General features: G+C 57.9%; 196 protein-coding genes, 2 pseudogenes and 1 riboswitch (2 of these 199 only partly in view). Of the genes and pseudogenes, 156 read left to right on the forward strand and 42 right to left on the reverse strand.

Annotation, left to right across the window (positions count from 1 at the left end; genetic code table 11):
• The 15 genes from AC06G8_RS04680 to AC06G8_RS04750 form a co-directional block, all read left to right on the forward strand.
• On the forward strand, positions 1-553 hold the 3' portion of the coding sequence (locus AC06G8_RS04680) for an alpha-L-fucosidase (RefSeq protein ID WP_480284543.1). Its footprint begins 854 nt before the window's first position; the window shows 553 of its 1,407 coding nt (coding positions 855-1,407); its start codon lies beyond the left edge, outside the window; the stop codon is at positions 551-553.
• A 132-nt stretch (positions 554-685) separates the two neighbouring features.
• Positions 686-2,893, forward strand: coding sequence for an AraC family transcriptional regulator (locus AC06G8_RS04685; RefSeq protein ID WP_480284544.1), 2,208 nt, complete (start codon positions 686-688; stop codon positions 2,891-2,893).
• Positions 2,894-3,147: 254 nt separating this feature from the next.
• Positions 3,148-4,053 carry an ABC transporter permease gene (locus tag AC06G8_RS04690; protein ID WP_480284545.1) on the forward strand — a complete coding sequence of 302 codons (906 nt, stop codon included), beginning with the start codon at positions 3,148-3,150 and terminating at the stop codon, positions 4,051-4,053.
• 14 nt (positions 4,054-4,067) lie between these two features.
• Positions 4,068-4,967, forward strand: coding sequence for a carbohydrate ABC transporter permease (locus AC06G8_RS04695; protein WP_480284546.1), 900 nt, complete (start codon positions 4,068-4,070; stop codon positions 4,965-4,967).
• Between the two features lie 108 nt (positions 4,968-5,075).
• The gene (locus AC06G8_RS04700; RefSeq protein WP_480284547.1) at positions 5,076-6,758 is read left to right on the forward strand and encodes a type 2 periplasmic-binding domain-containing protein; all 1,683 of its coding nucleotides are present in this window, start codon (positions 5,076-5,078) and stop codon (positions 6,756-6,758) included.
• Positions 6,759-6,887: 129 nt separating this feature from the next.
• Positions 6,888-9,194: a glycoside hydrolase family 3 N-terminal domain-containing protein gene (locus AC06G8_RS04705; RefSeq protein WP_480284548.1), complete on the forward strand. Its 2,307-nt coding sequence runs from the start codon at positions 6,888-6,890 to the stop codon at positions 9,192-9,194.
• 2 nt (positions 9,195-9,196) lie between these two features.
• On the forward strand, positions 9,197-9,598 hold the full coding sequence (locus AC06G8_RS04710; RefSeq protein WP_480284549.1) for a hypothetical protein: 402 nt from the start codon (positions 9,197-9,199) through the stop codon (positions 9,596-9,598).
• A gap of 92 nt (positions 9,599-9,690) precedes the next feature.
• Positions 9,691-10,044 carry a YidH family protein gene (locus AC06G8_RS04715; RefSeq protein ID WP_480284550.1) on the forward strand — a complete coding sequence of 118 codons (354 nt, stop codon included), beginning with the start codon at positions 9,691-9,693 and terminating at the stop codon, positions 10,042-10,044.
• A 113-nt stretch (positions 10,045-10,157) separates the two neighbouring features.
• Positions 10,158-11,117: an alpha/beta fold hydrolase gene (locus tag AC06G8_RS04720; protein WP_480284551.1), complete on the forward strand. Its 960-nt coding sequence runs from the start codon at positions 10,158-10,160 to the stop codon at positions 11,115-11,117.
• Between the two features lie 550 nt (positions 11,118-11,667).
• The gene (locus AC06G8_RS04725; RefSeq protein WP_480284552.1) at positions 11,668-13,305 is read left to right on the forward strand and encodes a type 2 periplasmic-binding domain-containing protein; all 1,638 of its coding nucleotides are present in this window, start codon (positions 11,668-11,670) and stop codon (positions 13,303-13,305) included.
• A gap of 24 nt (positions 13,306-13,329) precedes the next feature.
• Positions 13,330-14,286, forward strand: coding sequence for an ABC transporter permease (locus AC06G8_RS04730; RefSeq protein ID WP_480284553.1), 957 nt, complete (start codon positions 13,330-13,332; stop codon positions 14,284-14,286).
• 13 nt (positions 14,287-14,299) lie between these two features.
• The gene (locus AC06G8_RS04735) at positions 14,300-15,178 is read left to right on the forward strand and encodes a carbohydrate ABC transporter permease (protein ID WP_480284554.1); all 879 of its coding nucleotides are present in this window, start codon (positions 14,300-14,302) and stop codon (positions 15,176-15,178) included.
• A gap of 101 nt (positions 15,179-15,279) precedes the next feature.
• Entirely contained in the window at positions 15,280-16,083 is an 804-nt protein-coding gene (locus AC06G8_RS04740) for an alpha/beta hydrolase (protein WP_480284555.1), read from the forward strand.
• 460 nt (positions 16,084-16,543) lie between these two features.
• Positions 16,544-17,269 carry an SDR family oxidoreductase gene (locus AC06G8_RS04745; protein ID WP_480284556.1) on the forward strand — a complete coding sequence of 242 codons (726 nt, stop codon included), beginning with the start codon at positions 16,544-16,546 and terminating at the stop codon, positions 17,267-17,269.
• A gap of 44 nt (positions 17,270-17,313) precedes the next feature.
• Positions 17,314-17,952: a ThuA domain-containing protein gene (locus AC06G8_RS04750; protein ID WP_480284557.1), complete on the forward strand. Its 639-nt coding sequence runs from the start codon at positions 17,314-17,316 to the stop codon at positions 17,950-17,952.
• Between the two features lie 150 nt (positions 17,953-18,102).
• On the opposite strand, the gene AC06G8_RS04755 is transcribed toward AC06G8_RS04750, so the two are convergent.
• On the reverse strand, positions 18,103-18,768 hold the full coding sequence (locus AC06G8_RS04755) for a DUF2306 domain-containing protein (RefSeq protein ID WP_480284558.1): 666 nt from the start codon (positions 18,766-18,768) through the stop codon (positions 18,103-18,105).
• Positions 18,769-18,917: 149 nt separating this feature from the next.
• Here AC06G8_RS04755 and AC06G8_RS04760 point away from each other — a divergent pair, with 149 nt between their 5' ends.
• From AC06G8_RS04760 to AC06G8_RS04830, 15 genes are all read left to right on the forward strand, one after another.
• On the forward strand, positions 18,918-19,391 hold the full coding sequence (locus AC06G8_RS04760; protein WP_480284559.1) for a MarR family winged helix-turn-helix transcriptional regulator: 474 nt from the start codon (positions 18,918-18,920) through the stop codon (positions 19,389-19,391).
• Positions 19,391-20,605: an MFS transporter gene (locus AC06G8_RS04765; RefSeq protein ID WP_480284560.1), complete on the forward strand. Its 1,215-nt coding sequence runs from the start codon at positions 19,391-19,393 to the stop codon at positions 20,603-20,605. The genes AC06G8_RS04760 and AC06G8_RS04765 overlap by 1 nt, the downstream gene beginning before the upstream one ends.
• Positions 20,606-21,087: 482 nt before the next feature.
• On the forward strand, positions 21,088-22,551 hold the full coding sequence (locus tag AC06G8_RS04770) for a lamin tail domain-containing protein (RefSeq protein WP_480284561.1): 1,464 nt from the start codon (positions 21,088-21,090) through the stop codon (positions 22,549-22,551).
• Between the two features lie 84 nt (positions 22,552-22,635).
• Positions 22,636-29,097: an S-layer homology domain-containing protein gene (locus AC06G8_RS04775; protein ID WP_480284562.1), complete on the forward strand. Its 6,462-nt coding sequence runs from the start codon at positions 22,636-22,638 to the stop codon at positions 29,095-29,097.
• A 202-nt stretch (positions 29,098-29,299) separates the two neighbouring features.
• A complete protein-coding gene (locus tag AC06G8_RS04780) occupies positions 29,300-30,400 on the forward strand; it encodes a HupE/UreJ family protein (protein ID WP_480284563.1) in 1,101 nt (366 codons plus the stop codon).
• 20 nt (positions 30,401-30,420) lie between these two features.
• Positions 30,421-31,620: a permease gene (locus AC06G8_RS04785; protein WP_480284564.1), complete on the forward strand. Its 1,200-nt coding sequence runs from the start codon at positions 30,421-30,423 to the stop codon at positions 31,618-31,620.
• A 14-nt stretch (positions 31,621-31,634) separates the two neighbouring features.
• Complete coding sequence (locus tag AC06G8_RS04790) at positions 31,635-32,621, forward strand: TIGR03943 family putative permease subunit (RefSeq protein ID WP_480284565.1); 987 nt, start codon at positions 31,635-31,637, stop codon at positions 32,619-32,621.
• A gap of 24 nt (positions 32,622-32,645) precedes the next feature.
• On the forward strand, positions 32,646-33,524 hold the full coding sequence (locus AC06G8_RS04795; protein WP_480284566.1) for a hypothetical protein: 879 nt from the start codon (positions 32,646-32,648) through the stop codon (positions 33,522-33,524).
• A gap of 183 nt (positions 33,525-33,707) precedes the next feature.
• Positions 33,708-34,703, forward strand: coding sequence for a Gfo/Idh/MocA family protein (locus tag AC06G8_RS04800; protein ID WP_480284567.1), 996 nt, complete (start codon positions 33,708-33,710; stop codon positions 34,701-34,703).
• An 18-nt stretch (positions 34,704-34,721) separates the two neighbouring features.
• Complete coding sequence (locus tag AC06G8_RS04805; protein ID WP_480284568.1) at positions 34,722-35,204, forward strand: hypothetical protein; 483 nt, start codon at positions 34,722-34,724, stop codon at positions 35,202-35,204.
• 366 nt (positions 35,205-35,570) lie between these two features.
• Positions 35,571-36,560, forward strand: a complete 990-nt coding sequence (locus AC06G8_RS04810; protein WP_480284569.1) for an ABC transporter ATP-binding protein — start codon at positions 35,571-35,573, stop codon at positions 36,558-36,560.
• The gene (locus AC06G8_RS04815) at positions 36,557-37,555 is read left to right on the forward strand and encodes an ABC transporter ATP-binding protein (protein WP_480284570.1); all 999 of its coding nucleotides are present in this window, start codon (positions 36,557-36,559) and stop codon (positions 37,553-37,555) included. Before AC06G8_RS04810 ends, AC06G8_RS04815 begins: the two co-directional genes overlap by 4 nt.
• 66 nt (positions 37,556-37,621) lie before the next feature.
• On the forward strand, positions 37,622-39,301 hold the full coding sequence (locus AC06G8_RS04820; protein WP_480284571.1) for an ABC transporter substrate-binding protein: 1,680 nt from the start codon (positions 37,622-37,624) through the stop codon (positions 39,299-39,301).
• 89 nt (positions 39,302-39,390) lie between these two features.
• A complete protein-coding gene (locus AC06G8_RS04825; protein ID WP_480284572.1) occupies positions 39,391-40,395 on the forward strand; it encodes an ABC transporter permease in 1,005 nt (334 codons plus the stop codon).
• An 11-nt stretch (positions 40,396-40,406) separates the two neighbouring features.
• Positions 40,407-41,300 (forward strand): ABC transporter permease, encoded by an 894-nt coding sequence (locus tag AC06G8_RS04830; protein ID WP_480284573.1) that lies wholly within the window; start codon positions 40,407-40,409, stop codon positions 41,298-41,300.
• A gap of 71 nt (positions 41,301-41,371) precedes the next feature.
• Here AC06G8_RS04830 and AC06G8_RS04835 read toward each other — a convergent pair whose 3' ends face one another.
• Positions 41,372-42,304 carry a catalase family peroxidase gene (locus tag AC06G8_RS04835; RefSeq protein ID WP_480284574.1) on the reverse strand — a complete coding sequence of 311 codons (933 nt, stop codon included), beginning with the start codon at positions 42,302-42,304 and terminating at the stop codon, positions 41,372-41,374.
• A 114-nt stretch (positions 42,305-42,418) separates the two neighbouring features.
• Here AC06G8_RS04835 and AC06G8_RS04840 point away from each other — a divergent pair, with 114 nt between their 5' ends.
• The 5 genes from AC06G8_RS04840 to AC06G8_RS04860 all read left to right on the forward strand — a co-directional run bounded on the left by AC06G8_RS04840 (position 42,419) and on the right by AC06G8_RS04860 (position 46,839).
• Positions 42,419-42,991 carry a putative glycolipid-binding domain-containing protein gene (locus tag AC06G8_RS04840; RefSeq protein ID WP_480284575.1) on the forward strand — a complete coding sequence of 191 codons (573 nt, stop codon included), beginning with the start codon at positions 42,419-42,421 and terminating at the stop codon, positions 42,989-42,991.
• 313 nt (positions 42,992-43,304) lie between these two features.
• Positions 43,305-44,351 (forward strand): ROK family protein, encoded by a 1,047-nt coding sequence (locus AC06G8_RS04845; RefSeq protein WP_480284576.1) that lies wholly within the window; start codon positions 43,305-43,307, stop codon positions 44,349-44,351.
• A gap of 4 nt (positions 44,352-44,355) precedes the next feature.
• A complete protein-coding gene (locus tag AC06G8_RS04850; protein WP_480284577.1) occupies positions 44,356-45,552 on the forward strand; it encodes an MFS transporter in 1,197 nt (398 codons plus the stop codon).
• Positions 45,553-45,572: 20 nt separating this feature from the next.
• A complete protein-coding gene (locus AC06G8_RS04855; RefSeq protein ID WP_480284578.1) occupies positions 45,573-46,517 on the forward strand; it encodes a hypothetical protein in 945 nt (314 codons plus the stop codon).
• Positions 46,518-46,590: 73 nt separating this feature from the next.
• Positions 46,591-46,839, forward strand: coding sequence for an NHLP leader peptide family RiPP precursor (locus AC06G8_RS04860; RefSeq protein WP_480284579.1), 249 nt, complete (start codon positions 46,591-46,593; stop codon positions 46,837-46,839).
• Here the strand turns inward: AC06G8_RS04860 and AC06G8_RS04865 are convergent.
• Both AC06G8_RS04865 and AC06G8_RS04870 read right to left on the reverse strand, forming a co-directional pair.
• Positions 46,836-48,716 carry an ATP-binding protein gene (locus AC06G8_RS04865; protein WP_480284580.1) on the reverse strand — a complete coding sequence of 627 codons (1,881 nt, stop codon included), beginning with the start codon at positions 48,714-48,716 and terminating at the stop codon, positions 46,836-46,838. The genes AC06G8_RS04860 and AC06G8_RS04865 overlap by 4 nt on opposite strands.
• A gap of 230 nt (positions 48,717-48,946) precedes the next feature.
• Positions 48,947-49,921, reverse strand: a complete 975-nt coding sequence (locus AC06G8_RS04870) for a glycoside hydrolase family 43 protein (RefSeq protein WP_480284581.1) — start codon at positions 49,919-49,921, stop codon at positions 48,947-48,949.
• A 199-nt stretch (positions 49,922-50,120) separates the two neighbouring features.
• On the opposite strand from AC06G8_RS04870, the gene AC06G8_RS04875 reads away from it, so the two are divergent.
• The 6 genes from AC06G8_RS04875 (at position 50,121) to AC06G8_RS04900 (ending at position 57,477) form a co-directional block, all read left to right on the forward strand.
• On the forward strand, positions 50,121-51,923 hold the full coding sequence (locus tag AC06G8_RS04875; RefSeq protein ID WP_480285384.1) for a cache domain-containing sensor histidine kinase: 1,803 nt from the start codon (positions 50,121-50,123) through the stop codon (positions 51,921-51,923).
• A complete protein-coding gene (locus AC06G8_RS04880; protein WP_480284582.1) occupies positions 51,920-52,708 on the forward strand; it encodes a response regulator transcription factor in 789 nt (262 codons plus the stop codon). Before AC06G8_RS04875 ends, AC06G8_RS04880 begins: the two co-directional genes overlap by 4 nt.
• Positions 52,709-52,816: 108 nt before the next feature.
• The gene (locus AC06G8_RS04885) at positions 52,817-54,214 is read left to right on the forward strand and encodes an ABC transporter substrate-binding protein (RefSeq protein ID WP_480284583.1); all 1,398 of its coding nucleotides are present in this window, start codon (positions 52,817-52,819) and stop codon (positions 54,212-54,214) included.
• A 64-nt stretch (positions 54,215-54,278) separates the two neighbouring features.
• Positions 54,279-55,247, forward strand: a complete 969-nt coding sequence (locus AC06G8_RS04890) for a carbohydrate ABC transporter permease (protein WP_480284584.1) — start codon at positions 54,279-54,281, stop codon at positions 55,245-55,247.
• Between the two features lie 3 nt (positions 55,248-55,250).
• Positions 55,251-56,105: a carbohydrate ABC transporter permease gene (locus AC06G8_RS04895; RefSeq protein ID WP_480284585.1), complete on the forward strand. Its 855-nt coding sequence runs from the start codon at positions 55,251-55,253 to the stop codon at positions 56,103-56,105.
• Between the two features lie 55 nt (positions 56,106-56,160).
• Positions 56,161-57,477: an extracellular solute-binding protein gene (locus tag AC06G8_RS04900; protein WP_480284586.1), complete on the forward strand. Its 1,317-nt coding sequence runs from the start codon at positions 56,161-56,163 to the stop codon at positions 57,475-57,477.
• Positions 57,478-57,638: 161 nt separating this feature from the next.
• On the opposite strand, the gene AC06G8_RS04905 is transcribed toward AC06G8_RS04900, so the two are convergent.
• A complete protein-coding gene (locus AC06G8_RS04905; protein WP_480284587.1) occupies positions 57,639-58,196 on the reverse strand; it encodes a hypothetical protein in 558 nt (185 codons plus the stop codon).
• Positions 58,197-58,684: 488 nt separating this feature from the next.
• Entirely contained in the window at positions 58,685-61,399 is a 2,715-nt protein-coding gene (gene acnA, locus AC06G8_RS04910) for an aconitate hydratase AcnA (protein ID WP_480284588.1), read from the reverse strand.
• A gap of 340 nt (positions 61,400-61,739) precedes the next feature.
• On the opposite strand from acnA, the gene AC06G8_RS04915 reads away from it, so the two are divergent.
• The gene (locus AC06G8_RS04915) at positions 61,740-62,933 is read left to right on the forward strand and encodes an AI-2E family transporter (protein WP_480284589.1); all 1,194 of its coding nucleotides are present in this window, start codon (positions 61,740-61,742) and stop codon (positions 62,931-62,933) included.
• A gap of 77 nt (positions 62,934-63,010) precedes the next feature.
• Here the strand turns inward: AC06G8_RS04915 and AC06G8_RS04920 are convergent, their stop codons facing one another.
• The 3 genes from AC06G8_RS04920 to AC06G8_RS04930 all read right to left on the reverse strand — a co-directional run bounded on the left by AC06G8_RS04920 (position 63,011) and on the right by AC06G8_RS04930 (position 65,480).
• Positions 63,011-63,361, reverse strand: coding sequence for a hypothetical protein (locus AC06G8_RS04920; protein ID WP_447662595.1), 351 nt, complete (start codon positions 63,359-63,361; stop codon positions 63,011-63,013).
• A gap of 206 nt (positions 63,362-63,567) precedes the next feature.
• Positions 63,568-64,425 carry a sugar phosphate isomerase/epimerase family protein gene (locus tag AC06G8_RS04925; protein ID WP_480284590.1) on the reverse strand — a complete coding sequence of 286 codons (858 nt, stop codon included), beginning with the start codon at positions 64,423-64,425 and terminating at the stop codon, positions 63,568-63,570.
• Entirely contained in the window at positions 64,422-65,480 is a 1,059-nt protein-coding gene (locus tag AC06G8_RS04930; protein ID WP_480284591.1) for a Gfo/Idh/MocA family protein, read from the reverse strand. The genes AC06G8_RS04925 and AC06G8_RS04930 overlap by 4 nt, the downstream gene beginning before the upstream one ends.
• Before the next feature lie 161 nt (positions 65,481-65,641).
• Between AC06G8_RS04930 and AC06G8_RS04935 the strand changes: the two genes are divergently transcribed.
• The gene (locus AC06G8_RS04935) at positions 65,642-66,511 is read left to right on the forward strand and encodes an AraC family transcriptional regulator (RefSeq protein ID WP_447662598.1); all 870 of its coding nucleotides are present in this window, start codon (positions 65,642-65,644) and stop codon (positions 66,509-66,511) included.
• A gap of 89 nt (positions 66,512-66,600) precedes the next feature.
• On the opposite strand, the gene AC06G8_RS04940 is transcribed toward AC06G8_RS04935, so the two are convergent.
• Together AC06G8_RS04940 and AC06G8_RS04945 are read right to left on the reverse strand one after the other, a co-directional pair.
• Entirely contained in the window at positions 66,601-67,290 is a 690-nt protein-coding gene (locus AC06G8_RS04940) for an AIM24 family protein (protein ID WP_480284592.1), read from the reverse strand.
• On the reverse strand, positions 67,287-67,781 hold the full coding sequence (locus AC06G8_RS04945) for an SH3 domain-containing protein (RefSeq protein WP_480284593.1): 495 nt from the start codon (positions 67,779-67,781) through the stop codon (positions 67,287-67,289). Before AC06G8_RS04945 ends, AC06G8_RS04940 begins: the two co-directional genes overlap by 4 nt.
• A gap of 279 nt (positions 67,782-68,060) precedes the next feature.
• Between AC06G8_RS04945 and AC06G8_RS04950 the strand changes: the two genes are divergently transcribed.
• Positions 68,061-69,143, forward strand: coding sequence for a lactonase family protein (locus AC06G8_RS04950; protein WP_480284594.1), 1,083 nt, complete (start codon positions 68,061-68,063; stop codon positions 69,141-69,143).
• 125 nt (positions 69,144-69,268) lie between these two features.
• Positions 69,269-70,501 carry an MFS transporter gene (locus AC06G8_RS04955; protein ID WP_480284595.1) on the forward strand — a complete coding sequence of 411 codons (1,233 nt, stop codon included), beginning with the start codon at positions 69,269-69,271 and terminating at the stop codon, positions 70,499-70,501.
• Between the two features lie 219 nt (positions 70,502-70,720).
• Here AC06G8_RS04955 and AC06G8_RS04960 read toward each other — a convergent pair whose 3' ends face one another.
• On the reverse strand, positions 70,721-71,950 hold the full coding sequence (locus AC06G8_RS04960) for an MFS transporter (protein WP_480284596.1): 1,230 nt from the start codon (positions 71,948-71,950) through the stop codon (positions 70,721-70,723).
• 120 nt (positions 71,951-72,070) lie between these two features.
• The gene (locus tag AC06G8_RS04965; protein WP_480284597.1) at positions 72,071-72,688 is read right to left on the reverse strand and encodes an NUDIX hydrolase; all 618 of its coding nucleotides are present in this window, start codon (positions 72,686-72,688) and stop codon (positions 72,071-72,073) included.
• 353 nt (positions 72,689-73,041) lie between these two features.
• Between AC06G8_RS04965 and AC06G8_RS04970 the strand changes: the two genes are divergently transcribed.
• Positions 73,042-73,806, forward strand: coding sequence for a ThuA domain-containing protein (locus AC06G8_RS04970; protein ID WP_480284598.1), 765 nt, complete (start codon positions 73,042-73,044; stop codon positions 73,804-73,806).
• A gap of 189 nt (positions 73,807-73,995) precedes the next feature.
• Here the strand turns inward: AC06G8_RS04970 and AC06G8_RS04975 are convergent, their stop codons facing one another.
• Positions 73,996-75,600, reverse strand: a complete 1,605-nt coding sequence (locus AC06G8_RS04975) for a catalase (RefSeq protein ID WP_480284599.1) — start codon at positions 75,598-75,600, stop codon at positions 73,996-73,998.
• Positions 75,601-75,765: 165 nt separating this feature from the next.
• Here AC06G8_RS04975 and AC06G8_RS04980 point away from each other — a divergent pair, with 165 nt between their 5' ends.
• Positions 75,766-77,130: a sodium-dependent transporter gene (locus AC06G8_RS04980; RefSeq protein ID WP_480284600.1), complete on the forward strand. Its 1,365-nt coding sequence runs from the start codon at positions 75,766-75,768 to the stop codon at positions 77,128-77,130.
• A gap of 131 nt (positions 77,131-77,261) precedes the next feature.
• Here AC06G8_RS04980 and AC06G8_RS04985 read toward each other — a convergent pair whose 3' ends face one another.
• Positions 77,262-78,452 (reverse strand): ROK family protein, encoded by a 1,191-nt coding sequence (locus AC06G8_RS04985; RefSeq protein ID WP_480284601.1) that lies wholly within the window; start codon positions 78,450-78,452, stop codon positions 77,262-77,264.
• 213 nt (positions 78,453-78,665) lie between these two features.
• On the opposite strand from AC06G8_RS04985, the gene xylA reads away from it, so the two are divergent.
• The 3 genes from xylA to AC06G8_RS05000 all read left to right on the forward strand — a co-directional run bounded on the left by xylA (position 78,666) and on the right by AC06G8_RS05000 (position 82,069).
• On the forward strand, positions 78,666-79,979 hold the full coding sequence (gene xylA / locus AC06G8_RS04990) for a xylose isomerase (RefSeq protein WP_076359798.1): 1,314 nt from the start codon (positions 78,666-78,668) through the stop codon (positions 79,977-79,979).
• Positions 79,972-81,468, forward strand: a complete 1,497-nt coding sequence (xylB, locus tag AC06G8_RS04995; RefSeq protein WP_480284602.1) for a xylulokinase — start codon at positions 79,972-79,974, stop codon at positions 81,466-81,468. Before xylA ends, xylB begins: the two co-directional genes overlap by 8 nt.
• Before the next feature lie 199 nt (positions 81,469-81,667).
• Complete coding sequence (locus AC06G8_RS05000) at positions 81,668-82,069, forward strand: hypothetical protein (RefSeq protein WP_447662610.1); 402 nt, start codon at positions 81,668-81,670, stop codon at positions 82,067-82,069.
• 125 nt (positions 82,070-82,194) lie between these two features.
• Here the strand turns inward: AC06G8_RS05000 and AC06G8_RS05005 are convergent, their stop codons facing one another.
• Positions 82,195-83,478, reverse strand: a complete 1,284-nt coding sequence (locus tag AC06G8_RS05005; RefSeq protein WP_447662611.1) for a BaiN/RdsA family NAD(P)/FAD-dependent oxidoreductase — start codon at positions 83,476-83,478, stop codon at positions 82,195-82,197.
• A 283-nt stretch (positions 83,479-83,761) separates the two neighbouring features.
• Between AC06G8_RS05005 and AC06G8_RS05010 the strand changes: the two genes are divergently transcribed.
• The 6 genes from AC06G8_RS05010 (at position 83,762) to acpS (ending at position 87,864) form a co-directional block, all read left to right on the forward strand.
• Positions 83,762-85,441, forward strand: a complete 1,680-nt coding sequence (locus AC06G8_RS05010) for a two-component system sensor histidine kinase NtrB (RefSeq protein WP_480284603.1) — start codon at positions 83,762-83,764, stop codon at positions 85,439-85,441.
• An 81-nt stretch (positions 85,442-85,522) separates the two neighbouring features.
• Positions 85,523-85,657 (forward strand): hypothetical protein, encoded by a 135-nt coding sequence (locus AC06G8_RS05015; protein WP_268802156.1) that lies wholly within the window; start codon positions 85,523-85,525, stop codon positions 85,655-85,657.
• A 4-nt stretch (positions 85,658-85,661) separates the two neighbouring features.
• The gene (locus AC06G8_RS05020) at positions 85,662-86,009 is read left to right on the forward strand and encodes a DUF3905 domain-containing protein (RefSeq protein WP_480284604.1); all 348 of its coding nucleotides are present in this window, start codon (positions 85,662-85,664) and stop codon (positions 86,007-86,009) included.
• Positions 86,010-86,183: 174 nt separating this feature from the next.
• Positions 86,184-86,618, forward strand: a complete 435-nt coding sequence (locus AC06G8_RS05025; RefSeq protein WP_447662614.1) for a BrxA/BrxB family bacilliredoxin — start codon at positions 86,184-86,186, stop codon at positions 86,616-86,618.
• Positions 86,619-86,648: 30 nt separating this feature from the next.
• Positions 86,649-87,458: an ammonia-dependent NAD(+) synthetase gene (nadE, locus tag AC06G8_RS05030; protein WP_447662615.1), complete on the forward strand. Its 810-nt coding sequence runs from the start codon at positions 86,649-86,651 to the stop codon at positions 87,456-87,458.
• A 16-nt stretch (positions 87,459-87,474) separates the two neighbouring features.
• Complete coding sequence (acpS, locus tag AC06G8_RS05035) at positions 87,475-87,864, forward strand: holo-ACP synthase (protein WP_480284605.1); 390 nt, start codon at positions 87,475-87,477, stop codon at positions 87,862-87,864.
• Between the two features lie 81 nt (positions 87,865-87,945).
• Here acpS and AC06G8_RS05040 read toward each other — a convergent pair whose 3' ends face one another.
• Complete coding sequence (locus tag AC06G8_RS05040; protein ID WP_480284606.1) at positions 87,946-88,275, reverse strand: c-type cytochrome; 330 nt, start codon at positions 88,273-88,275, stop codon at positions 87,946-87,948.
• 235 nt (positions 88,276-88,510) lie between these two features.
• Here AC06G8_RS05040 and AC06G8_RS05045 point away from each other — a divergent pair, with 235 nt between their 5' ends.
• From AC06G8_RS05045 to AC06G8_RS05075, 7 genes are all read left to right on the forward strand, one after another.
• On the forward strand, positions 88,511-89,581 hold the full coding sequence (locus AC06G8_RS05045; protein WP_480285385.1) for an AraC family transcriptional regulator: 1,071 nt from the start codon (positions 88,511-88,513) through the stop codon (positions 89,579-89,581).
• A 44-nt stretch (positions 89,582-89,625) separates the two neighbouring features.
• Positions 89,626-90,963, forward strand: coding sequence for an A/G-specific adenine glycosylase (gene mutY, locus AC06G8_RS05050; RefSeq protein ID WP_480284607.1), 1,338 nt, complete (start codon positions 89,626-89,628; stop codon positions 90,961-90,963).
• A 5-nt stretch (positions 90,964-90,968) separates the two neighbouring features.
• Positions 90,969-91,625, forward strand: a complete 657-nt coding sequence (locus AC06G8_RS05055) for a bifunctional 4-hydroxy-2-oxoglutarate aldolase/2-dehydro-3-deoxy-phosphogluconate aldolase (RefSeq protein ID WP_480284608.1) — start codon at positions 90,969-90,971, stop codon at positions 91,623-91,625.
• Positions 91,626-92,568: 943 nt separating this feature from the next.
• Complete coding sequence (locus AC06G8_RS05060) at positions 92,569-93,417, forward strand: amino acid ABC transporter substrate-binding protein (RefSeq protein WP_447662620.1); 849 nt, start codon at positions 92,569-92,571, stop codon at positions 93,415-93,417.
• A 22-nt stretch (positions 93,418-93,439) separates the two neighbouring features.
• Positions 93,440-94,108, forward strand: a complete 669-nt coding sequence (locus AC06G8_RS05065) for an amino acid ABC transporter permease (protein ID WP_447662621.1) — start codon at positions 93,440-93,442, stop codon at positions 94,106-94,108.
• 24 nt (positions 94,109-94,132) lie between these two features.
• Positions 94,133-94,888, forward strand: coding sequence for an amino acid ABC transporter ATP-binding protein (locus tag AC06G8_RS05070; RefSeq protein ID WP_447662747.1), 756 nt, complete (start codon positions 94,133-94,135; stop codon positions 94,886-94,888).
• Between the two features lie 1,122 nt (positions 94,889-96,010).
• Positions 96,011-97,171 carry a hypothetical protein gene (locus AC06G8_RS05075; protein ID WP_447662622.1) on the forward strand — a complete coding sequence of 387 codons (1,161 nt, stop codon included), beginning with the start codon at positions 96,011-96,013 and terminating at the stop codon, positions 97,169-97,171.
• Between the two features lie 209 nt (positions 97,172-97,380).
• Here the strand turns inward: AC06G8_RS05075 and AC06G8_RS05080 are convergent, their stop codons facing one another.
• Complete coding sequence (locus tag AC06G8_RS05080) at positions 97,381-97,845, reverse strand: heme-degrading domain-containing protein (RefSeq protein ID WP_447662623.1); 465 nt, start codon at positions 97,843-97,845, stop codon at positions 97,381-97,383.
• Between the two features lie 277 nt (positions 97,846-98,122).
• Between AC06G8_RS05080 and AC06G8_RS05085 the strand changes: the two genes are divergently transcribed.
• The 4 genes from AC06G8_RS05085 (at position 98,123) to AC06G8_RS05100 (ending at position 104,034) form a co-directional block, all read left to right on the forward strand.
• The gene (locus AC06G8_RS05085) at positions 98,123-98,341 is read left to right on the forward strand and encodes a hypothetical protein (protein ID WP_480285386.1); all 219 of its coding nucleotides are present in this window, start codon (positions 98,123-98,125) and stop codon (positions 98,339-98,341) included.
• Positions 98,342-98,513: 172 nt separating this feature from the next.
• Positions 98,514-100,460, forward strand: coding sequence for a putative thiazole-containing bacteriocin maturation protein (locus AC06G8_RS05090; RefSeq protein ID WP_447662625.1), 1,947 nt, complete (start codon positions 98,514-98,516; stop codon positions 100,458-100,460).
• Positions 100,457-102,397, forward strand: a complete 1,941-nt coding sequence (locus AC06G8_RS05095; protein ID WP_480284609.1) for a TOMM precursor leader peptide-binding protein — start codon at positions 100,457-100,459, stop codon at positions 102,395-102,397. The genes AC06G8_RS05090 and AC06G8_RS05095 overlap by 4 nt, the downstream gene beginning before the upstream one ends.
• 56 nt (positions 102,398-102,453) lie before the next feature.
• A complete protein-coding gene (locus AC06G8_RS05100; protein WP_480284610.1) occupies positions 102,454-104,034 on the forward strand; it encodes a SagB family peptide dehydrogenase in 1,581 nt (526 codons plus the stop codon).
• Positions 104,035-104,225: 191 nt separating this feature from the next.
• On the opposite strand, the gene AC06G8_RS05105 is transcribed toward AC06G8_RS05100, so the two are convergent.
• Entirely contained in the window at positions 104,226-104,753 is a 528-nt protein-coding gene (locus tag AC06G8_RS05105) for a hypothetical protein (protein WP_480284611.1), read from the reverse strand.
• Between the two features lie 333 nt (positions 104,754-105,086).
• Here AC06G8_RS05105 and AC06G8_RS05110 point away from each other — a divergent pair, with 333 nt between their 5' ends.
• From AC06G8_RS05110 to AC06G8_RS05140, 7 genes are all read left to right on the forward strand, one after another.
• Complete coding sequence (locus AC06G8_RS05110; RefSeq protein ID WP_447662629.1) at positions 105,087-105,185, forward strand: YjcZ family sporulation protein; 99 nt, start codon at positions 105,087-105,089, stop codon at positions 105,183-105,185.
• A gap of 440 nt (positions 105,186-105,625) precedes the next feature.
• Positions 105,626-105,970 (forward strand): hypothetical protein, encoded by a 345-nt coding sequence (locus AC06G8_RS05115; RefSeq protein WP_447662630.1) that lies wholly within the window; start codon positions 105,626-105,628, stop codon positions 105,968-105,970.
• Positions 105,967-106,914, forward strand: a complete 948-nt coding sequence (locus AC06G8_RS05120; protein WP_447662631.1) for an LLM class flavin-dependent oxidoreductase — start codon at positions 105,967-105,969, stop codon at positions 106,912-106,914. The genes AC06G8_RS05115 and AC06G8_RS05120 overlap by 4 nt, the downstream gene beginning before the upstream one ends.
• Before the next feature lie 214 nt (positions 106,915-107,128).
• Positions 107,129-107,188, forward strand: a riboswitch (Fluoride riboswitch).
• Positions 107,189-107,259: 71 nt separating this feature from the next.
• Positions 107,260-107,664 carry a fluoride efflux transporter CrcB gene (crcB, locus tag AC06G8_RS05125; protein WP_447662632.1) on the forward strand — a complete coding sequence of 135 codons (405 nt, stop codon included), beginning with the start codon at positions 107,260-107,262 and terminating at the stop codon, positions 107,662-107,664.
• Complete coding sequence (locus AC06G8_RS05130; RefSeq protein ID WP_447662633.1) at positions 107,661-108,020, forward strand: fluoride efflux transporter FluC; 360 nt, start codon at positions 107,661-107,663, stop codon at positions 108,018-108,020. Before crcB ends, AC06G8_RS05130 begins: the two co-directional genes overlap by 4 nt.
• A gap of 168 nt (positions 108,021-108,188) precedes the next feature.
• Positions 108,189-109,025 (forward strand): effector binding domain-containing protein, encoded by an 837-nt coding sequence (locus AC06G8_RS05135; RefSeq protein ID WP_447662634.1) that lies wholly within the window; start codon positions 108,189-108,191, stop codon positions 109,023-109,025.
• Positions 109,026-109,030: 5 nt separating this feature from the next.
• Positions 109,031-110,635, forward strand: a complete 1,605-nt coding sequence (locus AC06G8_RS05140) for a phosphotransferase enzyme family protein (protein WP_447662635.1) — start codon at positions 109,031-109,033, stop codon at positions 110,633-110,635.
• A 360-nt stretch (positions 110,636-110,995) separates the two neighbouring features.
• On the opposite strand, the gene AC06G8_RS05145 is transcribed toward AC06G8_RS05140, so the two are convergent.
• On the reverse strand, positions 110,996-111,424 hold the full coding sequence (locus tag AC06G8_RS05145) for a prepilin peptidase (protein WP_447662636.1): 429 nt from the start codon (positions 111,422-111,424) through the stop codon (positions 110,996-110,998).
• A 141-nt stretch (positions 111,425-111,565) separates the two neighbouring features.
• Here AC06G8_RS05145 and AC06G8_RS05150 point away from each other — a divergent pair, with 141 nt between their 5' ends.
• From AC06G8_RS05150 to AC06G8_RS05300, 31 genes are all read left to right on the forward strand, one after another.
• Positions 111,566-112,942 carry a CpaE/TadZ family protein gene (locus AC06G8_RS05150; protein WP_447662637.1) on the forward strand — a complete coding sequence of 459 codons (1,377 nt, stop codon included), beginning with the start codon at positions 111,566-111,568 and terminating at the stop codon, positions 112,940-112,942.
• A 1-nt stretch (position 112,943) separates the two neighbouring features.
• A complete protein-coding gene (locus AC06G8_RS05155; protein ID WP_447662638.1) occupies positions 112,944-113,828 on the forward strand; it encodes a CpaB family protein in 885 nt (294 codons plus the stop codon).
• Complete coding sequence (locus AC06G8_RS05160; protein ID WP_447662639.1) at positions 113,801-114,628, forward strand: CpaE/TadZ family protein; 828 nt, start codon at positions 113,801-113,803, stop codon at positions 114,626-114,628. The genes AC06G8_RS05155 and AC06G8_RS05160 overlap by 28 nt, the downstream gene beginning before the upstream one ends.
• Positions 114,629-114,642: 14 nt before the next feature.
• Positions 114,643-116,112, forward strand: a complete 1,470-nt coding sequence (locus AC06G8_RS05165; RefSeq protein WP_447662640.1) for an ATPase, T2SS/T4P/T4SS family — start codon at positions 114,643-114,645, stop codon at positions 116,110-116,112.
• Positions 116,090-117,076 (forward strand): hypothetical protein, encoded by a 987-nt coding sequence (locus tag AC06G8_RS05170; RefSeq protein ID WP_447662641.1) that lies wholly within the window; start codon positions 116,090-116,092, stop codon positions 117,074-117,076. The genes AC06G8_RS05165 and AC06G8_RS05170 overlap by 23 nt, the downstream gene beginning before the upstream one ends.
• Positions 117,073-117,954, forward strand: a complete 882-nt coding sequence (locus tag AC06G8_RS05175; protein WP_447662642.1) for a hypothetical protein — start codon at positions 117,073-117,075, stop codon at positions 117,952-117,954. Before AC06G8_RS05170 ends, AC06G8_RS05175 begins: the two co-directional genes overlap by 4 nt.
• A gap of 159 nt (positions 117,955-118,113) precedes the next feature.
• Positions 118,114-118,311 carry a hypothetical protein gene (locus AC06G8_RS05180; RefSeq protein ID WP_447662643.1) on the forward strand — a complete coding sequence of 66 codons (198 nt, stop codon included), beginning with the start codon at positions 118,114-118,116 and terminating at the stop codon, positions 118,309-118,311.
• A 15-nt stretch (positions 118,312-118,326) separates the two neighbouring features.
• Positions 118,327-118,806 carry a hypothetical protein gene (locus AC06G8_RS05185; protein WP_447662644.1) on the forward strand — a complete coding sequence of 160 codons (480 nt, stop codon included), beginning with the start codon at positions 118,327-118,329 and terminating at the stop codon, positions 118,804-118,806.
• 15 nt (positions 118,807-118,821) lie between these two features.
• A complete protein-coding gene (locus tag AC06G8_RS05190; protein WP_447662645.1) occupies positions 118,822-119,319 on the forward strand; it encodes a hypothetical protein in 498 nt (165 codons plus the stop codon).
• 18 nt (positions 119,320-119,337) lie between these two features.
• Positions 119,338-119,574 carry an EsaB/YukD family protein gene (locus tag AC06G8_RS05195; RefSeq protein ID WP_048749324.1) on the forward strand — a complete coding sequence of 79 codons (237 nt, stop codon included), beginning with the start codon at positions 119,338-119,340 and terminating at the stop codon, positions 119,572-119,574.
• A gap of 12 nt (positions 119,575-119,586) precedes the next feature.
• Positions 119,587-120,420: a DUF5050 domain-containing protein gene (locus AC06G8_RS05200; RefSeq protein WP_447662646.1), complete on the forward strand. Its 834-nt coding sequence runs from the start codon at positions 119,587-119,589 to the stop codon at positions 120,418-120,420.
• Positions 120,417-124,337 carry a type VII secretion protein EssC gene (gene essC, locus AC06G8_RS05205; RefSeq protein WP_480284612.1) on the forward strand — a complete coding sequence of 1,307 codons (3,921 nt, stop codon included), beginning with the start codon at positions 120,417-120,419 and terminating at the stop codon, positions 124,335-124,337. Before AC06G8_RS05200 ends, essC begins: the two co-directional genes overlap by 4 nt.
• Positions 124,338-124,351: 14 nt before the next feature.
• A complete protein-coding gene (locus AC06G8_RS05210) occupies positions 124,352-124,702 on the forward strand; it encodes a WXG100 family type VII secretion target (RefSeq protein ID WP_480284613.1) in 351 nt (116 codons plus the stop codon).
• Between the two features lie 71 nt (positions 124,703-124,773).
• Positions 124,774-125,064 carry a WXG100 family type VII secretion target gene (locus AC06G8_RS05215; protein WP_447662649.1) on the forward strand — a complete coding sequence of 97 codons (291 nt, stop codon included), beginning with the start codon at positions 124,774-124,776 and terminating at the stop codon, positions 125,062-125,064.
• A gap of 136 nt (positions 125,065-125,200) precedes the next feature.
• Complete coding sequence (locus AC06G8_RS05220; RefSeq protein ID WP_447662650.1) at positions 125,201-126,385, forward strand: hypothetical protein; 1,185 nt, start codon at positions 125,201-125,203, stop codon at positions 126,383-126,385.
• Between the two features lie 15 nt (positions 126,386-126,400).
• On the forward strand, positions 126,401-127,030 hold the full coding sequence (locus tag AC06G8_RS05225; RefSeq protein WP_447662651.1) for a hypothetical protein: 630 nt from the start codon (positions 126,401-126,403) through the stop codon (positions 127,028-127,030).
• Positions 127,031-127,060: 30 nt separating this feature from the next.
• The gene (locus AC06G8_RS05230; RefSeq protein WP_447662652.1) at positions 127,061-127,810 is read left to right on the forward strand and encodes a hypothetical protein; all 750 of its coding nucleotides are present in this window, start codon (positions 127,061-127,063) and stop codon (positions 127,808-127,810) included.
• The gene (locus tag AC06G8_RS05235; RefSeq protein ID WP_447662653.1) at positions 127,807-128,142 is read left to right on the forward strand and encodes a hypothetical protein; all 336 of its coding nucleotides are present in this window, start codon (positions 127,807-127,809) and stop codon (positions 128,140-128,142) included. Before AC06G8_RS05230 ends, AC06G8_RS05235 begins: the two co-directional genes overlap by 4 nt.
• 18 nt (positions 128,143-128,160) lie before the next feature.
• Positions 128,161-128,985: a copper amine oxidase N-terminal domain-containing protein gene (locus AC06G8_RS05240; protein WP_480284614.1), complete on the forward strand. Its 825-nt coding sequence runs from the start codon at positions 128,161-128,163 to the stop codon at positions 128,983-128,985.
• A gap of 18 nt (positions 128,986-129,003) precedes the next feature.
• Positions 129,004-131,787 carry a hypothetical protein gene (locus tag AC06G8_RS05245; RefSeq protein WP_480284615.1) on the forward strand — a complete coding sequence of 928 codons (2,784 nt, stop codon included), beginning with the start codon at positions 129,004-129,006 and terminating at the stop codon, positions 131,785-131,787.
• A gap of 117 nt (positions 131,788-131,904) precedes the next feature.
• Positions 131,905-133,734, forward strand: coding sequence for a WXG100 family type VII secretion target (locus AC06G8_RS05250; RefSeq protein ID WP_480284616.1), 1,830 nt, complete (start codon positions 131,905-131,907; stop codon positions 133,732-133,734).
• 2 nt (positions 133,735-133,736) lie between these two features.
• Complete coding sequence (locus AC06G8_RS05255) at positions 133,737-134,204, forward strand: hypothetical protein (protein WP_447662657.1); 468 nt, start codon at positions 133,737-133,739, stop codon at positions 134,202-134,204.
• Positions 134,205-134,761: 557 nt separating this feature from the next.
• On the forward strand, positions 134,762-135,040 hold the full coding sequence (locus AC06G8_RS05260; RefSeq protein WP_480284617.1) for an SMI1/KNR4 family protein: 279 nt from the start codon (positions 134,762-134,764) through the stop codon (positions 135,038-135,040).
• 384 nt (positions 135,041-135,424) lie between these two features.
• Positions 135,425-136,009, forward strand: a complete 585-nt coding sequence (locus tag AC06G8_RS05265; protein WP_447662659.1) for a glycerol-3-phosphate responsive antiterminator — start codon at positions 135,425-135,427, stop codon at positions 136,007-136,009.
• A gap of 198 nt (positions 136,010-136,207) precedes the next feature.
• Positions 136,208-137,704, forward strand: coding sequence for a glycerol kinase GlpK (gene glpK, locus AC06G8_RS05270; protein ID WP_480284618.1), 1,497 nt, complete (start codon positions 136,208-136,210; stop codon positions 137,702-137,704).
• A 151-nt stretch (positions 137,705-137,855) separates the two neighbouring features.
• On the forward strand, positions 137,856-139,556 hold the full coding sequence (locus AC06G8_RS05275; RefSeq protein WP_480284619.1) for a glycerol-3-phosphate dehydrogenase/oxidase: 1,701 nt from the start codon (positions 137,856-137,858) through the stop codon (positions 139,554-139,556).
• Between the two features lie 367 nt (positions 139,557-139,923).
• A complete protein-coding gene (locus AC06G8_RS05280) occupies positions 139,924-140,928 on the forward strand; it encodes a hypothetical protein (RefSeq protein WP_480284620.1) in 1,005 nt (334 codons plus the stop codon).
• Positions 140,925-141,542 (forward strand): DUF4129 domain-containing protein, encoded by a 618-nt coding sequence (locus tag AC06G8_RS05285; protein WP_480284621.1) that lies wholly within the window; start codon positions 140,925-140,927, stop codon positions 141,540-141,542. Before AC06G8_RS05280 ends, AC06G8_RS05285 begins: the two co-directional genes overlap by 4 nt.
• Complete coding sequence (locus tag AC06G8_RS05290) at positions 141,539-142,750, forward strand: DUF4350 domain-containing protein (protein WP_480284622.1); 1,212 nt, start codon at positions 141,539-141,541, stop codon at positions 142,748-142,750. The genes AC06G8_RS05285 and AC06G8_RS05290 overlap by 4 nt, the downstream gene beginning before the upstream one ends.
• Positions 142,747-143,664: an AAA family ATPase gene (locus tag AC06G8_RS05295; protein WP_480284623.1), complete on the forward strand. Its 918-nt coding sequence runs from the start codon at positions 142,747-142,749 to the stop codon at positions 143,662-143,664. The genes AC06G8_RS05290 and AC06G8_RS05295 overlap by 4 nt, the downstream gene beginning before the upstream one ends.
• Positions 143,615-144,985, forward strand: a complete 1,371-nt coding sequence (locus AC06G8_RS05300) for a DUF58 domain-containing protein (RefSeq protein ID WP_480284624.1) — start codon at positions 143,615-143,617, stop codon at positions 144,983-144,985. The genes AC06G8_RS05295 and AC06G8_RS05300 overlap by 50 nt, the downstream gene beginning before the upstream one ends.
• On the opposite strand, the gene AC06G8_RS05305 is transcribed toward AC06G8_RS05300, so the two are convergent.
• Positions 144,945-145,919, reverse strand: coding sequence for a stage II sporulation protein M (locus tag AC06G8_RS05305; protein ID WP_480284625.1), 975 nt, complete (start codon positions 145,917-145,919; stop codon positions 144,945-144,947). The genes AC06G8_RS05300 and AC06G8_RS05305 overlap by 41 nt on opposite strands.
• A 76-nt stretch (positions 145,920-145,995) precedes the next feature.
• Between AC06G8_RS05305 and AC06G8_RS05310 the strand changes: the two genes are divergently transcribed.
• Together AC06G8_RS05310 and AC06G8_RS05315 are read left to right on the forward strand one after the other, a co-directional pair.
• Entirely contained in the window at positions 145,996-146,802 is an 807-nt protein-coding gene (locus AC06G8_RS05310) for an RDD family protein (protein WP_480284626.1), read from the forward strand.
• 429 nt (positions 146,803-147,231) lie between these two features.
• Positions 147,232-148,089, forward strand: a complete 858-nt coding sequence (locus AC06G8_RS05315; RefSeq protein ID WP_480284627.1) for a transglutaminase domain-containing protein — start codon at positions 147,232-147,234, stop codon at positions 148,087-148,089.
• 459 nt (positions 148,090-148,548) lie between these two features.
• Here the strand turns inward: AC06G8_RS05315 and AC06G8_RS05320 are convergent, their stop codons facing one another.
• The gene (locus tag AC06G8_RS05320; protein ID WP_480284628.1) at positions 148,549-149,199 is read right to left on the reverse strand and encodes a TetR/AcrR family transcriptional regulator; all 651 of its coding nucleotides are present in this window, start codon (positions 149,197-149,199) and stop codon (positions 148,549-148,551) included.
• A 167-nt stretch (positions 149,200-149,366) separates the two neighbouring features.
• On the opposite strand from AC06G8_RS05320, the gene AC06G8_RS05325 reads away from it, so the two are divergent.
• Entirely contained in the window at positions 149,367-149,735 is a 369-nt protein-coding gene (locus tag AC06G8_RS05325) for a DoxX family protein (protein WP_480284629.1), read from the forward strand.
• Between the two features lie 259 nt (positions 149,736-149,994).
• On the opposite strand, the gene AC06G8_RS05330 is transcribed toward AC06G8_RS05325, so the two are convergent.
• A complete protein-coding gene (locus tag AC06G8_RS05330) occupies positions 149,995-151,158 on the reverse strand; it encodes a virulence factor (RefSeq protein WP_480284630.1) in 1,164 nt (387 codons plus the stop codon).
• 219 nt (positions 151,159-151,377) lie between these two features.
• On the opposite strand from AC06G8_RS05330, the pseudogene AC06G8_RS05335 reads away from it, so the two are divergent.
• The 7 genes and pseudogenes from AC06G8_RS05335 to AC06G8_RS05365 form a co-directional block, all read left to right on the forward strand.
• Positions 151,378-151,935, forward strand: a pseudogene (locus tag AC06G8_RS05335) (MBL fold metallo-hydrolase); the annotation flags it as partial.
• A 456-nt stretch (positions 151,936-152,391) separates the two neighbouring features.
• Positions 152,392-152,727, forward strand: a pseudogene (locus AC06G8_RS05340) (MBL fold metallo-hydrolase); the annotation flags it as partial.
• 122 nt (positions 152,728-152,849) lie between these two features.
• Positions 152,850-153,917, forward strand: a complete 1,068-nt coding sequence (locus AC06G8_RS05345) for a Gfo/Idh/MocA family protein (RefSeq protein ID WP_480284631.1) — start codon at positions 152,850-152,852, stop codon at positions 153,915-153,917.
• A gap of 181 nt (positions 153,918-154,098) precedes the next feature.
• A complete protein-coding gene (locus AC06G8_RS05350) occupies positions 154,099-154,425 on the forward strand; it encodes a Dabb family protein (RefSeq protein WP_480284632.1) in 327 nt (108 codons plus the stop codon).
• Between the two features lie 8 nt (positions 154,426-154,433).
• Positions 154,434-155,195: an SDR family NAD(P)-dependent oxidoreductase gene (locus AC06G8_RS05355; protein ID WP_480285387.1), complete on the forward strand. Its 762-nt coding sequence runs from the start codon at positions 154,434-154,436 to the stop codon at positions 155,193-155,195.
• A gap of 809 nt (positions 155,196-156,004) precedes the next feature.
• Entirely contained in the window at positions 156,005-156,763 is a 759-nt protein-coding gene (locus tag AC06G8_RS05360; RefSeq protein WP_480284633.1) for a hypothetical protein, read from the forward strand.
• Between the two features lie 296 nt (positions 156,764-157,059).
• Positions 157,060-158,688 (forward strand): ABC-F family ATP-binding cassette domain-containing protein, encoded by a 1,629-nt coding sequence (locus AC06G8_RS05365; protein WP_447662676.1) that lies wholly within the window; start codon positions 157,060-157,062, stop codon positions 158,686-158,688.
• 524 nt (positions 158,689-159,212) lie between these two features.
• Here AC06G8_RS05365 and AC06G8_RS05370 read toward each other — a convergent pair.
• The gene (locus AC06G8_RS05370) at positions 159,213-160,214 is read right to left on the reverse strand and encodes a glycoside hydrolase family 53 protein (RefSeq protein WP_480285388.1); all 1,002 of its coding nucleotides are present in this window, start codon (positions 160,212-160,214) and stop codon (positions 159,213-159,215) included.
• A 393-nt stretch (positions 160,215-160,607) separates the two neighbouring features.
• On the opposite strand from AC06G8_RS05370, the gene AC06G8_RS05375 reads away from it, so the two are divergent.
• The 6 genes from AC06G8_RS05375 to AC06G8_RS05400 all read left to right on the forward strand — a co-directional run bounded on the left by AC06G8_RS05375 (position 160,608) and on the right by AC06G8_RS05400 (position 170,212).
• Positions 160,608-162,371, forward strand: a complete 1,764-nt coding sequence (locus AC06G8_RS05375) for a sensor histidine kinase (protein ID WP_480284634.1) — start codon at positions 160,608-160,610, stop codon at positions 162,369-162,371.
• On the forward strand, positions 162,368-163,942 hold the full coding sequence (locus AC06G8_RS05380) for a response regulator (RefSeq protein WP_480284635.1): 1,575 nt from the start codon (positions 162,368-162,370) through the stop codon (positions 163,940-163,942). Before AC06G8_RS05375 ends, AC06G8_RS05380 begins: the two co-directional genes overlap by 4 nt.
• Before the next feature lie 130 nt (positions 163,943-164,072).
• Entirely contained in the window at positions 164,073-164,993 is a 921-nt protein-coding gene (locus AC06G8_RS05385; protein WP_447662679.1) for an ABC transporter permease, read from the forward strand.
• A 15-nt stretch (positions 164,994-165,008) separates the two neighbouring features.
• Positions 165,009-165,941 (forward strand): carbohydrate ABC transporter permease, encoded by a 933-nt coding sequence (locus AC06G8_RS05390; protein WP_480284636.1) that lies wholly within the window; start codon positions 165,009-165,011, stop codon positions 165,939-165,941.
• 412 nt (positions 165,942-166,353) lie between these two features.
• Positions 166,354-167,934: an extracellular solute-binding protein gene (locus AC06G8_RS05395; RefSeq protein WP_480284637.1), complete on the forward strand. Its 1,581-nt coding sequence runs from the start codon at positions 166,354-166,356 to the stop codon at positions 167,932-167,934.
• A gap of 250 nt (positions 167,935-168,184) precedes the next feature.
• Positions 168,185-170,212, forward strand: a complete 2,028-nt coding sequence (locus AC06G8_RS05400) for a beta-galactosidase (protein ID WP_480285389.1) — start codon at positions 168,185-168,187, stop codon at positions 170,210-170,212.
• 584 nt (positions 170,213-170,796) lie between these two features.
• Here AC06G8_RS05400 and AC06G8_RS05405 read toward each other — a convergent pair.
• The 3 genes from AC06G8_RS05405 to AC06G8_RS05415 form a co-directional block, all read right to left on the reverse strand.
• On the reverse strand, positions 170,797-171,138 hold the full coding sequence (locus tag AC06G8_RS05405) for an ATP-dependent DNA ligase (protein ID WP_480284638.1): 342 nt from the start codon (positions 171,136-171,138) through the stop codon (positions 170,797-170,799).
• A gap of 648 nt (positions 171,139-171,786) precedes the next feature.
• The gene (locus tag AC06G8_RS05410) at positions 171,787-172,548 is read right to left on the reverse strand and encodes a VanZ family protein (RefSeq protein ID WP_480284639.1); all 762 of its coding nucleotides are present in this window, start codon (positions 172,546-172,548) and stop codon (positions 171,787-171,789) included.
• Positions 172,499-172,822 (reverse strand): hypothetical protein, encoded by a 324-nt coding sequence (locus AC06G8_RS05415; protein WP_480284640.1) that lies wholly within the window; start codon positions 172,820-172,822, stop codon positions 172,499-172,501. Before AC06G8_RS05415 ends, AC06G8_RS05410 begins: the two co-directional genes overlap by 50 nt.
• A gap of 416 nt (positions 172,823-173,238) precedes the next feature.
• Here AC06G8_RS05415 and AC06G8_RS05420 point away from each other — a divergent pair, with 416 nt between their 5' ends.
• The 12 genes from AC06G8_RS05420 (at position 173,239) to AC06G8_RS05475 (ending at position 183,878) form a co-directional block, all read left to right on the forward strand.
• Positions 173,239-173,715 carry a CTP synthase gene (locus AC06G8_RS05420; protein ID WP_480284641.1) on the forward strand — a complete coding sequence of 159 codons (477 nt, stop codon included), beginning with the start codon at positions 173,239-173,241 and terminating at the stop codon, positions 173,713-173,715.
• Positions 173,716-174,182: 467 nt separating this feature from the next.
• Positions 174,183-174,479: a hypothetical protein gene (locus tag AC06G8_RS05425; protein WP_480284642.1), complete on the forward strand. Its 297-nt coding sequence runs from the start codon at positions 174,183-174,185 to the stop codon at positions 174,477-174,479.
• A 72-nt stretch (positions 174,480-174,551) separates the two neighbouring features.
• Entirely contained in the window at positions 174,552-175,301 is a 750-nt protein-coding gene (locus AC06G8_RS05430; RefSeq protein WP_480285390.1) for an ABC transporter ATP-binding protein, read from the forward strand.
• Entirely contained in the window at positions 175,301-176,008 is a 708-nt protein-coding gene (locus tag AC06G8_RS05435) for a hypothetical protein (RefSeq protein ID WP_480284643.1), read from the forward strand. The genes AC06G8_RS05430 and AC06G8_RS05435 overlap by 1 nt, the downstream gene beginning before the upstream one ends.
• 66 nt (positions 176,009-176,074) lie before the next feature.
• Entirely contained in the window at positions 176,075-176,923 is an 849-nt protein-coding gene (locus tag AC06G8_RS05440) for a metallophosphoesterase family protein (RefSeq protein ID WP_480284644.1), read from the forward strand.
• Positions 176,920-177,537 (forward strand): glycerol-3-phosphate responsive antiterminator, encoded by a 618-nt coding sequence (locus AC06G8_RS05445; RefSeq protein ID WP_480284645.1) that lies wholly within the window; start codon positions 176,920-176,922, stop codon positions 177,535-177,537. Before AC06G8_RS05440 ends, AC06G8_RS05445 begins: the two co-directional genes overlap by 4 nt.
• A 212-nt stretch (positions 177,538-177,749) precedes the next feature.
• Positions 177,750-179,081: an ABC transporter substrate-binding protein gene (locus tag AC06G8_RS05450; protein ID WP_480284646.1), complete on the forward strand. Its 1,332-nt coding sequence runs from the start codon at positions 177,750-177,752 to the stop codon at positions 179,079-179,081.
• Between the two features lie 64 nt (positions 179,082-179,145).
• Positions 179,146-180,246, forward strand: a complete 1,101-nt coding sequence (locus AC06G8_RS05455) for an ABC transporter ATP-binding protein (protein ID WP_480284647.1) — start codon at positions 179,146-179,148, stop codon at positions 180,244-180,246.
• A complete protein-coding gene (locus tag AC06G8_RS05460; RefSeq protein ID WP_447662689.1) occupies positions 180,243-181,118 on the forward strand; it encodes a carbohydrate ABC transporter permease in 876 nt (291 codons plus the stop codon). Before AC06G8_RS05455 ends, AC06G8_RS05460 begins: the two co-directional genes overlap by 4 nt.
• Before the next feature lie 100 nt (positions 181,119-181,218).
• Entirely contained in the window at positions 181,219-182,055 is an 837-nt protein-coding gene (locus tag AC06G8_RS05465) for a carbohydrate ABC transporter permease (RefSeq protein ID WP_480285391.1), read from the forward strand.
• Complete coding sequence (locus AC06G8_RS05470) at positions 182,052-182,912, forward strand: glycerophosphodiester phosphodiesterase (RefSeq protein WP_447662690.1); 861 nt, start codon at positions 182,052-182,054, stop codon at positions 182,910-182,912. Before AC06G8_RS05465 ends, AC06G8_RS05470 begins: the two co-directional genes overlap by 4 nt.
• 396 nt (positions 182,913-183,308) lie before the next feature.
• Entirely contained in the window at positions 183,309-183,878 is a 570-nt protein-coding gene (locus AC06G8_RS05475) for a hypothetical protein (RefSeq protein WP_447662691.1), read from the forward strand.
• Between the two features lie 364 nt (positions 183,879-184,242).
• Here AC06G8_RS05475 and AC06G8_RS05480 read toward each other — a convergent pair whose 3' ends face one another.
• The 3 genes from AC06G8_RS05480 to AC06G8_RS05490 all read right to left on the reverse strand — a co-directional run bounded on the left by AC06G8_RS05480 (position 184,243) and on the right by AC06G8_RS05490 (position 188,556).
• Positions 184,243-185,694: a serine hydrolase domain-containing protein gene (locus tag AC06G8_RS05480; protein WP_480284648.1), complete on the reverse strand. Its 1,452-nt coding sequence runs from the start codon at positions 185,692-185,694 to the stop codon at positions 184,243-184,245.
• A 318-nt stretch (positions 185,695-186,012) separates the two neighbouring features.
• Positions 186,013-187,383 (reverse strand): MATE family efflux transporter, encoded by a 1,371-nt coding sequence (locus tag AC06G8_RS05485; RefSeq protein ID WP_480284649.1) that lies wholly within the window; start codon positions 187,381-187,383, stop codon positions 186,013-186,015.
• A gap of 141 nt (positions 187,384-187,524) precedes the next feature.
• Positions 187,525-188,556, reverse strand: coding sequence for a LacI family DNA-binding transcriptional regulator (locus AC06G8_RS05490; protein ID WP_480284650.1), 1,032 nt, complete (start codon positions 188,554-188,556; stop codon positions 187,525-187,527).
• 447 nt (positions 188,557-189,003) lie between these two features.
• On the opposite strand from AC06G8_RS05490, the gene AC06G8_RS05495 reads away from it, so the two are divergent.
• The 7 genes from AC06G8_RS05495 (at position 189,004) to AC06G8_RS05525 (ending at position 196,967) form a co-directional block, all read left to right on the forward strand.
• Positions 189,004-190,338 (forward strand): sugar ABC transporter substrate-binding protein, encoded by a 1,335-nt coding sequence (locus AC06G8_RS05495; RefSeq protein ID WP_447662695.1) that lies wholly within the window; start codon positions 189,004-189,006, stop codon positions 190,336-190,338.
• Positions 190,339-190,474: 136 nt separating this feature from the next.
• A complete protein-coding gene (locus AC06G8_RS05500; protein ID WP_447662753.1) occupies positions 190,475-191,809 on the forward strand; it encodes a carbohydrate ABC transporter permease in 1,335 nt (444 codons plus the stop codon).
• Positions 191,806-192,648 (forward strand): sugar ABC transporter permease, encoded by an 843-nt coding sequence (locus AC06G8_RS05505; RefSeq protein WP_480284651.1) that lies wholly within the window; start codon positions 191,806-191,808, stop codon positions 192,646-192,648. The genes AC06G8_RS05500 and AC06G8_RS05505 overlap by 4 nt, the downstream gene beginning before the upstream one ends.
• Positions 192,645-194,321: an alpha-amylase family glycosyl hydrolase gene (locus tag AC06G8_RS05510; RefSeq protein WP_480284652.1), complete on the forward strand. Its 1,677-nt coding sequence runs from the start codon at positions 192,645-192,647 to the stop codon at positions 194,319-194,321. Before AC06G8_RS05505 ends, AC06G8_RS05510 begins: the two co-directional genes overlap by 4 nt.
• 210 nt (positions 194,322-194,531) lie before the next feature.
• Positions 194,532-194,945, forward strand: a complete 414-nt coding sequence (locus AC06G8_RS05515; protein ID WP_480284653.1) for an SET domain-containing protein — start codon at positions 194,532-194,534, stop codon at positions 194,943-194,945.
• 343 nt (positions 194,946-195,288) lie between these two features.
• Positions 195,289-195,978 (forward strand): winged helix-turn-helix domain-containing protein, encoded by a 690-nt coding sequence (locus AC06G8_RS05520; protein WP_480284654.1) that lies wholly within the window; start codon positions 195,289-195,291, stop codon positions 195,976-195,978.
• 17 nt (positions 195,979-195,995) lie between these two features.
• The gene (locus AC06G8_RS05525) at positions 195,996-196,967 is read left to right on the forward strand and encodes an S-layer homology domain-containing protein (RefSeq protein WP_480284655.1); all 972 of its coding nucleotides are present in this window, start codon (positions 195,996-195,998) and stop codon (positions 196,965-196,967) included.
• 62 nt (positions 196,968-197,029) lie between these two features.
• On the opposite strand, the gene AC06G8_RS05530 is transcribed toward AC06G8_RS05525, so the two are convergent.
• The 5 genes from AC06G8_RS05530 to AC06G8_RS05550 form a co-directional block, all read right to left on the reverse strand.
• Positions 197,030-198,121, reverse strand: coding sequence for an amidase domain-containing protein (locus tag AC06G8_RS05530; RefSeq protein ID WP_480284656.1), 1,092 nt, complete (start codon positions 198,119-198,121; stop codon positions 197,030-197,032).
• Between the two features lie 561 nt (positions 198,122-198,682).
• Positions 198,683-200,458, reverse strand: coding sequence for an alpha-glycosidase (locus AC06G8_RS05535; RefSeq protein WP_480284657.1), 1,776 nt, complete (start codon positions 200,456-200,458; stop codon positions 198,683-198,685).
• Positions 200,459-200,632: 174 nt separating this feature from the next.
• Complete coding sequence (locus tag AC06G8_RS05540) at positions 200,633-202,063, reverse strand: FAD-dependent oxidoreductase (protein WP_480284658.1); 1,431 nt, start codon at positions 202,061-202,063, stop codon at positions 200,633-200,635.
• 496 nt (positions 202,064-202,559) lie between these two features.
• Entirely contained in the window at positions 202,560-203,762 is a 1,203-nt protein-coding gene (locus tag AC06G8_RS05545) for a MalY/PatB family protein (RefSeq protein ID WP_480284659.1), read from the reverse strand.
• A 78-nt stretch (positions 203,763-203,840) separates the two neighbouring features.
• Complete coding sequence (locus AC06G8_RS05550) at positions 203,841-204,443, reverse strand: undecaprenyl-diphosphatase (RefSeq protein ID WP_480284660.1); 603 nt, start codon at positions 204,441-204,443, stop codon at positions 203,841-203,843.
• A 491-nt stretch (positions 204,444-204,934) separates the two neighbouring features.
• On the opposite strand from AC06G8_RS05550, the gene AC06G8_RS05555 reads away from it, so the two are divergent.
• On the forward strand, positions 204,935-206,404 hold the full coding sequence (locus AC06G8_RS05555) for a sensor histidine kinase (RefSeq protein ID WP_480284661.1): 1,470 nt from the start codon (positions 204,935-204,937) through the stop codon (positions 206,402-206,404).
• Positions 206,401-207,084 (forward strand): response regulator transcription factor, encoded by a 684-nt coding sequence (locus AC06G8_RS05560; protein WP_447662707.1) that lies wholly within the window; start codon positions 206,401-206,403, stop codon positions 207,082-207,084. The genes AC06G8_RS05555 and AC06G8_RS05560 overlap by 4 nt, the downstream gene beginning before the upstream one ends.
• 47 nt (positions 207,085-207,131) lie before the next feature.
• On the opposite strand, the gene AC06G8_RS05565 is transcribed toward AC06G8_RS05560, so the two are convergent.
• Positions 207,132-207,833 carry a response regulator transcription factor gene (locus tag AC06G8_RS05565; RefSeq protein WP_447662708.1) on the reverse strand — a complete coding sequence of 234 codons (702 nt, stop codon included), beginning with the start codon at positions 207,831-207,833 and terminating at the stop codon, positions 207,132-207,134.
• 143 nt (positions 207,834-207,976) lie between these two features.
• On the opposite strand from AC06G8_RS05565, the gene AC06G8_RS05570 reads away from it, so the two are divergent.
• The 5 genes from AC06G8_RS05570 (at position 207,977) to AC06G8_RS05590 (ending at position 212,396) form a co-directional block, all read left to right on the forward strand.
• On the forward strand, positions 207,977-208,771 hold the full coding sequence (locus AC06G8_RS05570) for a COG4705 family protein (RefSeq protein WP_447662709.1): 795 nt from the start codon (positions 207,977-207,979) through the stop codon (positions 208,769-208,771).
• 154 nt (positions 208,772-208,925) lie between these two features.
• Positions 208,926-209,594 (forward strand): TVP38/TMEM64 family protein, encoded by a 669-nt coding sequence (locus AC06G8_RS05575; RefSeq protein ID WP_480284662.1) that lies wholly within the window; start codon positions 208,926-208,928, stop codon positions 209,592-209,594.
• Between the two features lie 116 nt (positions 209,595-209,710).
• Positions 209,711-210,490 (forward strand): ABC transporter ATP-binding protein, encoded by a 780-nt coding sequence (locus AC06G8_RS05580; protein WP_480284663.1) that lies wholly within the window; start codon positions 209,711-209,713, stop codon positions 210,488-210,490.
• Positions 210,490-211,257, forward strand: coding sequence for an ABC transporter permease (locus tag AC06G8_RS05585; RefSeq protein ID WP_480284664.1), 768 nt, complete (start codon positions 210,490-210,492; stop codon positions 211,255-211,257). The genes AC06G8_RS05580 and AC06G8_RS05585 overlap by 1 nt, the downstream gene beginning before the upstream one ends.
• 464 nt (positions 211,258-211,721) lie before the next feature.
• On the forward strand, positions 211,722-212,396 hold the full coding sequence (locus AC06G8_RS05590) for a L,D-transpeptidase family protein (RefSeq protein WP_480284665.1): 675 nt from the start codon (positions 211,722-211,724) through the stop codon (positions 212,394-212,396).
• Between the two features lie 119 nt (positions 212,397-212,515).
• Here AC06G8_RS05590 and AC06G8_RS05595 read toward each other — a convergent pair whose 3' ends face one another.
• The gene (locus tag AC06G8_RS05595) at positions 212,516-213,031 is read right to left on the reverse strand and encodes a GNAT family N-acetyltransferase (protein ID WP_480284666.1); all 516 of its coding nucleotides are present in this window, start codon (positions 213,029-213,031) and stop codon (positions 212,516-212,518) included.
• Between the two features lie 748 nt (positions 213,032-213,779).
• Between AC06G8_RS05595 and AC06G8_RS05600 the strand changes: the two genes are divergently transcribed.
• The 3 genes from AC06G8_RS05600 (at position 213,780) to AC06G8_RS05610 (ending at position 217,608) form a co-directional block, all read left to right on the forward strand.
• Positions 213,780-214,502: a GH12 family glycosyl hydrolase domain-containing protein gene (locus AC06G8_RS05600; RefSeq protein WP_480284667.1), complete on the forward strand. Its 723-nt coding sequence runs from the start codon at positions 213,780-213,782 to the stop codon at positions 214,500-214,502.
• A gap of 64 nt (positions 214,503-214,566) precedes the next feature.
• A complete protein-coding gene (locus AC06G8_RS05605) occupies positions 214,567-217,047 on the forward strand; it encodes a glycoside hydrolase family 95 protein (RefSeq protein ID WP_480284668.1) in 2,481 nt (826 codons plus the stop codon).
• Positions 217,048-217,101: 54 nt separating this feature from the next.
• Complete coding sequence (locus tag AC06G8_RS05610) at positions 217,102-217,608, forward strand: EamA family transporter (RefSeq protein WP_447662717.1); 507 nt, start codon at positions 217,102-217,104, stop codon at positions 217,606-217,608.
• Here the strand turns inward: AC06G8_RS05610 and AC06G8_RS05615 are convergent.
• The 3 genes from AC06G8_RS05615 to desA are packed head-to-tail and all read right to left on the reverse strand — an operon-like array spanning position 217,601 to position 220,492.
• Positions 217,601-218,203, reverse strand: a complete 603-nt coding sequence (locus tag AC06G8_RS05615) for a response regulator (RefSeq protein ID WP_447662718.1) — start codon at positions 218,201-218,203, stop codon at positions 217,601-217,603. The two genes, AC06G8_RS05610 and AC06G8_RS05615, sit on opposite strands and share 8 nt — an antisense overlap.
• Entirely contained in the window at positions 218,200-219,336 is a 1,137-nt protein-coding gene (locus AC06G8_RS05620; RefSeq protein ID WP_480284669.1) for a sensor histidine kinase, read from the reverse strand. Before AC06G8_RS05620 ends, AC06G8_RS05615 begins: the two co-directional genes overlap by 4 nt.
• A gap of 52 nt (positions 219,337-219,388) precedes the next feature.
• A complete protein-coding gene (gene desA, locus AC06G8_RS05625; protein ID WP_480284670.1) occupies positions 219,389-220,492 on the reverse strand; it encodes a Delta(5) desaturase DesA in 1,104 nt (367 codons plus the stop codon).
• A gap of 247 nt (positions 220,493-220,739) precedes the next feature.
• On the opposite strand from desA, the gene AC06G8_RS05630 reads away from it, so the two are divergent.
• The 4 genes from AC06G8_RS05630 to AC06G8_RS05645 all read left to right on the forward strand — a co-directional run bounded on the left by AC06G8_RS05630 (position 220,740) and on the right by AC06G8_RS05645 (position 225,662).
• Positions 220,740-221,222, forward strand: coding sequence for a hypothetical protein (locus tag AC06G8_RS05630; protein WP_480284671.1), 483 nt, complete (start codon positions 220,740-220,742; stop codon positions 221,220-221,222).
• Complete coding sequence (locus AC06G8_RS05635) at positions 221,213-221,917, forward strand: carbohydrate-binding family 9-like protein (protein ID WP_480284672.1); 705 nt, start codon at positions 221,213-221,215, stop codon at positions 221,915-221,917. Before AC06G8_RS05630 ends, AC06G8_RS05635 begins: the two co-directional genes overlap by 10 nt.
• A gap of 431 nt (positions 221,918-222,348) precedes the next feature.
• Positions 222,349-223,230 carry a cation diffusion facilitator family transporter gene (locus AC06G8_RS05640; RefSeq protein WP_447662723.1) on the forward strand — a complete coding sequence of 294 codons (882 nt, stop codon included), beginning with the start codon at positions 222,349-222,351 and terminating at the stop codon, positions 223,228-223,230.
• 695 nt (positions 223,231-223,925) lie between these two features.
• Entirely contained in the window at positions 223,926-225,662 is a 1,737-nt protein-coding gene (locus AC06G8_RS05645) for a C40 family peptidase (RefSeq protein WP_480284673.1), read from the forward strand.
• A gap of 544 nt (positions 225,663-226,206) precedes the next feature.
• On the opposite strand, the gene AC06G8_RS05650 is transcribed toward AC06G8_RS05645, so the two are convergent.
• Positions 226,207-227,625 (reverse strand): NAD-dependent malic enzyme, encoded by a 1,419-nt coding sequence (locus AC06G8_RS05650; protein WP_447662725.1) that lies wholly within the window; start codon positions 227,623-227,625, stop codon positions 226,207-226,209.
• A 281-nt stretch (positions 227,626-227,906) separates the two neighbouring features.
• Complete coding sequence (locus AC06G8_RS05655; protein ID WP_447662726.1) at positions 227,907-229,025, reverse strand: MGDG synthase family glycosyltransferase; 1,119 nt, start codon at positions 229,023-229,025, stop codon at positions 227,907-227,909.
• 177 nt (positions 229,026-229,202) lie between these two features.
• Here AC06G8_RS05655 and kapB point away from each other — a divergent pair, with 177 nt between their 5' ends.
• Positions 229,203-229,595 (forward strand): sporulation phosphorelay system protein KapB, encoded by a 393-nt coding sequence (gene kapB / locus AC06G8_RS05660; RefSeq protein ID WP_480284674.1) that lies wholly within the window; start codon positions 229,203-229,205, stop codon positions 229,593-229,595.
• A 671-nt stretch (positions 229,596-230,266) separates the two neighbouring features.
• A protein-coding gene (gene gltB / locus AC06G8_RS05665) for a glutamate synthase large subunit (protein ID WP_480284675.1) crosses the window boundary here: on the forward strand, positions 230,267-230,686 show its 5' portion. 4,188 nt of this gene lie beyond the right edge of the window; the window shows 420 of its 4,608 coding nt (coding positions 1-420); the start codon lies at positions 230,267-230,269; its stop codon lies off the right edge, out of view.

The raw sequence follows: 230,686 nt of genomic DNA on the forward strand, positions 1-230,686 counted from the left end.
TGAGAACTACGTGACACCGGAGCAGACGATTCCGGACCGCCCCCTCCATGTGCCATGGGAGAGCTGCATCACTATCGGCACCTCCTTCTCGTTTGCCTATGAAGACCGCTATAAATCCGTGCGGGAGCTGGTCCATATTTTGATGGAGGTTGTAGCCAAGGGAGGCAATCTGGCGTTGAATGTCGGGCCGCAGCCGGACGGACGCCTTCCGAAGGGAGCCCTGCAAAGCATGAAGGAGCTGGGGGCCTGGATGAGAACTTATGGCGAAGCCGTGTATGGAACCCGAATCTGCGCGCCTTATTTTACGAATTCCTGCGCATTCACCACCAAGGACGGAATTGTATATGCGACTCGTTTGTACGAATCGGCTGAAACCCCGGTCGAGCCTGATGTCTATCTGCCCTATGACGGCCAAGTCGGTTCAATCGAGCTCGTAGGGAGCGAGGAAAAGCTGGATTTCATCCGCGGGGATGGAGCCATATCGGTCCGCCTGCCGGATGCGGAACAAGGCGGAGCGGCTCCAATCACTCATGTCTTTCGCATTACCGCCTAGCTGATGCAGGTCTGGCATGTTTTGTCATATACTTCGCGTTCACTCTAAACTTTGCCTTTTCTTTCAAATGAACACTCAGGGCGGGGTTGCTTCCGGTTTATGAACTAGCATGGGGAAGGGGAGGGAATGGATATGAACAGCAGCTGGTTCCGTAGACTTCTGTTATCTTACCTTCCCGCTTTTTTTATCGTCATCGCCATTTTGTTTGTGGGCTTTTTCCAAACGCTGAATGAGCAAAATCGGGAGGAAGCGATAAGGGCGAACGAATTTCTGGTTCAGCAGCTCATACGATTCAGCGACAATTCCTTGAAAACGATGGATTACCGCATGCTGCGCGACATCCTGACGGTTCCCGTGCTGAGCGAGTATTTCGGCGCCAAGAGCAGCGACGTGTATGCAAGCATCGAGGCTTATAAATTGATCGACGACTGGAAAGCCAATTATCCGATTGTCGATTCCATCTACTTTTTGAGGCTGAACGATTCATCCGTGCTGGGCGACGGGTCCGTGCAGACGAAGGAGTTCAGCGATTCCGCGTTCCTGTCCTCTTATATTCGCGCAGAGAAGGGCATGGAGCTTGGAAAATGGTCGGGCAAGCGGGCCTATAAGGCCTATTCGTCGTCCCGTCCATCGGATGTCATTTCCATAGTGCGCGCCTATCCTCATTTTTCCACCCATAAAAGCGGATATATCGTCGTCAATGTCAGCCTGTCCAAGCTGCGAGAGTCCATCGCTCCGATGTACAACTCCGAGCTGACTTTCGTGCGGATGACGGACAAGCAGGGTGCCGAGCTGCTGGGCGGGAACAGAGCCGGGCCGACTAGCGTTTTTTCCAGTTATACATCCCCCTACACAGGCTGGAAAGTGCAAAGCGGGCCGGCAAGCAGAGGGGTGACCAGCTGGGCTCTCGATTTTTACGGAGCATGGGTGCTCTTGTCCTTTATTGTGGCCATTCTCGGAATGGCATGGGTTGTCCATGTCACCAGGCGCAACTACCAGCCCATCAGCCAGCTTGTTGCGCTGATCCGCTCCAGCTCCCTCATTGCCGGAGTCAAAGGCAGCGAGCGCAATGAGCTGGGCTTCATCCGCAGCTCGCTGGAGCATCTTATGGAAGAGATGAACAGGACGAGGCAGCAGCAAAGCGAGACGTTCATCTATCGTAAAAAGCAGCGATTCATGGAATCGCTGGACAGCTCGGTTCCAATCCGGGATACGGAATGGCAAAGCGAGCTGTTGAAGTACGGGCTTGTGTGTCCAAGCCCGCATGCCTTTGTCCAGGTGATCGAGTTGGACCGGTACCCGAAGTTCATCGAGATGTACAGCAAGCATGACCAGTCCATGCTCAAGTTCGTCATATCCAGCATGGTGCAGGAAATGGCCCAGCAAAGCGGCGCTGCTGCTTGGACGGAGTGGGTGAGCGAGCGCAGGCTCACTGCCATCGTTTGGCTGCCGGAGGAAGACGATGGGGGGCTGGCGCTACGGATCAGCGAACAGGCAGTGGCATGGGTGAGGGGGAATCTCAGCTTCAGCGTTACGCTGGGCTATCACGGAATGGCGGGCAGCCTGGAGGAAATCCGCCGTTCCGCTGAAATCGCCGCCAGCCTGATGCCTTACAAGGCCGTTCTTGGCATCGGCAAGGTCATCGACTACGATCAGCTGAATCATGCGGATTCGATGATCCATGATTATTTCGGGACCATTCAGCTGCTTACTCATGAGTTCCGCGCAGGGAATCCGCAGTGGCGGACATATCTGGAGGAGCTGTTCCAGCAGATTAGGGACTCGGTAAGCTCTCGCAAGGAAATCGAAAGCCTGCTGCAGTTTTTGTATCAGCAGTTCGGCAGAGTGTTCATGGAGCTTTCCAAGGAACACCGCAGCGTCTGGAAGGCTGCGGAGTCGGAGCTGCTTGGGCTGGACGGCTGCTGGGAGACGCTGGAAGAATTGGACGAGGGGCTGAGCGATAGTTTAGGACGAATGGCAGAAAGCATGGGAAAGCTGCGCGATTCCCAGCCAACACGGATCGTTGTGGCGGAGATCCGCTCCTGCATCGAGACGGATTATTCCAACCCGGACTTGTCACTGGATTATTTCAGCCACAAATTCTCGATGCATGCCAAAAACATCAGCAAGCTGTTCAAGGATGAATTCGGCCAAAATTTCATCGACTTTCTGATCGGGCTTCGAATGGACCATGCCAAGCGGATGCTGCTGGAAAAAGAGAAATCTCTGCATGAAATCAGCTTGGCCGTAGGATACAACAACTACAACTCATTCAATCGGGTGTTCAAAAACGTAGTTGGCCGCTCTCCCAGCGATTACCGCAAGCAGGGAAGCTTTTAGGATGGATGAGGTTCTTGAAAAATGCCGTGTCGGGCATGAATCAGGAACCTTTTGTTATTTTACCTTACATAATGAGAGGCATGAACGAAATAATCCTCCTTTTGCGAAAAAGGTGTACATGGAAAAAGGAGGGATCAGGAGAAAATTATAAATTGATGACAGGTAACCTGACGAAGTATTGTGGAGCTATCAAGACCGGATGCCGAGTGCCGAGTGCACGGCCATTCGGACTCTAACCGTGAAGGAGAATGCGGATGGCTCAGACATGGACCAAAGTCAAACGAAGCTGGGAGCTTTATCTGCTTGTCCTGCTTCCGGTGCTCTACCTGATCATATTCAAGTACATTCCCATGTTTGGAGTCATGATCGCCTTCAAGGACTACAACGTAGTCAAAGGAATACTAGGCAGTCCGTGGGTCGGGCTCAAGCATTTCGAAGCTCTATTCCAGTCGCCGGGCTTTCCGATCCTGATCAAGAACACCTTGATCATCAGCTTGTACTCCCTGCTTGCCGGCTTCCCGGTTCCGATCCTGCTGGCGCTTGCGCTGAATGAAGTCCGGACAGGCTATTTCAAAAATACGGTGCAGCTCGTCACTTACGCCCCTCACTTCATTTCCACGGTCGTCATGGTCTCGATTCTCATTCTGATGTTGTCCCCGCATGTCGGCGTCGCCGACCGCCTGTTCCAGCTATTCGGCTTGACGGCCCCGAACTTCATGGGGGAGCCCGGGTTTTTCAAATCCATCTATGTCTGGTCGGGCGTATGGCAGGAGATGGGCTATGCTTCCATCATCTATATCGCCGCGCTGGCAGGCGTCGACCCATCCTTGTATGAAGCAGCTCGTATGGACGGCGCATCGAGAATCAAGAAAATCATCCATATCGACCTGCCGGCACTCGTTCCGATCACGGTCATCATGCTGATCCTGAGCCTCGGCAACATCATGGGCGTCGGATTCGAGAAGATCTATCTGATGCAGAATCCGCTCAACGTCAGCACTTCCGAAGTCATTTCCACTTACGTGTATAAAGTCGGCCTGCTCGGGGCCAACTTCAGCTTCTCCTCCGCAGTCGGCTTGTTCAATTCGGTCATCAATCTCATCCTGCTCGTCTCAGTCAATTTTGTTTCCCGCAAAGTAGCGAACAACAGCCTGTGGTAGAAAGGAGGAAGCCTATGCGCAACGCAGCCAGAATCAAAGAGCCGGTCGGCGACCGCATCCTGCTCACTGTCATCTATACCGTGCTTGCGGTAATTGCAATTGCCGTCCTTTATCCGCTGCTCTATATCGTCAGCTCCTCCTTCAGCTCGGCCAGCGCGGTGACGGCGGGCAAGGTGTGGCTGTTCCCGGTGGGTTTCTCCACCCGGGCCTACCAATCCATTTTCCAGAGCTCTCAGCTGCTGCTCGGCTATTGGAACAGCATCATTTATACGGTCGTCGGAACCTTCATCAACGTATTGTTCACGGTGCTGATCGCGTTTCCGCTGGCACAAAAACGGATGCCGGGCCGCAGCTTCATCATGATCCTGATGATGATAACGATGTTTTTCAGCGGCGGCCTCATTCCGACCTACCTTCTCGTAAAGCAGCTCCATCTGCTGGATACGCGATGGGCGCTATGGCTGCCCGGCGCGTTCTCGGTCTTCCAGGTCATCATCGCCCGGACATTCTTTCAGACGTCGATTCCGTCCGAGCTGCAGGAGGCGTCCGAGATGGACGGCTGCCGGGACATCCGGTACTTGTGGAGCATCGTGCTGCCTCTGTCCAAGCCTATATTGGCCGTCATGACACTCATGTACGCGGTCGGGCATTGGAATGCGTACTTCGACGCCCTCATTTATCTGAGGTCCGAGAGCTTGTTCCCGCTCCAGTACGTCTTGAGGAATCTGCTTATCCTGAACGCCGCCGACCCGGCCATGCTGGCCAACACCTCCAAGCTGCTGCGCGATAACGGCTTTGAGCAGGCGCTCAAATACGCCCTTATCGTCGTCGCCTGCATACCGGTTTTGATCATGTACCCGTTCGTGCAGAAGCATTTTGCCAAGGGCGTGATGGTCGGTTCCTTGAAGGGCTGAAAGTGGACATTGTTGTGGAGGTGATGGCAGCTGTGCGGACGGCAGGACCGATCCGGGAGAAGTCCGATACGGATATGATGCGGTTACGATAAAAAGGGAGGGTTCAAATTGAAAGAGAAGAGATGGCGTCTGCTTGTCCTTGTCATGCTCATCATCAGCGTACTGCTGACCGCCTGTGCCGGCGGATCGAACAGCTCGAACAGCTGGAACACCGATTCGAATATGGATTCGACCAGCGCCGCCGGGACCAATGAGGCCGGGGACGCGAAATCCGCTGCTCCGGTGGAGCTCACCTTCTTCGCCGTTCAAGGCAAAGCCCCCTTGCAGGACAATGACTATACGAAGCTGGTCGAACAGAAGTTCAACGTCAAGCTCAAGTGGGATTTGGCTCCGCAGGATGCCCTGAAGGACCGCAGGCAGCTGCTGCTTGCAAGCGGCGACTATCCGGAAGCGTTCCTGGAGGGGAAATTCTCGAATACGGATCTGCTCACGTACAGCAAGCAGGGCGTGCTCATTCCGCTCAACAGCCTGATCGAACAGTATGCTCCCAATCTGAAGGCGCTGATGGACAAAAAGCCCTACTTGAAGGAAGCGATGACCGCTCCAGACGGAAACATCTACGGCATTCCGCGGTTCAACGAGTGCTACCACTGCACCTACTCCGAAAAATACTGGATGAACAAGGAGTGGCTGGACAAACTCGGCCTGTCCCTGCCGACGACGACCGACGAGCTGTACAACGTGCTCAAGGCGTTCAAGACGAAAGACCCGAACGGTAACGGCAAGGCGGATGAAATTCCGCTGACGGGAGCTCCGAACAAATCGGTCTGGAACGGCAACTTCGACGCCTATATCATGAACGCGTTCATTCTGAACGACAACGACAAGTACCTGACGATGAAGGACGGCGAAGTCGACTTCGCGGCGGACAAGCCGGAATGGAAGGAAGGCCTGGCCTTCATGAACAAGCTGTACAGCGAAGGGCTGATCGATCCGGCATCGTTCACCCAGAACGATCAGGCCATCGGCCAGCTCGGCAATCGCGAGGGCGATGAGATCGTCGGTTCGATCACGACGGCGCTGCTCAGCTATCTGGTCAACGTTGGAGACGACAAGATTACCCGCCATAAGCACTGGGTGCCGGTTGCTCCGCTCAAGGGGCCGGCAGGCGTGCAAGTCACCGGCGTTCAGCAAGGCGTAGCCGACTTCGCCTTCGCTCTGACGAATAAAGCATCGGAAGCCCAGCAGATTGCGGCGATCAAGCTGGTCGACTATGCATTCACTGAGGAAGGCTCTCTCCTCAGCGAATACGGCACCGAAGGGATTGGCTGGAAGAAGGCCGAAAGCGGGGAGCTGAATATATGGGGCGAGCCGGCCAAATACAGCTTCGACAACCTCGCTCCCGAGGATCCGAATGCGGTCCGCAACGACAGCTGGTCGCTGCTCGGGCCGAAGGATATGTCCAAGGAGTTCCGCGACCAATTCGCGTCCTCCCAGGATCCTCTCAGCTCCAAAGGCTACGAGACGCGCCTCGCGCAAGCGACCAAGCTGTACGAGCCGTTCGCTCCGGCAGAGTTCTACCCGTCCGGCGCCTACCTCCGCGCGGAGGACACGGAAACCGCCGCCCAGCTCGGAACCTCCGTCAAGGATTACGTGCAGACGAATATGGCTCAGTTCATCATTGGCAAGAAAGATTTGAACAAGGATTGGGATGCTTATGTAAAAGGCTTTGACGGCCTCAATCTGGCCAAGTACGTGGAAATCTATCAGGCGGCTGTCGAGAAGCAATAGCCTGAGGCAGAAAAAACCGGTGACAGCCGACATCTCAGCCAAGGCAAAGGCAATACGCGGAAGCAGAGGGAGGTTCACCTTCGGGTGGGCTTCCCTTGCTGTTTTCTAGCAAAGAAAGGAGATATGGGCATGGATTACATGAATCCCTCGCTGGATCCGCAGGAGCGGACAAGGTTGCTGCTGAACCGGATGACGGCAGAGGAAAAGATCGGGCAAATGATCCAGCTCTTCGGCTGGAACACCTATGCCGTCAAGGAGGACGGAACGGTCGTGCTGACCGACGAGTTCCGGCAGCGGGTGCGGCAGGGCGGCATCGGCTCGCTCTATGGCACGCTGCGGGCCGACCCCTGGACGGGAGTGACGCTGGAGACCGGCCTGTCGCCGGAGGAGGGTGCAAGGGCGGTCAACGATATTCAGCGTTATGCGGTAGAGCAATCGCGGCTGGGCATCCCCATCCTGTTCGGTGAGGAGTGCTCGCATGGCCATATGGCGATCGGAGCCACGGTTTTTCCGGTTCCGCTGCTGCTTGGAAGCGCCTGGAACAAGGAGCTGTACAGGGACATGTGCCGGGCTGTCGCGCTGGAAACTCGCGCCCAAGGGGGAACGGCCACGTATTCGCCCGTGCTTGATGTCGTGCGCGACCCGCGCTGGGGCAGGACGGAGGAATGCTTCGGAGAAGACCCGTACCTGATCGGGGAGCTGGCCGAAGCGGCTGTCCAGGGGCTGCAGGGGGAGAGCCTGGACAGCGGCGGCAGCGTCATCGCCACCCTCAAGCATTTTGCGGGTTATGGGCATTCCGAGGGCGGACGCAACGCAGGCCCGGCCCAGATGGGCCTGAGGGAGCTGCATGAAGTCGACCTGCATCCGTTCCGCAAGGCCGTAGAAGCCGGGGCATGGTCAGTCATGACCGCCTACAACGAAATCGACGGCGAGCCGTGCACGTCCAGCCGGTATTTGCTGCATGACGTGCTGCGCCGCGATTGGGGCTTCAAGGGGTTCGTCATTACGGATTGCGGCGCGATCAATATGCTGGCCCGGGGACATGATGTCGCCGAAGACGGCGAGCAGGCTTCCGTCATGTCGATACAGGCAGGGGTAGACATGGAAATGTCCGGGTATATGTTCGCCACCCATCTGCTGGCCGCATGCGAGAACGGCTCGCTGAGGGAAGAAGAGCTGGATGCGGCGGCAGGGCGGATTCTGGAGGCGAAATTCCGGCTGGGCCTGTTCGAGCGGCCGTATGCCGATCCTGCAGCAGCAGCGCAGGTGATCGGCTGTCCGGAGCATGCGGAGCTGGCTCGGGAGCTGGCGCGGCAGGGCATCGTGCTGTTGAAAAACGAGGGAGCGGCGCTTCCCTTGTCCGTCGACGGCGGAAAGATAGCGGTCATCGGGCCGAACGCGCACAACGTATACAATCAGCTGGGCGATTATACGTCGCCGCAGCCGCCCGGCCGGGTCACGACGCTGCTGGACGGGATTGCGGGCAAGCTGGGAGCGGACGCTGAAGAGCGGGTACTGCATGCTCCCGGCTGCCGCATTCAAGGGGATGCCCGCGAAGGCTTTCCCGCCGCGCTGGAATGCGCACGGCAAGCGGACGCCATCGTGCTGGCGCTCGGAGGCTCCAGCGCGCGGGATTTCAGCGAAGGCACCATCGACCTGCGCACCGGAGCTTCGGTCGTGACGGACCGGGACTGGAGCGAGATGGACTGCGGGGAAGGAATCGACCGCGCGGGGCTCGGCCTGCTCGGCGTCCAGCTGGAGCTGGCGCAAGTGCTGCGGCGGCTGGGCAAGCCGCTGATCGTGATCTATATGAACGGCCGCCCGATCGTGGAGCCGTGGATAGACGAGCATGCCGACGCCATTCTGGAGGCGTGGTATCCCGGGCAGGAAGGCGGCGGCGCGCTGGCGGACCTGCTGTTCGGCGACGCCAATCCATCGGGCAAGCTGACGGTGAGCGTGCCCAGGCATGTCGGACAGCTGCCTGTCTATTACAACGGCAAGCGCAGCAGAGGCAAGCGGTATTTGGAGATGGACAGCAAAGCACGGTATCCGTTCGGCTACGGACTCAGCTACACGACGTTCGCATACAGCGGCCTAACGTTGTCGACCCCGGTCATTGCTCCGGATGGAACGGCCGTGGCGAGCGTGACCGTGACCAATACGGGAGGGCGAGCCGGCGCCGAGGTCGTGCAATGGTACATCTGCGACAAAGTCAGCTCCGTCACCCGACCGGCCAAGGAATTGAAGGGCTTCGAGCGCATCGTTCTGGAGCCGGGGGAAAGCAGGACGGTGTCATTCACGGCCGGACCGGAGCAACTGCGGCTGCTGGACCGCTCCCTCCGTCCGGTCGTTGAAGAAGGAGAGTTCATCCTGATGGCAGGGACCGATTCGGATACTTGCCTGCATGCTTCCCTGCATGTGCGGAAGGGGCTGTAACGATGGATCGAGTGGCGAGATTCATTCGAGAACTATCGGCCAGGGAATGGAGCGATGAGCTGGCGCTGGATGGATGGAAGCTCATCCGCAACCGTTACATGCAGCCAGGGCAGTACGACATCCTGCCTCCGCCTGGCGGCGAGGGGAAGCCGAATGGCGTGGCTTCCGAGGCAGAAGGGCGCGAGCCTCTGCATCCGCCGGCAGCTCCGCCGGTTGAAGAAGCGCGGGTCTTTCCTCCGGACGGGCGTCTGGACGGCAAGCACGGCATCACGTACATGCTGTCCCGTCCTCTAGCGCCAAATGCTGTACGGCCAGCGCTTCTTTCGGGAGGAGTTCGGCAAGGCAGAGGCTGGCTCGTGCCCCAGGATTCGCTCAAGACCCAGCTCATTCTGGAGCGCTACTAGGCGGCTGAGCGGCGGATTTCAAGGCCTTCCTGCGGGAAGGCCTTTTTGCGCTCCCCATGTCCGGGGTATGATGGGAGAAAGGAGGGATGACGATGGAGCAGGAAGCGAAGTACACCCAGCAGCATCTGGCCAACGAACGGACCTTCCTCGCCTGGGTGAGAACGAGCATCGCCATGATCGGCCTCGGCTTCATTGCCGCGGGACTCGTGCTTCAGACGGAGGTGCTCGGCCGCTCGGGCCGTCTCATCGCGTCCGCCGGAGGCATCGGTTCGGTCATCATGGGAGCCGTCGTCCTGCTGCTGGCTGCCAGGGATTATTTTCAGAAGCGCAGAGGAATCAACGAGGAGCGGTTCCGCTCTCCCGTCCTGCTCGTCTGGATCGTCTCCGTCACGCTCGGGCTGATCAGCCTGCTGCTGATCGTGCTCGTCTTCATGATGGTTCTGTGAGAACGGCGGAGATAGGCGCCCAGCGAGGGTTGACGGGTCCTGCATGCCGTGATAAAAGGAAAGGAATGACGGTTTTGGCCGCCTAACTAACCAAACGAAAGAGGTTTTCGACGATGCCGATGCTCGACATGCCGCTCGAGGAGCTGCGCCGATACGAGGGGCGCAATCCGCGTCCGGCCGATTTTGACGCCTATTGGGAGCGCGCGCTGGCAGAGATGAAAGCGGTTGATCCTCAAGTGGAGCTGGTTCCGGCAGCCTTCCAGGTGCCGCATGCGGAATGCTTCGACCTGTATTTCACCGGGGTGAAGGGCGCGCGCATCCATGCCAAATACGTGCGCCCCAAAAACATCCCGCAGCCGCATCCGGCGCTGCTTCATTTTCATGGCTATTCCGGCCACTCAGGGGACTGGACGGATAAGCTGGGTTATGCCGCTCTCGGCTTCTCCTTCTTCTCCCTGGATGTCCGCGGGCAAGGAGGCTCCTCGGAGGATGTCGGCGGGGTGAAGGGCAACACGCTGCAAGGGCATATCATCCGCGGTCTCGACGGCGAGCCGGATGACCTGCTGTTCCGGCACATCTTCCTCGACACCGCCCAGCTGGCCGGCATCGCGATGGGCATGCCGGAAGTAGACCCGGAGCGCGTCGGCGCAACCGGCTGGTCGCAGGGCGGCGCTCTGACGATCGCCTGCGCCGCTTTGGAGCCGCGCATCAAGCGCGCCGCTCCGGTCTATCCGTTCCTGAGCGACTATCAGCGGGTATGGGAGATGGACCAGGCCAAGGACGCGTACGAGGAGCTGCGGAGCTACTTCCGCCGCTTCGATCCCCGGCATGCGCGCCAGGAGGAGATCTTCACCCGCCTGGGGTACATCGACATCCAGCATCTCGCCTCTCGCATCACCGCCGAGGTGCTGCTCGGCGTCGGCCTGATGGATTCCATCTGCCCGCCGTCGACCCAGTTCGCCGCCTACAACAAGATCGCCTCGCCCAAGTCCGTGGAGATCTACCCGGATTACGGGCATGAGGGACTTCCCGGCCTGCATGACGACATCGTGCAGTTCATGCTGAAGCTGTAAGACGAGAACCCCAGGGAGGCAGCGGAAGACATCTCTTTCGGCCTGCCGCCCAAGTTGGATATCCGGCAGGACTCCGCTTTGTCATGGGCTTTTTTTGTGCCCTGCAAGAAGTGCCTGCGAGAAACCCGCGAGAGCAGCGCCGCAAGCAGCCGCATTCGGATCTTTGATCCCGATGCGGCTTTTTTTGCATGAAGTGCGGCCTCTTTCGGAAACATTTTCAACTTTAATTTATTCGATTGATGGTTGTTTAAGAAAATTAAATCAAGATAAACCGAACCCAGGTTTCTATGGCGGTCTTTCCAATCTCTTCAATCCGTCCCGTTTCAGGGATAAAATTGGCCATTCAATAGGCAAAATCAAAGTATAAACAAAATGAAACAATTTATATAAAATTTAAATTTGTTGTTTACAAGAAGAATGGAAGCGGCTTATAATCAACCTGTAATTGAAAGCGTGTTCATATCCAGTGGAGGATAAATCTTCCGCCGGCTGGTTCGGACCGATTGTGTTGCAAGGGCAAGACCATCACATCTAAATGGGGGAAACAAGCATGAAAAGGACGACAATGCTTCTCTCGGTATCTCTGGCCATGGCCGTGCTCACGACGGCCTGCTCCGGCGGGAACGGAAACGGCGATTCCGCGGCCGGCAACAGCGGAGCGGCCAACACCGCAGCTTCGAATTCGGGCGGCGGCGCGAAGGAAGCCTCCAAGGAGCCGTATAAGATCAAGATGGCGCTCATGGCCGGTCCTAAAACCCCGGATTCCTGGGCGGAGAAGGCTCTGGAGGAAGAGCTCGCGAAAAGCATGGGGCGGCCGGTCGATGTACAGCCGATCTTTCTGCCCGACTGGTCCGAGCTGAACACGAAAATCAATCTGCTCATGAGCGCCAAGGACACGCGTCCCGGCATCCTGTGGACGGGCGACACGAAGGAATACGCGAAATGGGTCGATGCCGGCATCGCACAGGACGTGACTCCTTCCCTGCAGAAATACGGCAAGGAAATCCTGGATTACTACCGCAAGGAAACGCTGTTCTACCACTGGGACAAGAGCGGCAAGATCTTCCGCATTCCCGGCGACGTGCCGGAAGCAAGCTATATGACGACGATTCTGCGCAAGGACTGGCTCGACAAGCTCGGGCTGCAGGTGCCGACGACGCTGGACGAATACGTCGAGGTGATCCGGGCATTCGCGAACGGAGATCCGGACGGCAACGGCAAGAAGGACACCTACGGCATTTCCGGCGACAACTATTACCGTTCCCTGGCTCCGTTCTTCTACGCGAACGGTCTTGATGTCGAGAACTTCGTCAAGCAGCCGGACGGCTCCATCAAGTTCGGCGCGCTGGATCCGAAGGTCAAGGATGTGCTGGGGCTGCTGAACAAGCTGTATAAGGAAGGCGTCATGGATCCGCGCATGACGACGAGCGCCAACAACGACGACAGCAAGGTCAACGACATCTTCGCCTCCGGCAAGGTCGGCTCGTTCTACCGCTGGGTCGATTATTTCAACCCGGGCAACTCCGTCAACATGAGCTTCAAGAAGCTCAATCCGACGGGCGAATTCATCTCCGTCCCTCCGATGAAAGGGCCGGACGGCTTCAGCTCCGACCTGCCCGATCCCGGCATCGGCTGGTGCTACCTGGTCGTGACGGACGCGACGGACGTGGACAGCGCCGTCCAGGTGCTGAACACGATGGCGACGCCGGAAGTGTTCAAGAAGATCACCTTCGGCAACGAAGGCGAGCATTACAAGATGGAGAGCGGCATCTTCACGCCGACGATCCAGCCGGAGGAAGGAAGCAAGCTGGGATTCGGCAACTTCGGCTGGTATATCCAGCGCAAGGACGCGGCGAACATCAAGAACACGCCGGAGGTGACCAAGATGTTCGAGGACAAGATCGCCACCTCCCAGCCGATGCGCGACAAGATCGTCGTCTTCAAGGCGATCGAGCGTCCGGAGTGGGACCGCTACTCGGCTGACATCAAGAAGGTGCGCGACGAGCTGTTCTGGGGCATCATCACCGGCAAGACGCCGCTGGATGCCTTCGACAAGTGGCCGGCCCAGTACGAGAAGCTCGGCGGCAAGAAGGTCGACGAGGAAGCGGCGGGAATGTTCGACAAGGAGCAGACCGAGCGCGTCGAGTACGACAAATGGTATGAAGAGAACATCACGCCTTATAAATAAGCCGCACGGAAGGAGGAGCGCCTCATGGCTGTTACGAAACCGGCCGTCTTGGCCGGCGAGCGGATGCGGGCGGCCCGCGGCTCGTTGCTGAAGGATATCGCGCGGGACCGGTATCTGTACCTGCTGCTGCTGCCGGGGTTGCTGCTGGTGCTGGTGTTCAAGTACATGCCCATGTACGGCGTCGTCATCGCGTTCCAGGAGTACAACATCTACAAAGGCATCTCCGGCAGCGAATGGGTCGGCTTCGACCAGTTCACCCGCCTGTTCCACTCCCCGGACTTCGGGGAGATCCTGGGCAACACGATCATCATCAGCCTCTACAAGCTGGCTGCGTCCTTCACGCTGCCGATCGTGCTGGCGCTGCTGCTGAACGAGCTGCGGAGCAAGCTGTTCAAGCGCTTCGCCCAGTCGGTCGTCTATTTGCCGCATTTCATCTCCTGGGTCATTTTCTCGGGCATCCTCATTACGTTCCTCAATCCGGTCGACGGCCTGATCAATATGATCATCCAGAACTTCGGCGGCAGGCCGATCGACTTCCTCGGCGACGTGCGGTACTTCCGCTCCGTGCTCGTCATCAGCGACGTCTACAAGGAAGTCGGCTGGGGCACGATCATCTACTTGGCTGCAATCGCCGGCGTCAACGCGGATCTGTACGAGGCGGCCCGCATCGACGGCGCCAGCAAGCTCAAGCAGACTTGGCATGTCACGCTGCCGGCGATCCGCCCGGTCATCCTCATTCTGCTCATCCTGAGCCTCGCCAACATTCTGGAGGCCGGCTTCCAGCAGATTTTCCTCCTGTACAGCCCGCTCGTCTACGATGTCGCGGACATTATCGACACGTACGTGTACCGGGTCGGCATCCAGGAAGCGAACTACAGCTACGCGACAGCTGCGGGCCTGTTCAAGTCGGCGGTCGCGATGACCTTGATTCTGAGCGTGAACACGATCGTCAAAAAAAGCGGCCAGGAAGGCCTATGGTAAGGAGGAATCGGCCATGACGCCGATATCTAGAGGCGAACGCGCCTTCAATGTCGCCAACATCACCTTTTTCATCCTGCTGATGGCGCTGATGATCTATCCGTTCTGGTATATGGTCATGGCTTCGGTCAGCGATCCGGATCTGACGGCGAGCGGGGGCCTGTTCCTCCTGCCTGCCGGCTTCTCGTCGACCGCATACCAGGCGGTATTCCAGAATGTCTCGATCTTGTCAGGCTTCAAGGTGACGATCATCACGACGGTCGCCGGCACGCTCGTCGGCACGTTCTTCTCCGCGGGGATGGCGTATGCCGTCTCCAAGAAGCGGCTGCGCGGCGGCAAGTTCTTCTCTCTGCTCATCCTGTTCACGATGCTGTTCAGCGGCGGGCTGGTGCCCTCTTACCTGCTCATCAAAATGCTCGGCCTGATCGATTCGTACGGCGCGTTCATCCTGCCCGGCGCGATCGGCGCCTGGAACATATTCGTCATGATCAGCTTTTTCCGGGGCATTCCCGACGAGCTGGAGGAGGCGGCCAAAATCGACGGGGCGAACGACCTGACAGTGTTCTTCCAGATCGTGCTGCCGCTCTCCAAGCCGGTGCTGGCGACGGTCAGCCTGTTCATCGCAGTCGGCTACTGGAACGACTTCTTCTCCTCCGTGCTGTATGCGACGGAGAAGGATATGTGGCAGCTGCAAATGGTGCTCAAGGACCTGATCAGCAACACGTCGCAGGCGATCTCCCAGGCCGGAATCTCGGTCGCCGTCCAGCAGCAGGTCAATCCGTTCACTGTCAAGATGGCGTCCATCCTCGTGTCCAGCGCTCCGATTCTGGCTGTATATCCTTTCCTGCAGAAGCATTTCGTGAAAGGGGCCTTGATCGGCTCCGTGAAAGGCTGACGAGAACGAACCAGCCCCTGGAGCTTTTGGCCGGGGGCTGATTTTCGTTTGGAGGAGATGCTGCCGCGCACAGATCATATTAATCAGAGGAGGCGAAGCGCATGCCGCTGGCCCAAATCGAATTTTTTTCTGAAACGCTGAGCTTGTCCAGCTCATTCACCGCTGTCATTCCGCAGCAGGCATCGTCGATCGGAACGAAGGGCGGGCTGGAGCAGGGCCCTCCCTATCCGGTGCTCTATCTGCTGCACGGAGCGACGGACAACCATACGAACTGGCAGCGGTTCACCTCGATCGAGCGTTATGCGCAGGAGAAGGGCATCGCCGTCATTATGCCCTCGGTCCATTTGAGCTTCTATTCCGATCAGAAAATGGGGCTGCCTTACTTTGCTTTCCTGTCCGAGGAGCTGCCGGCAGTAGCGGGCAGCCTTTTCCGCCTGTCGGACCGGAGGGAGGATACGTTCGCTGCCGGCTTGTCGATGGGCGGATACGGCGCGTTCAAGCTCGGCATCCGTTGTCCGGAGCGGTTCGCCGCCGTGGCGAGCCTGTCCGGCAGCCTCAGCCAGCGGACGCGGCTGACCGGAGAGTCGCCGATCGCCAGCGCAGCCGTGCTGCGGATGGCGATGCTGACCTTCGGCTCGGCGGAGGAGTATGACGGCAGCCCGGACGACTTGGCCCATGTGCTGGAGCAGCATCTGGCTGCGGGCACGCGGTTGCCGAGGTTTTATCAGGGCTGCGGGACGAGCGACTTCAATATCGGGCTGAACCGCGATTTCCGCGCCCAGTTCGAGAGCCGCATCGATCTGACCTATGTGGAGACGGCGGATGCCGGCCATGAATGGAGCTACTGGGACGCCGCGATCCGGGATGTGCTGGATTGGCTGCCGCTGCGGCGAGGCGCCCGTTAAGGCGGACGGAACGGAATCGTGGACAGAATGAAGAGAGAAGAGCGCCTGAGATAGCCGGAATAAACGTCTAATTCGGCTGAAAAGGGCGGAGAGCACAGGAGATAGACGAGAAAGCCGTCTTATTCGGCTGAAAAGGGCGGAGAGCACAGGAGATAGCCGAGAAAGTCGTCTTATTCGGCTGAAAAGGGCGGAGAGCGCAGGAGATAGACGAGAAAATCGTCTTATTCGGCTGAAAAGGGCTGAGAGCGCAGGAGATAGCCGAGAAAGTCGTCTTATTCGGCTGAAAAGGGCTGAGAGCGCAGGAGATAGCCGAGAAAGTCGTCTTATTCGGCTGAAAAGGGCGGAGAGCACAGGAGATAGACGAGAAAGCCGTCGGGAGAGCGGCATCCTTAGAGGAATATTATGGATGGCGCTGTCCGCCCGACGCAGGTAAGATGAAGGGACAAGGAGGAATGCGAAAATGAAACATGCCTTTGTAACCGGAGCGGACAGAGGGCTCGGCTTCGATCTGACGCTGGAGCTTCTTGAAAGGGGATACACGGTGTTCGCCGGACGGTATATGCCGGATTGGGAGGCGCTGGACGGCGTTCCGGAAGGACGGAGGGACCGTCTTCATGTCCTGGAATTGGACGTCTCGGATCCCGCCAGCATAGAGAAGGCCGCGGCGGCCGTATCCGGGAAGACGGAGAGCCTCGATCTGATCGTCAACAATGCCGGCATCAGCGGCGACAAGGAAGGGTCCATTTTCGGCGACATCAATTACGAGCATCTGAACCGGATGTACGCTGTCAACGCGGTTGGTCCGCTGCGGATCGTCCAGGCACTGAGCGGCCTGCTGCTGAAGGGAGCGGACAAGCTTGTGGTGAACATCTCATCGGAGGCCGGCCAGATCAATCAAGCCTGGCGCGAAGGCTGGTACGGATACTGCATGTCGAAGGCCGCTCTCAACATCCAGTCCAACATCGTCCATAACGAGCTCAAGGGACATGGCGGCAAGGTGCTTGTGCTTCACCCGGGATGGATGAAGAGTTACATGGGCGGAGTCCTCAGCACGGAAGGCGATCTTACGACGGCGGAAGCGGCGGAGCAGATCGCGGTTACGATCCAGCGCTATCTGGAAGATCAGGAAGAGCGCAAGCATCCTGATTTCCGGGATTACGCCGGGCGCGAGATGAGCTGGACTTGATGGAGCCGGGCGTGTCCGGCAAAAAAAGAACGGGAGGCGATCCGATGACCAGATCGGCAAAGGCGCTGCTGCTCGGCGATCAGACCCATGCGGCCTATCATCCGCTGGAACCGGCTGAGCAGGAGCTGCGCGGAATGTTGGCGGATATGCAAGTGGAGGCGACGGAGGATTACGGCTGCCTGTCGACGGAAGGGCTGGCAGGCTATGACCTGCTGATCTCCTATTCCGATCTCTGGCGGGTGAAGAAGTCCCGCGGGCAAGTGGCGGCGCTGCTCAGGTACGTCAGCGGGGGCGGGGGGCTGCTTGTCGTCCATAACGGCATCTCGCTGCAGGCGGACCCCGAGCTGGCTCAGTTGATCGGCGCCCATTTCACCGGCCACCCCGATTACGGTCCGCTGGAGTTTTCGGTGAAGCGGGATGCGGAGGCTCATCCCGTCATGCAGGGAATCCGGACATTTTCGATGGACGAGGAGCCATACCGCTTCACGATGGATCCGATAGGTCCGGCCCAAATCTTGATGGAATACAGCCACGAGGGCAGCAGCTGGCCAGCTGTGTGGGCGCATGAATTCGGCCTTGGCAAGGTGGTCTATTTGATGCCTGGACATCACCGGCAGTCGTTCCAGCATCCCGAATACCGCAGGCTGATCGCCCAGGCGGCGGCATGGGCCGCAAGAGCCTGACATTCCGACGGAAGAACGCGTGTACACGCTGATTGTGCAGTCAAGCGCATCGATGGATAGAGCTCGACCTTTCCGCGTAGCGGGATGCAGTCAACATGGCTATAGACGAAAAAGCCGGAGCGCCATGGGCGTTCCGGCTTCTTCGTCTCGCTAGGCTCCGGGCAAGGCGCCGCCGTTGACGGAGGATCGCCGGAGCCGGATGAAGAGCTCCGCAGCCGCCGCAAGAAAGGCGATGGCGGCATATACGCCGGCGATGTAGCTGGCCTCGTAGGGAAGACCTGCTCCGCGATAGAGAACGAAGGCGAAAAAATGGATGCAGGAATTGGTGAAGCAGAAGACATAGCTGCGCAGCATCCACTCCCGGTGCGCCATGTACCGGCCTTGACGGGCATGGCGGATGGAGATGACGGCCAGCGCGGGCCAGGCGATGTTGAGCAGGTTGAACGGAACGCTCGCCCATTTCCCTCCGGTCGCGTAAGGCGCAAGGTAACCCGAGGTCAGGGATACGGCTAGAATCGAGATCAAGTAGGCATATCCGTTGGCGCGATGCAGCTTGACGCTGCGCCGGCGCAGCCGGGAAGAGAAGTTGAGAGCTCCCGAGGCTGCCGCCAGACAGGCGAAAGCGACATGCACGCGCATGGCTCCCAGCCATGAGGGTACAGGCACGACCTGATTCAGGCCGGTTTTGACGCCAAGGAAAAAGTCGGCGCGGGGATCGAAGATGTAGTTTTTGAGCAGGGAATATCCGATGACGCAAGCGGCGATGGCGGCAAGCAGGACGGGTCCCCAGCTGATTTTCACCTTTGTTCTGGACAAGGAAGCATCTCCCGGAATGGCTTGCTGTAAGCTGGATTCCTTCATTTTACCATGAATAATCGGCATTCAAAATGAAAGACTGAAGATTGACAGAAGCGAATGGCAAGCATATAGTTGTCATAACAACTACTTGCGGGCGGAGGTTTTATATGTCGGATGCGGCATTCAATGACAAGCAAGAAGCAGGACAATTGGATCAGTCCGTCGGCTTTCTGATGGGGGTCGCTTATCGCAGAATCAGCCTTCTCCTGCAGCAGCGGCTGAAGCCTTGGGAGATCACCAGCGAGCAGTGGTCGATGCTGTTCCGCGTCTGCGAGCGGGAAGGGCTCATTCAGAAGGAGCTGGCCGATTGGTCCGCCAAGGATAAGCCGACGACGACTCGGATTCTGGAAAATCTCGAAGCCAAGGGCCTGATCGAGAGACGTCCGGACGACAGGGACCGCCGTTCCTTGAGGATCCATGCGAGCGAGGCAGGCCGCCGCCTCATCGACGAGACGGTTTCCGTAGAGGCGGAAGCGGTTGCCGGGATCACGGCAGGGATGCGGGCCGAGGAGCAGGAGATGCTGCGCCGCTTGATCCGTCAGCTTATCCGCAACGCGAATTCACAACTGGAGGTAACCTGATGACAAAAGATGCCGGCAACGCGGGCCGATTATGGACCCGCTCCTTTATTGTTCTTACGCTTGGAGCTTTCCTGCTGTTCCTCAGCCTTCAGATGCTGCTCTCGCCTTTGCCGTCCTATGTGAAAGACACGTTCGATCCAGGCTCCTTCGTCATCAGCCTGGTGACGAGCCTGTTCGCCCTGGCAGCGATCGCCTCCCGCTTCGGTACGGCATGGCTGCTGAGGCGCGTAGGCCGGAACACGATTCTGTTCATCGGCCTCGGCTTGGCCGCAGCATCGACCGCGCTGTACGGCGAAGCTGCCAGCATCGGAATGCTGCTGCTGCTGAGGGTCCTGTTCGGAATCGGATTTGGGATGGCGAGCACGGTGCTGCCGACGATCGTGACGCAGATCATTCCCCCGTCCCGGCTTGGCGAGGGCGTCGGTTATTTCGGCCTGTCCACCAGCATCGCCATGTCGCTCGGCCCGATGATCGGGCTGTCCATCATGGGCTCCTTTGGATTCGGAGCGCTTTCGCTGACCGGAGGCGCTGCCGCGCTGCTTATCATTCCGCTGCTGCTGGCTCTCCGGGCGATTCCGCCCCTGCCGTCCACTGCCAAGCCTGCGCTGTCCGCAGCTGCAGATCCTCCGGCTGCCGAGCGGCGCTCCGGAAGCATCTGGATGCCGGCCGCGCTCAATGCGCTCATGGCCGTTACGTACGGATCCGTGCTCGGCTACATCGTTCTCTTCGGCGAGGAGCGCCATCTGGCGAACGTAGGCTTGTTCTTCCTGTTCAATGCGGTGACCGTGCTGCTGGTGCGGCCGATCTCGGGGCGGCTGTTCGACCGGCACGGGCCGGCCGTCGTTCTTATTCCCGGAGCCGTCGTCCTTATGGCGAGCTTGACTCTCCTGTCCTACTCCCAGCATATGGGGCTGCTGATCGTATCGGCTTTGCTGTATGGACTCGGCTTCGGTTCCATACAGCCATCGGCGCAAGCATGGATGCTGCGTTCGACTCCCCGCGAGCGGCATGCTTCGGCGAACAGCCTGTTTTATAATTCCACCGATTTCGGCGTCGCATGCGGCTCGATGGTGCTAGGAGCGGCTGCATCTGCGCTCGGCTATGCGGCGATGTATCGTTTTTCAGCTGGAGTCATGGGCCTTTTCCTTGTTGTCTATCTGATCTACTGGACGGCCTCGAAGAAGAGCGCCGCATCGGCGGTTGCAGCAAAATAGCCATTATTTTTGATAGAAATGAATCTGACCGGTACATCACCCTGAACCGGCCGGCTCTCCGGAGCCGGCTTTTTTACGTTCCGATGTCCGTATTTTGGCGACAACATGCTTGTCGTTCCGCTATCAAGATGCTGGAGAGGAGCGAACATGGCAAATTTTTTTCAGTCCTGCACCGTCGCGGCAAAGCAACCTGTGTTCTATTTTCGTTGAAATCAGAAAAATTAGAATCCTTTACTTGACATACGCTCCTATTTGTTAACCTCGGTTCGACAAATTTCTTTACACAATATAAATATTTTCGTCCTAATGATCTTATTTACAAAGAAACATAGGTCTTTTATAGTGGATTTATCGATGAAAAAACGTCCATTTCATATTTTACAAATGTTCAATGTTCGGAAATAAGGAGGAGCCTGGACGAATTTTCTTTCATCTACTTATTGGGATTCACTGGCTTGAATAACGAAATGGAGGAAAGTTGAATGCGAATATCAAGAGAACTGCGTCAATGGTTCGCGAGATCGCTTGCTGTCCTGATGGTGATTTCTTTGGCCGTCCCGGGATGGATCGGGCGGGCCGCTGCGGCGGACGCGGTTACGCTGGCTTACTGGCCGGGGACGATGAGTTCCGGCACGCCTTATGTCATCCCTGTCGGCGACGGCGGCCTTCCGCAAAACGCCAATCCGATCAAGGTAACGGGTGCAGCGATCGGTGCGACCGGCGTCAATGGCCCCGGAACGATCAAAAACGTTGCTTCCGCGAGCGGATGGGCCTTAGGAAACTATTGGCAGACTTCCATCAGCACGAGCGGTTATTTCAATATCTCCTTGTCCTCGTTCCAAAAAGGATCGAATACCGGACCAAGAGACTTCAAGCTTCAATACAGCATCGACAACAGCCAGTGGACCGATGTGCCGCAAGGCACAGTAACGGTCGCGAACGATTGGGTAAAAGGTGCGCTGAGCGTGCCGCTGCCTGCAGGTGCGGCGGACAAGCCGCAGGTATACCTCCGCTGGACAGTTGCTTCATCCGATTCTGTAAATAACGGCACAATCGGGTCTGGAGGAACGAGCCAGCTTGCCGCTGTCAGCATCACCGGCACCCCGATCGGCGGAGATCCGGGCGTTCCGGTTACGGCCGCTCCGACCGCCTCCGGAATCAGCCTGACAGATACGGGCGTTCTGACCGGAGCTCCCGGATCGGTCACGGTAAGCACTTATGTATATGTCTACTACAATGAAGCGGCATCCGCTCCACAGATCAAGCTGCAGGCTGCCGGAGACGGCTCCTTCGGCACGGCGGTCGATATGACCGGCGGCTTGAGCAAAGTATGGGTTTCCGCCCAAGAAAGCGGCAAGCAGGAAAGCGCCAAAACGGCGGTATCGGCTGCCAAGTCGGCGACGCCTGATGCCGCCAAGCTCATCTTCGCCAATCCGACGACGCTTACGGGGGCGGCAGGCTCCGTGCCGGGCAGCTCCGCCGTAACAGCAGCGTTCGAGGACGGCACGCAGGCGGGTACGGCAACGGCAGGCCAGGACGGCTCTTTTGCCATGACTCTTTCCAATCCATCCTCCAAGACGAAGGTGCTCGTCGCGGCCAAGGAGCAAGGCAAGCTGAAAAGCGACACGACCATGGCCGTAGTCCAGGGCTCCGGCGGTGTGCTCGGCTACAAGCCGGGCGACGTCGTCATCAGCCAGGCTTATCTGAACGGCGGCAACAGCGGCGCCTTCTACAAGACGAAATTCTTCGAGCTTTACAATACGACCGATACAGACATCAACTTCAATAATCAATGGGCTCTGATGTATGGAGGCTCCTCCTCGACGGCATTCGGTACGATTACAAAGCTGTCGGGAACGATCAAGGCCCACGGCTATTATCTCGTAGCCGGCAATACGGGCGCGGCCGGAGCTGCTCTTCCGGTCGATGCCGATCAGACGTCGTAACTCAACCCGAGCGGCTCCACGGGCGGCATTCTCGCCCTGGCCCAGAAAACGACGGCCGTCTCAGGCGATACGGACAACGATCTGGTGGATCTGGTCGCTTACGGCAACGGAACCACGACGAGCTTCAACCTCAAAACCCCGAATTGGGGAACGCCGTTCTTCACGTCCAACGTAGGCAGCGGCACGGTCCTCCGCAAGACGGACGCGGGCTCCGATCCACGATCCGTTATCGGACTCGGCAACGGATACTGGACCCGAAACAATGCCAACGATTTCGTCATGAACGTGCCGATCGGCTCGGCCTCGGAGGAAATCACCATCCGCAACTCCAAATGGATGGCTGCGCCGGATGCCCGCAAGCTGACGCTTTCCGCCTCGTCGGTCCAAGGAACAGCTGGTTCGGTGCCGGCTTCTGCGACTGTCAGCGTCTATACGCTGAGCGGCGGCGACCTGGCTGCAGCGGGCCAAGCTTCAAGCGCGGCTGACGGTTCGTTCACGGTGAGCTTGCCGAGCCCGGCTTCCACGGTATACGTGGCGTTTGCCGGCGCGGGGGGCACAAGCGCCTACACCCGCCTGGATTCGGCGGATCAAAGCGCCGCCGTTCTCCCGATCGGCACGGCGCGCACGGTCGATGCCAAGGGGCTCCCGCTTCATATCGGCTACCGCACGACGATCGAAGGAACGGTGACGACGGCCAACAAGGCGCTGGGATCCGAAAATACAAGCTTCTACATCCAGGATGCCACCGGAGGCATCAATGTCATCGGCAAGGATATGCCGGCATTCCCGATCGTGCCGGGACAAAAGGTGAAGCTCAGCGGTTATCTGGTCTTCGCGGCGGGAACCTCCGCATTCGTGCCCGTGTCGATGACGGACCAAGGAAGCGGCACGCTTCCTGGCGCCGAGCTGGTCCGTTCGTCGGACCTCGGCTCCTTCGCAACGGCTGAGCCGCTCGAGGGCAAGCTCGTCCGCATCAAAGCCAAAGTGTCGAACATTCCGGCAACCGGACCGGACTACAATGTCACGGTCGTCGACGGCGACGGCAATGCGGCGATCGTCCGCATTGTGGCCCAATCCGGCATCGACATGGCCGGAACGACGGTGGAGCTGGGCGAAACCTACTCCTTCACCGGCATCGTGGGCCAGAGCAAGGCAGGCTCTCCTTATACGAGCGGCTACTACCTTCTGCCCCGCAGCGCGGTGGACGTCCGCGGCGATCTGCAGCTCCAGCATACGCCATTGCTGAAGGCTTATACCGGAGTAGACGTCACGTTCAAGGCTTCCGCCAAATACGTGGATTCGGTGACGGTATACTACCGTGCGGCTGAGGGACTAGACTTCACGCCGATTCTGATGAACACGGCCGACGGCTTCAACTACAACGGCCGGATCGCCAAGGAGAACGTGCCTTCGGACAGCTTCCAATACTATATGGAAGCGGCTGGAGGAGGAGAGACGACTTCCGTAGGAAGCGCAGATAAGCCTTTCACGGTCGAAGTCGGAACGGATACGGACGGTCCTGAGTTCTTCAATCCGGTTCCGGGCGACAACGAGGAAGTCGAGACGATGCATCCGCTCGTGTCCGTGGAGCTGGAGGATCCGAACGGCGTGGACCTGTCTTCCCTGACGATCGCCATCGACGGCAAAGACCTTACGGCCAAGGCAGTCCTCACCGAGGGATCGATCAAGCTCGCGCTGACTCCCGATGACGATCTCGCCCAAGGCGTCCATGCTGTGCGTGTGACGGCCAAGGACAAGCTGGGCAATCCTTCGGATGCAAGCTGGTCGTTCCGGGTTGCGCAGCGCTTTACGGGCGGCAACCACTACTACGGCACGACGCACAACCATACGAACATTTCGCATGACGCGGCGGGTGCGCCGGAAGACGCGCTCAAAGCCGCCGAGAAATACGGCTATGATTTCTTCGCCTTCTCCGACCATTCCCATGATATCGACGCCTCGCAGGTAGGCAAGGATACGGTCGACCACAACGGCATGCCGGAGCGCACCGGCGGCTCGGACTGGCAGCTGACCAAGGATCTGGCGACCCAGTACACCAAGGACGGCCAGTTCGTCGTATTCCCTGCGTTCGAGATGACGGCAACGACGTGGGGCCATTCCAACGTCTTCGGGACGACGAACTTCATCGACCGTGTCGTCAGCGGCGGCAAATACCAGAGCCTGCAAAACTATTACGCCTGGATCGTGAGCTATGACGACATCGTCGCCCAGTTCAACCATCCGGCGATGGGCTCCAACGCCTTCAACAACTTCATTCCGTACGACAAAAAAGTAGACAGGCTGTTCACGATGCTCGAAGTGGGCAACGGGTCCGGCAACTACTCGTATGCGAACGCGGAGAACAAGTTCTTCAGCGCGCTCGATATCGGATGGCATGTCGCGCCGACGTACGGCGAGGACAACCATGACGCGACCTGGGGCCAGACCAAGCAGCGGACGGTCGTCGTCTCCAAGGACTTGAGCCAGGAATCGCTGCTCGATGCGATGAAGAAGATGCGCGTCTACTTCACGGAGGACCCGAGCGCCAAGCTGGATGTATCCGCAAGCGGCTGGTATATGGGCTCCACGACCGATACGAAGTCGCTCAACTTCGACATCAAGGTAAGCGATCCGCTGCTAGAGAAAAAAGAGGATCCGAAATTCAGCTATCTGAAATCGCAGTCCAACGACAATATCGCCAAGATCGAGCTGGTCACGAACGGCGGCCGCGTGCTCGAAACCTATACGCCGACATCCGACACGACCGACTACAACTGGAAGCCGAAAACGATCAACGTCGTCGGCGGACAGCAATGGTTCGTCGTGAGGGTAACCCAGAAGGACGGAGACCGCATCTACTCCTCGCCGATCTGGACCCCGATCGAGCCGGTAGCCGTCAAGGTCAACAGCGTCTCGACGACGGACGGCGCCATCATCGGCGGCTATGCCGCCAACCTGCAGGCTGGAATCAGCAACCTGGGCACGGTCGACGTGAAGAACATCACGGCGAAGTTCTATTATGACCAGGCGGATGCCGCCCATCTGATCGGCGAGGCGGGCATCGACTCGCTTGCGACCAATGCATCCACGACGGCCAGCGTCGTCTGGGGCAGCCCGGTCGCCGGGGAGCACAAGATCATCGTCGTCCTCTCGTCGACGGACAGGGATCTGGGCGAGAACAAGTACGAGCAGATCTTCTCCATCAAGGCTCCGCTCGGCAAGACGATCCTGATCGACGCATCCAAGAACAACGAGAATACGACCAAGGACGCCGGCACCTACAAGGACAACATGAAGCTGTTCTCGGTGAAGATGAGGCAGCAGGGCTATACGGTAGCGGAAAATGCAGCCGCGATCACCGATGCGGTGCTCAAAAATGCGGCCGTCCTGTACATTTCCCACCCGGCATCTACTTACAGCAGCTCGGAGATTGCCGCCATCAACCGCTACGTAAGCGGCGGCGGATCGGTCTGGCTGTCGGAGAAGAGCAACTTCGGCGGCTCGAACCAGAGCCTGAACGATGTTCTGGCCGGAATCAGCTCCGCCGTCAGGGTGAACAACGACGGCGTCTTCGATGAGACGCCGGAGGGCAACTTCTGGAGCAATCCGCTCACGTCCAACTTCTCTGTCCGCGCGCATCCGGCGCCGGTAAGCAATTACCTGACGGATTTCATCTCGACGCTGGATTACTATAGCGGCTCGAGCTTGGCCAAGGTCGGCAAAGAGGTCCTGACGGACGGAAACGGCGTCACGATCCTCGTCCGCGGCAACGAGACGACCTTCCAGGATACGAGCAGCATCAAGAGCGACACCGTAATCTACAACCAGCAGACGTCTAACGGCAAGAACGGTCCGGCATTGACGGATGTGACCGGGGGCTCCAGCCTCCCGCTTATCGCCTCCGAACAGCTCGGCAAAGGCCGTATCGTCGTATCGGGCATGAACGTGTTCAACGACAAGCAGATGGATGAGACGTACAATGCAAAAGGCAATGCGCCGCTCTCCGTCTCCGTCATGAACTGGCTTGCCGGTCTCGAGACGAAGGCAATCCCGATCGGCGCGGCAAGGACGCTGCCGGAGGAGACGCCGGTTATGGTCGAGGGCACCGTTACGACCGCAGCGGGAGTATTCTTCGACGCGTTTTATGTCCAGGACGCCACCGGCGGCATCATGGCCTTCAACGACGTTCCGGCGGACTCGCTGGCCGTCGGAGACAAGGTCCGGGTATACGGGCATGTCAAAATATTTGAGAACAACACCGAGCTTGAGTTCGGCACATTCGCGCAGAGCGTCGTCAAGGTTTCAAGCGGCGAGCCGCTTGAGCCCAAGGCTGTCGGAACGGCGGAGTCCGTGTCGGACAGCTACCAGGGCCAGCTTGTGAAGGTGACCGGCAAGGTGCTGTCCAAGCCGGATGCGAATTCCTTCATCATCGACGACGGCAGCGGTCCGGTGCTCGTCTTCGTAGACGGATACATCGCGACCCAGAGCGGGCCCGTTCCGGATCTCGCTCCGGGCGACTACCTTGAAGCTGCCGGCTTGTCCGGCCGATATTCCGAGGGCGACCGGATCCGGGTGCGCGACACCAAGGAATTGAAAAAAGTAGAATCGGTGCCGCTGGTCGAAATTCATTTCGCAAATCCGGGCTTGAAGATCAGGGCGGGAGAAACAGGCAAGCTCGTCGTGAACTTCGTTCCTGTCCAAGCGACCAACAAAGATCTGCAATGGTCCTCGGCGGATGAAACGATAGCAACGGTGACTTACGGAGTCGTTACCGGGCTCAAAGCGGGCAAGGTCGTCATCAGCGCGCTCTCGGTTGATTCAGGACTGTCCGCCGCGACTGAGGTCGAAATCGTTCAGCCGGTCACAGGCATCACGCTGGACCCGAGCGTCCTGGAGCTGACGGAAGGGGATACATCCATCCTTCATGCCATCCTCAACCCTGCCGATGCTTCCGATCAGGGAGTGTCATGGACATCCAGCGACAATCAGGTCGCGGAAGTGAACGACGGCGTCGTTCAAGCCCGCAAAGCCGGTGAAGCGACCGTTACGGCTACGACTTACGATGGCGGATTTACTGCCACGGCTCTGATCAAGGTCAATGCGGCGACGACGGAACCGCCAACGACGGAACCGCCAACGACGGAACCGCCAACGACGGAACCGCCGACAACGGAGCCGCCAACGACGGAACCGCCAACAACGGAACCGCCGACAACGGAGCCGCCAACAACGGAGCCGCCGACAACGGAGCCTCCGACGACGGAACCACCAACGACGGAACCGCCAACGACGGAGCCTCCGACAACGCAGACGCCTACGCCGACGGCAAAACCAACGCCGGCACCTGAAGCGACGCCAACACCATCAGCGACGCCGACGCCAAAGCCGACAGCACCGCCATCGGCAACGCCTGCTCCGACGGCAAGCCCAGTTCCTGACGGCATCATCATTGTCAAGCCGGAACAGCTGGCATCCGGTACGGCTGCCGTACAGGTCAATCCGGAAACGACCGAAATCAGGCTTCCAGCGGATATATCCTCCATGCTGAAGGCAGACGGTCTTCGCATTGAAGGAGCCGGTCATGCATTCGAGCTCGTGATTCCGACCGAGCTGCTCAAGCAGCTTGAGAGCAAGATCAAGGTATCGGACAGCCAGACGGCTTACCTTTCCTTGAAAATGGACAAGCTGAGCGGCACGGAAGCAGCTGCCCTTGCGGCAAAAGCCGGAGCAAGCTCCGCGGCCGACGTGAAGGCACTCAGCGATGTGTACGAATTCAACCTCTCGGCTTGGACAGCGGGCGGAGAAGCGGCGGTATTGTCGAGCTTCAGCGTGCCGATTACGCTCCGCTTCAAGCTTGCCGATCCGAGTGGAAGCAAGCTGTACGGCATCTATTATTTAGCTGACGACGGCAAGCTGGAGTATATCGGCGGCAAGCTGGAGAACGGCGAGATCACCGCTCAAATCAAGCATTTCAGCAAATATGCCGTGCTTGAAGTGAAGAAATCGTTCGCCGATGTGGCGCCGTCTTATTGGGCGCATGACTTGATTGTGGAGCTTGCGGCAAAAGGAATCGTCAAAGGAACGAGCAGCTCGGCCTTCGAGCCGAAACGTTCCATCACGCGCGCAGAGTTCGCTTCGCTGCTCGTGAACGCCCTCAAGCTCGAAGCAACGAAGGAGACGGCGTTCAAGGATGTTTCGTCCGCCTCCTGGTATGCCGATGCGGTTGGAAAAGCTTATGCCGCAGGCATCATTTCCGGGCGCAGCGCGGCTGTCTTCGACCCGAACGGCCTCATTACCCGGGAGGAAATGGTTTCGATGCTGATCAAGGCCTATGAGGTCCTCCATGGAGCGGCTGCGGATCCGTCCCAGCAAGCTGGCGCTGGATTCACCGATATAGCTAAGGTTGCCCCATGGGCAGCCATGCCGGTGAAGCAGGCGGCATCGCTCGGCTTGATCCAGGGAAGATCCTCGGGACAATTCGTGCCGAAGGGAATCTCGACGCGTGCGGAAGCCGCGCAGCTTCTCTACAACCTGATGTTGAAGTAGCAATTGCCATTGATCTGCGATGCTCTTCCCTTGAAGGGCATCGCATTTCTTGCATTCACACCATGAATCCAGGAGTTGAATCCACATTAAGAGAGACATTCCGCGTCGCCGCTGGCTGCTTGCCCTTATCGGCCTGCTGCTGGTCAGCCTGGCATCCGTCCGCGACGTATCCGCCCATGCGTACAGCGCCAGCTACACGACCTTGGAGCTGAGCAAGTCGGAGATTGCTTTCACCTACGCCATCGACGAGCTGTCCGTCATGGAATTGGCGGGCGGGGACGAAGACAAGAACGGCATGCTGGACGAAGCTGAATTCGAGAGCATCAAGTCCCGGCTCGGGGAAGTGCTTGAGAGCAAAATCACGCTGAAAATAGCCGGAGAAGCTCAAAAACCGGCTGCTGCTGCCGTCATAACCCTGGACAGGAAGGGGAGCGGAACCCAAGCGGTTTACCGCGCCTCCTACCCGGCTCCGGTCTCGGGACAGTCGGCTTCCCTCGACGATCAGCTGTATTTGAACGATACCAAGTCCAACTACGTCGACCTGGTTACGATCAAGTACGGCAAGCAGACGAGCACCTCCGCGCTGTCCGGCGGCGACCGCTTATGGACTCTTCTTCTGACGGAATCCGATTACGCAGCCCTTCCCGACCATCCGTCCGCTGGCGACGGATCCGCGCCGCAGACGGACAGCGGCCAAGCCGGCTCGGAGACTCCATCGACAAATGACAAGGCCGCAGACGACGGAGCAACGGCTTTCTCCGGTTGGAAGTCCTTCTTCAGCCTTGGCATTCATCATATTCTCTGCGGTTACGACCATCTGCTGTTCCTGTTCTCGCTGCTGATCGCCAGGCAGTCGTTCAAGCAGTATGCGGCTACCATTACCGCCTTCACCGTGGCTCATAGCCTGACGCTTACTTTGACAGTGCTTGGCTGGATCGACGTGCCCGGCTGGATTGTGGAGCCTCTGATCGCGCTCAGCATCTGCTATGTGGCGGTCGAAAATATAATCCGCAAAAAGGTCAGCCGCAGATGGGTCCTGACGTTCTTCTTCGGGCTTGTGCACGGGATGGGCTTTGCCGATATTCTCAAAGGCATGAAACTTCCATCCAACCAGCTCGCGGTCAACCTCATCAGCTTCAATCTCGGCATCGAAGCCGTCCAACTGGCAATCGTGGCCGTGCTGCTGCCGCTCCTGCTGCTGCTTCGACGCTCCAGGCATGACCGCAAGGTCATGCTGGCGGGTTCTGCAGCCGCCCTGCTGTTCGGAGGCATCTGGCTTGTCGAACGCGTTTTGTCCCTATAAGCCCTTAAGGAGGAATCGCCATGCAGCCATCTGTCGCAGCCAATGAAGCTGCCAAGCCCAAGCCCAAGTCCAATGCATCGCTGCTGGCGCTGTTTCTGCTCGGGGCTGTAACGCTGCTCTACCTATTTGCCGGAGAGGAAGGCGGCAGCGGCACGGACGGCAAGCTTCAGCTGTTCAAGACGATGTTCCTCAGCCTTCTCATCGAGGCGCTTCCCTTCATCCTGATCGGCGTCGTCGTCTCCGCCCTGCTGCAGGTGTTCGTTCCCGACCGGGTCATCCGGAGGGCTATCCCGAAAAACCCGCTGCTCGCCGTGCTTGCGGCAAGCCTGCTCGGCATCATCGTACCGATCTGCGAATGCGGGATGGTGCCCGCTATCCGCAGGCTGATCCGCAAAGGCATGCCGCTTCATGCAGCGACCGCATTCATTCTGGCGGGCCCGATCCTCAATCCGATCGTCCTCTGGTCGACGCTCGCCGCATTCCGGACCCATCCGGAGATCGCCTGGATCCGCATGGGCCTCGCTTTCGCGATCGCCATCGCGGCAGGGCTCGCGGTCCATCGCTTCGTCAGCGGGCCGGCTCTTCGCGGCGAGGACGGGGAAGCGTCCTCCTTGACGGCAACAGCGGCAGGCGTCAAGCCTGCGGACAACAATCGCGGGCGCGCTTCCCGGCAGCCGACGGCAAGCTTGTCCCAGGCCGCAAGCCTGCAGACGGCAAGCTTGCGGACGGCGGCCAGCCTCCATTCCGCAAGTCAATCGGAAGCGGCCGCTCCGCCGTCGCCCTTCCGGGTGTTGTCCCCGGTTCCCGGCCGCAACAGAGGCTTTGAAGCGGCAGGACATGCCGTCAGCGAATTTTTCGACATGGGCAGATATGTGGTGTTCGGTTCATTTCTTGTCGCGCTGCTCATGACGTTCGTGGCTCAATCCGACCTGGCCTCGCTGGGCGGAGGGAGCGCGGCCGGCAGCATTTCCATGATGGTTCTCGGGTTCCTGCTCTCTCTCTGTTCCACGTCGGATGCCTTCATCGCCCAGTCGTTCTCGGCCTCCTTCACCGGCGGATCCCTCATCGCGTTCATGGTGTTCGGCCCGATGATGAACCTCAAGGTCATGCTCATGATGCTTGCCGTCTTCCGGACCCGTTTTGTGCTCGGACTGTGCGCGTTCGCCGCCGTTCTTGTCTTCGTTGCCGCACTCGTTCTGGATATGACGCTTCTACACTAAGGAGGAACGCTGCCATGCGGTTGAAATGGGATGGATTTAAAGCGGATCAGTGGATAAAGGGCCTGATCCTGCTCGGATTCGGCGCGTTCCTGCTGCGGCTGGACTGGACGGGCGAGATGCTGTTATACGTATCCCCGTCCTTGAGCATCTACGCGAGGCTGTCGGCCTACGGGCTTGCGGCGGGGGGGCTGCTGCAGCTGTATCTGTGCGCGGCTCCGGGAAGGTCGAGGCATCTTGCCTGCGCTTGCGGGCTGCATTCGGGCCCGCATGACAACAGCGGTGACAACAGCCATGGCCACAGCCATGACCACAGCCATGACCACAGCCACGACCACAGCCATGACCATGAAGGGCACAGTCATGGCGCGTCTGCGGGAAGCATGCGGCAAGCGATGCTGTACAGCCTGTTCCTGCTGCCGCTTTTGCTCGGTTTTGCGCTTCCGAATACGTCTCTGGCGGGATCTCTGGCCGATTCCAAAGGCATCAATCTGGCCAATGCTCCGGCATCCGGCGGCAGAGCCGTTCAGGCGCCAGGGCAAAGCGAGGCTGGGACGGAGGGCTTCCATACCGATCTCTACAACAAGGATTACGCCAAGCTGGCGGAATGGCTGTACGCCAAGCCGAAGATCGCGATGGGCGACACCTGGTTCATCGAGTCGCTCAATGCGCTCAATATGTTCCCGGACCGCTTCGAGGGCAAAACGATCACGATGACCGGCTTCGTGTACCGTCAGGAGGGATTGACGGATTCCCAGTTCATCGTCGGCAGGATGGCGATGATCCACTGCGCGGCGGATATGATGCCTTACGGCATTATCGCCGTCAACGACTCCGCGTCCCAATTCGAGGACAACAGCTGGGTCAGCGTGACCGGCACGGTAGCCCGCACGGAATACCAGGGTCAGCAGGTCATCCAGATCGTCGTGACGGAAGCGAAGGAGGCGAAGCCCTCCTTGGTTCCCTATGTGTACCCGGACTCGGGCTTTGCCGCCAAGCTATAGAGGATTAGAACAGGAGGTGGCGTCATGCTGCTGGAGTGGGGAAGCTTGGCTCTTATCGTATTTGTGTCCCTGTACGGAATTTTGGCTTCGTCCGCCGAAGGAACGCAGTTCAGCGGGCTTGCCGTTTCCGGACTCGCTTTGACGGCAGGAGCGGCTATGGGGGCGGCGGCCGTGCAGACTGTCGGATACGGCCTGGCCGTGCCGCTCGCAGCCGCGGCGTTGTTCGCGGCCGCAGGCGCGGCCTTGATGAAGCGCCGCTCTGGAGGAGCCGAGGCGCTGGCTTGGGCAGGCGCTTCCGTCGCCGGCTCGTGCATCGGCATCGCAGCCGGCATGGCCGCTTATTCGACGGGCAAGGCGATGTATGTCATCGATGTGGCCTTCATCGTACTGATGTTCGGCCTGCTGCGGTTCGGCGAGAGCCGCAAGACGGAGCCGCAAGCGAAAAGGCGTTCACCGCAGGCGGCAAAATCGGCTTCGCACAGGAGCGTGGCTGCTGTCTGGTGTTCGATTGCCGCCTTGTCCTGCGTCCTGCTGCTTGGCCTGGGCAGCGCTATCCCCGTCGGCCAATACGGCAGGCAGGCAGCCGCTGCGGCCAGCTATGATTCGGACAACGATATGCAGGAAGCGCAGATCGTCGTCAGCGCGGCGGGAATCACCCCCGAGCGGGTGGATTTCAAGCGGGGGGCCATGATCAAGGCGATCGTCGTCGTGAAGGCCGACGCGGGCAGCGGACTCACGCTCGATGCGGGCAGCCTCGGCACCGGCATCTCCCTGGGCAAAGGAGAGAACGTCATCGTTCTCAACAATCCCCAGCCCGGAAGCTATTCCTTGACCGTCAAGGGAGGGCGCTTCGGCAATAAAGGCGTCGGCGCCATGTTCCGGATCGCCAATGAAACAAACTGAAGCGAACCGGTATCCGCTGCTGCGGATGCCGGTTTTTTTGCGGTTTCCGCGAGCGTGGAAGCCCGTTTAGCGCATGCCGCGGCGCTCCTGCTGCATTTGGCTTATCGTAGAGGACATTAGCTGCGGATGTCGAACAACCGTAGGAAGAGCTGGTTAGCTGGATCATAGAGAGGATGAAGCCGAGTGAGCGAAGGAGCACCAAGCACGATTCGTTGGGGCATCATGGGACCGGGCGGCATGTCGGGAGGCTTCGTACGGGATTTGGCGCATGCGCCCGGTGCCGTCGTAACGGCGGTGGCGGGCCGCGATCCGGAGAAGACGAAGTCTTTCGCGGAGAAACACGGCATCCTCCGCACGCATGGCAGCGCAGCTGAGCTGGCAGCCGATCCGGAGGTCGACATCGTCTACATCGGAACGATCCATCCCGTGCACAAGGAGAATGTGCTGGAATGCCTGGCGGGCGGCAAGCATGTGCTGTGCGAGAAGCCGTTCACGATGAATGCGGATGAAGCCCAGGAGATCGAGGCGGCGGCAGCAGGCAAAGGGCTGTTCGTCATGGAGGCCATGTGGACCCGGTTCCTGCCTCCCATCGCCGCCGTCCGGAAGTGGCTGGCAGACGGCGCTATCGGAGAGATCAAGCTGCTCAAGGCCGAATTCGGATTCGACGCGGGCTGGAACCCTTCGGGCAGGCTGTTGAACAAGCAGCTTGGAGGAGGCGCTCTGCTGGATGCCGGCATATACCCGGTTTCTTTCGCTTCTCTCGTTTTCGGAGCGCAGCCCTCGCGGATTCAAAGCACGGTCGATATCGGGGAAACGGGCGTAGACGAGAGGTTCTCGCTCCTGTTCGATTACGAGGGAGGAGCGGCCGCTTCCCTGCATGCGTCCATCCGTCTTGGCATGAACAACGATGCCTGGATATACGGAACGAAGGGCCGGATCCATATTCCGGGATTTCTGTGGACCCGCCGAGCGGAGCTCCATATCGATGGGCAGGAGCCTCTGATCGCCGAGGACAACCGCGATTTTTCCGGACATGCCTACCAGGCGATTGAAGCGATGGATTGCATCCGCAGCAGCCGGACAGGCAGCGAGATCATGCCCCTGAATGAAAGCGTGGAGATCATGGGGACGCTGGACGCGATTCGGGTCCAATGGGGGCTGGAGTATGGCAGCTTTTAAACGTAAGGAGCAAGCGGGATGAATGCCGTGATCGGCGCGGTTTTCCGCAAGCTTCTTTCCGCTTATGCGGCCACGCTGCTGGCAGCTTCGCTGAGCCTATTTGTACCGGTATACGGAGTAGAGGCAGCGGGGGGATTCGAGCTGGCAGGATGGGTCTTCCTGTTCATTCTATATGGAGGGACGGTCCTGGCTGTCTGCGGCACGCCGGTCTCATTTGCCCTGGAGCGGTGTTGCAGGAAATGGCTGCTCGGGAGAAAGGCTCCATATATCCTTCTCCATGCGGCATGCGGTGCGGGGCTCGGCATGCCGCTTCTGCCAGCCTCCGGCGGCGCGGCATGGCTGCCGGGGCTGCTCGGCTGCATCGCCGGAGCGCTGCTGGCCGGGATGGACCTGTTTCTGGCCAACTGGCAGGCCAGTCCGGGCAAGCTGGCGGCTGCGCTCGCTTCACCGGTCATGGCGCTCGTTGCCGCGATTTGGCTAAGCGCGCAAATATTGAATTAGGGCTGAGGCTGTATTTATCCTCTCCTAAGAATGAAGTCAGATAAAGTGCCACGAATACCTGTAAGTGGAAGGGGATGTCGCCTTATGGCGGCATACCCTTTTTGACAACGTTTCCATTTCAATTTTTATGTAAGAAAATTTATTTTTGAATCTTATTTACGAACCACGCGTCTATGTATTACAATCTGTGTTAACTAAGTTTGCATTTAATTATTGGAATTGCCAGAACAATCCGTGTTTATTTTTGATGGATTGTAGTCCAAGCATTCAGCGGTATACAGGAAAATAGTGGATGTTTACTTTTGAATAATGATACATTAATGCATTAAAGCGAGAAATAGAATGAACGTAAAGGAGACCGGGCGCATGGGTTCGACGCTGCTTGAGATTAGGGATTTGCGCACTCATTTCGTAACGGACCAAGGCGAGATTCCCGCGGTCGACGGCATGGATCTGCTCATACACAAAGGAGAAATCGTAGGCGTAGTCGGAGAATCGGGCTGCGGCAAAAGCGTCACCTCCTTGTCGGTCATGCGGCTGATTCCGCAGCCGCCCGGCAAATACGCCGGAGGATCGATCCTGTTCAAGGGCGAGGACCTCGTCAAGGCCAAGGAGAAGCGGATGAAGCAGATCCGCGGCGATGAGATCTCGATGATCTTCCAGGAGCCTATGACATCCCTGAACCCGCTGCTTACGATCGGGGATCAGATCGTCGAGACGTTGAGGGTCCACCGCAGCATGAGCCGCAAGGAAGCGTCCTCGCAAGCGCTTGAAATGCTGAAGAAGGTCGGCATCGCAAGGGCGGAGACGATTCTCAGGGGCTACCCGCATCAGCTGTCCGGCGGCATGCGGCAGCGGGTCATGATCGCGATCGCCCTCTGCTGCGAGCCGGAGCTGCTGATCGCCGACGAGCCGACGACGGCGCTGGACGTGACGATCCAGGCGCAGATTCTGGATCTCATGAAAAAGCTCAATGAAGAGACCGGAACGGCGATCATGATGATCACGCATGATCTCGGCGTCGTCGCGGAAGTATGCCACCGGGTCGTCGTCATGTACGCCGGCAAGGTCGTAGAGGAAGGAACGGTGCGCGAGATATTCGAGAAGCCCCGGCATCCCTACACGCAGGGGCTGATCCGTTCCATTCCGAAGATCGAGGAGGATGTGAAGCGGCTCTACTCTATCCCCGGCAACGTGCCGAAGCCCGGCTCGGTCAAGGAAGGCTGCCGCTTCGCGGCGCGCTGCGAGCATGTGATGGACAAGTGCCTGAATTCGCTTCCGGAGCTCGTGCCGACGACAAGCCCGGGCCACCGCTCCCGCTGCTGGCTGAATGCAATCGAGGAGGTGGCGAATTGAGCCCGACCCAAGTTCATGAGGACAGCCTGCTGGAGGTCCGCTCTCTCAAGACGTATTTCCCGATCCGCAAAGGATTGTTCCAGCGCGAGGTCGGACAGGTCAAAGCGGTCGACGACGTCAGCTTTCAGGTGAAGAAAGGCGAATCGTTCGGCATCGTCGGCGAAAGCGGCTGCGGCAAGTCGACGACGGGCCGCTCGCTGTTGAGGCTCATCGAGCCGACAGACGGCGAGGTCTTGTTCGACGGCCATAACGTGACGGAGTTTTCCGATAGCCGCATGAGAGAGATCCGCAGGGACATGCAGATGATTTTCCAGGATCCGTTCGCCTCTCTCAATCCGCGCCACAAGGTTCGCAAAATTCTCGAGGAGCCGCTGATCGTGCATGGCATCGGGAACGCCGAGGAGCGGCGCGGCAAGGTGGAGCGGGTGATGGAGACGGTAGGCCTCAGCTCCTGGCAGCTGGACCGGTTCCCTCATCAGTTCTCCGGCGGACAGCGGCAGCGGATCGCGATCGCGCGGGCGCTCATGCTGCAGCCGAAGCTGATCGTCGCGGACGAGCCGGTATCGGCGCTGGATGTATCAATCCAATCGCAGATCCTCAACTTGATGCAGGATCTCAAGGAAGAGTTCGGACTGACCTACGTGTTCATCGCTCATGATCTCAGCGTGGTGAAGCATTTTTGCGATCGGGTCGCGGTCATGTATCTGGGGAGGATCGTGGAGCTTGCGGACAAGCATTCCCTTTACCGGGAGCCCAAGCATCCCTATACGCAGGCGCTGCTGTCCGCAGTGCCGAAGCCGGATCCCAATGCGGCCAGCGAGAGGATCATCCTGCAAGGCGAAGTTCCGAGTCCGGCCAATGTCCCGCAGGGCTGCGTCTTCAACACCCGCTGTCCGCAGGTCATGGACATATGCAGGCAGCAGCGGCCGGCTCTCCAGCAGACGTCGGAAGGCCATATGACAGCTTGTCATCTGTACGTCTCCACGGAGCCGTAACGGATTTCAATCATAGATTCAAAAGCCAAAGGGATTCCGAAAAAGAGAGATCAAGAGGAGGAGACAATGTTGAACAAATGGTATAAACCCGGAGCGGCGCTCGTGCTGGCATCCGTCCTCGCCTTGGCAGGCTGCAGCGGCAACAACAGCAACGCCGGCAATTCCCCGGGAAGCTCCCCGGCCAGCAACTCCAGCAGCCCCGCTCCGAGCGGAACTCCGGCGGATTCCTCCGCCACCACGCAGGATACGCTGATCACCGCCCGCGGCGGCGATTCCGCCGCTCTCGACGCAGCCATCGTAACCGATGGCGAATCCATCAAGGTCACGCAGCAGATGTTCGAAGGGCTGCTGGACTACAAGCCGGGCACGACCGAGGTTCAGCCCAAGCTGGCCGAAAGCTATGAAGTCACTCCGGACGGATTGACGTACACGTTCAAGCTGAAGCAAGGCGTCAAGTTCTCGGACGGCACCGACTTCAACGCCGACGCGGTCGTGTTCAACTTCAACCGCTGGAGCGATCCGAAGAGCGAATTCAAATTCGAAGGCGACTCCTTCGATTACTACGACTCCATGTTCGGTCCGGACGGCTCCCGTGTCATCAAGGAAGTAACCGCTGTCGATGACAGCACGGTCAAAATTGTCCTGAACAAGCCGCAGGCTCCGTTCCTGCAGAACATCGCGATGCCGTCGTTCGGAATCGGTTCCCCGACGGCCATCAAGGAGGAAAAGGACAAGTTCAAGTCCGAGCCGGTCGGCACGGGACCGTTCGTCTTCAAGGAGTGGAAGCGCAACGACTCCATCACATTGGAGAAGAACCCGACATACTGGCAGCAAGGGCTGCCCAAGCTGAACAAAGTCGTCTTCAAGGTCATTCCGGACAACTCGGCCCGCCTCACGGCGCTGCAGAACGGCGAGATCGACCTGATGGAAGGCGTCAACCCCGATGATCTCAAGACGCTCGAAGGCAACGCCGACCTCCAGAAGATCGTGCGCGCATCCTTCAACGTCGGCTATCTGGGCTTCAACACCAAAAAAGCCCCGTTCGACAATCCGAAAGTCCGCCAAGCTCTGAGCTATGCCGTCAACAAGGAAGCCATCATCCAGGCGTTCTACGGCGGACTGGCGGAGCCGGCGGTCAACCCGATGCCGCCGTCCACGCTTGGCTACAACAAGGACGTGCAGGACTATCCTTATGATCTGGAGAAGGCCAAGTCCCTTCTGGCCGAAGCCGGATACGCGAACGGACTGCCGAATGAAATGATCTTCTACGCGATGCCGGTGGCACGCCCTTACATGCCGGACGGCAAGAAGGTCGCGGAAGCGATCCAGGCCGACTTCGCCAAGATCGGCGTGAAGACGAAGATCGAATCCCCGGAATGGGCGACGTACCTTGACGATGTGAAAAAAGGCGACAAGGAAGACCTGTTCATGCTCGGCTGGACGGGCGACAACGGCGACCCGGACAACTTCCTCTTCACGCTGCTGCACAAGGACGCGATCGGAAGCAACAACTACAGCTTCTATTCCAATGAAGAAGTCAACAAGCTGCTGAGCGAAGGCCAGTCGGAGACCGACAACGCCAAGCGCGAAGAGCTGTACAAGCAGGCGCAGGTGCTGATCAAGCAGGACGCTCCATGGATTCCGCTCGTCCACTCCACGCCGCTGCTGGCCGGATCGGCCAAGCTGGCGGGCTACACGCCTTCGCCGACGGGCTCCGAGCCGTACACCGAGGTCTACTTCAAGTAAACCGTTGACTCGTCGCTTCATCAAGCGGACGGCAGGCTGGCCTGCCGTCTCTTCTATTGATACGCCTATTGGCTTAAGGGGAGACATTGATGCTGAACTACACGATTCGACGTCTGCTCATGTTGATTCCGGTTCTGCTGGGAATGACGATCATCGTCTTTTCCATCATCCACGCGATTCCCGGCGATCCCGCGGAAGTCATTCTCGGCGAGAAGGCCAGCAGCACGTCCAAGGAAGCCCTGCGCAAGGAGCTCAAGCTTGATCAGCCTCTTTTCGTGCAGTACGGGGATTATTTGAAAAAGCTCGCCGCCGGAGATCTGGGCACGTCGATCCGCACCCGCGAGCCGATATCCGCCGAAATTACGCCGTACCTGGCGGCCACACTGGAGCTGACGCTGGTCGCGATGGCCTTCGCCGTGTTCTTCGGGGTGAACGCCGGCATTCTCAGCGCCTGGAAGCAGAACTCCTGGTTCGATTATCTCAGCATGCTGATCGCCCTCATCGGGGTGTCGATGCCGATCTTCTGGCTCGGCCTCATGGAACAGTGGCTGTTCGCGCTGGAGCTGAAGTGGCTTCCATCCATCGGCCGGGTGAACGCGCGCGATCCGGTGGAATCGGTGACCAACCTGTATCTGATCGACTCGCTGCTCTCGGGCAGGGCGGATCAGTTCTGGACGGTCGTCAAGCATCTCATCCTGCCGGGAATCGCGCTCGGCACGATTCCGATGGCGATCATTGCCCGGATGACGCGCTCCAGCATGCTGGAAGTGCTGCGGTCCGACTATATCCGCACGGCCAAGGCCAAGGGCTTGTCCCAGATGTTCATCATCTACAAGCATGCCCTGCGCAACGCCTTCATCCCGGTGCTGACGGTCATCGGCCTGCAGTTCGGCCTGCTGCTCGGGGGAGCCGTCCTGACCGAGACGATCTTCGCCTGGCCGGGCGTCGGCCGGTATATCTTCGACGCGATCGCCTCCCGGGATTATCCGGTCATTCAGTCCGGCATCCTGATCATCGCTTTCATCTTCGTGCTCATCAATCTTCTGGTCGATCTGCTGTACGCGGCGGTTGATCCGAGAATCAACTTCAAGTAGGAGGAAAGCCCATGTCACAACCGGCAATCAAGCTTGCGCCGCCGCCCCCGGCCAAGACCGAGGTTTCCTCCTCCTGGAGGGACGGCTGGCGCAGCTTCCGCAAAAACAAGCTGGCCATGGTCGGTCTCGGCATCATCGTCTTCTTCGTACTGATTGCCGTGCTGGCGCCGTTCATCGCTCCCTACGACTATAAGGAGCAAGAGCTGGTCAACCGGCTCCACAAGCCGGGCGGAGAGCACTTGTTCGGCACCGACGATCTGGGCCGCGACATCTTCTCCCGCATCATCTACGGAACCCGGATCTCCCTCTGGGTGGGCATCAGCTCCGTCGTAGGCTCGATCATCGCAGGCACGATGCTCGGCATCGTTGCCGGCTACTACGGCCGCTGGCTTGATGCGCTCATCTCCCGCTTATTCGACATTCTGCTTGCGTTCCCCGGCATCCTGCTGGCGATCGCCATCGTGGCCGCTCTAGGGCCTTCGCTGCAGAATGCGCTGCTCGCGATCGCCATCGTGAACGTGCCGGTGTTCGGCCGGCTCGTCCGCGCCAGGGTGCTCAGCCTGCGCGAGGAGGAATACATCATGGCCGCGCGGGCGATCGGCATGAAGAATTCCCGCATTCTGTGGCATCATATTCTTCCCAACTGCCTCGGCCCGATCATCGTGCAAGGCACGCTCGGCATCGCGACGGCGATCATCGAGGCGGCGGCGCTCGGATTTCTCGGCATGGGCGCGCAGCCGCCGGAGCCGGAATGGGGCAAGATGCTGTCCGATTCCCGGCAGTTCATCCAGAACGCGCCGTGGACGGTCATTTTCCCCGGCTTGTCGATCATGCTGACCGTGCTCGGCTTCAACCTGATCGGGGACGGCCTGCGCGATGTGCTGGACCCGCGGATGAAAAGCTGAATGAAGACAGCCTGAAGCACCGGCCGGAGGCCGGTGCTTTTTTGCCATTCAAGGCTTGGATATAAGGATCGTCAGATTCCTTGCGAACGCCGTTCGAAGCTGACCGCGTAAGCGTCCTTGCGGAAGTGAAGAATCGGATCCTCGCTGACTTCGATGCCTTCCCCGGTCACGGTCGGATCCATGAGCAGCCCTTCCGGTTCCTCGACGATGCGGGTCACGAGAAGCTGGCCGGCGTCGATCGCTTCCCGGTCTCTCGGCCATTCCGTGGTTGGATCGTCGACGGGATCCCATTCCTCTCCCCGGACGATGCGCAGCGTAAAGCCGACAGGCGATGATTCCAGCCGCCCGGCCAATTCCTTTTCCAGGTAATCATGCCCGGCGAAAGGCGCCTTCACAAGCGGAAGATGGTCTTCTCCCGCATCGGGAATCCATTCGTATTTGACCGGCCGCCGCTTGCCCGCCCCATCGACGAAATAAAACGCATGAATGGAATAATACGGGCGGCTGGCGAAGCTGGCCGGGGGCTTCAGCGCGGAGATGGAAGCGAGGGCGCTCTTCGCATGGGGGAACCGGCCGATCAGATCGGTGAAAATCTCCTTGACGGAGATGCCGCCGCGCTTCGCCTCCTGGAAAGCCTGCAGCATCTCCAGGAAGGATTCGGTCGTCCGGGCGAAGAAGACAGGAGTCGTGGCGGCGACGATGACCGGTCTTGCCCCGTCCGGCGGCAGGAACTGGACCGCAAGCCCCTTGGCTGGAGAGAGCAGGTCGCGGTTGTCGGGATCGGGGTTCGTGTTGGAGAAGCGCACGATGGCGCGTGTCTCCCCTTGCTGCAGATGGGGAGCCGTCGTCCATTCCTTGGCTGCTCCGCTGGGACGGAATACGGCCTCGCAGCAGATGCCCTTGGCATGAGCGCGCCTATAGCCGGGATGAGCGCCGGAGATTTGCTCGATGGCGTTGACGGCTTGCTCGGGAAGCCTGCTTCCCGGATCTTTTTGCGTCGACATGAATTCATTCTCCTTCCAGTAACAGGCGATTGCCTGCATGGATCGTAAACGTATTTACCTCATCATTGCCCGAATCCAATCTCATTCATTCCCTAGCTCAGGAGGACAATCCCCATGACGATGAAATCCAATCCGCCTCTTCTTCTCCAATCCCGGCTGTGGAAACGGCTGGACGAGCCGTTTCTCGAGCACTGCCGCCTCTTCCGCGGCAACGACGGCCATCTTCTGGAAGGCAGCATCGTCGGGAGGCTCGGCTCCGAGCCTGTCAGCTGCACATACCGGATCAGGACCTGCCCGGATTGGCTTACGCGGGAAGTGTCGGTCGAATTTGCCCATGGCGACGAGGAAGCCAGTCTTCATCTGGAAGCGGACGGCCGGGGAAACTGGCTGATGGACGGCCGGGAGCTGCCCGAGCTGCAAGGCTGCGTGGACGTCGATATCGAGCTTACGCCCGCGACGAATACGCTGCCGATCCGCAGGCTGGGACTGCGCAAGGGGCAGGAGGCGGAGATGACCGCGGCATGGGTCCGCTTTCCTTCGCTCGCGGTCGAGCCGCTCAGGCAGTCATACTACTGCCTGGAGGATGAGTGCCGTTACCGCTACCGCAGCGCATCCTTCGAGGCCGAGCTGGACGTCGGCGGCGAAGGGATGATCCATCGCTATGGCGATTTATGGGCTTCGTTATAGGAAGAAGCATTCGCGCCCGAGAAATCGCGGGATGGCGGAAGCGATTCGAATCGGAAGCCCTTCTCTGCTGAGGCTTACGGTGGCATCCTTCAATCTCCGAGCGAAAAAGGTATACGAACGTCTCGGTTTTCGCATCGTGGGGAAATTCAAGGCGGGAACGACCGATTTCGAGGTCATGGAGCTGCCTTCAGCGGCAGACCGCCCCGTTGGGAAACAATAACAAGAAAAAGAATTGCCCAAAGGCTCATTCTCTGGTAGGATCATACCGACTTAATAAACACATTTAATAAGTAAGGGAGATACTTTTGATCAGATGAGCGAGCATCGGACAGATCCCAATGAAATCCGCAGGACCATTACGGCAGCGATACGATCCGGCCTGATTTCCAAGGGCCACGCGACCAAGGCCGAGCTGAGCCGAAGCCTGTCCCTCAGCTTTCCCACCATCAGCAAGTTCGTGTCGCTCATGGAGAAGGAAGGAGAGCTGCGGTCCGTAGGCCTGGACGAGTCGAGCGGAGGCCGGCGGGCAAGCAGGTATGCGTACAATCCCGAGTTCATGCTCGGGTTGGCTGTCTATCTCGAGAAGGATGAGACCCGCTACTCCGTCTTCGATTGCATGGGAGGGACCAAGGAGGAAGGAATCGCTCCCAGCGTTCTCATCGAGGGCATCGGAGCGCTGCGGCTGCAGGTGGAGGAGCTGATGGATAAATATCCCCGAATCCGCTCTCTGGCGATCGGCGTTCCGGGCTCGGTGAAGGATGGAAAAATCGGCTACATTCCGGGTTACGGGCGCTACGAGGGCTTGGAGCTGCAGGCCTATTTCGAGGAGAGGCTGCAGATTCCGGTCCAGGTCGAAAACGACATGAACGCCGCGGCGCTTGGCTTTGCCGCCAAGGCCGACGAAGCCGAATCGGCCTCGCTCGTATATTTGTACTTCGGCAACAACGGGCCGGGAGCCGGCATTATGGCGAATGGAACGATTTTGCGCGGGAACACGTCCTTCTCCGGAGAAATCTCCTTTGTCCCGATGGACGGGCAGCGCAATTTCGGGCAGGCTTTGCAGGAGCGTGGATTTCTGGACGGGAGGACGCTGGATGAGGTCCATGTCGACGCGGTCGCAAGGCTGGTCGCTGCATTCACGGTCATCCTAAACCCGAAGCGGATCGTGTTTTGCGACTCCGAAGCCGACGAGGCGCTGCTGGAGCGGATCGGACAGAGGAGCCGCAGCTATGTTCCCCTGGAGCATCTGCCCGAGCTTGTCCACAGCCACTGGCCGTCCGACTATCTGGGCGGACTGAAGACCCTTTCCCTTGAAGCGATGATTTCTCAGGATATATCCTCAGCAAGAAAGGAAGGGTGAAACGATGGCAGCTTTCTTTTTGATCATCATCTACTTGGCCTTCATCAGTCTGGGCTTGCCCGATTCCATGCTCGGAGCGGCATGGCCGGCCTTGCACCGGGACATCGGAGCGCCGGTCTCCATGGCCGGGCTCATCTTCATGACGGTCACCGCAGGCACAATCGTATCCAGCCTGGCCACCGGTTTCCTGCTGAAGCGCTTCGGCACCGGCAAGGTGACCTTGTTCAGCTGCCTCATCACGGCGGCAGCCCTGCTCGGCTTTTCCTATGCTCCGGCGACGGCATGGCTGTTCGTCTTTGCCGTTCCGCTCGGACTGGGAGCCGGCTGCGTCGATGCCGGGCTGAACAGCTATGTCGCGGAGCATTACAAAGCCAGGCATATGAGCTGGCTGCACTGCTTCTGGGGCGTCGGAGCCACACTGGGACCTGTCATCATGGCCCATTCCATCTTGGAGAGGTCATGGAGGAACGGTTATCTCAACGTCTCGCTGATCCAGTTCGGGCTCGTTCTCGTCCTGCTGCTGACGCTGCCGCTATGGGCCAAGGTCGCGCGATTGAGTCGGACGGACCAAGCGGGCGGTTCCGAGGAAACGGGAGAGCATGACCGGGCAGGAGGCGTCATGCTCTTCAAAATCAAGGGTGTCAAGCTGGCCCTGCTCTCGTTCCTGTTCTATTCCGGCGTGGAGGCCACGCTCGGCCTGTGGGGCAGCACCTATTTGTCGGAATCGAAAGGCGTGTCCGCGACGGATGCCGCCAAGTGGATCTCCTTCTACTACGGGGGCATTACCGCAGGCCGGTTCCTGGCCGGATTCGTCACCTTCAAGCTGAGCAACCGCGCGATGATCCGCGGCGGGCAGCTGCTGGCCGTGACGGGAATCGTCCTCATGCTCCTGCCTTTGCCGACCGTATTCTCGCTGATCGGGTTCGTCGTCGTGGGACTCGGGCTCGCGCCTATATTCCCCTGCATGCTGCATGAGACGCCGGTGCGCTTCGGCAAAGGTCCGTCCCAATCGATCATGGGCTTCCAGATGGCGGCCGCTTATACGGGAAGCACGCTCCTGCCGCCGCTGTTCGGCTTCATCGCCGCCTGGTCGGCCAGCGGAATGCTGCCGCTGTATCTTCTGGTCATGGCGGCCGGACTGATGCTGTTCTCCGAGCGGATCAACCTGTTCATGAAAAAAAGGAATTCATTTGGACTCTGAATGATTAGGAGACTTGCACAATGCAATTGGAAGAGGAACGCGAGGAATTGATGCTGATCTTTTCGCAAGCCTCGGAGGAGTTGGCAGAGCTTCCGGCTGGACTTCGCGAACGGGGGCAGGAGCTGCTGGCGCTCAGCGATCCGCTTCGCAACGGAGGCCGGGCAAATAGGATCAGCTACATGCTGCCGTACTGGATGCGGGATCAGACGCGTAGCCCGATCGAGCTGTGCCGCGATTTGGCGGTCGGCAATATTTTTGCCATGCTTCGTTATTTTCTGCTGGACGATGCGATGGACGGGCAGGAGAGAGGCACGGGAGGAATTAGAGCCTCCTTGGCGCTGGGCCAGCTTTTGGAGGAGCTGTTCAGACGGCGCTATCAGCGCCATTTTCCGCAGGAGAGCATGCTCTGGAGCTGCTATCGCCGATATGTCGGGGAGTGGGCATCCGCAGTTCATACGGAAATGGAGCTTCCCATGAGTCCGAACGAGCCGGGCCTATTGGCCCGCAAGGCTGCCCCCGTAAAAATAGGCGCCAGCGGAATGCTGCTTCTTGCGGGGATGCCGGAGCGCATCCCGGATGCGGAGCAAGCTGTCGAACTGGCCCTTGCGGCGCTCCAGCTGTCCGATGATTGGGATGATTGGCAGGCCGATCTGCCTGCCCCCAACGGCAACGCATTCCTGTCGATCGTCCGGACCCGGCTCCAATTGTCAGCCGGCCAGGCATGGGATGAGCGTGACGTCCGAACGGCGATCTACCATCATGAGGCCGTAGGCGAACTCGCGGACGCGGCCGAGAGTTATGCCGAGCGGCTCAGGCAGATTCCCCATCGTCCGGATCGGCTGGCCGCTTATGCCGATGCCGTTGCGACGGGAATCCGCGAGGAGGCCCGCAAGATCGAGCAGTCCCGAGCCAGTCTCGCTGCAGCAGGCGGATTTTCCCATTTATTGTCGAAAATTACTATATAAATAGGGACATTTTACCTATGAAATGCTATGATAAGAGGGCTAATCCACTTTTCTCATGAAAGGTTGTTGTTCGATGTCCATGGATTCCTTGAAGGTGCAGATTATTCAAAAGGCATGGAAAGATCCTGAATTCAAGGCCAAGCTGCTGAGCGATCCCAAAAGCGCGCTCCAAGCGTCTTTCGGCATCATGGTTCCGGAGGAAATCGAACTTCAGGTCATGGAAGAAACGCCTTCAAGCTATTTCTTGATCATTCCTCCCAATCCGGCCGAGCTTGCCAGCTCGGGGGGCGAGTCGAACAATCTCCGATACAACTGGGGTTAACGCACGAGAGGGAACCGAATCATCGCTTCGGTTCCTTTTCCTTTTTCACTGCGGTATGTCAGCGTTCCGTTCATGGCTTCAATAATTTGGAATGTGACCATAAGCCCAAGACCTGTACCTTCGGACTTGGATGAGAAGTAAGGATTGCCCAGCTTGGCGAGCTGCTCTTCGCTCATTCCTTGTCCGTTATCTGTAATTCGTATCACCGCCTCGTCATTCTCCTCGTAGGCCTCCAATTCAATCTTTCCGTTTTCTTTCAGGGACTCGATGCTGTTCTTCATAATATTGATAAGGGCTTGCTTGAATTTGGACGTGTTTCCGATGATGGTGAGATGCTCGGAAGCTTTGACGAGCAGCACTCCGCTATGCATCATCACCATGGGGAGCAAAATGGTTTCGATGATGCTCAACTCTTGTTTCACGTCGATCGCAGCCGGCGTTTCCTGCTCGGGCTTGGCGAACGTCAGATAGTCCGTGATGATGCCGGCTGCCCGATCGAGCTCGCTGATGGCGATGTCGTACTGATACTTGTTCGTCTCCGTGGATTTTCTCGAAAGCAGCTGGAGAAACCCTCTCGTCACCTGCAGCGGATTTCGGACTTCATGGGCAATGGAAGCAGCCAGTTGGCTTATAATCTGCATTCTTTCCGATTTCTGCAGCTGATGGTTGTACAGCTCCAGTTCGTTGGAATAGGCGAGCAGCTTGGCATAATCGGCGGCTATCCTTCGATTCAAAGCCATGACCAGACACGCGACGAGAAACACGATACCGAATTTCCACAGCTCAAATTGATACGGACTCTGACGATAGGAAAGCACGATGAAGTCCGCGACGCCGGAAATGGCGAGCCCGATAATACCTGTCGATAAAAGCATGGAGCTGCGGGATTTTCGAAAGAGGTTCCGAATGGCAAAAATCAGGATGACAACCAGTTGAGCGAGAACGAGAGGCGCCAGGATCCAGAAGGTAAAGAGCTTGTAATAGAAATAGAAGGACCCGCCGGCACCTTTATAGACAAGCATGACGAGGAAGCTTGCGCCAGAATAGCCGATCAGCCAGCTTTGGGATTTTTTCAGCCAGCTATTGGTGAGCTCGAAGGAATGGCTGACGAAATAGAATAAGGAAGGAAAAAGGACCAGCAAAAATGTATCGAACAAAAAGAACAGCATCTGGCCGTAATCGGGAAAATAGAAATAGGGCAAGGATGAATTCGTGACAATCAGCAGGCCGGTAGACAGGATGAACAGACTGAGAGCGTTGGCCGGCTTGGTCAGGGAACGAACGAAGAAGCCGGTGGATAAAAGCATAATAAATCCGAGGAACGCTATCGCGGCTCCAAGCAGGACATTCGGCAGCCCTTTGCGAGCATTCGATGAAGATAGATCGGCGAATTCGCCGACCCGAATCTCGCTGTTGATTCCGGCGCCTTCCTTGGATTTCATTACAATGTATATCTCCGAAGAAGCCGACTTGGAGGTCAGCGGGATCAGGAGGATATTGCGCTCAAAATCGTAGTTCCGCGAGGAGTGATAGATCGCTCGGGCATCCTCGTATACGGTGATATCAAGCCCGTACAATTGCCGGATATACAGTCCCGGGTCATTGAAGCCGGCTGTAGGCGGAATCGGGACACGAACCCAGGCGCCGACAGCTCCGTCCGGCAATGCGGTAAGGGGACGCTGTGCCGTAGCAGAATGCCAGAATAGATCCGCAGGCGGAGTCGATCCGGACGGATTCGGCTTTTGGATCCAGGCGATGCTCCATTCGGAGACGGATAGATCCGCAGCGTCGTCATGGGAATTGGAGACGAGAGGCACGACGGCAATGAAGATGCTGAACAGGAGAAGGACAAGTATAGGTTGCCGGAACGCTAGCATGGGGCACCTCTCGATGGATTGACGAGCAAAAAGCTCCTTTTCGACATTATACCAATTAAATCTATATATAATGACAAAATATTTCCATAGTCGACATGACCTCGCTTGAATTTTGGATGAGGCAAGCATCGACGAGTCTTTGGCCCGAAAAAGCAGGAAAGGCACCCGGACGGGGTGCCTTTTGTCGGTTCATGACCGAGGACGCTGCGGCGCAGACAGGCCCGCCGCCTTCACTCGTACGGATCGATCGTCTGGATCGTTCCGTCCTCCTTGTACTTGAGCTCGGCGAACTTCACGCAGCGCTTGTTGTCGGCGCCGCCGGACAGGGAGCTGTCGTGATAGAACAGGTACCATTTGCCCTGGAATTCCACGATGGAATGATGCGTCGTCCAGCCGACAACCGGGGTCAGGATCGTGCCTTGGAAGGTGAACGGCCCGCAAGGGCTGTCGCCTACGGCATAGACGAGCTTGTGCGTCGTGCCGGTCGAATAGGAGAGGTAATACTTTCCGTTGTATTTGTGCATCCATGGACCTTCGAAATACCGCCGGTCCTCGTCGCCGGCGAGGATCGGCCGGCCGTCGCCGTCGACGATGGAAATCTCGCTCGGCGGCTCCTGGAACGACAGCATGTCGGAGCTGAGCCGGGCCACTCGCGGGCCTAGCGCCGGAGCGTCCGGCGCCGGACCTTCGGCATCGGCTAGGAATTCGCCGGTCTGCCATTTCTCGAGCTGGCCGCCCCACAAGCCTCCGAAGTACATGTAGGCCTCGTCGCCTTCGACGAACACGGCCGGATCAATGCTGAAGCTGCCGGGAATATAGCTTGGCTGCGGCTCGAACGGGCCGGCCGGCGAGGTGCCGGTCGCGACGCCGATGCGGAACACATGATCATGGTCCCGGGCCGGGAAGAACAGGTAGTAGATGCCGTTCTTGCAGGCTGCGTCCGGAGCCCACAGCTGCTGCTTGGCCCAGGGAATGTCCCGCAGATGAAGAGCCTCGCCGTGGTCGATGCAGGGGGAGCTCTCATCCTCCATCGACAGGACATGGTAGTCCTCCATGTCATATTGGTCGCCGTTGTCGTTCGACACCTGCTCATGGTCCAGATCATGAGAGGGATAGATGTACAGCCTGCCCTCGAATACATGCGCCGACGGATCGGCGGTGAAGATGTGGGTTACGATAGGTTCCTTGAATTTAACCGTTTCCATTTCAGTCATCCCCGATGAATAGAATCAAGTTCTCCCCTTATTTTAGCAGACCCGTCCCCGTCCCCGGCAGTCTCAGATGCTTGTGAAAAATACCGTTAAAATTGGTTTTTGGGGGATCAACAACCATTTGACACGCTTATCCGAATCCATTACGTTGATCCTAGCATTCTAGCATGTACGGAAGCGAGGACTGTTGCCAGTGAGAGGGTGGGGCAATCGGCTGCTGGGCCAGCTGCGGGAGACCAACACGCTGAGAAATCAGATCTTCATCAGCTTTACGCTGACGATGATTCTCGTGCTGACCTTTGCAGGAGCATTTATTTACGGCGAGGTGTCCGTGCTCCTCAAGCAAAGCGCGGAAAAGCATATCCAGCAGACCGCCATCCAGGCCAACGGGCGGCTGGATGCGCTGCTGAAGGGGATCGACTCGCTCACGACCCAGGTCGCTGCTGATTCCTATGTGCAGAAGCTGCTCTCCCAGGATGTGCAGGGAATCCGCTCCAATTTCAACGAGCGCCAGTCGCTGCTGCAGATCGCCAACAATTACATGGCCTATTCCTCCGGCATCAGCTCGCTCGAGCTCTACACCATCGGCAACAAGCGGCTGTTCCCGCTCGACGATACGAGCCAGAACCGCATTTCCGGGGATGCGCTGGCCGCAGCGGACGGAAAGAAGGGCCGCCTCGCCTGGATCGGAATCGATCCGCGTTCGCCGGACACGGTGCTCGCCGTCCGCCGCATCAACCTGCTCGACCATGCCTACTCGCCCGGCGGCTACGTGGTCGTCCACGTCAACCGGGATTACTTCAAGATGGATCAATCGGAAGGCAGAGGGGACCCCTCCAAAGGAAGGGAGTCCATGCTGCTGAGCGACGGCGAGGGCAATCCGATCCTGTCGGATATGGATGACGAGACGGCGTCTGCGGTCATCGCCCAGACGGGAAGCACCGTGACCGTCGGTCAGGAGCGGATGCTCGCCGTCCGCCAGCATTCCGGGGTCACGGGCTGGAAGCTCGTGCTGCTCCTGCCGGTCGAGGCGGCGACGGAGGGGATATCGGTGCTGCGCATGGCCATCTATGTGTCGATCGGAATCGCCGCTTTTGCCTTCCTGCTGCTGACGCTGCTGCTGTCGACGATGATCACGCGGCCTATCCAGCAGCTCATGAGAACGATGCGCAGCGCCCGATTCGGTGGACTCAAGCCGATTCCGGCCAGCGACAACCGCCTGCGGACGATGGAGATCAACGAGTTGAACCACACGTACAATCGGATGGTCGACCATATGAACGAGCTGATCCAGGTCGTCTACGAGAAGGAGCTTACCCAGAGCCGCACCGAGCTCAAGGCGCTGCAGGCGCAAATCAATCCGCATTTCCTGTTCAACACGCTGGAAGCGTTCTATTGGTCGCTGGAGGAAAAAGAGGAAAGCGAGCTGGCGCGGACGATTCTCGCCATGTCGGGATTGTTCCGCTACGTCATCGGCAGCGCGGCGGCAGACGATGAGTTGGTAACCGTCCGCGACGAGGTGGAGCATACACAGCGCTATCTGCAAATCATGAAGATGCGCCTCATCGACCGGCTGAGCTGGGACATCGACGTCGAGGAGGAGCTGCTTCAGGTGCCGATTCCCAAGCTCATCCTGCAGCCGCTCGTGGAGAATGCGATCTTGCACGGGGTGGAGAGCCGCATCGTCCCGGGATCCGTCAAGGTCCGCATCCATTCCGCCGAGCCCGGGTTCGCGACCGTGGCCGTCATCGACGACGGAATCGGGATGGACGGCGAGACGGTGATCCGGCTTCTGCAGAGCCTGGATGCCGTCGCTCCCCAGGATTCCAAGAAAGGGGCTGGAGTGGCCATGTCCAACGTCCAAAGGCGCCTCAAGCTTCATTATCCCGGCCCCCCGGATCGCGGAGGCGGGCTGCATATCGAGAGCAAGGCCGGCTCAGGCACAACAGTAAGCTTTGAGATCACGATTCCTTCGGGAGGAGACGAACGGGTATGAAAACGTTGTTGATTGTGGACGATGAGCCTCGCACGCGGCTGGGCATCCAGAAGACGCTCACCGCCTGGTCGGCGGGCCGGCACCGGATCGAGACGGCGGCGAGCGGGGTCGAGGCGCTGGAATGGCTGAAAGCGAATACAGCCCATATCATCATCACGGATGTGCGGATGCCGGAGGTGGACGGGCTGCAGATGCTGGAGACGCTGGCGGGGCGCGGGTCTCTACCCGTCATCATCGTCATTTCCGGCTACGCCGAGTTCGACTATGCGCGGAAGGCGCTGCAGCTCGGGGCCTTCGACTACATTCTCAAGCCGCTGGACAAGGATATCCTGGCGGAAACCGTGCAGAGAGCGATCGAGCTCGACGACGGCCGGGACCGCATCGATGCGATGGAGAAGCTCGTCGACGCCAAGCTGCTGGAGGTCGGGCGCGGCGAAGCGCGTTACGGCACGCCGATCAAGGATGCCATCAGCTATATCGACGCCCATCTGGAGGAGCCGATCAGCATGAAGCAGGTCGCGGAGCTGACGCATCTCAATGCGAGCTATTTCAGCGTGCTGTTCAAGGAGCAGACCGGCGTCACCTTCAGCGATTATCTCACGCGCCTGAGGCTGCAGCGGGCAAAGGAGCTGCTGGTCTCGACCCGGATGCCGATCTCGGAGATCGCCGAGAAGGTCGGCTACGGCACGGCCAAATATTTCATCAAGGTATTCAAGGACAACGAGGGCACAAGTCCGAGGCAGTACCGGAGCCAGGTGCTGGACGCCGATTCATCGATCCGATAAAAGTGGAATTTCTCCCAATCGCTGTTACTGTTGCGCTTACATGGCAAATTTTATAATTATGTATGCGGTTACAAGAACAGTGCGTCACCAAAAGGGGAGGAAACACACATGAAGCGCGTTTTATCGGCCACGACGGCAATCGTCCTGTTGTCATCTGTTCTCGCTGCATGCGGCGGCAACTCGAACTCGCCCGCCGACAATGCAGGTGCAAGCAACTCGAGTACAAACTCCAATACGGGCTCCGCGACGAGCAAGCCTGCGGAGAAGGTCACGATCAATCTGTGGAGCTTCACGGATGAAATTCCGAACATGACGAAAAAATACCTCGAAACCCATCCTGATGCGAATGTCGACTTCAAAACGACGGTCATAGCGACGACTGACGGAGCTTACCAGCCGGCCCTCGACCAGGCGCTCGCCGGCGGCGGCAAGGACGCTCCGGACATCTATGCGGCCGAGTCCGCCTTCGTCCTCAAGTATACGCAGGGCGACGCTTCCGACTACGCGGCCAACTACGCCGATCTGGGCCTGGACGACCAGCTGGTGAAGGATGCCGGCATCGCCCAATATTCCGTGGACATCGGCAGCAAGGACGGCCAGCTCAAGGCTCTCGCTTATCAAGCGACCGGCGGGGCGTTCATCTATCGCCGCTCGCTCGCCAAGGACGTATTCGGCACGGACGATCCCGCTGCGATCAAGACCGAGATCGGCCCCGGCTGGGATAAATTCTTCGATGCGGCCGCGAAGCTGAAGGCCAAAGGCTACGGCATCGTCTCCGGCGACGGCGACATCTGGCATCCGATTGAAAACAGCTCCGACAAGGGCTGGCTCGTAGACGGCAAGCTGCATATCGATCCGAAGCGCGAGCAGTTCCTCGACTACTCCAAGCAGCTGAAGGACAACGGCTATTCCAACGACACGAAGGACTGGACCGAGGGTTGGTACGCGGATATGTCCGGCACCGGCAAGCAGCCGATCTTCGGCTTCTTCGGCCCCGCTTGGCTCATCAACTACGTCATGAACGGCCAAGTGAAGGCCACCAACGGCGACTGGGCCGTAACGGAACCGACGACAGGCTTCTTCTGGGGCGGCACCTGGCTGCTCGCGAACAAGGAAGCGGCCAAGGACGACGCAAAAAAAGCGGCCGTGGCGGACTTCATCAAGTGGGTCACGCTTGATTCCTCCGAGACGGGCCTTCAGTACTACTGGGCAAACGGCACGATGAAGGAAGGCGAGCAGGGCACGAAGGACAGCGTAGCTTCCTCCGTCGTCATGTCCAAATCGGACGGCAAGGTCGACCTGCTGGGCGGACAGAACATGTTCGACGTCTTCGTTCCGGCCAACGCCAACGCGACAGGCAAAAATCTCACCCAATACGACGAATCGATCAACCTCATCTGGCGCGATCAGGTGCGCGAATATTCCGAAGGCAAGAAGAGCCGCGAGCAGACGATCAAGGACTTCAAGCAGAAGGTCCAGGATCAGCTCGGAATCGAAAGCGAGTAATAGCGCCAAAGGGGCGGGATATCCCGCCCCTTTATCTGAATTTGATTGATATGGGGTGAGAGCCATGCGCCGCAAGGGCGTCAGCTATTCAAAATTCGGCTATCTGTTCAGCCTGCCATTCCTGCTTGCGTTCCTGGTATTCTCGTTCTATCCCGTTCTGTATACCGCGGTGATCGGGTTTACGGATATGAAGGGAGTCATCCCGAAGCCGGTCCATTTCCTGGATCAGCCGTTCGAGAACTTCAGGTACCTTCTCTTCGACAACGTCTCCTTCCGCAAGTCGCTTTCCAACACAGCCCTCATCTGGATCCTCAACTTCATTCCCCAGATGCTGCTCGCGCTGCTGCTCACCGCCTGGTTCACGAGCCAGCGCACGAAGGTGCGGGGGCAGGGCATATTCAAGGTGCTGCTCTACATGCCGAACATCATTACAGCGAGCACGATCGCCGTCCTGTTCAACTCGCTGTTCTCGTATCCGATGGGACCGATCAACAGCCTGCTCGAGTCATTCGGCTGGATCGACTCTCCCGTCAATTACCTGCAGGACAAGACGACGGCGCAAGGAATCGTCGCGTTCATCCAGTTCTGGATGTGGTACGGCAACACGATGATCATCCTCATCGCAGGCGTCATGGGCATCAACCCCGCGCTGTTCGAGGCGGCTTCCATCGACGGCGCCAATGGATGGCAGATCTTCTTCCGCGTGACGCTGCCGAGCCTGCGGACGATCATGCTCTACACGCTGATCACGTCGATGATCGGCGGCCTGCAGCTGTTCGATATTCCACAGCTGTTCCTGTACGGCGGGCCGGACGACGCGACGCTTACGACCTCCGTGTTCATCTACGGGCAGGCGTTCAAGGGCAGCTACATGTACAACCGTGCCGCAGCTGCCAGCATGATCATGTTCATCATTGCGGCCGTCCTGTCTGCCCTGCTGTTCTACCTCATGCGCGACCGCGATGCGGCTAAAGCCAAAAAAGCGGCTAAAAATCGGAATAAAGCTGCTAAAGCGGCGGCAAGGGGGATGTAAGACGTGGCCAACCTTCAAAAAAGCGCGGGAGTCTCCCTTCGCATCAACAAAACAATCGTCTATGTCGTCTGCATCATCCTGTCGCTGCTGAGCATCCTGCCCTTCTGGATCATGTTCGTCAATGCCACCCGCTCCACGGCGGAAATTCAAAGCGGCCTGTCCCTGCTGCCTTCGGTCCACATGAAGACAAATCTGGACGTGCTGCTCAGCAAGAGCTTCGATCCGCTCAAAGGCTTCTTCAACTCGCTGATCATCTCGGGCTTCTCCACGATCTGCGCGGTCTACTTCTCGTCCCTGACCGCTTACGCGCTGGTCGCCTACAACTGGAGGATGCGCCAGGCGTTCTTCACCTTCATCATGCTCGTCATGATGATTCCGGCCCAGGCGAGCGCGATCGGATTCTACAAGATGATGTACCAGCTGCACTGGACGAACAGCTTCCTGCCGCTCATCCTGCCGTCCATCGCAGCGCCGGCAATCGTGTTCTTCATGCGGCAGTATCTGCTCGCGACGCTGTCCATCGAGATGGTGGAGGCATCGCGGATCGACGGCGCGGGCGAGTTCTACACCTTCAACCGCATCGTACTGCCGATCATGGTTCCGGCGATCGCGACTCAGGCGATCTTCGCTTTCGTGGCCAGCTGGAACAACCTGTTCATGCCGCTCATTCTCCTCACGGACAAGAGCAAGTACACCTTGCCGGTCATGGTCAGCCTGCTCAAGGGGGATATCTACAAGACGGAGTTCGGCTCCATCTACATGGGACTGTCCCTGACCGTGCTGCCGCTGTTTGTGATATACTTCCTGCTGTCGAGATATATTATCGCGGGCGTGGCGCTCGGCGGAGTGAAGGAGTAAGGCGCTCATTCCGTCCGGAGCTCATCCTGCGAGCGGGTTGGTGGAGGCTATGAACGTGGGCAAAAAAATCCGGGCGGTCACGGTTATCGCTGCCGCCCTGGCTCTCATGATGTCCGGATGCGTAAAAGGCTCGGGCGGCGATTCCGAAGGGACTGGCGGGGAAGCCGGCGAGCAGGTGACGATCAATATGATGCATCTGTGGCCGGAGGCGGGCGCATCGGGCCAGCACCAGATCGTGAACAAGATCATCGCCGAGTATCAGGCGGAGAATCCCGGCGTCACGATCAAGCAGGAAGTGCTGGACAATGAGCGGTACAAGGCCAAGGTCAGGGTGCTCTCCGCCGTCAACGAGCTGCCGGATGTCGGCCTCACCTGGGCGGCCGGCTATTTGCAGGATTTCGTCCGTGGCGAGCTGTTCACGCCGCTCGACGATCTGCTGCACGGCGAGCTGCAGGACTCGTTCATTCCGGGCACGACGGAAGCCTATATGGTAGGCGGCAAAACCTACGCGCTGCCGCTGGAGTTCAATATCGCTCCCGTTTATTACAACAAGCGCATCTTTGAGAAATACGGCCTGCAGCCTCCCGCCACCTACGACGAGTTCCTGGAGATCGTGAAGACGCTCGCGGACCATGGCGTCGTGCCGATCGCGCTGGGCAACAAGGACCGCTGGACGGGCTCTCTCTGGTACATGTACTTGGCGGACCGCATCGCCGGAACGGAGAAGCTGGCGAGCGCCATCAAGGGCGCCGCCTCCTTCACCGAGCCCGGTCTGGTCGAGGCGGCCAGGCGCGTGCAGGATCTGGTCGCCATGAATGCTTTCAACAAAGGCTTCAACGGCCTGTCGAACGACGAAGTGAAAGCGGAATATATGAACAGCGAGGCCGCCATGTATCTGATGGGCACCTGGGAGCTCCCGAACTACACGACGAGCGCCAATATTCCGCAGGACTTCCGCGACAGCATGGGTTTTTTCAAGTTTCCGACGATAGCCGGAGGCAAGGGCAACATCGACGGCTGGGTAGGCGGTCCGGGCGTCGGCCTGTTCGTCGCCGAGAACTCCCCGGTCCGGGAAGAAGCGAAGAAATTCGTGAAGTATTTCGTGAAGCGGTGGGGAGAGGAGTCGGTCAACGGCGCCGGCGTCATTCCGGCCACCAAGGTGGACACGTCCAAGATCGAGCTGCCGCAGCTGTACGTCGACCTGCTCAAGGAAGTGAACAAGGCGACGAGCATTACGCTGTTCGCCGACGTGCAGATGGCGGGCGGCGCCGCCGAGGTTCACCTGAACCAGATCCAGGCGTTGTTCGGGGGCGAGATTACTCCGGCCGACTTCGCCAAGGCGCATGATGCGGCCATCAAAACGGGGAAATGAAATGCCGCTAGCGGTTGAAATTAGGGGACAAGCCTTAAAAACAAAAGGGAGGAGACCGATAAACGTTCGGTTTCGTCCCTTTTTTGCTGTCTCGGCATGAATGTCAGCCGTTTTTGAGACTCAGGGGCTTCCCAGACAGCCCCTTTCATGCTCATCCGAATTTAGTTTAGGCTGGAGACGTAAGTGCGCAAAGCATCATTGTATGCTTTCATCTTGTCAGTGTTATGAAGGGTTAGTGAAATTCGAGCACCTTCCTGGGAGTCTGGTTCATAATACACCCGGCTCAAGGGATCATTCATCGTGTGTATGAACTCAAGGAGCTTTGTATAGGTTTGGGCGTGCTTTTCTGTCCAATTTAGAGGGTCGGCATTTCGTTGCCGTTCCAGATAATCGACAATTTCCAGCATGCTTTCCGTTGCGGGAACCAACATGGGCAAGCCAGGCCTTAGAGCAAAGTCCAGCGTTTCCGCATAGGCGCGACAGGCCAGCAGCCTGTCATGCGCGTCATCCAGATTCTGATCGGAAAGAGTTCGTTCATCCGCTATAGCATTCAAGTTAGACCGATAGTTGAACATGGTATGGCCGATCGTTCCTTTTAAATGAGATTGTACGGCGCTGCTACGATTCTGTCCAAGCTGTACAGCCGTGTAGGCAATCAGGGAGACGATAAGGAGAAATACGAGGCCAATCCATAGAAAGGACGCTTTTTTTCCAACCATTGAATCCTCCTAAGAAAGTGGATAGTAAGGATAGTTTCTTCATAGTTTTGATGCTAACTCCTTTTTAAAGGAGAATAGACCCGCCACCCGAGTTATTGATTCTCGTTCAAAAACGAATCCATTCATGGCCTTTATCCTTTTAAAAAGGTATATTTTTAGCAAATAAAAAGGAATAGTTCTACAGCACCACATTTACACTATTTTACAAATTTTAAAACAACGACTCAAAACCTGAATGAGCGGTGGACGAAATAACTCAAAACCGAAACAGCATTCTTTTGTTGTAAGTCCCCCAATAAACCAACCGGACATTTTCGACTGTACTGCTTCTAGGCTTGAACATGCAAGCCTGGAGGTCGGGTAGTTTGTCTTGTCTGCCATTTGCTTAATAAAGCTGTAATGGCAGGCAAACGAAAACAGGAGGAAACCGAGCATGGCTCGATTTCCTCCTGCGTTGTTGCTTCAATCTTAGTCTGTCATTCGAAGGCTTACTTCTGCTCGCTCAGCATCTGGCGCAGAACGGTCTGCAGGATGCCGCCGTTGCGGTAGTAGTCGACCTCGACCAGGGAGTCCAGACGGACGGTAACCTGGAATTGGAAGGTGCTGCCGTCTTCGCGTGTAGCGACGACGGTCACTTTGTCGCCAGGCTTCACGTCGTTGTTCAGGCCCTCGATGTCGAAGGTCTCGCGTCCCGTGATGCCGAGCGTTTTCCAGCCTTGGCCGTCCTGGAAGCAGAGCGGCAGAACGCCCATGCCGACCAGGTTCGCCCGGTGGATCCGCTCGAAGCTCTCGGTGATGACGGCTTTGACGCCGAGCAGGAACGTGCCTTTGGCTGCCCAGTCGCGGGAGCTGCCGGTGCCGTACTCTTTGCCGCCGATGACGATGAGGTTCGTCTTGTCGGCTTGATATTTCATCGAGCCTTCGTAGACGGACGTCACTTCATCCGTAGGCAGGTAAGTGGTGTAGCTGCCCTCGGTGCCTGGAGCGACCTGGTTGCGGATACGGATGTTGGCGAACGTACCGCGAACCATGACCTCGTGATGGCCGCGGCGGGAGCCGTAGGAGTTGAAGTCCTTCTTCTCGACGCCGTGCTCGATGAGGTACTTGCCGCCCGGGTAGTCGGCGCGGATGCTGCCTGCAGGGGAGATATGGTCCGTCGTGACGGAATCGCCCAGCAGCAGAAGCGTCTTGGCATGCTTGATGTCCTCGACATCGCGGATGCCGTCCGCCAGACTGTCGAAGAACGGCGGGTTGGCGATGTACGTGGAGTTCTCATCCCACTCGTACAGCTCGCCCTGCGGAACCGGAATCTGGTTCCAACGCTCGTTGTGCGTGTACACATTGTCATACTTGTCGCGGAACATCTGAGGCGTGATCGCGGAGCTTGCCGCGTTCGCGATCTCCTCGGAGGACGGCCAGATGTCGCGCAGGTAGACAGGCTCGCCCTGCTGGTCGTGGCCGATCGGATCGTTCGCGAAGTCGATGTCGACCGTGCCGGCCAGAGCATAAGCGACTACGAGCGGCGGAGACGCCAGGTAGTTGGCTTTGATCTGGGCATGGATGCGGCCTTCGAAGTTCCGGTTGCCGGACAGTACGGCCGCGACCGTCATGTCGTTGTCGGCGATCGCTTGGCTGATCTCGTCAGGCAACGGGCCGGAGTTGCCGATGCATGTCGCGCAGCCGTAGCCTGCCACGTAGAAGCCGAGCTTCTCGAGGTAAGGCAGCAGGCCGGACTTGGTGAGGTAGTCGGTTACGACAAGGGATCCCGGAGTCAGGGAGCTCTTCACGTATTCCGGCTTCACGAGGCCTTTTTCCACGGCTTTCTTGGCTACAAGGCCGGCGCCCAGCATGACGCTAGGGTTGGACGTGTTCGTGCAGCTCGTGATTGCGGCCAGAACGACGGCGCCAGTGCCCATTCGGCTCACTTTGCCGTTTTTGTGCTTCACTTCGACAACTTCTTCGATCTTGGCGTCGGACAGGCCGTAGCCGCCTTTGTCGACCGGAGTGCGGACCGTGTTGCTCCAAGCTTCCTTCATGGCGGTCAGCTCGATGCGGTCCTGAGGACGCTTCGGACCGGCCAGGGAAGGAACGATCGTGGAGAGGTCGAGCTCGATGACGTCGGTGAACGTCGGATCCGGCGTGTCGTCCGTGCGGAACATGCCTTGAGCTTTGTAGTAAGCCTCGACCAGCTCGATCTGCTCTTCCGTGCGGCCAGTCTGGCGCAGGAAGTTCAGCGTGATGGCATCGACCGGGAAGAAGCCGACCGTGGCGCCGTATTCCGGAGCCATGTTGGCCACCGTCGCGCGGTCAGGCAGACTGATGTTGGAGAGGCCGTCGCCGAAGAACTCGACGAACTTGCCGACAACGCCGCGCTTGCGGAGAATCTCGGTAACCGTCAGGGCAAGGTCGGTCGCCGTAGCGCCCTCTGCCAGCATGCCGGTCAGCTTGAAGCCGATGACCTCAGGAGCGACGAAGTAGAGCGGCTGGCCGAGCATGCCGGCTTCCGCCTCGATGCCGCCGACGCCCCAGCCCACGATGCCGAGGCCGTTGATCATCGTCGTATGGGAGTCCGTGCCGACGAGGGAGTCCGGGAAGACGACCGTTTCGCCGTCAATCACCTTCGTAGTGGCTACGGAAGCGAGATACTCCAGGTTGACCTGGTGGACGATGCCGGTATCCGGCGGTACCGCGCGGAAGTTGTCGAACGCGGTTTGCGCCCAGCGGAAGAACTTGTAGCGCTCGGCGTTGCGCTCGAATTCGATTCTCTGGTTGATTTCCAGAGCGTCAGGCGAGCCGAAGGCGTCAACCATGACGGAGTGGTCGATGACGAGGTCGACCGGCACGAGCGGGTTGATCTTCTTCGGATCGCCGCCGGCTTTCTTGACGGTCTCGCGCATCGCAGCAAGGTCGACGACAACCGGCACGCCGGTGAGATCCTGCAGCACGATACGGGACGGAATGAACGGAATTTCCTTGTCTTCGCGCTTCTCAGCCCAGCTCATGAGCTGTTTTACGTGGTCGGCCGTGATGCCGCGTCCGTCGAACTGGCGCACGGCGCCTTCGAGCAGGACTTTAATGGAGACTGGAAGCTTGGAGATGGCTCCGTGTCCCTTCTCTTCCAGACCTTGAAGGCTGTAGTAAGTGTAGGACTTACCGCCGACTTCAAGCGTAGAACGGACCGAGTATTGATTTTGCAATGGCATCTAGCTTTGCTCCCCTCAGGCAATTTGCAATTAGGAAACGAAAAGTACGGCTGCGGGAACAAATGTGGCCGCAGCTGGGTTTCCGGAATGAGACGCGGCAAAAAAACGGCGCTTGATCGCGACCGAGTTAAGGTTTCATTCCATGAAACTTCATTTCAAAACCGCTATATCCTCATTATAGACTGAAAAGAAAAGAACGTAAAGGGAAGAAAGCGGAATCCAAACGGCTTTTGCTGCGTATGAACCTTGGTTGAGCCGCCTTAGTATTTGCAGTTGGCGGCGGGGAAGATTATCATTTGGAGGAAGGCAATAATTGGCTGACTCTCGGGAGGGACTTTGAGTGGACCTGACGCAGGAAGACCGCCAGTCGGAAGCCAGACTGGACCGGTTCAAGAAGTTCTTCATCAACAACAAATTCGTACTGTTCCTGCTGGTCCTGCTGCTGGTCGGGATCAACATTCTTGTGTTCGCGCATATTACGTTCATCTTTGTTCCGCTGCTCGTGCTGGCGAAGACGGTGCTGCTGCCGATGCTTCTGGCTGGCGTCGCTTATTACCTCCTCAATCCGCTCGTGGATTGGATGGAGAAGCAGGGCATGAAGCGCGGATGGGTCATCGCGGCGCTGTACGTCATCATCATCGGCCTGCTGACGCTGCTCATTACGATCGTCGTTCCGATCATCCGGGAGCAATTGACGGATCTGGCGGACAATATTCCCGTCTATACGAAGTATGTCCAAGACAAGACGACTTATTACCTGGGAAGCGACCTCGTGACCCAGCTCCAGACGAGCCTCAATTACGATCCGCAAAAGATCGCGCAGGAGCTGTCGAGCAGAGCCGGCAGCATCCTTCAGAGCACGTTGAACAACATCGGCGGCTTTCTCGGCACGGTGACGGAATTCGTCCTGGCGATCGTCACGCTGCCGTTCATCCTGTTCTACATGCTCAAGGACGGCAAGAAGCTGCCGATCTTCATCACGGCAATGCTGCCTACGACGATAAGAGGGGAGACCCGCCGGGTATTGACGGAGTCCAATCATCAGATCAGCTCCTATATCCGCGGCCAGATCATCGTGAGCCTATGCATCGGAGCGCTGCTGTTCATCGGGTATTTGATCATCGGACTGGATTACGCGCTTGTGCTTGCCATCGTAGCGGCTTGCACGGCCGTCGTTCCCTACATCGGGCCTGCCATCGCCATTACGCCGGCGCTGGTCGTAGCCGCCTTCACCTCTCCGATCATGCTGCTGAAGATGGTCGTCGTATGGACCTGCGTACAGCTGATCGAAGGCAAATTCATCTCGCCGCAGGTGATGGGCAAGACGCTGAGCATCCACCCGATTACGATCATCTTCGTCATCCTCACCTCGGGCAAGCTGTTCGGTTTCCTCGGGATCATTCTCGCGGTGCCCGGCTATGCGGTGCTCAAGGTATTCGTTACTCATCTGTTCCAGTGGTTCATGGTCCGATCCAAGCTGTACGGCCCCGAGCCGGAATACAAGATTCTCGGCGTGAAGCCCAACGAGGACTAGCTGGCGGTTCCATGAGAAAAAGCCTCTGCGTGAGCAGAGGCTTTTTTCCTTGGCCGGCCGGCGAAGGCAGCGGCTGATTACTGGGCAGGGTTGCTGCGCGCCTGCGACAGATGGCAGCGCAGCTGGTAGGCCTTCCAGCGGGAGAGGGGCACGCGCTTCGATTCGGGTCCGGTGCTTCCGAAGTAAACGGCTCCTTCCTCAATGCCGCTGATCTTGGCTGTATTCACGTAACATCCCGAAGCGACCGGATAGAACAGTCCATTCCGGCACAACCGGTTGATCTGGTCGGCAGACATTTTCTTTTTAATGTTGTAGTTGCTGCCGTGGAAGCTTACAAGTCCGAAGGAGCCGAGCCTGTAATACAGAATGTCCGTCTCAACATCAAAGTCCTCATACACATTGCGGTCGTTTGATGGCACGTTAATCATTCCGTTATCCCCCTTGCTTGGTTAAGAAAGTGGCGTTTGATAACGCTTACATATCATAACATAGGGCAGAGATTTTGGGAAGGATAGGATTCATAACGCAAGGAGGCGATTGCTTTGCGGCGACAGCCTGATGCTAAAACGAAAAAGCGCCCCGAAAAGGGCGCTTTTCTTGTTGCTGCAGCTCAGGCTTTTGTTCCTGCGGATGCTCAGGCTTCTTCCCACAGGCGGCGCAGGTTGGCGAGCCCGGCTCTGGCGCCGAGGCGGCAATCCTCGAGGCCCTCGAACTCGACGGATACATATCCGTCGTAACCGGACGACTTGACGATGCGGACAACCTCCGGCATGTCGATGTCCCCGTTGCCGATCACCGCGCCGCGCAGGTGGTTGCCGCCGGCCGTACGGAACCAGCCCTCGCCTGGATTGCGGTAGGAAGGACGCAGGTAGAAGTCCTTGAAGTGGACGACGGAAGCGATAGGAAGATTGGCCTTCACGGCCGCGACCGAGTTCTCGTCGGCGCACATGAAGTTGCCCACATCGAGCGTCGTGCGGAAGTTGGGACGGTCCACCGCTTCGACGAGAGCCCGGACGCGGTCGCTGTGCTGGATGAAGTAGCCGTGGTTCTCCACGCTCGTCGTAATGCCGAAGCCTGCGGCGTAATCGGCGATTTCGCGGCAGGCCGCAGCAAGCTTATCCAGGGAACGGTTGAAGTTGCCGATCGACAGATCGGTGTCGCTGGCCACGTCATGCCGCATGAAGCGGGCGCCGAGCGCGGCGGCGATGTCGACCTGCTCCTTGACCCGCTGGATCTCGGCACGGCAGCCCTCATCCGACAGGCCCTGGAAATTAGCTCCGATGGCATAGTTGGAAATATCGATTCCGCGCTGAGCTGCCCGCTCCACGATCCGGCTGACGAGCTCGGGATTGCCGGTAAGCTCATAACCGAGAGGAACGATCTCCACATGCTCGCCGCCATGCTCCGCGGTGAAGTCGATGACGTCGAGAACGGTCATCTCTCCCGACCTGAGCGCCTGGTAGAGACTGTAGGTGCTGAGTCCGAGCTTCATGGGAACGTCACCTCGCGTCCTTGGGCAGCCGATTCATAGATCGCGCTCAGTATTTTCATGATCTCGACGCCGTCCTCGACCGGGCTGATCGGCTGCTTGCCGCTCGCCGCGCAGTCGACGAAATGGTCGATCTCGCTCTGGAAGGCACGGCTTATCTGCATGCCTTTGCTGTCCGTCTGCGGGTAGGTGTTGAGGATGATGTCGTTCTTCTCCGTGACCATGACGACCTCGGGATCGATCTCGAAGCCGCCCTTCGTGCCGAACAGCTTGACGATGCCTTCATCCTTGACCGTATGCAGGGAGAAGCTGACGTCGACGAGCAGGGAGGCGCCGTTCTCGAATCGGATCAGCGCGTTGGCCATATCCTCGACATCGTTGAGATCGGCGTTGTAGTCCGCGGCCTGATAGCGGGACAGATGCTTGATGTTGGCGCGGTTGCCCAGATGCTTGTATTCGTTGGCGCTGACCGACTTCACCTTGGGACGGCCCATCAGATACCAGCACAGGTCGATGACATGCACGCCGATATCGATGACTGGTCCGCCGCCGGAGCGGGACTTGTCGGAGAACCAGCCGCCGGGATTGCCCATGCGGCGGATATACGAAGCTTTGGCGAAGTACAGGTCGCCGAACTCGCCGTTCTCCACGAACGAATGGAGCATCAGGGCGTTGGGATCGTAGCGGCGGACGAAGCCGACCATCAGCTGCTTGCCGGAGCGCTTCACCGCATCCTGAATCTGATAAGCCTCTTCGACGGTACGGCAGAGCGGCTTCTCCACGAGGACATGCTTGCCGGCGTCCAGCGCGGCGATGCTGATCTCCGCGTGGGTGTTGTTCCACGTGCAGATGCTGACCGCGTCCACGTCCGGATCCGCGAGCAGCTCGCGGTAATCACCGTATACCTTGGAGGCGCCGTATTTGTCCGCGACGGACTGGGCTCTCTCCCGATTCATGTCGCAGATGGCATAGACCTCGCTGTTTTTGTTGGCCGCATAAGACTGCAGGTGGAACTCGGAGATGGATCCGGTCCCTATGACGCCGATTCGGATACTCATGCTTGCTTCACTCCCCATTGGCTTGGTAACCTTATATAGTGAAAGTATAGCGGCGCCATCCCCATTCGGCATGGGTGATCATGCGCTCTATTAGTACAATTGTGCGGTTCGCGGCTGCCCCGGCAGCCGGCGCAGACCAGCCTTAGAAGGAGGACCGGCCGATGGAACGCCCTCTATCGCTACTGGAGGAAATGAGCATGCCCGACCCGAACTTCCCGGTCAAGCTGTGCACCTCGCGCTTCGCGGGACGCGGCCGGATTCTGTTCGAGGCTCATTGGCACAATCATATGGAGCTCCTCTACATCCGTTCGGGACATGCGGTCGTGGAATGCAATTACGTTTCCTGCGAAGCCGGACCCGGCGATCTGATCGCGGTGAACAGCAACGATATCCATATGGGCATCCTGCTGTCGGACGAGATTGAATACGACTGCCTGATCGCCGATCTGGGCTTGCTGCAAAGCCTGTCTCCCGACGCGGCCGAAACCAAATACATCACGCCGATCGTTCAGAACCGCATCCTCTTCCGCAACGTCATCCGCGGAGACGAGCAGCTGAACGCCTGCATGGAGCAGCTTGAGGGCGAGTTCGCCTGGCGCCAGCCCGGCTTCGAGCTGTCGGTGAAATCGCTGCTGTACCGGCTCCTGACGCTGCTGCTGCGGGGCTATGTCGAGGTCAGGCTGACCGAGCCGGAGTCGCACGCGCGGCTGCGCAACCTGGAGCGGTTCCAGCCGATCTTCCATCATATCGAGACGCATTACACGGAGGAGCTGACGGTGGATTCGCTGGCAGGGCTCGCTTCGCTCAGCCGCTTCCACTTCAGCCGGCTGTTCCGCCAGCTGACGGGGCGCACCGTCACCGACTACGTCAACCGGATCCGCATCAACAAATCCGAGGATCTGCTCCGCAATACGGAGAAGACCATCGCCGAGATCGCGATGGCGGCAGGCTACAACGATCTCAGCTATTTCAGCCGCACATTCCGCCGCTACCGGGGGCTGGCGCCGTCCGAGGTCCGGGTGCAGCGGTAGAGCGTCCTGACGGATCGAGAGCGTTTCAAGAGATGATCGAATACGGCCAGACCAAAACAATCCTGCCCATGGGCAGGATTGTTTTGGTCTTATTTGATGTAGACGCCTCCGAACGGCAGCAGCTCCCGCAGCGTCCTCCGCAGGAAGCCGTCCCGCTGCAGAGGCTCGACAAGCCCCGGATCGAGCGATCCGGTCTGCACCAGCACGGAGCCGCGTCCCTTCAGCTCCCACTGGACGTTCATATGCTGGGTAGCCAGCGGGTTGCCGTAGACGGCGAGCTTGACCCGCGCCGACTCCGGGAAAGCGACGAGCGAGGCGGTATCGACATAGAGCGGCTGCTCCTCGGACAGCTTCATGGAGGCAAGGCCGCCCGCGGTAAGGATGCCGAGCGTGCCGGGGCCCGTGAAGCGCATCCGGGTCAGCTCCCGCGTGATCCAAGCGGTCTTGAGCTTGTGGATGCGCGTCTTCATGGCCATGCCGTCGCTGTAGAAGACGATATGCCGGAAGTCGAACAGCAAGTCGCTGTCCTCGGGCAGCGCCACCGCTTCCAGGCCGCAGCCGGGCGGCAGGCCGAGCAGGAACTCGCTCGGTCCTTGGATCCGGGAGCGGATCCATTTGCGCTTGCGGTAGACGCCGGCGACATCCATGAACCGGTCCTCGCGCGCACCGGCCGGGCCGCGGAACGCGATGATGGCCTTCGGGTGCAGCACCTGCAGCTTGTCGGCTTCTTCAAGCTCGATCCGCACATGCCCGTGAGGCGGCGGCGCCGTCACGATCATAAGCCGGCTGCCTTTCCTTGGTCGCGCCGCTGAGCGCGGTAGACACGGTAGCGCCACACCCGTACGGCCGCGATATAGGCCAGCAGGGCGGAAGCTCCCACGAGCACGGCGACAGCGATGCCGTGCTTCAGCGAAGCCTGCTTCTGCCTGGCGGCTGCCATGCTCGCTTCCAACTGCCGGTTCTGCTCCGCCAGCGCTTCGTTCTGCTTGCGGAAGTCCTCGTTCTGCTGCTGCAGCTCCTGCTGCCTCGCTTCGAACTCCGCCTGCTTCTGCTCGTAATCCTGCTTCAGCCGGTCCTGCTGCTGCTCCAGCCGGGCAATCGATTCCGTATATTGCTTCTGCAGCTCGTCCACCTTGGCCGGCGTGTCATAGATGTCCTTGAGATTGTCCCAGATGCCGGCATGCGCCTGCCCGGGCCAGCCGGCTCCGGCTAAGGCGACGATGAGTATTGCGGCAGCCAGGCTTGTCCGCTTGATCCGTTTCGACCTCATATGGATCCATCCCCTCTCGCGGCGCTCTTCACTATCTATTACCCAGTATAGCAAGAGTCGGATGCTGCTGTAAGAGACTGGGGACAAATGTCGGATTATCATGGACTGCAAGAGGGGCTTATCCGTTTCCTGCTGCTGCGAGATGTCGTTCTAGAGCTCGAAATGACAACGAATGGAATGGTTTGGCCGCGCTTACGACTGTTGGGCGGCATTGTCTGAACGGCTGAAATAAGGTATATTCACTGACAAAAAGGCCCAGGCCGGAAAAGAGGAGAGAAAATGGCAGAAGCATCCATGACCTATACGCTGTACATAGGTTCTTACGGGGAGGCCCAGGAGCCGACCGTTCATGCATGCCGTCTCGACGGCGGCACAGGAGAGCTGTCGGTATTCCAGAAGCTCGCCGGAATCGAGCAGGCTTCGTTCCTGGCCGTCCATCCCGCGGGCAACATGCTCTACGCCGCCAGCGAAACCGGCGAGACGAGAGGGCAGTCCGGCGGCTCCGTCCATGCGCTGGCCATTGATCCGCAGAGCGGCGAGCTCGAGGTGCTCGGCGACCAGCTGACTCACGGGGAGCATCCTTGCCATGTCAGCCTGTCCCTTGATCGTCAAAGCCTGTACGTCTCCAATTACAGCGGAGGCAATGCGGCAGTCTTTCCACTTGAAGCGGACGGCCAGCTGTCGGAGCCGGCTTCGGCGCTCGTATCCGGGGAAGGCGAGCTCGGACCGGCAGCCGACCGGCAGGAAAAGCCTCATGTCCACAGCGCCGGACCGGTTCCGGGCACTCCCTTTGCATACCTGTGCGATCTGGGCACCGACTCGGTCTATATTTACCGGCAGTCCGCCGACGGGCGCTCTCTGCTCAAGACCAGCACCGCCAGGCTGGAGCCGGGAACCGGCCCCCGCCATGCGGCGATCCCAGCCAGCCTTCCCTATGTCTATGTAGCCGGAGAGCTGGATTCGTATGTGAACGTGCTCCGGATGGACAAGGAAACGGGCACGCTGGAAAGCGTGCAGCGGATTTCCGGCCTCCCGGAGGAATTCGCCGGCACCAGCTGGGCGGCGGATATCCATCTCTCTCCGGACGGCCGGTTCCTGTACATGTCCAACCGGGGCCATGACAGCATCGCCGTGTTCGCGGTCGACGCCGGCGACGGGACGCTGACAGCGGTGGAGCACTGCCCGACCGGCGGCCGCACGCCGCGCAACTTCGCCATCTCTCCGGACGGCAGATGGCTGCTCGCCGCGAACCAGGAGAGCGGCACGATCCATTCCTTCCGGAGGGATGCGGACAGCGGCAAGCTCGCTCCTGCGCCTGCTTCCTTGCGGATTCAGGCGCCGGTATGCATCTGCTTCGCCTGAGGAGACTGTCCTCTGTCTAAGCGCGGGCAGCGCCGGACCCTGCCCAGGCGGCGCTGAATGCCCGCGTCCCCCTCGTTTACTGACGAACATTCAATCCATCCACGCGACGAAAGGAAGTCCTGTCCATGTCCGCTTCGCAATCGGCCCGGATCGGCGCAGCCCGCACCGGGACCATCTATGCGATTCTGATCGCCATCAGCGCCGTCCACATGCTCAACGATTCCATGCAATCGGTCATCCCCGCTCTATATCCTATCTTCCAGGATACGCTGAACATCAGCTACACCCAGATCGGGTGGCTGACATTCACGCTGCAGATGACTTCATCGGTCATGCAGCCGGTTGTCGGGCTCGTCTCCGACCGCAAGCCGTCGCCCTGGATGCTGCCGGTCGGCATGCTCATGAGCATGATCGGCATGGCCGGCATGGCGTTCGCCCCGAGCTTCGGCATGCTTATCTTCTTCATCGTGTTCGTCGGACTGGGCTCGGCCGTCTTCCATCCGGAAGGCTCGCGCGTCGTTTATTTCGCCGCCGGGGGCAGGCGCGGCTTCGCCCAGTCGATCTACCAGGTCGGGGGCAACTTCGGCCAGTCGCTGGCGCCGCTCATGACGATCTTCATCTTCATCCCGCTCGGGCAGCGCGGCGCTGTCTGGGGCACGCTGCTGGCTGCCGCGGCGATCCTCATCCTGCTGAAGGTGGTGCCGTGGTACCGCAAGCAGCTGGAGGAGCATGGCAAGCCGGTGAAAAAAGCGGCTGTGCCGAGAGGCGAGCTGTCCCTCGATGCTCGGAAGCATAAAAATGTCGTCGCCTTCGCTCTGTCCGTGCTGATTCTGCTCGTGTTCGCCCGTTCCTGGTACGGAGCGGCGATCGGCACGTTCTACCAATTCTACCTGATCCACGACTACGGCCTCAGCAAGCAGGCCGCCCAGGTGCCGCTGCTGCTGTTCATGATCGCGGGAGTCGTCGGAACCTTCTTCGGCGGGATGGTTTCGGACCGGATCGGGGCCAAGCGCACGATGCTGCTGTCCATCCTGGGAGCGGCGCCGTTCACGCTGCTGCTGCCGCATCTGCCGCTCGTCTGGATGTATCCCGTCGCAGCGCTTATAGGCCTGATCATCCAGGCGAGCTTCTCGGTCAGCGTCGTCTACGCGCAGGAGCTGATGCCGGGCCGGGTCGGCATGGCATCCGGACTCATCACGGGCTTCGCCTTCGGGATGGGGGCGCTCGGCGCCGTCGTGCTGGGCAAGCTTGGAGACATCTACGGCCTGCAGAGCGTCATGTACTGGACCAGCGTGCTTCCAGTCGCAGGCGCGCTTGCGTTCCTGCTCCCCCGCGACCGGAAGCAAGCAGCGGCCTGAAGCCGCCTGTTTGCAGAGGGAAATACGGGAGAGGCTCCCGGAATGACCGCTTGCATGCCGGTCATCCCCGGGCGGGCTGCTGTGCGGCACGCTGCCGGCTTGCTTCAATGCCGCATGGTTGTGCCAAGGAATTCAAGCGGCACAGAGCAACAAAAAAGGACTGCCCCCGCACCGTTGCTGAAAACGGGGGGCAGTCCTCTTCTATGTTCATCGGGGTGTTCAGCGGGCGGCGGCGGCGCTCCGGCGGTCCCATGCCGCCAGGCAGAGCGCCAGCAGCAGGGCGATGAAGGAGAATGCCGATGCCGTCCACGGCAGCACGCCGTAGTCGTACGCTCCGGGAGCTGTCTCGAAGAACAGCACGATCCAGCCGCCGAAGAAGGCGCCGAAGGCGTTGCCGAAGTTCAGGACAGCGTGATTGGATGTCGAAGCCAGAGCAGGCGCATCCTTGGCAAGGTTCATGATGCGGACCTGCAGCCCCGGCATGGCGGAGAAGCTCGCCGCTCCCCACAGGAAGATGAGGGCAAGCGTAGCGGGCAAGGAAACGTCCGCGAAGCCGAGCAGCGCCAGAATGACCGCTTGGGCCAGGAAGGAGACGATGACCGTCGGCATCAGCTTGAGGTCTGCCAGCTTGCCTCCCAGGATGTTGCCGATCGTGACGCCGCAGCCGAACAGGACGAGGATCCAAGGTACGTTGCCCTCGCCGACGCCGGTTACTCCGGTGAGCAGCGGCTTGATGTAGCTGAACAGGCTGAACAGGCTGCAGCAGCCGAAGGCGCCTGTGATCAGCACGAGGAACAGCTTGGGCTGCAGGAGAGCCTTGATCTGCCTGGCTGCGTTGGTGTCGTCCGTCTGCTTGATCGAAGGAATCATGGCGATCAGGCCGACCAGCGTGACGGCGCCCATCGCCGCGACGACGAAGAACGACATCCGCCATCCAAGCTCCTGCCCGATGAAGGTTCCGAACGGCACGCCGAGAATGTTGGCGATCGTCAGGCCGGCCATCATGACCGACACGGCTCCGGCTCGGCGTCTGGGAGAGACGAGGCTCGCTGCGAGCACGGCCCCGATGCCGAAGAAGGTGCCGTGGGCAAGCGAGGTGAAGATGCGGGCCGCCAGCAGGAGGCCGTAATTCGGAGCCAGTGCGGCTCCCAGGTTGCCGATGATGAACAGCACCATCAGCAGGGAAAGAAGCAGCTTCTTGGGGAAGCGGGCCGTTGCCAGCGCAAGCACGGGAGCGCCGATGCCGACTCCGAGCGCGTAGCCGGTAATAAGGTTGCCCGCCTTCGGCACGCTTACGCCAAGGTCCGCGGCTACTTCGGGAAGCAGGCCCATGATGACGAATTCCGTCAAGCCGATCGCGAAGGCTCCGACCGTGAGGGAGTAGAGAGAGAGCGGGTACCGATCCTTGTCGGTTTGCGAGGCTGCAATCGACGGTTGATCTTGGTGCATGAATGTCTGACCTTCTTTCTGAAAGCGCTGACTGTAAATAGCAGGAAATGACTTACATTTGGAAATCAACTTCCGCCAGTATAGCAGATTTTGCGCTTCGGGAAAGAGGAATTTCACTCCTTAATCGTAATAGACCGGCATGTCCGGCTGCCGTCCGTACCGGAACATCATGCGCAGCTGGCTTTCCGTGTTGCGGCTGAGCGACAGGGGAGGCAGCTCATCCTCGCCGAAAAACTTCACCTCGCTTGTCTCCACGCCGCCGGAAGCCTGCCCGCCCGTGATTTCGCAGTGGAAAAAAAGCTTATAGATATGATGCGCATCGGGAGGATGCCCGTGGCGGATCTTGTCCATGACGGCAAGCAGCCTTACGGTCCTGGCTTCGAAGCCCGTCTCTTCCCTGATCTCCTTGATCACACATTGACTCGGGGTCAGGCCGATATCAGCCCAGCCGCCGGGAAGGCACCAGGCGCCGTCCGATCTTTCCCGGACGAGCAGGATGCGGCCTTCCCGGAAAATGGCTCCCCGCACGTCCACCTTTGGCGTGGCATAACCGGAGCCGCTGGCGAAAGCGAGCCGAATCTCTTCCTTGCCAGCGGACGTATGCGTCTCCATGATCTCCACGCTCAGCTCCCGCAGGGCTTCAAAACGTTCGATGTCATAGACGTCACGCCCGTAGGCAAGCCCGGTCTGGGCGATGGCTTGGATTTGTTTTGCCCATTCGAGCCACTTCGGTTCCATTTCTATTCCTCCTCGCAGGTATTGCTTGCAGATATGCATGAATATGCATTTGAAGCCGGCCACAGGGACCAGTTCTCGGTCCGCGCTCCGGAATCCTGTTTCGCCTTGCGTCCAAGCGGGTAAAAATCCATATTGTTGTTCGAGCTTCCGACGCTCCTCGCGGAATCCGGCAGCGCCGCAGGGCATGACAGCTTTGCGGCCGGCTGCCGGTTTGTCGTCTTTATGGACCGGCTTCAAGATGTTGACGAGGACGGGAAGGGATTTGCTTCAAAAAGTGGAATAGATTAGTTGATAGATCCGTTAGACGCTTATCGCTTTATTTCATTCAATCGACCTGAAGGGAGAGACAGGGCATGGTTGTCGAAGTCGGAAGGGGAGGCACAGTCTATGTGCCGGATACAGGGATGGCGGGGGCCGGAAGCCCTCGCATGGGCATCTTGACGGGGAGGCAGACCGCTGCCGGGCGCGTCAAGCCTCAGCCTGCAAGGCGCGCCGTGCTGCTGGGAGACGGCTCCGGCGCCTCTTATCATCCCTTGCAGGCTGTGCAGGAAATGATTCTCGGCGCCTTGAAGGATGATTTCGACGCGGCAGCGACGGAGGATTACAGCGTTCTCGAAGGACTTGCTTCCGGAACGGGATTGATAGCCGCTTATACCGACCGTTGGGAAGATCCCGTCACACCCGAGCAAGCCAAGGGCATCATCGATTTTGTCGGCCAAGGCGGCGGACTCGTCCTGATCCATTCCGGCATCTCTCTCGCAGCCGATCCTCGGCTTGAAGAAATGATCGGAGCGCGTTTCATCGGGCATCCCCCTTATCAGACCCTTTCCTTCGAACCGGTCGTAGGCAAGGGCGGAGCGCATCCGATCGTACAGAATATCGAGCCCTTCGATTCCCCTGACGAGCCTTACCGCTATTCCTTCAGCAGGTCGAAGGACCGCGAGGTCATCCTGGAGTACTGGCTGGATGGCTGCTGTTACCCTGCAGCCTGGGTGCAGCGGTACGGGGAAGGCCGGATCGCCGTCCTTATGCCGGGCCATGACCGGGCTTCCTTCGAGAGCGGCCAGGTGCAGCGGCTGATCCGCTCGGCGAGTCTGTGGGCCGCAGGCAGAATTTAAGCTCTTTGAAAGCAAGCGGGTCTTCGGGCCCGTTTTCTTATGTACATTTATGACATAGGCCCTAATTGTCCATCCCGAAAATGTCGATGTGTACTTTACGGCAAGTAGTGATTATCGATATTGAACGCAAAAAAGAAGCGGCGGTCCGTCCGGCATTCCATGCCGGGCTGACCGCCGCTTTGCTGTGTTTCAGTATCCGTCTGTCTTGTGCCCGGAGCGTTCCGCCTTCTCCGCTCCCTCGCGCATGCCGGAGGATCCGATATGCTCCATGTCGGCCTTCGCCTTGGCCAGCCCTTCCGCCACGCGGCGGCCGTAGTCGGCATCCGCCTCGCTGAAGTGGGCGATCATGTTCTGCTGGATGACAGGCGCGCTGATCTTGAGCGCATCGACGAGGTTGGAGATGAGCTCCTCCCGCTCCCACTCCTCGAACTTCCGGTACGTCTCTCCGGCTTGCTTGAAGTCGTTCGGCCGGGATATCTTCTCCCGCACCAGAGCGGCATGGTACATCGGCTCATGCTCCTTGCCCGACGGGGCCGCTTCCTTCAGTCCGCCAAGAGAGGAGGGCTCATAGTTGACATGGGGATTCTGATGCTGTCCCTTGTCGACATTGAAGGCCATCTGGCCGTCCCGCTGATTCGTCGCGACCGTCGTTTTCGGCGCGTTGATCGGCAGCTGCAAGTAGTTCGTGCCGACCCGGTAGCGCTGCGTGTCGGAATACGAGAATGTCCGGCCTTGCAGCAGCTTGTCGTCGGAGAAATCGAGGCCGTCGACGAGCACGCCGGTTCCGAAGGCCGCCTGCTCCACCTCGGCGAAGTAGTTGTCCGGGTTGCGGTTGAGCACCATTTTGCCGACGGGAAGGAAGGGGAACTTGTCCTGGTCCCATAGCTTGGTCGGGTCGAGCGGATCGAAGTCGAGCTCGGGATGCTCGTCGTCGCTCAGAATCTGCACGTTCAGCTCCCATTCCGGATAGTCGCCGCGCTGTATCGCCTCGTACAGATCCTGGGTCGCATGGCTCGTATTTTTGGCCTGGATTTCGTCGGCTTCCTTCTGGGTAAGGTTTTTAATGCCGACCTTCAGAGGCTCCCAGTGGTACTTGACGAGAAAACCCGTTCCTTCCTTGTTGACCCATTTGTAGGTATTGACGCCGGAGCCTTGCATTTGCCGGTAATTGGCGGGAATACCCCACGGAGAGAAGAGAAAGGTAATCATGTGCGTCGCTTCCGGGGAATTGGAGACGAAGTCGAACATTCTCTCCGGGTTGCCCAGGCTCGTAACCGGATCGGGCTTGAACGCATGCACCATGTCCGGGAATTTGAGCGGATCGCGGATGAAGAAGATTTTCAGGTTGTTGCCGACGAGATCCCAGTTGCCGTCCTCGGTATAGAATTTGACGGCGAAGCCGCGAGGGTCGCGGAACGTCTCCGGGGAATGGCCGCCGTGCACGACAGTCGAGAAGCGGACAAATACGGGCGTCTGCTTGCCGGCCTCCTGGAACAGCTTGGCGCGGGTATACTTGGATACGGCTTCGCTGCCCGCCTTGCCATAGGCTTCGAAATACCCGTGGGCGCCGGCGCCTCGGGCATGCACGATCCGTTCCGGTATTTTTTCCCGGTCGAAGTGGGAAGTCTTTTCAATGAAATGATAATTCTCAAGCGTGGACGGCCCGCGGTTTCCGACTGTGCGGATGTTTTGGTTGTCTGTAATCGGATGGCCTTGCCTGTTGGTCAAGATATCCTTCGGATCGTTGTTTTCTGTAGAGGGACTCATTATGCAGCACTTCCTTCCTGTCTTCATCTTTCGTTCCTGGTTACCTTTTTCCATTCGACTTCTTTCTATACCAGATAAGGGAAAGGTTGATCCGCCTAGAAAAGATGAGACCAATTGCTTCTCGACATTAAAGCGTTTTTTCGATAAATTAATAATCTCTTACCAACATGAAAAGCTGGAGGCAAATCATCCATGAGCAAACAGTCATCAAGCAACTCCCCCGTCGGGTCCTTGAATAAGGCAGAGCGTTTTTCCTCGTCAGGGTTCATTCTGGCTGCGATCGGCAGTTCGGTCGGGCTGGGAAACATGTGGAAATTTCCGTATATTACCGGTGAGCATGGAGGCGCGGCCTTTTTTCTTCTTTTCATCGTTTGCTTGATTGCGGTCGGCTTGCCCGTGCTGCTGGCCGAGATGACGATCGGACGCGGAGGCCGGGGCAACGCAGCGATGTCGCTGTTCAATCTGACCGGCAGCAAGTACTGGAAATGGTTCGGCGCCCTGTCCGTGCTGACTGCCTTCCTGATCATGTCCTACTATGCCGTCGTGGCCGGCTGGACGTTCCAATACACGCTTGATTCCCTTACCGGCGGCCTGTCGCATAAGGGAATGAACTACGAAACGCATTTCACCGATTTCGCCGGCGGCCTCATGCCGATCTTCTGGCAAGCGGTCGTGATGCTCATCTGCGGTTATGTCGTGGGCAGAGGCATCTCCGGCGGCATCGAGAAATTCAACAAAATTCTGATTCCCGGCTTCTTGATCATCCTGCTTGTTCTGATGGCCCGTTCTCTCACGCTGCCCGGCGCAGCTGAAGGAGTCGAGTTTTTCCTGAAGCCGGACTTCGCCCAGCTGGACAGCGAATCCGTGCTGGTCGCTCTCGGACATGCCTTCTTCTCGCTATCCCTGGGCATGGGATGCATGCTGACCTACGGCTCCTATGTGCAGAAGGAGCAGTCGCTCGGCAAAGCGACGCTCGCGATCGGCATCGGCGATCTCGGGTACGCCTTCATCGCCGGCCTGATCATCTTCCCGACCGTCTTTTCGTACGGGCTGCAGCCGGACAAGGGTGTCGGCCTCGCGTTCATGGCGCTGCCGGCGGCTTTCTCGCAAATGCCTTTCGGCGCCTTCTTCGGGGGCTTGTTCTTCATCCTGCTGGCCATCGCGGCGCTGACGTCGGCCGTGTCCATCCTTGAAGTGCCGGTAGCCTTCGCCATGACCCAGTGGAAATGGTCTCGCCAGAAGGCCGCCACGATCGTGTCATCCGTCTGCTTCGTGCTCGGCATTCCGGCGGCGCTGTCCGTGACGGGCTCGCTGAGCGACTTCCTCATCTTCGGCAAAACGGTGTTCGACTGGTTCGACTTCTCCACGGCATATCTGCTCATGCCGATCGGGGGACTCGTCGTCACCTTGTTCACCGGGTATGCCTGGAAGCGGGCCGGGGAAGAAGCCGGCCTTACGGGCTTCTGGTACAGGGCGTGGATGGTTACGCTGCGCTACGTCGCACCTCTCCTCATCCTGGTGGTGCTGCTCTACTCGCTGTTCGTCAAGCCGGTGTAACGGCAATAAAAAAAGAGGCTGTTCCCTTCGTCATCTCATTGACGCAGGGAACAGCCTCTTTTAATCGGTGGAATTTCAGGAAAAGCAGCGGCTTGATCATCGAGAACTGCGATGTTCACCGGGCACGAATTTCACATGGAAGATAGAAGCTGAACCCTGCCGGCCTTGACCCGGTCCAAAAAGGCGCTTGCGGCCAAGTGCGCGGCTCCCCTCACGGCCGACGCATCGCCGAGCTCCGCGAACAGGACGCGCAGGCGGCTGCGGTGGTAAGGGAGCGCGCGGCTCTCCAGCTCGCGGGCAAGCGGGACTTCGAGCCAGCGCTTGGCCCGGCTCAGCCGGTTCCCGATGAGCACGGCTTCCGGATTGAAGACATTGGCGATGGTCGCGATTCCGACTCCGAGCATAGCCCCCGTGCGCTCCAGGACATCGATGATCGCCATATCGCCTGCGTTCGCTCGTTCCATGATTTCATCCAGCGTGCGGCATCCAAGAGGAAGAGCGTTGTCCAGCAGCGCTTGTTCGGAGGCGTACAGCTCCCAGCAGCCCCGGTTGCCGCAGCGGCAAGGCGGGCCGGCATAATCGACGGAGAGATGCCCGAGCTCGCCGGAGTGGCCGGTGGAGCCGCGGTACAGCTTGCCGTCAAGCACGAGGCCCGTCCCGATGCCGATGCCCGCGCTGACGTAGACCAGATGACGGATGCCCGAGCCCGCTCCGAATACCTGCTCCCCGAGGGCGCCGAAGTTGGCTTCGTTGTCGACCCGCACCGGCACGCCGAAGCGGGCTTCCGTCAGCCGGGCCACTTCGGTAGGCTCCCAGTCCATATTCGGGGCGAACAGCAGGGCTCCCGTCTCGTCCACGATGCCGGGAAGGCCGATCCCGATGCCTACGAGGCCGTAAGGGCTGGCTTCGACGACAGCTGCAAGCTCCTCGATAAGCGCGAACAGCAGCTTCATGATGGAAGCCGCCGAACGGGCTTGATGAGGACGCCTGATCTCCTCGAGGACAGCGCCCTCCAGATCTGTCAGCACGCCAAGGATGTAGTTCGCCCCGACGTCGACGCCGACCGTATGTCCGGCCCGGTTGTTGAATACAAGCATGACCGGCTTGCGGCCGCCGCTCGATTGTCCTTGACCGGTTTCTAGGACGAGCTGCTGGTCCAGCAGATCCTGCACGAGGGAGGATACCGTCGCTTTGTTGAGGCCCGTCTTCTCGGATATCGCCGCTCTGGACAAGGGGGCATGCTTCAGTACGGCTTCGAGCGCGATGCCCGTATTGATGCGCCGGATCATTGCCGGATCTCCGGTGGCGGTAGTCGGTTTCATAGGTGCAGCTCTCCTTCTATGTTGCGGCCTGCGGCCGGTTGCTGATCAAGACAAGTATATATCGGATGGGAGAGGAAACAAATGCGGCTTGGATTCGCTTCCGTTAAGTATACCAAAAACAACTTAGTTTGTTTAGTAGACAAACTAAGTTGAACGATGGTAAATTAGATTCCGTAGAGCGTTTACATTTCCGTACTCGGGAGGCAATCATTCATGGGATATTTTGATGGAATCGGCAGCATTCGCTACGAAGGCAGGGACACGGACAATCCGCTCGCATTCCGGCATTACAACGCAAATGAGGTCGTGCTGGGCAAAACGATGGCCGAGCATCTGCGCTTCGCCGTCGCTTACTGGCATACGTACGTAGCCGACGGCTCCGATCCGTTCGGCTCCGGCACAGCGGTTCGTCCGTGGGACAAATTCGCCGGCCTGGACCGCGCCAAGGCGCGCGCGGAAGCGAACTTCGAATTCATGGATAAGCTGGATCTGCCGTTCTTCTGCTTCCACGACCGGGATATCGCTCCGGAAGGCGACACGCTCCAGGAAACGAACAAAAACCTCGACGTCATCGTCGCCCTGCTGAAGGACGGCATGAAATCGAGCGGCCGCAAGCTTCTCTGGAACACCGCGAACATGTTCACCAACCCGCGCTTCACGCACGGCGCCGGTACGGCTCCGAACGCGCAGGTATATGCCTATGCAGGAGCCCAGCTGAAGAAAAGCCTGGAGATCGGCAAAGAGCTCGGAGCCCAGAACTACGTGTTCTGGGGCGGCCGCGAAGGGTACGAGACGCTCCTCAATACCGATGTGGAGCTTGAGCTCGACAACCTCGCACGCCTGTACCAGATGGCGATCGCCTATGCCGACGAGATCGGCTTCGACGCCCAGTTCCTGATCGAGCCGAAGCCGAAGGAGCCTTCCAAGCATCAATACGACTTCGATGCCGCGACGACGCTCTCGTTCCTGCAGAAGTACGGCTTGAAGGACCGCTTCAAGCTGAACCTGGAGGCGAACCATGCGACTCTGGCCGGCCATACGTTCGAGCATGAGGTCCGCGTCGCGGCGATCAACGGCGCGCTCGGCTCGCTGGACGCCAACCAGGGCGATCTGCTGCTCGGCTGGGATACGGACGAATTTCCGACCGACCTGTACAGCACGACACTGACGATGTACGAGGTGCTGAAGGCAGGCGGCCTCGGACGCGGAGGCGTCAACTTCGACGCCAAGGTCCGCCGCGGCTCCTTCGAGCTGGACGATCTGTTCCTCGGCCATATCGCCGGCATGGACAGCTTCGCATGGGGGCTGAAGGCAGCCGCCAAGCTGATCGAGGACAAGGTTCTCGACAAAGTCGTGGAGGACCGATACGCCAGCTTCGGAGAAGGCATCGGGGCAGAGATCGTATCGGGACGGGCGACGCTGGCTTCCCTGGAGCAGTACGCGCTCCAGAACAACCCGATCGTCAACGCCTCCGGACGTCTGGAAGCGATCAAGGCGAAGCTGAACGAAGTGATCTTCCGTGTCTGAGTACGTCATCGGCATCGATCTGGGCACCAGCAGCGTGAAGGCGCTGCTGGTCGACCGGGAAGGGAATGTAGCGGCAGAAGCTTCTCGCGAATATCCGCTGCATAGCCCGAAGGCCGGCTGGAGCGAGCAGGATCCGGAGCAATGGGTAGAGGGAACGCTGGCTGTGCTGGGCGAGCTCGGAGCTTCCGATGCTTTGAAGACAGGAGTTGTGGGTGGCATCAGCTTCTCCGGACAGATGCACGGCCTTGTGCTGCTGGACAAGGACAATCGCCTGCTGCGGCCGGCCATTCTGTGGAACGATACGCGCACGACGGCGCAGTGCCGGGAGATCGAGGCCAGGCTCGGCGGCAAGCTGCTGGACATTACCCGCAATCCGGCCCTGGAAGGCTTCACGCTGCCCAAGATTCTGTGGGTGCGCGAGCAGGAGCCGGAAATCTTCGGGCAGGCGGCGCTGTTCCTGCTGCCGAAGGATTACGTCCGCTACCGGCTGTGCGGAACGATCCGCATGGATTACTCCGACGCCGCCGGAACGCTGCTGCTGAACGTGCCGGAGCGCGCATGGAGCGCGGAGATCCTGGAAGCATTCGGGCTGGACGCATCGCTATGCCCGCCGCTTGCGGAGTCTGCCGAGCAGACGGGAGCTCTGCTGCCGGAGCTGGCCGAAGAGGCACGGCTTCGAGGGCCGCTGGCCGTATTCGCCGGCGGCGCGGACAATGCCTGCGGCGCCATCGGCGTAGGCATTCTGCAGGAAGGGGAGGCCTTGTGCAGCATCGGCACTTCCGGCGTCATGCTGTCCTACGAATCGGATCGCGGGCGCGATTACGGCGGCAAGGTCCACTTCTTCAACCATGGGGAGAAGGACGCTTATTACTCCATGGGCGTAACTCTTGCCGCCGGTTATTCCATGAGCTGGTTCCGCCGGCTGATGGGCGGCTTGCCTTACGAGGAGCTGCTTGAGGGCGCGGATCAGGTGCCGGCAGGCGCCGGCGGACTGCTGTTCGCGCCTTATCTTGCCGGCGAGCGGACCCCGCATGCGGATGCGGCCATCCGGGCCAGCTTCATCGGGCTGGACGGCTCGCATGGCCGCTCCCATATGGCGCGGGCCGTCATGGAGGGAATCACATTCTCCTTGAACGAGACGCTTCATATGTACCGGGAGGCGGGGAAACAGATGAGCGCCGTCATCTCCATCGGCGGAGGCGCCCGCAATCCGCTGTGGCTGCAGATCCAGGCGGACATCTTCCAGGTGCCGGTAACGGCGCTTGCCAACGAGCAAGGGCCGGGCATGGGGGCTGCGATGCTGGCCGCCGTCGGCTGCGGCTGGTACGGCGATCTGCGCGATTGCGCCGCGGCTTTCGTACGCCGAGGCCGGACATACGAGCCGAATGCCGCTGCAGCCGAAGTATATGAGCAGTTGTTCCCGGTATACCAGCAGGTGTACGGAGCGACCCGATCATTGAGCGAGGCGCTCATGCCGTTCAGAAGCTGAACGCACCTATAGCCGCCGCCATGGAAGATCACATCTTCCGGGGCGGCGGCTTTTTGCAGCGGATCGGGAGAGGATAGCAGCTGAACGGCCCGATTTGGACGGCCATTTGGAGAGATATCCTGGCCGGCATTCATATTTTTATCGCCAATTGGTTACCGTAATGCTGCCCAGAAACATCCCAAAAGGAGACCCGATCCCGATGACCGAACGCCATGACCATTCCCTGCTCTTCCGCTTCACGGATTCAGCCTCTGCTTCCGTCGCCGTATCGACGCTTCGCGAGCTTGGATACGATGCCGTCGCTGCGGGCAACGCGGAAATCCGCTTGTCTCTCCACGGCAACGACCTGACGTCCGCCCTTGAAATCGCCTTCGCCCATGGAGGCGAGCTGGACGTTCCGGAAGACACGATTACGATTCCGGCGCATATGGTCAATGAAGATCTGGTCGCTTGGGAGGAGGGCTTCTCCCTGAATTCCTCCTTGCCCGGCGACAGCGCCGATTCCGGCCTCCGCAACCGGGACGAAGCTATGGAAGGCGAGGAGGCTTTTCCTGAACAGGACGCCACGCTCAACTATTTTTCGGGAGACGTCCACATCTGAACCGATGTTGAATCAACTGAATTAGAGCAGGACATCCCGTCATGCACAGCCAAAAAGGCCGTCACCGATCTCTGCCCGTGCAATAGGCGGGAGAACGGAACGGCCTTTTTGGCGATTCAAGACAATCATCGTTGCCGCAGCACCGCTTCCGCCGCGCTGCGGCCGGCATGGTACCCGGTCGTGAAGGCGGCGGTAATATTGTACCCTCCGGTGAAGCCGTGAATGTCGAGCACTTCTCCGCAAAAGTAAAGGCCTTGCTGCAGCTTGGACTCCATTGTGGCCGGACTGATTTCCTTCACATGGACGCCGCCGCCGGTAACGAAAGCTTCCTCGATCGAGAGCGTGCCATTCACCATGACGGGCAGCTGCTTGAGCAGCCTCGCGAAGTCCATCCATGCCGCCCTGTTCAGGTTGTCGTAAGTCGTCATGGGATTGATGTCCGCACAGAGAAGGGCGTATTCCGCCATTCGATCCTGCATGACGGCGGGCAGCACGTTTTTGACCGCCTTCTTCGGCTCGCTGGCTGCCAGTCCGAGCAGCTCGGCATAGAGGGCATCGGCGGATCGGTCCGGATACAGATCCAGGGTTACTTTGACCGGCTGTCCCGATGTTTTCTTCCTTTCCTTGACGACATACTGGCTGCAGCGAAGAGCGGCAGGGCCCGACAATCCGAAATGAGTGAAGATCATGTCGCCCTCCTGTTCGGTCAGCCGCTTGCCTTTGGCGCTCCACACCGTCATGACGATTCCTCGGAGCGAGAGGCCTTGCAGCTCCCGGCTGCGGATGAACGGCTCAGACGAGGTGAGAGGGACCTCGGTCGGGTAGAGCTCCGTGACGGTATGCCCCGCCTCCTCTGCCCAAGGATACGCATCCCCTGTCGATCCCGTATGAGGAACGGACTTGCCTCCTGCGGCGACAATGACGGCCCGCGAGGAGATCGTCCGTCCATCGGTCAGCCGGACGCCCTTGACCTTGCCGTCCTTGAACAGCACTCCCGCGACCTTCTCGTTCGTGCGGACAGCGACCCCTCCCTCGCCTACGTGGCGGACCAATGCGTCAACGACCGATTTGGCTTTGTCCGATACAGGGAACATCCGGCCTCTGTCCTCTTCCTTCAGACGGATGCCGAGTCCCTCGAACATGGCTGCGATTTCCCGGCTGCCGAAGCTGGAGAGAGCGCTGTGGAGGAATTTCCCGTTTCCCGGAATATAGCGGATCAGCTCTTCCGGCTCCTTGTTGTTCGTCACGTTGCATCGGCCCCCGCCCGATATGCCGAGCTTGCGTCCCAGCTTGCTTCCCTTGTCGAGGAGCAGCGTGGCGGCTCCTGCGTGCCCGGCCGCTGCCGCGGCCATCAGTCCGGAAGGACCGCCTCCGATGACGATGACTTCATAAAATTCCTGGCTGGACATGGCTTGATGAAAGCTCCTTCTTCTCTGCCGCATGCGGACAGGCGTATTCAATCTGTTCGCAGATTACCACTGATTCTAACAGATTCCCGGAACAGTTGGAAAACGGCTATGGACATAACGGGAGTTCATCCGAAAAAAAGCTCCTTTCCGTCCCAAATAAATGAAGCGGATGAATCAAATCGACGGCATGAGCCAGAATCTTACAATCGTTGATTGTCAAATATCGCCACCTGTGCTTTAATCGGAGTTATCGAAGGTGCGGAAGGGGGAAACTCGTGCTCTGATGTGGGACAAACTAATTTTGCAAGCATTCGTTTCCTTGCTGCCGATATTTGTCTACCAGCTGTGGATGTACCGGATCAATCACGAACGGAAGTCTGCCGCTTTCTTTTGCGCAGCGTACGGCTTGTCCCTTGTTGGATGTTTTGCCCTGTCCATCCGCACCCAATACGGATTTGACCTCGATTTGCGCTTGCTCCCTCTGTTTCTGGGATCCCTGTATGGCGGCTATCCGGCCGTCGCGGTACTGGGCGTGATTTATGGCAGCTTGCAAATCTCCAGGCTGGACAGCCCGTACGAAACGACCAGCTTCATCCTGTTCATCAGCTTGTTCATCCCGATTATTCTCCTGACGGTCCGCCCGTTCCAGCGAGCGCGGATGAAGAATAAATTACGCATCACCTTTACCTTGATGGCGCTGGCGTTTCTTTATTATGCCGGCACATACATATCGTATTTACGGACATATGAACCGGACGGGCTGAACAGCGGGCTCGCGGCTCTCGCCGGAATCGGCTGCATATACGGAATCGTGACGGCGCTGACGCTGTACACGATCAGCAAAGTCGTGGAGCATCATCAGCTGCAGATCCAGCTAAGGCGAATGTCCTCCAACTACATGAACGAAGTCCATAAGCTCCAGCAGTTCGTCGACCAGATGTCTATGGGAACCGTCATCGTAGATCGTGACGGCAGGCTTTCGCATATCAATGATGCGGCAATACGTTTCAGCGGGCAAGCATTGAAGGGAAGGGACAAGCTGGAGTTTGCGGGAATCAGCTATGAATCCTTTTTCCGAGATCGCGACAGCTGCCGCATCCTCTTCGATTCGGCTCTGGACGGGACTCCGGTGCCTTCCCAGATTCATCAGGAGAGCGATCGCGTCTATCTGCTGACAGCCTTCCCAATCCTGGACCTGCAGGCAGGAGACGCTCCGGGCGCAGCGATGATGATCCAGGACATCTCCGAGCTCAACCAGCTGCGCAACGAGCTCAGCAAAATGGAGCGGCTCAGCCTCGTCGGACAGATGGCCGCAAGCATCACGCATGAAATCCGCAATCCGATGGCTGTCATACGCGGATTCGTCCAGCTGATGCGCGAGCGCAGCCCCGACAGCCAGCAGGAATATTTCCGGATCATTATCGAGGAGCTTGACCGGGCCAATTCCATCATCAACGACTTCCTCTCGCTTGCCCAGAACCGCGTCATCGCCAAGGAGGTCGGTTCCCTGCACCATGTCATCAATGAGCTTCTTCCTCTATTATGGGCGGACGCCAATCTGAGGGGCCAGTCCATCGAGCTGAATTTTGCCGAGGCGATTCCGCTTCTGGAGCTCAATGACAAGGAGATCAAGCAGCTGATCCTGAATCTGGCCCGCAACGGCATGGAAGCGATGGGCGAGAAAGGGATCCTGACGCTGAGCACCCGGCAGAGCGGCAGAAACATCGAGCTGCGGGTCGAGGATACTGGCGAAGGCATTCCGGAGGACAAGAGAGAGCGGCTGTTCGAGCCGTTCTATACGACCAAAGCCCGCGGCACCGGACTCGGCCTGCCGCTGTGCCTCAGCATCGCGGAGCGCCACAACGGCAGGATCGAAGTCCAATCCGTACCGGGGCAAGGCACTTCCTTCATCATTACGTTCGAAGTTCCCGATTCGGTCCAAGGCGGCGGCGCTACGGCATAACGCGGCATCGTTTGATGCATCATAAGCTGAAGCGGCCTGCCTAAGGCGGGCTGCCCATCATGAGACGGGAGCTGAATTGCCATGAGCAAGAACGAGAACGAATCCAAGGAAAAGCTGCAGCAGGAGAGCGCTGCAGCCAAGAACCGCTCCAGCAAGTCCCCGGAAGCGGCCGGCTACGACAAAAAGCTGGACGGACCGAACCGTCCTTCAATTTAAGGCCATGCCGGGCAAGGACCAGCCGGAGCTCGATCCTTACGAGCTGGAGTTCCGTCCCGAATTCAAGACAGGCCGCGGGACCCGCGAGCCGTTCGTCAACGAGCACGGAGTCGTGATCGGGGATCACGATTATGTGTCGGCGGCGTCTCCTCTCGAGCAGTGGTCGGAGGAGACGGACCCGTCTCTGATGGCGGGAGACGAATGGGTGCATCCGTTCAAGGACATCGGCTTCCTGACGGAGGAGAACCGGGATTATTTCGAGCAGGGCATCGAGCCGCGTCCGGGCAGCTTCGGCCACCCGGAGCACAACGCCCTGAGCGGCATCGACGAGGATGCAGGCAAGGAAGAATAACGTCAACGTCCGGAATTGCCGGCCGCTTCGGAGCTGCAAGCATGGAGGCCGCCGAAGCGGCCTTTTCCTATTGGCATCGTCAGACGCAAGCCATGCAGCGGGTTTTCCCAATCGGTGCAGGATGCGCTATAATAGTGGAGAAGGTTATTATTCTCCGAGAGGTGGTAAACAAAGATGTCTATGTCTTTTGAAAGATACATGTTCGATATGGTCCAGCCAATGCGCGACGAGCTGACCCGTCTGGGAATCCAGGAGCTGCGCACGCCCGAGGAAGTGGAGGAAAAGCTTCCGGATGCCAAGGGCACCACGCTTGTCGTCATCAACTCCGTATGCGGCTGCGCAGCCGGACAATGCCGTCCAGGCGTTGCCGACGCGCTGAACCACGACATCACTCCGGATCACTTGTACACGGTGTTCGCCGGCCAGGACAAGGAAGCGACAGCCAAGGCTCGCGAATACTTCGCGCCGTACCCGCCGTCTTCCCCTTCCATCGCTCTGTTCAAGGATGGAGAGCTCGTGCATTTCATCGAACGGCATCAGATCGAGAACCGCTCCGCCGCTGAAATTTCCGCGGATCTGTCCAGCGCGTTCGACCGCTTCTGCCGCTAATCCATTTCCCTTAAGCCAGGAGGAATCCCCGTGAGTCTTCAGCAGGAAATCATTGCCAAGCTGGGCGTCAAGCCAAGCATCGATCCGGAACAGGAAATCCGCCGCAGGGTTGATTTTCTGAAGGATTACGTGAAAAAAGCGGGCGCTTCGGGACTGCTGATCGCCATCAGCGGCGGCATCGACAGCGCCGTCGCAGCGGGATTATGCAAAAAAGCGACCGACGAGCTGTCGCAGGAATCCGGCCGGGAGTACATCACTCTCGGCGTGTTCCAGCCTTACGGCGAGCAAGCGGACATTTCGCACAGCTATGAGGTCGCCGATGCCTTCCAGCTCACCCACCGCATGGAGACCAACATCCAGGAAGCTGTCGACGAGATTGCGCTTGAGGTTGAGCACGGGCTCAAATCCATCGGCATGTCCCGTCACGTGAACCGCGGCGTCAAAGGCAACATCAAGGCGCGCACGCGCATGGTGGCCCAGTACGCGCTGGCGGGAGAGCTGAACCTGCTCGTCGTGGGCACTGACCATGCTTCCGAAGCGATTACCGGCTTCTATACCAAGTGGGGCGACGGAGCGGTCGACATCACGCCGCTCAGCACGCTGAACAAGCATCAGGTCCGCCAGGTGGCGGCCGTGCTCGGCGTTCCGGCCAGCGTCCAGGAGAAGGCTCCTACAGCTGGACTATGGGAAGGCCAGACGGACGAAGGCGAGCTCGGCATCAAATACGACGACAACAGCGCTTACCTCGAAGGACGGGAAGTGGCTCCCGAAGTCCGCGAGCTGCTGGAGAAGCAGTATTTGAAGACCGAGCATAAGCGCACGACGATTCCGGGAATCTAGGGACAACCTAGCCTTCATGATCATCGGAATCGGCCACGACCTATGCGATGTCGACCGGATCGAGGCTCTTTTGGGCGGATCGTCCGGAAGACGGTTCGAGGAGCGGATTCTCGCTCCGGCCGAAAGGGAGCAAGCGGCGGGCTTGGCGGGCCGCAGACGCGCCGAGTTCGTCGCCGGCCGCTTCGCCGCCAAGGAAGCCGTCTCCAAGGCGCTTGGCTGCGGCATCGGCAGCATCTGCGGCTTCCGCGACATCCACGTGCTGCGTTCCGCCACGGGCCGGCCGGTCTGCGAGCTGTCGCTGCACACATGGCAGGCGCTCGGCCTCGCTGGGCAGCCGCTGCTGCATGTAAGCATCACCCATGAGCGAGGGCTTGCCTCCGCTTTTGCGGTCATGGAGAGCGTCTAGCTTTTTCTTTTCCAAGCTTTAGCTCCAGATAGCAAACGCCTGCCTCCCCGATCGGGACGGCAGGCGTTTTGTCGTCTGGAGTCATTTTTTTTCTTTCAGCCATTGGGTCAGGCTATCGATCTGCTCCGGGGTGAGCTTGTCCTTGAAGGGAGGCATCAGACTCCCGCCGCTGCCGATCTGCGCAGCAATCCTCTCCTGCGTCAGGCGGCTCCCCGCATCATGGATATCCGTGTCGGGACCCATCCTGCCCTTGAGGTCCGCTCCATGGCAGGAAAGGCAATGCGATTTGTACAGCGTGACGGTTTCTTTGGGTCCCTGCAGGGCGGAGCCCGTGCTTTCGTTGCCGGAGGACCCGCATCCGGACAACAGCAGCAATGCGGCGGCAAAGGCCGCCAGGCCGAATAAGCGCATAGCGCATTCCTCCTTATCGGTTCCATTATAGCCTCTCGGAGGACGGCCAGCCATCGCTGTCAGACGTTTCCTTTCTTAGAATGATACCACTCTAAGGAAGATTTCCGTATAATTAGCAATGGAACAGCTTCATGGGTCTGTCGGCCCAACACGAGTTCCGGGAGTATTGGCAATGGATAAACCAATGAATCTAATCCTTCAAACCCGGCTTCGGCAAATGCAAGTCATCCATGTTATGGCTGCAAGAAGCGAATGGAAGCCTGGGAGCGTCATAGAAAATTCGAGTCTGGGACATCATTGTCTCGCGCTGCCGATTACAGGCTCTGTGAGCCTGAATGCGGCCGATCGGACCCTTCAAGCCGGACCCGGCCGCATGTACTGCATTCCTCCGGGAACCAAGCAGAACTATATTGTCGATAAAGGCGAAGCTTTTCGCTGCTACTGGGTTCGATTCGTGCTGGATGCCGGCAGCTCAGAGTTTTTCAAGTCCCTGCAGCTTCCCTTGTCTGCAGCTGTGGATGAGCCGGATCAGCTCCAAGGTCATTTCCGGCGCCTGATTTCCTTGTCCGGAAGCATGACAGACGAGCTTATGGCAAGAGCCATCATTATGGAACTCGTCGCTGCCTTTCTGCAAAGAGGGCTGGAAGGGCATTCAAGCGCCGCTGCCGCATCCGAGTTGAGCCGATTCTCGGAGATTCTCGATTATATCGAGCGGCATCCGGCTGACAATCTGTCGGTCGACGACCTCGCCAGTCAGATGTATCTGCATCCGAACTACTTCATTTCCTTATTCCGCAGCTTCACCGGCTGCACGCCGATTCAATACGTCAACCAGCGCAAGATGGAGCATGCCCGCAAGCTGCTTGACGAGAGCACGCTGCCGGTGCGGGACATCGCCAGCGAGGTCGGCTTGACGAGCCCTTATTTCTCGCGGATGTTCAAGCAGCTGATAGGGACTTCCCCGCGCCGCTACAGGCAGCTGATGGAGGAAACGCGATTGTTCAAGATGGAAAAGCCGGATGAGGAGCACCAGACGGGTTCTTTCATCAAGATGGAAAAGCCGGATGAGGCCCACCAGACGGGTTCTTCCATCCAGATGGAAAAGCCGGATGAGGAGCACCAGACGGGTTCTTTCATCCAGATGGATAAGCCGGATGAGGAGCACCAGACGGGTTCTTCCATCAAGATGGAAAAGCCGGTTGCAAGCAATCGTCAGGGTTGCTTCCACTCCCTCAACGAAGAGTTCGGCTGGCTGGATGAAGCCATCGGGTGCGGAAGGACGGCAGCGATCTATTCCATTTTCTAGCGGAAAAGCGGAAACAGCTTCAAATAAGGAGAGACGAAATACGAATGACAGAATACAAAGCTGCCCTCCAGGACGGAAGCTCATCGGCTTATTTCAGCAGGGAACTGCTGATCTGGTACCGTCAGAATCGAAGGGTGCTGCCATGGCGGAGCAATCGGGATCCATACCGGATCTGGGTATCGGAGATCATGCTGCAGCAGACGAGAGTGGATACGGTAATTCCATATTACGAGAGGTTCATGAGCCGGTTTCCGACGCTTGCGGATTTGGCGGAGGCACCGGAAGCGGATGTGCTCAAGCACTGGGAGGGCCTCGGCTACTATTCCCGAGCCCGCAATCTGCAAGCCGGGGCCAAGGAAGTCATGGCCGTTCACGGAGGCTCGATTCCCGATGACAAGACAGCAGTGTCTTCGCTTAAGGGTGTAGGGCCGTATACGTCCGGGGCGATCATGAGCATCGCCTTCAACCGTCCGGAGCCTGCGGTCGACGGCAATGTCATGCGCGTGCTGTCCCGCTACTTCAACCGCGACGAGGATATCGCCAAGCCTTCTACCCGTGTGGGAATGGAAAAGCTGGCCGCCTCGCTCATCCCCGATGGAGCAGCGGGGGATTTCAATCAGGGCTTGATGGAGCTGGGCGCGCTCGTATGCACCCCGCGGACGCCGGGCTGCCTGACCTGTCCCGTCATGGTCCACTGCGCGGGCCGCATCGCCGGGCGCGAGCTGGAGCTGCCGGTCAAGACGAAGGCCAAACCTCCCAAGCCTCAAGTACGGCTCGCCGCCGTCATTGAAGGCACCGGCGAGCATGCCGGCCGCGTCCTCATCCGCCAGCGCCCGGATACCGGTCTGCTTGCAAGCCTCTGGGAGCTGCCGCATGTGCTGCTGGACGAGCCCGGAGCCGGTCCCGCCAAGCGAGGCCGCAAGCCGGACTTGCTCGCCGAGCCTCCGGTGGAGCGCCAGGCGGCCGATGCCGGCGACCTGCGGCGCTTGCTGCGCGAGGACAGCGGATTGACGGCCGTTCCCCGCCGCTGGTGGGGAGCGGAGGAGCATACGTTCAGCCATCTTCATTGGACGATGCGCGTGTACCTGGCCGAGCTGGACCCGTCCGAAAGCGCTGGCGGAACCAGCAGAGGAGCATGGCCTCGCGGGGCAAGCGCCGCAGCCGAGGCGGGAGAAGCCTATGCGGCTTCCGAGGAGTCTGCAGCAGCGGCGCAGAGCGCGACGGAAGGCGTGAATGCTGCAGCTGCCGGAGATTCACCTGCGCTGCCGCCGGAATACCGCTGGATCGGACCTGGCGACATGCGCCATTATGCCTTTCCGAACTTATTTGCCAAGATCCTGTACGACTACTGGGAGAAAGCCGAGGACGGGGAAGGAGCATAAATCCGATGGGCAAGCTGCTTGATGTGCTTCTGGAGGAAAAAATCGTCGCGATATTCCGGGGTATCGGAGCAAAGGAAGCGGATGCTGCGGCAGGAGCGCTGATCCGCGGCGGCATCTCCCTGATGGAGGTCACGCTTAATACGCATGGAGCTCTGGCGATCCTTTCCCGCTGGAGAGAGCTTTACGACGGCCATGCCTACATAGGGGCCGGAACGGTGCTGGATCTCAAGCAGGCGAGGGAAGCGGCTTCCGCCGGCGCACAGTTCCTCATCTCTCCGAGCCTCGACGAGGAAGTGGTCGCTTTCGGCGGTGCCGAAGGCATATCCGTATGGCCGGGAGTCATGACGCCTACCGAGATCGTCCGAGCCTGGAAGGCAGGGGCGGAGGCGGTCAAAATATTCCCGATGGCCTCCCTCGGCCACCATTACCTGCAGGAGCTGAAAGCTCCGCTGAATCATATTCCCATGATGGCGACCGGCGGCGTCGATCTGGACAACATCGGGGATTATTTACGGGCGGGAGCGGATGCCGTAGGCTTGGGTAGCAAGATCGTCAATCTGCAATGGGCTCGCGAGGGCCGGTTCGATCTCATGGAAGAGCGGGCGCGGCAGTTCGCGGAAGCGGTGCAAGAAAGTAAATCTAAAAAAGTAAATGCAAAATAGGAAATGCAAAAAAGATTGTAAAAGGTAACGGAGTGGCTCTGCTCCGTTACCTTTTTTGATGTTGGAGGCCTATGCCACAGCCGACAGGCAGGGGGGCGGTTATAGCGCCCTCACCTTCTGCAGCCGGATCCGGCTGTGGTCCAATCCTTCTTCTTTGGAAACGGCTTGATGGATTCCATAGCTATACCTCCTTGGCTGAACCTGCGCAAGTGGATAAGAAGGCTGCCGTTGCCGGGAGCCAGCGACAGAAAATAAGCTGCGATAAACTAAAAAGAGGCCCGCGATTGCTCGCGGGCCCAGAGAGAATATATGAATAAGGGGGGTCTGATAGTAGTATAAAACCGCTTACTGAACCCTAGCTGAAGGAAATATTACAATTCTATTACAAACAGAGAATCTCGGCGTATGTCGAAGTCCAGCTGGCGAGAGAAAATAAAGTTCTTTAACTGAAAATAGAGTTCTTTAATTGAAAATAAAGTTGTTTAGTGGACGTATAAACATGATTTAACCGTAGATAACAACAAGCGTCAATGAAAAACGGACAAGCCGCGAGGGAACTGCAAGAATAAGGTGAGTAGTAGAAATATCCCTCATGGTTGTACCAATTGTTGATATTGGTGCTACTAGAGGGATATTTTTTACCCAACAATATTTAGTTCTCGATAGCCATACTTTTAGCCTTTCCCCTAAACCTCTGAGGTCCGATGTTGATCTGCATGCGCCTTGTCGGTCGACGGTTTAGGTGAGCCACTATCGCACATTATAAGTTGTACTTGGACCTGCAGCATGAATCGCAACGATAAGGGAAAGCTGTAAATTAATCCGGAAAAGGATATAATCAAAATATCCGATTAAATTGATCGGAATATATTTGACATTGTTGCGGGAGAGCTGTAGACTGCATGGAGTTGAGTCAAAAGTATATTTGAAGGGAAGTATGATCATGAAAAGAAAACCACTCGCATCCTTGCTTCTTATAGTTGCCGTCCTTATGCTCGCCGCTTGCGGCGCGAAAAACGAGGGCGGCCAAGCAGGCTCGCCGTCCGCCAGCCCGGCGTCGAACGAATCCGGAGCGACGGAGCCGGCAGCCGACTCCTGGGAAGCCATCAAGGCCAGCGGCAAGCTCCGCATCGGCACGGAAGGCACTTACGCGCCGTTCACCTTCCACGACGCTTCGGGCAAGCTGACCGGATTCGACGTCGAGATCGCCGAGGAAGTGGCCAAGCGTCTGGAGCTGAAGCCGGAGTTCTACGAAACGCCTTGGGATTCCCTGATCGCGGGTCTGGACGCCAAGCGCTTCGACATCATCTTCAATGAGGTCGGCATCAACGACGAGCGCAAGGCGAAGTACGATTTCTCCGAGGACTACATCGCTTCCAAGGCCGTGCTGATCGTGCGCGAGGACAACAGTGACATCAAGTCGTTCGCCGATCTGAAGGGCAAGAAGGCCGGACAGTCGCTATCAAGCAACCTGGCGGCCATCGCCGAAGAAAATGGAGCGACCATCGAATCCGTGGAAAGCTTCAACCAGGCGATCGACCTGCTCGCCTCCAAGCGCATCGACGCCACGGTCAACGACTCGCTCTCCTTCCTCGACCTGAAGAAGCAGAAGCCGGATCTTCCCATCAAGGTCGTCGCCGAGGAAGCGGAAGCCTCCAAGAGCGCCGCTCTGATCCGCAAAGGCAATGAAGGATTCGTCAAAGCCGTGAGCGACGCGATCTCCGGCATGAAGAGCGATGGCACCTACCTGAAGATTTCCGAGAAGTACTTCGGAGAAGACGTATCCAAATAATCGTTCAAGGGAAGTTGATCACATGAGCGAAAGACAAATCGACATCCTGCTTGACTCCTTGCTGCCCCTGCTGAAAGCAGGGGTGGCTTTTACCATTCCTCTGACACTGGTCTCATTCATTCTTGGCATGATCGTCGCGGTCCTCACCGCTTTGGCGCGGCTCTCCTCCGTCGCTCCACTGAGGCTGCTGGCCCGATTCTACGTCTGGGTCATCAGGGGCACGCCTTTGCTGGTTCAGCTCTTCATCATCTTTTACGGCCTGCCTTATGCGGGCATTAATTTGAATCCGTTCACCGCTGCCACGATCGGCTTCACGCTGAGCGTAGGAGCGTACAGCTCGGAGATCGTGCGGGCAGCCATCCAGTCCATCTCCAAGGGCCAATGGGAGGCGGCTGCCTCGCTCGGCATGACGAGGGGACAGTCGCTGCGGCGCATCATCATCCCGCAGGCCGCCCGCGTCTCCGTACCTCCTCTGAGCAATTCCTTCATCAGCCTGCTGAAGGATACGTCCTTGGCGGGTAGCATTACGTATTTGGAAATGTTCAAGCTCTCCCAGCAGATCGTTGCCAGAACCTATGAGCCGCTGCTGGTGTATTGCCTGGTGGGAGTCATCTATCTGCTATTCTGTACGGTCCTCTCGTGGCTGCAAGGTTGGCTGGAACGGCGGCTGTCGCGATATTCGGCGAGTTAGGAGGAGGTTGCCATGAACAACGCTATGATCGAAGTACGAAATCTGCGCAAGTCGTTCGGTTCCTTGGAAGTGCTCAAGGGGATCGATCTCACCTTGGACAAGGGCAAGACCATGGCCATCATCGGCCCGTCCGGATCGGGCAAGTCGACGCTGCTGCGCTGCCTCAACCTGCTGGAGAAGCCGGATGGAGGCGAGATGGCGGTCTCTGGAGCCAGCCTCTCCTTCGGAGAAGGCCGGATGGTCAAGGAAGCCGATGCTGTCGCCCTGCGCAAGCGGACCGCCATGGTGTTCCAGTCATTCAATCTGTTTCCCCACAAGACGGCGGCCCAGAACATCATGGAAGCCCAGGTGACCGTCTACAAGAGAGGGAAGGCCGAAGCCCGCCGCCGAGCCGAAGATCTGCTGGATAAGGTCGGGCTGGGAGACAAAGCGGATGCCTACCCGCATCAGCTGTCCGGCGGGCAGCAGCAGCGGGTGGCCATCGCCCGGGCCATGGCTGTCGATCCCCAGGTCATGCTGTTCGACGAGCCGACCTCAGCGCTTGACCCCGAGCTGGTCGGGGAAGTGCTCAAGGTCATCCGGCAGCTGGCCAAGGAAGGGATGACGCTCGTCATCGTCACCCACGAGATGAAATTCGCCGAGCATGTGGCGGACCACGTCCTGCTGATGGACGGAGGCGTCGTCGTGGAGCAGGGGCCGCCCGCCGAGGTCATCGGCAATCCCCGCAGCCCGCGTGCCATTCAATTTTTGCAGAGGGTTTCTGGTTATGAAGCTCTGTGAGGCTAAGGAGTTTTGCTTCATGATGGAACGTTCTGCCGTACTGGATGAATTCGAGTCGGCATCGCTATGGGCGAGGAGCCTTGAGCTGGAGGCGGACGCCTGGAACATGCCAAGATGCAGAAAGACGGCACCGTAGACGGTGCCGTCTTTCTGCATTCCATTGCGAGAAATGCTGATTTGTGCGCCAACCCTTTGGCAGCATGCGTGGTACTTGTATGACGTTTACTGGGTTCCCTGATCGCTGTGAACGATCAGTCTGGTCACGTCTTTCTCCTTTTCAAATGCCTTCGAAAATGTCAGTAGAACAAGCTCCGTATCCATTTTTAAACTAACGGGGAGCATTAGTTCAATCAAACAGCGGCAGTCTAGGACATTATTTTCATTCCAGGGCTGCCGCTGTGTCTGTATACAAGCCAAGTCTAACACTTATCTATTTGAAGCTGACGGTCTCCAACAACGACGATCGGCGCTAGATCAACACATCCAGTCTAATTTCTATTACATGTTATTGACTCACATACTGGGGCGGTGACTGACTGGATGGATGATAGATCACACACCATCTAAAACATAGTTGAAGAGTCGTTTAATAGACTAGAGAGTAAAATAAGGTACAAGATTAATGGGAGACAATCTATTTCCTTAGGTTCTGAATAAAGTTTATTGTGCCAACTAGCAGCTCGGCAGCGATAAATATTAATATCATGTAAAACGAACGAGGTATCTCTTTTAGAGATTACCTCGTTTTTTCGTGTGTTTAATTGTTCCGGGAAGCAAAAGATTTATGCAGCGATTAAAGAACTCTATTTTCATTTATGCATAACCATTGTGTGGGGATGAATAATCCATTAAAGAACTTTAAATTAAAATGGAGCTTGATGAGCCAGTAAAAAATCGGGTCAAATCAACGACACGATTAAACAGCTTTATTTTCTCTTACCACCAGTGAAAAAAATGCGGTGAGCGATCGACGCAGGACAAAAGGGGAAATGTGGTAAAAATTAATTTTATCCTGCAACTAGACCGAGCAGTCCGTTGTTAACTTATAGATCGACAAATTAGGTGGTTACGCGCGGCCATCCCTTTGAAGATTGTAATCCGTTAGTGGAGGAGCGAAGCAATGTGAAAAAGAAGGCATTTCTTTTCTCAGGCATCGTGTTGGTACTCGCTGCAGGAGCCGGAGCTGCATATGGGGCTTCCCCGGATAAAGTTCAAGGATCTCTCAAATTCTTCGATGGCGTGATTTTCTCTGAAAACGACCAGGCTGCCCAAAAAGCCATCGTTGATTATATCGATCCCGTGTCCGGCAAGGCTGCCAAACAACATGAGCCCCATGCTGCAAGACTTACGGATGCCGGAATCGAGGTGGATAAAAATAAAACGGAGAAGACCATTGCTTTTGATCTAGACGGTAAAAAGATTCAATTGAAGTTTTCTTCCGTACAAAACGGGAAAAAAGAAGTCGTGCTGCCTGACAGCGGAGAAGGGTATGTGCTCACTCCCATCGCAAATGAAAGCGGATATATACTGGGCTACGATGGCTCCCTGTATGGACTAGACCTGGCTTCCGGCACTATTTCGAAGATACTGTCGGATACCGTTGGCGGATATGACAGGGAAACTTTGAAAAAGAAGAAAATAGAGGATCTCCCTCTCGTTTGGGGCGATCGCGCTCGTGTCAGCCAGAAAGGGGATTTCATGGTTTACTTCTCCAACCGTGAAGCCGTTCAAAACGGTCAGGGCGATGGACAGCTATGGGTGAAGAACCTTAAGACCCGGGAAGAGTTTCCAGCCTACTCCGGCGGCTTTGAATTCTTGGGATGGGGAAAAGAAAATCAAGCCTTTATCCGTTCACAGAACACGATCATCGGCGTTGATCTCGAAAATCGGAAGCAATGCGTTGTCCAAAACAACGTGAGCCTGGAGAGCGTGATTGCCTATCCGTACCTAGTCAATCCTGAGCTCAAGAGCGTCAAAGTAGTCAATCTTGACTCTAAGAAAGAGTTGTCGTTGGTTGAAGGAGTAGGAAGGATCGATATGATCCTGGCTGACCATACATCCTCGAAATTTGCCATGCTGAATTATCCCGATCCCACCTCTTTTAATACGAACCTTATTGTTGTCAGCGATCCTGAGAATGCCGCATCCAAGGTTGTTTCCCCTGACGCAGGATATGTTATCGATACCTTCTCATGGATCGATTCAGAGAATCTTTTGGTTGTTGCCCTGAAAAAGGGGACGACTGATCAAATGTCCTACGTTGTAAACATTAATAATTTGTAAGGGGGAGAATTTGAGGATGAAATTCAGACCCTTATGGACAGCCGCAATCGGGATTTTTTGTTCCAGGCTTCTGCTTTTGCGGCTTATGATTTCTCGCAATCCTTTGTTGAGGTTTCTGGGAGAGCAGCATCATAAGAGAGGGGCCCAATCTGGGCCCCTCTCTTTTTCTATCTTGCTAAGGATTGTTTTCTTTCCTATCATTCACAAGTTCACATGAGCAATTCTTTCAACACAGAAACAACCATGGAATGATCTTCCTCGCCAGGCAGTCCCGATACCGTTATGGTGCCTACGATTCCTTCATTTTCCAAGCGCAACGGGAAGGCGCCGCCTTCAGCCTTGTAATTATCCGGATCAAGACCGGAGGCTTCCACCGTTGAACCGGTCGATTTCATCAGGATGTGCATATAGTAGGAACTATGGCCGAAGTGATGGACAACGTTATTTTTCCATGACACCCATTCATCGTTATGAGAAGATGTGCCCTCCATTCTGCTGTAAAATAACAACTCGCCGTTTTTTCGAATATCGACGACGATCGATTTGTTCTCTAGCAACGCTTTTTCTATAATGCTAGTTCCAACCTTGTATGCGGTTTCGTTCGTGAAAAGAGAGAACTGAAGGTCCGTCTCTTCTTGCAGCAATGGTTGCAATAAAGCGTCGTATGGGTCCAAAGGGAGCACTTCCGTTTCTCGTGAATTAGTATTTCTTGGTTGTTATTATACAGGCTTGTGATGGTTTTATCGAGGTGAACAGAGCAAGTAGGTGAATGGATTAGTAACACCTGCGGAGCTTTTTTCATACGTATATTTCATGAACGATTATCGGCATAGGACCAGTTGCTGTTTTCATTTTCATTTCCTTTTTTGTAAGTGCCGATGATCTTCACATGAACAGATAATGGAGGCTACTAAGATGAATGAATTTAAGAACGATCTTCAAAATTTGAATATGGATGCGTTCAAAGTGAGCGGCATAACTCCGAATGCAGGTCAAGGTCAAGTGGATCCTAATAATGCTCGTCTGTGTGTCGGCATTTGCATCGGCTTTTGTGTCGGCGTTTGCGGCGGATTTGGCGGATGCGGTGGATGCGGCGGATGCGGCGGATGCGGCGGTTGTGTCCGCTGCGGCGGCTGCGCACGCTGTGGCGGCTGCGCACGTTGCCGTTAATAAGGCAGCTATTGCATTAAATAAAGGTTCAAGACACCTTTGCAAACGCTTTTGGGATGCAAGGGTGTCTTTTCTATGCATGTGCTGGCATAACGGACAAATAGCCTTACATACCTGTATAGAGGAACTCATGTTTCGAAAAGGTGGATTTCATCCTAAGGAGGAATGAAATTTGGATCCTTCGACGCGCCTTAAAGCGAGAGGAGATACTTTTTTTCTCCCCAGATCGGACGGAAGTGTCTATTTCCGCAACAATATCGGTTCATTTCGAATGGAAGGCAGCACGATTCATCAATGGATTGAAAAATTGATACCTGTATTTAATGGTGAGCATACGATGCATGATTTAACGGATGGATTGCCGGATCAATACCGTGATCATGTGTATGAGATTGCAAAAGTATTGTATGCGAACGGTTATGTCCAAGATGTAAGTCAGGATCGCCCTCATCAGCTGGAAGAGCGTATTGTTAAGAACTATGGTTCTCAAATTGAATTTTTGGACAGCTTTGACGGGTCAGGCGCATATCGATTTCAATTGTATCGTCAGTCCAGCGTGCTTGTTGTTGGAGCTGGCACTTTTTTGGTTTCACTTGTCAAATCATTATTCGAGTCTGGATTGCCGAAATTCCACTTGCTGAGCCTGAACTCGGAAACGGCGAATCGAAAACGGATTTTGGAGCTGGAGCAGCATTATCGCGAGTTTGATTCAGAGGTCAAGGTGGATGAGATCAGCTGGCCGAAGGATGAGGCAGTGGATTGGTCTTCGATTGTACAGCCTTATGCTGCGGTATTTTTCGTCTCGGATCAAGAAGGAGAACATGAGCTGAGATTGCTTAATGAAGCTTGCAGACAAAAAAACAAGGTGCTGCTGCCGGCTGTTATTTTTGGGCAGGCTGGTCTAGCGGTTCCATTGTCGTATTCTGATTCTAATTCGGAGGGCGACTGGGAATCAGCATGGCGCAGAGTCCATCATTCAGCCATTTATAAGGATGCAGAGGTTCACACTGCCTCGTCCGTTGCGGAATCACTGCTTGCTAACGTAATCGTCTTCGAATGGTTGAAAACAGCAGCAGAAGTAACAAAACTGGAGAAAAATAATAAATTGTTTCTGCTTAATTTAGAGACGCTGGAAGGGAATTGGCATTTGTTTCTTCCCCATCCATTCGTTCATGGTCGACGAATCATCGAGAAGATCAAAGATGTCGAGCTGCAGGCAGGAGCGGACTCAGAGAAACGAGCTTTAAGTGAATGGCTGCCTTTCTTCAGCCAGCTAACTTCAACGGAAACGGGCATCTTTCATATTTGGGAGGAAGGGGAGCTGCGACAGCTGCCGCTTTCGCAATGCCGTGTACAGCCTGTCGACCCGCTGTCCGTTGGCCCTGCGCTTCTTCTTCCTGAAATGATATGTAATGGATATAAGCATGAAGAGGCTCGAAGGGAAGCGGGTCTTAGTGGAATCGAAGCTTATGTGTCGCGTATGGCGGATGTGCAAACCAGCCAAGTTGATGAGGAAAGCGGAATATCGGACCGTTCAAGATTCGATGAGATCGCAAGCGTAGGAGCTGGCGAGACGATCGAGGAAGGCGTTTGCCGCGCTTTGCAAAAGTATTTAATGAAGGTATACGAAGCTCGCACACCGTCTATTACGCTGGTGAAGCTGAGTCATGTTGAGGATGAACGATGCCGTTACTATATAAATGCCTTGACTGCGATGCAAGGAGCACCAACGTTCGGACTGGGTGAGGACGTATTAGGTTTTCCTGTTGTGTGGCTGCAATCCAATGACCGCTGGTACGGTGCCGCTGATCTCAATATGACTCGGGCACTGCGGAGCGTGTTAATGATTGCCCTGCTTGATGCTCAAAACAAAGCAGATCAATTTGCGGGTAAATCGCATCATGCATCTTCAATTCAAGTAAAAGGATCTGAAATGGACTCTATTTCGATACCCGCTTGCGATCCATTCGAGCATCGAGAGGTTTTGCAGACTGCTGTGCGGCAATTGAATCGCATCCGCAAGCGTCTGCTCGTATTTGATTTGACTTCGGAACCTTTTTTCAAAGAGAAGCTGGCGGGAGTATACGGCATCTCGCTTCGAGAGGAGGTTGAAGCATGAGCGCTATTGTGGCGGTTGTTGGCGTAGGCCAGCTTGCGGACTATGTAAACGATATATTATCAGCAAGGTGTCAGCTTGTAAGGGTGAACGAGATCGCTTCCGAGCCGCCAGAAACGGCTGATCTTGCGCTCGTGCTTAGCGATGGATACGATTCATCCTCTCATCTTAAGGCAGAGGAAATATTCAAGCAATCTGGCACTCCGTGGCTGCGCGGTTTTGTAGCATTCGGTGAAGGGATCATTGGTCCGCTTGTCGTTCCTGGGAAGGCAGGCTGCTCGCAATGCGCTGATTTTCGGCTTTTAATGGCTGGAAATGATCGGAAGGATATGTGGGAGCTGCAGCATTTCTTTAGGCAAGGAGAAGTATTCCCTGATATTTGGTCTTCTCGCAGCGGACTATGGCATATGGCTCAACTTATTGCTGCAGAAGTCCACAACTTTCTTAACCGAAATACGGCTCAAATTGAAAATCATATCAAGCTCGTGCATTTGCAAACGCTCCATAGCTCGGCTCATTTTTATTTGCCGGATCCGCTGTGTACCGTATGCGGGGAAATACCGGATGACTCTGCCATAGCTTCGCGAATAAAGCTGCAATCCAGCCCGAAAATCAGTGAGAACAGCTACCGCACCCGTTCGATGGGAGAGTTGAAGGCCGTACTTTCCTATGATTATCTGGACAATCGCAGCGGTTTTTTGAAGGCCAAAATGATCGACCTTATCTCTCCATTTGCTGACGCCAGCATCATTCTGCCGATGTTCTCAGGGGATGAAGGCTGCGCAGGGCGTACACATTCTTTTGCAGACAGTGAAATGACAGCGATATTGGAAGGTTTGGAACGTTATTGCGGCATATCGCCGCGAGGAAAGAAGACAACGGTCCATGACAGCTATAATCATTTAACAGAGGCAGCGTTGAACCCCTCTCGAGTAGGACTCCATGATAAGGCGCAGTATGAGAAGCCCGATTTTCCGTTTCAACCATTTGATCCTAACCGAGAAATCGACTGGGTGTGGGGATATTCGTTCTTTCAGGAGAAGCCTATTCTCGTGCCGGAACTGCTCGCTTATTACAGCTCCGGCTGCGGTCACGGCTTTGTATATGAAACCTCAAATGGCTGCGCTTTAGGAGGAAGCTTGGAGGAAGCAATATTTTACGGCATCTTGGAGGTTGTAGAACGGGATTCATTTCTATTGACGTGGTATGCGCAGCTGCCGCTCGTTCCGTTGGATCCCTATTCCTCAGGCGATCTGGAAATGAATTTAATGGTGGGGCGGCTGCGCGATGTTTTCGGATACGATGTGCATTTGTTCGATTCGACGATGGAGCACGGCATTCCAAGTGTGTGGGTGCTTGCCAAAAACAGATCGGATCAAGGCGTAAATATGATTTGCGCAGCGGGCGCGCATCCTGATCCTGTGAGAGCGGCAAAAGGTGCAATTCATGAGATTGCGGGCATGCTGCTTGCGTTTAACGAAAAGCTTGAGGCGAACCGTGAGCAGTACGAACAAATGCTGCATGATCCTTTTCTCGTTCGGCAAATGGAAGATCACTCCATGCTGTACAGCTTGAAGGAAGCGGAAGAACGTCTGAATTTCCTGCTCGATCATGATCGTCCAGTCCTCTCGTTCGAAGAAGCTTTTAAACCAAGAGCACGGCATGCCGATTTGACCGATGAATTAACCTTTATTCTTCAAATTTTCAGAGAGCTGAATCTGGAGGTGATCGTTGTTAATCAAACGACTCCAGAAACGCTGAGAAATGGACTTCATTGTGTGAAGGTGCTCATTCCCGGGATGCTTCCCATGACGTTCGGCCAGCACCTTGTCCGCTTGACTGGCCTAGAGCGGGTGCTGCGAATACCAGCAGAGCTGGGTTATGTGAAGGAGCAGCTTAAGCAGGAACAACTTAATTGTTATCCGCATCCGTTTCCATAAGCAGTTTCTTCTCATATACGTTGGTTTTCCTTGTGCTGGACTTAGGAGGAGGAGAAATGAGCCTGAAGGCATTTTTGCACCAGTTGCAATACGAGCCTGACAAAACCAAACCAAAAGATGTGGAGGTTGATTGGGAGAACGCGCCTCTGCCGTATAAGCTGTATCGTCATTTGCCTGCATATCCTCTCGCTTCCGATGTTCCGCTGAAGCTAACGGGAAAGCAAGATATAGAGAAGCCGACACTTCGGGATATCGGGTGTTTTCTTTGGTACACCTTCGGTCTGGCACAGCTTAGTCAATCTGTTACTGAGCAATATACGGGGGAGCGATGGGAAAGCTCATTGCAGCTTTGCAGGCGATTTGTTCCTTCAGGCGGAGGGCTGTATCCGAGTGAAATTTATTTGTATTTGAAGCTGGAGGAATTGCCTAGCGGTATTTATCATTATGATGCGGCTCATCATCGTTTGATTTTATTGCGTGAAGGTCAATTTGATTCCTATGTGGGCAAGGCCTTAGGCGATCGTTGCGACATAACAAGCTGCTTCGCAGCTGTTTTTGTATCGACTTTCTTTTGGAAAAACTTTTATAAATACTATAATTTCTCGTATCGTTTGCAGGGACTGGACGCAGGTTTGGTGATAGGCCAGCTGCTTGAGGTGGCCAAGCGCTTTGACTTCGAGGCGGGAGTGTACTTTCAGTTTCTTGACCGTGCCCTCAACCATTTGCTTGGACTGCCTGAGGCAGAGGAAAGTGTATATGCTGTAATTCCGCTTGCGGCACATTCAAGTATGGAATGGTTCCACCATGATATCAGCAATAATACTGGGATGTCGTCAGCAGAATTATGCAGTGAGCTTCCAATCCTTGAGCATGATCACTATATACGCTCAAAAAAAGTATTGGATTATCCGATGCTGACCAAGCTTAATGAAGCATCCATGATGGATTCCTCCCTTTCATTTAAACAGCTGGGAAGGGAGCAAAAGGCAGTCCATCAAAACGATGATCATTTTTTGCCTCAAGCAGCTGGACTCGCGTATGATTTAGCAGAGGTTTGCAGGCAGCGCTACTCGCCGGAAAATGAATTTGCATTGGAGGCAGTGAGTCAGTCGACTCTGGCGGCGCTATTGCAAGAGAGTATGAGTTCTTATCGCTATCGAAATGATCTGGATGGTTCGATCCAGAGTCCAATGTCTCGCGTAAAGCTATATGGCTGCTTTTATGGCGTTGAAGGAATTCCTGATGGTGCCTATCATTATGATGTTATGGCGCATGCGTTGCAGCTTGTTAGGGTTGGCGATCAAAGGCCGTGGCTTCAGAATGGGATGTCTTTGGATAACGTGAACTTATTCCAGGTTCCGCTGAGCTTTCATGTGGCGGGCGATCTGGGACATCTGCATGATGAGCTTGGTTATCGCGGCTATCGGATTCAACAAATGGAAACGGGAATGCTGGTTCAGCGCTTGCTGCTCGCTGCTTGTGCATCCGGAATGGAAGGACGTCCGCTGCTCGGGTTTGACGTTAGTGCCATGAATGAGCTTTATGGATTAGCCCCGCTCGGACAAACGAGTCTGATCCAAATCCCGATCGGTCCATGTCGGAGTCGTTCCCTGCTTGAGGGAAGTTTAGCACAATAATTGATTTTGATGTGTGGGCTTTTGGAGAGCAAGTTGCGATCGCTCTCACTAAAGGAATGTTTACTCATGTTATCGCCTCCGCTGTCACCCCCGTATGCAAAAAGGTACCCGCACGCTGCCCACTTTTTTTCAAAGTGTCCAGTGTATGGGTACCCGTTTAATTCAATCTGCCCTTTTTATCGTTTTTAACCTTAAGGCTGTTGAAATGCTGCCTTCTTCTGCAGTTCACCAGTTGGTTGGCATGTGACCGGGATGCAGAAGTGATGTGGATGAGGATGCACATACGTCATAGGATGAAGCCAAGCATGATGATAATCCAATGATTCGAGCTCCCATCCATCGTGATGATGATGGTAATCGAAGAACATGTGATCATCGAAGAACATGTGATCATCGAAGAACATGTGCTCATCCCACATTTCATGCATCATCGGGTGGAAATCGTCCATCATCGGATGAATGTCATCCATCATCGGATGATAGTGATACATGTTGTGGAAGTCATGCATCGGAAGGAAATCATGCATGTGATGAAAGTCGTGCATGTAAGGAAAGTGCTGCATTTGACTAAAATCAACGCTGCAATGATAGGAGTGAGGAGCAGGCTGCTTATACACAGTTTGAGGTCCCAAATTGGCCTGGGTCGGGCTTGATTGCATTTGGTGGTAATACTTGGGCATATCAGCCGATTGTGGCAGATAAGATTGATTGCGTAGCATGGCGTGCCTCCTTTTTGTCATACTCTACAGTATGCTTTGAACGATAAAAGGGCACTTATCCCTACAAAATGGGCTGCAAGCTTAGGCATTTAAGAATAGGACGGCTGTATTCGCTCCGTTTCACGGACCGATCGGTTTCCCCGACTTCAGTCAATGACCCAACTAGCCAAATCGTGGTTTAAGGATGAGCGGAATAACTCCCGGAATCCGAGTCCCGCGGAGTTTATAAATCTGCTAGAGACCCTAGCATCAGCACAAATTTACCGCCCGTCCAAACATCTCAACGATTAGAAACATAGAGTAGGGTATAAATAACGAGAGGGGGTATGAACAATGTCTGAAGTTGGTTATGGCGATGCTTTCAAAAGCCCAGCCGCCGTTCTGGTCCTGTTCATTCTGCTGGTTATCATCACAAAATCTTTCTGGTACTAATCGTTAGCGTCAAACCCTTCCCACCTTCTATCCGTTCCATGGCTATGACAAAATCCTCCTCATTCGAGGAGGATTTTTTATGACCAAAGAATATGTTCGTAAGAAATGGGAAACGCTCGTCAACGCTTTTCGGTCTAGCGGAGAGAAAGCAACGACATGGTGCAAGGCCAATCACTGGACCGACGCCAGTTCTATACGTGGATGAAGCGAATTGACGGTCCTGGATAAGATTACTTACCGATTATTCTTATTCATTGGGGTCTGTTTACGTACATGTATGTTTGTTGTCTGGACGAGCGGGGAATACTGATTCCATTCTGCTTAAATCGAAAGCCAGGAAGGTATAGGAACGGAAATTAATCGTATATGTACCAATTGAACAGGAATAAAGAGCAAGATATAGTGTTGTTACATAGGAGTTATGAAGGGAGTCAATTACTTTGAATGTTGAATTGTTTAAGGATTTGATTAAGGATGATCGGGGCAATTATTACGTAGCAGTCCTCAAGGAAGGTAATGAGCTGACTTTGGTTAATGCGATGCTAGAGCGGTCTTACGAAGATTTATTGGAGTTTAATGAGGAATTCAAACAAAAGTATGCAGAGTACGAGCACCAGTTCATTGGCAAAATCATCATGGATAAGGTGCGGCACGACGTCGTATTCGCTTCCAAAGAAGACGGTCATGGCCGAATGCATGATTTGGGTAAGGCAATGAGCGAATACAGGGTTACGTTTATCGATATGATTGAATTTTACCGAAATCCTCGGACAGGACGCCTATGACAGCGAAACCGATTAAACTTAGTGTTTTGGATTTGGTCCCCGTTTTTGATGAGGTCGATGCAACCTTCGCACTGGGACAAGCTGTAGAGCTGGCTCAAGCAGCCGAAAGACTGGGATATTTCCGTTATTGGGTGGCGGAACATCATGATATGCCAGGGCTGGCATGCACCTCAACGGATGTGCTTCTATCGCATATCGGTGCAAAAACACAGAGCATTCGTATCGGATCCGGGGCATTGCTGTTGCCGCATTATAAGCCACTAAAAGTTGCAGAATCCTTTCATTTACTCGCTAGTTTGTACCCGGGACGAGTAGATCTTGGTTTAGGAAGGGCGCCCGGTGGTTCTGCTGAAGTGAGCCTCGCTCTCAGTGACAACTTTCTTGAAAATGTCTGGAAAATGCCAGAATTGCTCCGAGGAGTTTCCGAGTTATTGCAGGGGAGCTATGAATACGAAGGACGTCGGATTACCGCCCGCCCAACTCCATCCGTATCGCCAGAACTGTGGCTGCTAGGGACAAATAAGAAGAGCGCGGCTTATGCAGCTGAGTTTGGAACAGGTTATGTTTTTGGCCAGTTTATGAGCGAAGTAGACGGGGAGGAAGTATTGAGAGCTTACCGCGAAGCGTTTACTCCGTCGGCTCTTTCCCCTGTACCGAGAGCGATCGTTGCCGTTGGTGTCGTTTGCGCGGAAACAGAGGAGGAGGCAGAGAGGCTGGCATCCTCGGGTACAGCTTTGTTTCAACAAGAAGCTTCCGCAGGGGAAAGGGCTCCGCTTTCGGAGCGTAAGCTGCTGATAGGCACGCCTGAGAGCCTAAAGAAAAAGCTCGAACAGTTATCTCACTTGTATGGCGTTGATGAATTCATTGTCGTTACGATGATTCCCGACTATCGGAAACGGTTGCGTTCTTTTGAGCTGCTTGCCCATACATGCTCAATGGCTTAATTCGTTTTATTATTAAAGCAGGAAGCGGGCGGGCCGTTCGCCTGGTATCCGACGTCGGTGCCGACGCTGTTCGTGCCGCTCGGCAGCCGTAGACGGACGTCCTGAGCGAGGCAGCAATTGTGTGCAGGATATGCCGAAACGCTATTGACGGAAAGTATTTTCCGAAGCTAAGATGGAAGCAACTGCACAGTCCGGATTAGAGGTTGCTCTCCGGCCGCTGCGAGGCGATGGAGTTCGCCGTAACCGCCCGAGGGCTGATGACTCCTACCAGTGATGCTTGCTGGTAGGAGTCTATTTTTTTGTCCCGATGCGGAGCATTCAATTCTATGGAAAGAAGGCGTCAGAATGATTTATTTGCTGATGGGCATAGGAGGCACGATGGGGGCGCTGCTGCGCTACAGCCTGGGGGAATGGATCGGAACGGGAGGCGGCGGCTCCCTCTTCCCGCTCGGCACATTGGCTGTGAATTTTGCGGGATGTTTCATGCTCGCCTTTTTCTACACCGCGACGATGACAAGGTTCACCGTCCATCCGCATTTGCGTTCTTCGTTCGGAACCGGGTTTATCGGCTCCTTCACGACCTTTTCGGCCTTCTCCCGGGAAATGACGGAGCTGATGGGCACAGGACACTTGGGGACCGCCGCTTTGTATGCGGTTGGAAGTCTGCTGGGAGGCTTCCTGGCGACGATGGCCGGGATGAAGCTGGGAACGTTCGAAAGAAAGCAAGCGGGAGAGGAGCGAGGTCAATGACGTGGGTACATATCGGAATCGGAGGTTTCGCGGGAGCGATCCTGCGGTTCGTACTGATCGAGCTTGTCCGCAAGAGGAGCTCGTCCGGCTTTCCTTATGGAACGCTGCTGGTCAATCTGTCCGGCTCGCTTCTGATCGGCCTGCTGTACGGCGCGACCTCGGATTCGCGTCTGATCCTGCTGCTCGGCACCGGCTTCCTGGGAGCCTATACGACCTTCTCTACGTTCCAGTATGAGCTGGTCGGTTATGGGCGGATGAAGCAGTGGATGCCGCTGTTCGGGTATTTGACCGTCAGTGTCGTGCTTGGCCTGCTGCTCGCCGCGGCCGGCCATTCGGCTGGCATGTTGCTGCGGTAGAAATGCTGCGGGAACTTCTGGAACTGCAGGGTTGCCAAGACGGTTTAAGCGAGCGGAGCTGAGGAGCTGCAGACCATTCTGTTGAAGCTGACGAAATGATTGACCTTCCCCCGGCGGCAATGTTTTAGAATAGATGTCGAGGCTCCCTATCGAATGGAGGTCAAAGCAATGCTTACAATCAGGCAGATGGCCGGCATCTTCGACGTGTCGGCAAAAACGCTTCGCCATTACGATTCCATCGGCTTGTTCAGTCCGCTTGCCGTCGGAGAGGACAATCGCTACCGCTATTACGGGTTCGAGCAGCTCGGCATGCTGCGGCGGATCATGTGGCTGCGCTCGCTCGGAGTCGGCCTGGAAACGATCCAATCTCTGAAAGACAGCGGAGAGCTGCATGGAGATGAGTCCTTGGAGCCGCTGCTGAGTCAGCGTGAAACAGCTATCCGAGGGCAAATGGAAGAGCTCGGCAAGCTGCTGAACAAAGTCGAGGCGATGAGAGAAAGGCTGCAGCAGAGCCGTAATCTCCGGGACGGGCCGAGAATCGTCGTCAAGGATGCCTTTACGGTCGTGGGGCTGGATTGGGATGACCGGCAGCTGGCGGAAGGAGATGGAATTCCACAGCTCTGGGAACGCTTTTTGCGGCGGGCTCACGAGATTGCGGGCAGGGTGAATCCGAACGAGCTGATCGGAGCCGGCGGCCCGCGCGAATCCGGGGTGTTCGGTTATATCGCGGGATTTGAGACCACGGATGCCGGAGCGGTTCCGCAGGGGTTGACGGCTGTGACCATTCCTGCCTATACCTACGCAGTGTTTGAACTGGAGGATCTGGGGAAGATCTGGGAGATGAGGGAAGCGATCTATTCCAAGCTGCTGCCCGGACTTGGCCTCTCGCCGGCGAATGGAGTCATGTACGAGAAGTACGACGACCGGTTCGGCGGTGCGGACGGGCGAATCGAGTTGATGATCCCTCTGCTTGCGGCGGGGGAGGAAAAGGCGGGGGCGGAATGATAGGAATGCTGCAACGGATTGAATGGCGCCAAACAACTCCGGAATGGGAAGAGCTGCTTCTCGATCCGGCCGGAAATCGGCCGTTCCCGATGGAATCGGGATTCGAGGCCAAGGTGGCAGGAGTCGCGCGGGGGAGCTCGCGATATGTCTTGAAGACCTGGAGCAAGGATGCCAGGCCAGACGCCGGTGTCCAATATCGGCTGCTGGAGTGGATGAAGGGACTTGGAATGTCCGTTCCAACGCCGGTAGCCTGGGGGCTGAGCGAAGGGGAGGAAGAAGGACAGAAGTGGCCTGTTCTGGTGACCGCCCATGAGGGGGATGCCATCGTCAAGGCGGATGCGGAGACGGTGGCCGCGAGCGCCAGGCTGATGGCCGGCTTTCACCGGGCTTCCGCAGCAGCGGACAAGCCCGATTTCATTCCCAGGCCGGAGCTGGCGGATCATGAGTACTTCTATGCCGGCATCAGGGACGAGCCTGAGCTCCATGACCTGCTCCGGGTGCTGGTTGAGTCCGCGGGGATCCGCAATGACTGCGTCATTCACATGGACCTGCATCTGGCCAATATCGTAGTGCGGGAGGGGCGCTATATTGCGGTAGATTGGACTAACGGCCAGCTTGGGGACCAGAGGTTCGACTACGCAAGGACGCTGGTTTACTACAAAACTTTCTTCGCCGACCCTTGGAGAGCTTCGGCATACCGTTCCGCCTACTTGAGCGAGTATCCGATGACCGGAAAAGAGGAGAGCCTGTTCGAGGCGATTGTCCTCGTCGGGCTGCTGCTTCAGGAGCGGCGCGGGCAGCCGATGAGCGAACGTGCGCGCCGACTCGTTCGGCGGAACGAAGTGTTCCAGGAAGCGGGGCTGGGAACGACACCGAGAAAGTCAAAGATGATAAAAATAGGCGAGGTATCTGGGACAGGGAAACGAAAGGCACAGGCATCTGAAATAGGCGATGGAGCGGGAAAGGGACAAGAAAAGGCGGCTTTGCATCAGGGAGCGGTGCGGCTGGCCGATCAGGAAGAGCTGGGCAAGAAACCGGTCGGCCGATTGAATTTGCCTGCCGCATTCGGAGAATTTCCATTGCTCGGCGGAAGCTCAGTGGAGCTGGCGAAGCTCGAGCCCTGCCATGCGGAATCGCTTCATGCGCTCATCAACCGGGACCGCAAGCAAAGCCTGGACGCGGTACGCAACATCGTCGGGCATTTGGAACGGGACTACTACAAGCGTAAAAGCGTATCGTGGGGAATCTTGAGCCCGGATGAACCGGAGGTTCTTGCCGGATGGATGACGGTGCATTTCGATAAAAAAACGCGGGCCGCGCTGCTTGCAGCCGTCTTGCCGGATCGGCCGGAGGAGCGGGAAGCGGCGGAGGCATGGATCGCTCTGGCGGGCGACGCTGTTCGGGCGCTGGGAGCATTTTTGTTCCATCATGTCCACGTGGAGGAAATTCGAGTGGAGCTGCCTATGGCAAAGGAAGAGGTCATCGACCTGTTGTCGGAATGCGGCTTCAGGCGGATAGAGACCGTTCAGCGAGAGAGCGTCTGGCAGAACGGGGTCAAAGGGCCAGCCGACATGGCTATTCTTGCTTGGAGCATGCCCACTTTCAGCTGAATTGCAATTCAAGCGATCCTGTCCTTGCAGGATCGCTTTTATTTGTCTACCTGCCAGGGACCTAAAAAATGTTGAGACCATGAGCGCTTATTCTTTTACAAAATAGTTCTTTATCTTCATTTTCATGACGAAAATAACTGAATAAGAAGGATTTGGATAAAAAACCGTCGAAAGCCAGATTGCCGCGATAAAAATGATTATTGATATTAAAATAAACCTTTATAAAAGGAATAATCTACATTTTAAAGAGACTTTATTTAGGTAAGTGGAGATTAGGATGTAGGAAAAAATAACTAAATAAGTCGTTTTAACTAATTTAAGAACGGTTAAAGGTAAATAATCACATACATAATTTTGCCGTCAAAGGATTTTCTTAAGTACATATAACGAAAGGAATGCGGCGAAAACAAACGGTGCGAAGGGTACGGAGCCAATCCGCCGCCTCATGACGATCCGCGTCAAAGCCGCGCAGGCAAGCGCCAATAGACATGCGGCCAGGAATACATACAGATTCAGCAGCCATCCCGCAGCTGCGCCCGTCGCGGCCAGCAGCTTGATGTCGCCTGCGCCGACGCGCCCCAGCCAGGAGCGCAGCAGCAACAGCGGCAAGGAAGGCAGCAGGATGCCAGGCAAGGATTCCAGAGGCGTTCCGGAGAGAAACTGACGGCCTATGCCTGCCAGAAGCAGCAAGAGAAGCCATTCGTTTGGAATCCGCCGCCTTCTGATATCCGCGACGGAACATAGAAGAAGCAGCAATAGGATGAATCCATCCATGAATACATAAGGCATATCTTTGCCACCTCGGATCTGTAGATGTTGAAGCTTTGGTTGGAAAAGAACGGCGCTATTCTCTCATATTGGCCGATCCGGGTCAATGATAGAGATTTGCATAAAGATAGAATTCTATGACGCCAGGTGATTCGATTGAACATGTTGCTCGTATCCGGTCTCTCGCACCGGTTTGCCGCGGCCTATGCGCCCAAACCCAAACATATTCTCAACGTCGACGAGCTCCTGCTGGGCAGCGTCCTGAATTACCTCGAAGAGGCGAGACCTGACGCCGGCGGCCTGTTGGTAACAGACGACGCCTTGACCGGAGATTCCGCAGCAGACCTGCGGAACCTGGAGCGGATCGCCGCCTGGATGTCCCGCAACCGGCCATCCGGGTTCCTTTTGGTGCTTCTGCTTCGTCATGAGAGGCGGCTGGAAGGGATGGAGCCGCTTGTCAGCCTGTACTCGGGGCAGATCCTCACGCTCCCATGCCACTATCCCCGCATCCCGGCCTATATGTACCGGCAGGCTTTCGAGATGCTCTCGGACATCAGGAAGGGCAAACAATCCGCCCGGACCGACCGGGAGCTTGCCGCTCAGCAGCGCCTGGAAGCCGATTCGGAGCCGCCTGCCCGCAAAAAATCATTCCTGGACCGGTTCAAGCCCAAACCAAGGGAAGAGGCATCGCTTGAAGCGAAGGATCCCCTCTCCAGAGCATTCGACGGCATCGGGCGAGGCATCAGCCGGGTTGTCGCTGTGACCGGACACCGCGGCAGCGGAATCACGAGCACCGCCGTCAATCTCGTCTGCGAAGCGGAGAAGCGGGGACTGAGCGCCATCCTGATCGACCTTGATCTGGAATACCGCAGCTCGAACATGTATTTCAGCCGCTTTCACGAGGAGACCAAGAAGGACGAGAATCTCAATGCTTCTTTGATCCGGACTCTTGCGAGGCCTCAGGAATACCTGACTACCGCCTTTCCGATCAAGGACAATCTCTGGCTGGCGGCGCTCGGTTATTCGTTCCAGGACCGCAAGCTGGTCGAGCAGTTCTGCACCAGCGCCAAGCTGGTCGGATTGCTGTCGATGCTGCGGAACCGGTTCAATCTCATCGTGCTGGATATGCCGATGGATCTGCTGCCTTCGTTTCGGGAAGCGATGATCCACGTCGATGCCTTCGGGCTGTGCGTGCCGAACAATCTCCACGCCGTGCTCAGCACGGCGCGCAATGCGGAGGTCGCGCTGAGCCGGGATGACGCGCTGTACATGAACGCCAAGTCCAAGGTCATCGTGACGAAATACAACGACCGCTCCAGGCTGCAGGGAGAGCCGTTCACGCCGGACAAGACGGCCGAGCTTCTCTCCTCCGGGCTCAGCGAGAGCTTCGGCTATGGGATGAAGACGGCCGGCTTCATTCCATTCAGCCATGAGTTCGACACCCAGATTGAAACCGATATTGCGGCGGTCCATTCCGGCAAGGAGTACGAGAGAGCGTTCGGAGACCTGCTGCTGCGACTGATGGAGGGAGCCAAGTAAGATGGATTTGAGCACGATCAAGAGCGTTTCGCCCAATCGGAACACATTCAAGAAAATCATGGCGCTGCTGTTCAGCCTCGCCGTCATCGCCGGTTCGTTCGTCGTCATCACCGATGCCAACAAGGCGGCCAAGGATACGGTCGACGTGCTGCGGGTCAGCGATGGAGGAGGCATTCCTGCCCATACCGTCCTCACGGAAAAGCAGCTGCAGAAATATGCGATCATCCGAAAGGAGTATACCGACGATATGCTGCTGGCCGAGCAGATGGGCGAGGCTGTCGGCAAATTCAGCAAGTATTATCTGCGCGGCAACGGCGTTCTCTACAAGGATCAGCTGAGCGCCGAGGCGCCGAAAAAAAATGAATGGCTGTACAAGCTGGACGACAAGCAGGAAGTGCTGACGCTCCCCTACAACTTCCTCGAAGCGGGCGGCGACATCCTGATGCCGGGCGACCGCGTCCGGATCCGGGTATCGTACGAGGTCGACAAGCCGGCGGCGGCGGGCAATCCGAACGACATCTACAGCGTCTCGCAGGGCAAAACGACCAAAACCGAGGTGCTGTTCGACAGCATCGTCGTCAAGGATATGCTGAACGGCAACAGCCACTCCATCTACGAGGTGTATAAGGAAGTGCTGAAGCTGAGCGAGGACAAGCGCCAGACCGTCATGAAAAGCGAGGATTTCCTCAAGAACATCCAGCCGAGAGCCCTGCTTCTGGAGGGCTCCAGCGATCAGATCAACTATTATGCGAAGTTCAAGAGCATGGAGAACAAGTCCCTGCTGATCACGATCCTCAGCCGCAGCGACAGCCAAGCGATCGTGGACCAGCTGCCGACGCTGCAGAACGAGGTGGAGTCATGGATCGACAAGCAGAACGGAAATTAGGAAGCGTCTTTCAAAAGCTCAGCCCGACCGATCTCGTCGGAGCCGAGCTGCAGGACAGCCGGCTGATCTACAGCGTCGTCGGCTTCATGCCGGCGAGCGATTTCACGGACAACGCGCTGCTCATCAGCAATCTGGCCTATCTGCTGTCACAGAAAGGGCTCAATACTTGCGTGGTCGACCTCAAGGCGTTCTATCCGAATCTCTATCAGTATCTCGACGTCAAGCCGAACAAGCGGGGCGGCGGGCTGATCCGGGTGCTCAAGAGCGACAAGGCGGACTTCCGCGACGAGCTGATCTCGACCAAGCATGAGCGGCTGTACCTGCTGTCTCCCAGCCCCTACGACCTGATCGAGGAATATTTCGACTTCGAGTTCGAGCACCTGGAGAGGGTCATCGAGACGCTCAAGGGCATGTTCGACATCATCCTGCTGGATATTCCGAACATTCCGGCGCTGGAGCTCAGCGTGGGAGCGATGAAGTATTGCCATGTCGGGTTCTTCACCGGCTCGGAGCGGGTGGACGTCGCGGGCAACATCATGAAGATGCTCGATTACGCCTCCTCGATCGGCATCAGCACCGCGAAGTTCACGAGCGTCATCCTGATGAACATGCAGAATCTGGCGTTCGACCACAAGGTGCTCGGCGACTTCGGGCTCAAGATCGCAGCGGCGCTGCCGCTCGTCAAGGGGGCGGCAGGCGGGGTACTGGAGGGCAAGCTCTACGTGAAGGATACGACGCTGATGAACAAATATTTCCTGCGCGAGATGCGCAAGCTGGCCGATCTGCTCGGAAGCCGGTAGGGAGGAGGAACGACATGCTTACGCGCGCCAAGGTCAGCGAGCTGCAGCAGAGGGTGTCCCATCAGGCGAAGGGCGCCGAGGATATGGAGGATTTGAAGAGCAAGTATACGACGATCACCTTCGACGAGGTGCTGGAGCTGTGCCAGAAATACATAACCAAAATCGCGACCCATGCGTTCCGCCGCGAAAGCGATCCCGGACGCAAGCGCGAAATGACGAAGTCCTACATCAATGAGTTCGTCGATTCCCAGCGTCCGACGGTCGAGGGCCATTACGATCTGCTCTCGCTCAAGCAGGCGCTTGTCGACGAGATCACCCACTACGGGCCGATCACCAAGGCGATGGAGGATCCGGCAATCGACGAGATCCGGGCGAACGGCCCGGAGCAGATCTTCGTCGAGAGCGGAGGCAAGTCGCTCGCCTGGGATCAGCACTTCAGCGACCGGGAGCATATGGAGCGGATCATCTCCAAGCTGATCGGCGTTTCCAAGGTCAGGCTGACCCCGAAGATTCCGATGGTCAACGCCCGCACGATCGAGGGTTTCCGGGTCAACGCGACTCATGCGGAGATCTCGCCCTATGACATGCCGGCTTTTGTCATCCGGAAGTTCAGCAAGAAGTCGGTGACCCCGGAGATGATGATCCAGAACGAATCGTTCTCGGCGAACATGTTCAAGCTGCTGTCGCTCATCCCCAAGGCGGATCTCTCCTGGATCACGGTCGGGCCGACAGGCAGCGGCAAGACGACTCTGAACGAGGTGCTGATCAAGGAGATCAATCCGCTGTCGCGCATCATTACGATCGAGAATCCGTCGGAGATGAGGCTTCTGCGCAGAGAAGGAGGCACCGATCATGGCCGTGTCATCAACGACGTGCTCCAGTACGAATCGGTTCCGGACGAGGATGACTCCAGCCCGGCGACGATGGAGAATCTGCTTATCAATGCGATGCGCCAGTCGCCCCACTGGATCGGCCCGGGCGAGCTGCGGACGCCGGGCGAGTTCGCGACCGCGCTGCGCGCCGCGCAGACGGGCCACTATTTCTTCACCACGCTGCATGCCGAGGGAGACAGGGAGGCGATCTACCGGTTCCTGACCGCTTACCTGATGGCCTCCAACGAGCCGGCGGAGCTGGCACTGAGGAATATATGCACGGCGGTGAAGTTCGTCATCTTCCAAGAGAAGCTGGCTGACGGCACACGCAAGGTCACCTCCATATCCGAGATTCTCGGCTCCGAGGGGCTGGAGCCGATCGTGAACCCCATCTACAAGTTCATCTCGGAGGATGTGCTGGAGGAGGAGGGCACGCACCGGGTGCTCAAGATTGTCGGCAAGCACAAGCGCGTCGGAATGCTGTCGGACAAGGTGCAGCAGACCATGCTCAAAGCAGGCATCAAGCGCAGCCGCTTCGACTTCCTGACCCGGATGCCGGACGACAACGAGACAGAGAGGTACGTGCCGGATGGATACGACGCTTCTCATTAGCCTGTTTCTCGGCATCGGAGCCTTCGTTCTCTTCAATGTGGTGTTCGAGGTCCGCTTCTTCCAGGGTACGGGCCGGTTCGTCCTGAATCTGGTCGACACGCTGGCGGAGCATCTCGGCCGCTACAACACCAGGCGTTATGTGGAGCGGATCAAGCGTGAGCGGATCGTGCGGCGCAAGGAGAACGTGTTCACCAAATACAACCGGCTGGTAGAGGAGCTGATCCTCGACTTCCGGCTGCCGCTGACGCTGGAGAGCTTCACCTCCCTCCTCTGCATCCTGATCGCGCTGACGGCGCTCCTGATCGTGTTCTTCATGCAGAACGTGACGCTGTCGGCCGTCGTCACGATCTCGATCTTCATCGGGCTGCTGACCTACTTCGTCATGCAGTCCAAGTCGATCAAGGCGGAGCGGCTGGAGGCGATCATGGACGCCGAGGACATCATCTGCCCGCTGGCGCGCGACGGGGTGCTGATCGCGATCAAGAAGGTGATGGCGACGGAAGAATACATCCGGCCTGCTCTCCGGCCTTACTTCCAGCAGTTCATCGACAACTGCGAGAACAACGGCTATTCATTCAAGCAGGCGATCCTGCTGCTTAACCGGCAGCTCGGTCCCAAGTTCGACAACTTCACGAAGAAGGCCATCACGTTCGAGTACAACGAGCGCAAGGGGATGGCGGATATCTTCCTCGACATCGTCGACGAGAACGCCGTGCTGCGGGAAATCAACGCCCGCAAGGATCGGATCTTCCGCAAGATGAACCGCGATTTCCTGTTCAAGACGCTGATCATCGTCCTGTTCTTCTTCTACGCCCTGTCGGTGCCCGACTTTCGGGAATTCATGCTCCATACGACAGCCGGCAAGATGATCAACTCCCTGCTCATCAGCGTCATCTGCATCAGCTTCGCCCGCTGCCAGGCGCTTCAGGGCAATCTCGGACCGGGAGGCGGTGGGGCCAAATGATCGCGATCGCCAAGATAAGCGCGCTGATCTCGGTGCTGTACATCGTCAAGGCGTTCCTGTATCCGATGTTCCGACCGGTCAACCGGCGGCAGAAGCAGCGGGCCCGCCGGCTGCTCAAGGAGCGGCGGAGCGAGGCGCGGCGGGCCCGGTTCCAGCTGTTCAAGAGCGGCACGGCCGCCAGATATGCCGACCGGCTGATGGGCTCGCCGGAGCGGCTGCGGCTGCAGAAGCTGATCGATCGGCTCGATCTGGCGAAGAAGCCGGCGGAGATCCGGGTCGAGCAGCTGCTGTATTCGGGAGGAGCGGTGCTGATTACGCTGCTGGCGCTGAGCGCCAACCGGCTGATCGGGTGCGTGGCGGCCGTGCTGATTTTCCTTGGATGGCTGTACCCGGCCTCCGAGCTGGAGAAGAAGATCGAGCGCAAGAACCGCAACATCGCGCTCGATTTTCCGGGATTCTACAGCATGGCGTATTACCAGTACGCCAAGTCCGTCAACATCTATCTCGCCGATGTGATCCGGGACTACCTCCCGAGCGCCAATCCGGATATGGCCGAGGAGCTCGGAGTCATGCTGGACAATATCGAGTATGGAGAGGAATACGCGCTCAAGCAGTTCAAGAAGCGGGTGCCGCTGCACTACATCATCAAATTCTGCGACATCATGGAGACCCGGCTCAAAGGGTACGACAACATCTCGCAGATGGAGTACCTCAAGAACGAGGTCGACGAGTTCCGCGTCATCGCGCTGGAAGACGATCTCAAGCGCCGCGAGCGGAGCAATTCCCGCCTGCAGCTGGTGCTGATCGCGGTGCTGATCGTGTACATCGCCATTTATTATCTGTTCACGGTTCTGGATTCGATCAAGATGTTCCAGTAATGCGGGCAGGCATAAGCCCTCTTCTTCAGGACCCATCCGTCATTCTTCGGTTGATGCTCAACCATTGCAATCGACAGACATTCCGCCTGCACGGCGGCCTCTTAATCGGGTTTCAAGTTTCATTTATAGATATCATTCATTTCACTGGGGGAAACGGTCATGGATAAGAAGCCGGTCAAGAAACAATCGTTCTGGAGCGAGGAGTCGGGAGACTTCGGCATCAAGGGCATCGCGGTCACGGTGGCGGTCATCGTCATCATCGGCGCCGTCGTCGCCATCATCAACCAGAACCTGAACACTTGGGTGTCGGACGTATGGGACATGTTCATCAAGAAGATCGATGATCTGATCAAATAAAGGCGGGGTGAGTCCATGCGCGGCATAGCCAAAGCCCTGCTGGCGACGATGCTGGTGTCGGTGGCCATCATGCTGTTCACGAATCTCGTCTTCTTCTTTCCCTGGTATACGACGCTCATCGTGGAGACGTTCAATCTGTCCCAGGTGGCGGCGGGCGACAACTATGTCAAGCGCAGCTATTACGACGATGCTCTCGACCGGCTCAAGAACAGGCCGATCTACAGGGATAAGGCGGGCGACATCAAGCTGACTGTCGTCAATGCGGACGACTACGACGCCGTCGGCTCCGACGACGAGTCCAGCTACGAGAACGCGACCGAGATCCAGAAGCCGTACAGGCAGAGAGGCAAGCCGGTCAAGGTGACGCTGAGCGCCGTCTACCCGCTGAGCATCACGGTCTGGGGCAGGAAGATCGAGGAGGAGGTGCCGGTGAGCTTCTCGCTTACGACGGTCGGCCTCAAGCATTACAAGGACTTGACCTACTATTTCGATTAGACGGGACTGAGGGGAATGCGCAATATCGCGATCGGGCTGCTGCTGGTCATCCTCGCGTCCATCCTGATCGAGCCCATGGTGGAGATCAGCCTCGTGATGAAGGACAAGATTGCTCTAGGCACCTCTCTCAGCAATGCAGCCCGGTCCGCCAAGGACCGCAGCCTGCAGTACGAGGCGATGCGCGATCTGGACGCCAAGGTCGATCCCGAACGGTTCAAGGATTACTTTTCGGAGGCCTTCGGCGCGGCGATGAACGCTTCGCTGGATTCCAGATCCGGAGATACGCTGCGCTTCCGCTCCAACAACGGCAAGTGGAACGATATCGTCGTCACTCTGGACATCACGGAGAACGAGGATCCCTCGACGGAGCGGACGGTGACGAAGGTGGAGGTATCGGCCGAATCGGATTACCGGTTCAAAACGAAGTACCTGAGAGCGGCAAGCGGGGCAGGAACGACTTCTCCTTACCGGATGAAGATGGACCGCGAGCTGCTGCTGTCGGTGAAGAATTGACGGAAAGGAAGCTTCTGCATGGACTACATCATGGTGACCTTCCAGGCGGATAGGCGCCCTGCCGTGGATCTGAAGATCCCGGCCTTCGTCACGGCCGGCGAGCTGCTCGCCATGCTGGACGAAGCGCTGAATCTGGAGCTGGATGCCGGGCAGGGGGGCAGGCTGCAGGCGGAGCCGCTGGGGCGTATTCTGGACGGGCGCCGCACGCTGGAGGAAGAAGGAGTCGGACACGGAGCTCTGCTCACGCTGATATAGGGAGGTGACGAGGTGCAGGGAAATCTGGCAAATGGAGGACTCGTCCTGCAGGCGGGGAACGGAGTCTGGATCAGCGATGTCGACCGCTATGCCGGGACGCGCTGCCTCGATCCGTCCGGCGGCGTCTCCCGGATCGACGGCCTGCTCTGGTTCATGAACGCCGGAGCGGATGCCGTGTACGGCAGCGACCAGCTGCGCGGAGGCGCGTTATGCGCGTACGATCCAGCGAGCGGCCGCGGCCGTATGCTGTCCGAGACTCCCTGCAGCGGTCTGACGTTGCAAGGGGAATGGCTTTATTACATCAACGAGAAGGATCTGCGGCTGTACCGCTGCCGGATCGACGGCAGCGGAGAAGCACGGCTGACGGACGACCAGGCGCGCGGCTTTCTTGTGGACAAGGACCGGATCTGCTTCAGCGCGGATACAGGAATTCATGTCATCCGGACGGACGGGCAGCAGCGGGAGCGGCTATCGGCTTGCCGCTGCGGCGCGATTGTTCCGATCGGCGGCTGGATTGCCTTCGGCGATCCCGACAACCGCGGTACGCTGACGCTGGTCGATAGGGAAAGCGGAGCCGTGGCGGAGACTTTCGAAGATATCGAAGCGGGCAGCATCGTCGGCGACGGACGTTATCTGTATGTCGCCAATCTTCGCAACGGCGGCACGATCTACCGGATCGATCCCGCCCAGCGCCGGAGCATCCGCATCTGCGGCGAACGGGCCGCGAGCCTGCATATCGCCGGAGGCGATCTGTTCTTCCGGGACGGATCCGGCTGGAGCCGGATGTCGCTGCTCGGGGGACAAGCCTCGCGGGTCGAGCTGCAGGATGGAGGCATGATGGCATGATGAAGAACAGCCTGCATGCCTTCAGCCGCCAGCCTCGCTTCATGCCGGATATGCCGGGGGGAGAGGTCGCCATTCCCGATCCGCCGTACTCCCAGGAGAAGCCCGACATCGCCTGGTTCACGATTCTCGCGCCGCCGGCGGTCATGCTCGTCATCACGTTCATGCTGGCGCTGACGTCGCAATCGATGTTCCTGCTGATCTCGATCGCGACGACGGCCGTTACGCTCGTCACCTCGCTGACGGGGGCCGCATCGCAGATCCGCCGTTACAAGAACCGCAAGAAGGAGCGCGAGAGCAAGTATCTGCAGTTCATCGCGGACCGGCGCAGCGAGCTGGCGATCGCCAGCGAGCAGCAGGCCAAGGCGATGAACGAGCTGCATCCGGAGCCGTCCGTCTGCCTCCAGCGGATCGGCAGCCTGGACGGCAAGCTGTGGGAGAGGACGTCCTCGTACCCGGACTTTCTGTCTCTGCGCCTCGGCCTCGGCAACGTGCCGCTCTCGATGACGATCAAGCACAGCCCGCAGGCGATCCTGCTCGAGAGCGATCCGCTGCAGATGGAGCCGCAGCGGCTGGCGCTCGAATTCGAGCGGGTGCGGGACGTGCCGGTGGCGGTCGATCTGGCCGGGTCGGAGATCTGCGGAATCGCAGGCGAGGAAAGCAAGACGCTGGAGCTGGCGAGGCTCATGCTGCTGCAGCTCGTCACGCATCACGGCTACGACGACGTCCGCATCGTCGTGCTGGCCGCCGACGACGGCGCCGCGAAGTGGGATTGGCTGAAGTTCGTGCCGCATCTGTGGGATGACGCCATGGAAACGAGATATCTGCTGTGCGGCAAGGCTGTCGCCCACCAGGCGCTCGGAGACCTGTACGCCGTCCTGAAGGACCGGGAGCTCCGCACGGTCGGCGGCTCCACGCTGCCGCATTACGTCTTCGTCGTCGAGGATGCGTCTCTGCTCGACTACGAGCCGATCAACAAATACGTGTTCAACCGCTGCGGCCACCTGGGCGTCTCGTCGGTGTTCCTCGCCGGCAACCAGGCCTACCTGCCGATGAACTGCCGGACCGTCATCACGCTGCAGGGCAAGACCGGCGAGCTGGCGGACCGGGAGAGCGGCGACAGAATCCTGTTCAGCCCGGACAAGCTCAATGACAAGGGCCTGCAGCAGACGGTCAGGCGGCTGGGTCCGCTGCGGCTGCGGGAGAACGGAGCGAGCTTCTCCCTGCCGGCCTCCGTCACGCTCCTTGAGCTGCTGCGCGCCCGCACGGCCGGCGAGGTGGATCTGGCAGATCGCTGGGGCCGCAACCGGACTTACAAAGGCATCAGCGTGCCGATCGGCGTGAAGGGCGGGGGCTCCCTGTTCAACCTGGATCTTCACGAGACGGGACACGGCCCGCACGGCCTCGTCGCCGGCACGACGGGATCGGGCAAGAGCGAGCTGCTGCAGAGCATCATCATCTCGCTGGCGGTCAACTATCATCCGCATGACATCGTCTTTGTCCTGATCGACTACAAGGGCGGCGGCATGGCGGATGTGTTCAAGGGCATGCCGCATCTCGTCGGCACGATCACAAACCTCGGAGGCAATCAGACGACCCGTGCGCTGCTCTCGATCAAGAGCGAGCTGCAGCGGCGCCAGCGGCTGTTCTCCCGGTACGGAGTCAACAGCATCGACCGCTACCAGAAGCTGTATTACAGTCTGGACGATCGGGGCGGCATGCCTCCTATTCCACATCTGGTCATGATTGCCGACGAGTTCGCCGAGCTCAAGCAGGACCAGCCTGAATTCATGAAGGAGCTCGTCAGCACGGCCCGCGTCGGCCGAAGCCTGGGGGTCCACTTGATTCTGGCCACCCAGAAGCCGGCCGGCGTCGTGGACGACCAGATCTGGAGCAACTCGAAGTTCAAGATCTGCCTCAAGGTCCAGGACGAGACCGACAGCAAGGATGTCATCAAGCGTCCGGACGCGGCCATGATCAAGGAGCCGGGCCGGGCCTACATCCAGGTCGGCAACGACGAGATTTTCGAGCTCTTCCAGTCTGCCTACTCCGGAGCCGACTATGATCCCGAGGGCGAGATGCTGCGCAGCGAGAACCGCGTCAAGCGGATCTACGAGCTGGGTCCGGGAGGCAGGGCCGAGCAGATCTATCCGTTGGAGGAGGAAAAGATCGCGGGGAAGGAGCTGCCGAGCCAGCTCAAGGCGATGGTCGATCATATCGTAGCGACGGCAAGGGAGGGGGGCATCCTGCCGCTGGAAGGTCCGTGGATGCCGCCGCTGCCGGAGGAGCTCGACCTGAAGGGGATTTTGCCGGAAGAAGCCGCGTCTGCCTTCGGCAGCGGAAGATGGACGGCCGGCAAGCCGATCTTCGCCGTTCCCGTCGGACTGCTCGACGATCCGCGCGGCCAGCTGCAGGAGCCGCTTGTCGTCGACTTCGCCTCCGAAGGCAACCTGTTCGTGTATGGAGCGCCTGGAACCGGCAAAACAATGCTTTTGAGGACGCTGTGCCTGTCCATCGCCTTGTCCTATACGCCGGAAGAAGCGCAGCTCTACATGCTGGACTTCGGCGGCTCTTCGTTCAAGGCGCTGGAGAAGCTTCCCCACTGCGGCGGGCTGATGACGCTGGAGCAGGAGAGCCGGATCAGCCAGTTCATGCTCTACATCTTCCGCCTGATGGAGGAGCGCAAGCGGCTGTTCGAGGAATCCGGCAGCGACGGCTTCGCCGACTACCGCGTCAAGGGCGGCAGGCTGCCCGCCGTCGCCGTCGTCATCGACAATTACTTCGCGCTGTCGGAAACCTATGAGGCTGTGGACGACAGAATGATCGTGCTCGCCCGCGAAGGCTTCAAGTACGGCATCTACATGGTCGTCACCGCGACCAACTCGGCGCTTGTCCGGTACAAGTTCGCCGTCAACTTCAAGATGGCCGTCAGCCTCCAGCTGACAGACAAAAGCGAGTATGACGGCATCGTGGGCCGGACGGAAGGGCTCGTGCCCGCCCGCGTGCCGGGACGGGCGCTCGTGCGCGGAACGCCGCCGCTGGAGTTCCAGACGGCGATGCCGGAATGGGACGGGCTTGGCAGCGATGTCCTGATCGGGAAGTTCAGCCGGCTTGCCGAGGACGGCCTGATCAGCCGCGCGCAGCCGATTCCGATGATGCCGGCGCGGATCTTCATCGACGAGCTCAATAGCGGGAAAGCCGATGCCCCTGCAGCAGGCCGGATCGCGATCGGCCTCGCCGACCGCGACCTGCAGCCGGTGAGCCTCGAGCTGGCCGCGACTCCGGTCGTCATGGTCGCCGGCGATCCGATGTCGGGCAAGAGCACGCTGCTCGTGTCCTGGATCGAGATGCTCCGCCGCCGCCTCGGCGATGATGGCATGCAGGTGTATGTGCAGGATTCCAGCTCGATGGGATTATACCCGCTGCTCGCCAGGCCGGGGGTGGAAGATCTGTCCCAGATCGGGGATATGCATGCATTCACGGAGGAGCTCAAGGAAGATCTGGCCGCACGCAGGTCCCAGCTGCTCGCCGTCCGCCGCTCCGGCGGAGATGCGGACGCTCTCATGGCTTCATGGAAACTGCTGGTCTTCGTCATCGACCGGCTCTCGGAGTTCACAGCAGGCGATCAATACGCGCTCAAGGAGCTGCTGGAGCGGATCGTCAAGCAGGAGCGCGGCATGAAGGTCGCCGTGCTGGCAGCCGATACGACTTCGGAGCTCGCGAACAACTGGGACAGCCTAGGGAAGGCGATCCGAGAGGAGCAGACGGGCATTCTGCTCGGCAGCCTCAAGGACCAGAGTCTCTACAACGCCCGAATTCCTTATGGCAGCCAGGAAAAGGAGCTGGAGGCGGGCGACGGGTATCTGGTCGTAAAAAACAAATTCACCGGACTGAGGACTGCGATCCTGTCCGGAAAGTAAAGGAGGCGCCGGACATGCCGACACCGTCGGAGATCCGCGGCAACGCCGCTGCCGTGAATGCGGCCGCCGATGAAATCAGGCGGGCGGAAGCCCGCTACAGGACGGAGGTATCCGCCGCATCCTCGTGGTGGCAGGGGGAAGCGGGCAAGGCATTCACGGATTCCTACAAGGAGATCCAGGCCGACATCAGCCGCCTGCTGGCCAAGATGGATGGCCTGGAAAGCAGCCTCAAAGGGCTCGCCGGAGATGTCCAGCGCGCCGACGACGAGCGCCGCCGCAAGCTCGAGGAGGAGCGGAGGCGGGCTCAGGAACAGGAGCAGCGGCGCCGCGAGGAAGAGGCGCGCAAGTCGGCAGGACGCCGCTAGAAGCTCCGGCCCAGCTCCCGCTGCTGATCAGAGGAAGATGCGGCATTCCATTTGAAAGGAGGTGAATCCAAATGGCAAACCAGGCATTCAGCCCCGAGCAGGCGAGAAGCGTAGCAAGCTCGATCAAGAACAAGGGCCAGAACGCGAAAAGCGTCGTTGATCAGCTCGACCGCGAGATCAAATCCGTGGAAGGCTGGTGGCAGGGCGAATCCGCCAAAGCCTTCGTCGACGAGTTCAACCAACTGAAGCCAAGCCTCGACAAGCTCGTCGAGTGCGTGAACAACATCAGCACTTCCCTGCAGAAGGTCGCCGAAATCAAGGAACAAAGCGACCGCGATATCGCCAGCCAGCTTCGCAAGTAATCATGTTCTTCATCGGCGTGCTGAGGGAGCCCGTCTCCCTCCATCACGCTTTTCCTCCGAAAACGAGCGAACGGCGCCATGACGGCGAATTCGATCGCATATAGATAGGTCAGCTTGTGGAAAGGAGTGCAGGCTTGTGATTCTGAAGGTAAATCCGGACAGCGTATCCAAATTGGCCGCAGGCATGAAAAGCTTGGAGAAGTCGTTCGAGCCGGTCGCGGCAGGCTTGTCCCGGTCCGTCGGCGGCATTGTCGGCAGCACGAAGTCGGCGTATCCCGAATCTTATGTCCAGTCCAGCGCCAGAAGCGCGGAATCGGCGATGGCGGAGATCGGCCGGATGGCCACTTCCATCGGCGACCGGCTGACGGACAAGATGAATACGCTCAGGGAGATCGCGGCCGAATACAAAATGGCGGAGGAGCGGTCGAAGGGGTATGCGGCGTCGAAGGAAACCGTGAAGATGTACAAGAACGCCTGGGGGTTGTTCGACAAGGTCGTCATCGGCGCATACTCCGCCATGCAGGGCTACCATTTTCAGGTCAAAGGCGATTATGTCCATGTATACGGCTCTAAAACTCCGAAAGGGTTCCTGGGCAGGCAATACATCAAATGGCGCAATAAAGAAAATCTGATGGGGACCCGGTACCGCTATGACAACGGCAAAATCGGAAAGTATATGGACCCTAAGACAGCTATAAAAGGCGATTTGTCGAGCAACTACAATATCTTAAAGAAAAGCGCCTGGAAAAACTCCCTTAAAGGCGGAGGCATCCTGGGAGCCGCCTTAACCTTGGGAGGAAGCGTCTACAGCTACGGCTGGGGCGAGAACAGGAACCACGGTCTGGCCAGCACCGAGTTCGCTTCCGATCTCGTCGTGGAGTCGGCGGTCATGGTCGGAACGACCGCGCTGGGCGCCGCCGCGGGTGCGGGAGCAGGCGCTCTGGCCGGCGCAGCCTTCGGCAGCGTCGTTCCTGGACTTGGAACCGCTGTCGGATTTTTCGTCGGATTGGGTGTCGGCGTATTCATGAGCTCCGATACGGGCAAGGCGATCAAGGATTGGACCAAAGACAAGCTCAATAAGGGCATCGAGGGAACCGTCGCAGGGGTGAAGGCAGCCGGAAAAGCCTTGAAGCAAGGCGCGGAGTTCACCGGCAAGGTTGTAGGCGACGCCGCTCATGCCGTCCGCAGCTCGATTGAAACAGGCGTCAAAAAAGCGAAGCAAGCCACAGATGCGATCCTTGAAGAAGGAAGGCGCAAAGCCGCTGATCTGGTCGGGAAGGCAGCCGGCTCGCTCGTCGGCGGACTCAAATCACTCTTTTAGCAAGGAGGCGCATCGATGCCGCGCGAAGCTACGCCTATCCAGGGCTCCAATGCCTTGTACGCTGCTTTTTTCGTACCTCTTGTCGGCGCGGTGCTCATGTCTGTCATTCCAGACTGGTCGGCGCGGACGGCCTCGTTCGCCATTACGGCAGGTTTGCTGAACATGGCGTTTGTCTTGATCATGAGAAGAACCCGGACGCTGGAGAAATCCCGCAAGCGAAAAGTGATTTTCGGCATCTCCCAATTCAATCTGTTTGTCCTTTTCATGCTGGGGATCGTCTGGAGGGTCTGGGACGGGGGGCTGCTGCTTGCAGCGGGACTATTGCTGCTGAACGTCGTTTGCGCTCTTGTCGGGTTGAAATTCCGGAGGTTCATTTTTCAGGAAGCGGCGAATCCTCTGACAAAAACCGGCCGGATCATTTATACGATCGGGCTCGCGGGCGCGGGAGCCGCAGGCATTCTCGGCTATTCGCTGGGAAATATTCTGGGTCAGAGTTTCTCGGGCAAGCTGCCTCTCCTTCTCACCCTCGCCTTTGTTCCCGTTTCCATTTATGTTCTGCTGGTGATTTATTCCGCTTGGAGCAAGGTAGATGATCCCGATTGGGATCCGACGGATGCAAAGGGCAGCTTCGGATCGGGCGCCTAGCATCCATGATGACGACAGGAGCGTGAAAAAATGACGGCTACGCCGGTGACATTGATTCCCATTGATTTGAACAATCCCATGGAAATGGAAGCTTTCTCGAACAAGCTGTTGATCGAATACGAGGACGGGGGCTCCAGCCTGAAGCCGGAGCACAGCCGTGAGCTGGCGCAGCTGATCCAGAACAAGTGGATCGGGCTGCAGGGCTATGCGCATGCCTACGCCCGTGACTGGGTGAACAACGAGGATATGGTGAAGCAGATCGGAGAGGATCTTGAAAAGGCCGAATCCCATGAGGAAGCGACAGAAGCGGTGCTCATTCATTTGCGCCGCTGGGGCAGGCAGGCTGCAGGCGACTTCATCGGCGCCTTCTGCTTCCTGGAAGCCAAGGCCGGGAGCGAGGGGGGAGATGACGCCATCATCGCCGAGATCCGCCGCACCGAACGGGCTTACGCCGGTTATCTGGCTGCCCATGAGCAGGAGCTGATCGTCGATGAATCCGCCAGCGGGCTGAATCCAGGGGATTCCCTCTACATTGCCCAGCCGCTCTTCCAGCATGCCCCGGGGTTCATGGACTGGCTGTTCGGAGCGATCGATATTTCCCTGCTCAACCGCAGGCCTCTGATCAAGGAAGCTCTCATCGCCGACAGCTTCGAGCAGCTGCTGCTGAAGACGCTTCTGGCCTCGGGGGGCGTCGTGGAGGAGGTTTCGCTGTTTGCCGCTTATTGCGCCTATCTGCTGGATCTGCCCCGGTTCTACCGTCTTGGCGAAGAGGCGGCATGATCGGCAAGCTCTTCCGTCGATATGAAGGCTGGAACGACCGCTGGTGGCAAGACTTGAACGATACATACAAGAGGTACAAAAAGGAGCATCGCAAGATGATCCGCAATAACCGGCAGGGAAATGAAGAGATGGTGCAGGCAGGCCATTTCTACCGGTTTTGGCTTGGAGAACGGGAGCTGAAGCCCGGGCAAAGGTTCTGGACCCGCTTCCTTTTCGATTGGCATTTCAGCCGCATGGAGTGGATCGAAGCGCGCATCTCCTTCCCCTTTTTCACCGTCATGACTTTGCTTGTGGCGGCCGTCCTCGGCATCGTGCTGCTGTTCGTCATTTAAACCAAGGAGGAACCCATAATGAAGAAAATCATTTCCTTGCTCGCTGCCGGCATGATCGCGGCAGTTGCCGTTCCCGCCGCCTCTCAAGCTGCTTCTCTGCCGCTGCGCATCGTCGTCAACGGGGAGAGGATCAGCCTGCCGGACGCGCAGCCTTTCGTGGACAGCAGCTCGCGCGCTCAGGTGCCGCTGCGCTTCGTCAGCCAGGCGCTCGGCGCCAAGGTCGACTGGAACAGCGGCGCGAAGCTTGCCTCTGTCTCGGCTGCCGGCATGAACGTAGCCGTGACGGTCGGCAAGAAAGAATACAAGGTCAACGGCGAGAAGAAGCTCATGGATACCGCCGCTCTCGTGAAGAGCAGCCGCACGTTCGTGCCGATCCGCTTCGTGAGCGAGGCTCTGGGCGCATCGGTCAATTGGGACAAGAAGATCAATACGATCTATATTGATACGACGGGAATCGGGACGGCGAAGCCTCCGGCGACGGGCGGAACCGGGGACGAAATCAATGCCAACGGCTTCGTCATCAAAAAGGAATATGAGTCGAAGCTTATGATCGACGTTTCGGAGCCGTCCGAAGTGAAGGAAGACGGAGGGGTCATCGTCCTCATTCTGCCTTTCGGATTGAAGGGTGCGGATTTCGAGAGGCAAATAGTTGAAGCCGAAGCGATCCTGAAGCAGAAAATCGAGGCCAAGACGGTGGATGCCATCATCGCATACGCGAAAAAGAAGACGAAGAGAGACATGGAGCTCGAAACGAAAAAATTCGAGGATGCGACCTACAAGGTGCTGGTCGGCTCCGCCTATTACAGCGACACAGCCATCACGGTCATTTTGAAAAAATACTAGCGGGCATGCGGGTGAAAAATGAAAAGAATCCTATCTATTTCTCTAGTCCTTGCGGCTGTTTCCAGCTTGTTCCCTTCGGCAGTCCCATCCTTCGCAGCAGCCCAGGGCGATCCTCCGGAGCGCGCGCTGACGAGCAGCTCCGATCCATCCGAAGTGCTGGCGGAGATCAACCGGGACATGTTCGATATTTACGGGCTGGAAAGCTATTTCCCGGAAAATACATCCAAGTTCGGACCTTACCGGAAGGATCTGATCCGGAACAAGCTGCAGGAATCGCAAAAGATTGATGGGCATTATGCCTTTGAAGTGGTATACGGGTCCGATCATGGCGACACGCTGATCCACATGAAGACTCCGGTGACGGAATATTCGGGCTATACGCTGGCCGGCTCCTCGGTTCCGACGGAAGGAACCCCTTGGTACGCGGGCTGGAGCGGCCACAAGATTCAGGATATGAAGATGATCGAGGAGCCTTGGCGCAAGGAAAAAGTGACCAACCGCTATTTCATCATGCCGAATCAGTTCAATAAGCGGGGCAATGGCTTCACGGATCGGAACGTTACGCTCGAGGATTCGATTCAGGAAGGGCTGAACAGGCTGTACGCAGGCAAGAAGTACAGCCAATTCATCTACAACCATCAAAATGAAGCGTATAAGGACCGAATCGTGTTCGACAAAGGCGCCAAACCGAGCCTGGGAGGAAAATGGCAGGATTATGTGCATGTATTTCAGCCTCCGACCCGGATCTCATGGGGCTACGGCATGGTCTTCATTGAAAATACGCCTGGTAGAATAACGTTTTTAAGCATCCCGATGGCGCCGTTCGATCTGGTCGGTCCTCCCGAAGCCGACTTGTCGGCCAGCTTCGAGCAGCTGCCATCGGCGGCCGTATCCGGCAGCGAGGTGAGAATCGGCGTCAGGGTGAAGTCGACGTTCAAGAATCAAGCAACGGCGCCCTTCTCCTGGAGTGTGGTCGAGACGGGAACAGACCGCTCGGTCCGAGGCGTCACATACTCGGTCAAAGGAGTGGAGGGACCCGCTCCAACCGGCCGAATCACGCTGAATCCAAATGGAGAATCGGTTCTCTATGCGACGTTCACCATGCCGGAGCGCGACGTCCGCGTCCAGTTTTCCGTCAACCGGGATGGAGATTCGCCGAAAGAAACCTACACGGCAAACAATTCCATCGACTCTCTTCCGAGAGCCGTGAAAAAAATCACGCCGATCGAGGTGGGCTATGACATCCTCTCCCGGCAGCTGGACTTCCCGCTGGCCAACGGAGCGGATATAACGGCTGTTCTCAGTCTCCCGGGCGGTTCCAACTACGCCTGGACCGGCAATGCGACCGGCGCTCTGAGCGTCTCGAACCAGGCGCCGGATCTGTACAGGCAGTTCCGGGACGACAATAATCCACCGGTAAACGAGGCGGGAACGATCATTACGCGCAACCCGCAGATCAAGGCGGTCGTCGATCGCAAGGACTTCGGCGACGACCCTGTCGGCGGCCGTTTCTTCAAGGGCGCCGAGCCGGCGTCGGCGGACCGGATCGGCAGCATTCTCTATTCCGGCGATGTCGTCCGGCCTTGGAAATACGAGTACGACTACTGCGCGGAAGCGGACGAGAACGGCGGCTGCAAGAGAATGGAAACCGAGCGGCAGACAGGGACGGCGTCGGCAAGCTTTGACGACGGCACCGATACGAAGGCTTTCCTCGTCAATATTTACAACGGCTCCAAAACTCTCGTGCAGCATAATTACGACCAAAAAATCGAGGGGAACCAGGACAATACGGCTGAGCCCAAAAAGCTGTACTGGGAAAACGAAGCCTACAAATTCGACGTCGTCCGCTGGATGAAGGATGTCGATGCGGCCGGCAAGCCGATCAAGTGGACGGCCGTCGACGGCCGCTACGAGCGCAGCTTCACCCAGCAGGCGAGCGGGGAGCTGGACTGGGGCGTGAAAACCTCCATGGCCGGCAGCTATAAGACGGCCAGAGAGGCGGCCAAGAACGGAGCGGGCAGCAAATCCAGCTATGACAAGGCCGTATTCGCTACGGACCGCGAGCTGCAGAAGTTCGCCTATCCGATCAAGTCGGGCTACTACTTCAATCCCGCCGGAATCTACACGTTCAAGGTGAAGACGGTGACCTACAAGCCGACCCCGGACGATACGCAGGACCATAAAGACCTGGTCGAGGCGGCAACGGACTCGTTCCGTTACGGAACCGATCTGATGTACATCGACTCCAACAAGCGCGCGGTCAACATCCGGGGCGAGGAGCTCTCCGCGAGCGGGGGAGGCTTCGAGCGCAAAATGGGCGTCCTGTCCGCCAAAAACAACAAGGGCGTGGACGGGAAAGAGCTGCTGACGGTCAGCGGCAGGAAAGAAAGCAGCGACAGCTACAAGAAAACCGTGAGGGAGATCAAGTCCTCTGCAGCCCGAGAACAAGACGGCGATGTCACGGATCCTTACTGGAAGAAAGTCATGGAGGGTTATTCCGAGTCTTCCACGGCGGGCAGCCAGAGCAGCTACCAATACCGCGAGTACGTGAAGAACGAAAAGATGTATGAAATCACGGAAACGACGACGGTGACCATTCAGATCAACAAGGGCAATCTGCCGCTTTATACGCATGCCAATATGACGAACGGCGGCTATGCGATCCGGGCCTGGGTCGAGGATATCGATCTGTCCAAAGAAAAACATGCCTATAACGTCCTTCCGGCCTTGAAGGGAATCAAGGAGCTGGACGTCGTCGGCATTACCGTGCAGGGCTCCATGCTGGATGATTTGAACAACTGAGATGAGGTTGAGGACGCCGGTCGATAAGACGGCGTCTATTTTTGTGAACGTCTATCAGCGGGTTGCGGCAGCACATGGAATGGATCCCATTCATAGTTCTGGAGGTGGGCGGAAGGAATGAGACAGTCGGTTCATCTCGACCAATTGGCCAGCTTGTCGGATGGAATGAAGCGTCTTGCCGTTGCGCTGGATGAGTCGGCCTCAGGAGGAATGGCAGGGCTGGAGCGGATGGCGGACTCCATTCGATCCGAATATGGGGAAGCTTATGTCCAAGGCTCCGTAAGCCGGATGCAGGAGATTCATCGGGAAGCAAGCAGGCTGGCTGCGTATCTGGACGAGAAGACGCAGCGCCAGGCGGCAGAGCTGCGCCGAGCCGCAGAAGACTATGCGGATGCGGAGGAGAGGAATCGGAGGCTGATCCGTTCCTTGGCAGGCCGGAATGTCATGGAGATGCCTGCCATGGAATGGATGAAGATTGGACAGTACAGCGTGAAGGGGATGATGGATGGCTGGGCAAGGACAGAGCTGGCTAGGCTGTCGGCGACAGGTTCCCCTCCCCGAATAGAAGAGGACATTCAACGAAAAGAGCTGCAGGCGAAGGTTGAGGCTTACGTCAAAAGTATGCTGCCGCCGACACATTTGCCCGATGGAACGCTGATTACAGCCGCCAATAAAGAAAATGAGCTTACCTTTGCGTATTTTAATGAGCATGTGCTGGAAAAAGATAAAGAGTATATGAACGTTCAAGTCCCGTATACGGCTTATGTCGCCTGGGTGAGAACGATCTATGGGAGAAGCGGTTGGGAGCAGGCGCTGCATTTAAGCGAGGAATTTGTTCTCGGTCTGGGCACGGAAGTCATCACGAGCGTCATCGATATAGGCGAGTTGGCGATCGAGTTGGTGATCGACCCGGCCCAAATGACGAAAGAAGCGATCGATGCGGCCAAACGAACAGCAGCTGGCGCCGCGTATTTCATCCAGAATCCCGAAAAGGTTGTCGAAGTTGCCAACGAGGTCTATGCGGACTTCGAGCAGATGAGCCCGGAGGAGAAGGCGCGGGCGCTTGGAGCGATATCGACGATCCTCATACCTGGAGCAGCAATGACCAAGGTCACCAAAGCAGGCAAGGTAGTCGAAGGAATAACCGAGTTGACGAAAAAAGTAGATGGAGCGATACCAAAGGGATTGGACGGAATCTCATTCGGACCTGTCCCGGTGCCGGCAGGGCCAAGAATTCCAGCGGATTTAAGTCCAGGCAGGAATTTCGGAGCATTGCCTCGAACGCCAGTTCAGGACAACTTTCTGAGGCAGATGGAAATTTCTCGGAGTGAATTGGCTGATCTGGCTGCTGGGAATAAAGGGAACATGGATGTTAAGGGGTCGGATTCTGATCGTTTTTGGAAGGTTGAGGGGACGGGTAAAGATCTACTGTCTTCCATTGGTAAATTTAATGATTCTAAATTAGAGTCTGATTATGAAAAGTATCTTGCACGCAAAACGAAAGAGGGAAAAACTTCACGAGATCGGTTAGAGTGGAAAGAAGCTAGGGACTACTGGCTGAATGATTCACCCATGGCAAGAGGTAATGCGTTTAATAAAAAAGCTGTAAAAGAGGATTGGTATCCAGTTAACGAACTTCATTTGAGTAATGGGAAACGATTGGATTCTTATGACCCGATTAAAGGAGAAATAATATCAAGAAAAGCCACAGATTTAGAAGTAATCGATATATCAACATTTGAAAGTTACTTAAAGGAATTGAAAAATAAGTATCCCTCAGGTACAGTTATTAGATCAAATGCATATCCAGAACTTGACAGGCTTCCACTCACAGGTAAACAAATACTTGAAATACCCGTATCTAATAAAAATTTCAGTCAAATACAAGAGTACATCGAGTTGGCTAAGAGTAAATATGGCATTGAATTACGTTTCAGGGGGGAATAGCAATGTTGCAACTAAAACCAGAAATACGATCAGCATTAACAAATATGGATTTTATAGCTAAGTATAGAAACCTATCAGCAAAATATTCTTTTAATTCAGATGAGAGTTTTGAAGCATACGATAATAATGAAGTTTTAAATCTCTTTGCGGAGTTAGGTCTTAAAGCTAGCTTCGATAAGAAGGAGAAATTTTTTAAGGTTGTAGATGAAATAGACTCATCTAAGTTTCAATTTAATATCTCGCTGAAATATGGGCTTGTAGAGTTCATATGGGCAGTATGGAAAAATAATGAATTACAAACTGGGCTTCCATGGGGAATGTTAAAGCAATTATTAGATGATAAAGATGACGATAAAATTAATAAGCCAGTTTTTCGTAATTACAATGATCTAAAAGAGATATTAGAGGATGCATTTGCAATGTACAATGAATTTAAACGAGAGTTAGAACTAGTATACAGCAGCCAGTGAATAAAAGTTTGCCAAATCATTATATTTAATGAGGGGCTACCCAGTGCCGAATGAGCCCATCATTCAACCAGTAACACACTTAACCTAGGAAATACCCATATAGAGATTTCGACATTTCGTTTGTACGCACAATAATGCTTGACAATTATAACCTAAATAACGCTAAAGCGTTACATAAAACAGGTCGATTATGGTCAGATACTACCATGATTGACCTGTTTTTTGTTATGTTCGCTTTCTTGCGGTTTTTTGAAATTTACTCGCAACTGTAGATTACCCTGTAGCGATAGTGAGGGAGAGGAAGACAGAATCGCACCTTTCAAGATGGATAGCACGACAACTATAGTAAAGGTGAAATGCAAAGAATAGGACTTTGTCCGCAACTTAACTAACCCATTTAAAGTTGATGTTGTAAGATAATATCGAGTTGGTTTTTGGAGAGTGGAACTGCCATTGGAGTATAAAGAATTTATTAAAAAAAATAATGGCTGCATTCCAGAAATTTGTTCGTTCCGTTGCAATGATCATAGCTATGCCATAACTAGATTTTTACATTCTTGCAGAACCGAACCGAAAATGAGTTTGGCATATTTGATATTGACGCTACTAAATCTCAGCTTGACGAGAGATTGATCGATGATGAAGACTTGGTAGGAGCTGCTTTATTGCCGATTGCTATTCTATACGCTGGTGATTTTCTCTGCTTGGATTTCCGTGAATCTAGAAATAGCCCCAAAGTTTGCGTGTGGGATCATGCTGATTCGGGTGAATTCGACCCCGTAAGCTACCATGTGGCGGATAGTTTTGGAGAATTCGTAACCATGTTGACGGAATAGAAGCAACTGAGAACGATTCATTCAGGAAGTGATCAGCTTCGCATCCGAGGGCATGCTGATCAACATCCTCTCCCATCACTCCGCGCCATGAGATCATTCCCGGCTGGAATCAGCTGCTTGCTGCGGAAGGAAGCGCCATGCCCGGCCGGAAGCGACGTCCGCCGCCTTCGCCGAGAAGAGCGAGCGGATCAGAGCCTGGCGGCAAGCGTACGTTGACAACGTTTCCAGCAGGCCGATATAATAAATTCAAGTTAATAGGGCGACGGAGAAAGGGAGGTCCGCATCAAGCGCTGTTTCATTGCAAACGGCAGCTTGACGCGGGCTTTTTCCTTTTTGCTGTCAGGAAGATGAGGGGCTATCAGTCCGATAAGGGAGGAAGACGGCATGGCCTTCAAGGGACAGCTGATCCTGCCGGCTATCCGCAAGCCGAAGGATCTGGAGAAGCTCATGGGCTTCTCCTATGAATACATCGTTCTGCTCGACAGCCACATCAGCCAGCTGAAGCCGATCCTTGATCTGGCGAGGTCCGGCGGCAAGCAGCTGCTCATTCACGCCGATCTTATCGAAGGGCTCAAGAACGACGAGCACGCGGCGGAATTCCTGTGCCAGATCATAAGGCCGGCGGGAATACTCTCCACGAGGGCGAGCGTCATCGCGAAGACCAGGCAGAATGGCCTGCTCGCCATCCAGCGGGTATTTCTGCTCGACTCCGGCGCGCTGAACAAGAGTTATGCGCTGCTGGAGCGCTCGCAGCCCGATTACATCGAGGTGCTGCCGGGAGTCATCCCGGATATGATCGCCGAGGTGAAGGAGAGGACCGGCATTCCTATCTTCGCCGGAGGGCTGATCCGCTCGGTATGGGATGTGGAGAAGGCGACGGCGGCCGGAGCGGCGGCGGTCACGACTTCGCGCGTGGAGCTGTGGAAGCATTTTGACCGGACCGGCGAACCGGCGTCGCCGCTGGAATAGGCGGGCCGCTGAAAAACAAGCGAAAGGCGCGGAATCGTTCTGGGAATACGAGGACAACAGCGATCGGAAGAATGATCCGCGAATGCAGCGACAACTTTTCCAGTGGCCCCTTGGAATAGGCAGGGGATTTTTGCGGCTATATAAGATGAACTAGCGCTGAGGAATACATTTAGTTGCAGAGGAAAAGGAGGAGAAGTGATGAGCGATACCTATATCCTGTCCATCGATCAGGGAACGACCAGCACGCGAGCAGTCGTCGTCGGCCGCGGCGGCGAGTTCGTGACATCGGCTCAGCAGGAGATCACCCAGCATTATCCCAATCCGGGCTGGGTGGAGCATGACGCAAGCGAGATCTGGGTGTCCGTGCTGGGGGTCATGGCAGCGGCGCTCTCCAAGGCGAGCCTGCGCCCTGATCAGATCGAGGCGATCGGCATTACGAACCAGCGGGAGACGGCGGTCGTCTGGGACCGCCATACCGGCAATCCGGTTCATCGCGCCGTCGTCTGGCAATCCAGGCAGACAGCGGACATTTGCGAGGAGCTGCGCCAAGCCGGACATGAGCAGCTGTTCCGCTCCAAGACGGGCCTCCTGATCGATCCGTATTTCTCGGGCACGAAGGTGAAGTGGATTCTGGACCATGTCGACGGAGCGAGGGAGAGGGCGGAGCGCGGCGAGCTGCTGTTCGGAACGATCGACAGCTGGCTCATCTGGAAGCTGACCGGCGGAGCTTCCCATGTGACGGACTACACCAACGCTTCAAGGACGCTTCTCTTCAATATCCACGAAATGAAATGGGATGGGGAGCTGCTGGAAGCTCTAGGCGTTCCCCCTGCGATGCTTCCCGAAGCGAGGCCTTCGTCCGGCGTATTCGGCCATACGGTCCCTCATCACTTTTTCGGCTGCAGGATCCCGATTGCTGGCGTCGCCGGAGACCAGCAGGCCGCGCTGTTCGGCCAGGCCTGCTTCGAGGAGGGAATGGCCAAGAACACGTACGGGACCGGCTGCTTCATGCTGATGCATACCGGCTCCAAGCCCGTGAGATCGTCTCACGGCCTGCTCACGACGGTCGCATGCTGCGCGGAGGGCGAGGAGCCGCAGTATGCGCTGGAGGGCAGCGTCTTTGTCGCCGGATCGGCCGTGCAGTGGCTGCGGGACGGGCTGCGCATGATCAAGTCGGCTGCCGACAGCGAGGCGTATGCCGCGCGGGTGACCTCGACCAAAGGCGTCTATGTCGTGCCGGCCTTTGTCGGGCTCGGGACTCCCTACTGGGACAGCGAGGCTCGCGGGGCGGTGTTCGGTCTGACGAGCGGAGCGGAGAAGGAGCATTTCATCCGCGCCGTGCTGGAGTCGCTGGCCTATCAGTCCAAGGACGTCATCGCCGCCATGGAAGAGGATTCCGGCATGCCGCTCGCCTCGCTGCGGGTGGACGGCGGCGTCGTGAAGAACGATTTTCTCATGCAGTTCCAAAGCGATATTCTGGGCGTGCCGGTAGAGCGTCCGGAAATCAACGAAACGACGGTGCTTGGCGCGGCCTATCTCGCGGGGCTTGCCGTCGGGTACTGGAAGGACCGTTCGGAGGTAGGCGGCAGCTGGCGGATGAACCGCCGCTTCGAGCCCGCGATGCAGCCGGAGGAGAGGGACGGCCTCTACGCAGGGTGGAAAAAAGCTGTCGCGGCAACTCGGGCTTTCCATTAGCACGGTATTCTGGTACGCTTGAAGCAAGTTAATATCGGCCTGTAGATATCGGAGAACGCCGCAAGCGTCCGGCTGCCCTTTTATGGAGCAGCCCGGACGGCTTGCGGCTTTTTATTTGGAGCTTAGAGGGAATGGATTCGAGGAGGCTAATATGGAAATCCGATTTTCAGCGTTGGATAGAGGCTCGCTGCTGAAGGAGCTGTCGGAAGAAACCTGGGATGTGCTCGTCATCGGAGGCGGAATTACAGGCGCGGGCATCGCGCTGGACGCGCAGTCGAGAGGAATGAAGACGGCGCTGATCGAGATGCAGGATTTCGCTGCGGGCACCTCCAGCCGCTCGACCAAGCTGGTCCATGGCGGCCTCCGCTACCTGAAGCAATTCGAGGTGAAGATGGTGGCCGAGGTCGGACGCGAGCGGGCGGTCGTCTACGAGAACGGTCCTCATGTGACGACGCCGGAGTGGATGCTGCTGCCGATCTACAAGGGAGGCACGTTCGGCAAGCTCTCCACCTCCATCGGGCTGGCGGTCTATGACCGGCTGGCGGGCGTCAAGCTGCGCGAGCGGAGGCGGATGCTCGGAGTCGAGGCGGCGTTGGCCAAGGAGCCGCTGCTCAGGAAAGAGGGCCTCAAGGGCGGCGGCTATTATGTCGAGTACCGGACCGACGACGCGCGTCTGACCATCGAGGTGATGAAAAAAGCAGCCGAGCTCGGTGCGAAGGCCGTCAACTACGTGAAGGCGGAAGAGCTGCTCTACGAGAACGGCCGCATCTGCGGCGTCCGCGCGGCGGACGTGATCGGCGGACGGGCTTGCAACATAAAGGCCCGGCATATCGTCAACGCGACCGGCCCGTGGGTGGACGGCATCCGCGAGCTGGACGGGTCCCGGCAGGGCAAGACGCTGCGCCTCACCAAGGGAATCCATCTCGTATTCGACGGCAGCCGTTTTCCGCTGCGCCAGGCCGTCTACTTCGATACGCCGGACGGCCGCATGATGTTCGCCATTCCCCGCGACGGCAAAACGTATGTCGGCACGACCGACACCGATTACGACGGAGATGCGGCCGCGCCGAAGATGACGGAAGCCGACCGGAAGTATGTCGTGGAGGCGGCGGCAGCGATGTTCCCGTCGCTCGGACTGACCGAGGCCGACGTGGAGTCCAGCTGGGCGGGACTGCGGCCGCTCATCTACGAGGAGGGCAAGTCTCCCTCCGAGGTATCGCGCCGCGACGAGGTGTTCCGCTCGGACTCCGGCCTGCTCACGATCGCCGGAGGCAAGCTGACCGGCTACCGGCGGATGGCGGAGACGGTGACGGATATGCTCGCGGCCGAGCTTGGACGCGAGAGCGGGCGGAAGTATCCGAGATGCCGCACGAAGGATATCCCGCTGTCGGGCGGCGATGTCGGAGGCTCATCCGGCTTCCCCGGCTTCCGCAAGCAGTCGGAGGCGATGGGCCGGATGCAGGGCTTGTCCGGATCGGCTGCGGCGCTGATTGCCGGCCGCTACGGCAGCAATGCCGGCACCGTGTACTCGCTGCTGCCGGGAGCCGGCGAGCGCCCGCCGGCCTTGCGGATCGGAGGAGCGGACAAGCTGCCGCCGGAGATCCATGCCGCCCTGCTGTACGCGATCCGGCACGAGATGGCGGCCAAGCCCGCGGACTTCCTGATCCGCCGGACCGGAGCGTTGTTCTTCGACCGGGCGAGCGCGCTGCAGTGGAAGGACGCAGCTGCGGCGGTCATGGCTCGCGAGCTCGGCTATGGCGAAGAGACGATGGAGACGTTCATGGCGGAGCTGGAGACGGAGCTGCGGGACGCAGTCGATGCCAGGCCGGATTCGGCAGGCCGGACGGGATGACGCCGGTCGTTTGAAAGCCGGAAAATGCCGCCGTGGGAGATTGAGCAAGCACATCCCTTCGCGGAGCAGATTCTGGACCGACTTGGACCGGGTGCTTCGCGAGATGCCCAAACTTGTATCACGAAAAGCCGGCTTCGGGCGGAACCGGGGATGAAAGCGCAAGATTGCATAAAACGGCGCCATGGCGCGCCTTCCAATTCCTTGGAAGGCGCGCCTGTTGTTTCACTGCTTTTTTTTCATCGGGGGGAAAAACGGGGTGCCAATTCAGGAAATATATACAATTCGGAGTGTCGGAATGTGTATAATAGAATAGGTTTATAGATCACGGACCATAGATTCATATACATATTTCAAAGGAGTCATTCAAATGTCCCAACAAATTCTCAGGCCGATGGGAATCGGCCGCATCCTTGACCGAAGCTTCCAGCTCTACCGCACGCATTTCGTGACGCTGGCCATCCTTATGCTCGTCATGTACGGGCCGACGCTGCTGCTGGCAAGCGCCTTGATCGGGAATTCGGGAAGCGAATACGGCAGCCTGATCGAGCAGCTCCGATCCGGCAACGGCCTTGAGTCCTATCTCGAAACGACCATGGAGACGGAGAGCTCGGACATGTCCGCCGCGACGGTGCTGTTCGGCATTCTCGGCATCCTCCTCACCGCGCTGCTATCGCCGGTCGTCATCGGCGCGATCGTCCATCTGGTGCGGGCGCAGGTCGACGGGGAGCCGATACCTGGACCGGGCGAGCTGTTGAAGCGCAGCTTCCGCCGCTTCTGGCAGCTGATCGGCAGCTCCCTGCTGTTCGGCTTCATCAGCATGGGCTTGTACTTGCTGCTTGCAGCCGTATTTGCGCTTGTATTCGGCATCCTGGTGGCTGCTGCCCTCAACGGAGGCGGCTCTGGCACTTCGGCAGGATTAATTATCCTCATGATCATCGCGATTCCCGCTCTCGTAATCGGCATCTCCTTTTTCGTGCTCCGCTGGTCCTACTTCCTTCCCTTTGTCGCCCTCGGCGAGGAAGGCGTCGGCATCGGCCGCAGCTGGAGGGTGACCAAGGGCAGCTTTTGGAGGCTGCTGCTCATGTATATCGTGGTCGGCATCATCCTTTACATCCTGACGATTGTCCTGGGGTTGATCACGGGCCTGTTCGGCGGAGGCGTCCTCTCGCAAATCCTGTACGGATTGGTGACCATCGTGATCGGATCCATGTGGATCCTTCCTTATGCCGTCAGCTTCTTCGATCTGCGCGTGCGCCGCGAGGGCTATGGATTGGATTCGCTGCTTGACGGCAATCCGGCCTATCCGGGCATGACACCTCCGCCGCCGCCGGCTTCCTGGAACAACGAAGGGCCGCCGGACAACCGTCCATGAGCGAAAGGGAACAGCTGGAGGACATCCTCTCCGGCAGCGAATACGAGGCCTATCGCAATCAAGGCAGCGGATTTTCCGTTTGGGACTGGCTGCTCGAGAAGATCGGCCGGTTCCTGAGCTGGCTTCTGCCTGATCTTAAGCCCGGCGAAGGCACGCTCAACGTCTTCGCTCTGGTTCTGGTGCTTGCGCTCGCGGGTCTGCTCGCCTGGATCGGCGTCCTGCTCGCGCGGCGCTATGCGGGCGGAGGCAGGCTGCGCTCCAGAGACTATATGGCTTCCGGAGAGGCAAGCCGCTCCTGGGAGCATTACTGGGCGCAGGCGGAGAGGCATGCGGAGCTGGGAGCCTGGAGAGACGGAGTCAGGGCTGTTTTCCTGGCCCTTCTTTTTTATCTGGAGCAAAGAAACCGGCTCCGGGTCGAGCCTTGGAAAACGAACCGCGAATATGCGGAGGAGCTGGCGGAGTCCAATGCCGGAACCGCTGCCGGCTTCCTCCAGGCTGCGATTGCTTTCGAGCGCAGCTGGTATGGCCGCGGTGAAGTGACGGGCGGGCAGCTGGAGGCATTCCGCAGGCAGGCTGAGTCGCTCATGAAGGAAGCGGGTGATCCGGAGCGATGAAAATAAACAAGCGTTATGCGGCGCTGCTGGCTTGCGCAGTCCTGTTCGTCTGCATCGGCCTGTGGATCGCCAAGCCCTCGGTCAAGGACCAGCCGCCATGGCTCAGCTTCTCGGCCGACACGGACGGGCTGAAGGGCTGGCGCGAGCTGGTGGAGTCCAGACAGCCCCGTACGAGCGAATGGAAGCTGCGCTGGGAACGCCTCCCGGAAGGGAGCAACCAGCTGCTCGTCGTCGCAGAGCCGCTCGGCGTGGGGCCGGAGGAATGGCAAGCTCTCAAGAGCTGGATCCATGCCGGCAATCATTTGATTGTTCTCGACAGCAAACCTGACGGCCTGTTCGGATTCGACACGGCCGATATCGAGAAGCCGGACTCTTCGGCTGCAGCCGCGGATACCGGAGGCAGATCCGGCAAGAGCGTCTCGGAGGAGGCGGCAGTGCCCGTGCCGGTCGAGGCTCCGCTGCTCGAAGGCCGGAGCGGACTCGCGGCGCTGGCCTTGAGTCCGGTGCGCATCATGCCGGGCCAAGGAGACGAGGTGCTCGTCTCCGACAAGCAAGGCGTGCTTGCGAGCCGGATGAAGGTGGGCAGCGGCAGCGCGACGCTCGTGCTGGAGCCGGAATGGCTGCAGAACGGCGAGGCTCTGAAGGCTTCTCATCTCGATCTGATGTGGCCGCTATTCGCCGAGGAGAGGACATCGGTTCTGTTCGACGAAACCCATCACGGCTACGGAGTGAGGCCGGGCCTGTTCGCCCTTTACCCGGCTTGGCTGCTGCTGGTCAGCATCCAGCTCGCGGCGGCGCTCGCGCTGTGGCTGTGGCTGAAGGGCAAGCGGTTCGGACCGGTCCACGTTCCGAGAGAATGGACCGTTCGCCGTGGCGATGAGACCATTCGCGCGCTCGCGGTCTGGTACCGCCGCAGCGGCTTGATGGAGGATGCGCTGGGACATGGGCGCCAGCGGCTGAGGCAGCTGCTCGCCCAGCGCTGGGGGCTTGGTCCGGGCATCTCGCCCGCGCAGGCGGCAGCAGCGGCGCGAAGCCGCTGGAGCGCGGAGGATGCGCGGCGGCTGGAGCAGGCGCTGCAGCCGCTGCCGCTGCCGCCCGGAAGAGGCAAGGCGGCAAGGCAGGAATTCATGCGGCGATCAAGAGACAACGCGGAGCTGACAGCTATGCTCGAGAGCGGCAGGCAGCCCGGAAGGGGAGATAGACAATGAACGATATCATCACTTCGCTGGAACGGCGGATTTATGGACAGAAGCGCAACATCCGCCTGCTCGTGACGGCGCTCGTCGCCGGCGGCCACGTGCTGCTGGAGGGGGTGCCCGGCCTCGGCAAGACAAGCCTGGCGCGGGAGCTGGCGGCTGCGTCGGGCTGCGGCTGGAGACGGATCCAGTTCACGCCCGACCTGATGCCGGGAGACATTACCGGCAGCGTCACCTACAATATGCAGGATCAGTCGTTTTCCACCGTCAAGGGACCTGTATTCACGAACGTGCTGCTCGCCGACGAGATCAACCGGTCCGGGCCGAAAACCCAGGCGGCGCTGCTGGAAGCGATGGAAGAGCGCCAGGTGACGATCCAGGGCACGACCTATCCGCTTGCGGAGCCCTTCTTCGTCGTGGCGACCCAGAATCCGGTTGAATATGAAGGAACCTATCCGCTGCCGGAAGCGCAGCTTGACCGCTTTTTGTTCAAGCTGATCCTGGACTATCCAGGCGAGGAAGCGGAGATCGAGATTTTGAAAGGAAACCGGAGTCCCGGAGCCGCCAAGGAGCTTGATGCCCCTGTTGCTGCCGCCGAGGAAATCGTGGCGCTGCAGCGGCAGCTGGGCAGCGTCGCTGTCGAGGACTCCATCTATGCGTATGCGGCGGCGCTGGTCCGGCTGACCCGGACGCTGGAGGGCGTGCAGCTGGGAGCAAGCCCCCGCGCCGGCATCTCCCTGATCCGTGCGGCGTCGGCGTGGGCGCTGCTGGAAGGCCGCGCCTACGTCACTCCCGACGATATCAAGGAGATGGCGCTTCCGGTGCTGAGGCACAGGCTGATGCTGACGCCGCAGGCAGAACTGGAGGGCATGACGAGTGAAAGCATCGTCCGGCAGACGCTGGCCACTGTCCCGGTTCCTCGCTAGGCGGCTGCGGCGGTTCATCCTGCCGACGCGCCGCATGGTCTGGCTGGCCGCGGCGGGCGCGGCTCTGCCGGCTGCAGCGGCTGCTGCGGGCGCATCGCCATGGCCGCCTTTCATCCTATGGTGGGGACTGCTTGCCGCCGCCGGCACCTGCGATCTGCTGCTGCTTCCGCGCCGGGGCGACTGGAGCGTGAAGCGGCAGCTGCCGGAGAGCGCCGAGATCCGCAAGGAATTCGAAGCCGTGCTTGACATTCGCTGCCGCTCCAAGCAGGCCGTGCGGGTAAGGCTGGCGGATGATCTGCCTTCAACCTTCCGCTCGGAGCCTGCAACCCCCGAGGGAAGGATTCAGGGCAACGGACGCCTTCATGCCAGAATGGCGGCATCCGAGCGCGGCCGCTACCGGCTCGAGAGCATCGATCTGCGCTGGAGCGGCGGCCTTGGCCTGTGGGAGCGGCAGACGCAGCTCTCCGAGGAGAGCGAGATCCGGATCGATCCGGATCTGTCCGGCGTGCGGGATGTGCTGAATTCCGCCCAGGACTCGCTGCTCATCGACGGGCAGCGCATATACAAGAGGCAGCGCGGAGGCACGGAGTTCGACTCCATCCGCGAGTACGCCTTCGGGGACGACATCCGCGAGGTGAACTGGAGAGCGACGGCGCGGGCCGGCAAGCTGCTGACCAATCTGTATCGCCCGGAGAAAGGCAAGACGGTCGCGATCCTGCTCGACTGCGGGCGCCAGATGGGCGTCGAGCTGGACGATCAGGTCAAGCTCGACCGCACGCTGGAAGCGGCTCTTGCCGTAGCCGCGGCGGCCTTGAAGCAGGACGATCAGGTCGCCCTCATCGCTTATTCGAGCCGGGTGAAGCTGTATTTGCCTCCGGGACGGGGACTGACCCATCTTCAGGCGATGACGAGGGCGGTCAGCGATCTGCGCAGCGACTACGAGGAGTCGGGCGCAGGCGTCGGACTCGGCTATCTGCTGCACAGGCTGAGGCGCCGCTCGTTCGCCGTGCTGTTCTCCGACATGGACCATTACCGTCATGATCCCGAGCTGCTGCCTTATGCGGCCAGGACGAAGAGGAGCCACCATCTGCTGCTGCTGTCCATCCGCAATCCCGTGCTGCATGAACTCGAAAAAGCCCGCCCGGAGGATGTCCAGGGGGCTTATGTCCAGTCGATCGCGGCCAAGGAGAACGGAGAGCGCCAGCTGCTGTCGCGCAAGCTGGCAGGCAGCGGCATTCCGCTTGTCGACGCGCCGGCAGACAGGCTGGCCGTGACCGCGGTCAATGCCTATCTGGAATCGCGGGAGCGGGGCGCATTTTGACCGTTCCGAGCACGTAATACGCGGCAAGGACGGCCAGCGTGAGCAGCGAGACGGCGTATTTGATCCATAGCGGCATGTAGACCGGCGTGATGTAGCCTTCGATCAGGCCGGCGACGACGAAGAGCGGCACGGAGCCGATCAGCAGCAGCGCGGATTCCTTGGCGGCTTGCAGGAAGACGAGCTTTCGCGGAAGCTCGCCGGGCACGAAGAACCGATACCCCATGTAGAGGCCGGCTCCGCCGGCGATGAAGATGGCCGTCAGCTCGATGATGCCATGCGGCAGAATATAGGCCCAGAACGTGTAGCTGTAGCCTTCCCTCGCGAATACGGCGGCAAGAGCTCCGATCAGGAGGCCGTTGTAGACCATCAGGTAGATGGTGCCGATGCCCAAGGTGATGCCGCTCAGGAAAGCCATGACCGCGACGCGGATGTTGTTGGTCATGATCGTCGTGGACATGATCGGACTGTGCACGTCTCCGCGGTCGCTGTTCGTCTTGGAAGGATCGATCGCATCGGACATGCCGGCCGGAAGGACGGAGTGGACGGCCATCGGATCCTGCCAGACCGACAAGTAGCCGAGCAGTCCTCCGAGCAGGAACAGCAGCGTTGCCGCTCCGATGAACCATCTCCGCTGCCGCACGAGATGGGGAAAGCCCGTCCGGAAGAAGCTGCCGAGCCGGCTGCTTCCTTCTCCGGCTCCATGCATCGTGTTATGGGCGCGGGAGACGAGATCGTTGAGATTCGCGGCGGTTTCGCTGCCGGGAGCGTGAGTCTGCAGGTATGCCAGGTGGGACGATGCCGAGCGGTACAGCTCATGGAAGCGGTCCAGCTGCTCGGCCGGCGCCCGCTTGCCGCGTCTCTCCAGCAGCGTAAGCAGGCCGTCGAGCTCGGACCATTGGCTTTTGTTGCGGCGGATGAAGGCTGTTATTTCCATCAAGGTTCTCCTTAAGTTCCCATATTATTTGTCTATTCTATCATGACATTACTATTAGCAGAAGGCGGTGATCTCCTTGCATGACTTGCCTGAAAAGGGGACGGCCCTTCTGACGCCGGAGCAGGTCCGCCTGCAATACCGCACCGCCGGCATCGGCAGCCGGGCGCTCGCGCATCTGGTCGATGCGCTGCTCATGCTCGCAGCTGCGCTTCTCATTCTGCTCGGGTTCGCCGGGGCCATGTATCTGCTGTCCAAGACGTGGCTGCCGAGCAGCGGCAACGATTATCTGGCCGCCATCATGATCATCCTGATGCTGGTCGTGATCATCGGTTATTTCATCGTGATGGAAGCTTACAGGGGCGGCCAGACGGTCGGCAAAAAAGCGTTCGGCCTGCGGGTCGTGAATTCGCGCGGAGGCTCCGCCTCGCTGCTCGCGGTCATCATCCGCAACCTGTTCCGGCTGATCGACCTGCTGCCGGTCGGCTACTTCGCAGGGGCAGTGGCCATGATGTTCAGCCCGTCCGACAAGCGCATCGGCGACATGGTCGCAGGCACGGTCGTCGTGCTGGAATCCGGCGCCGAGAACAAGAAACGCCGCACCGCCGTCGAGCGCAAGCTGCTCCGCCTGCAGAAGACGACGGCTTTGCCGGTGCTCGCACTTACGGAAGAGCAGCGCAAGCTGGTGACGCCGGAGGATTGGCAGCTGCTCCAGGGCTGGGCCGAAAGGCTGGCGCCTTCTCCGGAGCGGAGAATGATGGAGATGGAATACCGGATCTTCATCCACTTCACGGAGCGTCTGGGACATCTGCGCACGCTGTACGCCGCTCCGGCATCGTATCTGGCTGCCTTGTACATGGATCTGCGCGGGGATTGGGAGTTTTAGAGGGACGGGCAGAAGTACCGGCAATCGATCAGGCTCGCCGCGACAGGCATATGCGGCGGGCTCATCGACGGAGCGGGCAATCTTCGCCTCAGCGTCCTGCTCATTCACTTTGCAAGCACCCTGCATATTCACCTGCAAGCATCCTGCTTATTACCTGCAAGCATCCTGCTTATTACCTGCAAGCATCCTGCTTATTACCTGCAAGCTCATGCTCCGCGACAGCTCTTTCCAAGCGGTCCGCCGCTTGTTAAGCCTTCCAAGCAAGCCCGAACGGTATTTTCGGGGAACGCCCCCGCCTCGCGGCCGCAGCCGCTCTTCCCTCCGCATGGAGCCGAGGAGCGGCTTTTGCTTGATTCATCATGACCCTGGAGCGTCTACATATACATAAATGAAGGTTTTGCAAAGAACAGCTTCCGGGGAGGTCAACCGATGCGCCGACATGTTATCGTCAACTCGCTGCTAGCCGCATCCCTTGCTCTGTCCGTCTTCATGCTCGAAGGCAGGCTTGAGCCGCCGGTCCAGGCCGGGAGCGAGACAATCCAACAGCCGATCGCCGCGGCGGCGGCCGTCTCCTACAGCCCTCGCGCCAAGCTCGTGGATGAGCTGGCTGCGGGCTTCAAGGGGAGGAGCACCGATTTCCAGACCTCCTACAGGGGCGACCATGCGGATCTGGTGAAGGCCATGCCGTATCTCGTCAAGCAGGCCATTTACCGGGACGATTATTCCGCTTACGTGCTTGAATCCTATTCCTATAAAATCCGCACGGTAGGCGACAACTCTTCCATCCGGGTGAAGGTCCGCTACCGGGAAACTCCGGAGCAGACAGCGGCGGTGAAGGAGAAGTCCCGCCAGACGCTCAAGGTAATCATCCAGCCGGGCATGAACGATGAAGAGAAGCTCCGGGCCATCCATGACTGGATCGTGCGCCATGTCCGTTATGACGAGTCGCTGACCCGGTACACGGCCTACGACGCTGTCGTCAACGGAACAGCCGTCTGCCAAGGCTACGCCCTGCTGATGTACCGCATGGCTTCCGACGCCGGCATTGAAGCCCGCATCATCGAAGGCACCGTCGATTCGGGAGATCACGCCTGGAACCTGGTGCGGCTGGACGGAAGCTGGTACCATGTCGACGCGACCTGGGACGATCCCGTTCCCGACCGGGGCAGCCGAGTCCGGCACACGTATTTCCTCCTGTCGGATGAGCAGATCCGCAAGGATCATTCGTGGACCCGCGATTATCCTGCCGCAAAACAGGCTTATAAGGGAGACGATTCCCCTTCCTAAGCCTTCCTTAGATCCGATGGGAAGAAGCCGGCACGCAAGAGAGATCGAGAGTGTTACGAAGCCGGCACGCAAGAGAGATCGAGAGTGTTACAAAGCCGGCACGCAAGAGAAACCCGATTGCAACGAATACGGCAAGCAAGCGAGACCGATTGCGACGAAGCCGGGCATGCAAGAGAAACCAGTCAGCGCCAGCAGCCAAACCCAGCAGCCAAAACCCAGCAGCCAAACCCAGGTGAAGGGGCGGCTGCTTTTTTTTGCGCTGGCGGTGATCATTTGTACCGACTGCAGGATTTTTCCCGTTTGGAGTTTATTTATAGATTTTGGAAGGGGTTCTAACTAGGAGGAATGGAAGCATGTTGATATGCAAGCGTCCATTGGAGGCTATCCTGATGTCTGAGACCATCTATCGAAACGAGGATTATTCGGGGCTGTGACGGCCTTGATCCGAAAGCGAGGCTTTTAGACGGGCTGCTGGACAGGCGGAGATGGAACGGCGAACAGTCCGCCGACCTCTTCCAAAGCAAGGATGGCGAGCGATGCGAACTCTTCCCGGCTCGACTTGCGGCCTTCCTTGTTCCAGGCATGCGACATGCCGTAGATGCTCCGGCTGAGAAGGGTGGCGACCAGCTTGTTCTTCTCCGTGCCTGCCGGGTCTGAAGGGTCGGGAGCGCTTGGAGCGTCTGGAGCCGAACCTAGGGGACCGGGGTTCCTCAGGATCATGGCCAGAAAGAACTCCTCCAGCGCCTCGTTGATCCGGCTTTCGATATGGGGAGCGAGCGACCCGTAGTTGCGCTTGAAGTGCCCGCTGACCTCTTCATGGAAGCTGCACATGATGACGATGATTTTGAGGAGCGTCTCCCGGTTGAAGCCGTCATGGCATTGAAGCTGCTTTTTCAGGTTTTCCCACAGCACATCGGTCAGGGTATGATCCATCAGCTGGTATTTGTCCGTGAAATGGGCATAGAAGGTCGCGCGGTTGACGGTCGCCTTCGCCGTGATATCCTTGACGGTAATATCGCTGAAATCCTTATGCTTCATGCAGAAAATGAATGCGTCCTGAATAAGCTTCCTTGTGCGGAGCACACGAGGATCAAGCTTCGGCGTCTCCAAGCGCGTCTCCCCCTTCCGATTGGTTTCTAGCGGTTCGGCAACAGATCGACTCATGTGTCGCCTAAGCGATCAATCCGCTCCCAATGACGGTTGCCGCTATTGCCGCTTTAGCTTAACATAACTTTCGCAACGGATGTTGTTTAAGTTGGATGGGGAGGGACAGAGAAATGAACATCGTCGTAATCGTGCTTCAAATCTTGCTTGGCGCCGCTTTTCTTGGATCGGGGTTCAGCAAGGTGACAGGCAATAAAATGCAGGTCGATAATTTCAGCGCGCTTGGACTGCCTCAGTGGTTCAGGGTGCTGACCGGATTGCTGCAGCTGGCAGGCGCCGGCGCCCTTATCGCCGGATTCTGGCTGCCGAGCTGGCTGGAATGGGGCGCGCTCCTGCTCGCCATCATCATGTTCGGAGCGGTTTTCTTCCATGTGAAAGCCGGGGATTCCTTCGGCAAAGCCGTACCGGCGCTTGTGCTGACTTTGCTCGCCGCGACTCTGCTGGCGCTTCGCTTCTCCGAGCTGTCGGCTTTCCCGGGATAATCGCGAAGCTCTTCAAGCCGTTGCCTTTGTCCTTAGCGTTACGGGCATATGCTGAGCTGTAAGCTTGAGAACCAGTTGGTCGTCTGCCAATGGACGGACTTAAATGGATAACGCAAACAGCCCTTCGGCCGATTCGGCCAAAGGGCTGTTTGTTTTTTTGCGGTTATCCCGCCTTGCGGTTATTCCGCCTTGCGGTTATTCCGCCTTGCGGTTATCCCGCCTTGCGGTTATCCCGCCTTGCGGTTATCCCGCCTTGCGGTTATTCCGGCTTGGCTTCGCTCTCGCGGCTGCGCATCGCCGTCATCTGCTGCCAGACGGAGCCGGCGGCTTCCTCGCCGCGGCGGATGCGCTCCAGCGCGATCTGCGCCTGCAGCTTGATCTCGAATTCGGCATCCTGCGCGGCTTCTTCGAGCGCTTCGAGCGCGCTCTCGTCGCCGACCTCGTACAGGAACCGGGCCGCGCGCCAGCGGACCAGCTTGTTGCGGTCCTTGAGCGCTTCAATCATTGCGCCTGTAGCGCCCGCATCGCCGAGATCGGACAGCGTGTCGCCGGCCGTGCGGCGCACGGAGGCCGACTTGTCGCGCAGCCCGCGAATCAGCAGCGGCAGCGCCGCCGGGCTCTCGCGAAGGTCGCCGAGATAAACGACGGCGAGGCGCCGGATGCTGGCGTTCTCGTCGCCGAGGGCGCGCTCCAGCAGCGGCAGCGCGCTCTCATCCGGCGACAGCCGCTCGAGCGCCGCATAACGGCTCTGCCAATCTTCCGCCGCCATGAGCGGCTCGGCTTCGGCCGCGCTCAGCGGCGCAGGACGGACAGCCGCCTCGGCAGGGGCTTCGCCGGGGCCGGCTGCAAGCGAGGCCTCGACGAGAGCGTCCAGCCTCTCGGCCGGATAGGCCGCTTCGAGCTCGCGCACGATCTCGGCGGCGATCTCCTCCGGCTCGCCGTAACGGACGCCGAATTCCTCCAGCCGCCGCTCGCGGATCATCGTGGAGCCGGCAGCGCGGCCGACCGCATCGGTGAACTTGGCCGGCATCGCGGCACGGGTCTCTCCGTCGCCAAGGCGGACGCGGACTTGGATCGGGATGCCGCGGAACATCTGGACGAGCACATGCGCCTCGCCGAAGCTGGCCGCCGACTCGGGACCGGCCGCGGCAGCCTGGCCTCCGTCCTCAGCCTGGAGGATTCGGCGGGCTTCCGCCAGGATGGCGGCCCAGTCTGCGCCGGGCTTGCGGTCGAGGGCGATGAAGTCGGCGGTGCGGAACACGCCGCGCACGCCGTCGATCGAGAGCAGCGACTGCAGCGGCTCCGGCGCCGTGTCCGCTTCGGCAGGCGAGTACGTGAACCGGCGGCCTCTCGGCAGCATTTCGTTCACGTTCAATTTCATCGAGTTGGGACTCGGGGTAGGCTCAATGGATATTAGATTCATTATTCGTTCCTCCTGTAAAGGGGTAAGAAGATGAAGCTCTGCCTCCAGTGTAACTCAATCGGAGGACCGAAGCGAATGACGGCTGGCCCGATGCAGTTGATCGGAGACCGGCAGATTGATATGGTAAGGTACAAGACAGGCGGTCCGGCATATCGGCCGGTCGCCCGCCAGCCTTCGAAAGCGAGGAATCACATCATGGCCAAATCCAAGTTCGACAATATGGACCCGGTCTCCACACAGAAGACTTCCAAGCATTTCAAGCGCTGGAGGCAGGAGAAAATATGGAACCGCCAGGACCGGGACTACTCGTTCGCGGTGCCGAACGCAGCTCCCGACCTGGACTTCCTGCACCGCAACCGCCAGCAGCCGTCGCTCACCTGGATCGGGCATTCGACCTTTCTGATCCAGCTGGCCGGCGTAAATATCGTGACCGATCCGGTATGGGCAGGCAAGATGGCGTTTCAACGCCGCCTCACGCCGCCCGGCGTCGAGCTGGAGCAGATGCCTCCGGTCGACCTCGTGCTCGTGTCGCATTCGCATTACGACCATCTCCACATGGCTTCCCTTCGCCGGCTTGGAGGCTCCAAGACGATTCTCGTACCGGCCGGTCTCGGCGCCAAGCTGCGAGGCAAAGGCTTCGCCCGCGTGCATGAGCTGCACTGGTGGGAGAGCTTCCACTTCCGCGGGCTCAAGCTGACCTTCGTTCCGAGCCAGCATTGGACCCGCCGCAGTCCCTGGGATATGAACGCCTCGCATTGGGGCGGCTGGGTCATCCAGCCCGAGCATGGCTTGAGCCAAGTTCCAGGCGAAGGAACGATAGCAGCTGCAGCGTCTCCAGGCGAATCACGGTCAAGCCAGGGTCCAAGCCTCTCGCATGAGGGCGCCGCTGAAGCTGCGAGCGGGCATCCAGCGGGAGAGGCTTGGCATCTTGAAAGAGAGCGAGCTTTGGACGCCGCTGAAGCTGCGAGCGGACGGAATCCGGAAAGCGACTGGCAAAATGCTCGTGAGCAAGCTTCGGGAGACGCTGTAGAGGGCTGCCCGGATCAAGAGCCGGCATCGGGAACCGCGCTCGATCCTCAAGCAGCCGATGCAGGAGGCGAGAGGGGGGGGCCGTCGGAAGCGGCCATGAGAGGGACGTCGGAAGCCGCCATGGGAGAGCCGTCGGAAGCCGCCATGAGAGGGCCGTACGATCCGTTCCATCCGGAAGCTCCCCGTCCTTGCGCAGGGCAGTATCCGACGATTTATTTTGCGGGAGACAGCGGTTATTTCCGCGGCTTCACGGATATCGGCCGGCGCTTCAAGATCGATGTCGCCATGCTGCCGATCGGCGCATACGATCCCGAAGCGTTCATGGGGCCGCAGCATACGACGCCGGAGCAGGCGCTGCAGGCTTTCCGCGATCTCGGCGCCAAGCTGTTCGTCCCTATGCATTACGGCGCCTTCAAGCTGGCTGACGATACGCCGCAGGAGGCGCTTGAGCGGCTGGAATCCGGCCGATGCTCCTGCGGGCTGGAATCCGACAGGCTCGTCATGCTCCCGCATGGAGAGACGTGGAAGATGGGCGGCTGATTTCCTCCGGGCCTCGGCCGCCGTGCCAACTTTGGACATGAAGGCGCCAAGATCCCACATCGTTAAGCGGTTTCAACCGTGATATACTGGTTGGGACAAGCACGATACAGGAGGATTCGACCATGACCCAATCACCGCTGCGCATAGGCATTATTGGAGCAGGCGGCATCGGCAATGTCCATATGGATATTTTCAAGCAAATTCCGGAAGTGAAGATAGAGGCCGTTACCGACGTGTTCCTTCCCCTCGCAGAGAAAAGAGCCGAGGAGCACGGCATACCAACCGTTCATGGGAACCCGCAGGAGCTGCTGGAGAACCCTGATCTCGACGCTGTCGTCATCTGCGTGCCGAACCAGTTCCATGCTTCCCTCGCCATCGAAGCCCTCAAGCAGGGCAAGCATGTGCTGCTGGAGAAGCCGATGGCGATCAGCCTGGAGGATGCCCGCGCCATACTGGACGCCAAGCATGCTTCCGGCAAGGTGCTGATGGTGGCGCATCAGATGCGCTTTGGCGGCCTGAGCCGCGCGATCAAAGGCTACATCGACGAGGGCAAGCTGGGACGCGTATACAACGCGAAGACAGGCTGGTGGCGCAAGAAAGGCATCCCGGGCTGGGGATCCTGGTTTACCCGCAAGGATATGGCCGGCGGCGGCCCGCTCATCGACATCGGCGTGCATATGCTTGACCTGTCTCTTTATCTGATGGGCAATCCCCGCCCGGTCAGCGTCTACGGCACGACCTATGCCGAGTTCGGCCCGCGCCGCGAGGGCATCGGCAACTGGGGCACGCCGAACTGGGACGGTTATTACGACGTCGAGGATCTGGCTACGGCGATGATCAAGATGGACAACGGCGCGACGTTGACGCTCGAAGTAAGCTGGGCGGCCCATTCCGCCGGTCTCGGCGAAGATCCGTTCATTCATCTGATGGGAACCGAAGGCGGAGCCTATTATGCAGGCAGCAGCGGCCTTTATGTGACGCATAGCGAGGAAGGCGTCGTGCAGGAGGAGATCGTTCCGCTGTCCGGCGACGACGATCGGATCCTGCTCAGCCGCCACTTCCTGGACTGCATCAGCACCGGCCGCGAGCCGATCAGCTCCGCGATGACGGGCTACACGAACAACCGCATCCTGGATGCGATCTACGAATCCTCCCGTACGGGCAGCGAAGTCAAGCTGTCCTGGAACTGAGGCGGCTTCATACGAGAGAGAGAAGGCTTGCCGGATGCCCGGCAGGCCTTGTTTTTCAGGTGGATCGAAAATAGCAAGCCTGCTCTCTTTCCAGCGTTCTCTGCGCTGTGTGCACACCGAATGGTGGAACGAGGAGAAGGCTTTGCTGAACCATGAATCTCAACTGTCAGGAGGAACGATCATGTCAACGAGCAAGGAATGGATCCGCCACATGGTTATTTTCGATCTCAAGCATCCGCAAGGCTCCAGGGAAGCAGGTGCATTTCTCGAAGACGGGGAACGCATCCTGACCTCTATCCCGTATGTGCGTCAATTCGCAGCAAGCGGACAGATCAGTTTGAAAAATGACTACCAGTACATCTTTACGATGGACTTCAAGGATGAGGAGGATTACCGGCTCTACAATGAGCATCCTTTCCATGTATCTTTCGTGAAGGAACGCTGGGAATCGGAGGTCTCCCGCTTCCTGGAGATCGATTTCCGCGTCCCGGCAGGGGCAAGCTCATGAGCGGCGGCCTGAGGCTGGATCTCACGGGAAGAACGGCGCTGGTGACGGGATCGACGGGACAGCTCGGGCGCGTCATTGCCCGCACGCTTGCGGAATGCGGCGCGGATGTGGTTCTGCATTACCGAGGCAGCGAGGCAAAAGCGCTGGAGCTGCATGCGGAGATTGCCGCCATGGGCCGGAACGTAATGATCGCTCAGGCGGACATCACTCAGCTTGATTCCGTATCGGCGATGCGGGATGCCGTGGCCGCCGGCTTCGGCAGCATCGATATTATTGTGGCTAATGCGGTCATTCAATATGAGTGGACCTCAGTGCTGGAGCAGCCTGTGGAGGATTACGTCAGCCAGTTCGAGTCCTGCGTGCTGCAGAGCGTGCATCTGGCCAAAGCCTTCATCCCCGGCATGCAAGCCAAGGGCAAGGGACGTTTCATCGGCATCAATACGGAATGCGCGATGCAGAACTTCCCTGGGCAATCCGCCTATACGGCGGGCAAGCGGGGAATGGACGGCGTATACCGCGTGCTCGCCAAGGAGGTCGGCGGCGACGGCATCACCGTCAACCAAGTGGCGCCGGGCTGGACGATCAGCGAGCGGGATCGCGAGAACGGCACGGAGCGCAACGAAGGCTACGAAAGCACCGTGCCTCTGAAGCGCCGCGGAACCGATCAGGAAATCGCGAACGCCGTCGCATTCCTCGCCTCGGATCTGTCAAGCTTCATCACCGGAGCTTACTTGCCGGTGAACGGCGGCAACGTGATGCCGGGGATTTGAGAAAAAAGGGATAAGGTCCAAAACGAGCCTTGTGAAGCCGTGCGGTACAGGTGAGTTAGGAATAAGGCCCAGAACGAGTCTTACGAGGCCATGCCGGTACCAGTGAGTTTGGAATAAGGCTCAAAACGTGCCTTACAAGGCCGGACAGGTGCCGGTGAGCACGTAATAAGGCCCAAAACGAGTCTTACAAGGTTGTGCCGGTGCCTGTGAGCCCGGAATAAGGCCCAAAACGAGCCTTAAGAAGCTGTGCCGGTGCCGGTGAGCACGTAATAAGGCCCAAAACGAGTCTTACAAGGTTGTGCCGGGGCCGGTGAGCACGCAATAAGGCTCGAAACGAGCCTTACGAAGCTGTGCCGGTGCCTGTGAGCCCGGAATAAGGCCCAAAACGAGCCTTACAAGGCCGGACCGGTGCTGGTGAGCCCGCAATAAGGCTCGAAACGAGCCTTACGAAGCTGTGCCGAGTGCCTGTGAGCACGCAATAAGGCTCGAAACGAGCCTTACGAAGCTGTGCCGGTGCCGGTGAGCCCGGAATAAGGCCCAAAACGAGCCTTACAAGGCCGGACCGGTGCCGGTGAGCCCGGAATAAGGCTCAAAAAGAGCCTTACAGGGCCGGACCGGGGCCTGTGAGCACGCAATAAGGCTCAAAACGAACCTTACTAAGCTAAGTCGATGCCTGTGAGCCCGGTATAAGGTCCAAAACGAGCCTTGCGAGGCTGTGGGAAGTATCCTTAGGAAGTACAAGCTTGCCAATTCAGCAGCAGCATCCTATCATTGAAAGAGATGAAAGAACCATGTTTTAACAGTCGAGCGTGAAGAACACGCCGCTTGTCCCTCCGGGCAAGCGGCTTTTTTTATTTCATAGAGGGGGGTTCAACATGCAAAGAGGCCATTCAAGAGCAGTGGGCCTAGCGGACACAACTATAGAAAATTTCATCATCTGCCAGCGCAAATCAGCAAAAGGACAACGAGAGGAGATGCTGGGCAAGGATTTGCATGGCACAATTCTGCTGCTTCGCAACGTCATCATGCCGATCTTCGGATCGTTGGAAGGCTTTCAATTGGAATACGAGTTTGCCGGTCCGGGAGGATACAGGTTCTTTGCCGACGTGTACTACGAGCCGCTTCGGATGATAATCGAGTGCGACGGCTACGTGCCTCACGTGGAGATGATGACCAGGGATCGATTCTCGCTGGACCGGCAACGGTTGAGATGCATGGCTTTGGGAGGCTATCTTTTTGTTCCTTTCAGCCGGGATGAGCTGGAGAAGAAGCCTGATTCATGCAAGAGATCGATCTATGAACTGCTTGGAAAGTATGATCAATCCGCGGGTGGAATGGAGCGGCTCGATCCACGGGAGCGAGAACTAATCCGGTATGCTGCCCGTGGCGGACTGTTCACCATGACAGAGGCCGGCCTCTGGCTTCAAGTCGGCAAGGCTGCAGCAAGACGAAGGGTACGCCATATGATGGAGGAAGGGTGGATTGTGCCCGAGCATATCGGAAAGACAAGAATCCACCGATATCGGCTCGGGGAAAAAGGGATGCAGCTTCTTTCGGAAAGACGTTGATTGGAGGGCTGCTGATTCATTCCCTGTTTCTCCGAACGTTTCCCTACCTGCCGGGAAATATGCTATACTTAAGAAAGTCTGTCTTGCGGTAGATCGCCTCTGTAATGGATCGAGATACAATTCTCAAGGCTCGAAAGACCAGAACATGTATCCTGAGATGCCCGAACCCCAACATCGTTTCAATCTCGAAATATAGACGGCGCATTGGCTAAACCCGCAAGGATTGCAAAACCTCAACACCGTTGACTACAGGCGGCCATCCGCCAAACTATAGATGAAGGACGGGATTCACACCAATGATCAGTACGAGCGGAATATCGCTTCGGTACGGCAAGCGAGCGCTTTTTGAAGACGTCAATATCAAGTTCACGCCGGGCAACTGCTACGGCCTAATCGGAGCGAACGGAGCGGGCAAATCGACATTCCTCAAAATCCTCTCCGGCGAGATCGAGCCGAACACGGGCGAGGTCCACATCACTCCGGGCGAGCGCATGGCCGTCCTGAAGCAGAACCATTTCGAATACGACGAAGTGCCGGTACTCATGACCGTCATCATGGGCCACAAAAAGCTCTATGAAGTCATGAACGAGAAGAACGCCCTGTACGCCAAAGCGGACTTCACCGACGAGGACGGCATGCGCGCGGGCGAGCTCGAAGCCGAGTTCGCGGACATGAACGGCTGGGAAGCCGAATCCGAAGCCGCGGAAATGCTGAACGGCCTCGGCATTACGCCGGATCTGCACGACAAGCTGATGAAGGACCTGGACGGCAACGCAAAAATCCGCGTCCTGCTCGCTCAAGCGCTGTTCGGCACCCCGAACATCCTGCTGCTCGATGAGCCTACCAACCACTTGGATATGCAGTCCATCGAATGGCTGGAGAAGTTCCTCTCCACCTTCGAAGGCACCGTCATCGTAGTCAGCCATGACCGTCACTTCCTGAACCAGGTATGTACGCATATCGCTGACATCGACTTCGGCAAAGTACAGATGTACGTCGGCAACTACGACTTCTGGTACGAGTCCAGCCAGCTGGCCCTCGCGCTCCAGCGCGACGCCAACAAGAAGAAGGAAGACAAGGTCAAGGAGCTGCAGGCGTTCATCCAGCGCTTCAGCGCCAACAAGTCCAAGTCCAAGCAAGCGACGAGCCGGAAGAAGATGCTCGACAAGATCACTCTGGACGATATCCGTCCTTCCAGCCGGAAATATCCGTTCATCAACTTCAAGGGCGAGCGCGAAGCCGGCAAGCAGCTGCTGCTGATCGACGGCCTGACCAAGACGATCGACGGCGAGAAGCTGATCGACAACCTGACGCTGACGGTGAACAAGGGCGACAAGATCGCTTTTGTCGGCCCGAACACCCTGCCGAAGACGGTGTTCTTCCAGCTCATCACCGGCGAGCTTGAGCCTGACGCGGGTTCGTTCCAATGGGGCATTACGACGACCCAAGGATATTTCCCTAAGGACAACTCCAAGTATTTCGACGGCGTCGAGGACAACCTCGTCGATTGGCTGCGCCAATACTCCAAGGATCAGGACGAATCGTTCATCCGCGGCTTCCTGGGACGCATGCTGTTCTCCGGCGACGAAGCGCTGAAAAAAGCCGACGTCCTCTCCGGAGGAGAGAAGGTCCGCTGCATGCTCTCCAAGATGATGCTTTCGGGCTCCAACGTGCTCATCATGGACGAACCGACCAACCACTTGGACCTCGAGTCCATCACGGCGCTCAACAACGGACTCATCGACACGGACTGCACCGTCCTGTTCACTTCGCATGACCATCAGTTCGTGCAGACGATCGCCAACCGCATCATCGAGATCACGCCGGGAGGCATCATCGACCGGATGACAACCTACGACGAGTACCTTGAAAATAAAGACATTCAAGCTTTGCGCGACCGCATGTACGCGGTGCAAGGAGTTTAATCAAGCCAAAACCGCTGTTACCCGGACCGAAAGGACCGGATAACAGCGGTTTTTTCTTTTTTGGGTTTGGTCTAAAGGCCGAGCGGCATGACCGGGTTTTGGTTATTTAATCCCTTTCTGAAGGGGCTTTATGCTGGGAGGGCTTTGGGTTGAGCCGGCGTTGGGAACATTGAGCTTGGGTTTAACTTTAAAACTGCTTTGAGCTTTGACCTTTGAGCTTTGTTTTTAGCTTATAAACGGCTTGAGCTTTGGCCTTGGTCTGAGCTTCGGCCTTGGTCTCTGAGCTTTGGCCTTGGTCTCTGAGCTTTGGCCTTGGTCTCTGAGCTTTGGTCTTTGGTCTTTGGTCTCTGGGCTTCGGACCTTGGATATCCGTTTGAACCTTAAGCTTCGAGCTTTGATTTTAAGTTCTGTACGCAGTCTTTCAATCCTTTCCAGACCTACCAGCCCATTCCGTCGAGCTTGCCGAACAGCGCCTCCAGGCTGTAGTCCGCCTTGTCTGGCTCATCCACGGAATTCAAGCGCCGCTAGTTCAAAAAGCCTTCCAAGGCGACGGTCGGCTTGCCGTCCGCCTGCCAGGCGCCCTTGTTGTACCCGGAGTTGTAGCCCGGGGTCGCTTCCGGCTCCCAATAGAATACGCCGAGGCCTTTGCCGCCCGCGATATTTCTTACTTTCGTCTTGATGTCGGCGATGAAGCTTTTGGCGGCTGCCGGCTGATTGTAGTCCAAGCCGATCTCGGAGATGATGACGCTTTTCCCGTAACGGCTGATCATGTCATTGGCGTTGGCGATCGTCTGGTCGACCTTAGCCTGCCAATCCGTCGCCGTCGGATACAGCGACATGCCGATGGCGTCGAAGGTCGCCCCGTTGCTGATCAGACCGCCGATGTTCCAGACGAACAGCGCGTTGTCGTATCCGTTCGCGATGTGGACGATCGTCTTGGCGGAAGGAAAGACGCTCTTGACCGCATTGTTGCCCGTATTGACGAGCCAGGCGTAGTTCTTCATCGAGACGGACGCCTTGCCGTCCTCCCACAGCATGCCGTTGTTCGTCTCGTTGCCGATCTGCACCCAATCCGGCGCCACTCCTTGGGCTTTCATCTTGTTCATGATGGATACGGAATGCGACCAGACGGCATCCATCAGCTGCTGGAAGGTGTGCGATTTCCATGCCGCAGGCTTGGTCTGCTGGCCGGGATCCGCCCAGGAGTCGCTGTAATGGAGCGTCAGCATGACGCTCATGCCTTGAGCCTTGGCTCGGACGGCCAGGGAGGCGGCTTTGTCGGCGTTCATGTAGCCGTTGCCGTAATCGCTCATGTTCGGATTCACCCACACCCGGATGCGGACGGAATTCAGGCCGTAGTCGGTCTTCAGAATGTTCAGGATATCCCGGGTCGTTCCGTTTTTGTCCTTCCATTTGTATCCTTGGGCTTCCATGCCGGCTACCCAGCTGATGTCGGCTCCCTTGGCGAACGCAGGTGCGGCTTCCGCGCGGCCCCCGCCATGATAGGCGAGCGGCGAGATCAGCATGACGGCAGCCAGCGCGAGACTGAGCAGCGATCCTTTGCTTTTGAAGGTCTTGCTTTTGAAGGTCTTGCTTTTGAAGGTCCATTTCATGATTCCGATTCCTCCTCTTCTGATGGGAAAAGCAATGGCGAATAATGCCGGAGCCTCCTTTCACCTTGAATTGTAAGCGTTCTCCATTCGGCGGACAGCTGAGCGCAGCAATGATTTCTTCACGGTTATCAACGTTGTTTTCCGGCATCGCTCCGGTGCGGGGAGGAGAGATACTACAGTGGACAGTATTCCGAATATCGTGGAAAAGGTATAAGAAAGCGTTGTCTTCCTCCATGGGAATGAAGAGCCCGGCGGGTTACAATGGGGTATTGGATTACCGCAGCACGATGACCGGAGGGGAACCAGTTGCGCAGAAAACTACAAATGGGATCCTATATTCCCTATTCCTATAAAATGATGATTCCCTATCTGCTGCTCGTCCTGCTGACGGACGCGCTCATCGGGACGATCTCCTACCGGATGCTGGTCGACTCCCGCACGGAGATCGCTCAGACGAACATCCGGGCGGCGATGCAGCAGACGAGGAGCAGCATGAAATACCAGATGGACGAGATCACGCGCATCTCCGACACGTTGTTCGGAAGCGTTCCTTTTCAAAAGGCGCTGCAGAAGCATGGCGACGATCTGCAGACGTACTTGACGATGCTCGACGAAGTCGTGCCCCAGCTTCGAGCCCCTCTGCAGCTGTTCGGCAGCAATCTGCGCATCGTGCTGTATACGACCAATCCAGACCTCTACGAGATCGAAGGCGACGATCTGAACACGCCGATCCAGGACAGCGATTATTACGTCCTCTCCGCCGACAGGGTGGCCGGCAGCGCCTGGGTGCGGGAGGCGAGCGAAGGCGTCGGAGCCAAGTGGATGCAGGTCGACAGCGATGCCTCTCTGGGCAACCTTTCCCACTTGACGCGGCTGATTTCCTACAATGACTATCAGACCGTCATCGGGTATATCCGCATCACGACTTCGCTGGACGAGCTGCTCGGGCGCTTCGAGGCTTTTCCCGAAGAGAAGGGAATCACGCTCCAGCTGCTGGACGACCAGTCGGAAGCGGTCACGTATCAGAAGGGCGAAGCGGACCCCGCAGAGAATGGGTACCTCGCTCTTAACGAGGCGATTCCGGGAACGGGCTATTCGCTGCGGGCGCTCGTGTCGCAGGAGTACCTGCAGGAGGATGCCAAGCGGCTGCGCCTGCTCATCCTCGGCGTCTGCTCCGCGAGCTTCGCGGTCATGGCGCTGATCGGGCTGCTCGTGGCGCGGCTGTCGGGACGCAAGATGCGGAAGATCGTGACGCTGCTCCAGTCTTTCCAGGACGGCAGCTTCGAGAAGCGGATCCGCTTCGGCGGCCGCGACGAATTTGTCCAGATCGCGCAGGCGTTCAACAATATGGCTTCCCATATCAAGGAGCTGATCAACAGCGTGTACGTCCAAGGGCTGAGCCGCAAGCAGGCCGAGCTGGAAGCCCTGCAGGCGCAGATCAATCCCCATTTCCTTTACAACACTCTCTCCACGATCAGCAGCCTTGCCAATATGGGACAGGCCAAGGAAGTGACGGAGATGGTCAAGGGGCTGTCGCGCTTTTACCGGCTGTCCCTGAACGGAGGCAAGGTGTATATTCCGCTCGGACTTGAGCTGGAGCAGATCCAGACTTATTTGGACATCCAGAGAGTGAAGTACGCGGATTCCTTCACGGTATACACGGATATCGAAGAGGGCATCCGGGACCTGCAAGTGATGAAGCTGATTTTGCAGCCATTCGTGGAAAATATATTCAAGCATGCCTGGTTCGGAGATTCCATCGGGATTCTCATCAGCGGCCGGGTAGTCGGCGGGACGCTGGAGCTCAAAATCATCGACAACGGCATCGGGATAAGGCCGGATGCGCTTCGGGAAATCATGTCCGGACCGAGCCGGAACGAAGGCGGATACGGTATCCGCAACGTCGATGAACGGATCAAGCTCCGCTACGGCCCGGAATATGGGGTCGATGCGGCCAGCATTTACGGAGCCGGCACGACTGTACGGATCCTGCTTCCGGCGGATTCGGACTTTGCGGAGGAACAGGACGGGGCCGGACTGCAGCCGGCGGACAGGAGGACGACAGCATGACAGGCGATATCAGCATTTTGCTCGTGGATGATGAAAAGGTCGATCTCGAATGGCTGCGGCGGCGCATCGCCGCGAGCAGCCTTCCGGTCGAGATCGCCGGAACGGTGAACAGCGGTTTTGCCGCCATGGAGTTTCTGGAGCGGCAGCCGGTAGACATCATCCTCTCGGATATCCGGATGCCGATCATGTCGGGAGTCGAATTCGCCCGCAAGGCGAAGGATAAAGTGCCGGCCGCCAAGGTCGTCTTCATCAGCGGCCATGAGGACTTCCGGTATGCCAAGGAAGCGCTCCAGCTCGGAGCGTCCGGCTATCTGCTCAAGCCAGTCGACGATGAAGAGCTGCTCGGCATGCTCTCAGGACTGTGCGCCGGAATCGAGAGGGAGCGGCAGGCGACCCGCAGCGTATCGGAAGCGCTGACGGTGGCTTCCAGGGAATGGCTGCTGCGCTGGCTTGCCGGCGACGCGGAGCCTTCCGCCCAGGAGCATCTGCGTCCCCATATCGCGCCGCTTGTTCCGTCATGCGCCGCCGCTGCCCTGATCGAGCTCGACGATCTGGAGCGCAAGACCCGCCATCTGCCGGATGCCGGCCGCAAGGAGCTGACCGAGGCGATCATCGCTTTCATCGGCGATTACGTGCGGGAGAAAAGAATGGGGCTGCTCGTCTCCGGCCTTCCGGGAGGCAGGGCTCTGCTGCTGCGCTCGACGGCTGGCATGCCTGACGGAGAGGAGCTGCAGCAGCTGGTCGATGCCGTCGCCGAGGCATTTCCGCTGACGGTGACGATCGGCTGCGGCACGGCGGCGGAGCGCTGGGAAGAGCTGCCCGCCTCCTACCGGGAAGCCCAGGCGGCTCTCAGCGCCAAGTGGCTGCTCGGCAAGAACCGTGTCATCACAGAGGATCCCGCGTCGCATGGAGATGCGGAGGCGACCGTGCAGCTGGACCGGATCGTCGAGCGGATGCTGGAGGCGATCCTCCAGTATGATCTGGTCGGCATCGACAACGGCCTCATGGAGCTGTTCGGCATGCCGGGACGGCAGCGCAGCGACGCCTACCATCTCATCATCCGCATGACCTCCAAGCTGCATGCCGATCTCAAGGCGATGAACGAGAATCTGTACGAGCTGCTGAGATGGGAAAGCCATGAGCCTTCCGTCCTGTTCCAGTTCGAGACGGTAAGCGATGTGCTGTCCTGGCTGCGCAAGCGCCTCTTCGAGCTGTCCGAGCTGCTGCTGCTCAAGAGCAGGCGCCACAACCGCAAGCTGATCGAGGACATCATCGGCTATGTGGAGGAGAGGCTCGAGCAGCGGGTGACGCTGAAGGAAACGGCGGCTCGCTTCAATTTCACTCCGAACTATTTGGGCCATCTGTTCAAGGAAGAGACCGGACAGCCGTTCAGCGAGTTTCTGCTGGAGCGCAAGCTGGCTCGGACCTGCTCCCTGCTGCAGGACCCTTCCCTTAAAATCTATGAAATCGCGGATCGGATGGGCTACAAAAATATCGTGTATTTCAACCGGCAGTTCAAGCAATCCACCGGCATGTCGCCTGGCGAATACCGGAAGAAGCAGCAAATCTGAGCGCCAGCCCCGGCTCCCAACCTCGTGAACATCGTGGAAAAAGTATCGGTTTTAGTTGTTCTCCGCACTGACGGGCTCTCGGTCCGAAGTCCTATACTAAGGGCATAAGGACATCGAGAGGGGAGAAGACATGAATCGAAGCGGCTTTTTGGGCGACGTCCTCAAATACCGGACGCTGCTGCTGATGCTGCTGCCGGGCGTCCTGTTTTTCATTCTGTTCGCCTACATTCCGATGGCCGGAATCGTGCTGGCCTTCAAGCAGTTCAATTACGCCGGAGGCGTATTCGGGAGCCCTTGGAACGGGCTGGACAACTTCCGCTTTTTCTTCGAATCCGGCGATGCCTGGCGGGTGACGCGCAACACGGCGCTGTACAATATCGCGTTCATCATCGTGAACAACGTGCTGCAGATCGCCGCCGCCATCCTGCTGTTCGAAGCGGCCAGACCGTGGTTCCGCAAAATTTTCCAGACGATGATGTTCCTGCCTTACTTCATCTCCTGGGTCGTCGTCGGGGCGATCGCCTACAATCTGTTCAACTACGATTACGGCACGCTCAACGTTGTGCTGAAGGCGCTGGGCATGCAGCCGCTGGACGTGTACAACACGGCGTCGTATTGGCCGCTGCTTCTCGTAGTCATCTCGGCATGGAAGGCGCTGGGATACGGATCGGTCATGTATTTGGCGGCGATCACCGGCATGGATAGGGAAATGTACGAGGCGGCGGAGATCGATGGCGCGAACATCTTCCAGCGGATGCTGCACATCACAATCCCGAACCTGTATCCGACCGTCATCATCCTCGTGCTGCTGGCCGTCGGCAACATCTTCCGCGGCGACTTCGGGATGTTCTACAACATGGTCGGCAACAACGGAATCCTGTTCTCCTCCACGGATGTCATCGACACGTACGTGTTCCGCTCCCTGACGACGAACAACGATATCGGCATGTCGTCCGCAGCCGGCTTCTACCAATCCATTCTGGGCTTCGTCACGATCCTGCTGGCCAACTATGCCGTGCGCCGATATGACAAAGACCGGGCGTTGTTCTAAGGGGGAGATATCAACATGCAAGCTCAACCACAGACAGCAGCCGCTTCCGCCGGCAAGAAGGCAGGCAAGCTCAAGGGAGACCTGCTGCTGTTCCAACTGATCGGCTACGCCGTTCTCGGAGTCATGTCCGCCATCTGCCTGCTGCCGTTCCTGCTCGTCCTCTCCTCCTCGCTCACAAGCGAAAGCTCGATCATCGAGAACGGCTTCCAGCTGCTGCCCTCGGCTTTCTCGGGCGAGGCGTACCGCATCCTCTTCACGTATCCGGAGCAGATGCTCCGCGCATACGGGGTGACGATCGGCGTAACGGCGATCGGAACGCTGCTGGGATTGTTTTTGACTTCCATGACGGCGTACGTGCTGTCGCGCAAGGACTTCAAGTGGAGAGGCTCCTTCTCCTTCTTCTTTTTCTTCACGACGCTGTTCAGCGGCGGACTCGTGCCTTGGTACCTGCTCGTCGTGAACTACCTGCATCTGAAGGATACGCTTGTCGTGCTCATTCTTCCGATGCTGCTCAACGTGTTCTACATCATCGTCATGAAGTCGTTCATGAGCGGCATCCCGGAGGCGATCGTGGAGTCGGCCAAAATGGACGGAGCGGGGGATTTCCTCATCTACGCGAGGCTGATCCTGCCGCTGGCCAAGCCGGCTCTGGCGACCATCGGACTGTTCATCGCGCTCGGCTACTGGAACGACTGGTACAACGCGCTGCTGTTCGTCTCGAACGAGAACCTCATGCCGCTCCAGTACTATCTGTACAAAATGCTGGGGAACATGGACGGGATGCGCAAGGCTCTCATCAGCTCCGGCGCGGTCGTGAGCACGAGCATCCCGACGGAGAGCCTCAAAATGGCGATGACGGTCGTGGCGATCGGCCCGATCCTGCTCGCTTATCCGTTCATCCAGCGCTATTTCGTGCAGGGGCTGACGATCGGTTCGGTGAAGGGCTGACTCCGAAAAATGAATGCGGCAATGCGGGCAAATCCAATACTCCGAAAAACGAATGCGGCAATGCGGGCAAATCCAATACTCCGAAAACGAATGACTCTTACAATCGCTGTTGAAGTCCGGATTTCTTGATTTTTTATCCCCTCGATGGGGAAATCCGGCCTTCAAATGCGAACGCTCCGCTTTTCCAGAGCTCATTCGCCTTTCTGCGTCTTATCCGCCTGCATGAATCTTCGGCCCTCCTTTCATTCGGAGGGAGAGGCCCGGAGAGCTGCGCCCTCCTTTGGAGGGAGAAGCCGAAAAGCTTCGAGCGCCCCTCCTTTGAGGGAAAGGCTCCCGGAAGCTTCGCTCTGCTAGAGTCCATCTGCTTGCATGAAGTACAGAATCATCCATCCACTCCATAGGGGGAAAAACCATGAAAGCCAAAAAATCGCTCCTGCTGCCGATGGCGGCGCTGCTCTCCATGTCCGCGGTGCTCGCGGCCTGCGGAGGAAACAACAATAACGCAGCATCCAATACGGAATCGCCGGCGGTCAACTCATCCGCTGCGCCGACTAACGCAACCGCTTCCAACGAGCCCGACACCTCCAAGGAGGTCAAGCTGAAAATGCTGCTCGTCGGCGGCAAGCCGGCCGACTACGACAAAGTATTCGGCGAGCTGAACAAGAAGCTCAAGGAGCGCATCAACGCGACGGTCGAGGCCGAATTCCTCGACTGGTCCGACTGGAACCAGAAATACCCGCTGAAATTCGCGGCCAACGAAGACTTCGACCTTGTCTATACGGCGAACTGGGCTTACTACAACGACCAGGCGCTGAAGGGCGGCTTCCTGGAGCTTACGGAGGACATGCTGAACAAGTATGCGCCGCAGACGGTGAAGAACATGCCTCCGGTCTCCTTCGACCAGGCGAAGGTGAACGGCAAGCTGTTCATGGTGCCGAACAACAACGTCGAAGTGAACGACAAAGTCATTCTGTACCGCGAGGATCTGCGCAAGAAATACAATCTGCCGGAGATCAACAGCCTCGAATCCTACGCCACTTATTTGAAGGCGATCGCCGCGAACGAAAAAGGCATGCTGGCCTACGGCGCCAAAGCAGGCGACGGCTGGAAATGGCATGAGATGGACCAAGCGACGCTGGAGCAGCACAACGACTGGAATCTGGTCGACATGACGCTGCCGCTCGCATATAAGATGGACGATGCCTCGGGCAAGATCTTCAACATTTACGATACGCCCGAGTTCAAGCAGCTGCTGACTTACTACAAGGATCTCTCCGACAGCGGCGTCTGGTCCAAAAACGTCGTCAGCAACAAAAACGACGTCTGGCAGGATATCAAAGCCGGCAAGGTCGCTTCCTACGCTGCGCAAAATCTGGGCACCGCTGGCTCCAACCTCGCCGAGATGCGCCGGGACAACCCGTCCCTGGAGGTCGCCATCGCGGACATCACGCCGGACAAGAAAAAAATCGCGGCCATCTCGACGCAGAACGGCATGGCGATCCATGCGACATCCAAAAATCCGGAGCGCTCGCTCATGCTGATCGACCTGCTGCAGAACGACAAGGAGATCCATGATCTCACGATGTACGGCATCAGCGGCACGAACTATGTGCCGGAAGGCGACGACAAGTACAGTGCCGGCCCAGCCGCGGCGAACTACACCGGCTTCTCCAACTGGGGCTGGAACTCGCAGCTGAACCGGACCGACTCCTCGTATCCGCAGGAAGCGAACGATATTTTCGAGAAATGGCAGTCCAGCATCTATCACTTCCCGCTGGAAACGTTCGTCTTCGACGATGCCAAGGTGAAGACGGAAGTGGCCAGCATCAGCAACGTCATGCTGCGCTATTCGATTCCGCTGGAATACGGTCTGGTCAAGGATTTGGACAAAGGCCAAGCCGATCTGATCAAGCAGCTGAAAGCAGCCGGCATCGAGAAGGTCATGACGGAAATGCAAGCCCAAGTGGACACGTTCCTGGCCCAGCAGAAATAAGCCATGCGGGAGGAGACCCTGTCGTCTCCTCCCGTTTGCATCTTTTTGGAACCATCGCGGGGTGTCGACCGTTCCTGAGCTTTCCTTTTCTTTAAGAGAGAAAGTCTTCGGAAACGGCGCTCCGGATTTCGATTCCATTGCGGCCGCCAAGACAAGGCGGCGAAGCTTCCTTTTTTTCATTTCATTCGATCAAGGAGTGGTAACGTTGATTCCAAAACATCCCCCCGTCAGCAGCAAGCTGCCTGTGCTTATGCATGGAGCGGATTACAACCCCGATCAGTGGCTGCATGATCCGGCCATTCTGGAGGAGGACATCCGGCTGATGAAGCTGGCCGGCTGCAACGTCATGTCGGTCGGCATCTTTGCCTGGGCGGCACTGGAGCCGGAGGAAGGCCGGTTCGAGTTCGGCTGGCTGGACGACCTGCTCGACCGCTTCGCAGCGAACGGAATCTATGCCTGGCTGGCGACGCCGAGCGGAGCCCGTCCCGCCTGGATGTCGCAGAAGTACCCCGAGGTGCTGCGCACCGGCGCGAACCGGGTGCGCAATCTGCATGGCATGCGGCATAACCATTGCTACAGCTCCCCGGTCTACCGGGAGAAGGTGGCGATCATGAACGGCAAGCTGGCGGAGAGATACGGCGATCATCCGGCTGTCGTCGGCTGGCATATTTCCAATGAGTATGGCGGCGAATGCCACTGCGAGTACTGCCAGGACGCTTTCCGTGAATGGCTGAAGGAGAAGTACGGCACGCTCGACAAGCTTAATGCGGCATGGTGGGCGACCTTCTGGAGTCATACGTACACGAGCTGGGAGCAGGTGGAGTCCCCGGCGCCGCATGGCGAGAACATGGTACATGGCCATAATCTGGACTGGCGGAGGTTCGTGACGGACCGGACAACCGATTTTTGCAAGCACGAAATGGCGCCTCTGCGAGCCGTCAATCCGCAGCTGCCATGCACGACCAACATGATGGACCTGTTCTACGATCTGGATTACCGCAAGCTGGCCGAAGCCATCGACGTCATCTCGTGGGATGCCTACCCGATGTGGCATAAGGATGCTTCGGACACGCATATGGCCGCCTGGTTCTCCTTCAACCACGACCTGTTCCGCTCGCTCAAAAAGAAGCCGTTCCTGCTCATGGAGAGCACGCCGAGCCTGACGAACTGGCAGCCGGTGAGCAAGCTGAAGCGTCCCGGCATGCATCGCCTCAGCTCGCTGCAGGCGGTCGCGCACGGCGCTGATTCGGTGCAATATTTCCAGTGGCGCAAAAGCCGGGGCTCCAGCGAGAAGTTCCACGGCGCGGTCGTGGACCATGTCGGGCATGAGCATACACGCGTGTTCCAGGACGTGGCCGAGCTTGGCTCCGAGCTGGCGGGACTTGCAGATGTAGTTGGGACGGATGTGCCCGCGGAGGCGGCCATCCTGTTCGACTGGGACAACCGCTGGGCGGTGAACGATGCCCAAGGTCCGCGCAACGGCGGCCTGCGTTACGAGGATACGGTCGTGCAGCATTATCGCGCCTTGTGGGAGCTTGGCGTGCCGGCCGATGTGGTCGGCTCGCAGGACGATCTGAGCGGCTACAAGCTGCTGATCGTGCCGATGGCTTACCTGCTGCGCGAAGAAGCGGGACGGAAGATCGAAGCGTTCGTGCGCGGAGGCGCCACGGCAGCGATCACCTACTGGAGCGGAGTCGTGGACGAGCATGACCTGTGCTATCTGACCGGCTTCCCGGGTCCGCTGCGCGAGGTGGCGGGCATCTGGGCGGAAGAGATCGAAGGGCTTCATGACGGAGACCGCAACGCTCTCGTCATGCGGGACGGCAATGCGCTTGGGCTTGGCGGCTCGCATGAAGTCCATGAGCTGTGCGAGCTGATCCATGCCGAAGGAGCGGAAGTTCTGGCCGTATACGGCGACGATTTCTACGCCGGCAGGCCGGCTCTGACCGTGAACGCCTTCGGCGCCGGCAAAGCCTATTATTTGGCTGCGAGAGTGAAGGAAGATGAGTTCTACCGCTCCTACTACGAGCGGCTTGTCGAAGAGAGCGGGGCTCGGCGCGCCGTGAAGGCGGAGCTGCCGCCGGGAGTGACGGCCCAGCTGCGCTGCGGCGGAGGCAAGGAGTTCGTGTTCCTGCTTAATTTCTCAGCCAAGGAAGCGGCTGTGCGGCTGGAGGAAAGCGAGGCCGGATGGTCGGACTCCTCGACGGGGGAACCGGCTGCAGGAGAGATCGTTCTGCCGGTCAACGGCGCGATCATCTTGGTGAGGGAGATCGGGTAAAGGGTTTGATTATGGAAAAGAGCAAAGAGAGAGCAGAACATAGAACAGAACATAGAGCAGAACATAGAGCAGAACATAGAGCAGAACATAGAGCAGAACATAGAGCAGAACATAGAGCAGAACATAGAGCAGAGACGGCGAAGCTTTGGCCGTTTCTGCTTTTTTTTCAATCTCTAACACCGAGCTTGCAGGAATAAATACTTGGTTAGCTTGGAAAACATCAAATCTCTTTACTTCCGGACTTTATGTCGAGCTGGGATTAGTCTCTTCGGACATGATCCGGGAAAAGAGGGAAGCTTCTGCAGCGTTCCGCAGCTTCCTTCCTGTTTCCTCACCGCAACACTCGCTTTATACTTGAATTCCGTAGGATAGATCTTATCTGCGGAAGAGGTGCGGGGATGAACGAAATCAAAATAGCTCTGGTCGGCGATTATAATGAGGAAGTTGTGGCTCATGGGGCGATACCGCAAGCGCTGCGGCTATCTGCTGGACAATCGGAGCCGCCGTGGAGCCGGAGTGGGTCCCGACGGATTCTTTGCAGGTAGATATCGCAGATATTCTAGCGAATTATCAAGGCATCTGGATCACTCCAGGCAGTCCTTACCGGAGCATGCAGGGTGCATTGAACGCGATCCCATGGCATCATCCCACCAGGCTTTCGGTGGCGTTCCTGGTTGTGACAGGTCAAAGCAGATGCACTCGCCATCCAAAATAGCTGTCTTGACCGGTAAACGAATCTGAGCAAGCTTCGGAAAACTATTCGTGACCTCCGTACCTTCGCGGGTAAATGCCCGCACGGTGTAACCATGATTATAATGAATGAGGATCCGAAAACCATCCCATTTCAGACTAGACATCCATCCCTTTCCTTGCATAACTGTGGCAGAAGATCGAAGCAGCATCGGTCTAATCGGTTCATTCAGCATGATAAAACCTCCAAGCTGACCAAAGCATGTTAAGCTGCTTCAGGGCATTATGAGATTACTGGGAGCGAAGCGAGACTAACTAGAGCTGCTTAGGTTTCTACAAATAGGGGTAGCGCCAACATTTTGACCGTTTTATACGCTAAGCATTAGCGGACATGCATTTTCGCCATTCCTGATGACCTTAGCGGACGTAAATAGCCGCTTACCATCATACTGATAACCGCTAATGATGTTTAGCGGTCATTAAAAAAAAAGAAGCTATTCCTTCATGGTAGTTCTAAAAGACGATTTGCATATTCTGATTGAACGGCTCCAAGAACCCGATCAAAAAACATTTCTTTGACTTTCTTCAATATTTGATCGAACGTTCAGAAAGATAGTCGCTGAGCTGGGAGAAGATAGAACTGCAGGAATCCGACGGCGAGCCTTTGACTGAAGAAGAACCCTTTTTTTTCATCACGCCTCTCTTGGATATCAAAGCAATAAACCACCAGTAAAATATACCGGTGATTCGAATAAGGAACTAATTTAAAATTTTCTTATTTAACATTGGTACTTTATGTCGATTTCTTTTCTCTGCTCGCTGAAACGGGAGAATGAGAAATGAAAAGACACCTTCATTATATTAGTCAAAAAATAATTTCAATCCTACTCACCAGACGAATAGCCTGTACGGATGCGTTCACCGTCTAACATCGTATCTGGCTGTTTATGATTTTTTAGAATTGATCTTAATTTCCTGTTGAATATGAATACTAATTTAATTATAGCAAAACCAACCAGAGTGCCAACTGTATTTAATATCAGATCATCAACATCAGCAGCTCTGTAACCAATTCCAATAATTTTATTAAGAGTAAATTGTAGAGTCTCTATTGCAAGACTAGCGAGTACACCTACAAGTAATACCTTTCTTATTGTAATATTTTTTCGAACAAAGGGGAGGTAAATTCCAAGAGGTATAAACATAATAATATTTCCTGCCACTTGTTTTCCGATAGTCATATAAGAACCAAATTCAAGACCACTCTTTATGTATTCGATTATAGAATGAAATGGAATAAAATTGTTTTGGTATTGGGTTTTTGGATGACTAATAAAAGAATCTATCAAGCTTTTTTGATAAGGAAATGGAAATATGGTCACTGAAATTACAACAATGAAATAAATACAGAATACGCAGTAGATAATATGTTGATTCAATGAATACTTATATTTTCTATGTAAAAAGATAATAGTAATCAAATAAACAAAAATGATAATAATTGCTGGTAATTTGTAGTTTAACATCACATCAATTTGCACCTCACTATATCTTATTTGGTAATTTTCAGTTAGTAATGCCAAAGAGAAAAAAAGATCAGATCTTTTTTTCTCTTCTGAGACCTGTATAGTTTCCATAGGCTCCATTATATACAGATCCTACATATGGAGAGGAGAACAGATTATCCTCGAATATCTTAGTTTCAATTTGACTTCCAGAAATCTGTGAACCAGAGTAGTAAGCTGTGTTTGTGTGCACATAGATTTTTGTGTGACCAGCTGCTGGAGTCTGAGAACCTTGTACCGCGACTTGATGAGTGAAATCATAAGTAAACGAATTGGAGAATGCGAATGCTGCAGTAGATACCAAAAGTCCAAATGCAAGAACGGCGGAAGATCCAATCATTTTCATTTTCTTCATTTTGTACTCTCTTTTTTGTCAATATTTCCCTCAATAGAAATGTTAATGGAAATTGATGCGGGAGTAAATAGTTGAATATTACTAAGTTATTGTGTTCCATTTTGTCTAATTGTCGTAAAGTATCAACCAAAATGATGGTTCTTCAATACTTTAGGTGCATATTATATCGGGATTCCTTCTTTTTAGCCCCAAAGGAATTTGGACAGTACACATATCACCTAGCAAGATTATCATATTATCGTTGTTTTTTTGCGGTTTTAAGTACTAGTTTCTCGACAGGGAAACTGAGCGACAACAGTAACCGCTTTACGCAAACGGCAACCTCGGGTGCCCATTTTTACCTCTGAGGTGGTCAACTTTTTGATAGATAAATACACATCATTTCGCTCATTTGCGTTCAACAAATAATTACAGGGGTGTACGACCAAAATCATGCCCGGGAGCATGCAATCCCGCTTAGTGGCAGCTGCGGAGGTTTCCAGCACACGGTCATCGAGTTCGCCCGCAACCGGTTAGGGATGGACTCCGCAGACCATGCGGAAGAAAATCCGGATGCGGATGTGCTGATGGTCGCTCCGCTGGCCTGCTCCGTGAGCAATCAGTCTCACCGGTTCAAGCTGGCCGCAGGCTCCAGGATTAGAGAGATCTATGGCCGCGACGAAATTTCCGAGCCTTACGGAATTTGCAATTACGGTCCCAACCCTTTTTATATCGACAGGCTGGAAGCGGCAGGCTTCAAGGTCTCCGGCACCGATCTGAACGGGGAGATCCGCATCATGGAATTGGACACACATCCCTTTTTTATAGGAACCTTGTTCCAACCGGAGCGTTCCGCCTTGCAGGGGCTTGTCCATCCGCTCATCACGGAATTTGTCCGCAGCGTTGTTGAGTAAGATTGCATGGATGCCTGACCGACTTTCGGGCAGTGTGGATTAAAACCATAGGAAGAAGCTTCGCCGACTGCGATGCAGGACGGGCGAAGCTTTTTTTGTAAGACAGGACTAGATGCTTATCTGTATCGGACATACGATCCGTTATTTTCGATAATATCCGAATATTCACTGTGTATCGGACATACGATCCGTTATTTTAGGTAGATGACTCGATTTTGGGAGAGAATCTCTGAAATAGCGGAACTCATGTCCGTTAAATTTTTTTGAATGGGCATTTTCGTGGAAATAGCGGAACCTATGTCCGATAGGCTGATCCATGGGGAAGAAATTCATGACGAAGCGATTTCTGCTGAAAGCGTATTTACATAATCTTCCCAGGGAGCTAGGATTTAACTGAAGGAATAATGGTCAACATCGGCGCGGATTCGAATCATGGCAAATCTCGCACCGCGAAGTAGAGGGCTGGAATGGAACGGTACGCGTATTACAAAGACATGTTTGAATCGCTTCCGAAGCCGTTCGCCTTCGTCGATCTGGATCAGTTGGACGCCAATGCGGCGGCTGTCGCCAGGGAAGCCGGGGACAAAAAGGTGAGAATCGCCAGCAAGTCGATCCGCTGCGTCGATCCGCTGCGGCGGATTCTCGGCTCCAGCCCGGTCTTCCAGGGCATCATGTGCTTCACAGCCACGGAAGCGGCCTATCTCGCTCGGAAGGCTTCGACGATCTGCTGCTCGGTTATCCGCAAGCAGCAGCTTCAATATTAAATCCCAAAAAGGCGGTTGATTGTTTTGGCCAATGAGCTTGAAAAACCCGTCATCCGTCTGCAGGACGTGCGGATGAATTACGGCAATAAATTTGTTTTGAAAGGCATCGACCTGGAAGTTTATCCCGGCCAGATCATCGGATATATCGGCCCCAACGGCGCGGGCAAAAGCACGACGGTCAAGCTGATGCTTGGACTTGAAACCGGGTACGGCGGAACGATCGAGGTGCTCGGACATAATTTGTCCGAAGGCTCGTCGGCTTACAAAGGACGCATCGGCTATGTGCCCGAAACGGCCGAAATCTACGATACGCTCAGCGCGAGGGAATACCTGACCTTCTGCGGCGAGCTGTACGGACTGAAGCCGGAGGACGCCGATTACAAGGGAGCCAAGCTGATGCGCCTGTTCGGGATGGAAGAGGTGTATGATTCCCGGATCGATTCGTATTCCAAAGGAATGAGGCAGAAGGTGATGCTCGTCGCCAGCCTGCTCCACAATCCTGACCTGCTGTTCCTCGACGAGCCGCTCAGCGGACTGGACGCGAACAGCGTCATGATCGTCAAGGAGATCCTCGCTCAGCTTGCCGCCGAAGGCAAGACGATCTTCTATTCCTCGCATATCATGGACGTCGTGGAGAAGATCAGCAGCCGCATCGTGCTCCTGCATGACGGGCATATCGCCGCGGACGGAAGCTTCGCCGAGCTCAAGGCGCAGGGAGCGGAAGGCTCGCTGGAGCAGATCTTCAACGACCTGACGGGCTTCACCGAGCATGCCGAGATCGCCGGGAGGATCGTCCAGGCGGTTCAAGAGGACTATAGCTGATGCATGGACTCGTAATGAAGCTGCTGGACAGGTTCAGCGGCATGTTCCGCCATGCAGGCATCGACTACCCGGCGCTGCGCACGATCGTAAGGATCAAGCTGACGATGGACGGGCGCAAGCCGAACGGCGTCCTGGAAGCGATAGGGAAATCCAAGAAGCCTTCTCCAGACAAGCCGGAGAAGTCGCCGTTTGCGGTCAACTGGCTGTACGTCCTGATGAGCCTGGCGATAATTCCCTTTCTTTTTCTGAACGATAGTTTGGCCGGCATGACCTTCGTGTTCACGCTGCTGATGTTTTTTCAGGGGACGGCGATGATATCCGATTTCTCATCGGTCATGCTGGATACCCGGGACAGGTCGATCCTGAGGACGAAGCCGGTGGACGGACGCACGCTCGGGATGGCTAAGACCGTCCATATCATCGTTTATCTCTTTCTGCTCACCGCCTCTCTGGCCGCGCTTCCGCTCATTGCGGTGTTCGTCTTCAAGGGTGCGGCCGCAGGGCTGGTGTTCCTGCTTGAAATCATGCTTGTGACCGGACTGGACATCTCCCTCACGGCGGCTGTCTATTATGCCGTGCTTCGTTTATGGGATGGAGAACGGCTGAAGGATATGATCAACTACATCCAGATCGTGCTCGCGATCGTGCTCCGGCCGGTGCCGGGATTTCACGATGGCCTCCTTTACCAAATCTCCACCTCCTGTTGACGAATAAGGGACACTCACCCGTTACCCTTAAATTGGAAATCAATCATGCATAACCGGGAGGAGCGGATGACGGTGAGATTGATCGTGATGGGAGATCTTCATTATCATGAATGTGACAGGTCGGTACCGGGATTGCACGATGCGCATGCTTCATTCTACAGCCGTTTGTTGGACGAGTTTCTCGAAGCGGAGGCGGACCTGCACATTTCCTTGGGGGATCTGACCAACTATGGAACGGCCGAAGAGCTTCGGCAGGTATACGGATTGCTGAAGCGCAAGCAACGGAATTTCATCCATGTCCTGGGCAATCACGACCTGTACGCGCAGACGCGGGCCGAGGTGCTGAACATATCCGGACAGCTGCGGTATCATGCGTTCGACGCCGGCCATGCCGTCCTCGCTTTCCTCGACACGGCCAAGGAGCAGGACTATGAGGATTGGGGAGGCTGGGTCGATCCGGAGCAGCTGGATTGGCTGGAGGAGATGGTCATCGCTTCGGGAGACCGGCCTCTGCTCGTCTTCGGCCATCATCCCGTCTACGCCACGACCGCACGCTCCGAAACGGATAAAGGCTCCATTCACCCCGATATCGATATGTGGAGCATCCTGCGCAAGAAGAAGGGCGTCGGCATCTACTTCAACGGGCATACCCATGTCGATTCCATCGCGGTCCGTGGCCAATGGTCGTTCGTCCAGCTGTCCGCATGCCTGGATGTTCCTTCCTTCCGCATCGTGGATGTCGAGCCGGAACGGATTGCGGTCCGCGCCGTTGAAGTGACGGATGAAGAAGCCATCGGAGGCTTGCCGATCATTCACCGGCACATGAGGCATTTCAGCCCGACTCTCGGAGCCAAGGGACTGCACAGGGATCGCGAGCTCGCCATACCCCTCAAGGATACCGTGCTGCCGGGATGAATGCCGAACAGTTCCGCAGCCTGCTTGAAGAACGCAGGATCATCGCCTCGCTCAAGCAGCCCAAGCATATCGAGCTTGCGCTGGAGCTGCGCAGCCGGTTGTCCGGCGTATTCCTGCTGATGGGGCATATCGGCGTGCTGGGCTCGTACGTCGATGTTTTCCGCAGCCACGGCATACCGGTCTTCCTCCATCTGGAGAAGATCGGCGGGCTCAGCACGGATTCCCACGGCATCGACTATTTGGCCAAGACGATACGTCCTGCCGGCATCGTCTCGACCAAGACGAGCGTGATCCGGGCCGCCAAGAAACGCGGCTTGCTCACCGTGCAGCGCTTCTTTCTCGTGGACAGCGAAGGACTGAGCAATATATCCGGCAGCCTGGAGCAGACGATGCCCGACATCATCGAGCTGATGCCTGCGCGCATTCCGGAAATGATTGCGCGCGTACGCCGGTTCGCGGACGTTCCGATCATCACCGGCGGCTTGCTCAGCGAGCCCTGCCAAGGCCGGCTATGCCTGGACTACGGAGCTGCCGCGGTCTCGTCCTCCGATCCGAGGCTGTGGCGGGCCGACTATTCCGGGCAATCGGGCAGCGGATTGGAACGATCGAGCTAGGCCGAGCCTCTTCACGTATTCTTCGCATGACGTTGACGTTCGATTGACATATCGAGCCTATACTGGGCTTGTACAAGTAAATAGAAACGGTCGGAACCTCAGGAGAGACCTTAACCCGCCGCGGATCGATATCCGCGGTACGGTTAAGGTCTCTTTTTCTGCGCACCTGCGCTCCGGCCGGATCAAACCATACCTTGGAGGGGATCCATATCATGGCAAGAAAAACGATGATCGCAGCGATGTCCATCCTGCTCTCCGCGGCGCTCGCCGCTTGCGGCACGGGCGGGGACAACACAGGAACTGTCGAGGCGGAAGGCGGCCCGAATGCGGCAGCGGCGGGATCGGCTGCATCCGAAGGCAAGATCACGATCAAATATTGGTACGCCTTCGGAGACAAGATCGAAGAAGCCAAGCAGCATCTCGTCAAGGAATTCAACGCTTCCCAGAACCGGATCGAGGTCGTGGCTGAGCATCAAGGCAATTACGATGATCTTCACGCCAAGGTGCAGGCGGCTTTCGCTGCCGGACATGCTCCCGCCGTCACCGACCTTGAGATCGCCTCCACGGGAGTATTCGCCCGCTCCGGCATGCTGGAGGAGCTGACGGCCTATGCGGACCGCGACAAGGACCAGCTGCAGCTGGACGATTTCAATCCCGGCCTCATGGGCAACGCCTATGTGGACGGCAAGCTGTACGGGCTCCCCTTCATGCGCAGCACGCCGATCCTCTACAAGAACGTAACGATGCTGAAGGACGCCGGACTCGATCCGCAAGGACCGAAGACATGGGATGAGCTGGAGCAGTATGCCCGCGTGCTGAAGGAGAAAGGCAAGACCGGCATGACGGTGCCGGCCGACATCTGGTTCTACGAGGCGCTTGTCGCCCAGAGCGGAGGCCAGATGCTGAGCGAGGACGGCAAAAAGGCCGCGTTCAACTCTCCTGAAGGCGTTGCGCCCGTAGAATTCTGGAAAAAGCTTGTTGCCGAAGGGCTGATCAAAATTCCGGTAGGCGACGAAGCGGGCGCCACGGCGGACAAGGACTGGGCGAACCAGCTGTCCGCGTTCAAGTTCGGCTCCACGGCAGGCGTCACCGGCAGCCTGGAGATCGCCAAGGGCAACGGCTTCGAGCTCGAGACGGCTTTCATGCCGGCGAACAAATCCTACGGCGTGCCGACCGGAGGCTGCCAGCTCGTCATCACGTCGAAGAGCAGCCAGGAAGAGAAGGACGCGGCCTGGGAATTCCTCAAGTGGATGACGTCCAAGGAGAATACGATCTACCAGCACAAGCATGTCGGCTATCTCCCGACCCGTCTGTCCGCCGTTCAGAGCGAAGAGCTGCAGACGCATTTCAAGGAATACCCGCAATTCAAGGTGGCCGTCGACCAGCTTCAATATGCAAGGCCGCGCCCGATGGAGAACGGGTATCCGGAGGTGACCCGAATCGTCCGAACTGCCATCGAGAAGGCGATTCTCGATCCGAAGACGACCCCTCAAGCGGCGATGGACGACGCGGCCAAGAAGGCGGACAAGCTGCTGTCGAAATAGGCTGGGCCTAGACAAACCGGAACAGCAATCGGTTATTGAAGGCAAGGATAAGGGGGAGCGGCCTATGGCGCAGATCGAGCTGCGGAACATCGGCAAGAAATTCAAGCAGGAAGCCGTCATCGAGAACCTCAATCTGACGATCCGGAGCGGTTCGTTCACGGTGCTCGTCGGACCTTCCGGATGCGGCAAATCGACGACGCTGAGAATGGTTGCCGGACTGGAGCGGCAGACGGAGGGCGAGATCTGGATCGACGGGAAATGCGTGAGCGACACGCCGCCGGGGCTGCGGGACGTAGCCATGGTATTCCAGAACTATGCGCTCTATCCGACGATGAGCGTGCGCGGCAACATCGAGTTCGGACTCAAGAACAAGGGAGTCGCGAAGCAGGAGCGCGAGCGGCTGATCGGCGATATCTCCGAGCTTGTGGGGCTGACGCCCTATCTGGACAAGAAGCCGCAGAGCCTCTCCGGCGGACAGAGGCAGCGCGTCGCTCTCGCCCGCGCCATGGTGAAGCAGCCGAAGGTGTTCATACTGGACGAACCGCTGTCCAACCTCGATGCCAAGCTGCGCAGCCAGATGCGGACGGAGCTGATCCAGCTTCACAAGCGGCTCGGGACAACGTTCGTATACGTCACGCACGACCAGGTCGAGGCGATGTCGATGGGAGACGAAATCGTGGTGATGGACAAGGGAATCGTCCAGCAGGCGGACGGTCCGATGGCGATCTATGAGCAGCCGGCCAATCTGTTCACCGCGCAGTTCATCGGGACGCCTCCCATGAATGTGCTGCTGCCGCAAGACATGCATGCACTCGGCATTCCGGCCATGCCGGGCGTCCATTATGCCGGATTCCGCCCGGAGCATGCGGTGCTGAATCCGCCGGACGGCTCGGAGGACATCGTGCTGAAGGGGCGGATCGCGACGCGGGAAAGCCTTGGAGCGGAGCAGATCTACCAGCTTGAGCTTGCCAGCGGTACCTTGGTTTCCGTCAAAACCTTCCTGAGGCCGATCGAAACGGGGGAATGGGCGGCTGCCGCCATCCCGGCCGAGGCTTTGCATGCTTTCGATGTCCGAGGGAATCGGGTCGACTGCAGCCTGAACGGGTGGAAGGAGGCCGCAGGCGGTGAGATGCTGACGGCGGCCGGAGCCGGAGATCGATCATGACGACCGCTTGGGACAAGCTTCGCCCCTATGGCATGGTCGCGCCGGCCATCCTCGTGTTCTCCCTGTTTTTCATCTATCCCATCTTCTACATGATCTACCTCAGCCTCTTCGACTGGAACTTCGTCAGTCCCGACAAGGCCTTCGTCGGGCTGGCCAACTTCCGGGAGCTGCTGGCGGACGAGGATTTCCGCAAGGTGCTCGGCAACACTTCGCTGTACACCGCGCTTGTCGTCTCGCTGACGACCGGCATCTCCTTGCTGCTCGCACTGTGGCTGAACCGCAGCGGCTGGTTCCATGGCTTCGTGCAGGGAGCGATATTCACGCCGCATATCATCTCGCTCGTCTCGATCTCGCTGCTCTGGAGCTGGCTGATGGATCCGGAATACGGACTGCTGAACGGCATCCTGGGCTGGGCGGGCATCGGCGGGCTTCAGTGGCTGTCGCATCCCGACACGGCTCTGCTTTCATTGGTCCTGGTGGCTGTCTGGAAAGGGATCGGCTACAACGCTCTCGTGTTCATCGCCGGCCTGCAGAGCATTCCGGCGGACATCTACGAAGCCGCTTCGCTCGACCGTTCGCGGCCTCTGACTACGTTCCGGCGGCTGACGCTGCCGATGCTGTCGCCAACAATATTCTTCCTGGTCGTCATCAACATGATCGGATCGTTCCAGGTGTTCGAGACGATTGCGATCATGACCGGAGGCGGTCCCGTGAATGCGACCAATACGCTCGTGTACTACATCTATGAATACGGCTTCCGCTTTTTCAAGATCGGATACGCCTCTGCCGCGGGAGTCATCCTGCTGCTCATCGTCGGCGTCCTGACGCTGCTGTACTTCCGCCTGCTGTCCGCCAGAGTCCACTATCGCTGAACAGAAAGGAGTGCATCCAATGAAGGAAGGAATCCAGCAGGCTCAGCTGGGTCTCGGCAAGCCCGCGGCTGGAGCGGCCAAGTCGGAGCCGCGTGCCCGCATGCGGCTGGCGGCATCCGGCAGGCTGCTGCTTGCCGGCTTCAACCGGGTCTGCATGCTGCTGCTCGTGCTCGTATTCGCCATGCCGTTCGCATGGATGATCTCCACGTCGTTCAAGACGCTGCCGGAAACGATGATTTTCCCGCCCGTATGGATTCCCCGGAATTTCATCTGGGAGAATTACACGGCAGCCTGGAATACAGGACCGTTCCAGCGTTATGCATGGAACAGCATCGTCATCGCCCTCGGCATCCTTCTGCTCCAGATGCTGACGATCATTCCGGCCGCCTATGCGTTCGCCCGGTACCGGTTCGCCGGATCAAAGCTGCTGTTCGGCGTCGTGATGGTCACGCTGATGATTCCGGCGCAGCTGATCTTCCTCCCCGTCTATCTGGAGCTGAGCGCCTTCAACCTGCTCAACACGCATCTGGGCCTCATTCTGCCATTCTCCTCCAGCGCTTTCGGCATCTTCCTGCTCCGCCAAGCGTTCATGCAGATTCCCGACGAGCTGATCGAGGCGGCGCGGCTTGATCTGGCCACCGAGGGCCGGATCATCCTGCGCCTCATGGTGCCGATGGTCAAGCCGGTGCTCGTGACGTTCGCCTTGTTCAGCTTCATCGCGCATTGGAACGATTACTTCTGGCCGCTCGTCATGACGACGAACGAGACGGCCCGCACGCTGCCGCTGGCTATCGCCAAAATCCGTGAAGTAGAGGGAGTCGCGACCTGGAACGTGCTCATGGCGGGCAATCTCATCCTTGTCGCTCCGATTCTCGCGGTCTTTTTCGCCTCTCAGCGGCATATCATCCAGGCTTTTGTATATAACGGGGTCAAATGAAACGGGAGCATAGGCTTTCATGGAGCCGGCTGCCGGAACGGCTGCCCGGCTGGCTGACGGGCAGAGTGTCGAGGCTTGCCCTGCTGGCGTCATGCTCGCTGCTGCTCATCTCCGCCACGGTTCCGCAGCGCCACCCGGTGCTCGTCGTCGCCCATAGGGGAGCGTCGCACGGCGCGCCGGAAAATACGATGGCGGCCTTCGAGCTGGCCCGCCGCCATGGAGCCGACTGGCTGGAGCTCGACATCCGCCAAAGCCGGGACGGCGCGCTCGTCGTCATCCACGACGAAGCGCTGAAGCGGACGACCGGCGCGGAAGGCCGCGTGCAGGACTATGACCTCGCTGCGCTTCGGCAGCTCGATGCCGGACGCTGGTTCGGCGAGGAGTTCGCGGGGGAGCGGATTCCCGAGCTGAAGGATGTCCTGGACCGCTTCCTCGGCCGGATCGGCTTGCTCGTCGAGCTGAAGGATCCGGAGCTCTATCCCGGCATGGAAGATGAGCTGGTCCGGCTGCTTGAGCCTTATGCAGGACGCGGAGAGCTCACGCTCCAGTCCTTCGACCTCGAAGCGCTGCGGCGCGTGCACGGGCGGCTGCCGGAAATTCCGGCGGCGGCTCTCGTACGGGAGCCGGAGACGGAGACGGAGAAGCCCGCAGCTGCGGTTGAAATCGACTGGAAGGCGCTGGGGAAGGAGTTCAGCTCCGTCAATATCCAGTCGAGCCTCGCTGATGCCGCAGTCGTGAAGGACATCCACGAGGCCGGCGGCCGCGTCATGGTCTGGACGATATCGGGCCGAAGGGAAATGGAACAGGCGATCGGAAAGGGAGTTGACGGCGTCATTGCCAACGATCCTTCCTTGTAGACAAGAGAAAGAGCCCTGCGGGCGGAATGATTCCGCCGCAGGGCTCTTTCTGATTCCGGAGGGAGGACCGCATCTGCGGGCCTGGCAGACGGCTGTGGTCAGGACTTCCTGGACCGGCTCCGCTTGCGCTTGCCGGACCCCTTGTTGACCGCTGTGCCGGCGCCTCCGACCGCGTCCTGCTGGAAGGAGCCCGGGCTAAGAGCAGCTTCTTGAATGGGAAGGAGGTTGGATAATCAAGCGTTCTTTCTATTGGGACGTCCCCATATTATTGAGCAGTGCAGGACAGTTCCTTGGAAGAGCCGAATTATAGAAGCGATTCCAATTTCAGGCGGATGGTTGGCTTCGACTATTCCCTATTCCGTTTTCGTGAGAAAGGATTGGAGGCCTGATTAAGCTATGAAAAATAGATCTTTTTTTCTGATTGCTATGATTCTCTTTATTGGCGGTTACAGCTGGCTTGATTATTATAACAATCATTTTTCGAATCAGAGAATCATGCAGAATATAGTAGAGGATAAGGACTATTCCGTACAAGAGGCAGCACGTATCAAGATTGATTTTTTTATCAAACCGGAATGGATTCCTCCTGAAACGGAGGAGCCGCAGAAATTGAATTTGAAAATCTCAGAGAGCCATCAAACAAATATTGTCCTTCAGCAAGTATGGAATAGAGGAGATGATATTTATTTCAGTTTCCATACTACCTATGAGCCGGATTATGATAGCGGAAATTTTCTGCATAATATGCTCATTGATAAAGAAAAAGGAACTTATACATCGGCAGGCTCTTCGAGTGATTTTCTACTAACCGACCTTACGGGAAAAGAAATAGAAGTCGGTTCAACAGGATTTGGACCAGGTTCGGATTTTGCAGTCGGCATAAATTCGGAGGAGTACCGCAAAATTGAAAAGGGATTCCATATAAGTTATTCGGGGATGATTTTGTACGCGTATTCGAGGAAATAAGCCACCTATAAGAGGTGATCGTCTTAAGTTCAACTCCATCCGGGTATCCCGCTACCCGATCTGAAAAGATGCCGAAAAAGGCAGCCGAATGAACGAGGCCACTGAAAATGTGTCGCTGCAGACGGAAATCATTCTTCCGATCGCTGTTGTCCCCAGATTTCTCTGATTTCTGCCGCTTTTAACGATAGAAATCCGGGGACAAAGGCGACCACATCCGTTTCTCCAGAACGATTTCGCGCCTTACGCTACTTTTCAGTGGCCTCGAATGAACGGCTGCCTTTTTCTTGAGGATGGATTGCCTGCCAAGGATCGCATGGCTCAGCTTGAAGCTTGTTGGCCAAAACCGAGCGGCTGCGAACTCCGCTCAGGCAATCGCAGCCGCATGGCCGATGATCTTCAGAACCTTGCCGGGCTCCCAGCCGACGTTGGCCGAGAACTGCAGCTCAAGAGCTTCCCCGTCCAGGCGGCATTCAAAACCATACGTGAACGGCGTCTCCACGAGCATCAATTCAATGCGCAGCGTATCGGAATCCTTCCATGCGAAGCTGCCTTCCACGCGCTGTTCGGCGCCTTGCTTGACTTGGCCGAGGCAAATGCGGGATGCCTCCCACTTGCCGCGTCCCAAGCGGACCGCCTGATCATCGTGGCCGCTGATGCCGAGCACGAGCTCGGCGCCTTGGCCTGCGAAGCGAAGCTCAATGGTTCCGAACTCCAGCTCGTTCGGCTCCAGATGGAAGATCTTCCCTTCCAGCTGAGCTTCATTCGGGGAGGATGTCTCAGCCTGCGGCGGATCGATGCGCAGATCCTTCAGCCGCTCGGCGAGCTCAGCCTGCACCGCATCTTCCGGCTCCAAGCCGCTGCCGGACAGGGCAGGCAGCAGCTTATCCCATACGATGTCCAGCACGGCTTGCATATCGGCTACTCCGGAAGTGATGGCGAGCACCGCCTCCTGCTCCGGCATGACAACGCAATACTGGCCGAATGCGCCGTCGCCCCGGTAGGCGCCGTGACGGCAGAGCCAGAACTGATAGCCGTAGCCTTGCGTCCAGTCGTTGGCTCGGCCGTCGTCGTTGCTGATCTGGAAGCTCGTCGCCTTCTCGACCCAAGCTGCGGGCAAGATCTGCTCGCCTTCCCATTCCCCGCGCTGCAAATACAGCTGGCCGAACTTGGCGATGTCCTCGGTCGTCAAGTTCAGGCCCCAGCCGCCGGTTGCGATACCGCGCGGACATGTTTCCCATGTTCCTTCCGACAGGCCGAGCGGAGCGAACAGACGCGGCTTCAGATACGTCAGCAGGGACTGGCCGGTGACCTGCTCAACAATGGCGGCGAGCATGTAAGTCGCCGCGCTGTTGTAGGCGAAGTGCGTGCCGGGGGCGTATTCGACCGGCTCCCGCAGAAACCCTCTGACCCAGTTGTCGTCCTTCTGCACGCTGCCGGTCACGTCGGCGGCATGCCCCGTCCCCATCATGAGGAGATGCTGGATTTCCATTGCGGCGAGGTTGTCCGATACCGATTCGGGCGCTTCGTTCGGAAAGAAGCCGATGACCGGGTCGTTGACCGACAGCAGCCCTTCCGCTTCCGCGAGTCCGATCGCAGTCGACGTGAAGCTTTTGCTGAGCGAGAACAGCATATGAGGGTATTCCGGCCGATACGGCGCCCACCAGCCTTCAGCGGCAACCTGTCCGCGCCTAAGCAGCATGAAGCTGTGCAGCTCCAGCTGCCGTTCCTGAACGGCATCCAGGAATCCGATGACCGCAGCGGACGGAATGCCGAGCGCTTCCGGTGTCGTTCTTGGCAGACGAACGTAATTGTCCATGTTCGATTCCTCCCCAACTGAAAATGAAAAACGAATGACGCAGAATTGAATGCGTTTTCAAATCGAGTGATCCAAGCGGTTCCGGCAAGCCTCATGCCGGGCAACGATGTCTGCATTTGCGGCGGGTCCTAGCAAGAATGGTATCGCAATTGGATAATTGTGTAAAGCGCATTTGCGGAGGAATCAGAGCCGATTCGGCATGCAGCCCGCCTATTGTCTCATAGTAGAAGCGCACAGCCGATGACGCCTCCGATGGACGTCAAAAAGCGGCAGCCGGGACGATAGCGTCCTGAACTGCCGCTTATTTTCATGCAGGAATCAAGCCTGCGACGCCGCCGCCAGCCTGCCCGGCTTCTGGATATGCCGCAAGCGGACCGCGAAGCCGATCGTGGCGAACGTCAGGCCGGCGGTGATGCCGACCCAGAAGCCGTATGGACCGAGATCCGTCCATCTCGCCAAGCCGTAGCCGAGCGGTATGCCGATGATCCAGTAGGAGACGAACGCGACCACGAACGGAATCGTCACATCCTTGTACCCGCGCAGGGCTCCCTGCAGGGAAGCCTGAGAGCTGTCGGACAGCTGGAACAGGATCGCGAACAGCAGGAAGGTGACCATCATGGAGGCGACCTCCGGCTCCTGGGTGTACAGATTCGCGACCGCCGAGCGGAAGAAGTAGAGAAGGACCGCTGCGGTTCCCATCAAGCCGACAGCGAGGCTGACGCCGAGCATCGCATACTGGCGGGCATGCTTCTGCCTTCCGGCTCCGGCTTCATAGGCGACCATGATGGTGAGCGCCATGGAGATGCTGAGCGGAACCATGAACAGCAGCGACGAGAAGTTGAGCGTCGCCTGATGCGCCGCGATGGCAACTGTGCTGAACATGCCGCCCATGAGCAGCGTGACGACCGAGAAGATGCTCGCCTCGAAGAAGGTGGACAGTCCCATGGGCACGCCGATGCCGAGCAGCTCTTTCCAAGCTTTCCAGGATGGGGCGTACCAGCGCGCGAACATCCGGTGGATCCGCAGCGCCTCCATCCGGAACGTCATCCAGACGCTGACGCCGAACACGAACCAATAGGTGATGCCGGTCGCGTACCCGGAGCCGACACCGCCGAGCCGGGGCAGTCCGAAGTGTCCGAAGATGAGGCCGTAGTTCAGCAGGGCATTCAGCGGAATGGCGGTCAGCATGATCGCCATCGTCAGCCGGGTATAGCCTTGCGCCTCCCAGAAGTAACGGAGCACATAGCTGCCGAACAGCGGCACGAGCCCGATGGAAAGCCCGATCAGGTACTGCTTGGCTATGCGGTGCACTTCGGCGTCAAGTCCCATCAGGCCGAGCGCGGGCTCGACGGCGAAGAAGCCGGCTATCGCGATAAGAATGGTCATCAGCAGCGACAAGTACAGCGATTGCACGACGGGCCGGGAAATGCCTTCCGATTGGCCGCGGCCCATCATCTGGCTGATGATCGGCGTGACGGCGAACAGGATGGAGTTCATCCCGGTCATGATCGGCATGAACAGGCTGGAGCCGACCGCGACGCCGGCCAGGTCGTTCGTGCCGGCCCGTCCGGACATCATCGTATCGAGCACGCTCATGGCCGTGTAGCTGACCTGCGTAATGACAATCGGTCCGAGAATGGTCAGGAAGAGAAGGATTTTGCCGCGAAGGGTTGGAGCATGGTGCATCATAGCGATTCGTAACCTCCGATGGAGCCTTGCGACACGGGGGCGTATGTTGCCGATGCCAACTTAACAGCCTGGTGAAAAAGTGTCTGCTCATAAAAATAGACCTGCCATGAAAAGGCAGGTCTTCGTATTGTACCACAATAATCAGGATTTGGGGCTGATCCAGTGCATGGAAGATTCCCGGGCGATGAGGCGATGCGGGACGATGGTTCTGCGCTCCTGCGGCTGCCCTTTGAGCGCGCCGACCAGCGCCTGCGCGGCCGTGAAGCCAAGCTGGTAGACGCCGATATCGACGGAGCTGACCGGCGGCGAGGATACCGGCGACATCGGGTTGTTGTTGAAGCCGAAAATAGCCATATCCTGCGGCACGTTGTAGCCGAGCTCGCTGAGCGAGCTCAGGATGCCGAACGCGACGAGATCGTCCATGACGACGAGCGCGGTCGGCCGCTCCGGAGTGCCCATGAGCATGGACATGACGCGGTAGCCGTCATCCTTGAGCTTGGAGGCTTCGATATGATACCAGTCGGGACAGGGCTCGATTCCGGCTTCTTGCATGGCGGAGCGGTAGCCTTCGAACCGGTCGGATGAGACGACCATCTCCAGCGGTCCCCCGACGAAGCCGATCCGCGTATGGCCTTGCTGCAGCAGATGCCTGGTGACGTCATAGGCGGCTTGCCGGTTTTCGTTGTCCACGGTCATGATATCGGGGAATTCGGGCGTCCGCCCGATCAGGACGAACGGGAATTTCTCTTCGTGAAGGAAGCGGACGACCGCGTCCTTGCTGCGCGATTGCAGCAGGATGATGCCGTCGACCCGCCTGCCCTTGACCAGCTTGGTCACGGCTTCGACTTCCTCGCATTCCGTCATGCCGGTCTTGAGCAGCAGATCATAGCCGGAGCGGTTCGCCTGGCTGAGAATTCCGCGCGTAACCTCCGGGAAGAAAATGTCGAGGAAGGCCTCGTCGGCATTGCGGGGAAGCAGCAATCCGATCGTCATGGTCGTCCGGGAGACGAGGTTCTTGGCCATGGCGTTCGGGTGATAGCCCAGCTCCTCCATGATTTCCTTGACCTTTTTCGATGTCGCTGCGCTTATTCTCGTGCTGCCGGATATGACCCTCGATACGGTCGAAGGCGACACTCCGGCTGCTTTGGCCACATCAATGATCGTTATGTTCATTATCTTGTCACCTGCGCAAACGTTTGTGTGAGGATCAAGCAAATTGTAAGCGTGAAGCAAAAAAAATGCAAGCTAGGTTCTTCCTGTTATTGGTGGATTGTTATCCCGCTACAGCAATTTGAAGGAAATAGAAGGAAACCTAAGAATAAGGGAGAGAAAAACCGGTTTCCCAAAGGTTTCCCAACGAAATTGCCCGAAAACAAGAGTGCAAACGTTTTTACAAGAGAATGAGGCGGCAGGTATGATGGAATCAATCCGATTGACTTGAAGCGCTTTCAAACAGGCAATCGTTCGGAAATCGGCATTTTAAAGGTAAGAAGACTCTTCTTCCGTACAAACGTTTGCGCTTTTGTAGGGAAATGCCAACGTATGAACGCCTTTTTTTGTGGAGTGCAGGAGGACGCAATCGGAATATCAACGAACCAGCTGGAAGGGGATCAGTAAAAAATGAACAGATGGCAAAAACTCGCCGCCTTCGCGACGGTATGCACCTTGTCCGTATCATTGGCCGCATGCGGCAACGGCAACGATAGCAGCAGCAATGCAGGCACGGAAACCAATACGGGAGCCGTCAACGAACCGGCAGCCAACGCTGCAGGAAACACAGGCGGAGACACGGCCGATGCTCCGGCCATCCAGCCTGAAGAGGGAGCGAGCCTTCTCGTATGGGAAAGTAAAGAAGAGAGACCCTTCACCGACGAGATCGCCAAGGAATTCACCGCGAAATACAACATTCCGGTCAAGATCGACGAAGTCGCTACGACAGATCAGGTAACCCGCCTCCAGACGGACGGTCCTACCGGCGTCGGCGCCGATGTCATCGTATTCCCGCATGACCACCTCGGCCGCGCGGTGACGGGACAAATGATCCTGCCGAACGAAGAGTTCGGTGCGGAAACGACCGCGAACAACACGGAAAACTCCATTCAAGGCGTAAGCTACGACGGCGTTCTGTACGGCTACCCGCGCGCTGCGGAAACCTATGCCCTGTACTACAATAAATCGCTCGTTCCAGAAGCTCCAAAGAGCTTCGACGACGTCATCGCCCTGGCTTCCAAGCTGAACGATCCGGCTAAAAACAAATACGCCCTCATGTGGGAAGCAGGCAATACTTACTTCAACTATCCGTTCATCGCATCCGCCGGCGGCTACCTGTTCGGCAGCAACGGCACCGACAAGGCGGATCTCGGCATGAACAACGAAGGCGCCCTGGAAGGCATGAAAGTCTACCAAAGCCTGAAGGCGATCCTGCCGATCAAAACCGGCGACGTGAACCCTGACATCAAGCGCGGCCTGTTCACCGGCGGCGACGTGGCAATGGACATCAACGGTCCTTGGGAACTGAGCACATACAAAGAAGCGCTCGGCGACAAGCTCGGCGTAGCTCCGATCCCGATGATCGCAGGCAAGCCGGCCGTATCCTTCTCCGGCATCAAAGCCTGGTACGTCAGCTCCTACAGCCAATACCCGAACGCTGCCAAGCTGTTCGCCGAGTTCGCTTCCGACAAGAAAGCCCAGCTGCTGCTGAACTCCAAGGTCGGTTCCATTCCGACGAACAAGGAAGCTCAAGCCGATCCGCAAATTACGGGCGACGAGTACGTGAGCGGCTTCATGGAGCAGTTCAAGAACTCCCAGCCGATGCCTAACATTCCGGAAATGAACAACGTATGGTCTCCGATGGAAGCTGCGTTCACGACCGTATGGAACGACAACAAGGATCCTAAGGCTGCTCTCGACAACGCGAAAAAGCAAATCGAAGAGCTCATCGCAAGCAACGGCTAAAGCTCTCCTCGGTCACGGCCGAGGCTAAGCAGACAGACAGATATAGAAATACACAAAAGAAAGGTTCACGCCGCCCGCGCGCATCCGTGCGCGCGGAAGGCGTGAACCTTCATTTTAGGAGAAGGAGAGAAGCATGATGTCTTATCAACCGGCTGTACAAACAGAGAAGCCGCAGGCGTCTACGCGCGGAAGAATGGCAGCCCTGCTGTCTCTGCTGTGCGCGGGCCTCGGCCAGCTCTATAACCGGCAATGGATCAAGGGACTCATTCTGCTCGCCGTCGAAGCGGCAGCTGTACCGTTCTTTACGAGCAAGCTCGGCCATGCCGTCTGGGGAATCTGGACGCTGGGCGAAACCAAACGCAACATCGGCAAGAAAATCATGGGAGACAACTCGACCATCCTGCTGATCGATGGCTTGATTGTCCTCTTGCTGTTTGCACTGTTCGTGCTCATCTACGTTCTCAATATCAAAGACGCCTACAAAGTGGGTTCCCAGATCGAAGCCGGGCGCAAGCCGAACAGCTTCATCCAATCCCTTGCCTATATCCGAGACAACAAGTTCGCCGAAGCGTTCCTGGTCATTCCCGGCATCGGCGTCCTGTTCCTCACCGTCATGCCGATCATCTTCATGATCATGCTCGCCTTCACGAACTTCTCCGCGCCCAACCACCTTCCGCCGGCGAGCCTGGTCGACTGGGTGGGCTTCGACACGTTCAAGAAGCTCGTCACGCTGAAGACATGGAGCCATACGTTCTACGGCGTCTTCATCTGGACGATTATCTGGGCCGTGCTTTCGACGGTCACGACCTACTTCGGCGGCTTCCTCGTCGCGCTGATCATCCAGCAATCCGATATCAAGCTCAAGGGACTGTGGCGCACGATCCTGATTCTCCCGTACGCCATCCCGCAGATGATCTCCCTGCTCGTCATGCGCAACCTCTTCAATGGGCAGTTCGGCCCGATCAACCAATATCTCGGCTACTTCGGACTTGGCAGGGTGCCGTGGCTGACCGATCCGATGTGGGCCAAGGCGACCGTCATCATCGTCAACATGTGGGTCGGCATCCCGGTCTCCATGCTGCTGATCATGGGCATCCTGACGACCATTCCGAAGGATATGTACGAAGCCGCCGAGGTCGACGGAGCGAGCATGTGGCAGAAGTTCCGCATCGTCACGCTGCCGATGGTGCTCTTCTCGACAGGGCCGATCCTGATCACCCAGTTCGCGGGCAACATCAACAACTTCAACGCGATCTTCCTGCTTACCGACGGCAATCCGGTCAAAGGCGACTATCAGTATGCAGGCGCGACCGACCTGCTCGTCACCTGGCTCTACAAGCTGACTCTCAATCAGAACCAATACGCCTTCGCTTCGGCTATCGGCATCATCATCTTCATCCTGGTCGCGTCGATCTCCATCTATAATTACCGCAGAACCCGTTCGTTCCGGGAGGAGGACATGATCCAATGAACCGTAAAACAAGCAAAATCTTCCGGCTTTCCTTCAGCTACCTGTTTCTCGTCATTTCCTGCGTATGCGTGCTTTACCCGACCGTCTGGGTCGTTCTTGCTTCCTTCCGGCCGGGCAAATCCCTGTACAGCAAAACGCTGATTCCGGAAAGATTCACCCTGGACCACTACCGGGAGCTGTTCACCTCCAAGAGCTTCCTGTTCGCGGACTGGTACATGAACACGCTCAAGATCGCGCTGATGACGATGGTGCTCGGCACGCTGCTCGTGCTGCTTACCGGCTACGCCGTCTCGCGGTTCCGTTTCAAGGGGCGCCAGAACGTGCTTTCGGTCGTCCTCGTGCTGGGCATGTTCCCGGGCTTCATGAGCCTGATCGCCCTGTACATCCTGCTCAAGTCGATGAACCTGATGGATACGCATTTCGCGCTCGTGCTCGTCTATTCCATGGGAGCCCCTATCATGGGCGCCTTCCTGGCCAAAGGATTTTTCGATACGATCCCAAGGTCGCTCGACGAGGCCGCACGGATTGACGGAGCGAACAATATCACCATCTTCTTCCGGATCATGCTGCCGCTCTCGAAGCCGATGCTGGCCTACCTGGCGCTGACGCAGTTCGTCGGTCCTTGGGTAGACTTCATCTTCGCGAAAATGGTTCTCCGCTCCCGGGAAAACTTCACGGTGGCGGTCGGCTTGTACGAGCAGATCTCTTCCATGCAGAACAGCAACTTCACGCTGTTCGCGGCTGCTTCCGTGCTGATCGCGGCTCCGATCGCCATCCTGTTCATGTTCATGCAGCGCTTCTTCGTCGACGGCCTTACCGCAGGAGCAAGCAAAGGATGAGGAGCTGGCCGAAGTGGCTTGCGGCAAGCATCCTGGCAGCATCCGTGCTGTCCGGCTGCGAATCCGGATCCGGCACGAATTCCGGAGCCGAGCCGGGGGGCAAGGGAAATACGCAGGAAAATGCGGGCGGAGCCGCAGTTGCTCCGAGCAAGTCTCCGGCTCCCTCTCCCGCTGCCTCCCCGGCTGCAGCTGCCGTAGACGAGCAGCCCTCCACGGTATGGTACGAAATCTTCGTCCGCTCGTTCTATGACAGCGACGGAGACGGCATCGGCGATCTGAACGGCGTCACCGAGAAGCTGGACTATGTGAAGGAGCTTGGAGCGGAGGGCATCTGGCTCATGCCGATCAATCCGTCTCCGAGCTACCACGGCTACGATGTGACGGACTATCGTGCCGTCAACAAGGATTACGGCTCGATGGACGATATGAAGCGCCTGCTGGACGAGGCCCACAAGCGCGGCATCAAGGTCATCATGGATCTCGTCGCGAACCACAGCAGCATCGAGAATCCGTGGTTCATCGACTCCGCCAAAGGAAAGTCCAGCAAGTACCGGGACTGGTATACATGGGCCGAGGACAAAGGCATCGAGAATCCGGCAGCGGTGAGCGCGACCAACGGCCAAGCCTGGCACGAGAAGAACGGCAGCCATTATCTGGGCGTATTCTGGGAAGGCATGCCTGACCTGAACTACGACAATCCCGATGTGCGCGCCGAGATGATCTCGATCGCCGACTTCTGGCTCAGCGCAGGCGTGGACGGCTTCCGCATCGACGCGGCCAAGCATATCTACGATGACTTCAACACCTCCAAGTCCGATCCGCAGACAGAGGCGAAGAACAAGAAGTGGTGGCAGGAATTCCGGACGGGCATCATGGAGAAGCACCCGGACGCCTATCTCATCAGCGAGGTGTGGGACGGTCCGGGAACGATCGCGCCTTATCTCGATCATGCCTTCGATTCGTCCTTCAACTTCAACTTGAACGACTCCATCCGCAGTGCGGTCGCCGCCGAGCGCGCGCCGGACATCGCCGGCAGCCTGGAGCGTGTCTACAAGGCGTACGGAAAAAGCTCGGGCGGCTCCTTCGTGGACGGCCTGTTCATCGGCAACCACGACTTCGACCGGCTGGCCAGCGTGGCCGGCAGTCCGGAGCATGCACGCTTGGCTGCGCAGATCGAGCTGACGCTGCCGGGCAGCCCGTTCGTCTACTACGGCGACGAGCTCGGCATGAAAGGCGCCGGGCGGGATGAATTCAAGCGGCTCCCGATGCGCTGGCATTCGGCCGGCAGCGGCAAGGGCCAGACGGCCTGGCAGAAGGATCTGGCTAACCCTGCCTCCTCGGGCGTCACGGTCGAGGAGCAGGAGAACGATCCTTCCTCGCTGCTGAGCCTGTACAAGACGCTGATCGAGTGGCGTGTCGCCGAGCCCGCTCTGCGGGATGGCGGAATTGCTCCTTCGACCGTAAAGGGTGACGGCATCGAAGCCTACGAGCGTCTGACCGCCAAGGATCGCGTGCTCGTCGTCCACAACCTGAAGGGCACCGCCCGGAAGGTGCAGCTGGACGAGGCGACGGCAACGGCCTTTGCCGCCGTCGCTCACGCGACCTCGCCGGAGAGCAAGCTGTCCGGAGGTTCGCTGGAGTTGGCGCCTTACAGCACCGTCGTGCTGAAATGAATAAATTCGCTTTTATATCAATGATCATGCCAGCATAGGCACAGACAGGACCGCAGGCGCTTGGCGCCTGCGGTCCTGCCCGTATTTGCCGATCATGGGACAATAAGGTACAATTAGGCATTCAAGCCGGTCCTTTCATCGCCCAATCGCAGCCTCATCGCGCGGTTGGCGTCCGGCATCAATCCATTTTGGAAGGCTCAGGTGACAGGCATGCTCGAAGTTAAAACCTCGCCGATCAGCGGGGGAGAATTCCGGCGGGGCGTATTCGCCACGCAGGATATCAAGAAGGGCGAGCTGATCCATGTCGCGCCCGTCATTCCCTATCCCAATGAAGATCACGAGCATATCGAAAAAACGATCCTCGATGATTATGTCTATAACTACGGCGCCAACCATACGGCGATTCTGCTCGGATACGGCAGCCTGTTCAATCACTCGTATACGCCCAACGCCACGTATGATATCAACTTCGACACCCACTGCTTCGATTTCTTCGCCTATACGGACATCAAGGCCGGCGAGGAAGTATTCATCAACTACAATGGCGAAGAGGACAACATGGACCCGCTCTGGTTCATGGAAGAGGATGAGGAAGGCGAAGAGGACGACAAAGAAGCGAAATAATGCCGTGAAGAACCCTCCGCTCGAAATAACGGTTTAGGAAAGACTTATCGTATCCCTGGAAATGGTGCACGGCAGGCGTAACATCGCCGCTTTGCGCCTTTTCGGCTTGCGTTTTGGTCACCGGCAGAGAACGAGGTCGATCTTCGGAATTTCTAATCCATTATTTAACAATATGTTTTTATTTACGCATCTACTACTTTAGAACTTGATTTCATTGAAATTGATTTTTTGGTCCTATTAACATTATTAGTAAAAAAATTTATGTTGAGAGAGGAACATAGAAGGCCGCTGCGGCGTCAAAGAGAACGGACTAAGCCGGCGAGCCGAAGAAGGGAGTCGAAAGATGCCCATCGCCGTGGTCACAGACCGATTCGAGAAGGGACAGTTTTTGTGCCGATTGTTTCGCGAAGCCGTCTGCATGCTTTATTCGGCCAGCAAGCTGCTGGAGGAAGGAGAGTACACCCTTGTCATTTTCGTCGTAGACCGTATGGGAGAGGAGGAATGGAGTCATCTCAAGAGTTTGCTGGAGCTTGGCATCGAAACCTACCTGATGGTTCCTGAGCCGCTGTCCGACGAAGTAGCCGCCATGGCCCATGTTGCGGGAGTCAGACAAATTCTTCATCAGCCGCCCCCCGACTATCCGCCGTTGCCAGAGGAGGATCGCTCTGCATTTGAATGGGCGGGCGAGTCCTCGGCTTCGTTTGCCGGCGGTGTCATGGATGTAGGCTGCGGAATGATTTTTCATCCCGAACAGTGCTGGGTAGGCGATGGAAAGGAAACCCGGGTGGAGCTCTCCGAGAAGGAAGCCTGCCTGCTTGCGTACTTCATTCGGCATGAAGGAAAGCTTATTACCAAGCATGCTCTTGCCGCCGAGCTGTGGGGCGGATTTATTCAGCCGAGCGGGGTCTTGAAGCTCATCAAGCGTTTGAAAACCAAGCTCGGTCCGGCAAGCGTCACGATCTCATCACGCAGAGCGGGAGGTTGTTTGTACACCAGAGAACCATCCGATCCAGGAGGCATTGCCCAACTTTAAGCCATGGAGGGTTAAGGATGAATTCGAGAAAGAAACGTTTGGCAGCGATGCTGGCAGCTTTTAGTGTGTGCGCCTCTATTGCGGGTCAAACAATGGCTGCAGAAGCCGGTTTTACGGATGTGAAGAAAAGCTCTTGGGCTTATGACAGCATTCAGAAAGCAGTCGCAGATGGAATCGTAACCGGTTATCCCGATCATTCCTTTCACCCTGCCCAGAGCGTCACGCAGAGCGAGTGGCTGGCTATGCTGGAGCGGGCTTATCAGCCGGAGGATTTCAATCCATCCGGCTCTGGCTCTCCGTGGGATGCCGCTTACGTAGCCTATGCCAAAGGCAAGGGGTGGAAGCTGCTCTCGAAAGGAGGCGTCTTGAGCCGCGGGCAGGCAGCAAGCCTGGCGGTCAACGCATCCGGCAGGAACTATAACGAAGACGACTCCGTGCAATACCTGCTCGACACCGATCTGGCCAGCGGCCAGACCCGGAAAACGGTAGCCGGTTACGGCAAAGAGAAGCCTTTGACGCGGGCGGAGGCAGTCACGTTCATCCAGCGTCTGAAGGAGAAGCTGCCGGAGCTGAAAGCGGCGCCGGAGGACAAGCAAAGCTATGATCGCAGCGAAAACGTGTTTGTCTATCGAAACGAGAAATACAAGTTCACTCTGGCGATGCCGCTGAGCTGGAAAAATTCATTTGAGGTCGAAAAGGATTCTGAAAAGGATATCTTATACTTTACTAGAGTGCCTAAAAGCCGTTTTGGAGGAATTGTTTTCGCCATCTCCACAAGGCCGAAAGAAGATTGGGAAGCCAACAAAGAAAATGTTGTCGGCGAATATCCCAATCTCCATGTTCTTGGCGAGCTGGAGGGTCAGGTATATGTCTTTGCGCCTCCAACGGATGTGGAGTGGGATCCAGAGGATAAGACAGAAACGGATGCCTATCAAAAAATGGCCAAGGAAGCTTTCCGTTTCTGGTCGACATTTGAGTTTATCAAATAGGCTGCAGGCGGGCGTACGGACCAAGGGGGAGGCTTTTCGCCTCCCCCTTGGTCCGTTTTCGCTTAGGAATTGAAAACGTAGAATTCATATGCAGAAGTTGAGAAAGTGGCGAAAGAGTGCTTTAACCGATCCGTCGTGTGGGCGCTGTAAGTCATGGTTGTCCCGTCATTGGCGACAACCATCATGACATGGGAGTTGCCTTGTTGAATATCATTGATGATCCCTCCAGCCGCAGTGGTCGTTTTTGTCGCTTTTTTGAAATACCCCTTGGTTCCGACCATGTAATCCATAAGTCCGTCATCTCTATTTTGACCCGTATTTATCCACGCGATCGTGTAAGGCTTCCAAGTCGTATCGGTCGGGATACCGCCCGCTTTCAGCGCTTGCGAGACGAAGTTGGCGCAGTCGTTGTCGTAATACGTGCCGTACTCTTTGGTATTGTATTTAGTCGGATCAGGGTCTCCCGGTGATCTCTCCGACGTCCACTTGTTGGCGTAATCCCGGGCGGCTAGACGGTCGTAGGTGACGGCCGCTGCGGCTGCCGAGGGCTTGATGGAGATGGAATCCGAGGCGGCTGCGGATAAATCCTGTTCTCCGCTCAGCGCAAGTGCGGATGGCGATGCCGGCACGAATGCAGACGCTGGAATCCAATCCTCCACGTTCTGGAACTCCAGCTTCAACGTGGAAGCTTCAATGGCCCCGTCTTTTACTTGAGCCGTGAGCAGGAAGGAATCGTTTTGCTCCTGCTTGGCGCCGATATATTCCTGAAATTCCTTTTTTCTCTTTTCCACGTAGCTCTCTGCTTGGGCGGCTTTCCGGTCTTTGGACAGCTTGAGCGTTTCCGCTCCCTTCATGAGGCCCTGAACGTAGGGAATTTCCTCTACAGACTTTGATCTCAGCGTTTTAACCAGATGAATGTCGATTTGGGCGCGGAGCATTCCATCCGTGATGCTGAACGACTTGGCATTGGAATCGTAGGCGTCGATGGTGTAATAGGGGGCGTAGGCTTTCTGCACGTAATCTTGCACCGTCTGGGCGGCCGCTGCCTGAAGAGCGGTATCGGGGCTGGCGTCCGGCGCAGCCATCGCCATAGGGACGGAGCTGACAAAAAGGCCGACAACAAGGGAGAGCATGCCTGTCCGATAGAATTTCAAACTAAAACCTCCTTAGGAGAATAATTACAACTTAATTATATAATAAGGAATAAAATGTAAGTATATAGGGTTTAAGGACGAACCATGCCCTGAGTATGGCTCAAGCATGGACAAAGCGTCACCGGCTGATGTAAAAAGACTTTCTCTGACATCCTTCGGGAAAGGTTTTCACTATGCGCTTCCTGCTTTGGCTTCATTTCTATGATGGAGTTCCCGGGTTCTCTTGGAACTTTCCGAGCGCTAAAAGGCGTCCCGCTTTCGTCATCATGACGGAACGGGACGCCTAAAGCTTATGGGATCCGCCGGATGCGGGCATACAAGGCAAGCGCAGGCATGAGCAGCTGCGATCAGCCTTTTATCGCCTCATGCCGCGATTGGATATCGTTTTCGCGCTGGGGACAGAACTGAGGACAGATGTGGCTTTTTGCATGAGGAACACCTCCGGATATAGTACCTTCATTGTATAGCGGCTCTGCTTCCAGGGCGGGCAATATCGGCTTAAAACATGACCAAAACAAAAAGGACTTCCCCACGGTATGATGGGGAAGTCCTTGGCAGTGCCTACAAGCCGATGACGACCGGGTTCGTATGCGGCGCCGAGCGCAGCAGCGCGAAGCCGTGCGCAGGCAGCTCGATCTTCAGCTTGCCGGCTGCTGCGGCAAGGGCCGTGCTTCCCAGAAGCTCGGACCATTGGCCTTGCTGCACAGGCAGCAGGACAGAAGCGGCTTCATCGCCCGAGTTGACCGCGATCAGGAAGTGGTCATGCTCATCCTTGCGCTCGATGACGAGCAGGTCGTCGCCTTCGGCCGCATGGATGAAGCAGAGCGTTCCGCCGCTGCGGAGCGCGCGATGCTCCTTGCGGATGGCGATCAGCTGCTGGAAGTGGCGGAACAGGTCGCGGTCCTGCTTGTCCTCGTCCCATTCCATGCATTTGCGGCAATCCGGGTCGCCGTCGCCGTCCAGGCCGACTTCGTCGCCGTAGTAGATGCAAGGCGCGCCGGGGAAGACGAACTGGAGCAGGGTGGCGAGCTTCATCCGTTCCTTGCTGCCGCCGCACAGCGTGAGCAGGCGCTCGGTATCATGGCTGTCGAGCAGGTTGAATGCGGCTTCATTGGCCTGATCCGGATAGCTGGCGAACAGCTCGCCGATCTTGTGGGCGAATACTTGCCCGTCGATTTCGCCTTTGGCGGCGTAGTCCACGACGAGTTTGGTGAGCGGGTAGTTCATGACGGCGTCGAACTGGTCGCCCTGAAGCCAGGGCAAGGAGTCGTGGAAAATCTCGCCGAGGATGTAGGCATCCGGATTGACGGCCTTGATCGTCTTGCGGAAGTCGCGCCAGAAGTGCATGTCGACTTCGTTGGCGACGTCAAGACGCCAGCCGTCGATGCCGATTTCCTCGATCCAGTATTTGGCCGCGCCGAGCAGATACTCCTTCACTTCCGGATGCTCCGTGTTCAGCTTCGGCATGAGCGGCTCGAAGGCGAACGTCTCATAGGTCGGCAGTCCGTCCTTGACCGCGATTGGCCATTCCATGACGTGGAACCAGTCCGCGTACTTGGATTTTTCGCCGTTCTTCTGCACATCCTTGAAAGGCAGGAATTCCTTGCCGCTATGGTTGAATACGGCGTCGAGCATGACGCGGATGCCGCGCTCATGGCAGGCGTCGACCAGCTGCTTGAGCAGCTCGTTCGTGCCGAAGTGGGAATCGACCTTCATGTAGTCGGAAGTATCGTATTTATGGTTCGTCGTCGCCTGGAACAACGGGTTGAAGTAAATGGCCGTGATGCCGAGCTCCTGGAGATGGTCGAGATGATCGAGGATGCCCTGCAGGTCGCCCCCGAAGAAATTGTCCGGCTTCGGTACGCCGCCCCAAGGCAGCACGCCTTCCGGATCGTTGGAGGTGTCGCCGTTGGCGAAGCGCTCCGGGAAGATCTGGTAGAAGACGGCGTCCTTCACCCATGCCGGCGGCGTGTACACGTCGACAGCGTTCAAATAAGGGAAGTCGAACATGCCGTTCGGATCCAGCGGCTCATCCTCGCGGAAGCCCTTTTCTTCGAAGTACAGTTCTTCGCCTGCAGATCGAAGCAGGAAAGCGTAGCGGAGACGGCGCAGGGAAGGCTGGACCTCGCCCTGCCAGTAATCGAAGCGGTCGTCGCTCGGAAGCTTTTTCATGACGAGACGGGAGACGGTGCGGTCCCAGGCGTATTTGTCGCCATGGATGAGAATGACCTCGTCCATGTCGTCTTTCTTGGTGCGCAGGCGGATATGGATCGTGCGGGTGTCGTAGCCATAAGCCCAGTTGGCCTTCGGGCGGTGGAGAATGGACTCAAGATTCATGCGGCGCAAGCCTCCCTAGAGATGGCAAAAACAAGTCACATGCAAAAAAGGCACAACCGGGCGCGAAGATTGCTCGCGAGGTTGTACCTTACTTTTTCAGCGGGTAACATTGCCTTTGTCTTTTTACCGATTATACCTTATCAGCGGCTTTGTTGACAATACGAATGCCGCTTCTTAGGCGGTTTTTCGATTGTGCCCGTCATTCCGGGCCTCTTCGGCCGGAGCGGTTTCCGTAATGGTCTCCGGAGCGGTCTCCGGCGCAGCCTCGGCGCGCTGGCGCTCGGCTGCATGCCCCGCCTTGTTGAGCAGGTTCCACGGATGGTTGTAATGCGGCTGGAAGAAGAAGTCGGCATACGCGAGATCCTCGGCCGTCATCCGGTTCTGGATGCATACCGACAACGTATTGGCGGCTTGGGTAAGATCGGCCTTCGACATGACCTGTGCCCCCAGTATGCGTCCCGAGTCCGATTCATATACAAGCTTGAGCAGGACATCCTCATAATCGGGCATGAATTCGGGGCGGCTGGCTTCCCGGACTGTGACGGCGGCTGCGACGATTCCCGCAGCCTTGGCGGCTTCCTCGGTCATGCCGGTCGAGGCGATGTTGAGATCGAACAGCTTGATGCCCGATGTGCCCTGCGTGCCCCCGTAGCGGACGAGCGGCTCCAGCAGGTTTTTGCCGACCAGCGTTCCCATCCGCACCGCGTTGGTGGCCAGCGGGATGTACGCCTGCTTGCCCGTAGGATTGTAGCGCACGGCGCAGCTGTCGCCTGCGGCCAGCACGTCAGGGTTGCTCGTGCGCATGTAATCGTCGACGAGAATGGCGCCGTTGTCCAGCATGTCGATCTGCCCCTTCAGCAGATCCGTGCCGGGGCGGAACCCGATGCAGAGCACGACGAGATCGGCCTCGTAGCTGCTGCCGGCCGTCATCACCCGCTGCACGCGGCCGTCCTCTCCCTCGAAGCCCGTCACCATCTCGCCCAGGGCGGTGCGGATGCCGTGGCCCGCCAATTCCTCTTCGGCCAGCGTCGTGAACTCGGCATCCAGGTATTTGGCCATGACGCGGTCCATATTGTCGAGCAGGACGACTTCCTTGCCGAGCTCCCGGAACGCTTCGGCGAGCTCGATGCCGATGTAGCCGGCTCCGATGACGGCTACCCGGCGCGCATCCTTCGAGCGCGAGATGATTTCTTTGGCGTGGAAATAGTTTTTGCACAGCTGGATGTTGTCGAGGCCGATTCCTTCCATTCGGGGAACGACCGGCCACGAGCCGGTTGTGACGACCAGCTTGTCGTAACTGTCGCGGAACTCCTCTCCCGTCTCGAGGCTGCGGACGGTGAGCGTCTTGGCCTCCGTGTCTACCTGCATGACCTCATGCAGCATGCGGGTCGTGACGCCGAGCTCCGCGAGCTGCTGCGGCCGGCTGTAGAACAAGCTGTCGGGATCCTTCACGACGCCGCCCACATGGAGGGCGATGCCGCAGGACAAGAACGAGATGTTGTCATTGCGTTCGTATACGGTGATGTCGGCCTGAGGGTGCTCGGCGGCGATCGTCTTGACGGCGGCGGTGCCAGCATGCGTACATCCAATAACGGCTATTTTCATCGTGAATTCCTCCCGGAGGGTTTAAATTGGATTTGATTGTGAAATAAATCACATACTATCCGATAAAGCAGCGGCCTTGCTTCCACGAGCCGGTGTGAGAGAGGCCTCGGCCGGATAAGTTCGGCCAGCGTGGTTGGGATGGGCAAGACCGCCGCAATAAGTTGTGAAATAAATCACAATCTCTTCATGGCTTTATCTTACACCTGCCGGAAGGGGAATGCAATAGGCGCGGACTTCGGGAATATTGCGAATTTGTGACATGCGGTACCGTTCTGCCGGCTGTCGAACGCCGTGGAAACCGATAGGAATGGGGAATATGGATCAGGCATGGCATTGAAGCTGCCGGGGAGCTTGGACGGAAGCCAGGGCTGCCGCAGAATTCGAATGATCATAGCGTCAAGGCTAGCTGCAGAGAGGCGCGGCAGACAGCAACGCCCCTCGCGCGGCGCGCGAGGGGCGTAGGAACTTGAGTCCGGATGGATACGGGATGAGCTCGTTATTCCGGCTTCGCCAGCTGGCCGGACCGAAGCCGCTGCGCGGCATCGGCGAGACGGGACATCGCTTCCTCGAGGATGGAGCGCGGACAAGCGGCGTTCAGCCGCATATGGCCGGCGCCGCCGCTGCCGAAGGCCGTGCCGGCGCTGAGCTGGAGCCGGGCTTCGTCGAGGAAGAACCGGTGCAGGGCGGCATCCTCCAGCCCCAGCCCCGAACAGTCCAGCCACAGCAGGTAGGTGCCGTCAGGCAGCTTGACGGAGATCTCAGGGATATGCTCTTCGATGAAAGAAGCGACATAGGCCAGATTGCCCCGGATGTAGGCCAGCGCCTCGTCCAGCCACTCCTCTCCTTCCCCGTAGGCGGCTTTGGTCGCCGCGTAGCCGAAGACGGAGATGGAGCCGAGCGAGCAGCGGCGCAGCTCCTCCGTGATCAGGCTGCGGAGTCCGTCGTCCGGAACGATGATGTTGGAGGTGTTCAAGCCGGCGATGTTGAAGCTCTTGCTCGGCGCCGTGCAGATGACGGAGCATGAGGCGGCAGCCGGGGACAAGGAGGCATAAGGAATGAAGGCTTGCTCTCCATGGACGAGATCACCGTGGATTTCATCCGACACGACCAGGATGCCCCGGCTCAGGCACAGCTCCGACAGCCTGTCCAATTCGGCGCGGGACCAGACCCTGCCGACAGGATTATGGGGATGGCATAGAATAAGCATTTTCACGGAACTGTCGGCCGTCATTTCCTCCAGCTCGTCGAAGTTGATCCGGTAGGAGCCGTCGGAATCGACGAGCAGAGGGTTGAGCGCAAGCTCGCGGCCGTTGTCCGAGACAATGCTGTGGAACGGCGGATATACGGGCGGCTGGATGAGGATCCGGTCTCCCGGCGCCGTGCAGGCGCGGATGATGACGCCGAGGGAAGTGACGACTCCTGGACAGAAGCGGATCCATCTCGGATCGACTTCCCAGCCGTGGCGGCGCCCCATCCATGCGGCAACCGCGTCTTTGTACGCTGAGGAGATGTTCGTATACCCGAGCACGCCTTGCGACAGACGCTGCTGGAGCGCCTCGAGGACGGCGGGCGGCGCGGCGAAATCCATGTCCGCCACCCACAGCGGCAGGATGTCTTTGCCGGGATGGAGCCCCCATTTCTCGGAGGAGATGGAATCGAACGCATGGAGCTGGTCAAAACGCGAAGATGGGATGGTCATAAAGAGAAGAGCCCCTTTCCTTTGCTTGCTGACGGCAGTTCTCTCTATTATACGGCTTGAATCAAGTCTTGGCTTCCGTCAGGACGAAAGCTTCTTTGCCTCCTCGGCCGTCCGAGGCGTTGCCGTGTTCCGCATCAACCGACGATACAGCCTGATGAAGGGAGCAAAAAACGCATCGATGCGTTTTCTCAGCACGTATACGGCGAGCGCGGCGAGCAGCGAGAGAAGCGCAGCGCCGGCGATATCGGCGGGATAGTGGACGCCGACGAAGACGCGGCCGAGGCCGGTCAAGAGCGCCATGGCGAGCAGCAGCAAGCCGGTGCGCCGCTTGACGAACATGACGCTGGCTGCCAGAGCGAAGGCGAGCGTGGAGTGGTCGCTCGGAAACGAAGCGTCGGCAGTGTGCGCGACCAGCTGATGCACTTGCTCGGAAGCGACGAAAGGGCGCGGATGGTTCACGGCGGGAGAGATGAGGAACATGCCGACCAGCAGCGCGAGCGCGGCTGCCAAGCAAGCTTGAAATACCGCCTTTTGATTGCGCTCGCGACCGGTCAGCCACAGCAGAGCCAGGATGCCGAGCATCACGAATACGAGATATTCCGCACAGAAGATCATAAGGCTGTCCAGCCAGGCATATCGGCCGGCCCAACCGTTGATGAGTTCGAAGATTCGTTCATTCATGGATGATCACCTTTCGCATTAGAGGTTAGATTCCACTATACGAAGCGATTATGAACATTTTATGAAGCGGGGGAAGACGGACAGTTAAGAATGATTTAATAAACGCTTCACAGAATGTTCAGAGCGGGAGCGTATGCTGGGCAGGAGAAAGGCGGGGATCAGATGGAAGAAACGGTTGAGGTATTCGGGCTTGCGGATCGGCGTTGTCACCTGTTGTTCCTCATAAGCAAATTGTACCTTCCGGGAGAAAAGCCAGCTTGCGCGGGCCGGCAGCCGATGTCGTCCCGGCTTTCCTCCGGAGGGGAATTAACGGCTGTCATCAGGGCGGATCCACTTGGCCTGCCATGTTTCGCTTCCCGGCGTCGAAACGCTTACGGCCTCGGCATGGCCTCGGCTCCAGCCTTGTTTTTTGGATTCGAATCCCTTATGTTTGTCCGTAAAGAGGCTTGAGCTTGAACGGTGCAGGCCGAAGGAAACCGGAGCGGATGACGATGTCCATACGTGTTAAGCTGCTTCTCTCTTATGCCGCCATGCTTGTCGTTCCGCTGCTGCTGATGCTGATGACAGCCCTGCTGCTCGTATTCGTCTTCCGCGGGGAGCTCGTGCCGCTCAAGACGATATTCAAGGCGCAGCTGGAAAGCCTGGATGAGGACAATTACGACTCGCTGCTCAAGCATACGATTGCCCGAAATCGAGCGCTTCTGACCGATCAGGGCTATCTGGACGATCTCGCCGGAGGCTTGTCCAGCGAGGGCCAGGCGCTGTTTGTACGCGTTGACGGCCAGCCTTTCTATGTGTCTGCCGCAATCCGCGGCAAGGATGCGCTCCTGGGCACCCTCCCTGCCTACACGGACGGACACGAGGCACGCGGGCTTCCTGCGATAACCTACGAAGGCGAGCTGTATACGGCCCGGCAGTACAACTTCCTGACGGCGGAGGGGGATCAGGGAAGCCTCTTCCTGCTCAGGCGGACCGACCCGCTTCTATTCGCGGCCAGGAAGCTGTTTCCGCTGCTGTTCGTCTCGCTGCTGTTCATCCTGGTGGCGACACATCTCTTGCTGACGAGCCTGATGTCCCGGCGGATTATCCGGCCGCTGAGCAGGCTGGAGCGCGCAGCCGGGGAAATTACGGAAGGTAATCTGGATTTCTCGGTCGACATCGCCGGCAAGGACGAGATCGGCCGGCTCGGAATCGCCTTCGAGAACATGAGGAGCCGGCTGCAGCATTCCATCCGCGTGCAGCGGCAATATGAAGACAACCGCAAGGAGCTTATCACGAGCATATCCCATGATCTGCGGACGCCGCTGACGTCCATTCAGGGATATGTGGACGGAATTTTGGAAGGCGTCGCCAATTCTCCGGAAAAGACGGAGCGTTATTTGCAGACCATCTCATTGAAAACCGCGGAGATGAGCCATTTGATCGAGGAGCTCTTCCTGTATTCGAAGCTTGACCTCAAGGCGATTCCGTTCCACTTCGAGGAAGTTCCTCTGGCCGCATTCGCGGCCGACTGGGCCGATGAGCTGGCGATCGAGCTCGAAAAGCAGGGAGCGAGGCTGGAGGCGGAGATCGAGGCTGGACCGGAATGGCGGGTCCGAATCGACAGGGAGAAATTCAAGCGCGTACTCGGGAATATCGTTCAGAACAGCCTCAAGCATGGAGATAAGCCGGAGCTGGCGATTGCGGTTCGGGTGCATGCGGACGGGGATCGCGCCGTGCTTGAGGTCGGGGACAACGGTCCGGGAATCCCGTCCGAAGCTCTCCCTTTCATCTTCGACCGTTTCTTCCGCGCGGAGGAATCTCGAAATGCCGAGACAGGCGGCACGGGGCTTGGGCTGGCCATCGCCAAGCAGATTATGGAAGGACTCGGCGGAAGCATTGAAGCCGGCAGCGTACCTGGACAAGGAACCTGCATCAAGCTGACGCTGCCAGCAGCATATGCCAAGGAGGCGGAGAAATGAAGCGGATATTGATCGTCGAGGACGAGCCCAGCATTGCCGGGCTGCAGCGGGACTATATGGAAATCAACGGATTCCACGCCGATATCGCCGCAGACGGAGAAGCGGGCTTGGAAATGGGGCTTACGGGCCGATACGATCTGATCGTGCTGGATGTGATGCTTCCGAAGCTGAACGGCTTCGACGTGTGCCGCCAATTCCGGGAGAGCCTGGATATTCCGGTCTTGATCGTGACGGCGCGCCGCGAGGACGTCGATATGATCAGAGGCCTCGGGCTCGGTGCGGATGACTACATCGTGAAGCCCTTCAAGCCGGCTGAGCTCGTAGCGAGAGTGAAAGCCCATCTGTCCCGCTACGAGCGGCTGATCGGAAGGGGAGCCACGCGCGAGATCCAGGTCAATCAGCTGCGTATCGAACCCGATTCCAGACGGGTTTTCGTCCGGGACGAGGAGGTTGTGCTGACGACCAAAGAGTTTGATCTCTTGTATTTTCTGGCTTCCAATCCGAACCGGGTGTACAGCAAGGACCAGCTGTTCGACCGGATCTGGGGACTCGAAGCGCTGGGAGACGCCCAGACCGTGACGGTGCATATCCGCAAGATCCGCGAGAAGATCGAATACGGCAAGACGGAAGAGCCTTATATTGAGACGTTATGGGGATCCGGGTATCGGTTCCGCGAATAGAACGTCAAGAAGCGCCTTGGCCGACGCAGCGGCACAGGCGCTTCTTTTCATTTGTATTCCCGCCGGATGCGATAGCCGAAGCCTCGCACCGTCTCGATCACGGAGCTGCTTTTGCCGCCGCCGTTTCCGGTTTTTTTGCGCAGGTAGCCGACATAGACGTCGACAATTTTAGGACCGCCTTCAAAATCATACCCCCATACCGAATCGAGGATCTGGTCGCGTGACAGGGCTTGCCCTCTGTGGCTGAGCAGGCAGCTTAGCAAGTCGTACTCCTTGGTCGTAAGGCGAAGAGACTTGCCATATAAGAATGCCTCCCTATTGTCCGTATCGACCAGGAGCCCTCCTGTCCCGAGCCTCCGCCCCGCCGCTCCATGCCGGGGAGGAGCGGCGGTTCCGGTCCGAAGGCAGCGGCGGATTCTCGCCAGCAGCTCTTCCATCTCGAAGGGCCTGACGAGATAATCGTCGGCTCCCCCGTCAAGACCGGCCACCTTGTCGGAAAGAGACTTGGCGGCATTCAGCATGATGACCGGCGTATGCTCATCCAGGTTGCGGATTCGAGCGAGCACTTCCAATCCGCTGAGGCCGGGCAGCTTCGCATCCAGCAGAATAAGATCCCATTTCCCATTCATGGCTTTGTCCAAGCCGTCCCGTCCGTTGCAAGCCGCTTCGGTCCGGTAGCCGCTCCGCCCAAGTTCCTGCATGAGCCGGCGTCTCGTCCTCGGCTCGTGATCCACGACTAGAACATGCATGCCGTCCTCTCTCCTTCCCTCTATGGAACTGATTGTAGCTTCGGTTTCTTAAATAAAAGTGAAGCGGCGACATCTCTTACCGTTTTCTAATCAACGGAGGCTAGACTGATCTCGATTATGCGATAGCGAAAGGGGAAGTCGGCATGAGAACGGCAAATTCCGAGGCAGGCTTAGGGGATATCAAAGTCCCGCGAATTACGATTTATTTTTGGCTCATCAAAATCATGGCGACTACCGTCGGCGAGACGGCCGCAGATTTTCTGAACGAAGGACTTGGGCTTGGTCTGGCCAATACGACCTTGGTCACGGCAGCGATCTTGATTGGAGCGCTGGTGCTTCAATTCCGGAGCAGCCGGTACGTTCCCTGGACGTATTGGCTCACGGTCGTGCTGATCAGCGTAACCGGCACGCTGATCACGGATAATCTGACCGATAGCCTGGGCGTGCCGCTGGAGCTCTCCAGCCTTTTGTTCGCCGTGCTGCTCGCGGTCGTTTTCTTCCTCTGGCATGCCTCGGAAAAAACGCTTTCCATCCATTCGGTACGCACGCCGAGGAGAGAAGCTTTCTACTGGCTGTCCATCCTGTTCACATTCGCCTTCGGGACGGCTGCCGGCGACCTGCTGTCGGAAGGGCTCGGCCTCGGCTACCTGGAAGCTGCTGTTATCGTCGCCGCTTTGACCGCCCTCACCTATCTGGCCAGCAGGATACGCCCGTCCGCAGCCGTGCCTGCGTTCTGGGCGGCCTATATCCTGACTCGCCCGCTGGGCGCTTCCCTCGGCGACTATCTTACTCAGCCGAACGATGACGGCGGCCTGGGATGGGGGACAAGCGGCATCAGCTTCTTCTTTTTGCTGGCGATTATCGCACTGGTCGCCTATTTGACGAAGACCCGCCACGATGACTTCGGAGCCTCAGCTTCCCTGGAACAGAAATCTTGATTCGGGAACAATGCAGCCGGCTGCATTCCCGCCACGAGCGGGATCGGGACCCTTGCAGCCTCATCGCCAACCCAATCGCGCTCCCTGCCGCAAAAGGCGGCAGGGCGGTTCTTGGCCGGGGAGCAGACGAAGCCTGAAGGAAGGAGGACAGCCGATGTCCAGCCATTCATCGTTGCCCGTCAAGAATATGATTCGGAACGTCTTTCTGCTCGCGCTCCTCTGCGCGGTCATGGCTTACTTGATCCGTTCGGGGGAAACGAAAGCGCTCCTCCTCCACTTCCGCCAGTTCGGATGGATAGGAGCGCTGATCGGCCTGCTTGTGCAGACCGCCGTAAATATCGCGCCGGTGCCGGGAGAATTCACGTCGGTCCTGCTGATGGAAATGTATGGAGCCGTCCGGGGCGGCGTGCTCTCGTATGCCGGCGGCGTGCTCGGCGCGGCCGGCTCCTATTGGCTCGCCGGCATGCTGGCGGCGCCGCTGCGGCATAGCGTCGGCTCGGGCCGCCTGTATGCCAAGGCAGAGGAGCTGCTCAGCCGGGGAAACGGGATCAGCCTGCTGATCGCCCGGCTGCTGCCTTACCATCTGGTGAACTATGCCTGCGGGATGACGGGAGTCCGTTTTCGTACCTTCATTTGGACTTCACTGGTCGGGCTGATTCCGTTCCATCTCGCCATGATCTTGCTGTATGCTGGGGTTAAAAAAGGATCGCTCGCGGGGGTGGCTGCCTCCGCCGTCCTGCTGCTCCTGCTGGCAGCCGCCGGCTGGCGCTACTCCAGATATGGACGCCGGGCCGGAAAAAAGGGGGCGGCGCCAGCTCCGTAGAGAGGAACAAATTCATAGCGGGCTGCTTGTCCGCCTGTAAGGTCTGAGGTAGAATGAGACCCATCATGGCCCGGCCGGCATCACCGGATCGACGGGCTGACGGGAGGAAACGGGACTTGACTCATATCCTGAAGATGGAGAGGCTCGCGAAGAGCCTCCCCGCGAAGAAGGCTGACGGAGGCAGGCGGATGTTGTTCCAAGAAGTCAGCGGGTCGGTATCCAGCGGGGAAACCGTCGTCGTGCTGGGACGTTCGGGACAGGGGAAGAGCACGCTGCTGCGGATCCTTTCGCTGCTTGAGCAGGCGGATTCCGGCTCCGTCGCGCTCGACGGGAAGTTCTGCGCCGATATGGAGCCGCGGCTGTGGCGCAGGCAGGTCGCGTACGTGTCCCAGACCCCGGTGATGCTGCCGGGCAGCGTCGAATTTAATCTGGCTGCCCCAAGCGCGCTGCACGGGCTGCCATTTCAGCGCGAACAGGCCTATGCCTTGCTGGATGAAGCGGGGCTTGGAGAGATCGATCCCGGCAAGGATGCATCGGAGCTGTCCGGAGGAGAGAAGCAAAGGCTGTCCTTGATCCGCTCGCTTCTGCTCAAGCCGCATTTCCTGCTGCTGGATGAGATTACGGCTTCTCTCGATCATGGCAGCGCGATGTCCATCGAGAAGCTGCTGTCGAGATGGGGATCGGAGCATGGAACCGGCATGCTGTGGATTTCCCATGACCAGGAACAGGCAGCCCGGGTGAGCAGCCGAATCTGGTTCATGGCGAGGAATACGATTCTGGAGGATGCCGATACCGGCCGGTTCTTCTCCCGTCCGGGAACCCCCGAGGGGCTGGAGTATCAGGGCAAGGGGCCATCCTTGGACGAGCCTGTGGAAAGCGGGGCGGAGGAAAGCTGATGTCTTATACGGCGCTGGCCTTTACGGTTCTGTTCATCATGATCGCCATGTTCATCTCTTATTGGCAAAAGCTCGGCCTCGAGAAAGGCATCGCCGTCGGAACGATCCGCGCGGCGGTGCAGCTGCTGGCAGTCGGCTACGTGCTCCAGGCTGTATTCGAAAGCCGCAGCCATTGGCTGCTGGCCGCCATCATCGCGGTCATGATCATCGTTGCCGCCCGCAACGCCTCCGCCAAGGGCAAGGGCATTCCCGGCATCTTCTGGAGAATCGCCGCCGCGCTGCTCGCCACGGAGCTGCTGATGATGGGCATTCTGCTGCTGCTCGGCATCATCGAGCCTACTCCCCGCTATATCATTCCGCTGAGCGGGATGACGATCGGCAATGCGATGGTCGCCGGCGGGCTCTTCCTGACGCAGCTGATGCGGGAGTCGGAGTCCTCGCGCGGCGAGATCGAGACGCTGCTTGCTCTCGGCGCTTCTCCGCGCCAGGCGGCTCAAGGAACGCTGAAGCGCGCCGTCCGCTACAGCATGATTCCGACGATCGACGGCATGAAGACCGTCGGCCTCGTCCAGCTTCCCGGCATGATGACCGGCATGATCATCGCCGGCGCGGATCCGGTGGAAGCCGTCCGCTACCAGATTCTGATCGTCTTCGCTTTCACGAGCTCGGCCGCGGTCACGAGCATGCTGCTCGGCGTGCTGACCTACCGCAAGCTGTTCTCGGACGGCATCGGCATGCTGGTCCGCTACGGCGGACGAGAGGACTGACGCAACGGAAGACGATCTGTGCAAGATGACCGGATAGCAGTACAGTACATGGGACGCACCCTGGAATATATTCACCCGTACATCAGACACGCAGCGCAAGACACATGCAGGTCCGGCACACATACGACAGGGAGATGCAGATAGACGATTGGGCATGAGATGAAGACACAACATGCGAGAGACACAACAGGCTAGAAAAACAACATGCTGGAAAACACAACGTGCCAGACACACAACGTGCCAGACACACAATGTGCCAGAGACACAACTTCTTCCGTCGGCTGCTTGTCTTTCACGCCGGATTCCCTTCAAAAGGGAATCCGGCTTTTTTTGCTGGCTCGCCCGCGCTCCAGAAAAGGAATACCGATGGCTCCCTCGCCGGCTTGCCCTCTGAGGAACTTTTTTGAATGAAGCCGTTAGAGGTTACATAGGTGAATAAGAGCTTATCGAAGGGAGAGAGGGGAATGTCGAAGAAACCGTTCTTATGGGTCACGGCTTGCTGCATCGGCATCTCGCTGCTGGGAGGAGGGCGGGCGGCGGCTCGGAACGCCCAGTGGCAAGCTCAAGCGGATGAGCAGGGCTCCATGCAGGTCGTTGTCGTGGCAGCAGCTTCCTCGGGCTTCAAGGCGAAGCTGGCTTTGTGGGAAAAGCAGGGCGGACGCTGGATCCGCACGCTCGGCGAGGCGCCGGCCGTGATCGGCCGCGAAGGCATGGGCAAGCAGAAGGAGGGGGACGGCAAAACTCCCGAAGGCTTGTTCAAGCTGGGCAAAGCCTTTGGCAGTTCCGTAAAGCCGCCAGGGCTGAAGATGCCCTATACGATTACGGACAGCTCGGACTATTGGATCGACGATCCCGAATCACGGGATTACAACCGCTGGATCCGTACGGAAGGCGATCCTTCGCGTCTGTGGAATTCCTTCGAGCGGCTCAAGCAGCCGCTGTACCGCTACGCCATGGTGATCGAGTACAATACACATCCCGTCGTCGCCGGCAAAGGAAGCGCGATCTTCCTCCATCTATGGAGAAGCTCCTCGAAGCCGACGGCCGGCTGTGTCGCGATATCGGAGTCCACCATGCTGAAGCTCATGGGACGTCTTGATTCCGCGCGCGAACCGATGATTTTCATGTCGAATCGCTAAGGTCCAAGGGACTATTTCCCGGGTAATGCTTGTGTCTGGAGAAAACGCAGGCTTCCGATCCTTCCGTCTTGGTTGTCGTCTGGAAGGAGGGGGCCAAGCGTTCGATACCGAGGACCAGATCAGTCGTTCCACAGCTTCACACGCCATTCATTGCAGGTCATGAAGCTCCCTTTGGGATACTCGAATCGGCATTCGCCGACGAGATCGAAGCCGGCTTTCCGGCAAATCGCATTGGACGGCAGATTGAGCACGGAGGGGAACGCGCATGCATGGCTGAATTTTCTTTCCGAGGCTGCAAACGCGACGGCGGCTTTGAGCGCAGCCGTTCCGATCCCCTGTCCCTGAAGGGCCGGGAGAGTGAACCAGCCCATCTCATAGACGCTCTGCCCGTTCCATACATGCTCCCAGCAGCCGATGCAGCCTGCCCGGGTGCCATCCGGAAGGACGATGGTGAACATCCGGTCGGTGGCGTGATGCTGCAGAGCCAAATAGCGCTCATGCCGCGCAACAACCTTCTCCTCGGTCTCCGGTCCTCCGATATAGCGGGTCATGTCGGGGGCGTTGGCAAGCTGAAGCAGGTAGGAATCATCCTTTGCATAGGGTCGCAGAGATACGGGAGGCAATGGTTTCGACATGGGAAATCCTCCTTTGATCGTACAGGGTTGGATGGAATTGCATTTGGATTGTACTGATTCCAGCATACACCTTTTTCCTGACAGCCTGTTGTCAGCATTAGGGAAAATGCTCTCTCTGAGGTGAAGTCATTAGAGCGCTGCCCATGATGTGCGGACTTTATTAAAGTGCTGCCTCGAAGATGGGCGGAATTCCTTTGAGTGCTGCCTCGAAGATGGGCGGAATTCCTTTGAGTGCTGCCTCGAAGATGGGCGGAATTCCTTTGAGTGCTGCCTCGAAGATGGGCGGAATTCCTTTGAGTGCTGCCTCGAAGATGGGCGGAATTCATTTGAGCGCTGCCTCGACGATGCGCGAAAGTCATTTAAGCGCTGCCTCCATGATGTGTCAGAGTCCTTTCCTGAGGCATGAAAGCCGTCCGTGCCGTCCCTTCCAAGAAGACATCCTCATGTCTGATTTGGAGGGTTTTTTTGAGCGGATTCAGAGGGTACCTCTTGTACAGGGAGAATGCTACAATCTATTTTGCCTAGATATGGTAGCGCTTACAAACTGATTATCTCCTTCTTGCTGAGTCTAGGCAAAGGTTGTGTGGACGGCGCAGCGTCAAGGTTTCAGCGCGAACCGCCGCGTTGCACCGACAGATCCAATCCCTGGAGGTGATGCCTTTAACAAGCGGATTTCCGTCAGGCATTTGCGTGTCTTCATGCTTATCCGTTTTCTGGTCCATCCCAATTCGAAACGGAGGAATAAATCATGAACAAAACGAAACGGCTGCTTTCGTCTATTATCATCGCCGCCTTATGCGTCTTTGCTTTTGCTTCTGCGGTTTATGCGGCTGCCTGGACTTCATCCGATAAATTCGGCAACTGGAGCAACGGCGGCTATATCGTCTACAACAATGTATGGGGCAGCGGCGCCGGCGCCCAGACGATCTGGGCCAATTCCTACAGCAACTGGGGCGTAACCTCGAACCAGCCGTCCACCGGGGGCGTGAAGTCCTACCCCAACAGCACCAAGGATATCGGCATTGCGCTCGGCTCCCTCAAAAGCCTCACCAGCTCGTTCAACGTAACGGTTCCTGGCAGCGGCTCGAGCTATTCGTCCGATTATGACATCTGGACGGGCAACTACGCCCATGAAATCATGCTCTGGATGAACAAATCCGGCGCGGTCGGCCCGATCGCAGGCTCCTGGGACGCCAATGGCAATCCTGTCGCGGCCTATACGAACGTGAGCGTCGGCGGCCATACATGGAACGTCTACAAGGGCAGCAACGGATCCAACGACGTCTTCTCGTTCGTCCGCACCAGCAACACGAGCTCGGGAACGGTCGATGTGCTCGCCGTGCTGAACTGGATCAAGGGCAAGGGCTGGATGGGCAATGAAATCGTGAACCGCGTGCAGTTCGGCTTCGAGATCACTTCCTCTCCGAATGCAGCGTTCACCTGCAATCAGTTCTCGGTCAGCTACTCCTGAGCCCCATAGCGGGATTTGCTGCAGACGGGATGCGTCACTACCGGATAAAGGAGTCCTAGAAATCATGACGACGGAACAAGTTCAAGGCAAGACAGCGGTTCGTACAAACGGAGAGAAGCTGACGCCCGCCTCGCGGGATGCGCTCTGGTATGAAACCCCTGCGGGTCCGTGGACCGAAGCTCTCCCGATCGGCAGCGGCCGGCTCGGAGCGATGGTGTTCGGCCGGCTCGGCGAGGAGCGGATCCAGCTCAACGAGGATTCCCTCTGGTATGGCGGACCGGGAATCGGATCAAGCCCGGACGCGGCGGAGCAGCTGCCGCGCATCCGCGAGCTGCTGCTGACAGGCGAGCCGGAGCAGGCGGAGGAGCTGGCAATGACGGCCGTGATGACGCAGTCCGGCCATCTCGCTCCCTACCAGACTCTGGGCGAGCTGCTTATCCGTTTCCCCGGCGAGCCTGCGGCTGCAGAGCGCTATATTCGCGAGCTGCGCCTGGATGAGGCGGCAGCTGTAACCCGCTTCGGCTGGGGAGCCGTGGAGCGCACCCGGACCGTCTTTGCGAGCGAGCCGCATGCCGTGATCGCGGTCCGGATCGAGGGAAGCGAGCCTGGCGGCTTGTCCTTGCGAGCGGGCATGACGCGCCGTCCGTTCGAAGGCCGCATGACGCAGCTGGAGAGGGGCGTCGCCATGGAGGGACAATGCGGGCCGGACGGCGTCCGCTACGCCGCCGTGCTGCGGGCGGAAGCAGAGGGCGGCAGCTGCCGCCTGCTCGGCGATGTCATCCTCATCGACGGAGCGGATTCGGCGACGCTGTACATCGCAGCGGCCACGACCTTCCGCAGCGAGGATCCGCTGGCGGAGAGCCTGGCACGGGTGCAGGCGGCGCTGGAAGCGGGCTATGACGAGATCCGGGTGCGGCATCTGCACGCCCATCGGGCCTTGTACGACCGCGTAACGCTGGAGCTGGGAGCAGGGACGGATGCGGAACACTTATCGGGCAGGGGGCATGAGTCTGCACGCGGGCAGGAGTCCGTTCAGGGACAGGAGCCGGGCCGGATACAGGAATCCGAGCCGGGACAGGAATCCGTACCGGGACTGGAGTCCGGCCAGAATCTTGACTCTCTGCCGACCGATGTCCGGCTGCGGCTGCTGCGGGAAGGAGGAGGCGATCCCGGATTGGTCCGCCTCTTTTTCCTCTACGGCAGATACCTGCTGCTCTCGAGCTCGCGCCCGGGATCGCTGCCGGCGAACCTGCAGGGCATCTGGAACGAAAGCTTCACCCCGCCGTGGGAGAGCGACTTCCACCTCAATATCAATCTGCAGATGAATTATTGGCCGGCCGAGGTTTGCAATCTTGCGGAAACCCACGAACCCGTTTTCGATCTGCTCGACCGCCTTCGCGAAAACGGCACCGTCACGGCACGGGAAATGTACGGAGCCGAGGGGTTCGTCGCCCATCACGCGACCAATATGTGGGGAGATACCGGCATTGTCGGCGTCTGGGTGCCCGCGGTCATCTGGCCGACGGGAGGCGCCTGGCTCTCCCTGCATCTGTGGGAGCATTACCGCTATAAGCCGGATCGCCGGTTCCTGGAGGATCGGGCTTACCCCATCCTGAAGGACGCGGCGCGCTTCTTCCTTGACACGCTGTTTGAGGACGGCCGCGGCAGGCTCGTCACCGGACCTTCCGTATCGCCGGAAAATACGTACGAGCTCCCTGACGGCAACCGGGGCGCGCTGTGCATCGGTCCGTCCATGGACTCGCAGATTCTCCATGCGCTGTTCTCGGCCTGCGAGGAAGCGGCGGCGGAGCTCGGCGTGGACGCGGAGCTCGCCGATAAGCTGACGGCGGCGCGCCGCCGGCTGCCCGAGCCGGAAATCGGCAGCCGCGGACAGCTGCTGGAATGGTCGGAGGAATACGGGGAGCCGGAGCCCGGCCACCGGCATATCTCCCATCTGTTCGCGCTTCATCCCGGCGAGCAGATTACGCCGGAGCGGACGCCGCAGCTCGCCCAGGCCGCCCGGAAGACACTGGAGAGCCGGCTCGCCCATGGCGGCGGCCATACCGGCTGGAGCCGGGCGTGGATTCTCAACTTCTGGGCCCGGCTGGGCGAAGGCGGCGAGGCGCATGAGCATCTGATGGAGCTGCTGCGCCATGCGGTCCATCCCAATCTGTTCGGCGATCACCCGCCGTTCCAGATCGACGCCAACTTCGGCGGCACGGCCGGCGTCGCCGAGATGCTCCTGCAGTCCCATGGCGGCGAGCTGAAGCTGCTGCCGGCGCTGCCGCCGGAGTGGCCGGAGGGACGGGTGACGGGACTGCGCGCCAGAGGCGGAGCGGAATGCGATCTGTCGTGGGCGGAAGGGAGGCTGACCGAGGCCGAGCTGCGCTTCACGCATGGCGGAAGCTTCTTCATCCGGCATGGCGGGGAGCTGGCGGCCGTGGACGGCGACGGCCTGTCCAAGAAATTCAGTTTCGAAGACGGACGGTACCGATTCGATGCCAGGGCGGGGGACGTGCTCAGGCTTTCGGCCGTTCGGGCATGATGTGGCAACAGCAGAAATGAGCTTGGAGGGCCGGCTCCCGGCAAGCGGGCCGCCATGCGTCCCGTCCTGCTTGCGCTCGGCGTCGGCCTGTGCACGGCCGGCTACGTCACCATGGACAAATTCAACCTGCAGCATCTGTCCGCGCTGTCGCTTCTGGCGATCGGCAATCTTGGCGTCATGGCCGCCTTGACTCCCGCCGCGCTGCGCAAAGGCAAGCTGCGCGCAGAGTGGAGCGGACGCTGGAAGCAGACGCTGGCCGGCGCCGTGCTGAGCCCGGGCTCCTATCTGCTGTTCCTGCTGGCGATTCCTTACGCTCCGATCGGACTCATTTCGCCGATTCGTGAATGCGGAACGGTCTTAGCCGCCATCTTCGGCGTGCTGCTGCTCAAGGAAAGCCAAGGCTTTCGCCGGATCATCGGTCATGGCGGCGGCTATCGTGACCGTGGCTTTGTGGGGCTGAGGAGCGAACGGTTCAAAAAGGGGAGCCCCTATAGGCCGCAATGGAAAAAAGACGATTTCTCCGCAGTCCGCTGCCTGGAAGAAATCGTCTTTTTCATTTGAACCAGCCTTTCTCCTTGAACCTGGAGATGGCCTCGATCCGGTTGCTGACGCCGAGCTTGTCGAGAATGACGGAGATGTAGTTGCGCACCGTGCCGCTGGATAGGAAGAGCTCCTTGGCGATGTCCTTGGTGTTCTTGCCTACGGCGACGAGCTCCATCACCTCGCGTTCGCGCTCGGTAAGAGGATTCTCTTCCGTATTGTACACCTCGTCGACCAGCTCGGGAGCATACAGCCGCCTGCCTGCCATGACGCTGCGGATGGAGTCGGCCAGCTCGTCGCTGGAGCTGTCCTTGAGCAGATAGCCCTGGACGCCTGCCTTGAGCGCCCGCTCGAAAAATCCCGTTCGGGCGAAGGTGGTCAGGATGATCACCTTGCAGCCGTCGCCCTTCAGCAGCTCGGCCGCTTCGAGCCCGTTCATGACGGGCATCTCGATATCCATGATGCAGACGTCGGGCTTGTGCTGGCGCACCAGCTCGACCGCGATCTGGCCGTTGCCGGCCTGGCCGACGACCTGCATGTCTTCCTCGAGGTCGATCAGCGATCCCAGCGCGCTAAGCAGCAGCCGCTGATCCTCGGCGATGACGATCCGTATCATGCTTCCACCTCCTTCTCCACCCGGCTGACGTTATGCGGAACGGTCATCGTAATTTCCGTCCCCGGCACGCCGGATATTTCCAACGTTCCGTTGAGGAATTCCAGCCGTTCCTTCATTCCTTGCAGTCCATTGCCGCGCTCGAGCTTCCGCACGTTCCGGATCCCCTTGCCGTCATCCTTGACCTTGACGATGAGCAGCTCCGGGAGCTGGGTGATGGAGAGGAAGCAGGAGGCGGCGTGGCTGTGCTTGACGACATTGGTGACGGCTTCCTTGATGCACATGCTCAGCACGTTCTCCGTGAGCCTCGACGTATGAGCCAAGCGGGGATCTCCCTCCATCTCGAAGGAAATCTCCGCCGCGCCGAGAATCTGCCGCACCCGCTGGATCTCGTCCTCCAGCCGCGCGCCGCGCATATGGGAGACCATCTCCCTGACTTCCTGCAGGGCGATCCGCGCCGTCTGATGCACGTCGGCCATCTCGCCGCGCGCCCGCTCCGGGTCCTTGTCCAGCAGCTTGCCGGCGAGATCGCTTTTGAGGCGGATCAGCGACAGCTGCTGGCCAAGCGTGTCATGCAGATCGAGCGCGATGCGCTGCCTCTCCTCGTGGACGAGCAGATCCGCGATCCGGCGGTTGGCATCCTCCAGCTGCCCCTGCAGCTTGACCTGCTTGAGCGTATTGTAGCGGTTGAATGGAAGCACCGCCACGCCGATCAGGCAGACAAGGACAAAGGGCCACTGGGAGATGAAGAATTCGTTGCCGATCGCGAACCCCGCATAGACGGTACCGAGCGTGACGACCAGGTGCACGATGTACAGGCTGAGAAAACCCGCCCAGCTTCTCGTATTACCGATGAATACGGCCAGAAAGAAGCTGAAGTACGGGTAATGGAAGTAGATCGTCATCGCAGCCGACAGGGCCATCTGGATGGAGATGCCCGTATAGAGCTTCCAGCCTCTGTCGGAAGAGGTCAGCTGGAAGCACAGGAAGAACAGAGCGACGAGAAACCCGCCGAACAGCATATGACGGGTGTCGGGGAACCGGAAGATGAAATAGAACGGCAGGATGATGAATGCCAGCCATACATACAAGCTGAATCCCGAGCTGCGGGGAAAGATTCGGTACCATTTCTGCATCGATGCCGCTCCTTGCGTGAAATCCTGATGCTACCAGTGTAGCATAATGGGCTTATTTCCCGCTGGTCCCGGTTCTTGCTTTGACCGGCGCCGCAGCAGGGCGGGCGACAGGGAAGGGGCGGAGCTCCCACTGATGCTTGCCCTCGATGCCGCCATCCGGCCGCTGCGCGATCAGCCGCTTGCCGTCCCGGAAGGAGACGAAGCTTCTGTTCACGTCGTCCCAGAGGTTGAAGCGCAGCGACTTCAGGCTGGTGCGGAGCGTGATGGTCGTCGCATGCTGCAGCGACGGAGCCGCTTCATGGGCGCCTTGGAGGCGGTAGTTCGGAATGCGCGGGCTGAGATGATGGACATGGTGGAAGCCGATGTTGCCGGTCAGCCACTGCAGCCAGGCCGGGAGCTTGTAGTACGAGCTGCCGTCGACGGCAGCCTTGAGGTATTCCCACTCCGGATCATGCTCGAAGTAAGAGTCCTCGAACTGATGCTGCACATAGAACAGCCATATGCCGGCGGCGCCGGAGATCCAGAAGATCGGCAGCTGCACGAGCAGGAACGACTGCCAGCCGGCTGCCCAGGCGAGCAGCGCGTAGAGAACGACGATGCCGGCATTTGTCGCGTACGTGTTCAGCCGCTCCTTGCGGCGTGCACCCTTCTCGTTGAAGCGGTAGGCGAATAGGATCAGGACGATCGGCCCGAGTCCGAACAGCACGAGCGGATTGCGGTAGATCCGGTAGCTCAGCTTGCGCCAGCGGGATGCTTCGGCATACTCCTGCACGGTCAGGATCCACATATCGCCGATGCCGCGCTTCTCGAGATTGCCGCTGCCAGCATGATGGATATTGTGGGCATGTTTCCATTGTTCATACGGGAACATGGTCAGCACTCCGAGCAGATATCCCAGCAGATTGTTGGCGCGCTTGCTTTTGAAGAACGATCCGTGGCAGCAGTCATGGAAGATGATGAAGCTGCGGATGACGAAGCCGGCGGCGGCGGCGCTGAACAGCAGCGTCAGCGCATAGGAGACATTCAAGCTTAGATAGGCGGCGTACCAGAGCAAGGCCAGAGGAGGCAGCGTGTTGAGCAGCTGCCAGACGCTGGCGGCGGAATCCGATTTTTCGTAGGGCGCTATCATTTGGCGCAATTGTTTTAATGGAGACATCCCGAAACCTCCTGAATGTGGCTGAAGTGGAACAGTCTTGGAGATTCCATTATACCCGCTGCGGCAATGGGCTTAGCAGTCACAGGCGTAATGACAGAGGGTGACATTTGTCATGGTTCCGCCCAGATATTGCAAGCCAGGGGAGCGGGGAAGAGGGACGGATGGTTGAACGGACAAGCGGGCTTGGTGTAGCCTTGAAGAAGAAATTGCGGCGGGCTTCCGAAGCTTGCAGCGGGGAGAGATGAAGATGTCGTTATTCGATAAAATGAAGCAGGGAGCCGCGGAAGCGGCCAAGGCGGCTCAGCAGACGATGGAGATCGCCAGGCTGAAATCGCTGATCGTCCTGAAGCAGCGGGACATCGGCAAGCAGAAGAAAGCGATCGGAGACGCGGTCTACGAAGCTTGCCGCAGAGAGGATATCGCCTCCTCGCATGAGGCGGCGTTCAGCTTGTGCCAAGGCATTGTGACGATGGAGCATGACATCGCCGGGCTGCAGGAGAAGATCCGCATGCTGAAGACGGTCAAAGCCTGCCCGTCCTGCGGACGCGAGGTGGAGCTCGGGGCCGGCGTCTGTACCGGCTGCGGGCATGGCTTCCCCCAGGTGGCCGCCGGTGATTCTCTTCAGCTGGAGGGCGAGGTCCGGGTGCTGTGCGGCAGCTGCAAGACCGAGAACGCGCTCGACGCCCGCCGCTGCGCTTCCTGCGGGAAGGAGCTGGGCGCATGGACGTAGGCGAAGCTGCCGACAGGATGGATCAGGTTTCCTTGCCCGCATACGAATGTCCGTACCGGGAGTTCGGATTCCATCATGATGCAGGAGAAGCGTCCATGGACGATCCGCTCCGCAACGCAATGCCGCAGGCCGACTGGTCCGGAGTTCCGGCTGTCGGGCTCCGCGACACGGTAACGGGAGGGACTGTCCTGGAAAAGACATCGATGCAGGCTTGCTGGAACGATCAGGGGCTGCTCGTGCGCTTTGCTTGCGAGGATTCCTACATCCTTTCCGATTTTACCCGGCGGGACGAGCCTCTATACGAGCAGGACGTCGTGGAGCTGTTCATCGACGAAGAAGGCGATGGCAGAGAATACATGGAGCTGGAGGTCAGCCCGCGGGGAATCGTCTTCGACGCCTGGATCTCCAATGACGGCAGCGGCATGCCGCAAGGGATCCAAGCCGACACCGGCTGGGATGCGGTCGGCCTCGCCGTGAAGGTGGAGACGCCTGCAGAGGGGAACAGGGCGTATGAGCTGTTTTTGCCGGCTGCCGAGTTCCGCTCCCCGCTCCGCAAAGGCTTGAAGTGGAAAGTCAATGCCTACCGGATCGACCATGCGCCTGGAAAAGAGCCCGAGCTGCAGGCTTGGAGCCCGACCGGCAAGCCGTGGTTCCATGTGCCGGAACGGTTCGGACTGTTTGTCCTTGCAGAGTGACGCCCTCGCATCCAGCCGATTCATCTATGGTTGGCTTACGACCGCTTGGCCTGGTGGGCCAGGCGGTCTTTTTGCCGATCTGGCGATGCGGAGGATGCGGAGGCGATGCGAAGGCGATGCGAAGGCGATGCAAGGCGATGCGAAGGCGATGCGAAGGCGATGCGAAGGCGATGCGCAGGCGATGCGCAGGCGATGCGAAGGCGATGCGGAGGCGATGCGAAGGCGATGCGGAGGCGATGCGAAGGCGATGCGAAGGCGATGCGAAGGCGATTGAAAAAGGAAAATTCAGGGTATGCTATCAGCGTTGGATACGGCATGGGCAGCGGTTTGTTTCGACAAAAGAAAGACCTTGAACAACAATGTTTCTCTAGGCCCACAGGAGCCGGAGCGCGTATCATGGGCGTATCGCGAGGAGAGGGGCAAAACCATTCGTGTCTACCGAACAGCAGTATGCCGATATCCGCAAGGGAGAAAGGGGCGCTTGGGTCAGCATTGCCGCGTATCTCGTTCTGTCCGCCGCCAAGATCATCGCCGGATACTACTTCGCGTCGAAGGCGCTCTCCGCGGACGGCTACAACAACCTGACCGATATCGTGGCTTCCTTCGCCGTGCTGATCGGCCTGCGGATCTCGCAGAAGCCGCCGGACAAGGACCACCCCTACGGCCACTTCCGGGCGGAGACGATCGCCTCGCTGATCGCTTCCTTCATCATGGCGACGGTCGGCCTGCAGGTGCTGATCAATTCGGTCAAGTCCTTGTTCCGAAGCGCAGCAGAGCCGCCTAATGCCTTGTCGGCGGCAGTAGCCGTCGCGTCCGCCGTCATCATGTACGGCGTCTACATCTACAACCGCAGGCTGTCCCGGCAGATCAACAGCAGCGCCTTGAATGCGGCGGCGAAGGACAATCTGTCCGATGCCCTCGTCAGCATCGGCGCCGCCGTCGGCATCGGGGGTGCGGCGCTGGGCTGGGCTTGGCTCGACCCGCTGGCGGCGATCGCCGTTGGCGTCATCATCTGCAAGACGGCATGGGAGATCTTTTACAGCTCGACGCATGCCCTTACGGACGGTTTCGACGACAGCGAGCTGCTGACGCTCCGGTCCTCGATCGAGAAGGTGGACGGCGTGAAGTCGATCAAGGATCTCAAGGCTCGCGTGCATGGCAGCCACGTCCTGGTCGATGTCATCGTGCTGGTGGATTCCCGGCTTACGCTGGTGGAAAGCCATCGGATCAGCGACGAGATCGAGACCCGGATGGAGCGCAAGCACAATATCATGAGCGTTCATGTGCATGTCGAGCCTTACGAGCCGGCGTGAACGGCTTCCGCTCTCGATATGGCAAGGAAAGACCCCTGAGGAGCGAGTTCCTCGGGGGTCTATTTTTGTTTGGGGAGTGTGTGTGGCGGGCTTTCGGCCAGATGGTGCCCGTCTTCGGCGCAGCAAGCTGTTCCTGGGGTTCTCATGCCGGAAATAGGGATGGGAAGGGAGCTTATTGGCCGTGGAGAGGTGGACATGCCGGAAATAAGGCCTGAAATGGAGCTTAATGGGCGTGGAGAGGGTGGACATGTCGGAAACAAGGACCGAAATGGAGCTTAATGGGCGAGGAGAGGGTGGACATGCCGGAAACAAGGACCGAAATGGAGCTTAATGGGCGTGGAGAGGGTGGACATGCCGGAAACAAGGACCGAAATGGAGCTTAATCGCGAGAGGACGAGCATACCGAGATCTGGACCGAAATGGGTCTTATCCGCCGTGTGCGGGGACTGATCAGGCTATTTTTGGGAACAAGGTACGATGTTCCTTTTGCGGACAAGATTCTACAATAGATGGCAGAGGCAGCTAAAGTTCCTCCCTTCATGTGCCGATAGATCAGATACAGGTTTGTCTATTTTTGCTGTACTGAAGCTGGCATGCTAGTCGGCCTGCTGTTGCAATCCGCTTGGATGGTTGGCGAGGCCGGGTCCTGATTAGACAATCGACATTTGACAGATGAAGGGGGTCGTGATCGACGCATGAACAAATCATTGGCAGCCGCCGTTCTGGCCGCAAGCTTGACGCTGGGCCTTGCCGCTCCACCTGCCGCGCTGGCGGCGACGCAGAAAGCCCAGACGCAGGGCAACGTGAACCTGCGCGCCGAACCGGCTACAGCAGGCAAGGTTCTCCGCACGCTGTCGAAGGGGGAGCAGATATCCGTCCTGCAGCGAGTGGACAACTACTGGCTCAAGGTGCAGGACAAGTCCGGCACGGTCGGTTATGTGTCCGCTTCCAGCTCCTACATTACGATGTTGGACGCAGCGGCTGCCGAAGCTGCAACCGACGCTTCCGCCGGCAAGCCGGCCGCCGCTGCTGCGAGCAGCAAATTCGCGAGCAACGCGACAGCCGCTTCGTCGGTAGCGCTGCGCGTCGGCCCATCCACGGCGAGCACCTTGGTCAGGTATTTGAAAAAGAACGAGCTGATCGAGGTCAAATCGATTCCTAGCTCGTACTGGTATCAGATCGTGGATGCCAGCGGCAAAACGGGCTACGTAAGTTCGGATGCCAAATACATAACCGTAACAGGAACGTTGCCTGGCGTTAAAAGCGGCAGCACCGCAGCCGGAACGGGCAGCGGCAGCACCGCAGCCGGAACGGGCAGCGGCAGCACCGCCGCCGGAACGGGCAGCGGCAGCACCGCCGCCGGAGCGGGCAGCGTCAGCAGCGCCGCCGGAGCGGGCAGCGTCAGCAGCGCCGCCGGAGCGGGCAGCAGCAGCGCCGCCGCCGGAGCGGGCAGCGACAGCACCGCCACCGGAGCGGGCAGCGGCAGCGCCGCAGCCGGAACGGCCAGCGGCAGCACTGCCGCCGGAGCAGGCAGCGTCAGCAGCGCCGCCGGAACGGGCAGCGGCAGCGCCGCAGCCGGAGCGGGCAGCGTCAGCACCGCTGCCGGAGCAGGCAGCGTCAGCACCGCAGCCGGAGCGGGCAGCGGCAGCACCGCAGCCGCAACCGGAACGAGCAGCGCGGCATTCGCTCCGAACGCCGTGGCTGTTGCCGCCGTGACGCTTCGCAAGGGACCGTCGTCGTCCTACGACCAAATCCGCAACCTGAAGAGCGGGGAGTCGCTCCAGGTGACAGCGGTGTCGAACGGCTACTGGTACATGGTCAAGGATGCGGCCGGTGTCACGGGCTACGTCAGCTCTGATTCCAAATATATTTCCGTTACGGGAACGCTCCCCGGCGCCGCCGCTCCAAGCACGCAGCCATCGGTCCCGACACCGACGCCTGCACCGACGCCGCAGCCTTCCCCACCATCGACCGGGACAAACTTGAGCCCGCAGGCCTCCGAGCAAATAGAGGCTGCCATCAATGCCGGGCTCAAGTACCTGGGAACGCCTTACGAGTACGGCTCCAGCCGCAGCGATACGTCAACGTTCGACTGTTCGGACTTTGTCCGGCAAACTTTCCTGGACGCGCTCAGCCTGCAGCTGCCGGTCGATTCCAGGGGACAAGGGCAATATGTGTTGGATCGAGGCGCCTATACGACGGACTGGAACTCCCTCAAGAGAGGGGATCTCATGTTCTTCGTGTCGTCCGGGACCAAGGTGAGCAGCTCCGGTCCTTTGGATTCGTCCATCATTACCCATGTAGGCATCTATCTCGGGGACAACAAGATCCTGCAGACTTACTCCAAGGAATCCGGGGGCGTGCAAGTCACGACGGTATCTCCTTCTTCCAACTGGCAGTTCCGCTTCCTCTTCGGCGGCAGCGCTGTCTAAACGAACAAGCAGGGCGCCATCCCATGGGGTGGCGCCCTGCTTGTTTTTATCTGCCCAATCGGGAGCCCCCGAGCAGAGATAGGCGAAAAAATCGTCTAATTCCGCCCAATCGGGGCCCCCGGGCAGAATAAGCCGAAAAAATCGTCTAATTCCGCTCAATCGGGAGCCCCCGGGCAGAATAAGCCGAAAAAATCGTCTAATTCCGCCCAATCGGGAGCCCCCGGGCAGAATAAGCCGAAAAAATCGTCTAATTCCGCCCAATCGGGAGCCCCCGGGTAGAATAAGCCGAAAAAATCGTCTAATTCCGCCCAATCGGGAGCCCCCGGGTAGAATAAGCCGAAAAAATCGTCTAATTCCGCCCAATCGGGAGCCCCCGAGCGAAGATAGCCGAAAAAATCGTCTAATTCCGCTCAATCGGGAGCCCCTGGGCAGAATAAGCCGAAAAAATCGTCTAATTCCGCTCAATCGGCTATCTCCGCTGAACCGACGAAGCCCCGCTGGGCTGGACAACCTTCCGTCCGGCCTAGCAGGGCTTCGGTACGACTTACAGAGCGTCCTTCGGATTCCGGCGGGCGACGCCGCTGGCGCGTGCCGCCTGGACGACGCGGCGGCGGACTTCCTCGACGACCTTGGCGTTGAAGACGCTCGGGATGATGTAGCTGCGGCTAAGCTCGTCTTCGCCTACCGTGGAGGCGATCGCTTCGGCTGCGGCAAGCTTCATCTCTTCGTTGATCGTATAGGCGCGGCAATCGAGAGCGCCGCGGAAGATGCCAGGGAAGCACAGGACGTTGTTGATCTGGTTCGGGTAGTCGGAGCGGCCCGTCGCGAAGACGGCGACGATGTCCTCCGCTTCCTCCGGACGAATCTCCGGCTCCGGATTGGCCATCGCGAACACGATCGGCTGCTCGTTCATCGTCTGGACCATATGGCGCTTGAGGATGCCGCCGGCCGACAGGCCGATGAACACATCCGCTCCGGCAATCGCTTCGGACAGTCCGCCGCTGACGCGATCCGGATTGGTGTTGCCGGCGTACCAGTTCCACATCGGATGCGCGTACTCCTTGTCCGCCGTCAGAATGCCTTCGCGGTCGACGCCGAGCACGTTGCGGGCTCCGCCGGCCAGCAGCATCTTGGTGCATGCCGTTCCTGCCGCGCCGATGCCGCAGACGACGATCTTGGCGTCCTCGATCCGCTTGCCCGTCAGGCGCAGGGCATTGAGCAGCCCTGCGTACAAGACGACAGCAGTGCCGTGCTGGTCATCGTGGAAGACCGGAATGTTCAGCTCTTCGCGCAGCCGCTCTTCGATCTCGAAGCAGCGAGGAGCGGATATGTCCTCAAGGTTGATGCCGCCGAAGCCTGGCGCGATGGCTTTGACCGCGGCGATGATTTCTTCCGTATCCTGCGTGTCCAGGCAGATCGGGAAGGCGTCGACGTCGGCGAATTGCTTGAACAGCATCGCCTTGCCCTCCATGACCGGCATGGCCGCTTCAGGACCGATGTTGCCGAGGCCGAGCACGGCGCTTCCGTCGGAGACGACAGCGACCGTGTTGCGCTTGATCGTCAGAGAGAACGCTTTGGAAGGATCCTCGTGGATAGCGGTGCAGACGCGGGCGACTTCCGGCGTGTACACCCTCGACAGGTCGTCGCGGTTTTGGATCGGCGTCTTCGGCTGGATGGTGATTTTGCCGCCAAGATGGAGCAGGAAGGTGCGGTCGGAGGTGTTGATCACGCGGATTCCGTTGATCAGTCCGAGCGATTTGCCGAGCCTCTCCGTCGTTCCGGTGTCTTTGACCTTGACCGTCAAGTCGCGAGTCGTGCTGCCCTTGCTCGTCGAAATGACGTCGATGGCGATCACGTCGCCGCCTGCGGCTTCGATCGCCGATACGACGGAGCTGAAATTGGTACCGCTCTCAATTTCGAGCCTGACAATGACTGTTTTTCCATCCAACGCTTTGCTATCCATGCGCTCATCTCCTCAGGTGAGCCTCTCCGCCGCAGCGGGAGGCGTGTGTAGTCATGTTCCGGCAGAAAGCCGGAGCGTGTGCAGCAATGTTCCGGCAGCAAGCCGGAACGGTGTGCAGCAATGTTCCGGCAGCAAGCCGGAACGGTGTGCAGCAATGTTCCGGCAGAAAGCCGGAGCGTGTGCAGCTAATGTTCCGGCAGAAAGCCGGAGCGTGTGCAGCTAATGTTCCGGCAGAAAGCCGGAGCGTGTGCAGCTAATGTTCCAGCAGAAAGCCGGAGCCGTCAATGCATCAGCCGCAAGACGGCAGTCGGGCATTCCAGGGGGTCGTATTGCTGGTTGCGCTTGCTCATGAGAGTCTGCCTGTACTCGCCGGAGCTGTAGGGCTGCTGGATCATCCGGAACCACTTGTCGATCGTGCCGGACGATTGAAGCATCTCCCCGAAGCCGCTGCGGATGAAGTACTCCAGATTCTCTTCCTCCTGGCCGGGTATCGGCTTGTGGAAGAGCATCGGGATGCCTTTGCTCATGCCTTCGGTGCAGGTCATGCCTCCCGGCTTGGTCACGAGCAGATCGGAGGCGTCCATGAGCTTGGATATCTCCTTCGTGAAGCCGAGCACGCGGATGTTGGGATGGACGAAGCGGGGATCCTCCAGCATGGCTTCGCGGGATTTTCCGTTCGTACCCGTACAGAAGATCAGCTGGACTTCCTCGCGCCATCTCGTCATGTACGTGACGATCTCGTCTTCTTCTTCCATCAGGCCCCATCCGCCGCCCATGACCAGGACGGTCGGCATGATCTTGAGTCCAAGCTCCCGCTGGGCTTCCGCTTGATTCTGGGCTTGCCAGAACTGGGGATGGACCGGTATTCCGGTGACCTCGATTCGGGCTGGCGGGATTCCCCGTTCCATGAGCTTGCGCTTGACGACAGGCGTTGAGACCAGATAATGGTTCACTTCCGGGCTGGCCCAGGTGCCATGGGCGTCATAATCGGTGATCAGCGTATATAAAGGCACATCGAGTCCGAGCCTTTTGAGCCGTGCGACAGCCGCATTGGGACCCGGATGCGTGCAGACGATGATCTCCGGCTTGAGCTGCTGGATGACCTGTTCGGTCTGCGTGTAGAAGATCCGGTGAATGGCCAGCTGCGTGAACCGGTTGAAGGAACGCTTATAATTGGTGCGGTACATCATGCCGACCAGCTTAGGCTGCTTGCCTACGGTTTTGCGGTATGCGGACATGATCAGCGGGGCCAAGACCGGATTAAGGAATTTACCCAGCTCGAGCACCCGGGTCTGGACATCCGGAGACAGCTGCCTGAGTCCGGCAGCGAGCGCGTAAGCCGCTTGCGTATGGCCGGATCCGAACCCCTCTGAGAGCAACAGCACCCTTTTCTTGCGCATGCACTCACCTACTTTTCTCTATCCCAATATTACGACGAGCGCGGTAGGAAAGACAAGCATTGGAGTTGGGAGTTGCATCCAGCCCCGATTCTCCGATATTCTTGGCATGACGGATCGAACCGCTAAAGCCGCCTTTGACGCCATCCAGAAACCCTATATAAGGAAGGATAATTTCAAATGAACGAACAACGCCAGCCGGTCTCCGAGGGAGATCTGGTCCGATTCACGTACAAAACGGGAACCTACGCCGGCAGGGTGGCCGAGACCGGATCGCCTCGCTGCGTAGTCGAGACGCTGGCCGTGCTGCGCCATCCCGACCAGGGAGATCTTCATCATCCCTATGATCCGGACTTGCCGATGTTCCATGAGCGCCGCGCCTTGTCGCACCGGGAGAAAGCGCTCGTCCTGCACCGCGACATGGAGCCGTTCCCGGGAAGCGAGATTCCGGATTACAAGGATTCGCTGGCTGCAGCGGTGCGCCTCTCGCTCGGCGAGCTGGAGCGTCTGGAGCGCTGGTCGGCCCGCGCGCGGGAGACGCTGCAGGATGTGGCGAAGGACTACGGTCTTTAGGAAGCGGCCCAGCGGATTTTCAGTGGGAATGAATCTCCTTTTCTGCGAAGCCTTTCGCCTTATGCGGCGGAAGGTTTTTTTCCATCTCCATCCAAATGCATAAAGCGAATAAAAATGGTCTTCATTCGTGGCTGCGTCAGGGTAGAGCGTTTTCATTTGTCGCAAAAGGGCGTCGATTCGGACAATTTGCATGTCTATACATGTCTTTGTTTACTCAGAGTTAACATTCCAAGTGATGTTATTGGGAGGGAACGGCTTGCCTCAAACTTGTTGTACCCAACTGGACCGGCGATGTGATACGATGAATGCAGAATCGACGCTGTACTGTGCAAAAGCGGCCGCCTGGCGCTCCCAAACCCTTGCCTGACAAGGCGTTCGGGCGATAATGAACGATATTAATAATCAGGTTTATAAAAAGAATTACATTGATATGCCCCGTTCAGGATGATAAAATCAACGAATAACTATCGTTTCCGGAGTGTATTTCCGCTTCCTGAGCTCCATGCCGTGACCGATTATTTCTGCCAAGTTAACAACTGGACAGCCAAGCTTGAATATGAATTCGTATGCATTTTTATACATTTCGGCCGCCTTCATCCGAACCGTATACGGAGGATCTTCTGCCTGCTGTCCGTTCTTATATCTATCCTCCGACAGAAAGGTTGCATCCGATGAACAGGAAAATGACTGGATTGCCGCCGAAACAAGGCCTCTACGATCCGCAGTTCGAAAAAGACGCTTGCGGCATGGGATTTGTGGCGAACATCAAGGGAGTACCGTCCCATACCATCATACGCCAGGCGCTCACCGTCCTGGAGAACATGGAACACCGCGGCGGCCAGGGCAGCGAGCCCAACACCGGCGACGGCGCAGGCATCCTGCTGCAGATCCCGCACGGCTTCTTCAAGCGCGAGCTGTCCGCCCAAGGCATCCAGCTCCCGGCTGAAGGCGCTTATGCGGTCGGCATGCTCTTCCTGCCGCAGGACCCGTCCGTGCGGGAACGGCTTGAGAACAAGCTGGAGTCCATCATCGCCGAGGAAGGCCAGTCGCTGATCGGCTGGCGCACCGTGCCGACCGACGACAGGAAGCTC

The organism is Paenibacillus sp. SJS-P3, from assembly GCF_056711585.1.

Bases quoted from the DNA above. Each gene is read 5' to 3' on its own strand.
- AC06G8_RS04685 (WP_480284544.1), top strand. From the start codon at position 686: ATGAACAGCAGCTGGTTCCGTAGACTTCTGTTATCTTACCTTCCCGCT.
- AC06G8_RS04690 (WP_480284545.1), top strand. From the start codon at position 3,148: ATGGCTCAGACATGGACCAAAGTCAAACGAAGCTGGGAGCTTTATCTG.
- AC06G8_RS04695 (WP_480284546.1), top strand. From the start codon at position 4,068: ATGCGCAACGCAGCCAGAATCAAAGAGCCGGTCGGCGACCGCATCCTG.
- AC06G8_RS04705 (WP_480284548.1), top strand. From the start codon at position 6,888: ATGGATTACATGAATCCCTCGCTGGATCCGCAGGAGCGGACAAGGTTG.
- AC06G8_RS04710 (WP_480284549.1), top strand. From the start codon at position 9,197: ATGGATCGAGTGGCGAGATTCATTCGAGAACTATCGGCCAGGGAATGG.
- AC06G8_RS04715 (WP_480284550.1), top strand. From the start codon at position 9,691: ATGGAGCAGGAAGCGAAGTACACCCAGCAGCATCTGGCCAACGAACGG.
- AC06G8_RS04720 (WP_480284551.1), top strand. From the start codon at position 10,158: ATGCCGATGCTCGACATGCCGCTCGAGGAGCTGCGCCGATACGAGGGG.
- AC06G8_RS04725 (WP_480284552.1), top strand. From the start codon at position 11,668: ATGAAAAGGACGACAATGCTTCTCTCGGTATCTCTGGCCATGGCCGTG.
- AC06G8_RS04730 (WP_480284553.1), top strand. From the start codon at position 13,330: ATGGCTGTTACGAAACCGGCCGTCTTGGCCGGCGAGCGGATGCGGGCG.
- AC06G8_RS04735 (WP_480284554.1), top strand. From the start codon at position 14,300: ATGACGCCGATATCTAGAGGCGAACGCGCCTTCAATGTCGCCAACATC.
- AC06G8_RS04740 (WP_480284555.1), top strand. From the start codon at position 15,280: ATGCCGCTGGCCCAAATCGAATTTTTTTCTGAAACGCTGAGCTTGTCC.
- AC06G8_RS04745 (WP_480284556.1), top strand. From the start codon at position 16,544: ATGAAACATGCCTTTGTAACCGGAGCGGACAGAGGGCTCGGCTTCGAT.
- AC06G8_RS04750 (WP_480284557.1), top strand. From the start codon at position 17,314: ATGACCAGATCGGCAAAGGCGCTGCTGCTCGGCGATCAGACCCATGCG.
- AC06G8_RS04760 (WP_480284559.1), top strand. From the start codon at position 18,918: ATGTCGGATGCGGCATTCAATGACAAGCAAGAAGCAGGACAATTGGAT.
- AC06G8_RS04765 (WP_480284560.1), top strand. From the start codon at position 19,391: ATGACAAAAGATGCCGGCAACGCGGGCCGATTATGGACCCGCTCCTTT.
- AC06G8_RS04770 (WP_480284561.1), top strand. From the start codon at position 21,088: ATGCGAATATCAAGAGAACTGCGTCAATGGTTCGCGAGATCGCTTGCT.
- AC06G8_RS04785 (WP_480284564.1), top strand. From the start codon at position 30,421: ATGCAGCCATCTGTCGCAGCCAATGAAGCTGCCAAGCCCAAGCCCAAG.
- AC06G8_RS04790 (WP_480284565.1), top strand. From the start codon at position 31,635: ATGCGGTTGAAATGGGATGGATTTAAAGCGGATCAGTGGATAAAGGGC.
- AC06G8_RS04795 (WP_480284566.1), top strand. From the start codon at position 32,646: ATGCTGCTGGAGTGGGGAAGCTTGGCTCTTATCGTATTTGTGTCCCTG.
- AC06G8_RS04805 (WP_480284568.1), top strand. From the start codon at position 34,722: ATGAATGCCGTGATCGGCGCGGTTTTCCGCAAGCTTCTTTCCGCTTAT.
- AC06G8_RS04810 (WP_480284569.1), top strand. From the start codon at position 35,571: ATGGGTTCGACGCTGCTTGAGATTAGGGATTTGCGCACTCATTTCGTA.
- AC06G8_RS04820 (WP_480284571.1), top strand. From the start codon at position 37,622: ATGTTGAACAAATGGTATAAACCCGGAGCGGCGCTCGTGCTGGCATCC.
- AC06G8_RS04825 (WP_480284572.1), top strand. From the start codon at position 39,391: ATGCTGAACTACACGATTCGACGTCTGCTCATGTTGATTCCGGTTCTG.
- AC06G8_RS04830 (WP_480284573.1), top strand. From the start codon at position 40,407: ATGTCACAACCGGCAATCAAGCTTGCGCCGCCGCCCCCGGCCAAGACC.
- AC06G8_RS04835 (WP_480284574.1), bottom strand. From the start codon at position 42,304: ATGTCGACGCAAAAAGATCCGGGAAGCAGGCTTCCCGAGCAAGCCGTC.
- AC06G8_RS04840 (WP_480284575.1), top strand. From the start codon at position 42,419: ATGACGATGAAATCCAATCCGCCTCTTCTTCTCCAATCCCGGCTGTGG.
- AC06G8_RS04845 (WP_480284576.1), top strand. From the start codon at position 43,305: ATGAGCGAGCATCGGACAGATCCCAATGAAATCCGCAGGACCATTACG.
- AC06G8_RS04850 (WP_480284577.1), top strand. From the start codon at position 44,356: ATGGCAGCTTTCTTTTTGATCATCATCTACTTGGCCTTCATCAGTCTG.
- AC06G8_RS04855 (WP_480284578.1), top strand. From the start codon at position 45,573: ATGCAATTGGAAGAGGAACGCGAGGAATTGATGCTGATCTTTTCGCAA.
- AC06G8_RS04860 (WP_480284579.1), top strand. From the start codon at position 46,591: ATGTCCATGGATTCCTTGAAGGTGCAGATTATTCAAAAGGCATGGAAA.
- AC06G8_RS04865 (WP_480284580.1), bottom strand. From the start codon at position 48,716: ATGCTAGCGTTCCGGCAACCTATACTTGTCCTTCTCCTGTTCAGCATC.
- AC06G8_RS04870 (WP_480284581.1), bottom strand. From the start codon at position 49,921: ATGGAAACGGTTAAATTCAAGGAACCTATCGTAACCCACATCTTCACC.
- AC06G8_RS04880 (WP_480284582.1), top strand. From the start codon at position 51,920: ATGAAAACGTTGTTGATTGTGGACGATGAGCCTCGCACGCGGCTGGGC.
- AC06G8_RS04885 (WP_480284583.1), top strand. From the start codon at position 52,817: ATGAAGCGCGTTTTATCGGCCACGACGGCAATCGTCCTGTTGTCATCT.
- AC06G8_RS04890 (WP_480284584.1), top strand. From the start codon at position 54,279: ATGCGCCGCAAGGGCGTCAGCTATTCAAAATTCGGCTATCTGTTCAGC.
- AC06G8_RS04905 (WP_480284587.1), bottom strand. From the start codon at position 58,196: ATGGTTGGAAAAAAAGCGTCCTTTCTATGGATTGGCCTCGTATTTCTC.
- acnA (WP_480284588.1), bottom strand. From the start codon at position 61,399: ATGCCATTGCAAAATCAATACTCGGTCCGTTCTACGCTTGAAGTCGGC.
- AC06G8_RS04920 (WP_447662595.1), bottom strand. From the start codon at position 63,361: ATGATTAACGTGCCATCAAACGACCGCAATGTGTATGAGGACTTTGAT.
- AC06G8_RS04925 (WP_480284590.1), bottom strand. From the start codon at position 64,425: ATGAAGCTCGGACTCAGCACCTACAGTCTCTACCAGGCGCTCAGGTCG.
- AC06G8_RS04930 (WP_480284591.1), bottom strand. From the start codon at position 65,480: ATGAGTATCCGAATCGGCGTCATAGGGACCGGATCCATCTCCGAGTTC.
- AC06G8_RS04935 (WP_447662598.1), top strand. From the start codon at position 65,642: ATGGAACGCCCTCTATCGCTACTGGAGGAAATGAGCATGCCCGACCCG.
- AC06G8_RS04940 (WP_480284592.1), bottom strand. From the start codon at position 67,290: ATGATCGTGACGGCGCCGCCGCCTCACGGGCATGTGCGGATCGAGCTT.
- AC06G8_RS04945 (WP_480284593.1), bottom strand. From the start codon at position 67,781: ATGAGGTCGAAACGGATCAAGCGGACAAGCCTGGCTGCCGCAATACTC.
- AC06G8_RS04950 (WP_480284594.1), top strand. From the start codon at position 68,061: ATGGCAGAAGCATCCATGACCTATACGCTGTACATAGGTTCTTACGGG.
- AC06G8_RS04955 (WP_480284595.1), top strand. From the start codon at position 69,269: ATGTCCGCTTCGCAATCGGCCCGGATCGGCGCAGCCCGCACCGGGACC.
- AC06G8_RS04960 (WP_480284596.1), bottom strand. From the start codon at position 71,950: ATGCACCAAGATCAACCGTCGATTGCAGCCTCGCAAACCGACAAGGAT.
- AC06G8_RS04965 (WP_480284597.1), bottom strand. From the start codon at position 72,688: ATGGAACCGAAGTGGCTCGAATGGGCAAAACAAATCCAAGCCATCGCC.
- AC06G8_RS04970 (WP_480284598.1), top strand. From the start codon at position 73,042: ATGGTTGTCGAAGTCGGAAGGGGAGGCACAGTCTATGTGCCGGATACA.
- AC06G8_RS04975 (WP_480284599.1), bottom strand. From the start codon at position 75,600: ATGAAGACAGGAAGGAAGTGCTGCATAATGAGTCCCTCTACAGAAAAC.
- AC06G8_RS04980 (WP_480284600.1), top strand. From the start codon at position 75,766: ATGAGCAAACAGTCATCAAGCAACTCCCCCGTCGGGTCCTTGAATAAG.
- AC06G8_RS04985 (WP_480284601.1), bottom strand. From the start codon at position 78,452: ATGAAACCGACTACCGCCACCGGAGATCCGGCAATGATCCGGCGCATC.
- xylA (WP_076359798.1), top strand. From the start codon at position 78,666: ATGGGATATTTTGATGGAATCGGCAGCATTCGCTACGAAGGCAGGGAC.
- AC06G8_RS05000 (WP_447662610.1), top strand. From the start codon at position 81,668: ATGACCGAACGCCATGACCATTCCCTGCTCTTCCGCTTCACGGATTCA.
- AC06G8_RS05005 (WP_447662611.1), bottom strand. From the start codon at position 83,478: ATGTCCAGCCAGGAATTTTATGAAGTCATCGTCATCGGAGGCGGTCCT.
- AC06G8_RS05010 (WP_480284603.1), top strand. From the start codon at position 83,762: ATGTGGGACAAACTAATTTTGCAAGCATTCGTTTCCTTGCTGCCGATA.
- AC06G8_RS05015 (WP_268802156.1), top strand. From the start codon at position 85,523: ATGAGCAAGAACGAGAACGAATCCAAGGAAAAGCTGCAGCAGGAGAGC.
- AC06G8_RS05020 (WP_480284604.1), top strand. From the start codon at position 85,662: ATGCCGGGCAAGGACCAGCCGGAGCTCGATCCTTACGAGCTGGAGTTC.
- AC06G8_RS05025 (WP_447662614.1), top strand. From the start codon at position 86,184: ATGTCTATGTCTTTTGAAAGATACATGTTCGATATGGTCCAGCCAATG.
- acpS (WP_480284605.1), top strand. From the start codon at position 87,475: ATGATCATCGGAATCGGCCACGACCTATGCGATGTCGACCGGATCGAG.
- AC06G8_RS05040 (WP_480284606.1), bottom strand. From the start codon at position 88,275: ATGCGCTTATTCGGCCTGGCGGCCTTTGCCGCCGCATTGCTGCTGTTG.
- AC06G8_RS05045 (WP_480285385.1), top strand. From the start codon at position 88,511: ATGGCTGCAAGAAGCGAATGGAAGCCTGGGAGCGTCATAGAAAATTCG.
- mutY (WP_480284607.1), top strand. From the start codon at position 89,626: ATGACAGAATACAAAGCTGCCCTCCAGGACGGAAGCTCATCGGCTTAT.
- AC06G8_RS05055 (WP_480284608.1), top strand. From the start codon at position 90,969: ATGGGCAAGCTGCTTGATGTGCTTCTGGAGGAAAAAATCGTCGCGATA.
- AC06G8_RS05060 (WP_447662620.1), top strand. From the start codon at position 92,569: ATGAAAAGAAAACCACTCGCATCCTTGCTTCTTATAGTTGCCGTCCTT.
- AC06G8_RS05065 (WP_447662621.1), top strand. From the start codon at position 93,440: ATGAGCGAAAGACAAATCGACATCCTGCTTGACTCCTTGCTGCCCCTG.
- AC06G8_RS05070 (WP_447662747.1), top strand. From the start codon at position 94,133: ATGATCGAAGTACGAAATCTGCGCAAGTCGTTCGGTTCCTTGGAAGTG.
- AC06G8_RS05085 (WP_480285386.1), top strand. From the start codon at position 98,123: ATGGATGCGTTCAAAGTGAGCGGCATAACTCCGAATGCAGGTCAAGGT.
- AC06G8_RS05095 (WP_480284609.1), top strand. From the start codon at position 100,457: ATGAGCGCTATTGTGGCGGTTGTTGGCGTAGGCCAGCTTGCGGACTAT.
- AC06G8_RS05100 (WP_480284610.1), top strand. From the start codon at position 102,454: ATGAGCCTGAAGGCATTTTTGCACCAGTTGCAATACGAGCCTGACAAA.
- AC06G8_RS05105 (WP_480284611.1), bottom strand. From the start codon at position 104,753: ATGCTACGCAATCAATCTTATCTGCCACAATCGGCTGATATGCCCAAG.
- AC06G8_RS05110 (WP_447662629.1), top strand. From the start codon at position 105,087: ATGTCTGAAGTTGGTTATGGCGATGCTTTCAAAAGCCCAGCCGCCGTT.
- AC06G8_RS05120 (WP_447662631.1), top strand. From the start codon at position 105,967: ATGACAGCGAAACCGATTAAACTTAGTGTTTTGGATTTGGTCCCCGTT.
- crcB (WP_447662632.1), top strand. From the start codon at position 107,260: ATGATTTATTTGCTGATGGGCATAGGAGGCACGATGGGGGCGCTGCTG.
- AC06G8_RS05130 (WP_447662633.1), top strand. From the start codon at position 107,661: ATGACGTGGGTACATATCGGAATCGGAGGTTTCGCGGGAGCGATCCTG.
- AC06G8_RS05135 (WP_447662634.1), top strand. From the start codon at position 108,189: ATGCTTACAATCAGGCAGATGGCCGGCATCTTCGACGTGTCGGCAAAA.
- AC06G8_RS05140 (WP_447662635.1), top strand. From the start codon at position 109,031: ATGCTGCAACGGATTGAATGGCGCCAAACAACTCCGGAATGGGAAGAG.
- AC06G8_RS05145 (WP_447662636.1), bottom strand. From the start codon at position 111,424: ATGCCTTATGTATTCATGGATGGATTCATCCTATTGCTGCTTCTTCTA.
- AC06G8_RS05150 (WP_447662637.1), top strand. From the start codon at position 111,566: ATGTTGCTCGTATCCGGTCTCTCGCACCGGTTTGCCGCGGCCTATGCG.
- AC06G8_RS05155 (WP_447662638.1), top strand. From the start codon at position 112,944: ATGGATTTGAGCACGATCAAGAGCGTTTCGCCCAATCGGAACACATTC.
- AC06G8_RS05160 (WP_447662639.1), top strand. From the start codon at position 113,801: ATGGATCGACAAGCAGAACGGAAATTAGGAAGCGTCTTTCAAAAGCTC.
- AC06G8_RS05165 (WP_447662640.1), top strand. From the start codon at position 114,643: ATGCTTACGCGCGCCAAGGTCAGCGAGCTGCAGCAGAGGGTGTCCCAT.
- AC06G8_RS05170 (WP_447662641.1), top strand. From the start codon at position 116,090: ATGGATACGACGCTTCTCATTAGCCTGTTTCTCGGCATCGGAGCCTTC.
- AC06G8_RS05175 (WP_447662642.1), top strand. From the start codon at position 117,073: ATGATCGCGATCGCCAAGATAAGCGCGCTGATCTCGGTGCTGTACATC.
- AC06G8_RS05180 (WP_447662643.1), top strand. From the start codon at position 118,114: ATGGATAAGAAGCCGGTCAAGAAACAATCGTTCTGGAGCGAGGAGTCG.
- AC06G8_RS05185 (WP_447662644.1), top strand. From the start codon at position 118,327: ATGCGCGGCATAGCCAAAGCCCTGCTGGCGACGATGCTGGTGTCGGTG.
- AC06G8_RS05190 (WP_447662645.1), top strand. From the start codon at position 118,822: ATGCGCAATATCGCGATCGGGCTGCTGCTGGTCATCCTCGCGTCCATC.
- AC06G8_RS05195 (WP_048749324.1), top strand. From the start codon at position 119,338: ATGGACTACATCATGGTGACCTTCCAGGCGGATAGGCGCCCTGCCGTG.
- essC (WP_480284612.1), top strand. From the start codon at position 120,417: ATGATGAAGAACAGCCTGCATGCCTTCAGCCGCCAGCCTCGCTTCATG.
- AC06G8_RS05210 (WP_480284613.1), top strand. From the start codon at position 124,352: ATGCCGACACCGTCGGAGATCCGCGGCAACGCCGCTGCCGTGAATGCG.
- AC06G8_RS05215 (WP_447662649.1), top strand. From the start codon at position 124,774: ATGGCAAACCAGGCATTCAGCCCCGAGCAGGCGAGAAGCGTAGCAAGC.
- AC06G8_RS05225 (WP_447662651.1), top strand. From the start codon at position 126,401: ATGCCGCGCGAAGCTACGCCTATCCAGGGCTCCAATGCCTTGTACGCT.
- AC06G8_RS05230 (WP_447662652.1), top strand. From the start codon at position 127,061: ATGACGGCTACGCCGGTGACATTGATTCCCATTGATTTGAACAATCCC.
- AC06G8_RS05235 (WP_447662653.1), top strand. From the start codon at position 127,807: ATGATCGGCAAGCTCTTCCGTCGATATGAAGGCTGGAACGACCGCTGG.
- AC06G8_RS05240 (WP_480284614.1), top strand. From the start codon at position 128,161: ATGAAGAAAATCATTTCCTTGCTCGCTGCCGGCATGATCGCGGCAGTT.
- AC06G8_RS05245 (WP_480284615.1), top strand. From the start codon at position 129,004: ATGAAAAGAATCCTATCTATTTCTCTAGTCCTTGCGGCTGTTTCCAGC.
- AC06G8_RS05250 (WP_480284616.1), top strand. From the start codon at position 131,905: ATGAGACAGTCGGTTCATCTCGACCAATTGGCCAGCTTGTCGGATGGA.
- AC06G8_RS05255 (WP_447662657.1), top strand. From the start codon at position 133,737: ATGTTGCAACTAAAACCAGAAATACGATCAGCATTAACAAATATGGAT.
- AC06G8_RS05265 (WP_447662659.1), top strand. From the start codon at position 135,425: ATGGCCTTCAAGGGACAGCTGATCCTGCCGGCTATCCGCAAGCCGAAG.
- glpK (WP_480284618.1), top strand. From the start codon at position 136,208: ATGAGCGATACCTATATCCTGTCCATCGATCAGGGAACGACCAGCACG.
- AC06G8_RS05275 (WP_480284619.1), top strand. From the start codon at position 137,856: ATGGAAATCCGATTTTCAGCGTTGGATAGAGGCTCGCTGCTGAAGGAG.
- AC06G8_RS05280 (WP_480284620.1), top strand. From the start codon at position 139,924: ATGTCCCAACAAATTCTCAGGCCGATGGGAATCGGCCGCATCCTTGAC.
- AC06G8_RS05285 (WP_480284621.1), top strand. From the start codon at position 140,925: ATGAGCGAAAGGGAACAGCTGGAGGACATCCTCTCCGGCAGCGAATAC.
- AC06G8_RS05290 (WP_480284622.1), top strand. From the start codon at position 141,539: ATGAAAATAAACAAGCGTTATGCGGCGCTGCTGGCTTGCGCAGTCCTG.
- AC06G8_RS05295 (WP_480284623.1), top strand. From the start codon at position 142,747: ATGAACGATATCATCACTTCGCTGGAACGGCGGATTTATGGACAGAAG.
- AC06G8_RS05305 (WP_480284625.1), bottom strand. From the start codon at position 145,919: ATGGAAATAACAGCCTTCATCCGCCGCAACAAAAGCCAATGGTCCGAG.
- AC06G8_RS05315 (WP_480284627.1), top strand. From the start codon at position 147,232: ATGCGCCGACATGTTATCGTCAACTCGCTGCTAGCCGCATCCCTTGCT.
- AC06G8_RS05325 (WP_480284629.1), top strand. From the start codon at position 149,367: ATGAACATCGTCGTAATCGTGCTTCAAATCTTGCTTGGCGCCGCTTTT.
- AC06G8_RS05330 (WP_480284630.1), bottom strand. From the start codon at position 151,158: ATGAATCTAATATCCATTGAGCCTACCCCGAGTCCCAACTCGATGAAA.
- AC06G8_RS05345 (WP_480284631.1), top strand. From the start codon at position 152,850: ATGACCCAATCACCGCTGCGCATAGGCATTATTGGAGCAGGCGGCATC.
- AC06G8_RS05350 (WP_480284632.1), top strand. From the start codon at position 154,099: ATGTCAACGAGCAAGGAATGGATCCGCCACATGGTTATTTTCGATCTC.
- AC06G8_RS05365 (WP_447662676.1), top strand. From the start codon at position 157,060: ATGATCAGTACGAGCGGAATATCGCTTCGGTACGGCAAGCGAGCGCTT.
- AC06G8_RS05370 (WP_480285388.1), bottom strand. From the start codon at position 160,214: ATGCTGATCTCGCCGCTCGCCTATCATGGCGGGGGCCGCGCGGAAGCC.
- AC06G8_RS05380 (WP_480284635.1), top strand. From the start codon at position 162,368: ATGACAGGCGATATCAGCATTTTGCTCGTGGATGATGAAAAGGTCGAT.
- AC06G8_RS05385 (WP_447662679.1), top strand. From the start codon at position 164,073: ATGAATCGAAGCGGCTTTTTGGGCGACGTCCTCAAATACCGGACGCTG.
- AC06G8_RS05390 (WP_480284636.1), top strand. From the start codon at position 165,009: ATGCAAGCTCAACCACAGACAGCAGCCGCTTCCGCCGGCAAGAAGGCA.
- AC06G8_RS05395 (WP_480284637.1), top strand. From the start codon at position 166,354: ATGAAAGCCAAAAAATCGCTCCTGCTGCCGATGGCGGCGCTGCTCTCC.
- AC06G8_RS05400 (WP_480285389.1), top strand. From the start codon at position 168,185: ATGCATGGAGCGGATTACAACCCCGATCAGTGGCTGCATGATCCGGCC.
- AC06G8_RS05405 (WP_480284638.1), bottom strand. From the start codon at position 171,138: ATGCTGAATGAACCGATTAGACCGATGCTGCTTCGATCTTCTGCCACA.
- AC06G8_RS05410 (WP_480284639.1), bottom strand. From the start codon at position 172,548: ATGGAGCCTATGGAAACTATACAGGTCTCAGAAGAGAAAAAAAGATCT.
- AC06G8_RS05415 (WP_480284640.1), bottom strand. From the start codon at position 172,822: ATGAAGAAAATGAAAATGATTGGATCTTCCGCCGTTCTTGCATTTGGA.
- AC06G8_RS05425 (WP_480284642.1), top strand. From the start codon at position 174,183: ATGGAACGGTACGCGTATTACAAAGACATGTTTGAATCGCTTCCGAAG.
- AC06G8_RS05430 (WP_480285390.1), top strand. From the start codon at position 174,552: ATGAATTACGGCAATAAATTTGTTTTGAAAGGCATCGACCTGGAAGTT.
- AC06G8_RS05435 (WP_480284643.1), top strand. From the start codon at position 175,301: ATGCATGGACTCGTAATGAAGCTGCTGGACAGGTTCAGCGGCATGTTC.
- AC06G8_RS05440 (WP_480284644.1), top strand. From the start codon at position 176,075: ATGACGGTGAGATTGATCGTGATGGGAGATCTTCATTATCATGAATGT.
- AC06G8_RS05445 (WP_480284645.1), top strand. From the start codon at position 176,920: ATGAATGCCGAACAGTTCCGCAGCCTGCTTGAAGAACGCAGGATCATC.
- AC06G8_RS05450 (WP_480284646.1), top strand. From the start codon at position 177,750: ATGGCAAGAAAAACGATGATCGCAGCGATGTCCATCCTGCTCTCCGCG.
- AC06G8_RS05455 (WP_480284647.1), top strand. From the start codon at position 179,146: ATGGCGCAGATCGAGCTGCGGAACATCGGCAAGAAATTCAAGCAGGAA.
- AC06G8_RS05460 (WP_447662689.1), top strand. From the start codon at position 180,243: ATGACGACCGCTTGGGACAAGCTTCGCCCCTATGGCATGGTCGCGCCG.
- AC06G8_RS05465 (WP_480285391.1), top strand. From the start codon at position 181,219: ATGCGGCTGGCGGCATCCGGCAGGCTGCTGCTTGCCGGCTTCAACCGG.
- AC06G8_RS05470 (WP_447662690.1), top strand. From the start codon at position 182,052: ATGAAACGGGAGCATAGGCTTTCATGGAGCCGGCTGCCGGAACGGCTG.
- AC06G8_RS05475 (WP_447662691.1), top strand. From the start codon at position 183,309: ATGAAAAATAGATCTTTTTTTCTGATTGCTATGATTCTCTTTATTGGC.
- AC06G8_RS05480 (WP_480284648.1), bottom strand. From the start codon at position 185,694: ATGGACAATTACGTTCGTCTGCCAAGAACGACACCGGAAGCGCTCGGC.
- AC06G8_RS05485 (WP_480284649.1), bottom strand. From the start codon at position 187,383: ATGATGCACCATGCTCCAACCCTTCGCGGCAAAATCCTTCTCTTCCTG.
- AC06G8_RS05490 (WP_480284650.1), bottom strand. From the start codon at position 188,556: ATGAACATAACGATCATTGATGTGGCCAAAGCAGCCGGAGTGTCGCCT.
- AC06G8_RS05495 (WP_447662695.1), top strand. From the start codon at position 189,004: ATGAACAGATGGCAAAAACTCGCCGCCTTCGCGACGGTATGCACCTTG.
- AC06G8_RS05500 (WP_447662753.1), top strand. From the start codon at position 190,475: ATGTCTTATCAACCGGCTGTACAAACAGAGAAGCCGCAGGCGTCTACG.
- AC06G8_RS05505 (WP_480284651.1), top strand. From the start codon at position 191,806: ATGAACCGTAAAACAAGCAAAATCTTCCGGCTTTCCTTCAGCTACCTG.
- AC06G8_RS05510 (WP_480284652.1), top strand. From the start codon at position 192,645: ATGAGGAGCTGGCCGAAGTGGCTTGCGGCAAGCATCCTGGCAGCATCC.
- AC06G8_RS05515 (WP_480284653.1), top strand. From the start codon at position 194,532: ATGCTCGAAGTTAAAACCTCGCCGATCAGCGGGGGAGAATTCCGGCGG.
- AC06G8_RS05520 (WP_480284654.1), top strand. From the start codon at position 195,289: ATGCCCATCGCCGTGGTCACAGACCGATTCGAGAAGGGACAGTTTTTG.
- AC06G8_RS05525 (WP_480284655.1), top strand. From the start codon at position 195,996: ATGAATTCGAGAAAGAAACGTTTGGCAGCGATGCTGGCAGCTTTTAGT.
- AC06G8_RS05535 (WP_480284657.1), bottom strand. From the start codon at position 200,458: ATGAATCTTGAGTCCATTCTCCACCGCCCGAAGGCCAACTGGGCTTAT.
- AC06G8_RS05540 (WP_480284658.1), bottom strand. From the start codon at position 202,063: ATGAAAATAGCCGTTATTGGATGTACGCATGCTGGCACCGCCGCCGTC.
- AC06G8_RS05545 (WP_480284659.1), bottom strand. From the start codon at position 203,762: ATGACCATCCCATCTTCGCGTTTTGACCAGCTCCATGCGTTCGATTCC.
- AC06G8_RS05550 (WP_480284660.1), bottom strand. From the start codon at position 204,443: ATGAATGAACGAATCTTCGAACTCATCAACGGTTGGGCCGGCCGATAT.
- AC06G8_RS05555 (WP_480284661.1), top strand. From the start codon at position 204,935: ATGTCCATACGTGTTAAGCTGCTTCTCTCTTATGCCGCCATGCTTGTC.
- AC06G8_RS05560 (WP_447662707.1), top strand. From the start codon at position 206,401: ATGAAGCGGATATTGATCGTCGAGGACGAGCCCAGCATTGCCGGGCTG.
- AC06G8_RS05565 (WP_447662708.1), bottom strand. From the start codon at position 207,833: ATGCATGTTCTAGTCGTGGATCACGAGCCGAGGACGAGACGCCGGCTC.
- AC06G8_RS05570 (WP_447662709.1), top strand. From the start codon at position 207,977: ATGAGAACGGCAAATTCCGAGGCAGGCTTAGGGGATATCAAAGTCCCG.
- AC06G8_RS05575 (WP_480284662.1), top strand. From the start codon at position 208,926: ATGTCCAGCCATTCATCGTTGCCCGTCAAGAATATGATTCGGAACGTC.
- AC06G8_RS05585 (WP_480284664.1), top strand. From the start codon at position 210,490: ATGTCTTATACGGCGCTGGCCTTTACGGTTCTGTTCATCATGATCGCC.
- AC06G8_RS05590 (WP_480284665.1), top strand. From the start codon at position 211,722: ATGTCGAAGAAACCGTTCTTATGGGTCACGGCTTGCTGCATCGGCATC.
- AC06G8_RS05595 (WP_480284666.1), bottom strand. From the start codon at position 213,031: ATGTCGAAACCATTGCCTCCCGTATCTCTGCGACCCTATGCAAAGGAT.
- AC06G8_RS05600 (WP_480284667.1), top strand. From the start codon at position 213,780: ATGAACAAAACGAAACGGCTGCTTTCGTCTATTATCATCGCCGCCTTA.
- AC06G8_RS05605 (WP_480284668.1), top strand. From the start codon at position 214,567: ATGACGACGGAACAAGTTCAAGGCAAGACAGCGGTTCGTACAAACGGA.
- AC06G8_RS05610 (WP_447662717.1), top strand. From the start codon at position 217,102: ATGCGTCCCGTCCTGCTTGCGCTCGGCGTCGGCCTGTGCACGGCCGGC.
- AC06G8_RS05615 (WP_447662718.1), bottom strand. From the start codon at position 218,203: ATGATACGGATCGTCATCGCCGAGGATCAGCGGCTGCTGCTTAGCGCG.
- AC06G8_RS05620 (WP_480284669.1), bottom strand. From the start codon at position 219,336: ATGCAGAAATGGTACCGAATCTTTCCCCGCAGCTCGGGATTCAGCTTG.
- desA (WP_480284670.1), bottom strand. From the start codon at position 220,492: ATGTCTCCATTAAAACAATTGCGCCAAATGATAGCGCCCTACGAAAAA.
- AC06G8_RS05630 (WP_480284671.1), top strand. From the start codon at position 220,740: ATGTCGTTATTCGATAAAATGAAGCAGGGAGCCGCGGAAGCGGCCAAG.
- AC06G8_RS05635 (WP_480284672.1), top strand. From the start codon at position 221,213: ATGGACGTAGGCGAAGCTGCCGACAGGATGGATCAGGTTTCCTTGCCC.
- AC06G8_RS05645 (WP_480284673.1), top strand. From the start codon at position 223,926: ATGAACAAATCATTGGCAGCCGCCGTTCTGGCCGCAAGCTTGACGCTG.
- AC06G8_RS05650 (WP_447662725.1), bottom strand. From the start codon at position 227,625: ATGGATAGCAAAGCGTTGGATGGAAAAACAGTCATTGTCAGGCTCGAA.
- AC06G8_RS05655 (WP_447662726.1), bottom strand. From the start codon at position 229,025: ATGCGCAAGAAAAGGGTGCTGTTGCTCTCAGAGGGGTTCGGATCCGGC.
- kapB (WP_480284674.1), top strand. From the start codon at position 229,203: ATGAACGAACAACGCCAGCCGGTCTCCGAGGGAGATCTGGTCCGATTC.